The sequence below is a fragment of the Halopseudomonas litoralis genome, from assembly GCF_900105005.1.
Taxonomy (GTDB): domain Bacteria; phylum Pseudomonadota; class Gammaproteobacteria; order Pseudomonadales; family Pseudomonadaceae; genus Halopseudomonas; species Halopseudomonas litoralis.
Map to the genome: position 1 here is coordinate 2,573,908 of NZ_LT629748.1, position 230,686 is coordinate 2,804,593.

Sequence of the window (230,686 nt, forward strand, 5' to 3'; positions counted from 1 at the left end):
GCAAGATCACGGTGCCGATAGCGATACCGAACGCACCGAGAGGCAGCTCCGACAGCCGGTCGGCGTAGTACAACCAGGAAATACTGCCGGTCTGCAGAAATGAGGCCAGAACCGTATCCAACAATAGATTGATCTGGCTTACCGAGACGCCAAACAGCGCCGGCACCATCAACGTCATGATGCGCTTCACGCCTTCATGGCGGCGGTCCGGGCGCGGCACCGGCAACAGCTTTATCTGTGCCAGGAACGGCAACTGAAACAACAGCTGTGCGATACCGGCGATGAACACACCCCAGGCCAGCGCCATGATCGGCTGGTCGAAGTACGGCGTCAGGAACAGGGTCGCGCCGATCATGCTCAGGTTGAGCAACACCGGCGTGAAAGCCGGCACTGCAAAGCGGCCATAGCTGTTGAGAATGGATCCGCACAGCGCTGTCAACGAAATCAGAAACAGGTAAGGAAAGGTGATGCGCAGCATGTCCGTGGCCAGCGCGAGCTTTTCCGTCTGGCCATGAAAGCCGGGTGCAAACAGTGTAATCAGCACCGGCGCGCCAGCTACCCCAAGCAGAGTGATCCCGGCCAGGGTCACTCCCAGCGTGCCGCTCACCCGGTTCACCAGATTCTGCACCTCGGCAAGAGTGAAGCGAGTGCGGTATTCCGACAGCACAGGGACAAAAGCCTGGGCAAATGCACCTTCGGCAAACAGACGACGCAGGAAGTTGGGGATCTTGAAGGCAATGAAGAAAGCATCCGCTTCGGATTTTGAGCCGAAGTACGCCGCCACCACCACATCGCGCACCATACCCAGTATCCGAGATAGCAGGGTCATGATGCTGACCACCATGCCGGATCGCAGCAGACTGGGCGCTTTGCGCTCGGGCGCGGCAGGGGGAGTTGTATCGGTCATGTATCGCGTCGCCAGATAAAAGCGCGATGATAGCGCTAACCGGATAGAATTGGACACTTCGACGGTGCGACCGATGTTTGGTCATTCCGGCGCTTGACATTACCCAAGGCCTGCGGCACAGTACGCGACCTTATTTATACCCTAATTCACTGATTTCTGAGGAGCACGACGGTGGCCAACTCACCTCAAGCCAAGAAACGCGCCAAGCAGGCCGAGAAGCGCCGCAATCACAATGCAAGCCTGCGCTCCATGGTTCGTACCTACATCAAGAACGTAGTCAAGGCGATCGACGCCAAAGACCTCGAGCAAGCCAAAACCGCCTATACTGCAGCTGTTCCGGTCATCGACCGCATGGCTGACAAAGGCATCATCAACAAGAACAAGGCCGCTCGCCACAAGAGCCGCCTGAACGCACACATCAAGGCCATGGCTACTGCCGCCTGATCTGCGTTCCGCGTTGATACAAAAAACCGACTCACTGAGTCGGTTTTTTTATGCCCGGGTCCTTGGTGTGTCGAGCTCCATCTCGACACAAGACAAACTACACCAGCACCAGATTCTCTCGGTGCACCAGCTCCGGCTCATCGACGTAACCGAGCACTCCGACAATCTCCTCACTGGACCGGCCGATGATGCGTGCCGCCTCCTGCGCGCCATAGTTGACCAGGCCGCGTGCGATTTCTTGCCCATCGAGCCCGGCGCAGACGACCATCTCACCGCGACGGAAGTTGCCTTCCACTGCCTTGACGCCAACCGGCAACAGACTGGAGTGCCCGCCCTGCAATGCACGCACCGCCCCCTCATCGATGAGCAAGCGACCACGCGTCTGCAGATGGCCGGCGAGCCACTGCTTACGCGCCGCCAGCATACCCTTTTCCGGCAGCAACAGTGTACCCAGCTGCTCCCCCGCCTTCAGCCGAGCCACCACCTGATCGATGCGCCCGCCGACGATAATAGTACTGGCCCCTGAGCGAGCCGCCAGCCGCGCAGCGCGCAACTTGGTCTGCATGCCACCCCGACCCAACGCACCGGCGCTGCCGCCAGCCATGGCATCCAGCTTGGGGTCATCCGCCATGGCACGGGAAATGAGTTCAGCATCGGGATTGCTGCGCGGGTCAGCGGTAAACAGCCCATCGCGATCGGTGAGGATCACCAGCAGATCCGCCTCAACCAGGTTGGCCACCAGCGCACCAAGGGTATCGTTGTCACCAAAACGAATCTCGTCGGTGACCACGGTATCATTCTCGTTGATCACCGGAATCACGCCAAGATCCAGCAACCCCCGCAAGGTGCTGCGCGCATTGAGGTAGCGCTTGCGATCCGACAGGTCGTCATGCGTGACCAACACCTGAGCCGTTGTCAGCCCATGGGCTTCAAAACTGGTCTCCCAAGCCTGAACCAGCCCCATCTGCCCCACCGCAGCCGCAGCCTGCAAGCGATGAATACTCTTCGGGCGCTCGGACCAGCCCAGCCGGGTCATACCTGCCGCCACGGCGCCGGACGAGACCAGCACCACATCCACACCACTGTCACGCAGCGCAGCCAACTGACGAACCCAGATCGCCATGGCTTCACGGTCCAGAGCGCGACCATCGCCCGTCAGCAATGCACTTCCGATCTTCACCACCCAACGCCGGGCAGCCACTACCTTGTCACGCATGCCTGTTCAGCTCCGCAATCACTGCACGTAGAAAATTTCCGGACCATCTTCATCATCATCATCGTCGAGATCCTCGTCATCATCCGCGTCGTCAAGACCCGCCTTGCGACGCGCCCGGCGATCGTCCAACTCCTGGATGTGTGCACGCGCCTCTTCTTCGATCTGCTGATCCAGCTCGGCAACCTGCGCAGCGTACTCTTCATCCTCCTGCATCCGCAGGCCGCGCTCATCAAGCCAGTTCATCACCGCCTTGGCCAACTCCTGAGTACCCTGGCGCTCAGCTGCTGAAATGACGAACACCGGCCCTTCCCACTCAAGCCGCTCGACCACGTCATCAAGAATCGCCTGCTGTTCATCTTCCAGCAACTGATCGCACTTGTTCAGCACCAACCAACGCTCACGCAGCGTCAGGGCCGGACTGAATTTACCGAGCTCATGAATAATGGTCTCGACCGCCTCGACCGGATCACTCTGATCCAGCGGCGCCATGTCCACCAGATGCAGCAACAATCGCGTGCGCGACAAGTGCTTGAGAAAACGCGTTCCCAACCCAGCACCTTCGGCAGCCCCGGCAATCACTCCCGGAATGTCAGCAATGACGAAGCTGCGTAACTGCCCGACATCCACCACACCCAGATTGGGCACCATGGTCGTGAAAGGATAATCAGCCACTTTGGGCTTGGCCGCGGAGACCGCACGAATAAAGGTACTCTTGCCAGCGTTGGGCAGCCCCAGCAGACCCACGTCTGCCAGCACTTTCAGCTCCAGCTTGAGATCACGCAATTCGCCCAGACTGCCGTTCGAGGTCTGCCGGGGAGCGCGGTTGACACTGGATTTGTAGCGGGTATTGCCGAGACCATGGAAGCCACCCTGAGCTACCAGCAGACGCTGGCCCGGCTCGGTCAGGTCGCCGATGATCTCCTGGGTGCCAGCATCGACCACCGTGGTCCCCACCGGAACCGCCAGGATCATTTCCTCACCCTTGGCGCCAGTACAATCGGAGCCACGACCGTTCTCACCACGCTTGGCGTTGAAACGTCGGGTGTAGCGATAGTCGACCAGGGTATTCAGATTGGGGTCAGCTTCCAGAAAGATGGAGCCGCCATCACCGCCATCACCGCCGTCAGGGCCACCTTTGGGAATGAACTTTTCCCGCCGAAAACTCATGCACCCGTTACCACCATCACCGGCCTTTACCGTAATGGATACTTCATCTACGAATTTCATTGCGCTCCCCCTGAAGGGGTTGATTGATAGGTCATGGAGCCTGACCCTAAGCTACAAACAAAAAAGCCCCGTCGCAAGACAGGGCTTTCTGAAACCGGGAAACTATCAGCCGGCTACGACACTGACGTAGCGACGGTTGAACTCACCCTTGACTTCAAACTTGATCACGCCGCCAGCCTTGGCAAACAGAGTGTGATCCTTGCCCATGCCAACGTTCTTGCCGGCGTGGAACTGGGTGCCACGCTGACGGACGATAATGTTGCCAGGTACGATGGTCTGGCCGCCGTACATTTTCACGCCAAGGCGTTTGGCTTCTGAATCGCGACCGTTACGTGTGGAACCGCCTGCTTTTTTGTGTGCCATGAGTCTTTACTCCTCAATACTTAGGCAGAGATGCCGGTGATCTTGATTTCGGTGTACCACTGACGGTGGCCCATGCGCTTCATGTGGTGCTTACGACGACGGAACTTGATGATCCGGATCTTATCGCCACGGCCATGAGCGCTGATTTCAGCAGTCACCTTGGCACCTTCGACGACCGGCGCACCGATGGTGACGTCATCACCGTTACCGATCAGCAGTACACGATCGAACTCAATGCTGGCGCCGGTTTCGGCTTCCAGCTTCTCTACTCTCAGGTATTCGCCTTCGGCGACCTTGTACTGCTTGCCACCAGTAACAATTACTGCGTACATGTTGCTTTCTCCGTAATCCTGCTCACCCGGCGCTTGGGTATAATCGTTAATGGCCGGCATGGCTGCAAGTGAACCCGCCTATCGGGCCCGAGCTTGCCATTGTCAAAACAGGGATGCTGTAAATCGGGTTTTCAGGGGCGGGGATTCTACCGACAAATGACCCACAGTGCAATGCCGAGCTTCGTTTCAGGACCAGGGCTGCGCATCTTGCAACGCACGCCGATCCGCGTGCTTCCTTGACAGCACGCAAGCCGCCGCCTAGCATGCCGCGCAACCCTTCTGAAAGCGTGCTGTAGATGACGACCCTGCCTTTTTACAATGCAGTCACGGATGATTTCGAGGCTGTAAACCAGTTGATCATGCGTCAACTGCACTCCCGCGTCCCCCTCGTTGAGAAAATCGGCAGCTATATCATCAGCGCCGGCGGCAAACGACTTCGCCCTCTGGTAGTACTGCTGGGTGCGCGTGCCTGCGGTTTGACTGATACTCGCCCGCATACCCTGGCCGCGATCATTGAGTTCATGCACACCTCGACTCTGCTGCACGACGATGTGGTCGATACATCCGACCTGCGCCGGGGCCGCTCCACCGCCAACGCTTTGTGGGGCAACGCCGCGAGTGTACTGGTAGGTGACTTTCTGTATTCACGCTCCTTCGAGATGATGGTCGAACTCGATGACATGCGCATCATGCAGGTACTGGCCGGCGCGACCAACGTGATTGCCGAGGGCGAAGTCCTGCAGTTATCGAAGGTGCGTGACGCCAATACTGATGAAGCCACCTATATGGAGGTCATTCGCAGCAAGACCGCCATGCTGTTCGAGGCCTCGACCCACACCGCAGCCATCCTGGCCGGTGCGCCAACGGAGCAGGCCGAAGCTCTGCGCCGTTACGGTGACGCTCTGGGCATCGCCTTTCAGCTGGTGGACGACCTGCTGGACTACAACGGCGACGCCGACGCCATGGGCAAGAACGTTGGCGACGACCTGGCCGAAGGCAAGCCCACACTACCGCTGATCTATACCATGCGCGAAGGCACCGCCGAACAGGCCAGTCTGGTACGCAAGGCCATTCAGAAAGGCGGCAGCGACGATATCGCACCGATCCGCGAGGCCGTTGAAAGCAGCGGTGCGCTGGAATACACCGCCAAACTGGCCCATCAGCATGCCGATGAGGCCATCAACCTGCTGCAGGTTCTACCGCCGTCCATCTACCGAGACGCGCTGGAGCAACTGGCGCGATTCGCGGTAGATCGGTCTTTCTGACCCGGAACCGCTACTGCGGTCATGGCCGCTGCCACAGCAAATGGCGACCCTCGGGTCGCCACATCTGAACCGCTTACAGTACCTCGATCAGCTCGATATCGAAGATCAGCGTGCTGTGCGGCGGGATGCTGCCGGCGGCGCGCTCGCCGTAAGCCAGATTGGAAGGAATGTACAGACGCCATTTGGCGCCTTCTTGCATCAGCTGCAGCGCTTCAGTCCAACCAGCAATGACCCCACCTACCGGGAACTCGGCCGGCTGGCCGCGCTTGTAGGAACTGTCGAACACTTCGCCGCTGATCAGCGTGCCTTCGTAATGGGTGCGCACGGTGGAGCTGGCGGCCGGTGTAGCACCGGTACCGGCATTGACCACTTCGTACTGCAGACCGGATGGCAGCGTCACTACGCCGTCACGCGTCGCGTTGCGCTCGAGAAACTCCAGACCAGCCTTGCCTGCGGCACGAGCGGAGTCCTCAGCCAGCGCCTGCATCTTGCCTTGCAGGGTCTGGAAAGCCGCCTGCATGGCCGCCTCTTCAACCTGGCTGGGCTGTTGAGTGTACGCATCACGCAGGCCAGCCATGACCAGATCAACGGCCAGATCAGGAATATTACTGGACAGCAGCTGGTCGCCCATCTGGCGGCCAATGCCGTAGCTCACGCGTTGCTCATCGGTTTCGAATGTAGTGCTCATGGCGGCTCTCCGCAAAAAAGGGTCGTAAAGCCTGACACAAGAACTGCAAAAATTCATCCTCAGCGCCGCCTCGGTAACAATCACTGCGTCCGGCAATGCTGCGCCGAGCGTGGGAATAGGCTAAAATGCCGCGCTTTTCGGCCCCACCCTAACCGAGACCGCCCCATGCTGGATAAACTGTTCCAACTCAAAGCCCACGGCACCAATGTCCGCACCGAGATAATTGCCGGCGTCACCACCTTCCTGACGATGGCTTACATCATCTTTGTCAACCCGATGATGATGGCGGATGCAGGCATTGATCCAGGTGCCGCGTTCGTCGCTACCTGTCTGGCAGCGGCCATCGGCTCACTGATCATGGGTTTGTGGGCCAACTACCCGATCGCGCTGGCGCCAGGCATGGGCCTGAATGCCTTCTTCAGCTACACGGTGGTCGGCTCCATGGGCTACAGCTGGCAGGTGGCATTGGGGGCGGTGTTCATTTCCGGCCTGATATTCTTCCTGCTGAGCATTTTCAAGGTCCGTGAGTGGGTAATCAACAGTATTCCCTTGCCACTGCGTTCAGCGATTGCCGCCGGCATCGGTCTCTTCCTGGCGCTGATCGCCCTGGAAAGTGCCGGCATCGTGGTCGACAACCCAGCCACCCTGGTCAGTGCCGGTGACATGACCCAACCCGGTCCGATACTGGCCTCGCTGGGCTTCGCCGTCATCGTTGCGCTGGCCTACCGCCGAGTGACCGGTGCAGTGATGATCGGCATTCTGCTGGTTACTCTGATCAGCCTGATGCTTGGCCTGACCAACGCCAGCGGCTTCGTCTCGGCACCACCGAGCCTGACCCCTACCCTGTTGCAGCTGGATATCAAGGGCGCTATGGAAGTCGGCCTTATCAGTGTGATCTTTGCCTTCCTGTTCGTTGACCTGTTCGACACCTCCGGCACCCTGATCGGCGTCGCGCAGAAGGCCGGGCTTGTGGACAAGGACGGCAAGCTGCCGCGCCTGGGCCGCGCGCTCATGGCGGACAGCACCGCCACCATGGCCGGCTCGCTGATGGGCACCTCCACTACCACCAGTTACGTTGAGTCCGCCGCCGGCACCGCGGCTGGTGGCCGCACTGGCCTCACCGCCTGCGTGGTTGCCGTGCTGTTCCTGCTCAGCCTGTTTCTTTCACCGCTGGCTGGAGCAGTACCTGCGTTTGCCACCGCTCCGGCGCTGTTCTTTGTCGCCGTGCTGATGACCAGCGGCCTGGTTCAGGTTGATTGGGAGGACCTGACCGAGGCCGCCCCGGTGGTGGTGACGGCACTGGTCATGCCGCTGACCTTCTCCATCGCCAACGGTATCGCGCTGGGCTTCATTTCCTGGACCGCAATCAAACTGCTGTCCGGCCGCTGGCGCGAACTCAACCTGAGCCTGTATGTGCTGTCGGCACTGTTCATCGTCAAACTCGGGTTTTTCAGCTGATGGGCCTGGCATTCGATCCCACCGGCTATGAACGCCAGCTCGAGGAAAAGCGCCAACAGTTGACTGCACTGCTGCAGCCCTTCGCTGCGCCCGCCCCCGAGGTGTTCACCTCGCCGCTGGAGCATTTTCGTTTAAGGGCCGAATTCCGCCTGTGGTATGAACAGGGCCAACCGCATTACGCCATGTTCGAGCCAGGCAACAATCGCCAGCCGATCCTGATCGAACAGCTGCCCATCGCCAGCGAGCGTATCAATGCCCTGATGATGCCACTGCTGGAAGCCTGCAAGGCCGATCCGGTACTGGGTCGCAAACTGTTTCAGGTAGAGTTCCTCACCACGCTGTCCGGTGAGGCGCTGGTTACCCTGTGCTATCACCGCCCTATCGACGAGCAGTGGGATATCGCCGCCCAGCAATTGGCCGACCAACTGAATATCCTGCTGATCGGGCGCAGCCGCGGGCGCAGACGCGTATTGCAACGTGATCATGTGCTGGAAGAGCTGACCGTCAATGGACGCACCTGGCGCTATCAGCAAGCGGAAGGCGGCTTCACCCAGCCCAACGGGCAGGTCAACCAGCATATGCTCGGCTGGGCGCTGGATGCGGCCGGTGATAACGCCGATGATCTGCTGGAGCTGTATTGCGGCAACGGCAATTTTACCCTGCCATTGTCCACCCGCTTCCGCCGTGTGCTGGCCACGGAGTTGTCCAAGAGTTCGGTGCGCTCCGCGCTGGAAAACATCGCCCTCAATCAGGTGGATAACGTCACTCTGGTGCGCCTTTCCAGTGAGGAAGTCACCCAGGCATTGACCGGCGTACGCGCGTTCCGCCGCCTGCAAGGCGTCGATCTGAGCGGTTATGAGTTCGGCACCGTATTCGTCGATCCACCCCGCGCCGGGCTGGATCCAGCCACACTTGAGCTGGTCAAGGGCTACCGCCGCATACTTTACGTATCCTGCAATCCGCTGACCCTGGCGGCCAACCTCGACGAACTGCACAAGACTCACCGCATCGTCCGCTGCGCCCTGTTCGACCAGTTTCCCTATACCCATCACATGGAGTCAGGGGTGTTGCTGGAGCGCCGCTGATTCAGCGGCATACCCGCGCTCGCCGAAAACTCCTTGCTGTGTATCAGCGCGCCGGATGACCCCGAAGCAGATGCGAGGGACAGGGTCCGGATATCCTTTAGCGTGAACCCTCTCGCATATTTCATCTGTATTGAGCCGATATCCACAGGCTTGCATTACAATTTCAACTCCGGACGATCCGGATTGTTCATTGTTCAACGGGCAGCGTAGGCAGTAGCCCTTTTCCAGGGAGGACTGTGCCATGCGTTGTCGTGGATTTACCTTGATTGAAATAATGGTGGCACTCGCCGTGCTGGCGATCCTGCTGGCGGTAGGACTGCCCACGTTCGGCGGTCTGATTGACGTCCAGCGTATGGACAGCAGCGTCAGCAGCATGGTGCGCAGCATCAACCACACCCGCACCGAAGCCACTCGCCGCAATCGCTACGTCAGCATGGCGCCCCTCTCCGGGGACTGGAACAATGGCTGGACCATCTTTATTGACACGAACAACAATGGCGCTCTTGATGCCGGCGAGACGCTGCTCCATGAAGAACAGCCGCCCCGCGTTCATCACATACACACCAGCACCACGATCACGCCCTATCTGCGCTATAACCCCCAGGGCGAGTCGGAGCTACTGAACGGCGGCTTCCAGTCCGGTACCTTTTCCATCTGTCCACGGGACCCGGGTGTGAAGGGGCGCAAGGTGATCATCAACCGTATTGGTCGTGCGCGGGTGGAGCGGGCGGTGATCGGAGCGGATTGCCCCGCCTGATTTCTCTGGAAATGGCGGTTTTTTGATCCCCATCTATACTGATGGCGCTTGAACGCAACAAAAACCCAACAAGGCGTTCAGCAAGCTGAGGCGACCAGACCCATGGCCCACGCACGCTTTTCGCATGCAACAGCAGTGCGCATCGGCGCCCCCGTGCCGCCAGCGCGGCATCTATTATCCCTACGCCTCGTCCCCTCCCTGCCACGTTCGTCTCTGCTCTTCGCGGAGGTGAACCCATGCACGGGCGCATAACAATAACAACAAAGGCTTCGGCCACCAGAGGGAAATACGATGTCAAACATGAGACGTTATGGATTACCTTGTGCAATCAGCCTTCTCACCCTTGTCCTGACTGGCTGCCTCGGCGGCTCGGGAGGCTCCGACTCCCGCTCTGATAATACCCCCGATCTGGAGTTGCGCACGCTCTCCAGTGCGGCGGATCAGGTCAGTGGCGGCAGCGTTCTGGTATCCCTGGAAGGCGACGCTGACCTGACCGATGAGGAGCTGGACCAATTGGAGTTCTGGCTCAATGACCAGCAAGTGGAACCTGCTCGCCTGACCCGCCGCAACAATCAACTGGAGATTCTGCTGGAAGACCTCGTCGAAGGGGACAACCAGCTTGAACTACACCATGCCAAGCACGGTCCGCTGGATGACATCACCCTGGTCAATCATCCGATAACCGGGCCTATTTTCTCCGGTCCGCAACAATATCCCTTTGTCTGCACCTCCGTCTCCGAACTGGGCAAACAGCCACTGGTGGATACCGATGGTAATACCGGCTTTCCGGTTCTTGACGACAATGGCGACCAGATCGGTCTGAGCAAGGATTGCTCGATAGCGCCATACGTGGTGTTTCTCTACCGCACCAATACCGCCAACCCCACCTACCAACCGCTGCCTACGGATGGTTCACGCCCCTCTGACATGGCGACCACCACCCTGACCGACGGCCGGGCGGTGGATTTCATCGTCCGCCAGGAGCGCGGCACCATCAACCGCTTCCTCTACAGTTTCGCCACCTTGGCGACCCTGGGAGACGCCGCCGATGCCGCGGCCACGAACAACTGGAACGGTCGGCTGTTATTCCATTTTGAAGGTGGCGTCGCCATCGGCCACACCCAGGGCCGCATCAGTGGTCGAGCGCTGGCGCCGGAAGTGTTGGGCAAGGGTTATGCCGTCATCTATTCTTCGGGCACTCGCACCAATGCCCATTACAGCCTGCAGGTGGGTGGCGAGACCGCACTGATGGTGAAGGAGCACTTCATCAAACGCTTCGGCAACCCGGACTACACCGTCGCCATTGGCGGCTCCGGTGGCGGTATCCAGCAGTATGTCTACTCGCAGAATCACCCGGACCTGCTGGACGCCGGTGTACCGCAATATTCTTATCCCGACATGGTCACGCAAACAATCCATATCGGTGACTGCGAGCTACTGGAATATTATATGGACGCCACCGACCGCACCAACCCGTTCTGGCGCACCACAACCAACCGCAGCCTGCTGGTTGGTCTGAACTCGACCGACGCCTACCCTGACCCATTCGCTGACGCTAAAACCATGCTGGGCTACAGCACCGCGCCCGGCATGACCGAGTGCATTCCCGCCTGGCGCGGCCTGACGCCGCTGGTGATGAATCCGCACTATGGCCAGGCAACCAACCAGCAACTGATGCAGCCGCCTGGTGTGATGGATAACGTGCAATGGACCCACTATGACGACCTGCGCAATATCTATGGCGTCGATGACAACGGCAATCCGCGCACCCTGTTCGACAACGTGGGCGTTCAGTATGGCTTGCAGGCGCTGACAGATGGCGATATCACCCCGGCGGAGTTTCTCAAGCTGAACAGCCAGATCGGCGGTTGGAAACACCCCAACGACATGGTGCAGGAAGGCTTTCCGTTTATCGGGTCCGAACAGGACGTTCTGAACGATCCCTCCGTGTTCGACCCTTGGAGCAGCCGGAACATGCGCCTGAGCCCGGACGGCGTCAGCCCGGCGCCACGCACCGAAGGTGATCTGCTGGCCATCAATGCTGCCTATGATTCGGGGATGGTGTTCAATGGACAATTGAACATGCCGGTCATCGACTGGCGTCATTATCTGGAAGAGGTGCTGGACATGCACAACAGTCACCAGTCCTTCTCCGCCCGCCAGCGTATCCGCAACCAGATGGGCGATTCGGACAACCAGGTCATCTGGTTCACTGATACCCGCCCGACCGATTTGAGCGACCCCGACGAGCCTCGCTCCCGGGAGGAGTTCGATCAGACCTGGATGGCCCTGGAGGTGCTGCATGAATGGCTGATGAATATCCGCGACAATCCCGAAGGCGGCATCGCCGACAACAAGCCCGCCGAGGCGGTGGACAGTTGCTTTGAAACCAATGGAGAGTTGATTGCGTCGGGCGACGATGTGTGGGACGGCATACTCGATGCCAACCCCACTGGCAGCTGTACCAACCAGTTCCCGACCTATACCACCTCAAGAATGATTGCGGGTGGGCCAATCGAGGGCAGCATCTTCAAGTGTGCTTTGAAACCGGTCAGCACCGCGTTGAATGACGGGACTTATGGCAGCTGGGATCCCACCAGCGAACAGCTGAACGAACTGAACGCGATCTTCCCGCAGGGAGTCTGTGATTACGCTCAGCCAGATCAGGGTCGGCCACAAGGTTGAAGCCGAGCCGGTACGCCTGGGCAGGCGTACCGGTTTCCGTGTCAGGTCCGGTATTCCGCATTGATGCGTACGTATTCGTGGGACAGGTCGGTGGTCCAGATGGTCTCGCTGAACTCGCCCCGGCTCAATTCGATGCGGATGCTGATCTCGGCCTGCGCCATGACGCGAGCCCCCTGCTCTTCGGTGTACTCCGCTGCCCGCCCGCCGTTGCGGGTGATGCAGACGTCATCGAGATAAACATCAATTTTTTCAACATCCAGATCCGGCACTCCGGCATAACCGACCGCAGCCAGAATGCGGCCCCAGTTCGGGTCGGAAGCGAACAGCGCGGTCTTGATCAGCGGCGAATGGGCAACGGCGTAAGCCACGTCCAGACATTCGTCACGATTACCGCCGCCATTCACCTGTACGGTGACGAACTTGGTTGCGCCTTCACCATCACGCACAATCGCTTGGGCAAGTTCCAACATGACCGAATTTACTGCTTCGGACAGCAGTATGTATTCGCTGCTGGTGGGATCGCCGATCTCTTCCATCGCCGCCTGACCGGTAGCGATCAGCATGCAGGAGTCGTTGGTGCTGGTGTCACCGTCGATGGTGATGCGGTTGAAGGACAGGTCGGCAGCCTGTTTCAGCATCTGCTGCAACACCGGCTGCGCAACACGCGCATCGGTTGCTATGTAACCCAGCATGGTGGCCATGTTCGGACGGATCATCCCCGCGCCTTTGGACATGCCGGTGATGGTGACTGTCTGGCCATTCAGCGTGATCTGCCGGCTGGCACCCTTGGGTAAGGTGTCGGTAGTCATGATGCCTTCAGCAGCAGTAGTCCAGTTGTTCTCGGCCAGATCAGCCAACGCTTGCGGCAACACCGCAATGATCTTGTCCGCCGGCAGAACCTCACCAATGACGCCGGTGCTGAACGGCAGGATCTGACCAGGCTCGACCTTGGTCAAACGCGCCAGCGCCTCGCAGGTCGTCAGTGCCGCCTGCATGCCGGGTTTGCCGCTGCCTGCATTGGCGTTGCCGGTATTGACCAGTAGATAACGGGGTGCATTGCTCAGATGTTGCTTGCACAGGGTAACCGGTGCGGCGCAGAAGGCGTTGGTGGTGAAGACTCCAGCGATTCGTGCATCCGCGGCGACCTCCATGACCACCACGTCCTTGCGCCCCGCCTTCTTGATGCCGGCAGAAGCAATACCAAGACGAAAACCCGGAACCGGGTGAAGGGTCGGGAGGGGACCGAGTCCAACGGGCATGATGTCACTCCAATAAATGTGGTTCTGAATGAAAAAACGACAAGCAACCCAGGAGTCACTTGCCGTTTCACTACGTGAGACTTGACGCTGAGACCTACCGGCTCAGCTGATCTTGCCGTGGCACTGCTTGTACTTCTTGCCGGACCCGCAGGGGCAGGGGTCATTCCGACCGATCTTCGGACCCTCACGGGTAATCGGCGTGCTGGGTGCAGGTGCAGCGGGCTCCGCATGCTGCTCTTGCTCTTCCTCGCCGACCCCAGGCAACTCTTCGTGCTTGAACTGCATGCGCTTGGCCAGCTCTTCGGCCTGCTGCCGCAGACGCGCTTCTTCCTCGGCCGGATCTTCGCGACGCACCTGTACGTGACTCAATACTCGAATGGTATCTTTCTTGATCGAGTCGAGCATTTCCTCGAACAGGTTGAAAGCTTCGCGCTTGTATTCCTGCTTCGGGTTCTTCTGAGCGTAGCCACGCAGGTGGATACCCTGGCGCAGATGATCCATGGTTGCCAGATGCTCTTTCCAGAGATCGTCGAGCACCCGCAACAGCATCTGCTTCTCGAAGGAGCGCAACGCTTCCGACCCGGTCAGGGCCTCTTTTTCTGCGTAGGCATTGATCAGTGCTTCCTGCACCCGCTGACGCACGCCCTCTTCATGCAGAGTATCGTCCTCGTCCAGCCATTGCTGGACCGGCAGATCCAGTGCGAACTCGGTACGCAGATGGGTTTCCAGACCGGCAATATCCCACTGCTCGGGGACGCTTTGCGGCGGCATGTACTGGCTGATAGCAGCCTGCACCACATCCTCGCGGATGGCCTTGATGGTGTCCTCCACGGATTCGGCAGCGAGTATCTCGTTGCGCTGGGTATAGATCACCTTGCGCTGCTCGTTGGCGACGTCGTCGTATTCCAGCAACTGCTTGCGGATATCGAAGTTGCGACCCTCGACCTTGCGCTGGGCCTTTTCAATGGCGTTGGTGACCATCCGGTGTTCGATGGCCTCGCCCTTTTCCATTCCCAGCGCCTTCATGAAGTTCTTCACCCGATCAGAGGCGAAGATGCGCATGAGATTGTCTTCCAGCGACAGATAGAAGCGGCTGGAACCCGGATCGCCCTGACGCCCGGAACGGCCGCGCAGCTGGTTGTCGATACGCCGTGACTCATGACGCTCGCAAGCAATGATCTGTAGACCGCCGGCATCGAGCACCTGCTGGTGACGCTCCTGCCATTCGGCCTTGATCTGGGCAATCTGTTCCGCGGTGGGATCTTCCAGGCTCGCTATCTCGGCTTCCCAGCTGCCACCGAGAATGATATCGGTACCACGACCCGCCATGTTGGTGGCGATGGTCACCGCGCCAGGACGACCCGCCTGGGCGATGATCTCAGCTTCCTTCTCGTGGTATTTGGCGTTCAGAACCTTGTGCTCGATACCTTCCTTCTTCAGCAGTTGCGACACCACTTCAGAAGAGTCGATCGACGCAGTACCAACCAGGACCGGCCTGCCGGCTTGCATGCAATCTTTGATATCAGCAGCAATCGCTGCGAATTTCTCACCGATGGTCAGATACACCAGGTCGTTGTAATCCTTGCGGATCATCGGCTTGTTGGTGGGGATCACCACCACATCGAGACCATAGATCTGACGGAACTCGAAAGCTTCCGTGTCCGCGGTCCCGGTCATACCGGCCAGTTTGTTGTACAGACGGAAGTAGTTCTGGAAGGTGGTCGAGGCGAGGGTCTGACTCTCGGCCTGGATGTTAAGTCCTTCCTTGGCCTCGATGGCCTGGTGCAGCCCTTCGGAGAGGCGGCGACCGGGCATGGTACGGCCGGTATGCTCGTCGACCAACAATACCTGGCCGTCCTGCACTATGTATTCGACGTCCCGGTGGAACAAGGTGTGGGCACGCAGGCCAGAATGCACATGGTGCAGCAGGTTCAGGTTCTGCGCCTGGTACAGACTGTCGCCCTCGGCCAGCAGGCCTTCCTGGGTGAGCAGCTCCTCGACATACTGGTGGCCATCTTCGTTGAGTTCGACCTGACGGGTCTTCTCATCGATGAAGTAATGACCGTCGACACCTTCCTCGCCCTCCTCCGCCTTCACTCCGCGCTTGAGCAGCGGAATCAGCTTGTTGATGGCAGTGTATAGCTTGGAGCTGTCCTGCGCCGGGCCGGAAATGATCAGCGGGGTGCGCGCCTCGTCAATCAGAATGGAGTCCACTTCGTCAACAATGGCGAAATTCAATTCGCGCTGGAACTTGTCTTCCAGGCGAAAGGCCATGTTGTCGCGCAGGTAATCGAAACCGAATTCGTTGTTGGTGCCGTAGGTAATGTCGCAACGGTAGGCGGCGCGTTTCTCTTCCGGATCCTGGAAAGGTACCACCACGCCGACGCTGAGCCCCAGGAACTCATGCAGCGGACGCATCAGATTCGCGTCCCGCCGGGCCAGGTAATCGTTGACCGTGACCACATGCACACCTTTGCCGGACAGGGCATTCAGGTAGGCTGGCAAGGTAGACACCAGGGTCTTGCCTTCCCCGGTCTTCATTTCCGCGATCCGGCCTTCATGCAGGACCAGCCCACCAATGAGCTGCACGTCGAAGTGGCGCATGCCCATGACCCGCTTGCTCGCCTCACGCACCAGAGCAAAGGCCTCTGGCAGAATGATATCGAGGCTCTCGCCTTTGCTCACGCGCTCCTTGTATTCACTGGTCTTGGCTTTGAGCTCATCGTCACTCAGACCATTCAAGCCTTCTTCGAGGGCGTTGATCGCTTGTACAAGCTTGGTCATGCGTTTCAACTCACGCTCGTTCTTGCTTCCAAACATTTTCTTCAATAAAGGCGCAAACATAATCGACTTCGATATCCATTTGATGATGGCAAGGCTGGCCCATGCACAGGCCATTCACCGAAAAAACCATTCTACTCCGAAAGTCTCGGGACAATAAACCGTCGTGATAGCAGAGGGCGTGGAGAGCGGGAAGCGGAAGGACATCCAGAGCCCGATCATCACAAGGCTCTGGAGCAGGAGTGGAGTGATTATTTCAGTGCGAGGAAGCGTGCCGGATTGATGGCCATACCCTTGTGATAAACCTCAAGGTGCAGATGCGGCCCGGTGGAGCGTCCGGTGGAACCCACCGTAGCGATCTGCTGGCCCTTCTTCACCAGGTCTCCCTTCTTGGCCTGCAGCTCCTGTGCGTGAGCGTAGCGGGTTTTGTAACCGCCCGCATGACTGATCTCTATCATGTTGCCATAGGCACCCCGGCGACCTGCGAAGGTCACTACGCCGGCACCCACCGCATGAATCGCAGTGCCACGTGGCGCGGCGAAATCCAGCCCGGAATGCATGGCTGAACGCTTGGTGATGGGATCGGTGCGCCGGCCGAAACCGGATGAGATACGACCAACCTGTACCGGAGTGAAGTCCAGCAACGCATTGGCATCGATCTGCCGGTTGCGCATGAGCTCCTCGAGCAGACGAAGCTGTCGAGTACGATTATCGATACGGTCGGACAGCTGATCGAGTACCGTCTGTACGTCCGCGCCTTCATAAAACTCGCTATGTGTCGGCAGTTCCGGGCCACCCATACCGGAGTCGGTATTGAAATCGAATTCGCCGTCGGACAGATCGGCCAGTTCGGTGAGCCGCTCCCCAAGCGCGTCAAGACGGGACAGGCGGGTCTGCAGCCGGCTCAATTGCTGAGTCATATGCTCCAGCTGAACTTGAGACTCTTCCTTTATATAATCAGCGCCCAGCTCGTATTCATTCAGGGATTGCTCCCATATACGGTCGTAATCCGTCGCAACGCTGGGACTTTCGGTGGTATTACCTGAACCACTGAGTTGCCAGGTCACTATCGCGGCGGCGATCGGCATGGCGATGATGGACACCAGGCCGGCGAAAACCCAGGGAGAACCCAGCGTCAACGCTTTCGTAGCGCCCTGGCGCCCGGTAAGAATAATGATGTTCACTGTCTATATCCCCAAAAACCTTTCTTGCGGTTCTGTTACGATGACCGCTGTTCAGTCACTCCGGACGACACTATGTCATTTCATCCTCTGGATGCCCGCCGCCCGGGCGACCTGTTAAGAAGCCATTCCACCCTGAAGGGCTTGTTCAAACAGGCTCGAGCTGTCGAGCGACTGCAGACGCTGTTCGAGTCGGTACTCGAACCCGCTGCACGCGAACATTGTCACGTAGCCTCCTATCGCGACGGCCTGCTGCGGCTGCTGATTTCCGATAGCCAATGGGCAACTCGGGTTCGATATCAGCAAAAACGACTCATTCGACAGTTGCAGGCCTATTCGGAGTTCGCAACCTTAACGAAAATCCACTGCAAGGTACAACCACCATTGGTCAAAAAACCACCACCAGTTCGCAAAATGAAACGTTCGGAGGTGGCGGCCGAGAGTTTGATCGAGACAGCCAACCATATCAGTGACCCTGATTTGCGCTCAGCCCTGGAACGATTGGCACGGCATCATCGGGGCGAATCCTGAGATCATGGTATTGCAGTTGATTGCCACGAGCCCAGGCTCTAAGTGCACTTTCTGGAAAACCGGAATCAACTTCTCGCAATAAAAAACGGCCACCGAGGTGGCCGTCAAACGAAACGAGGAAATGTCAGACCGCAGCGGCCGGCCGCATGAAGGAGATGGGCGCGGTACCGGCATCTTCAAAGGTGACGATTTCCCAGGCGTCGGCATTGGCCAACAGCGCGCGCAACAGTTTGTTGTTGAGCGCATGTCCCGACTTGAAGCCGCGGAACTCACCGATCAGGCTCTTGCCCAGTAGGTAAAGATCGCCGATGGCATCGAGAATCTTGTGCTTGACGAATTCGTCCTCGTAACGCAGGCCGTCTTCATTGAGTACGCGATACTCATCCACCACAATGGCGTTGTCCACACTGCCGCCCAGCGCCAGGTTCTGCGAACGCAGATACTCGATATCCCGCATGAACCCGAAGGTCCGAGCGCGACTGACTTCCTTGACAAAGGAGGTGCTGGAAAAGTCCACACTCGCGGACTGGCTGCGGCCACGGAATACCGGATGGTCGAAGTCGATACCGAAAGTCACCTTGAACCCTTCGAAGGGGACAAAGGTAGCTGTCTTGCCGTCTTCTTCCACAGTGATTTCACGTTTGATGCGAATGAACTGCTTCGGCGCCTCCTGCTCCTCGATCCCTGCTGACTGGATCAGGAATACGAAGGGGCCGGCACTGCCATCCATGATCGGAACTTCGGGCGCACTGAGTTCCACCACCGCGTTGTCGATCCCCAGACCGGCCATGGCCGACAGCAGGTGCTCGACGGTATCCACCTTGATGCCATCCTTGATCAGGGTGGTGGACATGGTAGTTTCGCCCACGAATTCCGCCCGCGCCGGGATCTCGACCACAGGGTCGAGATCCGTCCGGAGAAACACGATGCCGGAATCCACCGGCGCCGGTTTCAGCGTGAGATAAACCTTCTCACCCGAATGCAGGCCAACACCGGTGGCCCGGATGATGTTCTTCAGTGTGCGTTGTCTGATCATGCTTGAACTGGCTTCCGCTGTAGTTGCGAATAATTTTCAACAAGTGGCGCGTAGCATAGCAAATTACGCCTTTGTTGAACACCAATCAGCCTTACCCCACCGATTGAATAAATCAATCGGCCTGCCGCCGCAGGAACGCCGGAATATCCAGATAATCCAGATCTTCCACTGGCTGGGTGAAGCTTGCCTGCGCCGCTTGAGCACCACCGGAGTTACGCATGACCGTCGGACGATCCAGGTCGCGGTAGTTCGGCGTGGAGGCTTCCGGCTTCCGAGCAGGCTGCGATGCAGCAGTGTTATCCACTACCTTGACCGGCTTTTCCATACGGGCGCCCAGACCAGTGGCGACCACGGTTACCCGCAGCTCGTCGCGCAGTTCCGGGTCGATTACGGTACCCACGACCACGGTTGCGGTTTCCGAGGCAAACTCTTCCACGGTGTTACCCACTTCCGTGAACTCACCCAGCGACAGATCCGGACCAGCAGTGATGTTGACCAGAATACCGCGAGCACCCATCAGGTTGACGTCTTCCAGCAGCGGACTGCGGATCGCTGCTTCGGCCGCCTCACGGGCACGATTGGCTCCACTGGCGTGGCCGGTACCCATCATCGCCATACCCATTTCGCTCATCACTGTCTTCACGTCGGCGAAGTCGACGTTGATCATACCCGGACGCATGATCAGGTCGGCAATACCCTGAACCGCACCCAACAGCACGTCGTTGGCCTTGCTGAAGGCTGACAGCAGGCTGGCATCCTTACCCAGCACGGTGAGCAGCTTCTCGTTGGGAATGGTGATCAGCGAGTCGACATGCTCACCCAGCTCACGGATGCCTTCTTCGGCAATCTGCATACGCTTGCGGCCTTCGAAGGGGAACGGCTTGGTGACCACAGCCACCGTCAGGATGCCCATTTCCCGTGCCACTTCGGCAATGATCGGTGCTGCACCAGTGCCGGTGCCGCCGCCCATACCGGCGGTGATGAACACCATATCCGAGCCTTGCAGCACTTCAGCGATACGCTCGCGGTCCTCGATTGCCGCTTCACGGCCGATCAGCGGGTTGGCACCGGCGCCCAGCCCCTTGGTCACCGCGGAGCCCAGTTGCAGTACGGTCCGCGCCGTCATGTTCTTCAATGCCTGAGCATCGGTATTGGCGCAGATAAAATCCACACCTTCAACGTTGTTGATCACCATATGCTGCAGGGCGTTACCACCGCCACCGCCCACACCGACGACCTTGATCACTGCGTTCTGCGGAAGGTTATCAATCAATTCAAACATGGTTCCATCTCCTCGAGTTTGACACTCGTTTTGTTTCAGCTGGTTTCGTTTCGTCGTTTACCGCACCCGGTTTACCCGGCCGCCCGCTCATGCGGGTCTGTTAAAAATTCCCCTTGAACCACCGCTTCACTTTTATCAGCGGCGACTCCCTGCTCTGCTCCGAACTGTTGTGATTGCCGTCGGCATGGTGTTGCATGCCGTAGTGCAGCAACCCGACTCCGGTGGAGTAGATGGGGTTGCGCACTACGTCAGCCAGTCCCTTGAATTCCTGCGGTACGCCCAGGCGCACCGGCATGTGGAATATCTCTTCGGCCAGTTCGACGGCACCTTCCATCTTGGCGGTGCCACCGGTGAGTACGATGCCGGCCGGGATCATGTCTTCGTAACCTGAACGGCGCAGCTCGGCCTGGATCAGGGTGAACAATTCGTCGTAACGTGGCTCGACCACTTCCGCCAGTGCCTGGCGTGACAGGTCGCGCGGCGGGCGTTCGCCGACGCTGGGAACCTTGATGGTCTCCTCCGGGCCGGCCAGTTTCGCCAGCGCACAGGCATAGCGAATCTTGATTTCCTCGGCATACTGGGTCGGCGTGCGCAGGGCCATGGCGATGTCATTGGTGACCTGATCACCGGCAATCGGAATCACCGCGGTGTGGCGAATCGCACCCTCGGTGAAAATGGCGATATCGGTGGTTCCGCCGCCGACATCCACCATGCACACGCCCAGCTCCTTCTCGTCTTCGGTCAGCACCGAGTAGCTGGAGGCCAGCTGCTCGAGAATCACGTCCTCGACTTCCAATCCGCAACGGCGGATACATTTCTCGATGTTCTGCACGGCATTCATGGCGCAGGTAACCAGGTGCACCTTGGCTTCCAGACGCACCCCGGACATGCCACGGGGTTCGCGCACGCCTTCCTGGTTATCGATCACGTATTCCTGCGGCAGGATGTGCAGCACCTTCTGATCAGCCGGAATGGCAACCGCCTGGGCGGCATCCAGTACGCGCTCGATATCGGCCTGCACCACTTCGCCTTCGCGGATGGCAACGATGCCGTGGGAGTTCAGGCTGCGGATGTGGTTGCCGGCAATGCCGGCGAATACCGAGTGGATCTGGCAACCAGCCATCAGCTCGGCCTCTTCGATGGCGCGCTGAATGGATTGCACGGTGGATTCGATATTCACCACCACACCCTTCTTCATGCCGCGAGACGGATGCGAGCCGATGCCGACAATCTCGAGTTGACCGTCTGCACCTATCTCGCCGACCAGCGCGACCACCTTGGAGGTGCCGATATCCAGTCCGACGATCATCCTGCTACCCAGCTTGCTTGCCATGATTACTCGTTACTCCCCGATTGAATCGTTGCAGGCTCGCGCCATGCCACTGCCATGCCGTTGCTGTAGCGCAGGTCGACCCGCGCTATGAGTTCACGGCGCTCTGACAACATCAGCTTGTCGATGGTCAGGAACCGTTGCATTTTTTCGACTACGTCGCCCTGTCCCAGCAGCATTTCGATACCGTCACGGGTGGTCAGAAACCAGCTGCCACGATCACGTAATTCCAGCTGTGCCACACCATGCCCGTATGGCCGCAGTAGGCGATTGAATTGTTGATAGGTCTGCATCACCCGGCGCTTGGCCCGTTCCGGGCCATTGAGCAGGGGCAGTCCCTCGAACCGGTTGACCTGATCTGGGGCAAACGCAAAACCCGCGTTGTTCAACAGCGCTGAATCACCCCAGCGCGCCACCGGCAGATGCTCATCCAGGGTGATGACCAGTTGATCCGGCCAGACACGGGTAACGGCTGCACCGGCGACCCAGGGCATGGCGATGAGATCGGCACGCAGCGCCTCCAGATCAATGGTCAGCAGGCTGTCGTTGAGATAGGGCTCAATACGCTGATGTACCGAATCACGGTCTATGTACTGCAGGTCGCCTTCCACACTGATCAGGCTGATGGGTCGCTGAGCCAGCGGCTGCAGGCGGTTAGCCAGCTCGTACAGCCCCATGCCCAGCATCACCAGCAGTAATGGCCAGAGCAGATGTTGCATTCGGCGCCGCGCTTCACTCAGCGATGGCAGCGTCAGGCGTGACCATTTGCGCGGGGCTGCCGGGGTCACGCGTACGGCACCGCGGTTCGGCGCGTTGCGCCGTCCCGCAGCTTTACCTGCGCGTTGATCCCGAATCAGCAGTCCCAGCATGCTCATCAGCTCCCGTAGATCAGTAACGGGCACTGGCGAGGATCGCCAGTACCAGATCGGTGAATGTCAGTCCCGCGGCGGCAGCCGCCATAGGGACCAGGCTGTGGTCGGTCATGCCCGGCGAGGTATTGACCTCGAGCAGGTAGAAATTGCCATCACTGTCCTGCATCAGGTCGACCCGCCCCCAGCCGTGGCAGCCAACAGCATTGAATGCCTGCAGGGACAGTTCCCCGAGCTCGGCTTCACGCTCCGGTGTCAGGCCACAGGGACACTGATACTGGGTATCGGAGGCCAGGTACTTGGCCTGGTAGTCATAGAAGATGTTCGGTGTGCTCAGGCGGATGGCCGGCAGTACCTTGCCGTCAAGGATGCCGACGGTGAACTCGGCGCCAGTGACCCATTGTTCGACCAGCGCGACGTCATCATATTTTCGCGCTTCCTGCCAGGCCTGCTGCAGCTCGGCGAGGCTGTTCACCTTGGCCATGCCGATACTCGAGCCTTCGTGGATCGGCTTGATGATCAACGGCGTACCCAGTCGCTCGACCACCGCCGCGCACTCCTGCTCGTCGCGCAGCACCGCATAAGCTGGTGTCGGCAGACCGAGGCTCTGCCACACCTGCTTGGTACGCAGCTTGTCCATACCCAGAGCCGAAGCCATCACACCGCTGCCGGTATAGGGCAGTTTCAGGCTTTCCAACAACCCTTGCAGGCTGCCGTCTTCGCCGCCACGCCCATGCAGTGCAATGAACACCCGATCGGGACGATCAGCGATCAACCGCTCTGCCAGATCATCGCCGGCATCGATACCGAAGGCATCCACACCGGCAGCCTGCAGCGCCGATAGCACCGCGGCGCCGGATTTCAGCGACACCTCCCGCTCGGCTGACGTGCCGCCGTACAGCACCGCTACCCGCCCAAAGGCTTTAACGTCGACCATTACGCTTGATCTCCTTTCTGTTCGTTGCCCAACCGCGTCAGCGCCCGCGCCAGCTGCGTTGCCAGACCGCCGATATCACCGGCGCCCTGCGTCAGCAGGATGTCGCCCGGTTGCAGCACGGCCTTGAGCAACGGCATGAGGTCGGCATCACGCTCGACATACAGCGGATCAATCTGTCCGCGCAGGCGGATGCTGCGACACAGATGCTTGCTGTCTGCGCCTGGCACCGGCTCCTCGCCAGCGGGGTAGACTTCCATGAGCAGCAGCACGTTGGCGTCGCCCAGCACCTGCACGAAGTCTTCGTACAGGTCACGGGTGCGCGAATAGCGATGCGGCTGATACACCATCACCAGCCGACGCTCCGGCCAACCACCACGCACCGCCTTTATCACCGCGGCGACTTCTCGGGGATGGTGACCGTAGTCATCTACCAGCATGACGTCGCCGTCATCGCCCAGCGGGAAATTGCCGTGCACCTGGAAGCGACGACCGACACCCTCGAAACCGGTGAGTCCCTTGACAATGGCGGCATCACTGACACCTTCATCAGCAGTCACGGCAATGGTCGCCAGCGCATTCAATACGTTATGCACGCCTGGCATATTGACGAACACGCGCAGCGGCTCACGATCTTCACGCAGCACCGTGAAGTGCGTCTGCATACCCTGCTGCTCTATATCCACAGCACGAATATCGGCGTCTTCGGATTGCCCGTAAGTGATCACCTGACGATTGATCTGCGGCAGGATCTCGCGCACCACCGGGTCATCGATGCACAGCACAGCCAGGCCGTAGAACGGCAGGTTGTGCAGGAATTCCACAAAGGTGCGCTTGAGGCGGTTGAAGTCGCCCTCGTAGGTCGCCATGTGGTCGAAATCGATATTGGTGACGATTGCTGCCATCGGCTGCAGATGCAGGAAGGAGGCATCGCTTTCATCGGCTTCAGCAACCAGATAACGGCTCTCACCCAGCTGTGCATTGGTACCCGCGCTGGTCAGTCGTCCACCGATGACGAAAGTCGGACTCAGACCTTCAGCAGCCAGCACCGACGCAATCAGGCTGGTGGTGGTGGTCTTGCCGTGGGTACCGGCTACCGCAATCCCGTGGCGATAGCGCATCAGTTCGGCGAGCATCTGGGCACGCGGCACCACCGGGATGCGTTTTTCCATGGCCGCAGCCACTTCCGGGTTGCTGGTATTGATCGCGCTGGAGACCACCAGCACATCGGCATTCTGTACATTTTCCGCACGATGGCCGATGTCCACCCGAGCGCCGAAGCTTTCCAGGCGCTCGGTCACGGCCGAGCGCTTGAGGTCGGATCCGGACACCTCGTAACCCAGATTCAGCAGTACTTCGGCAATGCCGCACATTCCCGCACCGCCGATGCCGACGAAGTGAATACAACGGATACGGCGCATTGCCGGGAGGCTGTAGGTGGCCTTAGTATTCACGGGCAACCTCCAGGCAGGCGCGGACCACATCCGCTGTAGCATCGGGTTTGGCCTGCTTGCGGGCATGTTCTGCCATCTGTCGTAACGTCTCCGGTTGGGTAAACAGGGTATTCAGCCGCTGCGCCAGCTGCGCAGCGGTCAATGTCTTCTGCGGCAGCAGCTCGGCTGCGCCGCGATCGGCCAGGTAGCGCGCGTTAGCGCTTTGATGATCATCAATGGCATGCGGCAGAGGGATCAGCAGTGCCGGACGGCCGGCTGCCGCCAGTTCGGCCACCGTCAGGGCACCGGCGCGGCATACCACCAGATCGGCCCAGGCGTAGGCCTCGGCCATATCGGCAATAAAGGGCTCCACTTCGGCTTGGATGCCAGACTCGATGTACGCCTGCCCGGCTGCTGCCACGTGTTGCTTACCACATTGATGACGCACCTGCGGCCGCTGCTCTGCGGGCAACAGCGCCAGCGCCTCGGGCAGCAGCTTGTTCAGCGGCAAGGCGCCCAGACTGCCGCCAAGCACCAGCAGGCGCGGGGCACGATTGCCATCCCAGGCCATCGGCGGCGCGGCAAAAATGTCACTGCGCACCGGGTTGCCGGTACTGCGCCGCTGGGCGCCATTGGCAAAACTGCCATCGAAACCTTCACAACGGCGTACGGCCAGTTTCGCCAACAGCCGGTTGGTGGTGCCAACCACCGCGTTCTGCTCGTGGATCACCAATGGAACGCGACGCAGCCAGGCTGCCAGACCGCCCGGCCCGGTGACATAGCCCCCTGCACCCAGCACACAGACTGGCTGCAGTTCGCGCACCACCGCCAGCGACTGCCACAGCGCACGCAGCAGGCGTATCGGTGCTTTCAGCAGGTCGACCTTACCTTTGCCACGCAGGCCTTGAATATCGATGTAATGCACGGGAATACCGGCCGCCGGAATCAGTTCCGCCTCGATGCCACGGCGTGTTCCCAACCAGTGCACCTGATAGCCCTGCTCTTGTAGCAGCCGAGCACAGGCCAGCGCCGGGAACACGTGACCGCCGGTACCGCCGGCCATGATCAGTACGTTACTGGCCATTGGCAGCCTCCCGCAGCGCCTGACGGCGCTCCCAGTCGATGCGCAGCAGCAAGCCCAGACTGATACAGCAGACCACCAGTGAACTGCCGCCGTAACTGAGGAACGGCAGCGTCAGCCCCTTGGTCGGCAGCAGGCCGATATTCACGCCGACATTGATCAGCACCTGGCCACACCACATGATCGCCAGACCGTAGGCCAGATAGGCGGAAAAATAGCGTCCGGCCTTTTCGGCCCAGAGCCCGATATACAGCGCACGTACCGCAACGAAGATCAACAGGGCAAAGGCCGCCAGCGCACCAATCAGGCCCAACTCCTCGGCCAGCACGGCAAATACGAAGTCGGTATGGGCCTCTGGCAGGTAGTACTGCTTCTGGATACTGTTGCCCAGACCGGTGCCCAGCCATTCGCCACGGCCGAACGCGATCAACGCCTGGGTCAACTGATAACCGGTGCCATAGGGATCATTCCAGGGATTGAGGAAGCTGGTCAGACGCTGCAGGCGATAGGGTTCAAAGATAACCAGTAGCGCCGCAAGGCCGCCGAGTGAACCGAACAGCATGGTAAAGCGGATCAGACCCACACCACCGAGAAACAGCATGCCGGTGGCCGCGCCCATGAGCACCACAGTGGCACCAAAATCCGGTTCGATGATCAGCAGCCAGGCCATCGGGCCCAAAACCATGAAAGGTTTGATGAAGCCGAACCACTGCTCCTTGACCTCATCCCGGCGGTGCACCAGATACCCGGCCAGGAAGACCACTGCAAACAGCTTGGCCAGTTCAGATGGCTGCACGTTGATCGGCCCGACGGCGATCCAGCGCCAGCTGCCGTTGACCTCACGGCCGATACCCGGGATCAGTACAGCAATCAACAGAGCAAAGCCCAGAAACAGCAGCGGAAAGCGGAACTGCTCCCACAACCCGACCGGCACCGCCAGGGTGGCGAGCATGGCGATGATGCCGATCAGCATGTATACCAGCTGACGGTTCATATAATAGAGGGGGTTGCCCAGTTGTCCGGCGGCCACTTCCATCGACGCCGAGGTGACCATCACCAGACCAAGGCCAAGCAGCGCCAGGCCGCCTACCAGTAACGGCAGGTCCAGATCGAAACGGCGTTCGCCAATCAGCGGTGCCAGTGAGCGTTGCACGACATCGGTGAAGATCATGCCGGCAACCTCCCGACGGCGTCGGCAAACAGCCGGCCGCGTTCTTCAAAATTGCGAAACATATCCAGACTGGCGCAGGCGGGTGACAACAACACCGCATCGCCCGGCTCGGCAGCGGCGGCGGCGGCAACCACCGCCTCATCCAGGGTCGCTACACGCTGCACCGAAACATGACCAGCGAACAATTGCTCCAATAGCGGTGCATCACGCCCGAGCAGAATCACCGCGCGGCAATGACGAGCGACCGGGCCGAGCAACGCGGAGAAATCGGCACCCTTGCCATCGCCGCCGGCGATCAACACCTGCTTGCCCTGCAGATCAGCGGCAAAACCTTCAATGGCGGCCAGCGCCGCACCAACGTTGGTCGCCTTGGAGTCGTCGTAGTAGTCCACTCCAGCATATTGGCCAAGCCACTGGCAGCGGTGCGGCAGGCCGGCGAACTCGCGCAGCGCCGCCAGCATTGCCGGCATCGGCAAACCAACCGCATGCCCCAGCGCCAGGGCTGCAAGAGCATTGGCCTGATTATGCGCGCCGCGAATCTTCAGTTCAGCGGTGGGCATCAGCGCCTCGAATTCGAATGCCAACCAGCTCTGGCCGCCCTTTTCAATCAGGCCGAAACCCTTGAAATCCGGGCGCGACAGACCAAAGTTCCAGCAAGGCAGCTGATCCGCCACCAACGGCCGCGTCAAGGCGTCATCCCGATTGAACACCACCTGCTGGGCGCCGCGGAAGATCCGATGCTTGGCCAGATGGTAGGCGGCCAGACCGGTGTAGCGGTCCATATGGTCTTCGCTGACATTCAGCACCACAGCCACCGCTGCATTCAGCGTCTGAGTGGTTTCAAGCTGGAAGCTGGACAGCTCCAGTACATACAGGTCGGCTTTCTCGTCCAGCAGATCCAGCGTCGGCGTACCGATATTGCCACCCACGGCGACACGCTTGCCCACCTGCTCGACCATGGCACCCACCAACGTGGTGACCGTAGTCTTGGCATTGGAGCCGGTGATCGCGATGATCGGCGCATCCGCCTCACGGGCGAACAGCTCGATATCGCCAACCACGCTGACACCTGCGTCGATCGCAGACTTGATCGCCGGCGTGGACAGCGCGATACCGGGGCTGACGATCAGCTCTCCGGCGCCGCTCAGCAGCTCGGCATCCAGCTCACCCAGATACAGGTCTGCCATGGGCGCGAAACGCTTGAGCTTATCCAGGCCCGGCGGCTCAGCGCGCGTGTCACAGACCGCAAACGGCAGATCACGGCCAGCCAGATACCGGGCAACCGATAAACCGGTGGCCCCGAGTCCGACGATGATCCGCTGTTTGTCCGTAGTGATCAGTGACACCTTGTATTCCTCAACGCAACTTGAGCGTGGATAGACCGATCAGCACCAGTACCACGGTGATGATCCAGAAACGTACGATGACCCGCGGCTCGGGCCAGCCCTTCAATTCAAAATGGTGATGGATGGGCGCCATGCGAAACACCCGGCGCCCGGTCAGCTTGAACGAGGCCACCTGGACGATCACCGACAGGGTCTCGACCACGAAGATGCCGCCCATGATGAACAACACGATTTCCTGGCGGACGATGACCGCAATCACCCCCAGCGCAGCGCCCAGCGCCAGCGCACCCACGTCCCCCATGAACACCTGCGCCGGGTAGGTGTTGAACCATAGGAAACCGAGGCCGGCGCCGATCAGCGCGCCGCAGAAGATCAGCAGTTCGCCCGATCCCTCTACGTAGGGAATCAGCAGATATTGGGAGAACTGGAAGTTGCCCGACAGATAGGCAAAGATGCCCAGCGCGCCACCGACCATCACCGTCGGCAGGATTGCCAGACCATCCAGGCCGTCAGTCAGGTTGACCGCGTTGCTGGAACCGACGATGACGAAGTAGGTCAGCACCACGAAAAAGATGCCCAGCTGGAACTCGACGTTCTTGAAGAAAGGCACGATCAGCGTGGTATCCACCGGCGTATCGGCGGCCAGATACAGCACCACAGCGGCCACCAGGCCGAACACCGATTGCCAGAGATATTTCCAGCGCGACGCCAGACCACGGGAGTTCTTTTCCACCACCTTGCGGTAGTCATCGACCCAGCCGATGGCCCCGAAGCTGACCGTGACGCCCAATACCACCCAGACGTACAGGTTGCTCAGATCAGCCCACAGCAGTGTGCTGATGGTGATCGCCATCAGAATGAGCGCGCCGCCCATGGTTGGCGTACCGGCCTTGGACAGGTGCGACTGAGGACCATCGTGGCGTACCGACTGGCCGATCTGGCGGAAACTCAGGGTCCGGATCATCCACGGCCCGAGAAACAACGCCAGGCCCAGCGCGGTGAGCACACCGAAAATGCCGCGCAGTGTCAGATACTGGAAAACCCCGAACCCGGTGTGAAACTGTTGTAGATATTGCGCAAGTATCAGCAGCATGTCGGCTAGCCCCCTTCCATGATTTGCGAGCCTGCCACCAGAGCGGCGACGACTTCTTCCATTCCCGCACTACGCGAGCCCTTGACCAGTACCCGGGTCTGCGGGTCCAGCTTTGTCTTGAGAGCTGCAGCCAGTTCGGCGCGATCAGCGAAGACCTGTGCACCTTCACCGAATTTTTCAGCCGCCAGGGCCGACAAACGACCCGTGGCATACAGACCGTCCAGTCCCTGCGCCTTGGCATAGGCGCCTACCTCGGCGTGTGCCTGTTCTTCCAGTTGCCCCAGCTCCCCCATATCGCCGAGCACCAGCAGACGTTGGCCGTCCAGGCCGGCCAGCAGGTCTATTGCCACGCATACCGACACCGGATTGGCGTTGTAGCTGTCATCAATGATCACTGCGCCGTTGTATCCCGGCAGGCTTTGACCGCGACCAGCCATCGGCTGCAACTTACGGAGCCCGCGGCTGATCGCTTCCAGCGGAACCTTAAGCGCCAGCGCCGCACCTGTTGCAGCCAGGGCGTTGGCCACGTTGTGCCGACCCAGCAGATCGAGCTGGATGTCGACTGCTCCGCTCGGAGTCACCAACCTGAAACCCGAGCAGCCGCGTTCGTCGAGGCGAATGTCTTCAGCGCGCAGTTCGGCGGTCGGATTCTGGGTACTGAAGACATGCGCCTTACGGTTGCCCAAGGTCTGATACCAGCTCTCGAACCAGGGGCTGTCGAGATTGATCACGCCCTGCCCCTGACTGTCCAGACCGGCAAAGATTTCGCCCTTGGCCTCGGCGATGGCCTGCTCGCTGCCGAATCGGCCGAGATGTGCTACGCCTGCATTGGTCAGCACGCTCACACTGGGCTTGGCCAGGCGCATGCTGTAGGCGATATCACCCAGCGCAGCGGCGCCCATTTCCACCACCGCGTACTGGTGTTCCGGCGCCAGCTCCAGCAGGGTCAGCGGCACACCCAATTCATTGTTGAGGTTGCCACGGGTGGCCAATACCGGACCACACTCTCCCAGAATCGACGCCAGCATTTCCTTGACCGTGGTTTTACCGCTGGAGCCGGTAATAGCTACCAGCGGTCCGGCGAAGGCGGCGCGATTCAGCGCACCGAGCTGACCCAGCGCATGGGCACAGTCATGCACGACCAGTTGCGGTAAGGCATCGTCCACAGCGTGTTCGACCAGCGCAGCAGCAGCCCCATTGACACGCGCCTGGGCGATAAAATCATGTCCATCGACGCGGGTGCCCGGCAGCGCCACAAATAGCCCACCGGGTTGGATGTGACGAGCATCGATACTGACGTTGTCGAAGCTGGCATCGATAGCATGCAGGCTTGCATTGAGCGGTTTGACCAGATCCGACAGGCGCATGGCTTCAAGCATGATGCTCCTCCCGGTACTTCAAGGCGCGTTCGGCCTGTTCGATATCACTGAAAGGATGACGCACCCCATCAATCTCCTGATATATTTCGTGGCCCTTGCCGGCAACCAGGATGATGTCTCCGGCGTCGGCACTGGCAATGGTCTGGCCGATGGCCTCGGCACGGTTGGCTATGACTGCCGCCCGTTGTGGATGTTCAATACCGGCGCTGATTTCGCTGATAATTGCCGCCGAAGCTTCGGTACGCGGATTGTCATCGGTCAGCACCAAATGATCGGCGCCCAGCTCGGCGATGCGGCCCATCAAGGGACGCTTGCCACGATCGCGATCACCACCGCAGCCGAACACACAGATCAGCCGTCCGGCAACGTGGGCCCGCAGGGCGGCGAGCGCCTTCTCCAATGCGTCCGGTGTGTGCGCATAATCGATAACCACCAATGGCTGACCATTACCGCCCAGACGCTGCATGCGGCCGGTCGGCGGTAACAGTTCGCCGATCAGCGCAGCGATCCGCTGCAGTGGCACGTCCAGCGCCAGCAAGGCGCCCGCGACGGCCAGCACATTCGACAGATTGAAGCTGCCCAGCAGCGGACTGCACAGGTCGACCATTCCAACCGGCGTGTGCAAGCGCGCCTTGATACCCTCGGCGTCGAAGCGGATATCACTGCAATACAGGTCTGCGGTGTTGTCGCTCACGCCGTAGGTCGACACAGGCACCGGAGAGCCGGCTGCCAACGCTCGGCCAAAAGCATCGTCGATATTCACCACAGCCGTGCGGGACTGCGTCAACAGACGGGCTTTCGCCGCACCGTAGCTGGCCATGTCGCCGTGGTAGTCCAGATGGTCGCGGCTGAGGTTGGTGAAGATGCCCACCTCGAACTGCAGTGCAGCAACACGCCCCTGATCCAGTGCATGGGATGACACCTCCATGCTTACCCGCTGCGCTCCCTCATCACGCAAGCGCGCCAGTTGCTGCTGGACGGCCAGCGCATCCGGTGTGGTCATGCCGTGATCGAGCAACGCGCCAGGCATACCGCTGCCCAGAGTGCCGATGACACCGCATGGCTGGTTCAGGCTGTTCAACGCCTGGGCCAGCATCTGGCTGACACTGGTCTTGCCGTTGGTTCCGGTGGTGGCGATCAGGCCCAGACTGCTGGCGGGCTCGCCATAAAACCGCGCGGCAATGGCCGACAGCTGTGCGGACAAGTGTTCTATGGCCAGCAAAGGCACCGCTGCGCCGCAGGTGAAGCCGTCACCTGTTTCATAAGCTACTGCCGCAGCACCCGCGGCAATGGCCTGTTCAATGTGCTCGCGCCCATCGTGGCGCTGACCTGGCACCGCCAGAAACAGAAAGCCCGGCGCAACCTTGCGGCTGTCCAGGGTCAGGTCGGTGATATTCACCGGAGCACCCTGCCACTGGGGAATGATCTGCTGGAGCTGCATCATCCGCGCTCCTCTTCTTTGTCCATCGACGGCAACTCGACCTGCTGCATCTCCACCAGGTTATCCGGGGTGATATTCAGCAGGCGCAACGCATTGGACATCAAACCACTGAATACCGGCGCGGCCACCAGGCCGCCGTAATAGCCACCCTTGGTAGGCTCATCGATGACCACGGCGATGGCGATACGTGGGTTGCTGCTGGGGGCGAATCCGGCAAACAGCGAGCGATAGGAATCTTCCTTGTAGCCCTTGCTGCCGACGCTGGTCTTGCGTGCCGTGCCGCTCTTGCCGGAGACGTGATAGCCGGGCACCTGTGCGCGGAAGGTGCCACCGGGCGCCTCGATGACCTGCTGCAGCATGCCCTGTACAGTCAGAGCGACGTTCTCGGGAATGACCTGCTCAGCGTCCGGCTGCTCGTTGATGCGCAGCAGTGACATGGGCGCCTTGCGGCCATCGTTGGCCAGAATCGCATAGGCCTGGGCCATCTGCATGGTGGTTACCGACAGCCCATAACCATAGGAAAGCGCCGCCGTCTCGGCCTGGCGCCATTCACGGTAACTCGGCAGGTTACCCACACGCTCGCCGGGAAATCCCAGACCGGTATATTGACCGAAACCGACATTCTGCATGGTTTCACGCAGGGCCGGGCCGCCGATATCGAAGGCAATCTTGCTCATGCCGACGTTGCTAGACTTGAGCAGGATGCCGGTCAGGTCGAGCTCGCCGCCAGGGGCGCGGGAAACATCACGAATGGTGTAGCGACCAATCCGCAGAGTGCCGGGGTAGACATTGACCTTGTCCGCCGGCTTCCAGCGGCCAGACGCCAGAGCCGCGCTCATGGATATCGGCTTGACCGTGGAGCCGGGCTCGAAGACGTCGATCAGGGCACGGTTGCGCATCATATCCGGCTTGAGTTTGGCGCGATTGTTCGGGTTATAGGTAGGATGGTTGACCATCGCCAGCACTTCGCCGGTACGCACATCCAGCATGACGATGGAACCGGCCCGGGCTTCGAACTCCTGCAGCGCTTCGCGCAACTGGCGGTGCGCCAGATATTGCAACCGCAGATCAATGGACAGCGCCAGATCATTACCCGGGCGGGCGTTGCTGATGACCTGCACATCCTTGATCAAACGTCCGCGCCGGTCCTGCAGCACCTGCCGCTTACCAGGCACGCCTTCCAGCCAATGATCATAGGACAGCTCGACACCTTCCTGGCCTTTTTCATCGACGTTGGTGAAGCCGACCAGATGCGCCGACACCTCACCCGCCGGATAAAAGCGCCGGTACTCCTCAATGCTGTATACCCCAGGCACCTTCAATGCCATGACCGCTTCACCATCGGCGGGCACCATGCGCCGGCGCAGGTAGATGAATTCCTTGTCGGCGTTGCTCTGCAGCCGCTGGCTGAAGGTAGACAGATCGGTACCCAGCGCCTTGGCCAGACTGGGCCAATGGGTCTTCTGACTGATCAGTTGCGATGGGTTGGCCCAGATGGTCAGCACCGGCGTGCTCACCGCCAGCGGCTCGCCGTTGCGATCAGTGATCTGCCCACGGTGAGCGGGAATCGGCACATGCCGCACGCTGCGCTTGTCGCCCTGATTCTTCAGGAAGCCTTCGTCCAGCACATGTAGTTCGACAATGCGCCAGGCAATCGCCACACAGCACAATCCGAGCAGACCGATAACCAGTCTGAAGCGCCAGGGATAAAGACTACCATTGGATTCGAAAGTGAATTTTTTCATGGCTGCACCAGGATCACTTCGCCAGGCTCGGGCACGCGCATGCCCAGCTGACGCGTGGCAATCGCCTCGACCCGGCTATGCGCCGTCCAAGTGCTCTGCTCCAGTATCAGCCGACCCCATTCCGCCTGGGCCTTTTCTCGCTGAGTCATTTCGGTGGCCAGCTCGTTGAGCAGTTGCCGGCTCCAATGCGCGCTGTAGGGCACCGCCAGAGCACTACCCAGGATGATTACCCAGACCACCAGCAGCCAGCCGCTGCCGGCGGGGAGGCCGGAACGGGCAATATCGGCTGCGGGTAGAGCCTGGTCGTTCATCTATGTTTCTCCGCCACACGTAATACCGCACTGCGGGCGCGGGGATTGACGGCAATTTCATCGGCAGATGGCTTGGCTGCCTTGCCGATGAGTTTCAGGCTGGTCTGGATATCCACATCACGTATCGGCAGCCCACGGGGTAACGGCGCACCCTTGGCTTCGCGACGCATGAACTGCTTGACCTGCCGATCCTCCAGCGAATGGAAACTGATCACCGCCAGCCGACCGCCCGGCGCCAATACGTCGAGTGCAGCACGCAGGCCGTCGGACAGATCCTCCAGCTCACGATTGATAAAGATGCGAATACCCTGAAAGGCACGAGTGGCCGGATGCTTGTGCTTTTCCCAGGCGGGGTTGGCGACCTTGATCACTTCGGCCAGGTCGGCGGTGCGGGTGAATGGCTGCTCGGCGCGGCGAGTGACGATGGCCCGAGCCATGCGCCGGGAGAAACGTTCCTCGCCGTATTCCCAGAGTACGGTGGCGATATCGGCCTCGTCGGCGGTATTGATCCAGTCGGCAGCGCTCTGCCCTGCATCCGGATTCATGCGCATGTCCAGCGGACCGTCATGAAGGAAGCTGAAGCCACGCTGCGGGTCGTCCAATTGTGGTGAAGACACTCCCAGATCCAGCAAAACCCCGTCGACACGACCATGCAGGCCGCGCTCACGCAGCTCCTCAGCCATGTCGGCAAACGAACGCTGTACAACGACAAAGCGGCCGTCTTCGGCCGCCAGCTGGTTTCCGACCCGTATCGCCTCCGGGTCCTTGTCGAAGCCGAGCAGCCGCCCCCCCTCGGCGAGCTGCTGCAGGATGGCGCGACTGTGCCCGCCGCGGCCGAAAGTGCCATCTATATAAGTGCCTTCCGGCCGAACCGCCAACCCTTCCAGCGCTTCGTTCAGCAGTACACTGACATGTTTCAATTCGGTCTGCTGATTCATAGGCTCAGTGAGTGCAGTTCCGCCGGCAGTTCGCCAACGTCCTGCTCTTCTTCCAGATAAGCTGCGGTGGTGGTCTGCCAGACCTCTTCACTCCACAGCTCGAATTTGCTCAATTGACCCACCAGCATGACTTTCTTGTCCAGGCTGGCATGATCGCGTAACAGTGGCGGCACGACAAAGCGGCCATGACTGTCCAGTTCTATTTCGTTGGCATTACCGATCAACAGACGGTTGAGTCGTTTGACTCCGGGGTGCATGTTCGGCGCCTTGCGCAGCTGCTGTTCCACCGCCTCCCATTCATGCAGCGGATAGATCCACAGACAGCGTTCTTCCAGGGCAATGGTCGCGACAAGCTGGCCGCCACAAGACTCCAACAGACGGTCACGATGCCGGGCAGGCATCGCGAGTCGCCCCTTGGCGTCCAGATTGATGGCGTTCGCTCCACGAAACACTTTTTGTTATTCCCCTGATGAGACCACTGCTATGACAATGGAAAACCCAAAAAAATCCACTTTCGCCCACTTCAACCCACTTTCGCACACTATAGAAAGGCGCCCAAACAGCGTCAAGTAACCAATTCACAGAAAAAGCCTTATGTGACGTGGGTTTAGGGGCAATGCAGGGTAAAAGATCCCAAGCGCGGGATGAACTGAAAGGAAGAATCAGAGCAATAACAAGGGAATGCTCATGCAACTTAAAGTTAAACATGAGGTGACAGGATTTTTTTCGCGAAATTTTCTACAGCAGAATAAAAATAGGAGTTGGCCTGTAAGCCGGGTTCTGTCGAGAACAGTCATTCCTCTGCGACAGCCATCACTGACTGCCTGTAGCAACCTACCCGAACCCAGTGCGGGCCGCACCGATGGGTTCCTATTTGGTCTTGCTCCGAGTGGGGTTTACCATGCCACGAACTGTTGCCAGTCGCGCGGTGCGCTCTTACCGCACCCTTTCACCCTTACCGGCGCTTGCGCGCTTAGGCGGTCTGCTCTCTGCTGCACTTTCCGTAGGCTCACGCCCCCCAGGCGTTACCTGGCACTCTGCCCTATGGAGCCCGGACTTTCCTCCATACCGCCAATGCGATACAGCGACTGTCCAGCCAACTCCTGAGCGCAAGAGTAGCCCGATTGCCCCTCTGCGGCAAGCCCTGATAGCTCAAGGACGGGTTATCCCCGCGCACATGAGATAGTCAGGCGGTTTTCTGCAGGGCCAGCTGATACAGCCGATTCTTCTTCAACCCGGTGATCTGCGCCGCCAGTGCTGCAGCCTGCTTGACCGGCAATTCCGTCAGCAGAATATCCAAAACCCGCTCCGCGGCAGGGTCAAGCGCATCGCTGTCCACCGATTGCGCTGCGCCCTCGATTATCAACACGCACTCGCCACGCTGCTGATCGGCATCCGCGCGCACCCACTGGACCAGCTCGACCAGCGGCGCGCCCTTGATGGTTTCGAAGGTCTTGGTCAGCTCCCGAGCCAGCACTACCTGGCGCTCAGACCCCAGCAAATCGAGCAGATCCTCCAGGCACTCCAGCAGACGGTGCGGTGCTTCGTAGATCATCCAGGTGCGCTGCTCTGCGACCAGCTCCTGAATCCGCTGCCGCCGACCGTGGGTCTTGGCCGGCAAAAAACCTTCAAAGGCAAATCGATCCGATGGCAGGCCCGCCGCGCTCAGCCCGGCAATCAGCGCACAGGCGCCCGGCACCGGACAGACCCGCACTCCGGCTTCGCGCGCCATGCGCACCAGATGGAAACCTGGATCGGAAATCAGCGGCGTGCCGGCGTCAGAGATCAGTGCCAGATCTTCGCCGGCAAGCATACGCTCTACCAGCCGCAGACTCTTGCCCCGCTCGTTATGATCATGACAGGCAGTGGTCGGAGTCTGCACACCGAAATGCTGCAGCAGCCGACCGCTGTGACGCGTATCCTCCGCAGCGATCAGATTGACCGAGTTGAGCACCTCCAGTGCACGGGGTGTCAGATCCTGCAAGTTGCCGATCGGCGTGGCGACGACATACAAGGTACCGGTGGTGGCGACCATAGCAAATCCTGTGGTGAATTTGCCGTTCATTGTACAGGACGTGAACGGGTTACCGCGAAGCACATGGCGAGGTTAACGCCCCTTGGTTACAATGCAGGTCAAATGCTCACGCGCCAACAAGGTACCCTGCCTGATGCTCCGCATGATTCGCCTGCCGCTTGCCGGCCTGCTGCTGGCCTCGCTGATGGCCGGCTGCTCCTCGACGCCCCGCCACCTGTCGGAGCTGCCCACCACCACGGCCACCCCCGTCGAAGACATCCTCCACCAGGCCGAGCGCCGTTCGGGTGCCGAGGCGCACCTGCTGCGACTGCATGCAGCCCAGACAGCCTGGAGCCGCAATCAACCGGACCGGGTACGCAGCATCCTCGGAATGATTCCGCAAAGCGATCTGCCGCTGGATCAGCAGCAGCGCTTCAGTGAGCTGCAGGCACGCAGCGAATTGGCTCTGGGGCAACCGGATGCCGCGCTGCGCGCCCTGCGCCACCCATCACTGGAACGGCTCGACGCGCTGACGCCCGAAGCCCAGCTCGATATCCAGCTGCTGCGCGCAGAGACCATGGCTGCCGCGGGCGAACACCTCAGTGCCGTGCAGGAACGTGTCTTCATGCACAATCTGTTGTCTGCGCAAGCCCAGCAGGACAACCTCGCCGCCATCTGGGACAACCTGAACCAGGCGCCTGTCGAAAGCCTGCGTGAAGCCTCCAGCTCCGCCACTGGCGACCTGGCCGGCTGGCTGAGTCTGGCGCTGATTGCCCGCGACCATGGCAACCTGGATCTTCAGGTGTATGCCATGCAGCAATGGAAAGACAAGCACCCCACCCACCCAGCTGCCATCATGCCACCGGAGAGCATCAGCCGGTTGATGGAGCTCCACGCCCAGCGCCCGCAACACGTCGCCCTGCTGCTGCCTTTCGACGGCGGGCTGGCAGCTGCTGCCGATGCACTGCGTGACGGCTTTCTTTCCGCTCAATATCGAGCCCACAGCCAAGGCCTCGCCCAGCCCCGTATCAGCCTGTATGACAGCGGTGCCTATATCGATCTGCTGCAGTTCTATCAGCAGGCCCAGGCAGACGGCGTGCAATGGGTCATCGGGCCGCTGGATCGACAACAGGTTGCCAGCCTGGCTCAACTACCCGAGCTGCCACTGCCGACGCTGGCACTGAACTACGCCGACACCACCACACCACCGGCCGGCCTGTTCCAGTTTGGCCTGGCGCCCGAACACGAGGCCCGCTCGGCTGCGTTGCGCGCTTGGCAGGACGGCCACCGACAAATGGCGATGCTGACCAATGGCGATGATTGGGGATCGCGCTCTGCACAGGCGTTCGCCGCACGGTGGCAGGAATTGGGCGGCGTATTGACCGGCCAGGAAACCATCGATGCGCCCGCGAATATTTCCGGCCAGATCGCCGACCTGTTGCGTGTGCGCGAAAGCGAGCAACGCAACCAGCACCTGCAGGACACTCTGGGCAGCGACGTCATGGTCCAACCCACACCGCGGCCCGGCCTCGACGCCCTGTTCCTCGCCGCCGATCCACTGCAAGCACGCCAGATCAAACCGACCCTGGTATTCCAATATGCCGGTGAGCTGCCAGTCTATGCTGCTTCGCGCGCCTATCGCCTATCGCTGAATGGCGAACCGAACCCGGACATCGACGGCATCATGGTTGCGGAGATACCCTGGCTGCTGACCCGCTCCGACCCACTCTATGACATCATTGTCGACAGCTGGCCGACCGCTGCCGGCCCCATGGGCCGCCTGTATGCGATGGGCGTGGATGCGCAGCGGATCTTCAGCCGTCTGCGGCAGATGCAGGAACAACCCGAGACCCGCATTGATGGCGCCACCGGCATATTGTCACTGGGTGCTGACGGCCGCATTCACCGGGAGCTGTCCTGGGGTGAAATGATTGATGGCCAGTTGCAGCCACTGATTGAGCCCGCGTTCATACAATGAACCAGCTGACCGACAAGCAGACCACCGGCAACCAGGCTGAACGCACCACCGAACAGATCCTGATGAATGCCGGCCTGCGCCTGCTCGCCCGCAACTACCGCTGCAAACAGGGCGAGCTGGATCTGGTCATGCGCGATGCGGATACAGTAGTATTTATCGAAGTACGCTACCGACGACGGAATCAGTGGGGCGATCCGGTGGAAACCGTGGATTGGCGCAAGCAGAAACGCCTGATTGCTGCCGCCCATCACTATCTGCTGACCCACCCGCACCTGGTCAATCAGTCCTGCCGCTTCGACGTTGTCGCGGCCACCGGCGATCCCACGGACCCGGCCTCATTCCGATGGATCCGAGAAGCCTTCACCTGCTAGCGAGTTCTTTCTTATGGACATGCAACACCGTATCAGACAGTTGTTCACCGACAGCATTGAAACCAAGACCCGCGCCATGGACGTGTTGGGGCCCAGCATAGAACAGGCCAGCCAGTTGATGGTCAGCAGCCTGCTGAGCGAGCGCAAGATCCTCACCTGCGGCAATGGTGGCTCCGCCGGCGATGCGCAGCATTTCTCCTCGGAGCTGCTCAACCGCTTCGAGCGCGAACGTCCAAGCCTGCCAGCCATCGCGCTGACCACCGATAGCTCGACCATCACTTCAATCGCCAACGACTACAGTTACGACGAAGTCTTTTCCAAACAGATTCGCGCACTGGGTCAACCGGGCGATGTGCTACTGGCCATCTCCACCAGCGGCAATTCCGGCAACGTGCTGCAAGCCATCCAGGCCGCCCATGACCGTGACATGCTGGTCGTAGCCCTGACCGGTCGTGATGGCGGCGGCATGGCCTCCCTGCTGCTGCCGGAGGATGTAGAGATCCGCGTCCCGGCCCGCTCCACTGCGCGTATCCAAGAAGTACACCTGCTGGCGATCCATTGTTTGTGCGACCTGATCGACCGTCAGTTGTTCGGGAGTGAAGAATGATCCGCCTGACCGCCGTCCTGCTGACCCTTACCCTGGCCGGCTGCAGCGGGGTAATGACTGCAACCCGTGAAACGCCGATAGATCACAATTACGGCACTCGGACGCTGGGCAGCAGCATCGACGACCAACTGATCGAAACCAAGGCCAGCGTCAACATTGCCAAGGCGCATCCCGACCTGGAAAGTCAGGCCCGCTATGATGTGGTCAGCTACAACGGCGTGGTATTACTCACCGGTCAGGTACCGCGCGCCGAGCTGCGTGATATCGCCGGCAAGGCAGTCAAGCAGGTGCAGCGGGTCAAGGTAGTGCACAATGAGCTGACGGTAGGCCCCAAGCTATCGCTGCTGGCTCGCAACAACGATACGCTGATCACCTCCAGCAGCAAGACCCGCATGCTGGCCGACAGCAGCATTCCCGGACGCCGCGTCAAGGTGGTTACCGAGGCCGGCGCAGTCTACCTGATGGGGTTGGTTACCCACGCCGAGGCCAACGCCGCCGTGGCTGCGGTACAGCAGGTGGGTGGCGTGCAGCGCATCGTCAAGCTGTTCGAATACATCGACTGAGCCATCGACCTTCGAGCAGGCAATAAAAAAGCGGCGGCCCCTTTCGGGTCCGCCGTCTTTTTATTGTTGCTACAGCTTATTTCACTACCTTGAGGGCTGGCCGACCGCCAGACTTGGGCGGCTCGGGCGTCGGTTCGTGATCCTCGGGCGGCGGGGTTTCGGTTTCGATTTCGAAAACCATACCCTGACCCGTCTCCCGAGCATAGATCGCCATGATCGCGCCAGCGGGGAGCCATACCTGCTGCGCCACACCACCGAAGCGGCCATCGAAACAGACTCGTTCATTGTCCATTTCCAGATGCCGGATGGCATTCGGGGACAGGTTCAGGACAACCTGGTCATCCTCAACAAAACCTTCAGGTACCACGGTGCCTGGATACCCTGCGTTAACCAGCACATAGGGCGTGCTGTCATTATCCAGAATCCACTCATACAGTGCCCGGATCAGATAGGGACGGCTTGAGCTCATTTGCATCGTGCTCAGTTCCTTTCGCTGGAGAATGAATGGCAGTTACTGCATATCCCGTTCGGCAGCAGACAGGCTGCCGACAAAGCCTTCCCGGGCGAAAATACGATCCATATAGTCCTGCATCGGCTTGGCCTGACGCGGAAGCTCGATCCCCAGTTTCGGCAGTCGCCACAGGATCGGCGCCAGACAGCAGTCGACCAGGCTGAATTCGTCGCTCATGAAAAACGGCATTTCCGCGAATACTGGCGACACGCCTACCAGACTCTCCCGCAGCTCCTTTCGCGCCTTGGTAACAGCGGCGGCGGGGCTTTTGGGATTGGTGAGGATATCCACCAGAACACTCCAGTCGCGCTGGATGCGATACATCAGCAAGCGACTGTTGGCACGGGCGACCGGGTAGACGGGTAGCAGGGGCGGATGCGGAAAACGCTCGTCGAGATACTCCATCATGATGTTCGGCTCGTACAACACGAGATCCCGATCAAGCAATGTCGGTACGCTATTGTAAGGATTGGCCTCGGCCAGTTCCTGCGGATGGTTATCCGGTTCGACATTGACCACGTCGACGGTCACACCCTTTTCTGCCAGCACAATGCGCACCCGATGACAGTACTGATCAGCCGGATCGGAAAAGAAAGCCATCGAAGAACGCTTGTTGGCGGTAACACTCATAGATCAACCCTCATCCTGTGGCGGATTACGGTAAAGCACCTGCGCACGGGCGAGCGTCGCAAAAACGCTGGCCAGCCGTGAGTCCGGCCTTTATCGAAAGCGGGCATTATACCTCAGAAACAAGAACGCGCCCCTAAGGGCGCGTTTATTTGATCCGGACAGCCCGGAATCAGTGCACATCTCTCCAGTATTCGCGCTTCAACAGATAGGCGAAGACAAAGAAGAAGGCCAGATACAGCAACACATAGACACCTATACGATGACGCGTTTCCTTGATCGGATCGGCCGAGTAGCTGAGGAAGGCCACCAGATTGCGCACGGTGGTATCAAACTCTTCTTCAGTTTGCGTACCGGTACCTTCGACCACTGTCAGCACATCACACTGTTCTTCAAGCATGGCTTCACCGGTCAGCGGGTCACGCACGACCTTGTTGCCATCCTTGACCGGCATCGGCTTGCAGCCCTTGATCTGGCGACCCTGGAGCTCACCGAGCACGTTCGGCATACCAACGTTCTCGAACACGGTATTGTTCCAACCCAGCGGACGGGACGAATCCTCATAGAAGCTGCGCATGTAGGAGTACAACCAGTCCTCACCACGCACACGGGCAACCATGGTCAGATCCGGCGGCGCTGCACCGAACCATACCTTGGAGTCTTCGGGACGCATGCCGATCTTCATGTGGTCACCGATCAGGCTACCATCACTGAACACCAGATTATCCAGCATCACCTGCTCGGGAATACCCAGATCAGTCGCCACGCGCTCGTAACGCTGATATTGAGCCGAGTGGCACCCCATGCAGTAGTTGGTGAAGGTGCGCGCACCATCCTGCAGAGAGGCCTTGTCGGACAGATCGATATTGGCTTCATCCAGCGCCACACCGTGTCCACCGGCAGCCATCGCAAAACCAGGCAGCAACGCAAATACCAAAGCAATCAATTGTTTTTTCATCAGCCAGTAACCCTCTCCGGAACCGGTTTGGTCTTCTCCATTCGGGTGTAGAACGGCATCAGGATGAAGAAGGCAAAATACAGAACGGTGCAGATCTGCGACAGCAGCGTACGACCTTCGGTGGCAGGAATGGCACCCAGCACACCCAGGATCACGAAGCTGATACAGAAGATCACCAACCACAGCTTGCTCATCCAGCCCTTGTAGCGAATGGATTTGACCGGGCTACGGTCAAGCCAGGGCAGCACGAACAGCACGGCAATCGCACCACCCATCGCCAGCACACCCGGGAACGCGGAGCCGGCAATGGCAGGTACGGCGCGCAGAATGGCGTAGAACGGAGTGAAGTACCAGACCGGAGCGATATGGTCAGGTGTTTTCAACTGGTTGGCAATTTCGAAGTTCGGCTTCTCGAGGAAATACCCTCCCCCTTCCGGGAAGAAGAACACCACCGCGCAGAACACGAACAGGAATACCACCACGCCGACAATGTCCTTGACGGTGTAATAGGGATGGAACGGGATGCCATCCAGCGGCACGCCGTTTTCATCTTTCAGCTTCTTGATCTCGATGCCGTCAGGGTTGTTGGAGCCAACTTCGTGCAGCGCGATGATGTGCAATACAACCAGGCCCAGCAAAACGATCGGCACAGCAATAACGTGCAGTGCAAAGAAGCGGTTCAGAGTGATACCGGAAATCAGGTAGTCACCACGCACCCACTGTGCCAGGTCCGGGCCGATGAATGGAATCGCACCAAACAGCGAAATGATCACCTGAGCCCCCCAATAGGACATCTGCCCCCAAGGCAACAGATAACCCATGAAGGCTTCAGCCATCAGCGCCAGGTAGATCAGCATACCGAAAGTCCAGACCAGCTCACGTGGCTTCTGGTACGAACCGTACATGATACCGCGCAGCATGTGCAGGTAGATGACCACGAAGAAGGCAGAAGCGCCGGTGGAGTGCAGATAGCGCAGCAGCCAGCCATATTCCACGTCGCGCATGATGTATTCCACCGAGGCGAAAGCGCCCGCACCGGAAGGCTCATAGCTCATGGTCAGCCAGATGCCGGTGATGATCTGGTTAACCAGAACCAGCATCGCCAGCGAGCCGAAGAAATAGAAGAAGTTGAAGTTCTTCGGTGCGTAATACTTACTCAGGTGGTCTTCCCATACCTGAGTGACGGCCATACGTTCGTTGACCCAGTTGAGTAGTTTGCTCATCAGGCTGTTTCCTCATCCACGCCGACGATGATGACGTCATCGGACTCGTAAGTATGCGGGGGTACGGGGAGGTTCAGCGGAGCCGGCATACCTTTGAATACGCGACCGGACATGTCGTAGAAGGAGCCATGGCACGGGCAGAAATAGCCACCCTTCCAATCGGCACCCATATCGGCGGCAGCAACTTCCGGCTTGAACAGCGGCGAGCAACCAAGGTGCGTACAGATACCCATCACCACCAGAACCTCCGCCTTGATGGCCCGAGTCTTGCCATCAACGTAGTCAGGCTGGTCGGAGGCCTCGGATTGCGGGTCAGCAACAACCTTGTCCATTTCATCAAGAAGAGCCAGTGCTTCCGGCGTTCTGCGCGAGATGAATACCGGCTGACCGCGCCATTCAGCAATAATCTGCTGCCCCGGCTCGATCTTGCTGATATTCACCTTAACCGGCGCACCTGCCGCCTTGGCTCTTGCGCTTGGGAACCATGACCCCACAAAGGGCACAGCAACCCCCACTACACCAGCAGCACCCACGACACCCGTGGCTGCCACCAGGAAGCGACGCCGGCCGTTATTTACGCCGTCATTACTCATCCAGTCGTCTCCCATCAGCTAATTCAGCCCTTTGAAAACAAGGCCTTTTCAAGTTTTTAACTGCCTGCACAAAATGAAACAGATGGTAATGAAAAAGCCCCTTCATGACAAGGCGATCTCCATTAACCAGGCATCTGCGAAGTTTACCTCAAGCGAGGCATCTCGGGCGCTGCAGATACATCCCCGAATGCGTGACACCTTGTCGCAGATGCAAAAACGCCCGGGTTCCTGAGAAGGAAACCGGGCGTCTTGAAGCGTGAGCCTGTCGGCTTAGCGCTTGGAGTACTGCGGACGCTTACGTGCTTTGCGCAGACCCACTTTCTTACGCTCAACTTCACGAGCATCACGAGTCACGAAGCCCGCCTTACGCAGCTCGCCACGCAGGGTCTCGTCGTACTCCATCAGTGCACGAGTGATACCGTGACGAATGGCACCGGCCTGACCGGAAATACCGCCACCCTGAACGGTGACATACACATCGAACTTCTCGACGCTCTCGGTCAGCTCAAGCGGCTGGCGAACGACCATGCGAGCGGTTTCGCGACCAAAGAAGACATCGATGCTGCGATTGTTGATGGAGATGTTGCCAGTACCCGGACGCAGAAAGACCCGAGCGGTGGCGGTTTTACGGCGGCCAGTGCCGTAGTTTTGTGTAACCGACATAGTGAGCTCCTGTTAGATCTTGAGGTCTTGGGGTTGCTGAGCAGCATGCGGATGAGCTGCACCTTTGTACACCTTCATCTTGCGATACATCGCACGACCCAGGGGATTCTTGGGCAGCATGCCCTTGACTGCCATCTCGATGATACGCTCAGGAGCACGGAGGTTGAGCTTCTCGAAATTGATCGACTTGATACCGCCCGGGAAACCGGAGTGGCTGTAGTAGATCTTGTCCTGTGCCTTGTTGCCGGTCACGTGGATTTTTTCAGCATTGACGATCACGATGTAATCGCCGGTATCCACGTGCGGTGTGTACTCAGGCTTGTGCTTACCGCGCAGGCGGGAAGCAACTTCGGTAGCCAGACGACCAAGGGTCAGACCAGTGGCATCTACTACGTACCAGTCGCGTTTTACTGTTTCCGGTTTGGCGCTGAAGGTTTTCATTAAATCCTAGCCTCAGAGGCCGCTCTATTTAAAGAGGGCGAATCTTACAGAATGATATGTGTTTTTACAAGCCAACAAAGCCTAGACAGACACTCAGTGGGGGCTCTGTGGGTCTGGGTGGCATCTGCGCTGTAACAACAACGACAGGCTAGGCATCCTGTCGAAAGTGGCGGGCATTATGCCAAGGTGGCTGAAAATTACAACCTTTATTTAGAGCGGCGCCCTCTCGGCGCGGGCTGATTTGAGGCAGACCCTGACATTATCCGTCACATGGCCAATAATGGCTGATCACTTCCTGATCAGGAGTTACAAGATGCTATATCGCCCCCTCGGCCGCAGCCCTCTGAAAGTCAGCGCCCTGTGCCTCGGCACCATGACGTGGGGAGAACAGAACACCCAGCGTGATGCCTTTGCGCAGATTGACCGGGCGCAGGATGCCGGCGTGAACTTCATTGATGCAGCCGAGATGTATCCCGTCCCGCCACGGGGCGAAACCTATGGCGCAACCGAACGCATCCTCGGCCAGTACCTGCATGAGCGCGGCGGTCGGGATCGCTGGATTCTGACCAGCAAGGTAGCTGGCCCAAACCGCGACATGCAGCATATCCGCGGCGGCCTTACGCGCTTCAACCGCGACCACATTACCGCCGCCCTTGACGCCAGCCTCGAACGCCTGCAGACCGATTACATCGACCTCTATCAGCTGCATTGGCCGGACCGCAATACCAACTTCTTCGGCAACCTCGGCTACCAGCACGACATGGATGAACAGATGACGCCGATCGAGGACACTCTGAAAGTGCTCGACGACCTGGTGCGTGCAGGCAAGATCCGCCATATTGGCCTGTCCAACGAGACGCCCTGGGGTACCAGCCGCTTTCTGCAGTTGGCCGAAGCCCGCGGCTGGCCGCGGATCGTTTCAGTCCAGAACCCTTACAACCTGCTCAACCGCAGCTATGAAATCGGCATGGCGGAGATATCCATTCGCGAACAGGTCGGGCTGCTGGCATACTCACCGCTGGCTTTCGGCACCCTGACCGGAAAGTACCTGAATGGTCTGCGTCCCGAAAAGGGCCGCCTGACATTATTCAGCCGGTTCAGCCGCTACACCAATCCGCAGGCACAGAAAGCCTGCGCGCGCTACGTGCAGCTAGCCCGCGACCATGGCATGGACCCAGCGCAGATGGCCCTGGCCTTTGTTACCCGGCAACCCTTTGTCACCAGCAACATCATCGGCGCCACCAACATGGACCAGCTGAACCGCAACCTCAGCAGCATCAACATGGGCCTGACGGACAAGATCCTGGAAGCAATAGCAGATATTCACCGCAGCCAGCCGAACCCCGCACCCTGACCTCCGCGCAAACGACGGAGGGCAGCCGCAATGGCTGCCCTCCCCTGGTCTCCTGGCCGACCCGATCAGCCGCTGATCAGGGCTTGTGCGGTCGCGCAAGAAAGTCGTGCGACTGCATCTCCAGCAAACGGCTCAGGGTACGCTGGAACTCGAACTCCAACCGCCCACCGACATACAGATCCTTGAGCGCAACCTCGGCCGACACAATCAGCTTGACGTTGCGATCATAGAATTCGTCCACCAGGTTGATGAAGCGCCGTGCCATATCATCCTTGGACAGATTCATCTGCTCCACATTGGAGATCAGCACCGCCTGGAAGATCTTCGCCAGGGCGATATAGTCGTTCTGACTGCGCGGGCCATCACACAGCTCGCGGAACTCGAACCAGGCGACGTTCTCGTACAGACGCACCGCTTTCACCGTCCGATTTTCGATATTCAGATCAGCATTCAGCTGCACGTGCTCCGGCTCCAGCACCAGGCTGTCGAAGCTGCGCTGCAGACTGGCATCCGCTTCCGCTCCCAGCGGCCAGTGATACAGATCGGCCTGCTCCAGCGCACGCAGACGGTAGTCCACTCCATTATCGACGTTGACCACCTCGGTATGCTCTTTCAGCAACGCAATGGCTGGCAGGAAGCGTGCTCGCTGCAAGCCGTCCTTGTACAGCCCATCCGGCACGATGTTGGACGTGGCGACCAGAATCACGCCGTTGGCGAACAGCTCCTCCATCAGCGTGCCGAGAATCATCGCATCGGTAATATCGGTGACGAAGAACTCGTCGAAACAGATCACCCGCGCCTCGTCGGCGAACGTGCGAGCGATGAGCTTCAGCGGGTTCTTCTCGCCCTTGAGCTCACGCAACTCCTGATGCACGCGCTGCATGAAACGGTGGAAGTGCGTACGCACCTTGCGCTTGATCGGCAACGCATCGAAGAAGGTATCGACCAGGTAAGTCTTGCCGCGACCGACACCTCCCCAGAAGTACAGCCCCTTGACCGGCACACTGCGCTTGGGCCGAAACTTGCCGAACAGGCCGACACTGCGCGGCGGCCCGGCTTCGAGAATATCGTCATACAGGCGCTGCAGGTGCTTTACCGCATTTTCCTGCGCAGGATCGTGGAAAAAGTCCGGACGCTTGAGGTCCGCCTGATAGCGTTCAAGAGGCGTCATGCTGGGGTCCAGTGAAAAACAGGGGCCCGTACTCTACCCGCCACGCGGTCAGTTGGCAATCAATGCACCTCGCCCAGCGCCTTCTCGGTCGCGGCCTTCAGCTCCACCAACTTGCCGTGGAAAAAGTGGCTGGTATCGGCAAAACGCACCACCTCGATACCCTGCTGCCCCTCCAGCAATTCGAACACCGACTGCGGCGCGACCACTTCATCTGCTTCGCCCATCATCACCACCGCAGCCCCTGGCAACGGCAGCAGGTCGGCGAATGGCATGCGCTCGACAGACGGCGCCACCAGTATCAACCGCGCCGGCCAATCCGCTTGAGCACGCGCCGCCGCTGCAGCCACATACCCCCCGAAGGAAAAGCCCATCAGCCACAACGGCAGACCGGCGAACTCACTGGCAGCCCAATCGATGACTGTCTTGCAATCCTCGGTCTCACCGGCGCCATCTGCATGCTCGCCTGCGCTCTGCCCGACACCGCGGAAGTTGAACCGTACGGTATTGGCGTTCAGATCCCGCGCGGCTCGCATCAGCGTCGAGACCACCTTGTTCTGCAGCGTGCCGCCATGCAGCGGATGTGGATGGCAGATGACCGCCACCGCGCGCGCATTTTCAGCACGCGTCACCACCACCTCAAGCGCACCTGCCGGGCCGTCGATCAACAATTTCTCTTCTGCATTTTGTTTCATTCAGTTTTCTCCGTGACCGCTGTATTCCCACCCGCGTCGCATATCCTACACTGGAGCTTGTTGGTTCAGGCTCTAGCCTTGTCTGCGAAATGCCGTTACCGTAGCAACAGACCAAAGCGGCGCGTTTGCGTCGCATGTTTCAGATCAATGAGGGACCCAAGGTGGAAACAAGCGAAAATCTGTGGATTGCAGTAGCCATCGCCCTGGCTGTGGGCTTCATCGTGGGTATTATTGTAGCCCGGCTCGCGCCACGTATCAGTGGCGGACAATCATCCAACACTCAAACACAGCTGGAAAGCCTGCAGCTGCGCTTTGAAGAGTACCAACAGGAAGTGGCCAGCCACTTCAATACCACCGCCAACCTGGTAACGCGGCTGAATCGCAATTATCAGGACATCCAGGAACACCTGGGTCAGGCAGCCGTCGAGCTGGCCCCCGATGACATGACCCGTCAACGCCTGCTCGCAGCACTGGAACAGGACAACGATCCGGTTGCTTCATCCCGCGAACGCGTCGAGCCGGTATTCGATACCCTCGAGCCGCCCCGTGATTACGCGACCAAATCCGAAGATGGCCCGGGCATGCTTTCGGAAGAGTTCGGTGTAAAACGCAAATAGCCCCAGGCCTCCGCCGGCCCGGCGGAGCACAACGGACCTCTCCATGCCGGAAGTAGCAGAGAACCGCTTTGTCAGCCGTTCACCGGATAATCCAGCTCACGTCGTCATTCGGGGTGACTGGATACTGGAGCATTATTCCGAACTGCGTCGGCTGGTCAGGCAATTGCGCAGCGGTGACACCCGGTATGATGAGGCGGACCTGCAACAGGTCGGTAAACTGGATACGGCAGGAGGCCAACTGCTCACCGAACTGCTGGGCAGCGAGCTGATACAGGTGCTGGCCGATGACGCCAACGCGCTGCCTGAAGAGCGTCGAGTATTGCTGAGCCGGATCGCCGACAGCCTGGACAGCGAGCCCCGACCGCAGCTGCATGACGGTGCGCTGCTCCAATTGCTGGGCAACGTCGGCAAGCATACGCTGTCGCTTTATGATCATGTCCGCACCTTGCTGGGCTTTGGCGGACTGACCCTGGCCGGCATGGTTGGCGGACTGCTGCGCCCTTCAACATGGCGAGTTACCTCGATTGTCGCGCAGATCGAACAGATCGCCCTGAATGCCGTCGCCATTGTAGCCCTGCTGACTTTCATGGTCGGCGCGGTAATCGCATTTCTCGGGGCCACGGTATTGGCCGATTTTGGCGCAACCATCTATACCGTCGACCTGATTGCCTTTTCCTTTCTGCGCGAATTCGCCGTGCTGCTGACGGCAATTCTCATGGCCGGCCGCACCGCCAGCGCCTTCACCGCGCAGATCGGCTCAATGAAAGCCAACGAGGAGATCGATGCCATTCGTACCCTCGGGCTTAACCCCTTGCATATTCTGGTGATCCCCCGGGTTATCGCCATGATGATCTCGCTGCCCGTGCTGACATTCATCGGCATGCTCTCGGGCATGCTCGGCGGGGCAGTGGTCTGCTCGCTGGCACTGGATATTTCTCCGACCATGTTCCTCAGCATCCTGCAGCAGAATGTAGCGGTACAACATTTTTATCTGGGCATGGCCAAGGCCCCGCTGTTTGCCTTCCTGATCGCCATCATCGGCTGCATGGAAGGCTTCAAGGTCAGCGGCAGTGCCGAGTCGGTCGGCGAACACACCACATCTGCGGTCGTGCAGTCGATCTTCGTGGTGATTCTGATGGACGCTCTGGCAGCGCTGTTCTTCATGGAGATGAACTGGTGAGCGAGCTCAGGCAAACACCGCTGGTGGAAATACGCGGCCTGGTCAATCGCTTCGGCAGCCAGACCGTGCATGACAATCTGGATCTGGATATCCATCCCGGCGAGATTCTCGGCGTTGTCGGCGGGTCGGGCAGCGGCAAATCGGTCCTGCTGCGCTCCATCGTAGGCTTGCGCCGGCCTAATGCCGGCAGCGTCAGGGTATTCGGTGATGACCTGCAGCAACTGGATGAGCAACAGCGGTCGCAGATTGAGCGGCGTTTTGGTGTGCTGTTCCAGCGAGGGGCATTGTTTTCCTCGCTGACAGTAATCGAGAACGTCGCCCTGCCGCTGATCGAACATGCCGGGCTGAGTCGCGACGACGCCGAACATCTGGCCTGCATGAAGCTGGCACTGGCAGGTCTGCCGCGGGGCGCGGGTGATAAATTCCCCTCTGAACTGTCCGGCGGCATGGTCAAGCGCGCTGCGCTGGCCCGCGCCCTGGCGCTGGACCCGGACATTCTGTTTCTGGATGAACCCACTGCCGGGCTCGACCCGATCGGCGCGGCCGCCTTCGATCAATTGATTCTGACTCTGCGTGACGCACTGGGGTTGAGCGTATTTCTCGTCACTCATGACCTGGACACGCTGTATGCCATCTGCGACCGAGTCGCCGTACTGGCGGAAAAACGCGTGCTGATAGCCGACAGCCTCGAACGTGTCGCCGCCGCGGACAACGACTGGATTCAGGAGTATTTCCACGGCCCACGGGGACGTGCCGCAGCCACCGCCGCCAGCCCACACAACGACCAGCCGGAGCTAAACCGCTAATGGAAACACGCGCTCATCACGTTATCATTGGACTGTTCACGCTGCTGGCCGGGGCCGGTGCGATCTTCTTCGCCATCTGGATCAGCGACGCCAACACCAGCAAGGATTACCGACGCTACACCGTGGTATTCCGCGAGGCGGTGACCGGCCTGTCCCGCGGCAGCGCGGTACAGTACAGCGGCATCCCCGTGGGCGACATAACCGAACTGACGCTCGACCCGTCGGACCCGCGTCAGGTGCTGGCCCGCATCCGCGTAAGCGACAGCGCGCCGGTAACCAAAGACACCAAGGCCAGGCTGACCTTTACCGGCATCACCGGCAACTCGGTCATCGAACTGGTACCCGGCGATCCGCAAAGCCCACCGCTGGAAAGCACTGAAGGCAAGGCGCCGCGCATTTATTCCGTGCCTTCACCCATCTCCAGCCTGCTGGCCAACGGTGAAGACCTGATGACCAACATCAACCAACTGGTGATCAGCGCACGCAATATGCTGTCGGACGAAAACGCCGACCGTATCGCCAGCACCCTGGAGTCCATCGAAACCGCCGCCGGCAGCCTGTCCAGCCAAGGCGATGACGTCAAGGCACTGGTGGGCGAACTGACCCTTGCCAGCCAGCAGGCCAGCGAACTGATGGGCAGCATCAACAGCCTGGTCAACGATCAGGGTAGTCAGACTCTGAACAGCGCAGAGCAGACCCTGGAATCCATCGCTCGCGCCAGCGAAACGCTGGAAAACATGCTGCAGGATAACAGCGAAGCCTTCACCAATGGCATGCAGGGACTGGGTCAATTGGAGCCCGCCATCAACGAGCTACGCGGCAGCCTGGGCGCTCTGCGCTCAATCACCCGCCGATTGGAAGACAACCCCGCGCGCTTCCTGATGGGCCGCGACACCTTCGAGGAATACGAGCCATGATCCGCCTGAAATCCGCTGCGCTGCTCACCGCCCTTCTGACCCTCAGCGCCTGCACCATACTTCCCGAATCCGAAGCCCTCAGCGTCTATCAGTTCCCCGCCCCGCCGACCGACATCGCCAGCGCCGGGGAGCGCCTGCCGATATCGCTGCGAGTCAATACACCCCAGGCCGGGTTCGCCTTCAGCGGGCCACGTATCATGGTAGTAACCCCGGGCAATCAGCTGCAGAGCTACAAAGGCGTACGCTGGAGCGATCCGTGCCCGCAGATATTGCGCGAGTACCTGGCGGTAGCCCTGCAGCGCTCCGGGACCATGGGCAACGTCACCACCGACGAGCATGCGCTATATGCGGACGTGCACCTGGACAGCAACCTGCGGCGCTTCCAACTGAATACCGATGGCACCTCGCGGGTAGTCATCGAACTGGATGCCCGCCTGGTCAATCCCGAAAGCCGACGTGTCTACCTGACCCGCAACTTCCTGATCGAGCAGCCGGTGAGCAACACCCGGATTGGCGGCGTGGTCGAGGGTTATGGCAAAGCGAGCGAGGCTCTGACCCGGGAGTTGGTGTCCTGGATAACCCAGCAGCTGGCCGCGATCTCGAACGAGCAGGCCGCCGGGCGATAATGCACCTCAGAGCAACAGCAGAAGCAGCAGCACCGGCAGCGTCAGCATGGCCAGCAACGTCTGCAGGGTAATGATCCCGGCCATCAGGTGCGCATCACCAGCATACTGGCGCGCCAACACGTATGCAGTCGGCGCACAGGGCAACGCAAAGAACAGCACCAGAATCGCGCTTTCCATCTGCGGCAGGCCCAGCAGCTGGGTGATTACCCAGGTCGAGGCCGGCACGATAGCCAGGCGCACCACGCAGCTGGCCAGCAGAGCGCGGGTTTCGCCTCGCAGATCCTGCGGCTGCAATGCCGCTCCCACGCAGAGCAGCCCCAACGGCAAACTGGCCGCTGCCAGCAAAGCCAGCAGATTGTCCACGCCACCGCCCAGCCGAACGCCGATCAGATTCGCCAGCACGCCGAACAAACAGGCGAGAATCAGCGGGTTTTTCAGCAGATTGGTCAACTGCGCCATCCGATTCACCGTGCCATTGGCTGTCAAAGCATGTACGGACAGAATATTGACCACCGGCACCGTGATGGCCAGCAACAGCGCAACCAGCGTCAACCCGTCAGTGCCGAACACCGCACCTACGGCGGCCAGCCCGATATAGGTATTGAACCTCAGGGTAGCCTGCACGAAAACACCGAAACGGGCCGCGGGCCAGCCGATGCGGTGGCGCAGCAATACAAGCGCCACCCAGACCACCCCGACGACCAGCCCGACACACAAAGCCATCTGCGCCAACGCCGGATCATTCAACGGCGCCGCTACAAGACTGCTGAACAGCAACGCCGGAAACAGCACAAAGTAGTTCAGCCGTTCGGCGCCCGGCCAGAATTCCATGTTCGGGAACCCCACGCGACGCAAGCCATAGCCCCCGAGGATAAGGGCGAACAACGGCCACAGCGAAGCAAGCAGATGCATCATGGAGTGGCCGCTTCCCGAGGCTCTTTCGAGGATTGAGCCAGCACCCTGTCCGGCTCCCCTAGCAACAGCTCAGTGGGGAAATGGCGAGTCAGCCGCGTCAAATCAAATCCCATCATCAACAGCAGTGCGGTGACGTTGATCACAACCGGGAACGTAAGGGTGCCGCGCAACATGGCAAACGCCATGTTCGAACGGTTCGTTCTCTGGGACATCGTGACTCTCTTATCGTCTGTTTTTCAGCGCGCCAGCTTGCCAGTTTTCCGCTGCGCTTGTTGCTGCCGCGTCCCGTGCGCAGCATCACGCAGGCGTCCATCAACAGATGATGACTCAGCCTCGGCGCTGGGCACGCTCCCTAGCAGGGCCATCAACTCTCAACAGATTATGTGCGGTATTGATCAAACCGATATGCGAGAAAGCCTGGGGGAAGTTGCCCAGCATGCGCCCGGCGACGCAGTCATATTCCTCTGACAGTAAACCAAGATCATTGCGCAGAGCCAGCAACCGCTCGAAGATAATCGCCGCTTTGTCGCGCTGGCCGCACAAAACGTATGCATCGGCCAGCCAGAAGCTGCAGACAAGAAAGGCCCCCTCACCGCCGTCCATACCGTCCTGGGCATCGTCCGCGGAGTAGCGCAGCATCAGGCCATCTTTCAGCAGCTCATTTTCGACCGCCTCAAGAGTACCCAGCACCCGAGGATCATCCGGTGGCAGGAAGCCGGTCTGGGGCATCAGCAACAGACTGGCATCGAGAGTCTTACCGCCATAGTACTGGACGAAGCTGTTCTTCTGCCGGTCGAAGGCGTTCTGGCAGATATCGTCGTGAATCATGGCGCGCAACCCTTTCCACTCATCCACCGGCCCGTCGAGGTGAAACTGCTCCGCAGCAGTAATCGCTCGATCAAACGCCACCCACACCATCATCCGCGAATGCGTGAAAGCCCGTGCAGGACCGCGGACTTCCCAGATACCTTGATCCGGTATTTGCCATTTCTGCGCAAGAGTAGTGAGCAGCACCTTCTGCAACGACCAGGCTTCGTTACGTTGCTGCAGTTCAGCCACACGCGCCCCATGCAGAGTATCGAACAACTCACCATAGACATCGAGTTGCATCTGGCTTGCCGCCGCATTACCGATACGCACCGGTTTGCTCTGCTCAAATCCTGCAAGCCAGGGGACTTCCAGTTCGGGTAGCCAGCGCTCACCGGCAATGCCGTACATGATCTGTAGCTGGTCTGGGTCCCCGGCGACAGCGCGAAGCAGCCATTGCCGCCAGGCTTCAGCCTCCTGGCGATAACCTGCCTGCAACAACGCCAGCAGTGTCAGTGCCGAATCTCTCAACCAGCAGTACCTATAATCCCAATTTCTTTGCCCGCCGATACGTTCAGGCAGGGATGTCGTGGGGGCAGCGATGATGGCGCCGGTGGGTTCAAACGTCAGCAGTTTCAGCGTAATCAACGAACGCTCCAAAGCTCGCTGCCAGTGAGCAGGTCCACCCGGATGACGCTCTCGCTTGGACCACTCGTGCCACCAGTTGGTCGTCTGCTGCAAACTCTCCTGACTGTCTGGAACGAAGCTCGGGACGAGCGTGGACGCGTGATAGGAAAGCGTCACCGAGAGGCGCTCTCCCTGGCTGATCGTGAAGCGCGAACGGGTTGTCTTGCCCTCTCCCTTCAGCGCCAGGCGGGTATGCAGGTGAACGGTATCGGGTCCGGCAACCGCGCTCAACCCGTAATCCCGACGTTGTACCCATGGCACCGCCTGGCCATAGGAAAATCGCAGAATCAGTTCCATCTGCATATCGACCTGACCACGTTCACCGGCAATGATGCGCACCAGATTGGTCTTGCCCGGCTCCGCCGACAGTGGCATGAAGTCGGTTACCGTCACGACCCCCGTGACAGTCTCGAACCGTGTTTCCAGGATCGCGGTGCCATCAAGGTATCGCCGGGAGCAGAGAGTATTTTCATCACGCGGCGCGATCTTCCATCGTCCGTTGTCGGGGGTGCCGAGCAGCGCGGCGAAACAGGCGGGAGAGTCGAAACGCGGCAGGCACAGCCAGTCGATCGACCCGTCTTTGCCGACCAGAGCTGCGGTCAGCATATTGCCGATGATTCCATAATCCTCAATGTTTCGGTGGCATGAGCCGCCGGTCACATTGGCGCGTGGCTCCTTAACCGCCATGGGAAAAGGAAGGATAGTTGGTCATCCCACCGTCCACATAAATGGTCGCACCGGTCATGTAGGCCGCCAGATCGGAGGCGAGAAACACGGCTACGCCCGCCACGTCTTCAGGTTGACCGATACGCGCCATTGGAATCTTCTGGAGCAGGTCTTCACAGCCCTGGGGATCACTCCATACCGCCTCGTTGATCGGCGTCTGGATTGCTCCGGGAGCGAGACAGAGAACGCGCACACCATAGGGCGCCGATTCGAGAGCCATGGACTTGGCCATCATCGACAATCCCGCCTTGCTGGCTGCATAGGCGCTGTAGCCGCCCCAGGGAATACGCTCATGCACACTGGTGATATTGAGCACGACCCCATGCTGCTGACCAATCATGCGCCGCAAGGCCTGACGCGCGCAGAGGTAAGCCCCGTTCAGGTTGATATCAACAACGTTCTGCCACTCTTCCACTCGCCCTTGCCAGACAGTGGCTCGGGAACCATCGATGCCAGCATTGTTGACCAGAATATCGATCCCGCCCCAGATAGCGTCAATCTGCTCGAACATGACTTCTACTGCAGCGGGATTGGATACGTCTGCATGCACAGCGATTGCCGTGCCGCCATCATCTCGAATCTGCTTGACCAGGGCTTCGGCTTCCTCTCCGCTGCTGCGGTAGTTTATAGCCACCTGAGCGCCGCACGCAGCGAAGGCCAGACACATTGCACGACCGAGCCCCGAACTCCCACCGGTGACCAGTACCCGTCGCTCGTGGTGATCTATCTTCATCGCATTCGCCTCCCATATCACCGCACTCGGCCTGAGACAAAGAGATGCGATCCAGACCATTGGCATGATGATCAGTGTAGCGTCAATAGTCGCTCATGAACGGTGCACAACGACGAGCCAGAGCAAACGCACTGCAATTCGATCTGTTCGAGCGCCCCTGCGGTGACCACTACATCGGCGAGAGGTGATACGCTCACCCTTATCCCATCACCTCAATCACTTCCGAAATCATTGCCGGAATTCGGCCGCGTCCATAACCGAGCAGCTCGGTCTCTTCTGCGGGCGGATCGTAGCTGACAGTAGCACCCGGACCGGCGTAAAGGATCATATTGGGAAGCAGAGGGTGCTCTTCGTCGCGGACTTCAATCTGCTGCTCGTTACCGGCGCGCTTGAACCACTCTTCGAAGTATTCCTTCCAGCTCATATTGGCGTCGCCGATCAGATAGGCTTTGCCGGATTCACCACGCTCCAGACCACCCTGCAACGCTTCTGCCACTGACTGAACAGTCATGTGGTTAGTACCACCTTCGGGTGCAAACACCGGCATATCCGGCATTACACCCTGGGCGTACCGGACTAACGTCTGGATGTGGGGAATCTCCAGACCCGGGAGATGGCCGAGAATAAAAGGAGCATTGAGGCTGCACACATTAAAGGTATTGCAACTCAGAGCTCGAATCGCTTCATCAGCCATATGCCGGGATTTGACGTACGGGTCTTCGTCGATACGGTGCGGAGAAACCTGAGGGTAGAAGCTCCCCAGATACGCAGCCCGCCGGATACCCACCTTCTTGGCTATCTCAAAAAAAGCAGGAATCGCTTCGGTATTACTTCGCAGAAAGAACTCCTCCATGGTCACGGAGCCATCCCAAGGAAACTGTTTGATGTCGTTGCCAGCGCAAAAGACCAGATACTCAAAACCTTCCAGACGACCATCGTCGAGGCTGCTATCGAGTGAATCTGAAATGTAGTCGCCCTGAATGAACGGGAGCTCGGCCAGTGCAGAAACCTTAGGACGCCTGCGAGACATTGTAGTGGTCTACTAATCCCGGACACCAACGTAGGTGGTAAAATTGCCGCCATAAGCGAGGTGTCAGATGACTAGGAAACGACGCACTTTTTCACCCGAGTTTAAGCAGGAGGCAGCCAGCCTGGTGCTTGATCAAGGGTATAGCATTCCCCAGGCTTGTACTTCTCTCGGCGTGGGAGAAAGCGCTCTTCGCCGCTGGGTCGATCAATTGTCGCAGGAGCGCCAAGGTGTCACGCCCAAGGGCAAAGCATTGACGCCAGAGCAACGCAAGATCCAGGAGCTCGAGGCCCGCTGTAAGCGCCTTGAGATGGAGAAAACTATATTAAAAAAGGCTACCGCTCTCTTGATGTCGGACGAGATGAATCGTACGCGCTGATAGACCAGTTGAGTGAGCAAATGCCTGTCGAGATGGTCTGCGCAGCGTTCGATGTTAGTCGTTCAAGCTATTACGATTATCGCCAACGCCGGGGTCGGATAGATGTTGAGCGGCTTGCCTTGAGGGCAAAGGTAAACCGGCTGTTTTCGAAAAGCCGGAGCTCTGCAGGTAGCCGAACCATGGTGGGTCTGCTCAGCGAGGACGGCATAGCTGCTGGGCGCTTTAAGGTGCGGCGTCTGATGAGTGAGCTGGGACTGATTTGCAAACAGCCCGGGCTTCATGCCTACAAACAGGCGACGGTCGAGCGAATCGACATTCCAAACCACTTGGCACGGAAGTTTGTAGTCGATCAACCCGATCAGGTCTGGTGTGGCGACATCACCTATGTATGGACCGGTCAGGCCTGGAGTTACCTTGCTGTAGTGTTAGATCTGTATGCGCGCCGTGTCGTTGGCTGGGCCATGTCAGCCAGACCAGATGCAGACCTTGTTGTCGAAGCGCTGGATCACGCCTGGGAGCAGCGTGGCAGGCCGGACAAGGTCATGTTCCACTCGGACCAGGGAAGCCAGTACGCAAGCCGAAAGTTCCGCCAGCGGATCTGGAGATACCGCATGCAGCAGAGCATGAGCCGGCGTGGAAACTGTTGGGATAATGCCCCGATGGAAAGGCTGTTCAGGAGTCTGAAATCGGAGTGGATACCCGCCTTCGGCTATCGAAACATGTACGAAGCGCAGAGGGATGTTGGTGACTACCTGATGGGCTATTACAACCAGCAACGACCCCATACGTTCAACGGTGGTGTATCACCGGTAGGGGGGTGTCATAAATTTTGTGTTTGGGCATAACATGTTGCAGCAGAGGATGCATGTATGCCGACCAAGAAGAAGCCGGGGCGTGAAACCCCGCGAGACCTACCAGCAATTCCCAAAGAGCTGATTGATCAGTTCGTTAATGGCCCGATGAGCGCTGAAGCCATTCAGGATGCCTCGATGGCGTTCAAGAAGGTGTTGATCGAGCGGGCCCTTGGTGCCGAGCTAGGGCATCACCTTGGCTACCCTGAAGGTACTGAGCGCCCAGAGGGGGCGAGCAACCAGCGTAACGGCCGGAGCGGCAAGACAGTGCTCACCGATGATGGCCCGCTGCGTCTGGACATCCCCCGAGACCGCGACGGCAGCTTTGCCCCGATCCTGATTCCCAAGCATGAGCGCCGCTTTACCGGCTTTGACGACAAGATCATTGCCATGTATGCCCGAGGCATGACGGTTCGTGAAATCCGAGCCTTCCTGGCCGAGCAGTACGGAACCGATGTTTCTCATGACTTCATCAGTTCGGTTACCGATGCCGTATTGGAAGAGATTAGCGCTTGGCAGCAACGCCCCTTGGAGCCAATGTACCCGGTCATCTTTTTCGATGCCTTGAGGGTCAAAATTCGGGACGAGGGCCTGGTTCGCAATAAGGCCGTTTACCTAGCGCTTGGGGTGTTACCGGACGGTACACGGGATATTCTGGGCATCTGGATCGAAACGACGGAGGGCGCCAAATTCTGGATGAAGGTGTTCAACGATCTGAAGACCCGAGGCGTAGAAGATATATTGATCGCCGTGACTGACGGCCTGAAGGGCATACCTGAAGCCCTGAGTGCGGTGTTCCCGGATACCACCTTGCAGACCTGCATTGTACATCTGATCCGCAACAGCCTTGATTATGCAGGCTGGGACAAGCGCAGAGAGCTGGCCAAAGCTCTCAAGCCCATCTATCAGGCGCTCAACGCCGAGGTCGCAGCGCAGGCTTTGGACGCGTTTGAAGCTGGGCCATGGGGTAAGCAGTACCCGACGGTCACAGCAGCCTGGCGGCGTGCGTGGGATAGGGTCATTCCGTTCTTTGTGTTCCCGCCCGCCATACGAAAGGTGATCTATACGACCAATGCGATTGAAAGCATCAACGCTCAGTTGCGTAAGATCATTAAAACCCGGGGCCACTTCCCAACGGATGAGGCCGCGACGAAGTTGATCTGGTTGGCGCTACGTAATATCACTGCCAACTGGGGTAACGCGGCACATGACTGGAAAGCCGCTATGAATCAGTTCGCGATCCTATACGAAGATCGCTTCACCAGGCCGACCTGGTAAGTGAGGGCCTACCTGATGGCAGGCCATTAACGGCCCGAACACAAAAAATCTGACAGTCCCCACCGGTAGCGGCGGAAGAAAAACTTAAAATACTGTCCGGTATCAGTTGACCACTACACCGCTATCCTAACGCCGCTATCAAGCCTTCCAGTATCTGGCCTCACAGACAGCACTTTTTGTACTTAATTCCGCTTCCGCAAGGGCACGGCTCGTTGCGTCTATACTTCTTAGGACGGAGTGCCCGCTCCATTGTCTTAATAGCCCTTCCGAATGAAGAAGATGGCTTCATGTCTTTGGTTAACTCATCCATCTCAGGAGATCGTTCCCAAGGGTGGTTGAGCGTGATTCCGAATTGGATCTCCCCCTTGAGTCCCACAGACACTCCATACCACTGTGTAGCCCGTTGAGCGTATTTTCGTTTGGCGCAGTGCACCTCCAAGGTTCTGACTGCCTCCTTGCTGGGTGTAGGATTGCAATGGAAGCAAATCCCAGTCCCCGGCTCAGACATTCCAAGTACGAAGTCATGTCGTTTGCCATCAATCTTTGCCATGTTGGTTAGGCTTTCGATGGCCTTATGAACCGCCTTACACGTTTCCTCCCCCATAGACAGCAGAGTGAACCCCAGCTCAAGAATCGCAGGGTGAGGCCGGCGCTCAATCTGCTCAATCAATCGCTCGTAAAACGTCCCCCTCATCTTGGTGAGGATGCCTTCAGGGACTAGCTTGCCGGGGAGACCTTCTCGCCGAACAGTCATTGCGGTGTCCAAATCCGCTGCGATCGAGTCCTCCAGCATTACTAGATTGAATTCATCATTGAGCCAGAGTGAATCGCCCCTAGTTTCGTAGACACCTCCAGGCCTTATAATCAAGGCACCCAGGAGGTCCCATGAGCAACTCACGCTACACCGAAGAATTCAAAATTGAAGCCGTCAAACAGGTGGCTGACCGAGGCCACTCTGTTGCCGAGGTCGCCGCCCGATTGGGCGTGTCAGGGCACAGCCTTTATCAGTGGATCAAGCGCTACTCCAAGCCCACGGAGCAGCGGCAGCAGGACGATGAGCTTCAGGCCGAGATTCGTCGATTGAAGTCCGAACTGAAACGCGTATCCGAAGAGCGAGATATATTAAAAAAGGCCACCGCGTACTTCGCCAGAGAGTCCGATTGAGGTACGCGTTTATTCAGAGCCAAGTGGACCTGTACCCCGTGCGCCGCCTGTGCAAAATGATGACTGTGCACCCTAGCGGTTACTACGCCTGGTGCCGCAACAAGCTGTCTGATCGGGCTCGTGAAGATCAGCGGTTGTTAGGCCAGATTAAACACTCATGGCTGGAAAGCGGCGGCGTGTATGGCTATCGAAAAATCCACCTGGATCTTCGTGAAGCTGGTGAGGCTTGCGGCAAACACAGGGTAGCCCGCCTCATGCGCTGCGAGGGATTGCGCTCACAGACAGGTTATCGCCGCCGCCCTGGTCATTACGGTGGGAAGCCTGCGATAGGTAAGCGTCTGGTGATCCCATCTTGAGCGTCCTGCTATAGGCATCAGGATAGTGTCCACTTATTTTCTAGTGGACACTATCGATGGACTCATTAAGCGTAACCACCCCTAAACGTACACGCCGCCGTTTTTCTCCCGAATTCAAAGCCAGCATCGTTGCTCAGTGCCGTCAGCCGGACGTCTCCGTGGCCCGTATTGCCCTGGACAATGAGCTCAATGCCAACCTGGTCAGACGCTGGGTCAGTCAGGCACGAGAAGGCGGAGCACCGCTGGCAACCCCCGGGTTCATGCCAATCAACTTGCCCGCCGTCGCACCGTCTCCGGGCGGCCGGCCGGTCTCGAATGCTGGCAATACCATCCGTATCGAGATACACCGGGCCGGTGGTGCGGTTGTGGTGGAATGGCCCACAGAACAGGCCCAGCAGTGTGCCGTCCTGTTGCGGGATCTGCTGGGATGATCCGCATTGATGAGATCTGGCTGGCGACCGAACCGCTGGATATGCGCGCCGGTGCCGATACGGCACTGGCGCGGGTGGTTCAGGTGTTTGGCTCGGCCAGACCTCACTGCGCCTACCTATTTGCCAACAAACGGGGCAACCGGATGAAGGTGCTGATCCATGACGGCCTGGGTATCTGGCTGTGTGCCCGCCGACTGAACCGGGGCAAGTTCCACTGGGGCGAAGCCTGGCGCGGCGAGCGTCTGCGGCTGACCGATGAGCAAGTCATGGCGCTGGTCCAGGGGCTGCCCTGGCAGCGCCTTGGTGAGGCAGGCGTCATCTCGGTGCTGTAACCACAACCTGGCCAGCAGAGCCATCACCAAATAAGGGAATCGCGACGAGGCCTGGGGATTGGCATACTGCCAGCCATGACTCAGCGACCCGACCTCAATCAACTCTCTACCGACCAGCTCCGCGCCCTCGCGATGGAGCTGCTTGATCGCGTGGAGAGCAAAGATCGGGAGTTGCATTACACCAAGGCCGTGAACGAAAAGCTCACCCATGAGCTGGCCATACTTAAACGCCACAAGTTCGCCCGTCGCAGCGAACAGCTGGATGGGCATCAAGGGCTGCTGCTGGAAGAGCTGGTGGATAGCGACATCGCAGCCATCGAGGCCGAGCTGGCCGAGCTCACAGAGGCCCTGCCTCCTGACACCAAACCCAAGCAGCAGCCCAAACGTGCGCCGCTGCCGCCAGAACTGCCCCGGACACTGATCCATCACGAGCCTGAGTCCACGCAGTGCCGCTGTGGATGTCAGCTCAAGCGTATCGGCGAAGACGTCAGCGAAAAGCTGGATTATGTGCCGGGTGTGTTTACCGTTGAACGCCATGTCCGCGGCAAGTGGGCCTGCAACCAATGCAGCACCCTGACCCAGGCGCCGGTTCCGGCACAGGTCATCGACAAGGGCATTCCGACCTCCGGTCTGCTGGCCCAGGTACTGGTAGCCAAATACGCTGATCATCTACCGCTGTATCGCCAGGAACGCATCTTTGGCCGCGCTGGTCTCACCATTCCTCGCTCCACCCTGGCCGAATGGGTAGGCGCTTGCGGCGTCCAGCTGCAACCGCTGGCCGATGCCCTGAGAATGGCCCTGCTGGAACACGGCGTTCTGCACGCTGATGAAACGCCGGTCAGCATGTTGGCTCCCGGCAAGAAGAAAACCCACAAAGCCTACGTCTGGGCCTACAGCACCACCCCGTTCGCTGATCTGAAAGCGGCCGTTTACGACTTCGCCCCAAGCCGGGCGGGTGAGCATGCCCGCACCTTCCTGGGTGACTGGCAAGGCAAGCTGGTGTGTGACGATTACGCTGGTTATAAGGCCGGGTTCGGCAATGGCATCATCGAGATCGGCTGCATGGCCCATGCCCGGCGCAAGTTCTACGACCTGCACGTCGCTAATCAGAGTGTGCTGGCCGAGCAGGCACTGGAGTACATCAAACTGTTATACCAGGTCGAGCGGGAAGCCAAAGACCTGGCACCGGAACAGCGCCAGGTCATGAGGGCCACACAAGCCAAACCTATTGCCGAGGCGCTGCATAAATGGATGCTGGCCCAGCGGGAAAAGGTGCCGGACGGGACAGGGACAGCCAGAGCTCTGGATTACAGCCTGAAGCGCTGGGCAGCACTGACACGTTACCTGGATGACGGGGCTGTACCGATCGATAACAACTGGGTTGAAAACCAGATCCGGCCTTGGGCACTGGGCCGCTCCAACTGGCTGTTCGCCGGATCGCTACGCAGTGGTCAGCGTGCCGCGGCCATCATGACCCTGATCCAGTCCGCCAAACTGAATGGGTATGATCCCTATGCCTATCTGAAGGATGTGCTGACCCGACTGCCGACGCAGAAGAACAGCGCTATCAATGAATTACTGCCGCACAACTGGAAGCCGGCTATCAACCTGTGATTGCCGGACGCTTACTGCGATAGTCTCACCCAATCACTTGGATCGCCAGTTCGATGTATCAGCGCCCAATGTTGCCTGGGTGACAGACATAACTTACATCCGCACCTACGAAGGTTGGTTGTATTTGTCCGTGGTTATCGACTTGTTCTCGCGTCAGGTCGTCGGCTGGTCGATGAAGCCGCGCATGACGTCTGACTTGGCGCTAGACGCGCTGTTAGCCGCGGTGTGGCGTCGCAAACCGCAAGGCTGTGTCATGGTTCATTCGGATCAAGGCAGTCAGTTTAGCAGTGGAGACTGGCAGAGCTTCCTGAAAGCGAATCACCTGGTGGGTAGCATGAGCCGTCGCGGGAACTGCCATGACAACGCAGTCGCTGAAAGCTTCTTTCAGTTACTCAAACGGGAGCGGATCAAGCGGCAGATCTATCCAACACGCGAGGCTGCAAGGCAGGACGTGTTCAATTACATTGAGATGTTTTATAACCCAAGGCGCCGACACGGCACGAGTGGTGACATGTCACCGATCGAGTTCGAAAAGCGCCACTATCAGAGTCTGGCGAGTGTCTAGAATACTGGGGGCGATTCATAGTGAGAGAACAACAACACTGAGCCACGCCCTGTCGGCAGCAATGGGGTTGCTGCAACTTGATTGAAGTCTCCGATCTCATTGAACTGGCCGTTGTAACCATTGAAAGTTAGCGCTTTGAACACTGCCTCAACAACATCAATTTCCTGACCAGAATGCTGGGCTATCTCCTGCGCGGTGAACTCGAAGAGCTCAAGCACTGGGCCTACAGGTACTTCTCCTACCTTGGTTTCGCCGACCGTTCCTCTTCCGTTGGTCGCGCGCGCATCCATCAACGAACACATCGCACCTGCCACTCGAAGAGCCTGGCCACTGCTGAACCCCATGACACTCTCTAGCCATTCATCATCAGGGGCATGCTTCTCTGCAAAAAAATCACGGTACTGGAAGCTGTAGGCTGACTCGGTGCCATAGAAAATTGGCTCCTTCATCATCGCGCCTTGCCAAAAATCGTCATTGGCGACGCCCTGTTGTGCCTGGGACATCAATTCGCCGATTGCCAGGCCGGTCATAGCTCCGTGAAGCTCGCCTAGTAATTCGTCGGTACGGGAGACATAACCTCTCAGCGTGTCTTCATCGAGCTCTGTTAGATCCACAGGCTGACGCATCATCAGCCCCAACAACGTGCTTATTTCATTGCGATTGAGTCTTTTTCGGTCAAACAGATACTCAAGATCGGAAGCTTTGTACTCACCTTGGAATGATACGATGTTGTCGCGGTAACAAATACTGGCCACAGCATGAACGTAGCCAGGTTGGGCCGTTAGTATCCTCAGTTCTTCAAAAATTTCGGCTTCGCTTCGTTGCGTGGAATGCATTCCCGTTACCTTAAGATTCATGACTTAGGATTAGTGGCGACGAACTATCTTAATCTAGTGCTGCTGATGTGGCAGCCGATCAATAGATTCGTGAGGCTAGCTGCAAATTTTCATTACGGCTGTCCTTCCAGCCCACCAACGGGAGCCACACCACCTACGAGTCTTTCTCGACCAGCTAGAGACATCTTGGTGCAATCCGCATTGATCGCTATTGGCCGAAAACAGTAGTTGAAAATTCACCTCGACCACGTTCGAAGATATGTATCGATCACCTTTGAATTCAGAGAAAGTCAGCGCGCATTTCCGCCAGTCCATTCATCAACCATATCTGCCCAATCCTGCAACATCGCTGCCCGCTGATCACGATATTCAGCCTTGTTGTAGACGGCTCTGACACCCTTCTGCTCGTGCGCCAGGCACTTCTCAATCCAGTCGGTGTTGTAGCCTGCCTCATGCAACAGCGTGCTGGCTGTACGCCGCAAATCATGTGGCCCGAACTTGGTAAGCGACTTTCCATCTTTCTGCGCCGCTTTGTAAGTCAGGGTCAGCACCTGGTTGAGTGTGGCAGCGCTCATCGGCGCATCCGAGTCGTACCGTGATGGCAAAACAAAGTCGGAACCACCAGCAAAGGTTTTCAGGGCAATGAAAATATCCAGCGCCTGCTGGGACAAAAACACCAGGTGGGGATTACGCCGTTTCATCCGCTCCTTCGGAACCGTCCAGAGCGCTTCGCTGAAATTGATCTCACTCCAGGTTGCGTTTGTCAGCTCACTCTTGCGTACCATCGTCAACAGCAGCAACTTGGCTGCCGCACGATTTGTTGGGCTTGTGCCAACCCGCTCCATGTACTGGTACATCAACCCAATTTCATCTGGCGTCAACGCGCGGTCACGCGGCTCGAACCGAGCGATGCTCGTTGGCCGCACCAAATCTGCCGGATTCTCAACCTTCTGCCCGCGTTCAGTCGCCCAGCGAAACACTTGCATCACGATTTCACGCACATGAACGGCGGTGGCCGGTGCACCTCGCTCGACGATGGCGTCGGTTAGCGCCCGCAAGTCCTCGTGGGTGATCTCGACCAGTTTCTGATTACTGAATTTCGGCTTCAGCTCGCGTTCGTAGACAGACCGACGCATATCGCGGGTGGAGTCGGCCATCTGGTAGCCACGCAGCCATTTTTCCGCCCAGGCACCAAACGTCTCTGCATCTTTCACCCGTGCCTTGTCGCGAGCCTTCTCCTTGGCCGGTGACTTACCCGCCGCAACCATCTTCTTGGCGTCACCTAACTGCTCTCGCGCTTCTGCCAGGGTGATGCCACCGACGCCGTAGCGGCCAAAGGTGATGGTCTCCTGCCGTCCGTTGAGCGAGTAGTTGTAACGGAACGAGACAGCACCAGCAGCCGTGACGGCCACATACAGGCCATACCGGTCATTCACCTTGTAGAGCTTGTCCCTGGGCTTGAGATTGCGCAGCTTGGTATCGGTCAGCATGTACCTTGTCCTTCTTCGTTTTCGATACCATGCTGAAAAAACGTCAAACTTATAGTGTTTTTTCTATATAAAACAACAAGTTAGTAAAATTCAATACCATAAACACATAAGAGAAAGCAGCATGGTATCGGCATCAATCATGGCATCGTCAGTCGATAGTACCAGCTTTAATGCCATGCTCAAACGGTGCTTGCTGCTTCCTTCTGTTGCCAGACCATGCCAGACGAAAACACAAAAAAGCCCGCAATTACGCGGACTTCAGAGCATTTCATGCCTTCAGGTGCCTGGTCGTGCCAGACGCGGGATCATTCCCACTCTATCGTCGCCGGCGGCTTGCTGGAAATGTCGTATGTCACCCGCGAAACACCACTTATCTCGTTGATGATCCGGTTGGAAACCGTCTCCAGAAACTCATAAGGCAGGTGCGCCCAGCGAGCGGTCATGAAGTCGATGGTTTCCACGGCGCGCAGGGCGATGACCCATTCGTAGCGGCGAGCATCACCGACCACGCCGACAGACTTGATCGGCAAGAATACGGCGAAGGCCTGGCTGGTCTTGTGGTACAGATCGGCCTTGCGCAGCTCCTCTATGAAGATATGGTCGGCGCGGCGCAGGATGTCGGCGTATTCCTTGCGTACTTCGGCGAGAATACGCACGCCCAGGCCCGGACCGGGGAACGGGTGACGATAAACCATGTCATAGGGCAGGCCCAGCTCCAGACCGATCTTGCGCACTTCATCCTTGAACAGTTCACGCAGCGGTTCGACCAGCTCGAGCGCCATGTCATCCGGCAGACCGCCGACATTATGGTGCGACTTGATGACATGTGCCTTGCCGTTCTTGGTGCCGGCGGACTCGATCACATCAGGGTAGATGGTGCCCTGGGCAAGGAACTTGACGTCCTGCAGCTTGGTAGCTTCCTCATCGAAGACTTCGATGAAGGTACGGCCGATCGCCTTGCGCTTGGCTTCGGGATCGGTCACACCGAGCAAACGCGAGAGGAACTTGTCCTGGGCGTTGGCGCGGATCACCTTGACGCCCATGTTCTCGGCAAACATGGCCATGACCTGCTCGCCTTCATTCAGGCGCAGCAGGCCGTTGTCGACAAACACACAGGTCAGCTGGTCGCCGATGGCGCGGTGCAGCAGCGCGGCAACCACGGAGGAGTCGACGCCGCCGGACAACCCAAGCAGCACCTTGGCATCGCCTACCTGGGCGCGTACCGTGGCGATGGCATCTTCAACGATATTGGCGGGGGTCCACAGCGCTTCGCAGCCACAGAGCTCAAGAATGAAGCGCGACAGGATACGCAGGCCCTGCTTGGTGTGCGTCACCTCGGGGTGAAATTGCACCCCGTAGAAGCGGCGGGCGTCATCACCCATGGCTGCGATGGCGCAGCTCGGCGTACTGGCCAGTGTTCGGAAGCCGCTGGGCAGCTCGATGACCTTGTCGCCATGACTCATCCAGACGTCCAGACTCAAAGTACCGTCAGCGGCCACCGCATCCTCGATACCATCAAAGATGCTGCTCTTGTCGACCAGATCGACCCGAGCATAACCGAACTCGCGCTCTTCGGAGCCCTGAACCGCACCACCCAACTGGGCGGCCATGGTTTGCATACCGTAGCAGATGCCCAGTACCGGCACGCCCAGCTCAAACACGACCTGCGGCGCACGCGGGCTGCCGCTTTCAGTGACCGACTCGGGACCACCGGCGAGGATAATGCCGTTGGCTGCGAACTCGCGGATGGCCGCTTCTTCCATATCCCAGGCGCGGATTTCGCAATAAACGCCGATTTCACGCACACGGCGGGCAATAAGCTGGGTGTATTGAGAGCCGAAATCCAGAATCAGGATACGGTGGGCATGAATGTCATGAGACATGAGCTTTCCTTCGGAAAAAGCCTGAAGCTAAAGCTGGAAGCTGGGAGCAGAAACCAGAAGTCATCACTTCCAGCTCCCTACTCCCAGCTCCCAGCGCCTGTTGAGAGGGTCGATCAACCGACCCGATAGTTCGGTGCCTCTTTGGTGATCTGCACATCATGCACATGCGACTCACTCATACCGGCGCCGGTAATACGTACGAATTCGGGTTTGGTGCGCATTTCTTCGATGCTGCCACAGCCGGTATAGCCCATGGAAGCGCGCAGACCACCCATCAGCTGATGCAGAATCGCTGCCAGCGCACCCTTGTAGGCTACCCGGCCTTCGATACCTTCAGGCACCAGCTTCTCGGCACCGGCACCGGCATCCTGGAAGTAGCGGTCAGCGGAACCACCGCCAACGTTGGCCATGGCGCCCAGCGAACCCATGCCGCGGTAGGCCTTATAGGAGCGCCCCTGGAACAGCTCGATCTCGCCAGGTGACTCCTCAGTGCCGGCGAACATGGAGCCCATCATCACCACGGACGCGCCGGCAGCGATGGCTTTGGCCAGATCGCCGGAGAAGCGGATACCGCCATCGGCAATCAGCGGTACACCGGTGTCCTTCAGCGCAGCGGCAACGTCGCCAATCGCTGAAATCTGCGGTACACCAACGCCGGCGACAATACGGGTGGTACAGATAGAGCCTGGGCCAATACCGACCTTGACCGCATCAGCGCCGGCAGCAACCAACGCGAGGGCAGCAGCGCCGGTGGCAATATTACCGCCAATCACCTGAATATGCGGGTAGGCCTGCTTGACCCAGCTGACGCGATCAATCACGCCTTTGGAGTGGCCATGAGCGGTATCCACAATGATCACGTCGACGCCGGCCTTGACCAGAGCGGTAACGCGTTCTTCGGTTTCCGCGCCGGTACCTACTGCAGCACCTACGCGCAGCCGCCCCTGCTCATCCTTGCTCGCCAACGGATAGGCCTTGGCCTTCTCGATATCATTGACGGTCATCATGCCCTTGAGGCGGAAGGCGTCATCCACTACCAGCACGCGCTCGATGCGATGTTTATGCAGCAGTTTGCGCACTTCGCTGGTGGAGGAGCCTTCCTTGACCGTGACCAGCCGTTCCTTGGGCGTCATCACGTCGCGCACGCGGACGTCCATGCGGGTTTCAAAGCGGATATCACGGGAAGTGACAATACCGACCAGATCGCCGTTGTACAGCACCGGCACACCGGAAATGTTGTTCTGGTGAGTCAGCTCGAACAGCTCGTTCACCGACGCGTCGGCGTCAATGGTGATCGGGTCCTTGACTACGCCGGCCTCGTATTTCTTGACCTTGCGTACCTCATTGGCCTGCTGCTCGATGGTCATGTTCTTGTGGATAATGCCGATGCCGCCTTCCTGAGCCATGGAAATGGCCAGACGGGCTTCGGTCACGGTATCCATGGCCGCCGAGATGAGGGGAATGCTCAGCTCGATCCCCCGAGTCAGATGGGTTCTCAGACTGACATCCTTGGGCAGCACTTCGGAATAACCGGGCACCAGCAGGATATCATCGAAAGTAAGGGCTTCTTGGCGAATACGCAGCATAGCAGGGGCTCCCGAGCGGGAAAAATGGAAGCGCGTCATTATACCCATGCCGTCAGCAGTACTCAATTGGAATCATCGAAGAGCCAATGAATTATTCTGCCGGCCATGAGCTGTTAATATGCGCGCATGAACAATGATGACGCTATTTTCCAACGCTTGAGCACAGAGCGCGACGTGCTCACCGTCAGCCAGCTTAACGCACGGGCCCGCAGCCTGCTGGAAGAAGTTTTCCCGCGGGTCTGGGTTGAGGGCGAACTGTCCAATCTGGCCCGCCCCTCCTCCGGTCATTTGTACTTCACGCTCAAGGACAGCGGTGCCCAGGTGCGCTGTGCGCTGTTTCGACAGAATGCCGCCCGCATAAGACTCGACCTGCGCGACGGACTGCTGGTGCAGGCCCGGGGCCGGGTGAGCCTGTATGAAGGCCGGGGCGATTATCAGATGATCATCGACAGTCTCGAGCCCGCCGGAGACGGCGCGCTACGCCAGGCGTTTGATGCGCTCAAGGCAAAACTGCAGAGCGAAGGGCTGTTTGCGGCAGAACGCAAACGCCCGCTGCCGTCACACCCGACTCGTATTGGTGTGATCACCTCCCCCAGCGGCGCTGCAGTAAGGGACATCATCAGCGTATTTGGCCGGCGTGCGCCCTTCATCGAACTGGTCATCAGCCCCACCGCCGTGCAGGGCCGCGAGGCGGCGCCGCAGATTGTGCGCGCCCTGGAACGCGCCGACCTAGCGGGCTTCGACGCGCTGATTCTGGCCCGTGGCGGCGGTTCCCTGGAGGATCTCTGGCCGTTCAATGAGGAAATGGTCGCTCGCGCCGTTGCCGCCTGCCGGACACCGATTATCAGCGCTGTGGGCCATGAGACGGACGTCTCGATCAGTGACTTCGTTGCCGACCTGCGCGCACCCACACCCTCGGCGGCCGCTGAACTGTTGAGTCCGGATACCCAGGCCATGCTGGCTCAACTGCAGCGCAGCCATCGGCAATTGCAACAGTGCATGAAAGTACGGCTGGCTCGCGACGGTCTGCGCCTGGACAATCTGCGCCGCCGCCTGCGCCACCCCGGCGAACGCCTGGCACAGCAGGCTCAGCGCCTGGATGAACTGGAAATGCGCATGCAGCGCGCCTTGAATCACCGCCTGCAACACCAGCGTCACCTCCTGGAGCAGTTGCAGGGGCGTCTCCAGCATCAACATCCCGGTCGCCGCCTGCAGGTTCTCGGCGAGCGCCTGGAACAGCTGCAACAGCGCTTGCCACGCGTCATGCGACAGCAGCTGCAACAGCATCGCCAGCGACTGACCAATGCCATGCAGACACTTCATCTCGTCAGCCCGCTGGCGACTCTGGGTCGTGGTTATAGTATTTTGTTGGACAACCACGGCATGGCCATCCGCAAGCAAGGCGACACCCGTCCCGGTCAGCGTCTGCAGGCCCGACTGAGCGAAGGCCGGCTGACCCTGCGGGTCGAGGAAGACCAGCCGCATACGCTATCGCTGCTGGATTGAGGACAGCAATCGCAATCTGCCTTTGCTAGGATGGCGCCGCGCATCGCCAGCGGCGCGTCAAGTCACTAACCATCGGGAACACCATGGAATCGCAATACAACGATGTCATCAACTGGCTGGAGGATTATCCCCAGCTGTATACACTGATAGCGCTCACAGCATTGATACTGGGCGCCTGGATCGCTAACTGGATCGTCAAGCGCATCCTGATTCGCGGACTCATGCACCTGCTGCGTGCCACCCCGGTCGGCCATGATCAGGCATTGCATAACTCCAATGTCATTTCCCGGCTGGCCAATATCGTCCCAGCGCTGATCCTGTCTATCGGTATCGGGTTGATTCCCGGCCTGTCAGACACCTTGGTCACCATAGTGCGCAACGTCTGCGGCGCGTTCATCATTCTCACGGTGGCGCTGGCCATTGCCAGCGCATTGACTCTGGTCAACACCGTTTACGAACGCCGCCCGAAAGCTCGCATGAAGCCCATCAAGGGTTACATTCAAGTGGTCAACATCGTGGTCTATTCGATTGCCACCATTCTGATCATTGCCACCCTGATCGACCGCTCGCCCTTGATACTGCTCTCGGGTCTGGGTGCCATGGCCGCCGTGCTCATGTTGATTTTCCAGGACACCCTGCTGTCGTTGGTCGCCAGCGTCCAGATCAGCTCCAACGATATCGTACGTGTCGGCGACTGGGTGGAAATGCCCGCACTGAGCGCTGATGGCGATGTCATCGATATCTCGCTGCACACCGTCAAGGTGCAGAATTGGGACAAGACCATCACCACCATTCCCACCAAGCGGCTGATCAGCGATCCTTTCAAGAACTGGCGCGGCATGCAGGAGTCCGGGGGGCGGCGGATAATGCGTAGCATCATGCTTGATCAGCAGAGCGTGCATTTTCTCGACGATGATGAATGCCGACACCTGCACCGCTTTCGCCTGCTGGATGACTACCTGAACGATAAACAAGCCGATATCGATGAGTGGAACAAGCAGCTGGAGCAACAGGGGCAGGAGCCGGTAAACACTCGCAGAATCACCAACATCGGCACTTTCCGCGCCTATGTGGATCGCTATCTGCGCAGTCATTCAGGCATTCATCAGAATATGACACTGATGGTCCGTCAGCTCAGCCCGACTGCTGATGGCCTGCCAATGCAGCTGTACTGTTTCACCAACACAGTGGCCTGGTCCGAATATGAAGGTATCCAAGGGGACATATTCGATCACCTGCTGGCAATCCTGCCGGAATTCGGACTGCGGGTATTCCAACACCCAAGCGGCAATGACCTGCGCCAGATAAACCTGCCGCGCCACGCGGAATCGGAAGCCGGCGTCAGCTCGCTGGGATAGTCTCACCGGCGCGCCCGTCTGGGCGCGCCGTATTCTGCTGCCAACCCCCGAAAAGCAACATTGCACAGCAATAAAATACTAATAACCACCATGAATGCGCATAGATATTGCTTTTTTCTTCCGCATATTGCGCATGGAGCGCAAAATATCTAAAGTCGAAGCATGAAAACACTTCAGACACTCATCACCCTCCGACAGCATACCTGTCTCTGCCTGGTTAGCCAGCGACTGCGTCACTGACGCCTACTCTCTCGTCTGACCGATATTGTCGGCCCCTGCGGCCACCAGAATACAGAACAGGATTTTCGCCATGAGCATGCTTAACGACCCGTCCAGCAAATACCGTCCATTCACTTCGATTACCCTGCCCGACCGCACCTGGCCGGACAAGATCATCGATCGGGCACCCGTCTGGCTGTCCACCGACCTGCGCGATGGCAACCAGTCGCTGATCGAGCCGATGGATGCGGAAAAGAAAATACTTTTTTTCAAATGTCTGGTCGCCGTGGGTCTGAAAGAAATCGAAGTCGGCTTTCCATCCGCTTCGCAGACCGATTTCGACTTCGTGCGCGAGTTGATCGAAGGCGACCATATTCCTGACGATGTCACCATCCAGGTGCTGACCCAGGCCCGCGATGATCTGATCGAACGTACTTTCGAGTCCATCAAGGGCGCGAAAAAAGCCATCGTGCATTACTACAATGCCTGCGCGCCGGCCTTCCGCCGGATCGTCTTTGATCAGGATCAGGCTGGAGTGAAGGCCATCGCCGTGGCAGCGGGCAAGACCATCCGGCGCCTGGCCGAGGCTGCACCGGAAACCCAGTGGCGCTTCGAGTACTCCCCTGAGGTGTTCAGTTCGACCGAGACCGACTTTGCCGTGGACTTATGCAACGCGGTGGTCAGCGTGTTCGAGCCAACCCCGCAGAACAAGCTGATCCTCAACCTGCCGGCCACCATCGAATGTGCCACGCCGAACAACTATGCCGACCAGATCGAGTGGTTCGGTCGCCATATCGACCGGCGTGACAGCGTGCTGATCAGCGTGCATACGCACAACGACCGCGGCACTGGCGTAGCCGCGTCGGAACTGGCGGTGATGGCTGGCGCCGATCGTGTTGAAGGCTGCCTGTTCGGCAATGGCGAGCGCACCGGCAACGTCTGCCTGGTCACGCTGGCACTGAACCTTTATACCCAGGGTGTGGATCCGCAGCTGGACTTCTCCGACATAGATGCCGTGCGCAAAGTGGTCGAGGACTGCAACCAATTGCCGGTTCACCCGCGCCACCCCTATGCCGGTGATCTGGTACACACTGCCTTCTCCGGCTCGCACCAGGATGCGATTCGCAAGGGCTTTGCCCAGCAGGTCCCGAATGGCGTATGGGAAGTACCCTACCTGCCTATCGACCCCGCGGATATCGGCCGCAGCTACGAGGCGGTCATCCGCGTCAACAGTCAATCCGGCAAGGGCGGTATTGCCTTCCTGCTGGAACAGGAATACGGCATCAGCCTGCCGCGCCGCATGCAGATCGAATTCAGCCAGGTGGTGCAGCGGGAAACCGACCGACTCGGTCTGGAAATGACCGCCGGGCAAATCCATCAGTTGCTCCAACAGGAATACCTGCAGGCCAGCAGCCCCTACGCTCTGGTCCGCCATCGCCTGCAGGAGGAGAATGGTACCAGCGCGGTGGATGTCGAAGTGCTCCATGCCGGCAATACGCTGCACTGGCGCGGTATGGGCAAGGGCCCATTGGAGGCTCTGACCGCAGCCCTGCCTGTCGCGGTGGAGATCATCAATTACCATGAACACTCCATCGGCTCGGGCAGTAATGCCAAGGCGGCGGCTTACATCGAGATTCGCCTGGACAATGGCCGACCACTGCATGGCATCGGGATTGACGAGAACCTGACCACCGCCAGCTTCCGTGCGCTGTTCAGCGCACTGAACCGGGCCAAGCGTCAGGCCGAAGCCCAGGCCGCCTGACCACTTCACCCGCGCCGGCAGCATGCCGGCTTTGCCCGCCAGCAACGACAGGATAGAATCAGCGCATGTCAATCCAACATGCGCTGCTCACCTCCCTTCTGGAAAAACCCTCCTCCGGCTATGAGCTGGCCAACCGCTTTGATCATTCGATCGGCTATTTCTGGCAGGCAACCCACCAACAGATCTACCGTGAATTGGCACGCATGGCCGACGCCGGCTGGTTACTGGCAGAGCACGATGCCACCGGCACCAGTCGCAGGAAAAAGACCTACCATGTGTTGGAAGCCGGCCGCCGGGAACTAGCGCGCTGGATAGCAGAGCCTGGCGATCCAGGCCGAAGCGACCAGGCGCTGTTGATCAAACTGCGCGCCGAAGCCGTCCTCGGCCCACTGGGTGCCAGCCAGGAACTGCATCGCTTGATAGCACTGCACAAGACGCGCCTGCAGATGTACCGCGATATAGAGCAACGCGATTTTCCGGCTGCCGATATGGATCACGCGCAGAAGCTGCGTCATGCAGTGCTGCGCATGGGCATCAAGACCGAAGAGAACTGGCTGGCCTGGGCAAAGGAAACCCTGCCGCTGATGGAGTGATCAGTCGAGGCCGGGGGCTACCCGGCCACGCGAGTATTGAGCGGATTACAAAGCCGTGAGACGCTCGCGCGCGGCCTGATACTCGCTCTGCAGACGCTTGATCAGATCTGCTGCGGACACGACCTGCTTCACCGCGCCGACACCCTGCCCCGCCCCCCAGATATCCCGCCAGGCCTTGGCCTTGGTACTGCCGCCGGAACCAAAGTTCATCTTTGAGGGATCGGATTCAGGCAACGCTGCCGGATCCAGACCAGCGTTGATAACGCTCTTGGTCAGGTAGTTACCGTGAACGCCGGTAAACAGGTTGGAGTACAGGATATCCGAAGCGGTACTGTCGACGATCATGTTCTTGTAGGCTTCATCGGCATTGGCCTCATGGGTAGCGATGAATGCCGAGCCCACGTAAGCCAGGTCCGCCCCAGCCGCCTGCGCTGCAAGGATGGCATTACCGTTGGAGATGGCGCCGGACAAGAGCAGCGGCCCGTCGAACCATTCGCGGATCTCATGGATCAGTGCAAATGGCGACAGCGTACCGGCATGACCACCTGCGCCAGCGGCTACGGCGATGAGCCCGTCGGCACCCTTTTCAATCGCCTTCTTCGCATAGAAGTTGTTGATCACGTCATGCAATACGATACCGCCGTAGGAGTGCACCGCATTGTTCACATCCTCGCGAGCGCCCAACGAGGTAATGACGATCGGCACCTTGTATTTGACGCATAACTGCAGATCCTGCTCCAGTCGATCATTGGACTTGTGCACTATCTGGTTGACGGCAAAGGGCGCCGCCGGCTGGTCGGGATGCTGCGCGTTGTATTCGGCCAACTCGCTGGTAATGCGTTGCAACCATTGCTCGAAAACCTCGATGGGCCGGGCATTCAAGGAAGGGAAAGAACCCACCACCCCGGCCTTGCACTGGGCGATGACCAGATCGGGGTTGGAGATGATGAACAGCGGCGAACCGACCACCGGAATGGATAAACAGTCCTTGAGAATAGCGGGCAAAGCCATAAAAATACTCCTGAAGATCAAACATGGAAAATGAATGGAGGACACAACTGAACAGCTGAACAGCCGATCAACCGTCCTGAGCGGCCCCACCCTTGAGCACCGCAGCAAAGGGCGCCATCCGCTTACCCATCTCCTCAGCCAATGCCTGCAACCCATTGAGCGGGCGAACCATGACCTCGAACTCCAGGATCCTGCCTTGGGCATCAAAGCGCAACATGTCGATACCCTTGAGCTGTCTGCCATTGACCTCGGCACTGAATTCCAGCACCACGCTGTTGCCGTCTTCACTGACGAAACTGCGGTAATAGGTGAAATTTTCGAATACCGTATTGACGGTTTTGAGAACCAGCTTGATCGCGGCTTTGCCAGGATAAGGCGTATGCGCTACCGGTGAGCGGAATACGATGTCATCTGCCAGCCAGGGGTCCAGCTCTTCCATGGCGTTACGCTCGAGAATCTCATGCCAGGCGGCCAAGGTATGCTGAGCTGCAGAGGATAGTTGTTGTACTTGCATGATTGTTTCCTTTATTTGGCAAGATGAAGCGGCCATCCGCTCGGTTACAAGTCGGCCTGCAATCCACTGTCGCAAATTAGCAAATCCCATGCCGTGTGTGCAACTGGTTGCATACTAATAAGTGCAGAGGCCTTCGGTCAGGCCGTTCTCTGGACATCGTCGCGGCGAGTCATCCCTGCTGCGAAAAAGACACAAAAAACCCGCCGGCGGCGGGTTCTCTGTAATGGCAGCATCAGAGCTGTGAGCAGGACAACCGGACTCAGCGCTTGTCCCGGCGCTTCTTCTCGGCTTTCTTGTGATGACTCATCAGGCGGCGCTTCTTGTTTACCTGGCGCTCGGACAACTTGTTCTTCTGATCCGCATAGGGGTTGTCGCCACTCTTGTATTCCACACGAATCGGCGTGCCTGCCAATTTCAGCACCTTGCGGAACACATTCTCCAGATAGCGGGTATAAGAACGGGGCACCGCGTCCAGCTGATTACCGTGAATCACGATAATCGGCGGGTTGGAGCCACCCAGGTGAGCATAGCGCATCTTGATCCGCCGACCATTGACCATGGGCGGCTGATGCTCAGCCACGGCGGCCTCGAGAATCTCGGTCATGCGCTTGGTCGGAATCTTGGTCATGGCACTTTCAAAGGCTTGATCCACCGACTTATAGAGCAAGCCGACACCACTGCCATGCAGAGCGGAAATGAAGTGCTGATCGGCGAACTGGGTGAAGATCAAACGGCGCTGGAGCTCGGTCTTGACGTACTCCTTCTCGCTCTGATCCATGCCGTCCCACTTGTTGATGGCAATCACCAGCGCACGCCCTGCTTCCAGCACGAAGCCGAGCAAATGCAGATCCTGCTCGACGATACCGTCACGGGCATCGACGACGAAGATCACCACGTTGGCATCCTGAATTGCCTGCAGGGTCTTGATCACCGAGAACTTCTCGATCGCCTCGAACACCTTTCCGCGACGCCGCACACCGGCGGTATCGATCAGCGTGTAAGGCTTGTCGTGACGTTCGTAGGGAATATAGATACTGTCCCGCGTGGTGCCGGCCTGGTCGAATACCACCACCCGGTCTTCACCCAGCATGCGGTTGACCAGCGTGGACTTGCCGACGTTGGGGCGGCCGATGACCGCAATCTTGGTGCCGATCGGCTCGACCTGCAGGCGCTCGATAATTTCACCGTTCTCGTCCCGTTCTTCGGTCTCGATATTGCCTTCGCCCAGTACCGCCTGCAGCATCGGGTTGATGTTGCGACCATGAGCGGCCGCGATGCCAATCGGCTGACCCAGACCCAAGGCGGCGAACTCGCCGATGATGGAATCCTGATCGGCGCCATCGAGCTTGTTGGCAATCAGAAAAACGTGCTTGTCGCGCTTACGCAGATGCTCGGCGATCATCTCGTCACCGGCAGTACGGCCGGAACGCGCGTCCACCAGAAACAGTACCGCATCAGCTTCTTCGATGGCTTGCAGCGATTGGCCGGCCATGATGGTGTCGATGCCGTGCTCGTCACCGGTCAGACCGCCGGTATCAACAACAATATAAGGCTGCCCTTGCCAGACCGCCTCGCCGTATTGGCGATCGCGCGTCAGCCCCGCCACGTCGGCGACTATGGCGTCACGACTTTTGGTCAGACGGTTGAACAGTGTGGATTTACCGACATTCGGTCGGCCCACCAGGGCAATGACAGGAACCATGATTACTCCGCGCACCTTATCGGCGCCAAACAAAAACAAAAAGGCCGCTGCTCCGTCAGTGGGCAGCGGCCGGGAAAGTATAACCTGTTTCGGCTTCAGCGCAGCTGGTAGGCCGCCAGATCACCACTGTTACCGTATATATACAACGTATCGCCCTGCACGATCGGCGCGACGCGAACACCTTTGCTGTCGACCCGCACACGGCCGACCAGGCGACCGTCGGTCTGTGCCAGCAGGTGCACGTAGCCTTCGAAGTCAGCTACGGCCACGTAACTGCTGAATGCAACCGGGCCGGTGAGCTGGCGGCGCTGCAGACTGTCGTTGGTCCACAGCGGGGTCGCGCGGCTCTGGTCATAGGCTTCAAGCGTGCCGCCAGCCTGGCTCAGATATACGCTGCCAAAACCCGCAGCCGGACCGGCATGGCTGGATGTGGGACGTTGCCAACGAATGTTGCCGGTTTCACTGTCCAGAGCAACTAGGTTGCCCTGATAGGTAGCGGCATACAGTGTCTGGTCATTCAGCAGCAGCTCGCCGTCGATATCCACCATGCGTTCCAGTTCCGAACGCCCCTGAGGCTGGGCAATTCGCTGCTCCCACAGTGGGATGCCATTCTGGGCATCCAGTGCTACCACGCGGCCGCTGGCCAGACCGGCATACACGCGATGCAGGGAGACCACAGGTGCACTGTGCCCTCGCACGGTCAGTACCGGCAAGCTGGATTCATAGATCCAACGCTGCTCGCCGGTACCGATATCCAGTGCCACCAGTTTGTCGTCCTGGGTCTGCACTACCACCACGTCGCCGTTGGTCTGCGGGGCTGCCAGCACTTCGCTGGATACCTGTGCACGCCACAGCTCACTGCCATCGTTTTCATCAAGGACAATCACGCTGCCGTTCAGCGTACCCAGCATGACACGTCCGCCGCCGGCGCCGACAGCACCGGACAGCGGCTCCTTGAGCTTGACCTGCCAGTTGACCGAGCCGGTATCACGATCCATCGCCACCACGCGGCCCTTGGCATCGGCAGCATACAGGGTCAGCCCGTCGACCGTCGGCTTCAGCTTATTGAACAGCTCGCCCTGGCCGACGCCGATATTGCGTTTCCAGCTGCGATCAAGCTGTACTTCGGCATCGAATTTTTCCAATTCTGCCGGTGGCAGTTCCTTCTTGCCGGAACCACTGCAGCCGGCCAGTAGCAGGGCAGCAAGCCCCGCAACCAGAGTTCGGGACATCAGCTTCAAGAGGCTTCCTCCGCCAGGTCGTCCAGTTTAAGTTGCAGCTGCGGACGCGCGCGCGGGTCACCGGTGGCGTCGAGCGCAGCCTGATAAGCCAGACGAGCATCTTCCACTCGTCCCAGAGTCAGCAGCAGATCGCCGCGCACTTCCTCACGACCGGCCAGCAGCTCGCCGGATATGGGCGCGCTGAACAGCTCGAGCCCCTCTTCGGCACGCTCCAGCTGCGCCAGTACCCGCGCAAGGCGCTGGCGGGCAACTTCCTGCAGGGCCTTGTCGCTGCCATCATCGGCAACATCGCGCAGCAAGGTTTCCGCTGCAGCAAAGTCTTCGGCTTCCACTGCCAGGCGCGCCTGCATCAGCGCAGCGAAACTGGCGTACCGGGTACCCGGATAATCCTTGCGCAGGGTTTCAGCCAATTCGGCGCCACGCGTGCGGCCCGCTTCGCTGTCATCCTGCAACACGCTTTCAAGCATATTCTGGTATACGGCAGACGCGTTGGCGGCCTTGGTTTCCTGGTAGTTGGTCCAGCCATTCCAGCCAAACACACCGGCCAATGCCAATACCACGCCGGTAAGCACGGGCACACCATGGCGGTGCCAGACTTCCTTGATCTTTTCTACCTGTTCGTCTTCTGTCTGGTAACTCACCCTGCTCTCCTTATACCGCACCCAATCAATTGGTTCGTTGTTACGGAACTTACAGCAGCACCTTGCGCAGCTGCTCAGGTACTGCATCCCAGGCAAGGTTCAGTTGCTCGCCCTCCCCGCGCAGGGGTTTGAGACCAACCTGCCCCGCTGCGGCTTCCTCTTCACCGAGAATCAATGCACACAACGCGCCGGATTTGTCGGCTTTCTTGAACTGGCTCTTGAAACTGCCGCCGCCACAATGCACTACCAGACGTATTCCGGGCAAGGCATCCCGCAACTGTTCAGCCAGACGGATGGCCGCCTGTTGCGTTCCCGTACCCAGGGCGACCAGATAGACATCAACCTGCCGGGACAGTTCGGCGGGTACTTTGCCGAGGGTTTCGATCAGCAGCAACAGACGCTCCATACCCATGGCAAAGCCGACCGCCGGGGCAGGCTTGCCGCCCAATTGCTCGACCAGCCCGTCATAACGACCGCCGGCACATACAGTGCCCTGGGCGCCAAGCTTGTCGGTTACCCATTCGAACACCGTCAGCCCGTAATAGTCCAGCCCGCGCACAAGTCGCGGATTGATCACATAAGGAATACCGGCGACATCCAGCACGGCTTTCAGACCGTCGAAATGGGCCCGGGCCTCGTCGTTCAGGTAATCTGCGAGTGCCGGCGCGTCGGCCAGCAGCGCCTGGGTGTCAGGGTTTTTGCTATCAAGAACGCGCAGCGGGTTGCTGTCCAGCCGGCGTTGACTGTCTTCGTCCAACTGCTCGAAGCGCTCGCGCAGATAGGCCACCAGATCGTCCCGATAGCGGGCCCGGTCGGCGCTGGAGCCGAGACTGTTGAGTTCGAGAGTGACTGCTTCATCCAGCCCCAGCTGCTGCCACAGGCGCCAGCTGAGAATGATGAGTTCAGCATCGATATCCGGGCCAGTCAGGTTGAAGGTTTCCACGCCCACCTGATGGAACTGGCGATAACGCCCCTTCTGCGGTCGCTCGTGGCGGAACATCGGCCCGGTGTACCAGACCTTGTGGCTGACGCCACCACCCAGCAGGCCATGCTCGAGCATGGCGCGCACGCAACCGGCCGTCCCCTCGGGGCGCAAGGTCAGGGAGTCACCGTTACGGTCTGCGAAGGTATACATTTCCTTTTCGACGATGTCGGTGACTTCGCCGATGGAGCGCTTGAACAGCTCGGTAGGCTCGACGATCGGCAGACGGATCTGCTGATAACCGTAGCCGGCCAGGACGCTGGCCACGGTGCTTTCCAGGTATTGCCACAGCGCACTGTCGGCGGGCAGGATGTCATTCATGCCGCGCACGGCTTGCAGGTTCTTCAAAATCGTCTTTCCCTTATCTGCCGCTTATCCGCGGACGATGGTGTTGTCGTCCAGCGCCTGTTTGGCGGCGACTTTTTCGCGAATCATTTTTTCCAGGCGGTCTACCATGCCTTCGTTGGTGATTTTCTGGCTCGGAGCGCCATCAACATAGACCAGGTTATTCGGTGAGCCACCGGCCAGGCCGATATCAGCCTCCTTGGCCTCACCCGGACCATTGACCACACAACCGATCACTGCCACGTCCAGCGGCACCAGAACATCGTCCAGGCGCTCTTCCAGTTCGTTCATGGTCTTGACCACGTCGAAATTCTGCCGCGAGCAGCTCGGGCAGGCAATGAAATTGATGCCACGGGAGCGCAGGCGCAGGGATTTGAGGATATCGAAACCCACTTTGATTTCCTGGACCGGATCGGCGGCCAGGGAAATGCGGATGGTGTCGCCGATGCCTTCAGCCAGCAACATGCCCAGGCCGACCGAGGACTTCACTGTGCCCGAGCGCAAGCCACCTGCTTCGGTAATCCCCAGGTGCAATGGCTGTTCAATCTGCGCAGCCAGCAGACGATAGGCGCCGACGGCCATGAACACGTCGGAGGCTTTTACGCTGACCTTGAAGTCCTGGAAGTCCAGCTTGTCGAAATGATCGACGTGACGCAGGGCCGACTCCAGCAGCGCTTCGGGTGTCGGCTCGCCGTACTTCTTCTGCAGATCCTTTTCCAGCGAACCGGCGTTGACGCCGATACGGATCGGAATGCCATGATGGCGAGCGGCATCCACCACCGCGCGGACCCTGTCCTCACGACCGATGTTGCCGGGGTTGATACGCAGACAATCGACGCCCAGCTCGGCCACGCGCAGGGCAATCTTGTAGTCGAAATGGATATCCGCCACCAGGGGCATGTTCACCTGCTTGCGGATTTCGCCGAAGGCCTCGGCGGCTTCCATGCTCGGTACCGAGACGCGGACGATATCCGCGCCCACTGCTTCCAGCTGGCGGATCTGCCCGACCGTTGCCGCGACATCGCAGGTTTCGGTATTGGTCATGCTCTGCACCGAAATCGGCGCATCACCACCCACCAGGACCGAACCCACACGTATCTGGCGGGATTTTCTGCGTTTGACTGGAGATTGCTGATGCATTGCGTTACCTCTTGGGGCCTGTTGCCACTATTGACCCAGACGAAGCCGTGCAACACCCGACTGGCTGTTGACCCTGAGCTCCACTGGCTGCCCGTTGTATTCAATCTTCGCTACGGCGGCGGAAGCACCGATCACCAGATCCAGCGGCCCCTGCTGCGCAATGTTCAGGGTCTGACCCTGTTGCATCTGGCCGCTGTGCAGCACCCTGCCGCCGGGAACACTGACCTGAACCCAGCAGTTGTCTGAAAACGTCATCACCAATCCGCCCTGGCCGTCCGCTGCCTGGGCCTCCGGTGCGGCTGCGGACGGCAGCTCTGCCGTGGTGGCCGAGGTATCATCGCTCGCGGTTGGCGCAGCAGGAGCAGCAGGTTCATCCGCTGCATCAGGCTCGATGACATTCATCTCGGGTTCGACCGGCGCAACCGGCTCGACTGAATCCTTCGCCAGGGTTGCCGTATCCGGCTCGAAGATCGCTTCCGCGGTCGGATTGCTGAAGTCATCCGGCAGCGCCATTGCGTCTACCTGGACATCGTCCATGGCACCGATTTCCGCTGCCGGGCTCGGCCCTTCGCGGCTCACGCTCCACCACCACAAGCCCAGAGATACCATGATGACAATAACCAACACCGTGGTCAGCGTCATGACCACCCGGGCATCGCGCTTGGGCGCAACCTTGTCGATGGTGTGGACCTGGCTTTCGCGCTTCTCGACACCGACGTAGCGATCATAGTCCTGCACCAACCGGTTCGGATCCAGTTTGAGCAGGCGTGCATAGGCACGTACGTAGCCGCGAGCGAAGGTATCGCCTGGCAGGCGGTCAAACCGGCCGGCTTCCAGAAAGCCCAGCGTGGCCCGGCTCAGTCGCAGGTGGGTAGCGACTTCCTCGGCGGTGAATCCGACGCGTATCCGCTCGTCATGCAGCAATTGACCCGGATTGATGCGTCCGGCTCCTGCGCCGGTTTCTGTTCCCAGTTCTTCTGCCATCAGGACTGCTCCGACTCATGCAGGGCTCGCGCCTCCGGCGTTGCCGGATACAGCCGGCGCAGCTGTAATGCATAGCTGGCCGCCCTGTTGTGATCATTAAAGCGTCGCGCCAACTGCACACCCAGCCACAGGCTGGAGGCGTTCTGCGCGGATATCTGACTGAAATTCAGGTAATGATTCCAGGCAGGCACGTAGTTCTGTTCGGCAAACTCCATGCGCGCCAGCTCCAGTAATGCCAATGGCTGACGGCTGTTGAGGCGCAGAGCGCGCTCGAAGCTGGCTTTGGCTTCCTCCGCCTCGCCCAGCCGACTGTAGGCCAGGCCAAGGTTCTCGAAAACCCGGGAGCGTTCACGATACAAGGTATCTTCCGAAGCCTTCTGGAAATAGCCCAGCGCTTCGCTGTAGCGCTCCTGCTCCATCAGAAATGCGCCGTAGTTGTTCAGTATGCGCGGGTTGCCTGGCGCACTGGCCAATGCCGCACGAAAGTGCTTGTCGGCCAAGGACACCTCGCCTTCCTGCTGAAATACCAGCGCCAGGGCAACATGGGCAGACTCGGAGCGCGGGTCGATTTTCAGGGCTTCGCTCAGAGGTGCCTTGGCGCGTTCGGTCTCGCCTTTCTGCAGATAGCCCAGACCGAGCTGAACGTAGGCATCCCGCGCCTCGTCCGGATCCGTCTTGCGGGTCGGCTGGTCAGATGTGGTCACACAGCCACTGAGCACCAGACTCAATAGCCAGATCACGACAATGTGCTTGCTCATCACAATCGTTCCTCGGCTGGATGTTATCGGCGATTTGTCGGGGGAGTTACCTCGGCTTGCTCATCAGCAAGCTGGCGTACCGCGATGTAGCGCGCACTGCGCCGGGTCTTATCCATGACCTGGCCGACCAGTTGTCCGCATGCTGCATCTATATCCTCTCCCCTGGGAGTGCGCACCGTGACGTTGTAGTCAGCGTTGTGCAGCATGTCCTGGAAGCGGCGGATGGCATTGTTGCTCGGCCGCTCGTACCCGGAATGGGGGAAGGGATTGAAGGGAATCAGGTTGATCTTGCAAGGTGTTTCACGCAGCAGATCGATCAATTGTCGGGCGTGTTCCGGCTGATCGTTCACATCCTTGAGCAGGGTGTACTCGATGGTCAGGAAACGCTTCTCGCCCAGCCCGGCAATGTACTTGTTGCAGGCTGCCAGCAATACCGACAGGGGGTATTTCTTGTTCAAGGGCACCAGTTGGTTACGCAATTCGTCGTTCGGTGCGTGCAGCGACAGGGCCAGCGCCACATCCGTGACCTGCCCCAGCTTCTCGATCATCGGTACGACGCCCGACGTGGACAGCGTCACCTTGCGCTTGGAAATGCCGTAGCCCAGATCGTCCATCATCAGCGTCATGGAGTCGACCACATTATCGAAGTTGAGCAAGGGTTCACCCATGCCCATCATCACCACGTTGGTGATGGCGCGGTCGACTCGGGCCGGCACGGTGCCGAAGGATTTGTTGGCAATCCACACCTGGCCGATAATCTCGGCGGCAGTCAGGTCACTGTTGAAACCCTGCTTGCCGGTGGAACAGAAACTGCAGTCCAGTGCACAACCGGCCTGGGACGATACGCACAGCGTACCGCGGCCATTCTGCGGGATGTAGACCGTCTCGACGCAGCTGCCAGATGCCACCCGCACTACCCACTTGCGTGTGCCATCTGTGGAAATATCTTCGCTGACCACTTCCGGGCCGCGAATCTCGGCACGCGCCTTGAGTTTATCGCGCAATGCCTTGCTGACATTGGTCATGTCATCAAAATTGTCGACACCAAAGTGATGGATCCACTTCATGACCTGCCCGGCACGAAAGCGCTTCTCCCCGAGCTCTTCGAAAAAAGCTTCCAGTTTCGGCTGTGTCAGGCCCAGCAGGTTGATCTTGCCGGTGGTATCAGTCATTGCAATCCATCACTCAGTTGGTGTCTTGGCAGGGCTCAGCGAGTACGCTGGCACAGCTCGGTTTCGGCGAAGAAGTAGCCGATTTCACGGGCCGCGGAGGTAGCGGAATCGGAACCGTGAACGGCGTTGGCATCGATTGATTCAGCGAAGTCAGCGCGGATGGTACCGGCAGCCGCTTCTTTCGGGTTGGTAGCACCCATCAGATCACGGTTCTTCAGTACTGCGCCTTCGCCTTCCAGAACCTGTACGACAACCGGGCCGGAAATCATGAAGCTGACCAGATCCTTGAAGAAAGGACGCTCTTTGTGCTCAGCGTAGAAACCTTCGGCATCAGCCTGGGACAGTTGAACCATCTTGGCCGCAGCGATGCTCAGACCAGCCTGCTCGAAGCGGCTCAGGATCTGACCAACAACATTCTTGGCAACGGCATCGGGCTTGATAATGGACAGGGTGCGTTCTACGGCCATGAAACTCTCCAGACGAAATGAAAATTGACAGGTAACAGGAATTGTTAACCCGCAGATTATACGCAGGTTGACTGCAAATACGTAACAGGCGCGACAATCGAGTTGAAACGCCGTATTACCCGGCTTTGCGCAGCTTGAGCACGGCGTTGCAGAGCACCTCAGACGTCTGCCGTATATCATCTTCAGTGGTGAAGCGGCCCAGCGACAGACGAATGGAACTGTGCGCCAGCTCATCCGGAAGGCCGATCGCGCGCAACACGTAGGACGGCTCGACCGAAGCCGAAGTGCAGGCTGACCCGGTGGACAGCGCCAGATCACGCAATGCCAGCAATAACAACTCGCCATCCACGCCGACAAAGGCCAGGTTCAGGTTATGCGGTACCCGATGCTCCGTCGAACCGTTGACAAAAACCCCGTCCAGACCGGCCAGCCCTTCGAGCAACTGTGCATGCAGCGCTGCCATGCGCTGGTTTTCGGCCACCATCTCGGCGCCTGCCAGGGCGAATGCCGCACCCATACCGACCAACTGGTGCGGAGCCAGGGTGCCTGAGCGCATGCCGCGCTCGTGCCCGCCGCCATGGATCAGCGCCTCGATACGCACATCCGGCGAGCGTCGCACATAGAGCGCGCCCACGCCCTTGGGGCCATAGGTCTTGTGGGCGCTGAACGACATCAGGTCGACGGGCAGCTGTTTGACATCAATCGCCAGCTTGCCGGTGGACTGCGCTGCATCGACATGGAACAACACGCGCCGCTCCCGGGCCACCGCGCCCAGCGCAGCGATATCATTGATCACGCCGATTTCGTTATTGACCTGCATCAGCGACACCAGAATGGTGTCTTCACGCAGCGCCGCCTGCAGCTGCGGCACGGTGATCAGCCCATCGCTGCCCGGCTTCAGATAAGTGACCTCGAAGCCTTCACGTTCGAGCTGTCGACAGCTGTCGATCACTGCCTTGTGTTCGATCTGCGAGGTGATGATATGCCGACCACGTTCAGCGAAGGCGCGGGCGGCGCCCTTGATGGCCAGGTTGTCCGACTCGGTGGCACCAGAGGTCCAGACGATCTCGCGCGGGTCGGCACCCACCAGATCGGCAACCTGACGCCGCGCCAGCTCGATGGCTTCCTCGGCCTGCCAGCCATACAGGTGCGAGCGCGAGGCGGGGTTGGCAAAGTTGCCATCCATGGTCAGGCAGGCGCACATCTTCTCCGCCACACGCGGATCAACCGGCGTGGTGGCAGCGTAATCCAGATAAATCGGCAATTTCATCACAACAACCCTCAGCGTGGCGCGGACGAGTCGGCGTCCGGAGCGGACGACTCGACATCCGCATCATCCATGAGCGACTCAAAATCCTCGGTATCCAGCTTTGGCAGATCGCGGGCGCAGTAATCACTGCCCAGCTCGTTCAGCGCCTGGCACATGCCCTCGATCCGGCCATCCACCGCATGCATGTGATCTAGCATCAGACCGATAGCACGCGCAACCGGGTCGGGCATGTCGCGGGTCTCACCGTAGGCATCGAAACCGATTTTCTCGGCCATGGCCTGACGCTTGATCTGCTGCTCATCAACCACCTCTTCCTTGACGATGATGCGGCCGGGAATACCCACTGCTGTCGCCCCCGCCGGGACCGCCTTGGTCACCACCGCGTTGGAGCCGATCTTGGCGCCCTTGCCCACAGTGAACGGCCCGAGAACCTTGGCGCCGGCCCCCACCACGACACCATCTTCCAGGGTCGGATGGCGCTTGCCCTTGTTCCAGCTGGTGCCGCCCAGAGTCACGCCCTGATACAGAGTCACATCGTCACCAATCTCGGCTGTTTCGCCGATCACCACGCCCATGCCATGATCGATGAAGAAACGCCGCCCGACCTTGGCGCCGGGGTGGAGTTCGATACCGGTCAGCCAGCGCCCGAGGTTGGACACCATACGTGCCAGCAGGCGGGCATCGCGCACCCACAGGCAATGAGCAAGACGGTGGAACCAGATGGCGTGCAGGCCGGGATAGCAGAACAGCACTTCGAGCTTGTTACGGGCCGCGGGATCGCGATGGAATACGCTGGCGATATCTTCCTTCATTCTGTCAAACATGCTTAACGTCTCCGCGCACCGGACGCCTGCACGCCGATGGTTTTCTGAGTTTCGGTCAAGATGCCGCGTAGAATGTTCATCTCGACGACATTGGGATGGATGCGCCCGAACAGGCGACGCAAACGAGGCATCAGCTTTCTCGGATGCTGGGGGTCAAGGAAGCCGATTTCAACCAGCACCTGTTGCAAATGAGCATAAAACTGCTCCATCTGCTCGGCGGTTGCGGGCACTTCGTTATCCAACGCAGTGGTTTCAACTTTCTGCATCTTGGTCGGCTGCCCCTGGCGCTGCAGGCTCTGCATGCGCAGCTCATAGGCCAGCACCTGGACCGCAGTAGCCAGATTCAGTGAGCTGAAATCGGGGTTCGACGGGATATGCACGTGGAATTGGCAGCGCTGCAGCTCCTCGCTGGTCAAACCCGAGTCTTCACGACCGAACACCAGGGCCACCGGGCCGGCTGCGGTACCTTCAAGTTGATCCAGCACCTTGTCGGCCGCTTCCCGCGGATCGACCACCGGCCAGGGAATACGGCGGTCACGGGCACTGGTACCCATTACCAACACACAATCGGCCAGCGCCTCTTCCAGCGTGGCAACAACGTGCGCGTTGGCCAATACATCATCAGCACCAGAAGCACGGGAATTGGCCTCGGGATCAGGAAAGCGTTGCGGGTCGACCAGCACCAACTGGTTCAAGCCCATATTTTTCATGGCCCGCGCTGCGCCACCGATATTGCCGGGATGACTGGTATTGACCAGAACCACGCGAATTTTGTCGAACACGGACACTCCAGAGTTGCGCTACAGGCAGAAGAGCCCTGCATCTTACTAAAATCCACCCCCCACTGACTACGACGCTTTTTTTCATGTCGACAGACAAGTCTGCTATAATTTCCGGCTTTTCGTACCTATATCAGAGATGCCCCCGTATGCAGCCCATGTTGAACATCGCCCTGCGCGCTGCGCGCAGCGCCGGAGAATTGATCTATCGCTCCATGGAAAGGCTGGATGTCCTGACCGTCAGCGAGAAGGAAGCTAACGATTATGTCAGCGAAGTGGACCGGGCTGCGGAACAGGCCATCATCCAGCAACTCCGCAAAACCTACCCCAACCATGGCATTCATGCCGAAGAGTCCGGCTTCCAGCCGGGCCACGGTGATGGCGCTGATATCGTCTGGATCATCGATCCGCTGGACGGCACTACCAACTTCCTGCGCGGCGTCCCGCATTTTGCGGTAAGCGTCGCCTGCCGCATCAAGGGCCGTATCGAACATGCCGTGGTTCTCGACCCGGTACGTCAGGAAGAATTCACCGCCAGCCGCGGCCGGGGCGCTGCACTGAACGGCAAGCGCCTGCGCGTGAGTGGCCGCAAGAGCCTGGACGGCGCACTGCTGGGCACCGGCTTCCCGTTCCGGGAAGACCAGGTCGAGTCACTGGACAACTATCTGGGCATGTTCCGCAGCCTGGTCGGCCAGACCGCCGGCATCCGCCGCTGCGGCGCTGCCAGTCTGGACCTGGCCTACGTGGCCGCCGGTCGCTATGACGCCTTCTGGGAATTCGGCCTGGCCGAGTGGGATATGGCTGCAGGCAGCCTGCTGATCCAGGAAGCCGGCGGCCTGCTGAGTGATTTCACCGGCGCCAACGACTTTCTCGAGAAGGGCCATGTGGTTGCCGGTAACCCGAAGTGCTTCAAAGCCGTGCTCACCGCAATCCAGCCGCACCTGACGCCAGCCATGAAGCGCTGAGGTCGTCCGGAACGGCAAAAAGGCCAGCCCCATGGGGCTGGCCTTTTTTGTGTCCGGCGCGGATTGATTTCCGAGTTATCGCGCGGCGCCGGGATGCCCGCTCACAAAAAACCCGACTACTTTTCAGGAGTCGGGTTTTTATTACGCTTTATAACTCACGCACCTCAGGGCCGCTCGTCCACCTCTTCCAGCTGCGTCGGAATCAAATCCTCACGGGTCAGCTTCAGACTGACAAGCAGACCATTGGAAACGTAGATGGAAGAGTAGGTGCCGACAACGATACCTATGATCAGCGCCAGCGCGAAACCACGAATATTCTCGCCGCCGAACCAGTACAACGCGCACAGCACCAACAAGGTACTGAAGGACGTTGCCAGAGTACGGGCCAGCGTCTGCGTAGTGGATACGTTGATCACGTGCTCGAGGTCCGAGTTGCGCATCAGCCGAAGGTTTTCACGCACCCGGTCGAATACCACGATGGTATCGTTCAACGAGTAGCCGATTACCGCGAGGACCGCCGCCAGAACGGTGAGATCGAACGGCAGGCCGAACAGCGAAAAGAAGCCCAGCACGAAGATCACGTCATGCAGCAGAGCAACAACCGCAGCGACGGCAAACTTCAGCTGAAAGCGCAGCCCCACATATACCAGGATGCCGGCCAGCGCCAAAAGCATGCCCAGACCACCCTGATCCCGCAGCTCTTCGCCAACCTGCGGACCGATGAACTCGACTCGCTTGATGGACACTTCACTACCATCCTGCGCCTTTACCAGACGAGCAATCTCGTTACCCAGATCAGGATCGTCACTGGCCAGACGGATGATCACGTCGGTGCTGGCGCCGAAATTCTGCACGATGGCATCTTCCCAGCCACCGTCATGCAGCATGCTGCGCACCGCACTCAGATCGGCCGGCTCGCTGTAGTTCAGCTCGACCAGCGCGCCGCCGGTGAAATCCAGCCCGAGATTCAGCTGTTTGATTGCCAGCGAGCCGATGGAACCAATCATGAGAATGGCGGCAAGAGCGTAGAACACCTTGCGCAGCCGCATGAAGTTGATGGTTTTAATATTGATCATGATCTGCTCCTCACAGCCATAGCTTCCAGGACTTCTTGAGGTCGCGCCCACCGATGCTCAGGTTGACCAGTGCGCGGGTGACCATGATGGCGCTGAACATGGAGGTGACAATACCCAGCGACAGCGTCACCGCGAAGCCCTTGATCGGCCCGGTACCCATGGCAAACAGGATCACGCCCACCAGCAGGGTGGTCAGGTTACCGTCGAGAATGGCTGAGAAAGCCTTGTCGAAGCCTTCGTGCACGGCGCGCTGAACCGAGACGCCATTGGCAATTTCCTCACGGATACGCGAGAAGATCAGCACGTTGGCATCCACCGCCATACCCAGCGTCAACACAATACCGGCGATACCCGGCAGCGTCAGGGTCGCGCCCAGCAATGACATCAGGGCCAGCAGCAGAACCAGGTTAAAGCTCAGCGCGATGCTTGCCAGCACGCCGAAGCCGCGATAGACCACCACCATGAAGATAATCACCAGCAGGAATCCGATCTGCGTAGCAGTGACACCGCTGGCGATGTTTTCTGCCCCCAGGCTCGGCCCGATGGTGCGCTCTTCGGCAAAGTACATGGGGGCCGCAAGGCCACCGGCACGCAGCAGCAGCGCCAGCTCGGACGCTTCGGCCGGCGAATTCAGACCGGTAATGCGGAATTGATTGCCCAGGGTGCTCTGAATGGTAGCCAGGCTGATGATCGACTTTTCTTCAACGAAGGTCGGGGTAGTGACTTCCTGCATCACACCGTCGACTTCCTGCATGACAGTCCTGGGCACCTCACGCTGCTCGATGAACAGCACGGCCATGCCGCGACCCACGTTATTGCGCGTGGCCCGCGTCATCAGCTCGCCGCCATGACCATCCAGACGGATATTCACCTGCGGACTGCCGTTTTCATCAAAGTTGGACTGAGCGTCGGTTACCTGATCACCGGTGAGGATGATGCTGCGCTCCACATCCGCTGCCGGACGACCCATGCCATCACGAAACTCGAAAGATTCGACTGTCGCGCGCGCGGCATTCGGCTCGGCAGCCAGACGGAATTCCAGGTTGGCGGTCTTGCCCAGAATCCGTTTGGCTTCGGCAGTATCCTGCACACCCGGAAGCTCCACCACGATGCGGTTGGCACCCTGGCGCTGAACAAGCGGCTCGGCCACACCCAGCTCGTTGACCCGGTTGCGGACCGTAGTCAGGTTCTGGCTAACCGAGTACTCGCGAATCTCGCTCATCTTGGCATCAGTCAGCGCCAGACGCAGCACGTCCATATTGTCTCGACGTACCGTATTGATCTGGAATTCGTTGTACTTGCTCGAGAGCAGACGCTGCGCCGAACTCAGCTCGGCCTCGTCAGTGAAGCCGAATTGCAGTACGTTGCCCTGCTTGGGCAGGCTGCGATAACGGATGCGCTCGTTACGGAACACCGTACGCAACTCGCTGTCGTAGACATTCACCCGAGCCTCGATAGCCTTGTCCATATCCACTTCCAACAGGAAGTGCACACCGCCAGCCAGGTCGAGACCGAGCTTCATCGGGCCAGCGCCGATATTCAGCAACCAGTCGGGCGTGGTGGCTGCCAGGTTCTGGGCAACCACGAACTGGTTACCCAAGGCACGACGAACGATGTCCTGAGCCGGCAGCTGGTCTGCGTGGCGCACCAGTCGTACCAGACCGGAGCTGGCATTGCTGCTGAGCTCAGCGCCCTTGGTAGCGATGCCGGCGTCGTTCAACGCCTGCTCCATACGCTGCAGGTCGCTCTGTTCGATGGTTTGGGTGGAGCTGCTGCCGGAGATCTGAATGGCAGGATCATCAGGATACAGATTGGGGGTCGCATATATCAGGCCGAGCGCAAGCACAGCCACGATAAGCAGATATTTCCACAGGGGGTAACGATTGAGCATGTGAGAGCCCGATAACGATCCGGGCGCAGAAAGCGCCCGGATACAATGTCTGGAAGGATTAGATGGCTTTCAATGTGCCTTTGGGCAGCGCCGCAACGACAGCTCCCTTCTGGAACTTGAGTTCCTGCCCTTCGCTCACTTCCAGGACGATGAATTCGTCACTGACTTTCTTGACCTTGCCCAGAATACCGCCACCAGTCACGACCTCATCACCCACGCCAAGGCCACCGATCAGATTCTTGTGATCCTTGGCCCGCTTGGCCTGCGGGCGCCAGATCATCAGGTAGAAGATAACCACGAAACCAACCAGAAAGATCATGCTCATCGGATCAAAGCCGCCCGGAGCAGCACCACCAGCGGATTGAGCCATGGCCTCGGAGATGAAAAAACTCATGTAGAACTCCTGTTTTATATAATCGCAAGAAAAGAATAATGGGGCTTCCTGACCGCTATTCAAGCCTCCAGAGGAGGTACCGGTTGGCCGAGACGTGCATAGAAGTTATCCACAAAGGCGGTCAATGTACCTTGTTGAATCGCACCGCGCAAACCATGCATTACGCGCTGATAATGCCGCAGGTTATGGATGGTATTGAGCATGCTGCCGAGCATCTCACCGCACTTGTCCAGATGGTGCAGATAAGAGCGAGTGAAATGGCGGCAGGTATAACAATCACAGCCCGGATCCAGCGGCGAGTCATCATGGCGATGGACCGCGTTGCGGATCTTTACCACGCCGGTATCGGTAAACAGATGACCGTTACGCGCGTTACGGGTAGGCATCACACAGTCGAACATGTCCACGCCGCGGCGCACGCCTTCGACCAGGTCTTCCGGCTTGCCGACACCCATCAGATAGCGAGGCTTTTCCGGCGGCATCAGCGGCGGCAGATAATCGAGGATGCGGATCATGTCTTCCTTGGGCTCACCCACCGACAAGCCGCCAATGGCCAGACCATCGAAACCGATCTCGCACAAGCCATCCAGCGAGCGTGCACGCAGCTCCTCGTGCATGCCGCCCTGCACAATGCCGAACAGCGCCGAGGGGTTACCTTCATGGGCGGCCTTGGAGCGCTGCGCCCAGCGCAGCGACAACTCCATGGAACGGCGCGCCGTATCCAGATCCGCCGGGTACGGTGTGCACTCGTCGAAAATCATCACGATATCGGAGCCCAGATCGCGCTGCACCTGCATGGACTCTTCCGGCCCCATGAACACCTTGGCGCCATCCACCGGAGAAGAGAAGTACACGCCCTCCTCCTTGATCTTGCGCATGGCACCCAGACTGAATACCTGAAAACCGCCGGAGTCGGTCAGGATCGGCCCCTGCCATTGCATGAAGTCATGCAGATCGCCGTGCTTGCGAATCACCTCAGTACCCGGACGTAGCCAGAGATGGAAGGTGTTGCCAAGAATTATCTGCGCGCCGATGTCTTCAACATCCCGCGGCAGCATACCCTTGACCGTGCCGTAGGTGCCCACCGGCATGAACGCCGGCGTCTCCACCACACCACGCGGGAAGGTCAGCCGACCGCGACGCGCTTTGCCGTCGGTAGCCAGCAGCTCAAAATTCATATGACTCATTGCGCTTCCTCGGGCCCTTGGGCGGCCGGATTGCGGGTGATGAACATGGCATCACCGTAACTGAAAAATCGATAATCGTTATCCACCGCTGCTTGATAGGCAGCCATGGTTTGCGGATAACCAGCGAAGGCTGAGACCAACATCAACAGTGTGGATTCGGGCAAATGAAAGTTGGTCACCAGAGCATCGACCACATGGAAGGGTCGACCCGGGTAAATAAAGATGTCGGTATCACCGCTGAATGGCTTGAGGACCCCGTCCCGCGCCGCACTTTCCAGTGAACGCACACTGGTGGTGCCCACCGCAATCACCCGACCACCGCGCGCCTTGCAGGCGTTGACCGCATCCACCACCTGCTGGCTGACCTCAAGCCATTCACTGTGCATGTGATGGTCTTCGATGCGCTCGACGCGCACCGGCTGAAACGTGCCCGCGCCCACATGCAGGGTCACCTGCGCCGTAGCGACACCCTTGCCCTCGATAGCCTGCAACAGCTCGTTATCGAAATGCAGACCTGCAGTCGGTGCCGCGACTGCCCCCGCCTTGTGCGCGTACACGGTCTGGTATCGCTCGCGGTCAGCGCTCTCGTCCGGACGGTCGATGTAGGGCGGCAGCGGCATGTGGCCGATCCGATCCAGCAGCGGCAGTACCGGCTCATCGAATTCCAGCTCGAACAGCGCATCGTGACGGGCCAGCATGGTCGCCCCGCTGGCCTCTTCAAACACAATGCGACTACCCGGTTTCGGCGACTTGCTCGAGCGCACGTGTGCCAGTACCCGGCGTTCATCCAGTACCCGCTCCACCAGCACTTCCAGCTGACCACCGGTTTCCTTGCGCCCGAACAGCCGCGCCGGAATCACCCGGGTATTGTTGAACACCATCAGATCGCCGGGACGCAGGTACTCCAGCAAGTCAGCGAACTGCCGATGCACCAGCTCACCGCTCAGCCCGTCCAGGCACAATAGCCGGCTGGATCGACGCTCGGCCAAGGGGTGGCGGGCGATCAGCCGATCCGGCAGGTCGAATTGAAAATCGCTGACGCGCATACAGAGGAAATCCGCGGATGACAAAAAGGGCGCATATAGTAGCGGAAATATGACTTTTCGACCACGCAAAGCATTGACCTGGACGCCCAACGGTTCGTATACTCCGCGCGGCTTGCAAAAAGCCTCGATGGCGGAATTGGTAGACGCGGCGGATTCAAAATCCGCTTCTGGTGACAGAGTGGGAGTTCGATTCTCCCTCGAGGCACCATTCGATGATCCGAATGGTGACAAACAGAGTGGCAAGCATGACAGAACCGGCCTTAAGCCGGTTTTTTTGTGCCCGGGGTTCGGGCGTGCTATCGCACGCCGTCGCCGCAGGCCAGCTACTTACTGCTGATCCAGAAACCGCTCGGCATCCAGCGCAGCCATACAGCCGGCGCCAGCCGAGGTGATCGCCTGACGGTATACGTGGTCAGCCACATCACCGGCAGCGAACACGCCAGGAATGTTGGTCGCAGTGGCATTACCTTCGGTACCGCTGTTGATCTTCAGGTAGCCGTCCTTCATGTTCAGCTGACCTTCGAACAGTCCGGTGTTGGGTGTGTGGCCGATGGCGATGAATACGCCGGCCAGGGCCACATCTTCCGTACCCCCGGCGTTGAGCGCCAGACGCATGCCGGTAACACCGCTGTCGTCACCCAGGACTTCATCCAGTACAGCATTGACCTTGAGCTCGATCTTGCCTTCAGCCACCTTGGCCATCAGCTTGTCGACCAGAATCTTTTCCGCACGGAAGGTATCGCGGCGATGCACCAAGGTGACCTTCTTGGCGATGTTGGCCAGATACAGCGCTTCTTCCACAGCGGTGTTACCACCACCGACCACGGCTACGTCCTGATTGCGATAGAAGAATCCGTCGCAGGTAGCGCAGGCAGATACGCCTTTGCCCATGAAGGCTTCTTCGGATGGCAAGCCGATATAACGGGCGGAAGCGCCGGTAGCGATGATCAGCGCGTCACAGGTGTATTCGCCCTGATCGCCGGTCAGCACGAAGGGGCGTTGGTTCAGCTCTACCTTATTGATGTGATCAAACAGGATCTCGGTCTCGAAGCGTTCGGCGTGCTTGCGCATACGCTCCATCAGATCCGGGCCCTGCAGGCCTTCCACATCACCCGGCCAGTTGTCGACGTCGGTGGTAGTGGTGAGCTGACCGCCCATCTGCATACCGGTGATCAGCAGCGGCTTGAGGTTGGCCCGCGCGGCATAGACAGCGGCGCTGTAGCCGGCCGGGCCGGAGCCCAGGATAATCAGCCGGGAGTGACGTGCTTCAGACATTGATTCCTCCAGATCGCCACCGTGGCGGCGTTATATAGTCAAAAATAAAAACTTTTGAACCAGAGCTCTGGCTCTGATTACTTGATCTCGGCGGCGAGCAATCCGATGCGATGGTTTCATCTGGAAGCCACTGCAGTGATGCCGTCAGAATCCGGATGAGGGACCTGTGGAGCGTGCCGGCATTCGATATTGGCCGACAAGCTCAGGATGCTTGGTGAAGCACCCTACCTGACGGCCGAAACTGCTGTCACTATATCAGGCGGATAGTCTATCTCTATAGTCTCGAAGCACACTCGAACCGAAGGAAACTGCAATGGCCAACGCCCTCACCCCGCTACGCGGCCCCGAATACCTGCGAGAAGGTTGGCAGCGCATCCGTCAGCCGGGACTGCGGCGCTTTCTGATCATCCCGCTGATATTGAACCTGACCCTGTTTGTAGCCCTGATCGGCTGGGGCGTCCGCCAGTTCAACTACTGGATGGACAGACTGATGCCACACCTGCCCGAGTGGGCCGGCTTCATCGAGTGGTTGCTGTGGCCGCTGTTCGCGCTGGTGGTCTTGCTGGTGCTGTTCTTCGGCTTCAGCATCGTTGCCAACCTGATCGCCTCGCCCTTCTACGGCTTTCTCGCGGAAAAGATCGCCGAGCAGGAACGCGGGCTGGTCAGCCCACCGACCAGTTGGCAGGAGATCCTCATGGTGGTGCCACGCAGCCTGGGCCGCGAGTTTCGCAAGATCGGCTATTACCTGCCACGCCTGCTCGGCCTGTTGCTGCTGACACTGATTCCGGTGGTCAACCTGGTTGCTTCGCCTCTGTTGCTGGTATTCGGGGTGTGGATGATGGCCGTGCAATATATCGACTATCAGGCCGACAATGATCAGGTCGATTTCCGCGACATGCTGCGCTGGATGCGTGGACGTCGCGGATTGTCACTGGGCTTCGGCCTGCCGGTATATGTCGGAATGCTGATTCCGCTGGTCAATCTTCTGGTCATGCCTTCGGCAGTGGCCGGGTCAACGCTGTTGTGGGTACGGGAAGGTCCCCGTTCTCTGCCATGAATTGGTCACATATTCGTCACCATGCAATAACCGATGGGCGCCATGCTGGTGCCCATGAATACAATTTCATCTCGTCCGCACAATCGCCACTACGCGCTGGTTACCGAAACCTGGAAGCCACAGATCAATGGTGTGGCCAATACCCTGGGCCGGCTGTGTGATGGCTTGCTGCAGAACAACAACCGTATCCAACTGGTGCGTCCCGCCCAACCCGGCGAGTCGACTGGCCTGATCGATAACGGCCTGACGCAGGAAGTGCTGGTGCGTGGCTTGCCCATTCCGGGATACAGTCAGCTGCAATTCGGCCTGCCAGCCTCGCGCCGGCTGAAGGCACACTGGCAGCAGAATCGCCCCGATGCCGTCTATCTGGCCACCGAAGGCCCGCTGGGCTGGTCGGCGCTGCGCGTCGCCCGACAACTGCGCATTCCCGTGGTGAGTGGCTTTCATACCAACTTCCAGCAATACAGCGAGCTTTACGGCATGGGAGTGCTCTACCGCCCTGTGTTCGCCTGGTTGCGCTGGTTCCATAACCAGACACTGCTGACCCTGACAGCCAGCACAAGCCAACAGCGCGAGTTGTCACGCATGGGCATCAACAACCTGATGTTGCTGGGGCGCGGGGTGGACTGTGAGCTGTTCCATCCGGCTCGTCGCGACCAGGCCCTGCGCGCCAGCTGGGGCGTGGGCAAGCAGGATCTGGTACTGCTGCATGTTGGTCGTCTGGCAGCAGAAAAGAACCTGCAACTGCTCCAGCGCAGCTGGGAACAGCTGCGCGGACTCAGCAATGATCAGGTGCGCTTGCATATGGTGGTGGTCGGCGACGGTCCTCTGCGCGAGTCACTGGAGCGGGACATGCCCGGTGCCCTCTTCACCGGTGCACTGACAGGAACGGAGCTGGCCAGAACATACGCCAGCGCAGATGTCTTCGTGTTTCCCAGCCTGACGGAAACCTTCGGCAATGTGGTGACCGAAGCCATGGCGTCAGGACTGGCAGTCAACGCCTTTGATATGGCCGCCGCACATCAGCACATCCGCGACCGTTACAGCGGCGGACTGGCGCCGGTCGCCCATGAGCAGATATTTCTGGATAATCTTCGCTGGCTGGTGAGCAACAAGGAAGGCCTGCGCAGCATTCGAATGCATGCACGACACCGGGCTTGCCAGCTGGGTTGGCCGACGGTCCTGCAGCGCTTTGAAGAGTCTTTGCAACGGGCATGCATGGCATCCCGTCCATTGATCAGGGCTATCCCCGGTAAACAGGGATAGCCGGCAGCGGCTCTTATGCCAGCTGCTTCAAGGCCTCACGACTGTACGGCAACACCTCGTCAAAACGCCCCTCCCGCAGCTTGCTTGGCCACGCGGGATCGACGATCAGCACCCGACCAATGGCTACCAGATCGAATTCCTTGTTGTTCAACCGCTGCAACAGGTCATCGATATTGGCGGTCTCGGCCACCTTGTCGGTCTTGACCATATATTCCAGAAACTCGCTGTCCAGGCCGACACTGCCGACGGTAATGCAGGGCTTGCCGGTAATGTTGCGGGTCCAGCCGGCCAGATTCAGCTGTGAACCTTCAAACTCCGGCTCCCAGTAACGACGCTGCGAACAATGGAAGATATCCACACCGGCTTCGGACAGCGGCTTGAGAAATTGCTCAAGCAATTCCGGTGTCGGCGCCAGTCGTGCGTTGTAGTCCTGCTGTTTCCATTGGGAGAAGCGGAAAATGATCGGAAAGTCCGGCCCTACCGCTGCGCGCACGGCGCGAATGATTTCGACGGCGAAACGACCACGTTTCTCCATGCTGCCGCCGTACTCGTCATCCCGCTTATTGGTGCCTTCCCAGAAGAACTGGTCGATCAGATATCCATGAGCGCCATGCAGTTCGACCGCATCACAACCGATGGCTTTGGCATCCTTCGCCGCCTGGGCAAAAGCATTGACCACGTCCTGAATGTCTTCCCTGGTCATGGCATGCACCAGGAGCTTATCGTCCTTGCGCTTTTCCATCGGCCCATAACCCGGCACGCTGCCGTCCGGCCCGGTACCCAGACGGCGCACATTGCCGACGTGCCACAGCTGCGGCGCGAACTTGCCACCCGCAGCATGCACGGCATCCACCACCTTCTTCCAGCCGGCCAGTGCATCCTCGCCGTGGAAGCGCGGCACGTCAGGATAGCCATTGGCGGCGCAGTGATCGACCGTGGTGCCTTCGGTAATGATCAGCCCAACACCTTCGGCGGCGCGGCGACGATAGTACTCAACCACCTGATCGGTGGGGACGCCGTTGGGCGAGAAGTTACGCGTCATGGGCGCCATGACCAGACGACTGGGAAGACTCAGCGAACCCAGCACAACGGGTTCGAACAGGGGGCTGGCATGTGCCGACATCATTAACTCCTGCGAAAATATTCTGGACCACGACTATAAATGATGAATAAGCATTGAGGAGCTGAATTGATCTGATTGATGACGAGATAGAAACCGCTGGCATCAGGATGCCCATTAAAAAGGCCGGCCCCTTGCGGGACCGGCCTTCGGTGCAGCTCACACATGCCGAGGCTTAGTGATGCACGCCGCCTTCACCATGGATGTGACCATGGGACAGCTCGTCTTCGGTAGCGTCGCGCACATCAGCAACCTTGACCTCAAATGTCAGACGCTGACCGGCCAGCGGATGGTTGCCGTCGACAGTGACTTCGTCGCCGTCCAGCGCGGTGATGGTCACGATCTGCATGCCGCCGTCCGGAGCGGACGCGTGGAACTGCATGCCCTCTTCCAGCTCATCGACACCTTCGAACATGTTGCGACCCAGCACAGCAACCAGCTCGGCGCTGAATTCGCCATAGGCGTTTTCCGGCTCGACAGTCACTTTCAGCTCGTCACCGACCTGTTTGCCGACCAGCGCTTGCTCAAGACCGGGAATGATATTACCTGCGCCGTGCAGATAGACCAGCGGCTCACCGCCAGCGGAAGTATCCAGCACTTCGCCCGCATCGTTGGTCAGCGTGTATTCAATCGATACGGCTTTGTTGGCAGCAATCTGCATAATTAAATCCTGTGTTCTCCGAGTTTTGATCGTTCAGTTTACGCATAAACATTCAGAAACGCACGGTTGGATCCACAAGGGCTCTGCACTAAGGTATAAGTTGACCCATAAAGGTTACCGCCAGAAGATGCGCAGCTCTTGAGAGCCTGAAACAGGCTGCGCCGGCATAAACAAACGACAGTGGAACACCATGACCGATCGCCTGGTACTCGTCATAAATTGCGGAAGCTCATCCATCAAGTTCGCCCTGCGCAGCGAATCCGCGCGCAAGCCGTTGCTCAGTGGTCTGGCGGAGCGCCTCGGCACCGCGGAAGGCGTGATGAACTGGCGAGCGGGTGATACCCGTGAGCAGGTCATGATCGGTGATGGCAAGCACAGCACCGCGCTGGCCAGCCTGCTGCCGCTGATCGAGCGTTTTGCCGATCAGCCGTTGACCGCGGTAGGCCATCGCGTGGTGCATGGCGGTGAACACTTTACCGGCGCGCAGATCATTGATGACCAGGTGATTGCCGCCATCGAAGACAGCTCACCGCTTGCGCCCTTGCATAACCCGGCGCACCTCGTGGGCATCCGCGCTGCCATGGCAGTGCTCGACGATATTCCGCATATCGCCATCTTCGATACCGCCTTCCATCAGTCGATGCCACCCCACGCCTACCGTTATGCGTTGCCAGAAGCCCTGTACCGTGATCACGGTGTGCGTCGTTATGGTTTCCATGGCACCAGCCACCGTTTCGTCGCCAGCCAGGCCAGCCTGCTGATGGGGCTGGAACCCGGTCACGGCGCCTGGTTGACCGCGCACCTGGGCAATGGCTGCTCGACCTGCGCCATTCTCGACGGCAGGAGTCTGGATACCAGCATGGGCATGACGCCACTGGAAGGTCTGGTCATGGGTACACGCAGCGGTGACGTCGACCCCAACCTGCATTCCCATCTGGCGCGCACGCTGGGCTGGAATCTGGACCGCATCGATCACATGCTCAACCGTGAAAGCGGCCTGCTGGGGCTGTCCGGCCTGTCCAACGACATGCGCACCCTGGTTGCCGCACGCGCCGACGGCCACCCCGGCGCCACACTGGCAGTCGAGGTGTTCTGTTACCGTCTGGCACGCTCACTGGCCGGCCTGGCGGTGGCGTTGCCACGCATCGACGGGCTTGTGTTCACCGGCGGCATCGGCGAGAACTCTCCCCTCACCCGTGAACTGACGGTGCGCCATCTGGCCCTGTTCGGGCTGGCTATCGACCCAGCCGCCAACGCTACCCCACCCGGTAACCCGGCGCGCCAGATCCAGGCTGGCAACTCGCCGGCCATCCTGGTCATCCCCACCGATGAGGAACGGCAGATCGCTGAAGAATGCCTGGTATTGATAGAGCTCGCCAACACTCAGCCCATGGAAAAGGAAGACTGATCAATGCATACCTTTTTTCTTGCACCCTCCGGATTTGGAGTCGGTCTGACGTCGGTCAGCCTGGGGCTGATCCGCGCGCTGGAGCGCACCGGCCTGCGCGTGCATTTTCTCAAGCCGATTGCCCAGCCGCATCCAGGCGATGATGGCCCCGAACGCTCCACTGCACTGATTGGTCGCACCATGGGGCTGGAGCCACCTGCTCCACTGGAACTGCATGAAGTGGAGCGGCGCCTGGCCAATGGCGAGCTCGATGAGGTGCTGGAAGATATTGTCAGCCGTTACCGTGAAGCTGCCCGGGATGCCGATGTTGTCGTGGTCGAAGGCATGGTCCCGACGCGCCAGGCAGCCTATGCAGCGCGCATCAACCAGCACCTGGCCAAGAGCCTGGACGCTGATGTGATATTGGTCAACGCTCCGGATGACGACAACCTGGCGACATTGGCTCACCGCATCGAACTGCATGCACAGGGCTTTGGCGGCCCCCAGGACCCGAAGGTACTGGGCGTGATCATCAACAAGGTGCAGGATCTGGATCTCGGCGGCGATGTGCCGCATGACCCCAGCCAGCTCAAACGCACCCTGAAAGAATATGCCGCTGCGCTCAAGCAGCAGTCCAGGGTACTGGATACCGAAGCCTTCCGCCTGATCGGTTGCGTGCCTTGGCAGAGCGAACTCAGCGCGCCGCGCAGCGCGGATGTGGCTGCCCTGCTGAGTGCAAAGATTCTGCATCCCGGCGAAATGCATCAGCGCCGCGTACTGGACATCATTCTGTGCGCCCGCACCGTACCCAACACGCTGCACCTGTACCGTCCCGGCACCTTGCTGGTAGTACCCGGTGACCGGGATGACATCATCATCTCCAGCAGCCTTGCTTCGCTGTCCGGAACGCCACTGGCCGGTCTGCTGCTCACCGGCGATATCATGCCCGATGAGCGCGTGATGCAGCTGTGCCAGCCGGCACTGGATAACGGCCTGCCGATCTTCCTGGTCGGCACCGGCAGCTTCGCCACATCCTCGCAACTGGACCGCATGAACCGGGAAATTCCAGTCGATGATACTGAGCGCGCTGCCTTGGTTACCGATTTTGTCGCATCGCATATCGATCACAGCTGGCTGCAACACCGCTGCGGCATGCCCAACGAGCGACGCATGTCGCCCCCGGCCTTTCGCTATGACCTGGTCAACCGAGCACAACAGGCCGGCAAACGTATCGTGCTGCCCGAAGGTGACGAACCCCGCACCGTCCAGGCCGCAGCCATCTGTCAGCGCCGGGGCATCGCCCAGTGCATTCTGCTGGCCAAGCCGGAAGCCGTGGAAGCGGTCGCCCGAGCCCAGCACATCACCTTGCCCGAAGGCCTGCAGATCATCGATCCGGACGAAGTTCGCCAGAGCTATGTCGCGCCCATGGTCGAGCTGCGCAAGGATCGCGGCCTGACCGCACCGGTCGCCCTGCAGCAACTGGAAGATAATGTGGTGCTCGGCACCATGATGCTGGCTCTGGACGAGGTCGACGGCCTGGTATCCGGTGCGATTCATACCACCGCAAACACCATTCGCCCGGCCTTTCAGTTGATCAAGACCGCGCCGGAATACAGCTTGGTATCTTCGGTGTTCTTCATGCTGCTGCCCGATCAGGTGCTGGTCTATGGTGACTGCGCAGTGAACCCCGACCCCAACGCCTCCGACCTGGCCGAGATCGCCATTCAGAGCGCCCGCTCTGCTGAAGCTTTCGGTATCCCGGCGCGGGTGGCCATGATCAGCTACTCCACCGGTAGCTCTGGCACCGGCGAAGATGTCGAAAAGGTGCGTGAAGCCACCCGCCTGGCCCGCGAGCGTCAACCGGGCCTGTTGATCGACGGTCCGCTCCAGTATGATGCCGCCGCGATTGCCAGCGTGGGTCGGCAGAAAGCGCCGGATAGCCCGGTTGCCGGCAAAGCCACGGTATTCATTTTCCCGGATCTGAACACCGGGAACACCACCTACAAGGCGGTGCAGCGCAGTGCCAACGTGATCAGCGTAGGTCCCATGCTGCAAGGGCTGCGCAAGCCGGTGAATGACCTGTCTCGAGGTGCGCTGGTGGACGATATCGTGTTTACTATCGCACTGACCGCCATACAGGCCGAATCTGACGCTATCTGATTGACGTCAAGATGACTGGCCTGTCTGGTTAGTGCACAACCTTACAGGCCATCAGGCCCCCCGATGAGTCCCCAGACAATGCTGTATTTTTTGCCTGCGTCGATACGTGGCGTGCTGTCACTCCTGCTGCTGATCCTCAACACCCTGTTCTGGTTCAGCCTGCTATTCCCCTGTGCCCTGATCAAGCTGCTGCCCTTGCCTGCGCTGCAAGCCTGGCTGACCCGCGTGATGATCCGCATTGCCGAAACCTGGATGCTCGGCAACAGCGGCTGGATGCGGCTGGCCGGCCGCACCGAATGGGATGTTCAAGGTCATGAACAACTGGATCACGACGGCTGGTATCTGGTTACCAGCAACCACCAGAGCTGGGTGGATATTCTGGTGCTGCAGCACAATCTCAATCGGCGTATGCCGATGCTGAAGTTCTTTCTCAAGCAGGAGTTGATCTGGGTTCCGGTCATAGGTCTCTGCTGGTGGGCGCTGGATTTTCCGTTCATGAAGCGTTACAGCAAAGCCTATCTGGCCAAGCATCCGGAAAAGGCCGGCCAGGATCTGCTCGCTACCCAGCGCGCCTGTGAGAAGTTCAAGACCACGCCAGTGGCGGTGTTCAACTTCCTCGAAGGCACCCGGCTGACCCCTGAAAAGCACGCCGAGCAGAATTCGCCCTACCGCTACCTGCTGAAGCCCAAATCCGGCGGTGTCGCCTTCGTGCTCGACGCAATGGGTGAACAGTTGCGCTCAATGGTGGATATCACCATCCATTACCCTGATGGCAGTCCGACGTTCTGGGATCTGCTCAGCGGTCGGATTCGCAAGGTGGTGATGCGCTGCCAGACGCGGCCGATTCCCGCTGACTTCCTCGGTAAGGACTATCAGAATGATGTGGTCTTCCGGGAAGAATTCCAGGCCTGGATCAGCCAATTGTGGGCTGAAAAGGACGCGGAGCTTGCGCAGCTGCACAGAGATCACCCACCGGCTGTTTGAGGCCCACACAACTTCCACAAAAAACGGGACGCTGAGCGTCCCGTTTTTCATATCAACAAAGCGCTTACAGCGGGCGCAGGTTGAGCTCTACGCGGCGATTCTGCGAACGACCAGCGGTGGTATCGTTGGTCGCGATCGGCTGGCTTGGGCCAACACCGCGGCTGCTGATACGAGCGCCGGAAACGCCCTGGCCAGTCAGATAGGAAGCCACGCTGGTGGCGCGCTCCTGGGACAGACGCATGTTCAATTCCAGCGAACCGGTGCTGTCGGTATGGCCGACAATATCGATGCCGTTCTTGTCAAACTCCTTGAATACCTTGACCAGCGAATTCAGGGTCGGGTAGAAGCTGCTGGAAACATCCGACGAGTTGCTGGCAAAAGTGATATTGCCCGGCATGATCAACTGCAGATTGTCACCATTGCGAACCACCTGCACACCGGTACCAGTCAGCTCCTGACGCAGGCGTTGCTCCTGCCGATCGGCATAAACACCATAACCCGCACCAGCGGCACCACCAACAACAGCACCGATCAGCGCGCCCTTGCCGCGATCCTTCTTGCTTGAGGTGGCAGCCCCGATCAGCGCCCCTGCCGCCGCGCCACCGCCGCCATAAATGCCGGCCTTACCGGCTTCCCGCTCACCAGTATAAGGGTTGTTGGTACAACCTGCCAGCACGGCAACACAGGCAGAGGCGGCAATAAGTGCTTTGATTTTCATACGATTTTCCTTAATTGACTTCATCATTGCAGCTCGGCATCCCCGGCCGGGATGTGCATACCCGGAGTAAGACCGCTACGCTTGGTTTTTTATCCCGCATATCAGCAAGTATGGTCAATTCAGCCGCGAATGAAAGGATTCTCGCGGATCTCATCACCGATTTGCGTATCAGGACCATGCCCGGTGACCACCACCGCCTCTTCATCCAGCGTGTACAGCCGCGTACGAATCGAGGTTTCAATCTTCGCGTGATCGCCGCCCCACAAATCGGTACGGCCGATGCCCCGGCGGAACAAAGTATCTCCTGCAATCAACAACTTGTCCTGTGGAAACCAGAAGCTCATCGACCCGGGCGTGTGCCCCGGCGTATGCAAGGCGACACCGCAGCCGCAGGCCAACTCCTCATCATCCTGCAACCACTGATCCGGCGCCGGCACCGGCTTGTAGGGAATGCCGAACATCTGACACTGCATTTCCAGGTTGTCCCACAGGAACTGGTCTTCCTTGTGCAGATGCAAGGTCGCCCCGGTAGCCTTCTTCATCTCGCCGGACGCCAGGAAGTGATCCAGATGTGCATGGGTATGAATGATGCTCACCACCTTCAATCCCAACTGATCCAGCCGGTCGAGAATCAACTGATGGTCCCCACCCGGATCGATCACCAGTGCTTTTTTGCTGACCGGGTCACCGATGATGGTGCAGTTGCACTGCAATGGCCCGACGGGGAAGGTTTCGCGGATGAGAGTGGGGATTACAGCTTCCATGGGAAGTCCTTGTATATCTATTGGCATGCGCGTGAGTATGGCAAATCCGCCCGCAGAAAGCTTCCGCCGCACATGGAACCATAGCCTTCCGGAATCGCGACACCGCAGTAGCCATGCACTCTGGAGCGGGCTGCACAACCTGACGATGCGCGATACCAGTCGGTCAGATGCTAGACCTCATGCTCCCTGCTGGTGCTCATCACCGGCCAGCTTCTGCACCACCAGGCTACCGATGATATCGCCCTCCACGTTGACCGCGGTACGCACCGTATCCAGCAGTCGATCAACCGGTAGCAGTATGGCAATGGCTTCGGCCGGCAGACCCACGGCCTGCAGCACCATGACCATGGTTACCATGCCCGCGCTGGGGATGCCGGGGGCGCCGGATGAGGCGATCATGGCGGTGAGGAACACCACCAGTTGCTGGGCCAGTGACAGCTCCACACCGATCAGGTTGGCGACAAACAGCGCGGCGGCCGCTTCATAGAGTGCGGTGCCGTCCATGTTCATGGTTGCGCCCATCGGCAAGACGAAGCCGGCGATGCGCCGCTGCACGCCGAGATTGTCCTGTGCACAGCGCAGGGAGATTGGTAGTGCCGCCGAGCTGGAACTGGTGGCGAAAGCAGTGATGATCGCCTCGCGGGAGCCGCGCCAGAACCACAACGGCGATTTGCGGGTCACTGCATAGAGAATACCGGGCAGCGTGACGACGCCGTGAAACAGTGTGGTGGCGAAAACCAGCACGATAAAACCAAGCATGGTGACCAGCAGATCGACATCCTGCTCGGCAACCAGGCGGATCAGCAGAGCGAGAATACCCAGCGGCGCCAGCCACATGATCCAGCCGATAATGCGCAACAGCAGATCAAGAAACTCCTGCATCAACTGCAGCACCGAGCGATAACGTTCGCCACCGGCCACCAGAGCGATACCGACAAAGATGGCGAACATCAGCACCGACAGGATGTCGCCGTTGGCAAAGGCTTCGAAAGGATTCTTGAACAGCCCGCTGAAGAAATACTGAAAGAACTCCGGCATGGTCATCTGCCGCGCTTCGAATGAGTCCATGGCGTCAGCAAACATGTCCAGCGACAGACCCACACCGGGCTTGAAGACATTGGCCACTACCAGGGCCAGCAGCATCGCCAGTGCGGTGGTCATCATGAAGTACAGCACTGTGGTAATCCAGACGCGGTGCACCTGATGGTGCGCCTGTAAACTGGCAACACCGACCACAATGGAGGTGAACACCAGCGGAATCAGCACCATTTTCAGCAGGCCGATAAAGACACTGCCGACCAGGGTACTGCTGTAGAGCACACCTGTACGCAGCCCGGCATCCTCTGGCATGGCGCCGAGCAGCCAGCCGATAAACACACCGAGACCGGCGGCGATGAAGATCAGACGATTCAGGCTGGGCACATCAAGTCTCCTCTACGGTGAGCGCAGAGGATACCCCAAGCCAGTCGCCCCGGCACAGAGCCGGGGCGACTGCCAGGTATCAGATAGAAGAAATACAGGGCGCCTGCTGCTCAAGCCAGCCGGCGATTTCCACCCGGATGCGTTTCTTGTCCAGCTTGCCGACGCTGGTCTTGGGGATTTCATCGACTACGGCGATCTGTGTCGGCACAGCCCACTTGTTGATCCGACCATCATCGACGAAGGGTTGCAGATGTGCTGCGAGCTGTGTGGCGTTCATTTCTTCACCCGAGGCGACTACGACCAGGGCAAAAGGCCGCTCGTCCCAGCGCGGGTCCGGTACGCCAACCACGGCTACATCACGCACCGCCGGATGCAGACTGATCAGGCTTTCCAGTTCGAGCGAGGACAGCCATTCGCCGCCGGTCTTGATCACATCCTTGATCCGGTCACGGATGTCGATGCTGCCGGCCTGATCGATGCTGGCCACGTCGCCGGTGTGCATCCAGCCGTGCGCCCACAGCTCGCGGCTCTTTTCTGGCTCCTTGAAATAGCCCTGTGTCAGCCAGGGCGCGCGTAACACCAGTTCGCCCTGAGTGTGGCCGTCATGGGGCAGGAAGTTACCCTGCTCGTCCATGAGCCGCGCTTCAACCAGAGGAACCGGTATGCCGGCTTTGATCTTGTGGGTGATCTGCTCATCTTCACTGCCAGCTTCGATCTGCAGGTTGTTGTAACCGGCGGAAATCAGCGGACAGGTTTCCGACATGCCGTAGGCGCCGGACAGGAGGATACCTCGTGCACCGGCCGTCTTGTACAGGCCACGGGTCAGTGCGCTGCCGCCAATGATGATCTTCATGCCGCCGAAATCGTACCCTTCGGCGGTTTTGGCGTTGAGCAGCATCTGCAGGATGGTCGGCACGCAGTGCGAGTAGGTCACCTTCTCCTGCTGGATCAACTTGACCAGCAGTTCTGGCTCGTAACGTCCGGGATAAACCTGCTTCACGCCCAGCAGAGTGGCGGTATACGGCATGCCCCAGGCATGCACGTGGAACATCGGTGTGATGGGCATGTAGACATCGCGGTTGCTCATCATCTGCTCATGTCCCAGACCATTGAGCATGCCCGCCTGGGTCATGGTGTGCAGCACCAGCTGGCGGTGAGTGAAGTACACGCCCTTCGGGTTGCCGGTGGTGCCGGTGGTGTAGAAGGTGGTGGCGACGGAGTTTTCGTCAAAATCGACAAACTCGTAGGTGCTGTCGGCCGCGGCCAACAGTTGCTCGTATTCACCGGCAAAGCCGCGCAGCTCTGCGCTGGTAACAGCATCATCAGTCAGCAGTATGGTGGTGGTAACTGTGGTCAGTTGCGGTTCGATAGCCTGATACAGCGGTAGAAATTCACTGTTGACCAACACCATGATGTCGTCGGCATGGTTCATGGTGTAGACGATCTGTTCCGGCGACAGCCGCACGTTGACCGTATGCAACACCGCACCAATCATGGGAACGGCAAACATGCATTCCAGATAGCGGTGGCTGTCCCAGTCAAGCACTGCCACAGTGTCTCCGGCCTTTACGCCAGCATTGGTGAGCATATTGGCCAGCCGGCAGATGCGTTGGTTGAAGGTCGCATAGTCGTAACGGCTGATGTCGCGGTAGACGATTTCCTGCGAGGCTTCATAGCGGACACCCGACAACAACAGATTCTTGATCAGCAGCGGCGTGGAATGAGCCTGCTCGGTGGGCGGTAGGATTCTGGTGTTCAACATTATGCGACCTTCTTGTTGTTGGTTTGCTGGATCAGATGACGGCTCTGCGGCCGCTGCTGCGTTCAATATAGCGACAGCCTGACAGAACGACTATGGCTGTTATGTATCCCGATCATACAAAGCTTTGCAGTCGACAATAAGGATAATAACCGCGTATAAAGTCGGTTGATGACCACAAATAAACAATCAGTCATATTTTCAGGAGTAGGCATGTCCGAAAACATCGTTATTGTCAGCGGCGTCCGCACGCCCATGGGTGGTTTTCAAGGCAGCTTGTCGAGCGTTTCGGCAGTAGACCTTGGTGCTTTGGTGATTCGCGAGGCAGTTGCCCGGGCTGGCATCGCCCCGGCGGACGTCGAGGAAGTGATCATGGGTTGCGTGTTGCCCGCCGGGCTCAAGCAAGGCCCTGCGCGCCAGGCCACCTTGAACGCCGGACTGCCCGCCTCCACCGGTTGCACCACCATCAACAAACTCTGCGGCTCCGGCATGAAAGCCGTGATGCAGGCCCACGATGCGCTCAAGGCCGGCTCCAACCAGATCATGCTGGCTGGCGGTATGGAAAGCATGTCCAATGCGCCTTACATCATCGAAAAGGCGCGTAGCGGCCTGCGCATGGGCCATGGTGAAATCAAGGACCACATGTTCTTCGATGGCCTGGAAGATGCGCGTACCGGTCGCCTGATGGGCTCCTTCGCTCAGGACACCGCTAGCCAATATGGCCTGACCCGCGAACAGATGGACGCTTATGCCATCGAGTCCCTGACCCGCGCCAAGAAAGCCATCGACGATGGCTCACTGGACAGCGAGATCGTGCCGGTGACCATTGCTTCCCGCAAGGGCGAAGTAGTGGTAAAGGATGACGAGCAACCGCACAACGCCAATATCGAGAAGATCCCCGGCCTGCGTCCGGCCTTCGCCAAGGACGGCAGCATCACCGCCGCCAACGCCAGCTCGATTTCCGACGGCGCCAGCGCTCTGGTATTGATGACCGAATCCGAAGCCAACAAGCGTGGCCTCAAGCCGCTGGCCCGTATCGTCGGCCATGCCACCCAGAGCCAGGACCCGAGCGAGTTCACCATCGCGCCGGTAGGCGCCATGACCAACCTGTTCAACAAGACCGGTTGGAGCAAGGATGACGTTGATCTATACGAGATCAACGAAGCCTTCGCCATGGTCACCATGCTGGCCATGCGTGAACACGGGCTGGACCACAGCAAGGTCAATATCTTCGGCGGCGCCTGTGCCCAGGGTCATCCGGTCGGCTCCACCGGCTCACGTCTGATCGTCACCCTGATCAATGCCTTGCAGAAAACCGGCGGCAAGCGTGGCGTGGCCTCGTTGTGCATTGGCGGTGGCGAAGCAACTGCGGTCGCGATCGAACTGGTGTAAGTACCGCCTTCCAGTACAGAGTGGCCGGAGATCCCTCCGGCCCTCAGCTTTCTGTCTCGCTGCCGATATCACCTTGAAGCAATCAGCTTGATGCCCAAGCATCCGGCTACCGGTTTTCTCCAAGGTACACGCGGTCATGAATCTCAAATTCAGTCATAAAATTCTTCTTGCCGGTTGCGGCATCGTCATTCTGGCTTTCTCACTGTTCGCGCTGTACAACGATTATCTGCAACGTAACAGCATTGATAACAATCTGGAATTCTCCATCAATCAAGCCGGGAAGTTGACCGCCAGCAGCGTGGAGAATTGGCTCAACGGCCGCCTGTTGTTAATGAAAAACCTGGCCGAGAACATTGCCAATCACCCGCTAGAGGCCGCCCGAGCTGAACTGGTTGGCCAGCCGACCTTCAACTCGCAGTTTCTACTCACTTACCTCGGCAGCACCGATGGCAGCCTCATCCAGCACCCGCCCGTGGAGCTGCCTGATGACTTCGATGCCCGTACCCGACCGTGGTATACCGATGCGGTGAAGGCCAACGGCAGCATCCTGACCAAACCTTACCTCGACCAGGTCACCAGTGGCCTGGTACTGACCATGGCCACGCCGGTCAAGCGTTATGACCAATTAGTCGGCGTAGTCGGCGGTGATCTCAGTCTGGACACCCTGGTCGGCATTATCAACTCAGTCGATTTCGGCGGCCTGGGTCACGCCTTTCTGGTCAGCGGCAACGGTCAGGTACTGGTCACGCCGCAGCAAGATCAACTAATGAAGAATCTCGGTGAAATCTATACCGGCGATGCTCCTCGTCTCGAGTCAGGTCTACAGCCCGTGCAGTTGGATGGTCGCCAGCGCCTGCTGTCCTTCACCCCGATTGCCGGCCTGCCGTCTGTGGACTGGTACATCGGCCTGTCGATCGATCGGGACAAGGCCTACGCCCCGCTGAGCCAGTTTCGCACCTCGGCGATCATCGCCATGCTGGTCGCGGTGCTGGCCATCGCCGGCCTGCTGAGCCTGCTGATCAAGGTGTTGATGCGCCCGCTGCAGAACATGGCCCGGGCAATGGCCGACATCGCCGATGGCGAAGGCGACCTGACCCGCCGCCTGGCAGTCGAGAGCCGTGACGAGTTCGGTGAGCTCAGTGCGTCGTTCAATCAGTTTGTCGAGCGCATCCATGCCTCCATCAGTGAAGTTGCCTCCGCCACGCGCCAGGTACATGATCTGGCATTGCGTGTGATGACCTCCTCCAACGCCTCGATCGCCGGTTCTGATGAACAGAGTGCCCGTACCGAAAGCGTCGCCGCAGCGATCAACGAGCTGGGCGCCGCCGCGCAGGAAATTGCACGCAATGCCGCCGATGCCTCGAGTCAGGCGAGTACCGCCAGTGAGCACGCCGATGACGGCAAGCAGGTAATGGAAAGAACCATCCAGGCCATGAGCGCGCTGTCCGCCACCATCAATACCTCACGTGAGCAGATCGAAGCACTGAATACCAGCACCGAGGATATCGGGCACATTCTTGACGTCATCAAGGGTATTTCCGCGCAGACCAACCTGCTGGCGCTCAACGCTGCCATTGAAGCCGCTCGGGCCGGTGATGCGGGCCGGGGCTTTGCTGTGGTGGCTGATGAGGTGCGCAATCTGGCGCACCGCACACAGGAGTCGGCCGAGGAGATCCATCGGATGATCACCACGCTGCAGCAAGGCTCACATGACGCGGTCGACACCATGCAGGCCAGCCAGGCCTCCAGCACGGAAAGCGTGAAAGTCGCCAATCAGGCCGGTGAACGGTTGAATACCGTTATGCAACGCATAGGCGAGATCGATGCCATGAATCAATCGGTGGCGGCGGCGACCGAGGAACAGACCACCGTGGTCGAAGCCCTGAACATGGATATCAGTCAGATCAATCTGCTGAACCAGCAGGGCGTTGCCAACCTTCAGGAAACTCTCGGCGATTGCGACGCACTCTCCCATCAGGCTGGTCGGCTCAAACAACTGGTCGACAGCTTCAAGATATGAGCGTGCTCAGCGTACAGCCCGCCGCACGGTCCGGTCCAGGGATTGAGCCAGCCACCCGCTGATCGGCGCGGAGAAAACGTAAGGCACCTTCAGTCGGTTGATCATGGCAAACGCGGCCAACGGAGCCGCTATGCCCATGGTCACACCCAGGAGACTGTGCAGAACGAAGGACTCCACACCCGCAAATTTGAGCCCCACCCGCACGCCACTTCCCGCCAGAATGTGCATCAGGTAAATCGCCATGGAGGCCGCACCAATATAGGCGATGGAGCGGATATGGCGTTGCGCGGCACAGGAGCAGACAGCCGCTACCGCTGCTATCGACACCAGGGCAAGCGCCAGCGATGCCGGCCCTCTCTCTGTGTAGCTGAGCCCCAGCAAGCCATGAAAGACATACTGTCCGGCAACGAACAGGCCTGCCATCGCCAGCGCCAGCCACCCCGGCGCCGGCTTGCTCATTCCGGTATGGGTGGAAAATACGATATCCAGCGCAAAGAACACGAAGTTGTCCGCGATATAGCCGGATAGCAACCCGCTCGGCAGCGCTGAGGGGTTCAGATAAAGCAGCGCAGCAACAACCAATACCGGTATGGCTGACCTTCTGGGGCACAAAGTGAAAACTACCGCCGCCAGAATGAAGCAGACCATCAGCGCATAGAGAAACCAGAACTGTGCACGGGGCGCCCACAGCAGGGCGAACACTTCAGCGTAAGTGACTGTGCCATTGGTGTAACCGGCCAGAAAGACTTCGATCATTCCCTGCAGGATTGACCAGAGGATAAAGGGGTAGAGGATGGTGTCCAGCTTGCTGAAAATCAGTCTTCTGGCCTGTCGTGCGGCAAAGGACTGATAGAAAAACAGGCCCGCGAGAAAGAAGAACAGCGGCATGTGGAAGCTGTACACAATACTGTCGGAAAACCGATAGAAGCGCTCCGGCATATCGATGCCAGCACTGTGCAACCCCCGCAACACGTGCCCGTATACCACCAGAACGATACCCAGCGCCTTGGCATAATCGACCCAACAGTCTCGCTTTTCCACCGCCGTTTCCCCGTCAGGTGCGCCATGATGCAGCGTCTCCGAGGATACTGCGATGCAGCGCCCCGCGAGCTATCGAATGCCTAACCCAATCATGACCCGACACGCGAACGGGCTGTCCGGCAGAACCGACAGATTTATGTCTGACCATTCACCAGCCGAGAGCGTCTTGCCGATTCCCTGCAACTGGATGACACTGTCCGCCAACTTTTCAGTGGCGCCCCACGGCTCCCCCAGTTCAGTCCTGCCAAGGAGATTCTCCATGAGCGATATCCGTTTTGAAGACAAGGTAGTCATCGTCACCGGTGCCGGCGGTGGTATCGGCCGCGCCCACGCACTGCTGTTCGCCAAGCATGGCGCCAAGGTGGTGGTCAATGATCTGGGCGGCAGTGCCCAGGGCGAAGGTGCCAACAGCGAAGCAGCACTCAAGGTTGTCGAAGAGATCAAGGCTGCTGGCGGTACGGCGGTAGCCAACCCCGACAGCGTGGTCGACGGCGACAAGATCGTTCAGTGCGCGATGGATACCTTCGGCCGTGTCGACGTAGTGGTCAATAATGCCGGCATCCTGCGTGACAAGAGTTTTGCCAAGATGTCCGATGCCGACTGGGATCTGGTATACAAGGTGCACGTCGAAGGTGCCTACAAGGTAACCCATGCGGCGTGGAACCACATGAAGGAGCAGAACTTCGGTCGCATCATCTTCACCGCGTCCACCTCCGGCATCTACGGCAACTTCGGCCAGGCCAACTACGGCATGGCCAAGCTGGGTCTGTATGGTCTGACCCGCACCCTGGCCATCGAAGGCCGCAAGAACAACATCTTCGTCAATGCCATCGCCCCTACTGGCGGCACCCGTATGACTGAGGGTCTGTTCCCGCCGGGCGCATTCGATAAGCTCAAGCCCGAACTGGTCAGCCCGCTGGTGGTGTATCTGTGTTCCGAGCAATCCCAGGAAACGGCCGGCCTGTTCGAAGTCGGTGGCGGCTGGATGGGCAAGGTACGCTGGGAGCGTTCGCTGGGTATCGGTTTCAACCCTGATGAAGGTTTCAGCCCGGAAGATGTCCAGGCCAATTTCGAGCAATTGTGCAACTTCGAGAATGCCGTACACCCGAAGGACAATATTGAAGCGCTGAAGGAATTGATGCAGAACATCCAGAAATTCAGCTGAAATGCACCATCGCTGAGCGTTGTTTGCCCCATGATGGGGCGAACAGTGCCCATTTCCGCTTTCACGAGGCAACGATCCCGGAGTAGAATCCAGCGCTCCCCCGCAGGCCACAAGCCAGGACCCGAGCGCATGAAGATCATTACCGTCAACAATTACAACGAGCTCAGCAGCACCGCCGGCCAGATCATTGCCGATCTGGTGAGCAGCAATCCACGCTGCACCCTGGGCCTGGCCACCGGTAGTACGCCGCTGGGCACCTATCAGTATCTGGTCAAGCGTTACCAGGCGGGTGACATCTCCTTCAAGGACGTACAGACGTTCAACCTGGATGAATACTGCGGCCTGCCGCGCACTCATCCGGAAAGCTACTTCCGTTTCATGCATGACAACCTGTTCAGCCACGTCAATATTCAGATGCAGAACAGACATATCCCCTGTGCCGAGGGGGGCGATCTGCAGAGCCAGTGCGATGCTTATAATGCCCTGTTACGTCAGGCGACAGTGGATCTGCAGCTGCTTGGTATCGGCAGCAATGGCCATATCGGCTTCTGCGAACCGGGAACGCCATTTGACCAGGAAACCTTCCTCACCCAACTGGCCGAAAAAACCCGCCAGGACAATCAGCGTTTCTTCAACTCGCTGGAGGAAGTGCCTACCACGGCCATTACCATGGGCATCAAGAACATCATGCAGGCCAAGTCCATTCTGCTGATCGCCAGCGGCAAGGGAAAAGCCGAGTGCATCAGTCAGATGGTCAACGGTCCGGTTACCGAAGCCGTACCCGCCTCGGCCCTGCAGCAGCATCCCAATGCGACCATCATCGTCGACGAGGAAGCAGCCTCTCTGCTGTAACAGCTCAGCCGGGCAGCTCAACGCTGCTCGGCAAACAGATCCGGCCCGAACACCTCATAGTGGATGCGCGCCTCCCCCACGCCCAGATTCATCAGCGCATCATGCTGCATGCGCATGAAGGGCACCGGTCCGCAGATGTAATAGTCGGCCTCCTCCAGCAGTATCCGGTCGGCTATCTGCTTCACATCGACAAACCCTTCATAGTCATAATCCTGCCCGGCCTGATCGCTGGCCAGCGGGTCACTGTAGAACATGATCAGGTGGAAGTTGTCATGTTCGGTAGCAGCCTGGCGCAACTTGCTTTTCATCGCCTGCACCCGCCCATTGCGCGCGCCGTGCACAAACACCAGATGGCGCTGATCCGGTGATTGCAGCACCCGCTTGAGCATGCTGATCATCGGCGTCAGGCCAACCCCGCCACTGATCAATACCACCGGCGTGGTGGCATTCACATCAATGAAGAAGTTGCCGTAGGGTGCCGCCAGCCGAATACGATCACCGATCTGCACATGATCATGCAGCAGGTTGGAGACATAGCCGGGCGGCTGGTCCTCGTTACCAGATTCGCGTTTGACCGAGATCCGATAGGTCCGTCCGTTGGGCACATCCGACAGGCTGTACTGGCGAATCTGCTCTACACCCAGCTCCGGCACCTGCACCACGACGCTGGTGTATTGTCCGGGCTCGAAATTCGCCACCGGCTGGCCATCTTCCGGCGCCAGCACGAAGGAGATGATCTCCTCGCTTTCGGGGTTCTTTTCCTGCACGATGAATTCGCGCCAGCCATTCCAGCCGCCGCTTGTTCCCGCGCTCGCTTGATACAGATTGCGCTCCATGCCGATCAATACATCGGCCAACTGACCGTAGGCCTGCTCCCAGGCGTGCATGATGTCGTCAGTGGCTGCCGCACCGAGCACTTCCTTGATCGCGCCCAGCAGGTGCCTGCCAACAATCGCATACTGATCCGGCTGGATGCCGAGGCTGACGTGTTTGTGGGCAATACCCTGCAACAGAGCATCCAGACTCAGTGGGTCATCGATATTGGCGGCGTAGGCATACACTGCGCGGGCCAGAGCTTCCTGCTGCTGCCCTTTCTGCTGGTGCGCCATGTTGAAGACGTCTTTCAGTTCGGGATGCTCATCGAGCATGTTCCGGTAGAAGCGGACGATGATTTCCCCGCCATGATCGGCCAGAACCGGTACGGTGGCCTTGACGGTATCTCTTACAGACTGGGTAAGCATGATGATGGCCTCAGGTGAACCGAGTATGGTTCGAGGCTAGTTTGCGCTTGCGCGCCCGTCAAACTGCTGCTCCGAGCGCAGCAATGCAGCCCTGTTCTTATGGCGCCTCACTGACAGCAAACAAAAAGGCTCGCACCAAACCGATGCGAGCCTTTCTCTTACAATGCAGACCGCTATCAGACGTAGAACGCCTCCAATGGCGGAAAGCCATTGAACTCGATCGAGCTGTAGCTGGTGGTGTAGGCACCGGTGGACAGCCAGTACATCCGGTCACCGATGGCCAGGTTCAGCGGCAGGCCGTATTTGTAGTTCTCGTACATGATGTCGGCACTGTCGCAGGTCGGGCCCGCGATCACGGCTTCTTCCAGTTCGCCGCGCTTGTCGGTCCAGATCGGGAACTTGATCGCCTCGTCCATGGTTTCCACCAGGCCGGAGAACTTGCCCACGTCGGTGAACACCCAGCGCTCCAGCGCGGTGTGGGACTTGCGTGACACCAGTACCACTTCGCTGACCAGGATGCCGGCGTTGGCAATCAGCGAACGACCCGGTTCCAGAATGATCTCCGGCAGCTCGTCGCCGAAGTCTTCCTGCAGGAAGCGGGTGATCTCTTCGGCGTAGGTCTGCAGCGGGTTGGTCTTGGTCAGGTAATTGGCTGGAAAACCGCCACCCATATTGATCATCTTCAGGATGATGCCGTCTTCTTCCTTCAGTCGCTCGAAGATCACCTTGACCTTGGCGATGGCACCATCCCAGGCGCCGATATCGCGCTGCTGCGAACCGACGTGGAAGGACACACCATAAGGCACCAGACCCAGCTCACGGGCCAGTACCAGCAGGTCCATGGCCATGTCGCTCTGACAGCCGAACTTGCGCGACAGCGGCCAATCGGCCGTGGTCGAACCTTCCGTCAGGATGCGCACGTACACCCTGGAACCCGGTGCAGCCTTGGCGATGTTGCGCAGATCCGCTTCCGAGTCAGTGGCGTACAGACGCACGCCCTTCTCGTAGAAAGCGCGGATGTCCTTGGATTTCTTGATGGTGTTGCCAAAGCTGATCTGCTCCGGCTGGACGCCCAGCGCCAGCACCTTCTCCAGCTCATAGATGGAGGCGATGTCGAAATTGGAACCCTTGTCTTTCAACAGGCTCAGCACTTCATTGGCCGGGTTGGCTTTTACGGCGTAATAGATATTGCCGTACGGAAAACCCGCAACCAATTCGTCATAGGCACGGTCGATGGTTTTCAGGTCAACTACGAGAAAAGGGGTTTCGTGCTGATCGGCACAGGCACGGATACGGCTGAAGGTGTCGCGGTCGAAATATTCGTCCAGCTTGATGTTCATGGCGTCGGCTCCAAAGCAATGTTCTGGTGGCGGGCCGCGTGAGGACATTGGGATCAGATGCAGGGCAGACAGGCGTACCCGCAACCCGGTAACGAGACCAGGGGCAGACAAGCCTTCCGTAAGCGACTCTGAACGTATAGCCAACACACAACCCGGGGGTGCGAACGTCTGATCAGTATCCCCACTTTGGTTCGCCTACTTCCCAAGGCGTGCGCCGAAAGCAATAAGTCCGTCCCTTCAGGGAACCGGCCTCGCTGTCTCGTCGTCAGTACTTGAGCCGTATGGATCGTGCCAGCGTCAACGTTCGGTGCGCACCATAAAACCAAGCGAGTTCGCGGTCAATAGGCTTGGGCCTGTTGCCCATGTGTAATAATCCATTTCACGTCCCAACCAGCAGAGGATTCCGATATGCGGGATGCATCCGTTCACAACCCAGGCCCGGCAGCAGATGGTGACATTCATGATGTGATCATCATCGGCGGCGGCGTCAACGGCTGCGGTATCGCCATGGATGCAGCCGGCCGTGGCTTGAAGGTACTGCTGTGCGAACAGGGCGACCTGGCCTCGGCCACCTCCTCGCGCAGCAGCAAGCTGATCCATGGCGGGTTGCGCTACCTGGAGTTCTATCAGTTCCGACTGGTCGGCAAGGCGCTGGCGGAGCGTGAAGCGCTGTTGCGCAATGCACCTCACATCATCTGGCCCATGCGTTTTCGCCTACCTCATCGGCCCCATTTGCGACCTGTATGGATGATCCGTCTGGGTTTGTTCCTGTATGACCATCTGGCGCGCCGCGAGACCCTGCCCTCATCTACCGGGCTGAAATTTGATGGGAGCAGCCCACTCAAGCCCGAGATAACCCGTGGCTTCGAATATTCCGATGCCTGGGTCGATGATGCCCGCCTGGTGGTGCTGACCGCCCAGGCCGCTGCCCAGCGTGGCGCGCAGATCAAGACTCGCACCGCCTGCGTGGAAGCCAGGCGCACGGATGGGCTGTGGCAGATCGTTCTGGAAGACCGATTGACCGGTCAGCGCAGCCGCCACCGCAGTCGGGCACTGGTCAATGCCGGCGGTCCCTGGGCAGGTGAGCTGCTGGCCTCGGTGATTGACACGCCGGTACGGCGTCCTCTGCGACTGGTCAAGGGCAGCCACATCGTCGTGCCACGCCTGCATGACGGGGAGGAATCCTACATTCTGCAGAACGAAGACAATCGTATTGTTTTCGTCATCCCCTACGAGCAGGAATTCTCGTTGATCGGCACCACCGATGTGGATTATCAGGGCGATCCCGCCGCGGCCAGCATTTCTCCCGAAGAGACCAACTACCTGCTGCACGTGATCAACAACCATTTCCACCAGCCGCTCACGCATGCGGACATCGTCTGGAGCTACTCGGGCGTCAGAGCATTGTTCGATGGCGAGGGCGGCGCGGCCCAGGCCGCTTCACGGGATTATCTGCTGGATGTGCATGCCCAACATGGCCACCCGCCCCTGCTGTCGGTATTGGGTGGCAAGATCACCACCTACCGACGCCTGGCCGAGGAAGCCACGGACCAGTTGTGCGAATTGCTGAACAGCCCGGCGCGGGCCTGGACGCGGGATGCAACTCTGCCCGGCGGAGACTTCCGTGATCATCAGAGCCTGCTCGCCGACCTGCAGAAGCTTTACCCCTGGCTGCCCGCCGCTACCGCACAACGTTTCACCCGCAGCTACGGCACCCTGACGCACGAGTTGTTGCAAGGCGCGCGAAGCATGGACGATATGGGCCGCCACTTCGGCGCCGATCTCTATGCGCGAGAAGTGCACTATCTGATTCAGACCGAATGGGCACTGACCGCCGATGATGTACTCTGGCGCCGGACCAAGCTGGGACTGCAGCTCAGAGCCGGTGCCGCAGCCATGTTGCAGGACTTCATGGAAATTCGCAGCAAGTGGCGCAAGCCCTGACGTTCTCTGAGTGGCGCGTACCGCGGCATGACGGGTATTTTGCTTTGTCATAGCCAGGCAAATCAGCCACAATATGCGCCGATTCCCATTTATCCTCGCCCGGAGCCGACCGACATCGGTCACGGTCTCCTCGCCACAGCAAGAAACCGAACAGGCTACATGTCCAACATCGAGAAAGAAGTCGCTCAGCGCCGTACCTTCGCCATCATCTCCCACCCTGACGCGGGTAAGACCACCATTACCGAACGTCTGCTGCTGATGGGCAAGGCGATCGAGGTGGCCGGCACGGTCAAATCACGTAAATCCGACCGCCATGCGACTTCCGACTGGATGGAAATGGAGAAGCAGCGCGGCATTTCCATCACCACCTCAGTGATGCAGTTCCCCTATCGCGACCACATGATCAATCTGCTCGACACCCCCGGTCACGAGGATTTCTCGGAAGATACCTATCGTACCCTGACCGCAGTGGACTCCGCGCTGATGGTACTCGACGGTGGTAAGGGCGTTGAGCCCCGGACCATTGCGTTGATGGACGTCTGCCGTCTGCGCGACACGCCCATTGTCAGCTTCATCAACAAGATGGACCGGGATATTCGTGATCCGATCGAGCTGCTCGACGAGATCGAAGAGGTGTTGAATATCAAGGCCGCCCCCATTACCTGGCCGATCGGTTGCTATCGCGACTTCAAGGGTGTTTATCATCTCAAGGAAGACTACATCCTGGTCTACGCCTCGGGGCATGGCCATGAACGCACCGAGACCAGGATCATCCAGAATCTGGATTCCGACGAAGCCCGCGAGCACATCGGCGACGAGTACGAGCGTTTTGTCGATCAGCTGGAGCTGGTGCAGGGCGCCTGCCATGAATTCGATCAGGACGAGTTTCTCGCCGGCAAGCTGACGCCGGTGTTCTTCGGTACCGCACTGGGCAACTTCGGCGTCGACCACGTACTCGACTCCATCGTCGACTGGGCGCCAAGCCCTCTGCCACGCACCGCCAATGAGCGCGTCGTCGAGCCGACCGAGGAGAGCTTCAGCGGCTTCGTATTCAAGATCCAGGCGAACATGGATCCCCGGCACCGCGACCGCATTGCCTTCATGCGTGTGTGCTCGGGCAAGTACGAGAAGAACATGAAGATGCGCCATGCACGCATAGGCAAGGATATTCGCATCGCCGATGCGTTGACCTTCTTCTCCAGTGAACGCGAGCAGTTGGAAGAAGCCTATGCGGGCGACATCATCGGCCTGCACAACCATGGCACCATCCAGATCGGCGACACCTTTACCGATGGCGAAAACATCAGTTTCACCGGCATTCCACACTTCGCCCCGGAACTGTTCCGCCGGGTGCGCCTGAAGGACCCGCTGAAGTCCAAGCAACTGCGGCAGGGCCTGCGTGAACTGGCCGAAGAAGGCGCCACCCAGGTGTTCTTCCCCGAGCGCAACAACGACATCATTCTCGGCGCGGTCGGTGTGCTGCAGTTCGACGTGGTCGCCAGCCGTCTGAAGGAAGAATACCGGGTCGAATGCGCCTACGAACCGATCAACGTCTGGTCCGCCCGCTGGATCGAATCGAGCGACAAGAAGAAACTCGAGGAATTCAGCAACAAGGCGGTGGAAAACCTGGCCGTCGATGGCGGTGGCCACCTGACCTACCTGGCACCGACCCGGGTCAATCTGAGTCTGACGGAAGAACGCTGGCCGGAAATCAGCTTCAACGCAACCCGCGAACACCACTGACAAAAAAACCGTGACGTTCTGCCGTCCCGGCTTCCCTGCTCAGAACAAATCTGATTGAGAGCTAGAATCCCTATCCTGCTGCCGCGCCGCTTCCTGGCGAGCGCGCAGCACGCGGGCCTTGCGCGATTGACACAGGCGGACCACCTGGCGTTTCTCGTCGGAGGAGAATTCCAACCAGTACAACCGCTCTTCCCGGGAACGGAAGCAGCCTTTGCAGAAGCCCTTGCTATTGGCTTCGCAGACCCCGATGCAGGGGCTGGGGATGTCAAAGAATTCCAGTTGGTCCATTCATCACTCGCCGCGCAGAAAATTTGTTTTCGCTGAAGCGCCCGTCCTGCCTGCGCTGTGCATCACATAGCTGAGTATCACCAGGCAGTTCAGGTTGACCCTTTCCGGATCACCCACTATATTGCGCAATATTCTGCCCTTTAACACTATATGTTGTGCGCATGCCTTATAACGCTTGCGCTTTATTTTCAAGCCTTTTTGCTCAGGAATTGCCAGATGACCGATTTTCAGTCCCTCAAAGTAACCAAGCGCAACGGCTCCCAGGAACCCATCAATCTGGACAAGATCCATCGCGTTCTGGACTGGGCCGCAGAGGGTCTGAGCAATGTCTCGGTCTCCCAGGTTGAACTGAAATCGCAGATCCAACTGTATGACGGTATTCGCAGCCAGGATATCCATGAAACCATCATCAAGGCCGCTGCCGACCTGATTTCCCAGGACACTCCTGATTACCAGTACATGGCCGCTCGCCTGGCGATCTTCCATCTGCGCAAGATAGCCTATGGACAGTTCGAACCGCCACATCTGTTCGACCACGTCACCACCCTGACGGAAATGAACCGCTATGACCAGCACATCCTGCGTGATTACGACCGCGGCGAATTCGACATCCTCAACGACTATATCGACCACAGCCGCGATCTGAACTTCTCCTATGCAGCGGTCAAGCAGCTGGAAGGCAAATACCTGATCCAGGACCGGGTCAGTCGCCGGGTCTATGAAAGCCCCCAGATGCTGTACATGCTGATCGGCATGTGCCTGTTCGCCGACTACCCCCAGGACAGCCGGCTGGACTATATCAAGCGCTTCTATGACGCCATCTCGCTGTTCAAGCTCTCTCTGCCGACGCCGATCATGTCCGGCGTGCGTTCGCCGTCGCGGCAGTTCAGCTCCTGCGTGCTGATCGAGTGCGGCGACAGCCTGGATTCGATCAACGCCACCACCTCGGCGATCGTCAAGTACGTGTCGCTGCGTGCCGGCATCGGCATCAATGCCGGACGCATCCGCGCGGTCGGCAGCCCGATCCGTGGCGGTGAGGCCCAGCACACCGGCTGCCTGCCGTTCTTCAAGCTGTTCCAGGCAGCGGTCAAGTCCTGCTCCCAGGGTGGCGTACGCGGCGGCGCGGCCACTCTGTTCTATCCGCTCTGGCACCTGGAAGTGGAGTCGCTGCTGGTGCTGAAGAACAACCGCGGCGTGGAAGAAAACCGCGTGCGGCACATGGACTATGGCGTACAGATCAACCGCACGCTGTACCAGCGCCTGATCAAGAACGGCAACATCACCCTGTTCTCGCCCCATGAGGTGCCCGGCCTGTACGAGGCATTCTTCGCTGATCAGGACGAATTCGAGCGGCTGTATCAGCAATACGAGCAGGACTCGACCATCCGCAAGCGCAGCATTCCGGCGGTCGAACTGTTCTCGTTGATGATGCAGGAGCGTTCCAGCACCGGCCGTATCTATATCCAGAACGTCGACCACTGCAACACTCACAGCCCGTTCGATCCGGCGGTTGCGCCCGTGCGCCAATCCAACCTGTGTCTGGAAATCGCCCTGCCGACCAGCCCATTGGATGGCATCAACGATGGCAGCGGAGAAATCGCCCTGTGCACCCTGTCGGCACTGAACCTGGGCGCCATCAACAGCCTCGACGAGCTGGAAGAGCTGTCCGAGCTGGCCGTGCGTGCGCTGGATTCGCTGCTGGATTATCAGGGCTACCCGATCGAGGCCGCGCGCAATGCTTCCATGAAGCGTCGCACCCTGGGCATCGGCGTGATCAACTTTGCCAACTATCTGGCCAAGAATGGTGTGAAGTATTCCGACGGCTCGGCAAATAACCTGACCCACCGGACCTTCGAAGCCATTCAATACTATTTGCTGCGCGCATCCAACAAGCTGGCGCAAGAGCGCGGCGCCTGCTCCGGCTTCAATGAAACCGTGTATGCCAAGGGTGTATTGCCCATCGACACCTACAAGAAGGACCTGGATGCGGTCTGCTCCGAGCCACTGCGTCTGGACTGGGAAGCCCTGCGCGCCGATATCATCGAGCATGGCCTGCGCAACTCGACGCTGTCATCTCTGATGCCCTCCGAGACCTCCAGCCAGATTTCCAACGCCACCAATGGCATCGAGCCGCCGCGCGGCCTGGTGACCATCAAGCAATCCAAGGATGGCATTCTCAAGCAGGTGGTTCCGGATTACGACGAGCTCAAGGACGCCTATGAGCTGCTGTGGCAGATGCCGAACAACGATGGCTACCTGCAGCTGGTCGGCATCATGCAGAAGTTCGTTGACCAGGCAATCTCGGCCAATACCAATTATGACCCGCAGCGTTTCGAAGGCGGCCGCGTGCCGATGCGCCAACTGCTCAAGGATCTGCTGACCGCCTACAAATTCGGTCTCAAGACCCTGTATTATCAGAACACCCGGGACGGTGCCGACGATGACCAGGGCGATATGGTTGATGACTGCGCCGGCGGCGCTTGCAAGATTTGAGGCATGAAGATGAAAATGAAATACAGCACCTTTTCCCAGGCTGATAACAACCAGATGCACGAGCCGATGTTTTTCGGCCAGCCGGTCAACGTTGCACGCTACGACCAGCAGAAATACCCGATCTTCGAGAGACTGATCGAGAAACAGCTGTCGTTCTTCTGGCGGCCGGAAGAGGTCGATGTGTCTCAGGACCGCACCGATTTCCGCAACCTGCCGGAGCACGAAAAGCACATTTTTCTCGGCAACCTGAAGTATCAGACGTTGCTGGATTCCATTCAGGGTCGCAGCCCGAACGTCGCCTTTCTGCCGCTGGTGTCCATTCCCGAGCTGGAAACCTGGATTGAAACCTGGTCGTTTTCCGAGACCATCCACAGCCGCTCCTACACCCACATCATCCGCAATATCGTCAACGATCCAGCGGTGGTGTTCGACGATATTGTGCGCAACCAGCACATCATCGAGCGCGCCGGGGATATCTCCAATTACTATGACGATCTGATTCAATACAGCAACCTGTACAACCAGTTCGGTGAAGGCACTCATCAGATCAATGGCCAGAATGTGACCATCGAGCTGTTCGAACTGAAGAAGAAGCTGTATCTGTGCATGATGTCGGTGAACGTGCTGGAGGCGATCCGCTTCTATGTCAGCTTCGCTTGTTCCTTCGCCTTCGCCGAGCGCCGACTGATGGAGGGCAATGCCAAGATCATCCGCCTGATCGCCCGTGACGAGGCACTGCATCTGACCGGCACCCAGCACATCCTCAACATCATGCAGGAAGGTGAAGACGACCCACAGATGGCCGAGGTCGCCCGGGCCTGCCATGAGCAATCCGTGGAGATATTCCGCCACGCCGCCGAGCAGGAAAAGCAGTGGGCCGAGTATCTGTTCAAGGACGGCTCCATGATCGGCCTGAACTACAGCATCCTCAGCCAGTACGTGGAGTACATCACCAACCTGCGCATGAGTGCAGTGGGACTGGAGCCCATCTTCCCCGGCGCCCATCAGAATCCGATCCCCTGGATCAACGCCTGGCTGGTGTCCGATAACGTTCAGGTAGCGCCGCAGGAGGTAGAAGTCAGCTCCTATCTGGTCGGTCAGATCGACTCGGAGGTATCGTTGGAGGACCTGGGCGAGTTCGAGCTGTAAGGGTGCAGGTATTTACCCGCGACACCTTCTTCGAGCTGGATGAGCACGAGACGCTGCTGGAAGGGCTGGAGCGTACCGGCCATCATGTGGAGTATCAGTGCCGCAGTGGCTACTGCGGCGCCTGCCGGGTGAAGTTGAAATCCGGCAGTGTGATCTATCCAAAGCCGCCGCTGGCCTTTCTCAAGCGTGACGAAATCCTGCCCTGCTGCTGCCGGGTACAGGAGCCCATCGTCATCAACGTACCGCTGAAAAGCAAACTCTGAGGCCCGCCATGTTTGAAATCCAGCCTATGGACCCGCTCCTGTACCGCGAGCAGACCCGCCGCAGCACATTGATCCTCTGCGCCATTCTGGCGGCATTGTGCATCTCGCTGGCCACCCTGTCCGTTGCCTTGTTCGGTGAACCCGGCGGCAACAACTTCCGCTGGAATCTGGGCGGTGTGATTGCCGGCCTGCTGCTGACCATGGCGCTGGTGCGACTGAATCTGTGGCAGCAGCCGTGGATGACCCCGGCAGTGTATGGCTTCCGGCTCAAGCGCAACCTGATGAAGGTGACCAATATCATGCATCAGGTCGAGGCCGGTGTTGCCGCCAATGACCCGACGGCGATGCGAGTGCTGCGTTTCTATCATCTGGGACTGACACAGATGCACCAGCTGGATGGCAACAGCAGCGCTGCCAGCGACCTGGTCAAGGAGGTCGACCAGCACCGTGAGCACATGCTGGCTCAGGGTATCGAGCCGGAACAGAACCGCCTGGATCCCGGCTGGCTTGCGGAGGTCAGCTCTCAATGGCGCGACAGTAAAAGGCACTGAGCGACCGGCAAGCAGGTTGAACCAACCAGGCGGCCACCTGACCAAATCTCTGAAGCCCTTGCCTGGAGATTCCCCATGTCACTCACTGCCCTGGCCCTCAATTGCACCCTGAAGCCCTCCCCTTCCGACTCATCCTCTGATCTCTTGTTGCAGCAGACGCTGGCGGCGCTGAAGGAGCAAGGCGTGAACGGCGAGTTGTTGCGCGTCGCCGATTACAACATCAAGCCGGGTGTCACCTCCGATGAAGGAAAAGACGATGACTGGCCGATGATTCGTCAGAAGATGCTGGATGCCGATATTTTCATACTGGGTACGCCGGTCTGGCTCGGCCACCCGTCCAGTCTGTGTCAGCGCGTTCTGGAGCGGCTGGATGCATTGCTCGGCGAAACCGATGATCAGGGCCGCATGCTGTCTTACGCCAAGGTGGCCGGCGTGGCCGTGGTAGGCAATGAAGACGGCGCCCACCACATCGTGGCGCAGCTGTATCAGGGGCTGAATGACGTCGGCTTCACCGTCCCCGCCAACAGCTGCACCTACTGGGTAGGTGAAGCCATGGGTTCGACCGACTTCAAGGATCTGCCATCAACTCCTGACAAGGTGGTGCAGACCACCCGCGTGATGGCACAGAATTGCGTGCATCTGGCCGGGCTGCTGAAACAACATCAATATCCTGCACAGAAGTAATGAGCCGCTGGATCAGCGGCTTATCGGCTGACATCAATTGCCGGCGCGGCGTAGTGCCTGGGGCGAGAAGTCCCGCGGTGACATCTCGTAGTTGAAGTCGTACATCGGCTCGTTGTTGTCCAGGCCGTCGACGAAGTAGTTGCCGGTTTTCAAATAATAGAGGGTTTCCAGGGTGCTGTTGAACATCGGCAACTCGTAATAGCTGATCGGATGGCTTTCCTGCAGGCCCACCAGTTCACCCTTGTCGTCGCGCAGGTCCACCGCCAGGATCTGCCAGCTGTCCTCATCCACGTAGAAGCGGCGGGTGTGGTACGGGTGAGAGTAACCGGTCCGCAGGTTGGCTTCCACGACCCAGACCCGATGCAGCTCGTAGCGCAGCAGCTCGGGATTCAGCGTCTTGGGCTGCACGATGCGGTCATACTCGATCCCTTGTTGGTGCACGCCATAGCTGTTGTAGGGCACCAGCATTTCCTGCTTGCCGATCAGCGTCCATTCATAACGGTCCGGCGCGCCATTGTAGGAATCCACCACATCGGCCGTGGCCAGACCGCTGGTATCCGGCTGCACCGAATCATAGGCCAGTGATGGCAGGCGTCTGACCCGACGGTCGTTGGGGCTATAGCGCCAGGCGCGGCGTGTGGTCAGCACCTGATCCAGCGGGTCCTGCACTACCAGCGAGGTGCCGGACAGTTTGGCCGGTGCCGTCACCTGATAGCGGTAGTACAGCAGGGTGTTGTCCATTTCCTCAAGGGTCATGCCCTCGCGGTTGTAGACGTAGAAAATATAGCGGTCACGCTTGATCAGGTTGCTTCTGCCGTTGATGACCACGGCCTGATTGTTGATGAAATGGGTCTGCTCGCCCTTGTAGTGCAGGATGTGGTTCCAGATGACTTCCATGCCACTCTGCGGGATCGGGAAAGGTATCCCCGCCACCGCGCCGGCTACACCGTTGCCGTTGGAGATGAGTTCGGCATTGACTGCATTTTCGCGGGTGGCGTCGTAGATGCGCTGGGGTACAGCGGCGCTGCGGCGCGTCGGATAAACCTGTAGGTAATAATCTGGATGACGCTCCAGCAGATCGGCCAGGCCCGCTGGCAACAGCTCGCGATGCTGCCCAAGATCCGAGCCATCAACGCGGTAGAGCGTGGCGTCATTGGCAAAAGGGTCGGGATGATGCATACCCAGCCGATAATCCGCCGGCGGTTTCACTCCACCGGTCCAGGCGGGTATGGTGCCCTGCGCGTTACCAGCCCGCTCGGCACCCAACGGGGTCAAATCCGCACCCAGTCGAGCTGCCTGAGCTGGATCGACCTTGGCCTGAGCCTGGCACGCAAAAACGGCCAGTAATACAACTCCGAACTTCCTGTACATGCACAACTCCTTGCGAGCCAATACCGCTACTCGCCGGCAGCGCCGGCGGATAATCTGATTGAAATTAAAAACGTCAAAACGCCGGGATTGTAACGCGAAAGCCCCGCTACGCTCTACTCCGCTACAAAATGACACAGTGCCTCGCCGCTGCGCTTGCAGCATAGCCCGAGACTGTCGATGCTATGGGACATGACTACCTACATCGATACCCACACCCATCTGGACTTCAATGACTTCGACGCCGATCGCGATGCGGTGCTGGCCGACAGTCAGCGCCTCGGCGTGCAACGGTTGCTGATCATGGGTGTGAGCCGCAGCAACTGGAATACGCTCTGGAAACTGGTCGAGGCGGACCCGCGGCTGTACGCCGCCTTCGGCCTGCACCCGGTATTTCTTGACGAACATCGCCCGGAGGACATCCAGAGCTTACGCGAACGCCTGGAATGTCACCTCACCCACCCACGCTGCTGCGCCGTGGGCGAGTTCGGTCTGGATTATTTACTCACCGAGCTGGACCGCGAGCGCCAGCAGGTATTATTCGAGGCGCAGCTGCAGATCGCCGCCGATGTCGACCTGCCAGTCCTGCTGCATGTACGCCGCGCCCATGCGCCAGTGGTCGCTGCATTGAAGCGCTACAAGCTGCGCCGCGCCGGTATCATTCATGCTTTCTCCGGCAGCTTCGAGGAGGCACGCGAATATATCCGGCTGGGCTTCAAGCTAGGCATGGGCGGCGCCGCTACCTGGCCGCAGGCCAAGCGCATGCATCGCGTCATCGCACAGTTGCCCGCTGACAGTCTGGTACTGGAAACCGACTGCCCGGATATGGCGCCCGCGTTCCGCCCCTACCAACGCAACAGCCCACAGAATCTACCGCAGATCTGCGCCCGTCTGGCCGAGCTGCGCGGCGAAACGCCGGAGCAACTGGCCCATCAATGCCTGCATAACACCTGTGAATTGTTCGACTGGCCCGTGCCTGCGGTGTCTTGAATACACCGGTCTGGTAGAGTCAGGCTATTCAACCAACAACCGCAAGGAGACCCAATGCCACTGGGCATAGCGTTGCTACTGATCTGGCTGGTGCTGCTGGTGCGCTTCCCACGCATCATGCTGCCAGCCAGCGGAATCATCGTTGTCATCTCACTGATACTGGCGGCGGGCGTCGGTATCTGGCAGTGGCGACATGACCGGCAAGTGGACATGTTGGAGATCAGCGTGCGCCATCTACCCGAACAGTGCGACTTCGGCAAGCCGCTGCAGGTCAGCATCCGGAACAACAGCTCCCGTACCGCCACGCGAATCAGCTGGCAGTTACTCGCGGTGCAGCCCGGTTACAATACCAACTTGCTGGACATCGGCGTCACCGCGAGCATCTATCGCCTCAGCCAGCCATTGCGTCCCGCGCAACAGTGGCAGCAATGCTACAGCGTGCCACGTCTGCGCAGCGGTTTTCGCGCCGAAGACCTGGAATATCATGCCGACAAGGTCCGAGCTGACTTCACAAAATAATCAATAATCATAAGAAAGGACGATCCATGAACACACCCGTCGCATTGATTACCGGCTGTTCCAGCGGTATCGGCCAGGCGCTGGCGCACCTCTGCCTGGATGCGGGCTATGAGGTATTCGCCGCCGCGCGCAATCCCGCCACTCTGGCGCCATTGACCAGCCGCGGCGCGCAGGCCGTTACTCTGGATGTAAACGATGCCGCACAGATCGCCGCGTGCAGCGAGCGTCTGCGCAGTGAAGCAGGTCGATTGGATCTGCTGGTCAACAATGCCGGTTACGGTGCCATGGGCCCGGTGCTGGATGCCGACCGCGAAACCTTGCTCAAGCAGTTCGACACCAACGTGTTTGCCCCCTTGCAACTGGTGCGCGCCACTGCCGACCTGCTGCGCGACAGCCATGGGCTGATCGTCAATATCGGCAGCGTGTCAGGGGTCACCACGACACCTTTCTCCGGCGTCTATTGCGCCTCGAAGGCCGCTCTGCACTCGCTCTCCGATGCCTTGCGCATGGAACTGGCACCCTTTGGCATCAACGTACTGACCGTGCAACCCGGCGCTATCGCCTCGGATTTCGGCAGCAACGCCACCGCCGCGATAACCATGGCAGAGGCCTCCTGGTTCAAACCCTGGGAAAAGGCCGTGCGGGCACGGGCCAACGCCTCGCAGAAGTCGTCATCCACCTCCGCTCGTGACTTCGCTGTGGAACTGATGGGCTACATCAGCAACCCGTTGCGTCCGGAAACCGCGCTGATCGGATCAGGCAGCCGCAGCATGGTACGGCTGAAACGCTGGCTGCCGCCGTCCGTGCTGGAGGCGCGCCTGCGCAAGCGCTTCGGGCTGAACAAGGCCTAGGGTCTGTTGACGTTTCATCACGAGCCGCGTTGCTGCGCCAAATATTGCCAGGCAAGGCGCAGGATGCAGCCAATGGTTATTCCCTTGGCAAATCTTGCAACGCAGCATGGCAATATTTGACACGCAACCCGCAGCGCCGGGCCTGTTTTTGGGCGGCGCGGTCGTGATGAAACGTCAACAGACCCTAACACTCAAATACCGAAACATATTAAAACTGGCGACGTTTGCCCATGTTTGGCACTATCGCTCGACTTTCATTCTGGAGAGACCTGCCCATGCGCTGGCTGCTACCCTTTTTCGCTGTATTTCTGATGGTCGGCCTGACCGTTCCCGATGCCGAAGCACGTCGCATGGGAGGCGGTAAGAGCTTTGGTTCCGCGCCCATGCACAAGAGCCAGCCGGCTCAGCGTCAGCAGACCCAGCAGCAGGCTAATCCGCGCAACCAACAACAGAACCCCGCTGCCACCTCCGGCGCCAGCCGCTGGCTCGGTCCGCTGGCTGGTATCGCTGCTGGTGGCCTGCTCGCCTCCATGCTGTTCGGTGATGGTTTCCAAGGCCTGCAACTCTTTGACATGCTGATCTTCGGCCTGATCGCCTTTGTGCTATTCAAACTGTTTTCCCGGCGCAATGCGGCGGCGATGCAGCGCCAACCCCACCCAGCCGGCGGGCCGGCCGGACAGCCGCAAGACCCCCAGAGCTGGCCACCACAGGGCGCGGCAACGGCGCAGCCGACAGTTCAGCCGACCACCATGCAGGCACCGGCGTGGTTCAATGAGGCCAGCTTCCTCAAGGGCGCCGAAGAACATTTCTTCACCTTGCAGCGTCATTGGCGTGATGGCGATACCGCTGGCATGGCGGAATACCTCGACCCGGCCCTACTGCAACAGATGATTGCCACCCGTGCCGAGGATCCGCCGAGCAGCAACGGTTTTGTCGAAGAGCTGGAAGTGCGCCTGGAAGGAATCGAGCAACGTGAAGGCCGCACCATTGCCACAGTCGGATTCACTGGCCTGGATCGTGAATTCCCGCAGGACGAAGGCGAGCGTTTCGATGAAAGCTGGCGCCTGGAGCGTGCCGACGGTGAAAACCAAGCCTGGACCATCTGCGGTATCCGTCAGAACTGATCAGCCGTCGCGGTTTATGCCGCAGCAGCAAAAAACCCTCGGCCTTCCCAAGCCGAGGGTTTTTATGCGGGCAAGCAAACTGCTCGTTCGATATCAATCAACGCCGTACCGGCCGTTTCTGCAACTTGCGCTGCAAGGTCCGGCGATGCATACCCAGCGCCCGCGCCGTCGCGGAAATATTCCCCTCATGCTCCGCCAGCACCCGCTGGATGTGCTCCCATTGCAAACGATCCACCGACATGGGGTGCTCCGACACCAAACTTTCCGGGTCAGCCTGATCCGATAACAGCGCCGTCAACACATCATCTGCGTCCGCCGGTTTGCACAGATAATTGCAGGCACCCCGCTTGATCGCTTCCACAGCGGTGGTAATGCTTGAGTAGCCGGTGAGAATGACCACCCGCAGATCGGGATACAATTCCAGCAGGCGTGGCAGCAGCACCAATCCCGAATCGCCCTCCATCTTCAGATCCAGCACCGCGTAGTCGGGCTTTCTCTGGCGTGCCATGAGCATTGCCTCTTGAGCATCGCCCGCAGTGTCCACCCGCAACCCGCGACGGGTCAATGCCCGAGCCATTACTCGAGTAAAGGTAGGATCATCATCCACCAACAGCAGCAGTGGCTGGTCTTCCTGATTCAATTCTTCTGTCATGCATGTTCCTCGATTGCCATGGAAGCCCGAAACACAGTCAAAACAACGGTTTCAGCGATCCCCTACCGGCAAGATTACCTCGGTCAGGGTACCCCCGCCATCCTGATTGAACAGCTTCACACTCCCCCCGATACGCTCGACTGCAGCCTGACTGAGAAACAGCCCCAAGCCAAAACCCTTCTTGCCCTTGGTAGTGACGAAAGCCGTGCCCAACTGCTCCGCAATATGCAAAGGCACTCCCGGCCCGTGATCACGAATGCTCAAGCGCAACCGCTGGGCATTCCATTCCAGCCCGATGTTGATATTGTCGGGACAGGCGTCAGCGGCATTGTTCAATAGATTGAGAATCGACTGACCCAGCTCGGGACTGTCCTGCACCAGCGGGGTTGCCTCTTGGGGTATGGGTTTCAGTTGCCAGGACGCCTCGGGGCGCATCAGCTGCCAACGTTCCAGCAGACCCTTGAGCCAGATGTCGGCAGGCTGATGGCTATGCGGCTGACTGCGGTTGAACTCGGCACTGCGGACCATCTGTTGCAGGCTTGCCTTGCACTGACGGACCTGCTCCTGAAGCAGTTCGAGATCTTCCTGAATCTGCGGATCGGCATAGTCCGCCCGCAGATCCTTGAGCAGTACGCTCATGGTCGACAGCGGAGTGGACAGCTCATGGGCAGCGCCCGCAGCGACGCTGGCAATACCCAGCAGCTGAGCGTCGCGCATGCTCTGCTCGCGGCGCTCGGCAAGGCGTTCGGCGTGCTTGCGCAAGGCCTGGGCCATATGCACGACAAACAGGGTGATCAACCCAGCGCTCATGGCGAAGTTCAGCCACATACCGATGACCCGGATATCGATCTGGCTGTCACGCAATGGCATCTCGAACAGCGGCAACGGGTGATACCAGAACAACAACAGGCTGTAGGCAACCATCGCCACGCTGGCCAGAAATGCCGTATATACCCAGGAAAGCGTCGCAGCGGCAATGGTCAGCGGCACGAGAAAATAGGAGGCGAAGGGGTTGGCCGGGCCTCCTGCGTAATACAGCAACACGCTGTGCACCAGAATATCGAACAGCAACTGCGCGCCGTACTCGACATCCGTCACCGGCCAGTCACGCAGCAAGCGCAGCAGGGAAAGCAGGCTGACGGCTGCGGAGACGCCCAGCGTCAGCAGCAGTGGTGTCCATTCCAGAGCGAACCAACCACTGAGCCACGCGCCCAGCACCGATGCGGCCTGCGCCGTCAGTACCAGCAGGCGAATGAAAATCAGCCGCCAGAGATTCTGTCGTGAGGGCGAGAGCGCAAAGGCATTCGGGTTCATCAATAGTCGCTGCGACAAAAGTGCGCTCCAGTATAGATTCGACCGTCGCCGGCCTTGATGTGGCATAGGGTCGCATAAAAACACCTCCCAGCGTATCGGAACCACTCTTCTTGCTGCTAGTCTCAGAAGCTCAGAGCCGAGTCCCCAAGGAGAACTTTCATGCGTTCATTTCTTATGTTACCGCTGGTCATGGGTCTGGCTTTTACCGGCCAATCCCTGGCCGAACCGCTGAACTACAATCAGGTATCGCTGCGCGCCGAAGTGCAGCAATCGGTGAACAACGACACCTTGACCGTCGTACTCTTTACAGAAGAGCAGGACACCGACCCCGCCAAACTGGCCAATCGCATTACCGACACCCTGAACAAGGGGCTGGAAACCGCGCGGCAGAACCAGAACATCAAGGTAACCAGTGGCAATCGTGTCAGCCAGCCGGTATATGACGAGAAGCGTGAGAATATCGTCGCCTGGCGTGAGCGCGGCGAGATTCGCCTGGAAGGCACCGATTTCGCCCAGGTCTCGACCGTCACTGGCGATCTGCTGGATGAGCTCAGACTGGACAACATGTCCTTCAGCCTGTCGCCGAGCAGCCGCGCCACCACTGAAGACAGCCTCATCAAGGAGGCCATCGACGCGTTCAAACGGCGTGCCGATATTGCTACTCAGGGCCTGGGCGGCAACGGCTACAAGATTGTCCAGCTGAATCTCAATACCCAGTTCATGTCACCGCGCCCGTACATGCGTGCCAACAGCATGGCAATGGCTGCGGATGCCAAGATGGCCACACCTGCTGTTGAAGGTGGCGAGGCGGACGTTACAGTCAACGCCGATGGTGTGATCGAAGTACAGGTGCCCTGATCAGACTGCCTCAGCGGTCATCCTCAAAGGGTTCCTGCAGGTAGCGATCAGTATCGAAGGTCTCCACCCAATCCGGGTGGAAGACCACCAGGGCCGCCACACCCATGCCATTGATGAAGCCCTCGGGAAACATCACCATTACCATGTAGCCGATCAGCTCGATTACCGAGTTCGGCGGCGCCAGGTGCTCTGACCACGCCAGTAGTCCCATCCCCATCAGCATGGTACACACCGCTGCCAGCGCCCCGGCAAAGAAGCCACTGATGAAGATGTACAGAAACAGATTGGTCGGCTTGAACCGCTCCAGCATCCGGCTCATCAATACCGTCACCAGCACCGGAATCAGAATCCGCAGCAGCCCGTTCGCGCCCAGCGCGGCGAGCTCATCAAGCCCCAGCAATACCAGCGCAAACTGAGCGAGCGCTCCGGCCACCAGCGCCAGTGGCCAGTCAAGCACCAGGGTCACCACCGTCAGTCCGAGAAAATGGAAGGTCAGCCCGTTATCGAACTCCTTGCGCAGGAGCCAGAGCACGAACAGGGCGAAGATGCTGCCGAAGAACAGGTGCTGGCGGCGGCTGTCTGCTACCAGCTCAATCCAGGAAACCCGCGCCAATGCCCACAACAGCGCGCCGCCATACAACAGCAAGCTGAATACAATCTGGGTTCCGGTTAGCAGGTTGACTGACAGCACGGGATTCTCCTGGGATCGGTAGACGCTAATCATACCAGCCCTTCAGGATCAGCAGAGCTGAAACGCCTACAGCCCCAGGGTGCAATCTTCGGTTGTGAGGCATAGAATGGCCAAATAGTCCGTCAGACTCATGCGCAACACAGAATTGCGTCCATATAAGAACGAAAGGTGACCACATGGCCAGCCGCCTCTATCCAGAAGACCAGAAACGGGTCGAAGAATACCTGAACTCTCCCCTGCACAAGGTCGAACGCAAGCCCTTCAAGGTCTGGTGGTTACTCATGGCCATCATCGGAGCGGTTTTCGGGCTTGGCCTGCTGGCGCGCTTCCTTGCGGCACTCGTTCTCGCCTGACTCTGACAGACGCCTGATTCCTGTTATCTGAGAGTCCAAGCAATGTCACAACCCGAAGGTTCATCTCTTCCCCACATAGTTGTTGTTGGCGGTGGGGCCGGCGGTCTTGAGCTGGTCACACGCCTCGGTCGTACGCTGGGCAAGCGCCAACGCGCCCGCGTTACCCTGGTCGATGCCAACATGACTCATATCTGGAAGCCGCTGCTGCATGAGGTCGCGGCTGGCTCGCTCAATTCCACAGAAGAAGAGCTGAACTACGTCGCCCAAGCGAAGTGGAATCATTTCAATTTTCAGCTCGGCTGCATGACCGGAGTCGACCGCGAGCAACGTCAGCTGCAGCTGGCACCGGTCCAGGATGAAGACGGCACCACATTGATCCCCGCGCGACAGTTGAATTACGACTATCTGGTGATCGCGGTGGGTAGCAATACCAACGACTTCAATACCACTGGCGCCGCACAGCATTGCATTTTCCTCGACACCCGGGCCCAGGCCGAGCGTTTCCATACTCGGCTGATCAATCAGTACCTCAAGGCGCAGGTCCGGGGCGAAATGGCCAGCAGCGAATCCATCAATGTCGCCATCATCGGTGCGGGCGCCACGGGCGTCGAGCTGGCCGCAGAACTGCATCACGCAGCGCTTATGCTGCGTTCCTACGGTCTCGACCGGGTTCGCCCTGAAGACCTGAACATCAACCTGGTGGAAGCCGGCCCGCGCATCCTGCCCGCCCTGCCCGAGCGCATTGCGGTCACGGCGGCAGCCACGCTGGATAAACTCGGCGTGCATACCCACACCGGCTCACCGGTCAAGGAAGTCCAGGCCGATGGCCTGTTGCTGGCCGATGGCCAATTCATTCCCGCCTCACTGAAAGTCTGGGCAGCCGGCATCCGTGCACCGGCCTTCCTCACTGAGATGGGGCTGGAAACCAACCGCATCAACCAGTTGGTGGTCGACAAGACGCTGCGCACCCAGGACGAACGCATCTTCGCCTTCGGCGATTGCGCAGCCTGCCCGCTGGACGAACCTGGCAAGTTTGTCCCGCCACGCGCTCAGGCTGCCCATCAGCAGGCAACTCTTTTAAGCAGGAACCTGATCAACCTGCTCGATGGCAAGCCGCTGAAACAATATCGCTACCGCGATCATGGCTCGCTGATCTCTCTCTCCACCTTCAGCGCCGTCGGCAATCTGATGGGCAACCTCACCGGCAGCGTCATGCTGGAAGGTTGGCTGGCCCGGATGTTCTATATATCCCTGTACCGCATGCACCAGATGGCTCTGTACGGCATCCCCCGGACAATCATGCTGATGGTGAGTGACCGCATAGGACGCGGCACAGAACCACGCCTGAAACTGCACTGAAGCGAAGCCTTATGGATGCAACAAAGCGCAACCTTTGTTGCATCCATCGCTCCGTCCCGCAGCGCTTTTCCAATTTAAAGTCATTCATTGCACAAGAAGCTCAAATTCGGGCTTGACAGCTTCGCCGTGGTCGGTAAAATGGCGCGCCTCAGCAGGGGATATGTAGCAACAACACACAGCAACCTGCAGAGAGTTTTCAAGGTAATTCCGCGATAGCTCAGTTGGTAGAGCAAATGACTGTTAATCATTGGGTCCCAGGTTCGAGTCCTGGTCGCGGAGCCATCTTGTAAAGATCGGGGTATAGCGCAGCCTGGTAGCGCGCCTGCTTTGGGAGCAGGATGTCGGGAGTTCGAATCCCCCTACCCCGACCATTTTTTGTTTTTGAGCATTGGGTCGTTAGCTCAGTTGGTAGAGCAGTTGGCTTTTAACCAATTGGTCGTAGGTTCGAATCCTACACGACCCACCACTCAAAAATATCTTCTGCTGTTATCTCGCTTCAACCTCCTGCTTATATATCACACAGAATCATCATTTCTGAGCATTTCCATTGTGCTGGCGATCATGCCTGCCAGGCGTCAGGCTGATCGATGCCTGCTGAACCCCACCACTTCGAACACTGCCTCGCCGTCGGCGGGAGCGGCGCAGCCGCCGCCACCCCAGCACCGTGCCGCTGACTGAAATCACAAGACCGCCGATGCTGCCCAACCACATCCAGCCATCCCATAACGGCCGACGTTCCAGCAGCGGCAGCCAATCCCAGCTATGCAGCAGCGCGAACAACCAGCGCGAGGCACGTTGGCGCTGATCCAGCTGGCCGAGCAGCGCGCCGCTGACGGGATCGATATGCAACCAGGTCTGCGCCGGATCAGCAAAGCGCACCCGCAGGATCGGCAGGGGCCGTGGCAGATGCCCGAGCATGCTGTGTTGCGCGCGGTCGTAATAATAGAAGTCGAAGGCGCTCAGCAGCTCAACCTGCAGTTCATCCTGCGGACGGATTGCCTGGGCGGCGCGCCACAGAACCTGTTCAGGCACAGCCTCCAACGGCTCGCCACTGTCTGCCGATAACAACAGGCTATCGCCATCGCCATCTACGCCCAACACGTAGCCCTGCCCGCCAACCAGCCGCCAATGCAGTTCCCGCACCTGCATTCCATTGACCTGCATCTGCTGCAATACCTGCTCCGGCGCCAGCGGAAAATGCGCAGCGCGCAGCTCCCCACCGGTATATGCAGCTGTATCCAGCGGTACCGGACTGGCAAACACCCGCCACGGGTTCATTGACATCAGCCCGCTGAAGATCCAGGTCAGCGCCAGCACACCGAACAGCAACCCACCGACATGATGCCAACGGGCAAAACCCCGATACGGGCTGCGCGAACCGTTGCGATAAGGCTTGGAGAAGCGCCAGCGCAACAGCCCCACGACGATACCGAGCAGAGTCATCAGCGTCGCGGCCAGCGACAGGTAGATGACGATATCTGTCCACCAGCGATCCAGCACCCCACCGCGCAATGGATAAACCCAGTGCAGCCAGGCACCCACCCAATTCCAGCCGCGCTCGGTGGCAGTGGCGTCGCGCACCACACCGCCGCTGCGGCTGGAAATATACAACAGAGTACCGTTACCCAGCGCAACGCGATGCAGTGGCCGGTCAGCATCCAGCCCCCGGGAATGAGTCCAGGCATCCTCATCCACCAGGCCCTGGTAACGCACCGCGCCCTCCCCGGCGAACTGCCGCACTGCCGCCAGCGCCTGCGTCTGGTCAAAGGGCCCCAGCTGCGCTCCGCTGCGCGCATCGCGTACCTCGGTGCGCTGACCGTAGCGCAGCATATAGCGCGGCTCGCCCGCCACCGTGGTCAGCCGTATACTGTCCGGCGCCGGGCCGGCATCGTTCAACACCTGGCTAAGCGGCACACAACAATGTTCCTGCGCCAGCGGCGGCAACTGGGCCAGATGCTCTCTGAACGTCAGCTTGGGATAACCGACATACAGCATCACCAGGCCGGATACGAACCACAGCGCCAAGAGCAGACACAGGCCGATACCCAGCCAGCGATGCCATAGATAGAGGTAACGTTTCATGCTCAGAACCTCAGATCCAGACTGACATCAACGCTGCGCGGTGCGCCCCGGTAGTACTGCTCGCCGTAGGCCTGTTTGGCATACAGCTCATCGGTGAGATTACGCACCCGCGCCGTGGCACTCATGTGCTCATCGAAGCGATACCGGGCGAAGGCGCCGTATAGTGTGTAGGACGGGGCTTTCAGCATGTTGGCGTTATCCGCGTAGACCGAATCCACATAACGCATGTCCGCCCCCACCTCCAGCGCGGGCGTCAGGCTCCAGGTCAGCCAGAGATTGGCGACACTGTCCGGCACGTTCACCGGGCTGTTGCCCTCGCGCGATACCGATACGCCGGCGACCGCCTCGTTGAACTCATCGTACTGCGCGTCCACATAGGCGTAGTTAGCCTCGACCAGCAACCTGGGCATCAGCTGCAAACTGCCGGTCAATTCTATCCCCTGTGAGGTCTGCTGACCGGCCTGCACCGTCAGATTGGGATCACTGGAATCCCGCACGGCAAAGTCCTTGCGCACAATCTGAAACAGCGCCACGGTCGCCGCCCCGCGCCCGTCCAGAAAGTCGAATTTGCTGCCGACCTCCCACTGCTCGCCCTTCGACAGGTCGAACAGCCCGACATTGGACCAGGTCGCCGAGGCCAGCGAGCCCGCCGGCAGATCCGCCGAAGTGCTGTATTGCAGGTAGAGATTGGCGGTCGGCGTCAGATCGTAGACCAGCCCGATACGCCCACTGAGCGGTTCCCAGCGGCGCTCGAAGAAGGCCGGACTGGTCTCAGAAACGGCGCCATAGTTGACCACTTCCATGTCCAGATGGTCGTAACGCAGACCGCTGAGCAGCGCCAGCCGATCGGTCAACTGCAGATGGTTTTCCAGAAACAGCGAGCGGGTGACCACCTCATGCCGGCGCTGCTTCTGCAGGCCGTCGGCCATGCCGGGAATATCATCAAAGCGCCCCGGATCAAACCGATTCGGGGCGACCACATCGAAAGCACCACCCGAGCGCGGATGCAGAGTCTGGCGCAAGCGCGAATAATCCAGCCCCGCCGCCCAGCGACTGCTCAGCCCGAACAGCTGTCGATCATGGGTCAGCGTCAGACGGTTGCCCAGTACATTCTGGTCGTGGCGCTGCAGATAGGCGCCGCCTCGCTCCACCAGACTGGTGTCGGCGTTATAGCTGTAGCGCTCCAGGTTGCGGTAGTCGCGCTGGCCATCGTAGTAATACAGAGTGTTCTGCAGGTTGGTCGCATAACTCAGCCGGTAGTCGAGCGCAGCCAGCGTACCCGTTGCTCGTAACGCCCATCAGCGACATTGAAATTGTCGAAGCGACGACGCTTGTCGATCTTCATGGTTCCGCCGCCGGTATTGAGTATCGGCGTGCCCCAATAAGGACTGTCTTCCTTATCCTCGAGATATTCCAGCGCCAGGGTATGGCTGAGATCCGGTGTCAGATCACTGAGCAGGGAAAAGGCCATGCTACTGGTCTCGCGCTCGTTGCGATCAATATAGCCATTACCGCTGCCTCGGCTGATATCCAGACGCATGAAGTGCTCGGTTTCTCCCATCTGACCCAGCGCCTGATTCAAGCCCAAGGCCATTTCCGACTCATCGAAGCGACCGTAGCGCAGCCGCCCTTCCAGCAGCTGTTCATCACGGCTGGCGAGTTTGCTGATGTAGTTCAGCGACCCACCTACGGCCCCGGCTCCATGCAGGAAACTGGACGGCCCGCCGATCAATTCAACGCGATCCACCAGCCAGGTATCCACCGGCCGCGCCGCACTGGCGTAACCGAGATTGATACCGTTGAACAGCTGGGTGATCTGGTTCTGGGTAAACCCGCGGTAGGACACAAAGCCACCGTAACCGGGGTTGGCCGAGGCGTTGATGCCGGTCATGGCATTGATCACTTCCTGGGTATCCCGGGCGCCCCGCGCCTCGATCACCTCGCGGTCGGTAACGCTGACCGAGGCCGGCGTTTCCCGAGCGGTCAGATCCAGCCGTGAGCCGGTGCGGATGGGTTGATCAAGACGCACGCCGGAGGGTGCGCTCAAGGTCTCTCTGGCTTGAGCCGACACGGTGCTGGCGGGCAGGGTCAGGGCGTCATCTTGCGCCCAGACAAGGGGCATGCTGCCGGCGAGCAGCAACAGGGTAGTAAAACGAATGGACATGCATTCTCTCCAGTCTGATATTCCACAGGCCCGCAGACGCACAGGCGCAATCAGGTCTGGGCGAACGGGCTATTCAGCAAACAGTCAGGAGCAAGGGAGAGGCGCGAGGGTTGGCGGGCGGCCAGCGGGAGCGGGGCTGACGAGGCACATGCCAGACGGGCAACGGACGCAACGCGTCCATGGCCAGCAGGCCGAGCAAGCCGAAGAAGGCAGCGAGGATAATGGCACTGAAGGGGCTGGCGAAATCACAGCTCGAATCCGCCGAGGTATGGTCGTGAGCCTCAGTTGCCTCGGCATGCTCCGCATGGTGATGATGGCCATGCTCAGCATTGATCGCTCCCAACTGCACGGCCACCATTTGCCCATGGCCGCTGGCACAGTGCAACGCGCTGAACAGGATGCAGGCGAACAGCATCCAGGCCAGCAATGCGCGGCGGCGAACCAATGTCATCGGGCTTGCTTCAATATGATAGTTATCCCAGTTCAGGCGGGCCGGCACACCGAGATATCTCTGTGTTCTATGGCAGCAATCTTTTTCTTACAGGAAACAGAGTAGCAGATTTCGCGAAGCGGCATGTCAGCACGCTAACGAGCGAGCGCAATGCATAGCAGAGATGCACCCACAAACAACAAACCCGCCATGCGGCGGGTTTGCTGGTACCAGACTGGCTCTGCTTACAACTGCGGACCAGCGTTGGCGATGGCGTCGGTCACGTCGAACTTCTTGAAGTTCTCGACGAACAGACCAGCCAGATCACTCGCAGCGGCGTCATAGGCCGCCGGGTCGCTCCAGGTGTTGCGTGGGTTGAGCAACTTCGCCTCGACGCCAGCAACGGCCTTGGGCACATCCAGGTTGATGACCGGAACGTGCTCGGTTTCCGCACCCGCCAGCGCGCCGGACTGAATCGCGGCGATAATCGCGCGCGTGGTCGGGATGCTGAAGCGGGTGCCGACGCCGTAGCCACCGCCGGTCCAGCCGGTGTTGACCAGATACACCTTGCTGCCAAAGGCGTTGATGCGCTTGATCAGCAGCTCAGCATACTCGCCGGCAGGACGCGGGAAGAAAGGCGCGCCGAAGCAAGTGGAGAAGGTGGACTTGATACCAGTGCCCGAACCCATTTCAGTGGACCCGACCAGCGCGGTGTAACCGGACAGGAAATGATACGCCGCCTGCTCGTTGTTGAGGATGGAGACGGGTGGCAGTACCCCGGTCAGGTCGCAGGTCAGGAAGATGATAGCGTTCGGCTCGCCGGCATAATTGGCCTCGACGCGCTTTTCGACATGCTCCAACGGATAGGCTGCACGGGTATTCTGGGTCAGCGACACATCGGTGTAGTCGGCCTTGCGGCTGTCTTCGTCGATGATGACGTTTTCCAGCACAGAGCCGAATTTGATGGCGTTCCAGATGACCGGCTCGTTCTTCTGCGACAGGTCGATGCACTTGGCGTAGCAGCCACCTTCGATGTTGAATACGATGCCTTCACCCCAACCGTGCTCGTCATCACCGATCAGATTGCGCGCAGGATCAGCAGACAAGGTGGTCTTGCCGGTGCCGGACAGGCCGAAGAACAGTGTGGTATCACCCTCGTCACCAACGTTGGCGGCGCAGTGCATGGGCAGCACATCAGCAGCCGGCAGCAGGAAGTTCTGCACCGAGAACATGGCCTTCTTCATTTCACCGGCGTACCGCATGCCGGCCAGCAGCACCTTGCGTTGGGCGAAATTGATGATCACGCAGCCATCGCTGTTGGTGCCGTCACGCTCAGGCTCGCAGACGAAATGCGGCGCATTGAGGATCTGCCACTGATCATTGCCCGCCGGATTGTACTGTTGCGGGTTGATGAACAGCGTGCGACCGAACAGGTTGTGCCAGGCAGTCTCGGTTTCCATGACAACCGGCAGATAGTGATCGGGGCTGGCACCGACGTGAACATGGGAGACATAGCTCGGACCTTCGGCCAGATAGTCTTCAACACGAGTCCACAGGGCATCGAACTTGTCCGCCGGGAATGGGCGGTTGATCGGCCCCCAGGCAATGGCGGAGCTGGTGGTCGGCTCATCAACGATGTAGCGATCCATCGGCGAGCGACCGGTACGCTCGCCGGTCTTCACCACCAGGGCGCCATTATCGGCCAGTTGACCTTCGTTGCGCTGGACCGCCAACTCGATCAGCTGGGCAATACTCAGGTCGTTAAATACTGTGTTGGTAGCTTGCGTCATCAAACTTCGTCCTCTTCGGCTTGACCGAAATCTCCACAAGACCGATGGATTCGGCCTCAGCACGTAGGGTTACAGCTTAAGAAAAGCGCCAGATCACCGCGCAGGCGCGACATTATGCCAAAGAATGAAGCCAGGCGCTAAGGAAGCGCCCCGACATCAATGAAGATTCTGTGCGTGATCCCTGGCCTGGTCGAACAGCTCGCTCAGTGCGGCGCGGTCGAAGGCATACTTGGTATTGCAGAACTCGCAATCAACCTCGATCTCACCATTGCGTTCGTCCAGCAGCACAAAGGCATCTTCCCGCCCCAGACTGACCAATGCATTGCCGGATCGTTCCGCCGAACAGCTGCACCGAAAGATAACGGAACGCTCATCAAAGAGTCGCACGTCTTCATCGTGATACAACCGATGCAGAATCGTCTGGTTATCCAGCGCCATCAGCTCTTCAACACTCAGCGTATCGGCCAGAATGCTCAGGCGATTCCAGGTCTCCGAGCGGTCCGCCGGGTCGGTCTGACGGTCGGCCGGCAGCGCCTGCAGCATGAAGCCTCGCGCAGTACGGCCGTCAGCCAGCAGACGAAAGCGGCTGGGGAGCTGCTCGGAGCTGTCGAAATAGCCGGCCAGCGATTCGGCCAGTGACTCACCCTCCAGCGCCACCACGCCTTGGTAACGCTGCCCCTTGCTCGGGTCGATGGTAATAGCCAGCACCCCATCGGGCATCAGGTCACGCAGACCGTCGCCGCTCAGATCGTCACTGTAGCGGGCAATGGCCCGCACTTCCTGCTGGCTGGAACATTCGACCATCAGCATGGATAGCGGTCCGGATGAACGTGCCTGCATGACCAGCAGACCATCGAACTTGATCGCCGAAGACAGCAGCACCGCAGCCGCCAGCATCTCGCCCAACAAGGCCTTAACCGGCTCGGGGTATTCGTGCTTGGCAAGAATTTCACGATAACTCTGATTCAGCGACACCAGCTCGCCGCGCACGTCGGCGTGCTCGAACAGAAAACGCTGGGTGATATCCTGGGACGGCATGGCTTCAACCTTTGAAAAACCTCGATTATACCCCTCAGCCATCGGAAAGCGTATTGCGCTCGTCGCGAAAGCGGTGGATCTGCCGCCGCTGCTTCTTGGTAGGGCGATGCTCACTGATCAGTAACCCCGGGCCGGCCGCCTTGCGCTGGGCCGCGGCCTCTTCGCGCAAATGCAGACTCTCGGCGGTTTCCTCGTACAGCAGTTGAGCGTCGGGCGCCCCACGACGCACCATGGAAATGGCCTTGATTACCACGGTACGGGTGTCGTGCCCCTGGCGAATCTGCAGTTCATCATCGATTTTCGGCTCTTTACTCGGCTTGCAACGCTCACCACGACAATGCACCTTGCCCCCTTCAATCGCGGCCTTGGCCAACGCCCGGGTCTTGAAAAAACGCGCCGCCCATAGCCATTTATCCAACCGCGCCTTGCCATCATCGCTCATCGGGTCTGTACTCCTGAGGGCCCTGTATTTTCGGGGAGTGTAACAAGCACTGAGACCCCTGAAAAATGCTGCACCCGAAGGTCAGGCCAGGGTCTTGTTGAAATCACCATCTTGGCCCATGATGCGCGCCATTGCGGACAGTGGCTGGCAAGGGGATCAACATGAAGACATTTGACCATCTCAGTGTGATCGGCCTGCGGGAATGGATCGGCCTGCCGGCGCTTGGCATAGACAAGGTCAGAGCCAAAGTCGACAGCGGTGCGAAAACCTCCGCGTTGCACGCCAGCGATATTGAAACATTCGAACGTGACGGCGAAACCTGGGTGCGTTTCAATGCCCATATCGGCACACCGCACAAACCCCACGACAAGCAATGCGAGGCCCGGCTGATCAGTTTCAAACGGGTGAAAAGCTCCAATGGTCACCTGCAGGAACGCCACGTCATCCGCACCCCTATGGTGCTGGGTGACAGACGCTGGTGGGTGGACTTCACCCTTACCTGCCGCAAATCCATGCGTTATCGGATACTGCTCGGCTGCACCGCAATGCTGGAGGGCCAGCTTGTCATCAACCCTGGTCTACGCTTTGTTCAGGGCGAACCCCAACCCCATCTCAATCCAGAAGGCTGAAGAAAACACCATGAAAATTGCGGTACTGTCGCGCAACGCCAATCTCTACTCTACTCGCCGCCTGGTCGAAGCCGGGCGGGAGCGCGGCCACGAAGTGCGGGTGATCGACACCCTGCGCGCCTACATGAATATCGCCAGCCACAAGCCGAGCATTCATTACAAGGGCTCGGAGCTGGAGCCGTTCGATGCGATCATTCCACGTATCGGAGCATCCATTACCTTTTATGGTGCAGCAGTATTGCGCCAGTTCGAAATGATGGGCGTATTTCCGCTCAACGAGTCGGTTGCCATCAGCCGCTCCCGGGACAAGCTGCGTTCTCTGCAGCTGCTGTCACGCAAGGGCGTAGGTTTGCCGGTCACCGGGTTTGCCCATTCACCAGATGATATTCCTGACCTGATCAGCATGGTCGGTGGTGCGCCTCTGGTCATCAAGTTGCTGGAGGGCACCCAGGGCATCGGCGTGGTGATGTGCGAGACCGAGCAGGCCGCCGAATCGGTGCTGGAAGCCTTCATGGGGCTGAAGGCCAATATCATGGTGCAGGAATACATTCGCGAAGCCGGCGGTGCGGACATCCGCTGTCTGGTGGTCGGCGACAAGGTAATTGCCGCCATGAAACGCCAGGCCAAGCCCGGCGAATTCCGCTCCAATCTGCACCGCGGCGGCAGTGCCAGCCTGATCAAGATCACCCCCGAAGAGCGCATGACTGCCGTGCGCGCCGCCAAGGTGATGGGATTGAACGTGGCCGGGGTAGATATCCTGCGCTCGAATCACGGCCCGGTGGTGATGGAAGTGAACTCTTCGCCCGGCCTTGAAGGTATTGAGTCGACCACCGGCAAGGACGTTGCCGGGCTGATAATCGAGTATATCGAGAAGAATGCCCGTCCCAATCAGACACGGACCAAGGGCAAGGGTTGAGGCAGGGCAACAAGCCGCAAAACGCGAGCGGCCTCCTGTTTCGAGTGGCCTCCGCGCCGTGAGTGGCCTGCCTGCGACACGCTGCAAGTACATCTCTGTAAGCTCATTGATGCCATCCATGGCATCAAACGGTCGCAATCGGGCCACTCACGGCGCCAAGGTATAAGCCTGGGCGTGGTTGAGGGTTTGAAAACCATCAGCAGCGCAAAGTTCTGGGGAAAGGTTGGCCGGCAGGGCCGGGCCGACCGTCGTGTCGTCATGAATGACGACCGCGAGCTTACAGGGATGTACTTGCAGCGTGTCGGTCCGGCCCTGCCGGCCAACCTGTGTCCCTGCTCGCACCAACCAGCACAACAAATCTCATAAGGGAAATTTACGGTTGATACAAACTGCCGAAATCCTCGACCGCATCAAACTCTTCGGTATCGCGCAACGCGCCTTTGCTATCCGGTTGGCGTACAGCGAGGAGCTGGGCAATACCAAACTCCCGGGCGGCGCGCAGGATGTTCAGGCCGTCATCAATGAACAGGGTGCGCTCGGGATCGAACTCCACTTCGCCCCGCAGGGCATGCCAGAACGCCTGCTCTTCCTTGGGAAAACCGAAGTCGTGGGAGCTGATCAACCGCTGAAAATAGGTACGCAGTTCAACGCGCTCCATCTTCAGCGACAACGAATCGCGGTGCGCATTGGTGATCAGCACCACCTGACGACCACTGCACTGCAAGGCACGCAGAAAAGTATCCGCATCCGCACGCAGACTGATCAGATGAGCTATCTCACGCTTCAGCTGAACAATCGGCAAACCCAACTCACGAGTCCAGAAATCCAGGCAGTACCAGTCCAGCTTACCCTGGATACGCTCCATCAATGGATGGATCTCCGCCTTGGCCCAAATCAGTGATTGCCCATGATGTTCGGCATAACGCTGCGGCAGGTATTCGACCCAGAAGTGATTGTCGAAATGCAGATCGAGCAAAGTGCCGTCCATATCCAGCAGGACGGTATCGATGGTGTTCCAGTTGAGCATGGGCGGCTGGGTTTTGACGGAGTGTGCGGCTATCATAACAAACCAGCCAAAGATAACGGAGCCGACATGCCGCAAAAGCCTGACATTCTAGATGCCCGCATTGTGGCCAAAAGCCGGTTGTTCAGCGTGGAGCAGATGCAGCTGCGCTTCAGCAACGGCACCGAACGCACCTATGAACGACTGGTCGGATCAGGCACCGGCTATGGCGCGGTGATGGTGGTGGCGCTCAAGGATGCCCGTACCGTCGTGCTGATCGAAGAATATTGCGGCGGCGTTCATGACTATCAATTATCCCTGCCCAAAGGGTTGGTCGAGCCCGGTGAAGATGTGCTGGATGCCGCCAACCGTGAGCTGATGGAAGAAGCCGGCCTGGGTGCAGAGCGTCTGGAGCTGCTGACCAAACTGTCACTGTCACCCAGCTATATGAGCCAGAGCATCTCGGTAGTACTGGCCCGTGACCTGTATGAAAAGCGCCTGCCCGGTGATGAACCCGAACCGATCCGGGTGGACAGTGTTGACCTGTATGAGCTGAGCGCACTCAATTCGCGCGACAATTTCTCCGAAGGCCGCGCACTTGCCGCCCTCTACCTGGTACGCGACCTGCTTGAACAGCGCGGCGAGTTGCAGCGATGAGCCTGCCCGTTGCCGTTGAGCGACTGTGCCAATTGACCCGTGACGCTGGGCTGGCCGCCCTGCCCTGGTGGCAGCAGAACCCTGAAGTGCTCACCAAGGCCGATGACTCACCGGTTACCGCTGCCGACCTGGCAGCCAATCAGGTAATAATGGATGGTCTGCGTGCCTTGACCCCGGAAATCCCGGTACTGTCCGAAGAGGCCGCCGATGTGCCGTTGAGTGAACGCCTGCACTGGGATCGCTTCTGGCTGGTGGACCCACTGGACGGAACCAAGGAATTCATTGCCGGCACCGAAGAGTTCACCGTCAATATAGCCCTGATCGAACAGGGCGAGGTGCGCTTCGGCTTCGTCGGCGTGCCGGCCCGCGATACGCTCTACTGGGGCGGAGCCGGTCGTGGCAGCTGGCGTCAGCTGGGGGATGAAAGCGCGCAACCCATCCATTGCCGCCCACCCGCTGCGCCGTTGCGGGTGGTCGCCAGCCGCCGACATACCAGCCCCGAGCAGGAAGCCTTGCTTGATCGTCTGCAGCAGGCGCATGGCACCGAGCTTATCGGCGTCGGCAGCTCGCTGAAGTTCTGTACCCTGGCCGCGGGCGAAGCGGACCTGTATCCGCGCTTTGCTCCTACCAGCCAGTGGGACACCGCCGCCGCACAGGCAGTACTGGAAGGCGCCGGCGGACGCGTACTGGGTCTCGACGGTCAACGCTTCACCTATCCACACCGGGAAGACTGGCTGAACCCCTATTTCATTGCCACTGGCCAGCCCGATGAGACGTTACTACATCTGCTGCTAGGCTAATTCCAATCAGACCACCCCTGCTTCAGGAGTCCGCCATGTTCTTCCATTCACCTCCCGAGCACAAAATGCGTATGCCGAGCCCGGCGCAAGCCCTGCCCGGTCGTACCGAGCCGCTGGCCACCAGCAGTACCCATGCGGTCTTGCAGACACCGATCAAACCGCCCTTCCCTGAGCATCTGCAACAGATCATCCTGGGCATGGGCTGCTTCTGGGGCGCCGAGCGGCTGTTCTGGCAAACCGAAGGCGTCTACACCACCGCGGTTGGCTATTGCGCGGGACTGACACCCAACCCGACCTATGAAGAGGTCTGTTCGGGGCTGACCGGACACAACGAGGTGGTGCTGGTGGTATTCGATCCCGACATTGTCTCGCTCGACGAGCTGCTGCGGATCTTCTGGGAAAGTCATGACCCAACCCAGGGTATGCGCCAGGGCAATGACCTGGGTACTCAGTATCGTTCCGGCATCTACGTCACCGATATGACCCAACAGGCGCAGGCCGAAGTCAGCCGTGCGCGGTACGCCGATGCCCTGCAGGAGGCCGGAAAAGACAGCGTTACCACCGAAATCCGTCCAGCCGGGGAGTTTTATTACGCAGAGGCTGCGCATCAGCAATACCTGCACAAGAACCCCGGTGGTTATTGCGGTATAGCCGGAACCGGGATCTGCATGCAGTAATAGTTTTTTACTTGCGGAATCAGAAAATTACGAATAAAACATTCGCACAGCGGAATACATAGCAGCCTCGTTCATCGGACCGGATATCGGTCACGATTGCTGACGAGGCTTTTGTATATTCATCCGCACGATCAGACTTCCCAACCATCTGCTCCGAGAGTCCATGCTGCTACTGACCCTGATCCTGATCCCTTTCATCGGATGCGTCATTGCGGCGTTTCTGCCGGTGAATGCCCGTAACCGGGAAGTCTGGCTGGCGGTGGCCATTGCTCTGATTGGCTTGATCATCATCGGTTGGCAGTTCCCTCAGATCAATAGCGGAGAGGTGCTGCGCTATCAGCTCGACTGGATGCCGGAATACGGGCTGAATCTGGTCCTGCGCATGGATGGCCTGGCCTGGTTGTTCTCGATGCTGATCATTGGCATCTTCCTGCTGGTGGTACTGTATGCCCGCTACTACATGTCACCGGAAGACCCGGTACCACGTTTCTTCTCCTTCCTGCTGGCGTTCATGGGCTCCATGCTCGGCGTGGTCCTCTCGGGGAATCTGGTCCAGCTGGTGCTGTTCTGGGAACTCACCAGCTTGTCCTCTTTCCTGCTGATCGGTTACTGGCACCACCGGGCTGATGCCCGCCGTGGCGCGCGCATGGCCTTTACCGTCACCGCTACCGGAGGCCTGTGCCTGCTGGCTGGGATGTTGATGATGGGGCATATCGTTGGCAGTTATGACCTGGATGTGGTGCTGGCCTCCGGCGAGACCCTGCGCGAGCATGCCTGGTACGTGCCCACGCTGATCCTGGTCGCCCTCGGGGCGCTGACCAAGAGCGCCCAGTTTCCGTTCCACTTCTGGCTGCCCCATGCCATGGCTGCACCGACACCGGTATCGGCTTATCTACACTCCGCCACCATGGTCAAGGCTGGGATATTCCTGCTGATGCGCCTGTGGCCGGTGCTCTCCGGCACTCCGGAGTGGACCTGGATCATCGGTGGTGCCGGGGTCTGTACGCTGCTGATTGGCTCGTTCATCGCCATTTTCCAACACGACCTCAAGGGTCTGCTGGCCTACTCCACCATCAGCCATCTGGGGCTGATCACCGCGCTGCTGGGGATCGGCACACCACTGGCAATGGTCGCGGCGATCTTCCATACCATGAACCACGCCACCTTCAAGGCGTCATTGTTCATGGCGGTCGGCATCATTGACCATGAAAGCGGCACCCGTGACATGCGCAAACTCAGCGGCCTGTACAGAATGATCCCGCATACCGCGACACTGGCGGTCGTCGCCTCGGCCGCGATGGCAGGGGTCCCATTTCTGAATGGCTTCCTGTCCAAGGAAATGTTCTTTGCCGAAGCTCTGCTGGTCGGCAGCAATAGCAATTGGTGGATGGCTCTGGCTGCGGTCACCATGGGCGTGTTCAGCGTGGCCTACTCGCTGCGTTTTATTAACGTGTTCTTCGGCAAGCGCGCGACTGACCTACCGAAAACACCCCATGAGCCGCCACGCTGGATGCGCTTCCCGGTGGAAGTACTGGTGGTGTTCTGCCTGATTGTCGGCATCATCCCCGGCCTCAGTATTGGCCCGCTGCTGCATAACAGTGTGCAGTCAGTGCTCGGCGACCAGATGCCCTATTACAGTCTGGCGCTGTGGCATGGCTTCAATGTCCCACTATTGATGAGTTTTGTTGCGCTGGGCGGCGGTGTGCTGCTGTATACCGTTCTGCGTAAGCGCTTCGACCTTCTTCACCGCGACCAAGTGCCGCTACTGTATCGTTTCAATGGCAAGCAGGCCTACGAAAGCACCATGCTTGAACTGCGCAGCGCCGCTTCGCGGCTGGAGAAGCTGCTCGGCACTCGGCGTCTGCAACCGCAGCTGGTACTGCTGGTCTTTGTGTGTCTGGCCGCCGGGGTAGCAGCTGCCGCTACTGCACCCCGGGTCTGGATGGCCCTGGAGCCCAGCACGCCGCATATTCCCTTCGCGGTGCTCTGGCTGATCGGTTGCGCTTGCGCCATCGCCGCTGCCTGGCAGGCCAAGTATCATCGCCTGGCGGCACTGGCCCTGGTCGGCGGCGCGGGTCTGGTGGTGTGTCTGACCTTCCTCTGGCTCTCCGCACCCGACCTGGCACTGACTCAGTTGATGGTGGAAACCGTCACCACGGTGCTTATTCTGCTCGGCCTGCGCTGGCTGCCGCCGCGACTGCTGTCCATTGAACAGGACAAGGCCGAAGCCGTTCTTACCCGGACTCGCCGCACCCGTGACTTTATCCTCGCGGTAGCTGCAGGCCTGGGTATGGCAGCGATCAGCTATCTGGTACTGATGCTGCCAGCGGGTAGCGGAATTGGTGGTTTCTTTCTCGAACGGGCTCTTTCCGAGGGCGGTGGCAGCAACGTGGTCAATGTGTTGCTGGTCGACTTCCGTGGCTTCGACACCATGGGCGAGATTGCCGTACTGGGCATTGTTGCCCTGACCGTGTACGGCCTGTTACGCCGCTTCCGCCCGTCACCGGAAAGCATGGCGCTGCCGCCACAGCAGACCAACCTGACCGACCCGGCTGCGCCGCAGACACCCGCCGAACAGACCACGACCGGCTACATGATGATACCTGGCGTCTATCTGCGACTGCTGTTGCCGATATTTCTAGTCTGCGCCGTGTATTTCTTCATGCGCGGCCATAACCTGCCAGGCGGTGGTTTTGTCGCCGGCCTGGTGTTCTCGGTGGGCATCATCATCCAGTACATGCTGGCGGGCACCCTGTGGGTCGAGTCACGCCTGCATCTGCAGCCGCACCGCTGGCTGGCTCTGGGCCTGATCATTGCGGTCGCCACCGGGCTCGGCGCGGTGCTGCTGGGTTATCCATTCCTGACCAGTCACACCGCGCATTTCAGCCTTCCGATACTCGGCGAACTGCATATGCCCAGCGCGTTCTTTTTCGACCTTGGCGTATTCAGTGTGGTGGTCGGCGCCACCATGCTGATCCTCACCGCCCTGGCCCACCAGTCAATCCGCAGCCACCGTCTGCCGCTGGCAGCGATGGAAGCCGCCGCAAAGGAGAAAAACTGATGGAAGCTGTTATCGCCATTGCCATTGGCGTGCTGTTCGCCTCCGGGGTCTGGCTGATTCTGCGGCCGCGTACCTTCCAGGTGATCATCGGCCTGTTGCTGATTTCCTATGCGGTCAACATGTTCATCTTCATCATGGGACGGTTGTCCGTGAACAAGCCTCCCCTGACCCTGGAAAAATCGGTGGAAGCCGGTCTGTTTGCCGACCCGGTGACCCAGGCGCTGGTCCTTACTGCGATCGTCATCGGCTTTGCCACTACCGCACTGTATCTGGTGCTCCTGCTGACCTCCCGCGGACTGACCGGTACCGACCATGTAGACGGCAAGGAACCCGGTCAATGAGTTTCTGGGGTGACCAACTGATATTGCTGCCCATCTTGCTACCTCTGCTGTTCGCAGCAGCGCTGGTGTTGCTCAGCGGCCGCCAGCAGCAGCTCAAGTTCGCCATCAACCTGATCGGCACGGGCGCCTTGCTGGTAACCGCCATCACGCTGTTCTGGTTCGCAGATAATGAAGTCTGGCCGAACGGAGTAGGTGTCTATCTGGCGGGGAACTGGGTGGCGCCGTTCGGTATTTCGCTGGTGGTGGACAGGCTGTCAGCCCTGATGCTGACGTTGAGCGCAGTCATCGCGACAGCTGCCTTGGTATTCTCCTACCGCCGCTGGAGCCGTGCGGGGGTGCATTTCCACTCGCTGTTCCAGTTCCTGCTGGCGGGAATCAACGGCTCCTTCATCACCGGTGACCTGTTCAACCTGTTCGTGTTCTTCGAGATCATGCTGGCTGCGTCCTACGGCTTGCTGCTGCTCGGCCTGCAACCCAATCGGGTACGCGCCAGCATGCAGTACGTGGTGGTCAATCTGGTCGCCTCGTCATTCTTTCTGATTGGGGTGGCATTGATCTACGCCTCGGCGGGCACCTTGAACATGGCTGATCTGGCCGTGCGTGCCGCCGCCATGGGCGACAGCGAGCGGCTGCTGCTCGAGGTAGGCGCTGCGGTTCTGGCGATTGCCTTCCTGACCAAAAGTGCCATGTGGCCGCTGGGCTTCTGGCTACCGACCACCTACGCTGCAGCGGCACCACCGGTAGCAGCGATGTTGGTGCTGATGACCAAGGTCGGGGTGTATGTGCTGCTACGCCTGTGGCTGCTGGTGTTTGCCGAGCAGGCCGAGACGCTGGATGCGATTTCCGGCAACGCGCTGATCATTGGTGGCCTGCTTACGCTGACCTTTGGCACCATCGGCCTGCTGGGTAGCCAGGAACTGGGGCGCATGGCAGGGTTCAGTGCAATCATATCCTCCGGCACCCTGCTGGCAGCGATCGGTTACGGCGATCAGAAAATCATCGCAGCAGCCCTGTTCTACCTGGTCAGCTCAACCCTGGCGGTAGCCGCTTTCATGCTGCTGATGGAGCTGGTCGAACGCATTCGCAAGCCCAGCGCAGCGATACTGGCACTGACCATGGAAGCCTTTGCCATCGATGATGCTCCAGAGGAGTCTGCCGGCGTCATTATTCCGGCAGCGATGGCCTTTCTCGGCTTATCCTTTTTTGCCTGCGCCCTGATCATTGCCGGCTTGCCGCCACTGTCCGGCTTCATCGCCAAGTTTGCCTTATTCCACGCCCTGCTCAACCCTACCGGGTTGTTTACCGAAAACCTCTATTCCGCCGGCCCTCTGGCCTGGGGCATGCTGGTATTGATCATTGCATCCGGCCTGGCGGCGATCATCTCGCTGATGCGTTTTGGTGTACGGACCTTCTGGGCGGCGCCAGATGCCGAAGCGCCACGCCTGCAATTGAGCGAAGCGGTGCCCATATCGATGTTGCTGCTGCTGTGCGTGATCATCAGCGTGGCGGCGGGGCCAACCAGCAGTTACATGGAACGTACCTCGGCCGGACTGCATGAGCCGCAACTGTATATCGAGCGGGTGTTGTCCAGCCCTGCGGTACCCGGTGTAGTCAACACCGCGGGAGTTGAGCAATGAGACGCTGGCTGCCTACTCCCTTGGTGTCACTGGCGTTGTGGCTGTTGTGGCTGATGCTCAACCAGAGTGTCGAGCCGGCGCACATCCTGCTCGGCGCGTTGATTGCGATCGTGGTACCCCTGTTGATAGCCCCCTTGCGCCCGACACCGGTGCAGGTATCACGCCCACTGACAATAGGACGCCTGATTTTCCATTCGCTGATCGAAATTCTACGCTCGTGCTTTAACGTCTGCATGCTCATCCTGTTCGGCAAGGGGCGGCTGAACTCGCAGTTCATCCGCATTCCGCTGGACCTGCGCGACCCCCATGGCCTCGCAGTACTGGCCTGCATCATCAATTCCACACCGGGTACGGTATGGGTGGAAATCATTCCAGGCAGCAATGATCTGGCCCTGCATGTGTTTGATCTGCACGATGCAGCCTGGTGGATCGACATGATCAAGACCAGGCTGGAGCGTCCTTTGATCGACATCTTTGAACAGGAGAAAGCATGATTGCCGTGATGCTCACAGTGGCACTGGGGTTCGCCCAGCTGTGCGTGATGCTGGCTCTGATCTTCTGCGCCATCCGCCTGTTGCTTGGGCCCACTGCCCAGGATCGGGTATTGGCGCTGGATGCACTGTGGATGACAGCCATGCTGTTCATTCTGCTGCTGGGCATTCGCTTTTCCAGCATTATCTATTTCGAGGCGGCCCTGATCATTGCGCTGACCGGCTTTGTGTCCTCAATCGCCCTGGCCAAATTTCTCATACGCGGAGAAATCATCGAATGAGCGATTTCCTGACGCTGCCCATGAGTGAAGTGAATCTCTGGCTGGCCATACCCATGGCACTGTTGTTGATACTCGGCGGAATAATCACATTCACCGGGGCCCTCGGGCTGCTGCGACTGCCGAACTTCTATCAACGCATCCATGGGCCGACGGTTTTCATTACCGTAGGTACTGGCTGCTTTCTGATCGCCTCCATGCTGTATTTCAGCGGCACCACTGAACGTCCTGTCGTGCACGAACTTCTGATTACCGCCTTTGTACTACTCACCGCGCCGGTGGTTTCCATGATGATCATGCGGGCAGCGGTGTACCGTGACCTGCGCGCACGCAAGCCGCAGGACGGAACGAACAACGCCTATCAGTTTCCGGATGATCAATAGGTATAGAGGAGTAGCTTGAGAGGGATAACTTCGGACAAGGAAAAGCAGGCCTTAGCCCCTTTCCATGGGCTGAGGCCTGAACTGTCAAGACATAGCGTCCTGAGCCGCCGGACTGGCCGCGAGAGCCATGCCGGGCATTACCAGACTGGCAAAACGAAATATGTTCATACCTTGTTTTGCTACTGCCATTGGACCACCATGCCCCGCAGTGAGTTTGCCCAGCACAGCTCCCGCAACAGCTGCGCCGCCAACCCACCACAACGGTGAAATCCGCCGCACCGCTGCGTATCGCTCTCGCGCATCAAGTCTGAGCAGACTGAATTCGACAGCGAGCTGCTCATCGAGCTGTTGAATCTGATTTTTCAGTTTCCTTCGTTCCACTGGTCTCCTCCTTCAATGTCTGCAGCTGCCTTTTGGTGGCCGGGAAGGACAGACTTTTTGCGTACTTCTTGCAAAGGGCCGCCATTACTCCGAGCGTCGCTAATTGCACGACGATGAATACCACTATAGACAGGGCTACCGAGCCGCTCCAAGCGAAAGCCAGCCAGCCCAGCAAAACGGATAAGCCGATCCATGCCAGCAATAACAAAGGCACCATTGCCAGCCCCAACACCGCCAGCTTCCCCGAATCAGCAATAGCCAGTCGCAATTCGAGGCCCACCAGCCGGACCAGATCGCCGCCCGCCAAGGCCGCATGTTCGAGCCACGCCAGAGAGGATTTCAGTTCATCCTTCAGCGGCTGTCGGGCCTGCTCATGGCCGCCGACATCACCGCTTTCAGGATTATTCTCTCCGGGGATACCTGTCATTTGCTGGACATCATGTGGGAAACAATGAAGCCGGCCGCAAAGGCAATACCCAGTGTAGCCAGCGGCTTGTCATGCAGGTAACTGTTCGCATGATCACACAGCTCGCCTGCCTTACCCTTGCCCTTCATCAGTTGACCTTCAGCGTCATGCTTCCAATCCATTCCCGCAGACTCTGCCGCGTGCTTGAAGTGCTCCTTGGCTTCCATCAGCTTGCTGTAGGCGGCTGCCACCGCTTCCTTGCCGGAGTCGATTTCCTGTTTCTTGCTGACTTGGTCCTGATTTGAAACGGGTCCGTTCTTGTCAACAGCAGTCATATTCGTGTGCTCCTTGTTAGCTTCGGATAAGTCGATATTCAACACACCGACACAATACTTGACCCGAAGCCCGACGGCTTGTTCCCTCTTTTTTGCTATTTGCCGGTGCTCTCGCTCAGGGTGCGCCGACCAACCAGTCCATACGCCAGTCTCCCGGACCGGATTGAGCAAACTGCCGGGCTAGCCAAGGCAGCACCTGCTCCAGCTCTTCCCACAACGGCCACGGCGGATTAATCAGCATCAACCCCGAGCCGTTGAGGCCAAGACTGGTATCTGCCGGCCGCACGTTGAGTTCGACGCGCAGCACCTTGGGCAGCTCCGCCTCGCTGATCTGGCGATAGAAGTCCCGCAGCAGGCGCTCATCCTTGATCGGGTACCAGAGGGCGATTACCGTCTGACGCATACGTTGAACCCCCTGCTGCATTGCTCGAAGACAACGCTGCAGGTCATCGCCCTTCTCGAACGGCGGGTCGATCAGCCACAAAGCGCGTTTTTCCGCCACCGGCAGGAAAGCCTTCGGCAGCTCATAGCCATCACGCTGATGCACGGCAATGCGCGGCTCATCGGCAAAATGGTTCTTCAGCGTCAGCGCGTCTACAGGATGCAGCTCACTGAGAATCATCCGGTCCTGCTCGCGCAGAACATCGGCGATCAGCTGTGGAGATCCGGGATACAGCTGCAGTTCGCCCTTGGGATTATGGCGAGCTACGACTTCACGATAGTCGGCCAGCAGATCAGGCAGATCATCCCGCGCCCACAGCCGACCAATACCATCCAGATACTCCCCAGTACGCCCAGCATCTTCGCCCTGCAGATCGTACAATGCCGTGCCGGCGTGACTGTCCAGATAACACAGCGGCGCCTCCTTGCGCTGCATCAAGGTGACCATACGCAGCAGAATGGCGTGTTTGAGAACATCGGCGTGATTGCCGGCGTGGAAGCTGTGGCGGTAATTCATGGGATTTCCTGATGCTTGCGGACGGGCGTATTCTAGCCCATTGGCTTGGGAGTTTCTGGTTGTTTTCGGTTGGGGTGGTGGCTGGTGGTGCCGTTGGCTCGACACGCTGCAAGTACATCCCTGTAAGCTCATTGATGCCATCCATGGCATCAAACGGTCGAGCCAACGGCACCACCATCCATCACCATGAACAATGTGCCCGCGGGAGATTAAACCCAAAACAAGAAGCTTGGCGATCTAGGATGTTTTTCTAGCAACTGCACCAAATTCACCGCGGGAGGCTCCGGTCCTGCTAAGTACGACCGTCGTGTCGCCATGGATGGCGACCGCGAGCTTACAGGGACGTATTTGCAGCGTGTCGTACTTAGCAGGACCGGAGCCGCACGCTGGCACCATCCAGCCGCAGCAATTACAAACCTGAACCAAACACCATACCAAACAACCTGCATCAAGCCTGTTGACTGGTAGGAGTAACCCGCAAAACCTCCTCAATGGTAGTCAACCCGGCCGCCACCTTCTGCGCACCGGATAACCGCAGACTGTGCATCCCTTCCCGGTAGGCCTGGCGGCGCAGAACGTTGAGGTCGATGTCGGTTTGCACGAGGGGCTTCAGGCTGTCGGTCAACGGCATCAATTCATAGACGCCGGCGCGTCCCCGGTAACCGGTTTCGCGGCACTCCGGGCAGCCTACAGGCCGATGGGCGCGAGTGGGCTGAGGCGAGTTCCAGGGTTTGGTCAGCTCCTGCCAGGCGGCTTCGTCCACTTCTGCCGGCTCCTTGCAGTGTGGGCAGAGAATGCGTACCAGCCGCTGCGCCATAACGCCGAGCACCGTGGCCTTGATCAGGTAGGCCGGCACCCCCAGCTCGATCAGGCGGCTGACGGAACTGGGCGCATCGTTGGTGTGCAGGGTAGACAGCACCAAGTGGCCGGTCAGTGCCGCCTGAATCGCCATTTCCGCAGTTTCCAGATCGCGGATCTCGCCGATCATGATGATATCCGGGTCCTGACGCATCAAGGCGCGGATGCCGCTGGCGAAGGTCAGATCGATATTGTGCTGCACCTGCATCTGATTGAAGCTGTCCTCGACCATCTCGATCGGGTCTTCGATGGTGCAGACATTGACTTCCGGCGTAGCCAGTTGCTTGAGCGTGGTGTACAACGTGGTGGTCTTACCGGAGCCAGTCGGCCCGGTGACCAGCACGATACCATTGGGTTGCTCGACCATGCTCTGCCAGCGGCGCTGATCCTCGCTGGAAAAGCCCAACTGATCAAAGCTGCGCAGCAGTACATCCGGGTCGAAGATCCGCATGACCATCTTCTCGCCAAAGGCAGTCGGTAAGGTCGACAGCCGCAGCTCAATCTCGTTGCCCTGGGGAGATTTGGTCTTGACCCGGCCATCCTGCGGCTTACGCTTTTCCGCCACATTCATCCGGCCCAGGGTTTTCAGACGACTGACCACCGCCACGGCCACCTGCAACGGAAACTGGTAAACCGTATGCAGCACACCGTCGATGCGCAGTCGCACGCTACCGTTCTCACGACGGGGCTCGATATGGATATCGCTGGCTCGCTGCTCGAAGGCGTATTGGAACAGCCAGTCGACGATATTGACCACATGCGCATCGTTGGCGTCCGGCTCCTGACTCATGCTGCCCAGGTTGAGCAACTGCTCGAAATTGCCGATCGAAGTGTTCTTCTGGTCCGACGCGTTCGCACCATGCACCGAGCGGGCCAGCCGGTAGAACTCCATCGAATAGCGCAGAATATCTGCCGGATTGGCCACCACGCGGCGGATCTCGCGCTTGAGCACATGCACCAGATCGGCTTCCCAGCCGCGCACAAAGGGCTGGGCACTGACCACGGTGACTTCCCGCTCGTTGATCTCCACCGCGAGGATGCCGTGGCGCCGGGCGAAGGCGAATGACATCAGTGGCGTGACCGCCGAGACATTGATCTTCAGCGGATCGATACGATAGAACGGCTGACCCGACTCACTTGCCAGCCAGCGGGTCAGCGCGTCCAGATCCAAGGGTCTGCCGGAGCGCGCAAGATCATCCGGCGCCTGGCTGGCGATGAATTCCAGTGGGTGCAGCTGGGCGGTTTCACCTGTTGCAGACCGGCGCAGGGTGCTCAGCTGCTCGGCACTTTCCAGCCCCAACCGCCCCTGCGCTGCCAGCACTTTGAGAATATCCGTCAGATCCAGCAGTCGATCACTGCCGGGAATCGCCAGGTCGGCCAGATGCTTCATCCCTGTTCACCCTCTTGTCGTTCATCCAATCCACCCGTTACCCAGTCAATCTCAGCTGTTCAGATCACGCCAGGCGTTCAACTTGCGCAGCCGCTGGCCCTGCTTGCGCAGCGCAGTCAACAGCGCCGGGCGCAGCTCCTCATCAACCAGTGGATACTGTTCAAGCAGCGCCTGCAGCTTGTTCAGTTCGCCGAACAGACGATTCGCCTCTGGCACCTCCAGATGATTGCGGAAGTTGGACAGCAGGAAATACAAGCGGCTCAACCGTGGCTGCTGATCCATCCATTCGCTGACATCCGAATCCGGCTCATTGTGGTGCGGCACGCGCAGTTCCTGAATCTCGCGAGCAACCGCCGCCAGCAACCAGCGCGGCAACGCCAGGTCGCCGACCCGCTCGCCACGTGGCGGACGGCTCTGCTTCCAGCTGGTGGTATGCAGCCACAGCCCCAGCCCCAGAAACAACTGTCCCCAGGCGGGGCTGGCAACGGTCTGTTCGAATATTTGCGGTGCCTGTTCTCGGGCACGGCGACCTTCCTCGTCATCAGACCAACCCGCGAGTACCAATGGACGGTACCGAGCAATGAGTTGATCCAGAGCCGGAGTGAACGGCTGGACTGAGGTACGCGGCAGGGCCAGGTCGAACACACCGAAAAAAGCGCGCAGGCTGATCAGGTTGGTGAGCAACTCGCGAAACAGCTTCCATTGCCCGCTGAATCTATACTGCTCAGCCAGCCGCTGAGTGTGTCCGAGCAACTGCCAACCAGCGCCGGCGATCACGTCATCCACCCGGGTATCCTGGGACCAGGCGCGAGCATCCAACTGCAGATCGTAGCTGGACGGATCGAACAGCCGGTAGCCCCGCTCGGCCTTGCTGATGTCGCAAGGCATCAGGGGTACGTCCAACGCCAGCGCGGCGGCCAGCTCCAGGAGGGCTGCCGCCGGGCCGCTGCGCAGCTCCAGTTCCAGCTCACAGATCGGCTCCTCGCGGCCATCCGCGATAACCTTGCCCTGATCCAGCGCCGCTTCCACTTCCACGGTCTCACCCTCACGCTCCCAGCGCAGAATGGCCTTGGTGCGCTCGAAGTCGGTGGTGAAGACCGGTTGCAGAGTCAACTTGTCCAGCTCGGCGAGGCTGGCGGGCCAGCAGCTGTCATCCAACAGGGTCAGATCCAGTGCCGCTGCGGACACGGCCCAGTCCCACTCATTGCGCTCGGATAGACCGGCAACGCTTTGGCCACGGCTCTTCAGCGTCTGAATGAACTGCTCACCATCACGGCGAACACGCAGAGCTACACGCGCCTGGGCCATGTCGCGGGAAGCAGTATCGTAATACTGGTTGTACAGAGTGCCAGTGCTCCATTCACCCTGCAGGCGCTGCTGCAACAAGGGATGTGTGCGTAGAACCGACAGTGCGTCGGGGCTGATCCGCAGTTTGATTTCTGTTTCCTGGGCCATACTTTGTCTCATGATGAAATTACCGCGACCAACTGTGATCGAAATGATTTTTGGCAAAAGTGTGTCAATTTGGTGACCACATCCTCTGCCATGACTATAATCCGCTGCCAAACACGCCTTGGGAGATCCCTATGTCCAACAATCCTTTCATGAACCTCTTCGGTCGCTCTCCTATCGGGCCGATGCAGCGGCATATGGCCAAGGCACACGAATGCGCTTCTCAGTTGGTGCCTTTCGTCGACGCGCTGATGGCTGAGGACTGGGTCGAAGCCGAACGCGTTCAGCAGCGCATCTGCGAGCTCGAGAACGCAGCCGACGAGATGAAGAAGAACGTTCGCGTCAATCTGCCCAACAGCCTGTTTCTGTCCGTGCCGCGCTCAGATCTGCTTGAGCTGCTCAGTGTACAGGACAAAGTCGCCAACCGCGCCAAGGATATCGCGGGCCTGATGCTGGGTCGCAAGATGACCATCCACCCGGATGTACAGCCTGCATTCAGACGCTTTGTCGAACGTTCTGTCGAGGCCGCTACCCAGGCCCTGCGGGCCATGGAAGAGCTCAGCGACCTGATGGAAACCAGCTTTGCCGGCCGTGAGAGGAAGCTCATGGAGACCATGATCATCGAGCTGGAACGCATCGAGCATGATACGGATGAGATGCAGATCAAACTGCGGGCGGAGCTGTTCAAGCGCGAGTCTGAACTGCCCCCCGTCAACGTGATGTTCACCTACCAGATCATCGAATGGATCGGTGATGTTGCGGACCGCGCGGAACGCGTAGGTAACCGCCTGGAAATCCTCATGGCCCGTTAAGGGCCGTTCACCTGTCACACAATCAACAGAGCTTCCTCTTATGACCCTGATCGCAGAATATGGCACCATCCTGCTGGTGCTGGCCTGCCTATTCGGCTTTTTCATGGCTTGGGGCGTTGGCGCCAATGACGTAGCCAATGCCATGGGTACCTCCGTAGGCGCTCGCGCCCTGACCATCAAGCAGGCAATCATCATTGCCATGGTGTTCGAGTTCCTCGGTGCTTATCTGGCTGGGGGGTCGGTAACCCAGACCATTCGCAGCGGCATTCTGGATGCGACGCAAATCACTGCTGAGCAGATGGTGTTCGGCATGATGGCCTCCCTGCTGGCCGCCGGATCCTGGCTGCTGATCGCCTCCATGCGCGGCTGGCCGGTCTCGACGACACATTCGATCGTCGGTGCGGTGATCGGATTTGGTGCGGTCGGCGTGTCCATGGACTCAGTCAACTGGGCAGGCGTTTTACCTATCGTTTCCAGCTGGGTGATCTCGCCGCTGCTGTCCGGCATCGTTGCCTTCATGATTTTCGTCAGTGTGCATCGGTTGATACTTGATACCGATACCCCCTTCGCCAATGCCAAACGCTACGTGCCCTTTTACATGTTTGCCGTGGGTTTTTTCATCTCGTTGATGACCCTGACCAAAGGGCTCAAGCATGTTGGGCTGGACCTGTCCGGCCTCCAGGGTTTTGGCCTGTCGGTAGTCGCCGGTCTGCTGGTTGCCGGGCTTGGCGTGGTGCTGCTGCGACGAGTCAAGGAAGAGCCTGTGGAAAAAGGCAAGCACAACAGTGTCGAGCGGGTGTTCGGTATTCTGATGATCTTCACCGCCTGCTCCATGGCTTTTGCCCATGGCTCCAACGATGTTGCCAACGCGGTAGGCCCGTTGGCTGCGGTGGTCGGCGTGCTGCAGTCAGGCGGCGAAATTGCCGCCACCTCGGTGGTGCCCAGCTGGATTCTGCTACTTGGCGGCATCGGCATCGTGATCGGTCTGGCTACCTATGGTTACCGAGTGATCGCCACCATTGGCCAGCATATTACTGAACTGACTCCCAGTCGCGGCTTTGCAGCCGAGCTGGCCACCGCCGCCACAGTCGTCGGTGCATCGGGCATCGGCCTGCCTGTCTCCACCACCCATACTCTGGTGGGCGCGGTACTCGGGGTGGGCATGGCACGCGGTATCGCGGCGCTGAATCTCAAGGTGGTGGGTACCATCTTCACCTCGTGGGTAATTACTCTGCCTGCCGGCGCCATTCTCTCGATCATGTTCTTCTTCACCCTGCAGGGCATTTTCGGCTGACGCTTTTCACTGGCTGACGTAAGCTGGGTTCTCCAGTCTTACGCCAGCCAGGAGTTCGCAATGCCTGTCCCCTCGCTCAAGGCGCAATTCGCCGCCCTGCTGCAAACGCCCTCCATCAGTTGTACCCAGCCGGAACTCGATCAATCCAACCTGCCGGTCATCCATCTGTTGAGCGACTGGCTGAGTGCGCTCGGCTTTACTTGCAATATCCAACCGATTGCCGGGGCGCCGGGCAAGGCCAACCTGATTGCCATTCTGGGCAGCGGCCCCGGCGGGCTGGTGCTGGCCGGACATACCGATACCGTACCCTGCAACCCAGAGCGCTGGCAGCACGATCCTTTTGCTCTGACCGAGGCGAATGGACGCTGGTATGGGTTGGGCAGCTGCGATATGAAAGGCTTCTTTCCGTTGATCATCGAAGCTGTGCAGGCATTCCGTGATCAACCCCTGCAGCAACCATTGATCATCCTGGCGACAGCAGATGAGGAAAGTGCCATGGGTGGCGCCCAGGCGCTGGCCGTCGATGATCTGCTGGGCGCCCGCCATGCGGTGATCGGCGAGCCTACCGGACTGAAGCCGATCCGCGTGCACAAGGGGATATTGATGGAGCGCGTGGATATCATCGGTCAGGCCGGCCACTCTTCAGATCCATCGCTTGGGCGCAATGCCATCGAAGCCATGCATCAGGTAATCAATGAATTACTGACTCTGCGCAGCAGTTGGCAACAACAATGGACCAACCCGCTGTTCAGCGTGCCGACTCCGACCCTGAATCTGGGCTGCATCCATGGCGGTGACAATCCCAACCGCATCTGCGGTCGCTGTGCACTGGAGTTCGACCTGCGCCCATTGCCCGGCATGGACGCCGATGAACTGCGCGCGACCATTGGTCAGCGTCTGGCCGCCGTTGCAGCAGAACAACAGGTGCAGATCGACTATCAGCCACTGTTTCCCGGCGTGCCGCCTATGGATACGTCGGCTACCGCCGAGATAGTCCAGGCCTGCGAGCAGCTCACCGGTTACAGCGCCGGCAGTGTTGCCTTCGCCACCGAGGGGCCCTATCTGAACCAGCTTGGCCTGCAAACCATCATCCTCGGCCCCGGCGACATCGCCCAGGCGCATCAACCGGATGAGTATCTGGCGATGGATCGTATTGAGCCGACGGTGAAGATACTGCGGGAGTTGATTGGGCGGTTTTGTTTGTAAGAGCCCCCTCTCCCGCAAGGGAGAGAGGGCAGCAAAGCCTACCGAAACGGCGGCTCGTCAAAGCTGCGCAGCTTGCGTGAATGCAGGCTGTGCAACTGGTCGCGCAGCAGATCCAGCGCAGCGATACCGATATGCAGGTGTTGGGTCACGGCGCGCTCATAGAAGGCGCCGGCTGCGCCGGGCAGCTTGAGCTCGCTGTGCAGCGGCTTGTCCGAGACACACAGCAGCGTGCCGTAGGGCACCCGCAGACGATAGCCCTGCGCAGCGACGGTACCGCTTTCCATATCCACGGCGACTGCCCGGGACAGGTTGATCAACGGCCGTTCCTGCGCCCAGCGCAGCTCCCAGTTGCGATCGTCGTAGGTCAGGATGGTACCGGTTCGCAGACGCCGTTTCAGTGCATCGCCCTTGTCCCCGGTAACCTGCGCCGCGGCATCCTGCAGAGCCTGCTGTACCTCCGCCAGCGCCGGCAGCGGTATATGCGGTGGCAGCACCCGATCGAGAATGCCATCGCGGCGCATATAGGCGTGCGCCAGTACATAATCACCGATGGTCTGTGACTGGCGCAGACCACCGCAGTGGCCGATCATCAGCCAGCAATGCGGACGCAGTACCGCCAGGTGATCGGTGATGTTCTTGGCATTGGACGGGCCGACGCCGATATTGACCAGGGTAATGCCGTCTCCATCGGCGGCCTGCAGGTGATAGGCCGGCATCTGGTACTTGTGCCAGACCACGCTGTCGAGGATCGCCTGCATCTCGCCCTCGGCCATGCCACGCTCGACGATCACATTACCCGGCAACACCATACGGCAGAACCGCGAATCGGCGAGCAGCATGTCCAGCCCGTGGCGGATGAACTGATCCACGTAGCGGTGGTAGTTGGTCAACAGAATCCATGGCTGTACATGACGCCAGTCGCTACCGGTGTAGTGCACCAGTCGGCGCAGGGAAAAATCCACCCGAGCGGCGTCAAACAGTGCCAGCGGCAGCGGGTCGGTATCTTCCCAGTCCACGAGGCCATCGGCGGTGCCATCGGTTGCAGCAGCCAGGTCGGTACTGGGAAATACCCTTGCCAGTTCGCCAGCCGTGACGCCGGAGCCCGCCAGCTCATCGCCCTGCTCGACCACATAGGGGTAGGGAATCGCCTGCTGACTGACACCCACCTCCAGCCGCACGCTGAACTCACTGGTCAACGGATGCAGCTGTTGCAGCAGGTAACTGCGGAAATTCTCGGGATGGGTAATGGTGACGCTGTAGATGCCCGGCACCTGCACCTTGGCCCAGGCGCGCACGCTGCTTGGTGCCGGGTCACTGCCGGTCCAGGTCAGCCGCAGTTCAGGATAACGGAACAGGCGTAACTGCTGCGCGTCGGGTCGGGTGCGGTCCTTGAGATACTGTTTCAATGAATGACCCAGCGCATCAACCGCCTGATCATACAGCGCGGCCAGACGATCAACAGCTTCTTCGGGTGTCTGCACAACCATGAAATCTTCAGTACCTGAATGCACGGCAATCTCTCTTCTGTGTCTGAATCCGGTTTCGGGGAAATGCTTCTATCTTGCCTGCAATCCCTTGGCGACGGCAATTGCGCGCCTCGCTCTTGAAGCCGAGGGCTGAATATCTCTAAACTGGTGTTTTTCACGGAACAGCCGCATGTCCGACTACGTCAAATGGTTCCGCCACTCCACACCCTACATCAACACCCATCGCGATCGCACCTTCGTGGTGTTGTTGCCGGGTGAAGCGATCGCGCACCCCAACTTCAACAACATAATGAATGACATCATGTTGCTCAACAGTCTGGGGGTGCGTCTGGTGCTGGTACACGGCTCGCGGCCGCAGATTGAGGAGCGTCTGAGCGCGCGCGGCATCGCCTCGCGCTACCACAGCGATCTGCGGATTACCGACAGCGACACCTTGAGTTGCGTAATGGATGCGGTGGGCAGTTTGCGCATCGCCATAGAGGCGCGGCTGGGCACCAATGCCGGGCAGGGTCGTCGTTTGCGCGTGGTCGGTGGCAACTTCGTCACGGCAAAACCGATCGGCGTGATCGACGGGGTGGATCTGCACCATACCGGTGAGGTCCGGCGTATCGATCGCAAGGCGATCAGCCAGCATCTGGATGAAGAATCCATCGTGCTGTTGTCGTCCATCGGCTATTCGCCGACCGGTGAGGTATTCAATCTCGCCTGCGAAGATGTCGCCACCAGTGCAGCCAGTGCGCTGGAAGCGGACAAGCTCATTCTGTTCGGCCCTGATACCGGCATTTTCGATGCCGAGGGGTATTTGTTGCGCGAGCTCAAACCCAGCCGGGCGATGCCTTTGCTGGCAGCGCTCGGCAACAGCCAGCCGGGCTCTCTGCTCGCCGCCGCGTGCAAGGCCTGCAACCAGGGCTTACGGCGCAGCCATATCATCAGTTATGCCGAAGATGGCGCCATGCTCACCGAGCTGTTCACACTCGATGGCGGCGGCACCCTGGTGACTCAGGAGCCTTTCGAGAAGGTGCGCACCGCAACGGTTGAGGACGTCGCGGGGCTGCTGGAATTGCTGCACCCGCTGGAAGAAGCCGGCGTTCTGGTGCGCCGTTCGCGGGAGGTGCTGGAGACGGAGATCAATCAGTTCACGCTGGTCGAGCGGGACGGCATGATCATCGGTTGCGCCGCCTTGTATCCACTGGGTGAGCACAGCGCCGAACTGGCCTGCGTGGCGATTCACCCTGATTACCGCCACGGCGGGCGCGGCGACCAGTTGTTGGAGCACATCGAAGCAGAAGCCAGGCGCCTGGCAATCAATACGCTGTTTGTACTCACCACACGAACCGCGCACTGGTTCCGCGAACGCGGCTTCGAGCCCAGCTCCGTAGCCCGCCTGCCCGAGCAGCGCGCCTCGCTGTACAACTACCAGCGCAACTCCAAGGTGTTTGAGAAGAGCCTATAACCCACCTGCGCCAGGCCGGGCCGGACGCGCCCTGCAATGCTTGCCGTCGAGCAGGCTGGCGGTTCGGGCTGCAGGCTCGGCGGCAAATTGATATGCTAGGGCTCATTAGCTCCTGACGTTTTCTGCATCGCACAACGAGATAAACCACCATGCCTGATTATCGTTCCAAGACGTCCACCCACGGTCGCAACATGGCCGGCGCCCGCGCCCTGTGGCGCGCTACCGGCATGAAAGACGAAGACTTCAAGAAGCCGATCATCGCCATCGCCAACTCCTTTACCCAGTTCGTGCCCGGTCATGTGCACCTGAAGGACATGGGCCAACTGGTCGCCCGCGAGATCGAAAAGGCCGGCGGTGTAGCCAAGGAATTCAATACCATCGCGGTGGATGACGGTATCGCCATGGGTCACGACGGCATGCTGTACTCCCTGCCGAGCCGCGAGATCATCGCCGACTCGGTGGAATACATGGTCAACGCCCACTGCGCTGATGCCATCGTGTGTATTTCCAACTGCGACAAGATCACTCCCGGCATGCTGATGGCCGCGTTGCGCCTGAACATCCCCGTGGTGTTCGTCTCCGGCGGCCCGATGGAAGCCGGCAAGACCAAGCTGGCCTCCCATGGTCTGGATCTGGTCGATGCCATGGTCGCCGCTGCCGATGACTCCTGCTCCGACGAAACTGTCGCCGAATACGAGCGCAGCGCCTGCCCTACGTGCGGCAGCTGCTCCGGCATGTTCACCGCCAACTCGATGAACTGCCTCACCGAAGCCCTGGGCCTGTCCCTGCCGGGCAACGGCTCCCTGCTGGCCACTCACAGCGACCGCGAACAGCTGTTCCTGCGCGCGGGCCGCGTGGCGGTGGAACTCTGCAAACGCTACTACCAGGACCAGGACGAGTCAGTTCTGCCGCGCAATGTTGCCAACATCAAAGCGTTCGAGAACGCCATGACCCTGGACATTGCTATGGGCGGCTCGACCAACACCATCCTGCACCTGCTGGCTGCGGCTCAGGAAGGCGATGTCGATTTCGATCTGCGCGATATTGATGAGTTGTCGCGCAAGGTGCCGCAGTTGTGCAAGGTGGCGCCGAACATCCAGAAGTACCACATGGAGGATGTTCACCGCGCCGGCGGCGTATTCTCGATTCTCGGCTCACTGGCCCGCGGCGGCCTGCTCCATACCGATATACCCACGATCCACAGCAGGACCATGGCTGAGGCTATCGCCCAGTGGGATATCACCCAGACCAGCGATCCGGCCGTGCATGAGTTCTTCAAGGCCGGCCCGGCAGGCATTCCGACCCAGACCGCGTTCAGCCAGAGCACTCGCTGGCCGAGCCTGGATGATGATCGCGCTGAAGGCTGTATCCGCTCGGTCGAGCACGCCTACTCTGCGGAAGGGGGCCTGGCGGTGCTGTACGGCAACATCGCAATGGACGGCTGTGTGGTGAAAACTGCCGGCGTTGATGAGTCGATCCATGTATTTGAGGGCAGCGCCAAGATCTTCGAGAGTCAGGACAGCGCCGTGCGCGGCATTCTGGCCGACGAAGTAAAGGCCGGCGATGTGGTGATCATCCGCTACGAAGGCCCCAAAGGCGGCCCGGGCATGCAGGAAATGCTCTATCCCACCAGCTACCTGAAATCCAAGGGACTGGGTGCGGATTGTGCACTGCTGACCGACGGTCGCTTCTCCGGCGGCACCTCCGGCCTGTCCATCGGCCATGCTTCCCCCGAAGCTGCCGCAGGCGGAGCCATCGGTCTGGTGCAGGAAGGCGATCGCATCCTGATCGACATTCCCAATCGCACTATCAACCTGCTGGTGTCCGATGAGGAACTGTCGCATCGCCGCATCGAGCAGGACAAGAAAGGCTGGAAGCCAGTGGAAAAACGCCCACGCAAGGTGTCCACAGCGCTCAAAGCCTACGCCCTGCTGGCCACCAGTGCCGACAAGGGTGCAGTGCGCAACAAGGCGATGCTGGAAGACTGATTTGGGCAGGCGGAGTGGCTACGGCTACTCCGCCCTCGCCTCCCCTAGCTCCTTCAACGCTTCAGCCAACTTACCCTCACGCTTGTCGATCTTTTCCTGATCGCCCTTGCGGATGGCTTCGGCCAGTTCATCCCGGCGCTCTTCCACTTCCGCCTCGCTTTCACCGATACGCTGGCCCCGCTCAGCCGCAAGACCTGCTTCGCTGCAGTTGGCACGCATTTCTTGCAACGCCTTGCTCAACCCGCGTACCTGTTGCTGATTGTCGGCAGCCTCGGCTTGTTGCAGCCGCTCGGTGATGCGTTGCTCCTTGTCGGCACAGGTTTCCTGACCACCCGCCGGGGTTTGCGCCTGAACCGGCATTGCCAGCAACAGCGCCACCAATAATGTCTTGCTCATAAGCCTGCTCCGTATCTGGAATCCCAGACACCAGCATAGACAATCGCCTGAAAAATCAATGGCGGTCCTGACAATCAGCTTATTCAGCTAACAGACAGGTCGAACTTCACCACTCCCGGCGGTCGAATTTTCAACAGGGCCCAGGTCTGTTGACCTCCGGCCTCCACCATTACTGGAGAACCCCATGACTCAATCACTGCAAGGCAAACGCGTGGCTATCCTGGTGACTGACGGCTTCGAGCAAGTCGAACTGACCGGCCCCAGGGAAGCTCTGGAGAAAGCCGGCGTCCGCGCCGATATCATTTCATCTGAATCAGGCAAGGTGGCCGGCTGGAATCACACTACCCCGGCCGACGAATTTGAGGTCGACAATACCTTCGACCGCATCCGCCTTGATGACTATGACGCTCTGCTGTTACCCGGCGGCGTGGTCAATTCTGACAATATCCGCAGCAATGAGATGGCCCAGGAGCTGGTCCGTGATGCTGCCCGTACGAACAAGACCATCGCCGTGATCTGTCACGGCAGCTGGCTGCTGATTTCCGCCGGTGTTGTGCAAGGCAAGACCATCACTAGCTGGCCCTCACTGAGCGATGATCTGAAGAACGCCGGCGCCAACTGGGTCGACCAGCAGGTGGTGGTCGACGGCGACCTGATCAGCAGCCGCAAACCTGATGACATTCCTGCTTTCAGTCAGGCTGTCATCGACGCCCTGGCGGCATAGGACCAGTGCGCCGTCACGGAAAGCGCTCGTGGGAGGGGCGCCTCGCCGCGACGGCGTGCGTAGCGCCACTGGGTTTACCTGGCCCCCGGAAGGAGGGCAATCAGCTGATATTCGGTTGAATCCAGGTTTCGAAAACGTAGGCTGGTGTCGTCTCGCCGGCGGCATGCGCTTCGCTCTCGAGCAGCTGCCAACCAGTGAATTCCGGAAAAAATGCATCCCCCTGTACCGCAAGGTCGATACGGGTCAGATAGATCCGACTGGCCAGCGGCAGTGCCTCGGCATAGAGCTGGCCGCCACCGATCAATATGACTTCTTCAACACCCTGGTCATGCGCCCACTCATCGGCACGGGCAACAGCCTCTTCCAGGTTGGCAAACACCTCTGCGCCTTCCAGTTGCAGATCAGCCTGGCGACTGACCACCAGATTGAGCCTGCCGGGCAGCGGCCGCCCCAGCGAATCCCAGGTTTTGCGGCCCATGATGATGGGCTTGCCCAGCGTGGTCTGCTTGAAGTGCTTGAGGTCTGCCGGCAGATGCCATGGCATGTGATTGTCCAGCCCGATCACCCGGTCATGTGCGCAGGCGGCAATCAGCGAGAGAGGGAGTCTTTTCATGCTCAAACCGCCACCGGCGCTTTGATATGCGGGTGGGACTGGTAGTCTTCCAGAGTGAAATCATCGAAGGTGAAGGAAAACAGATCCCTGACCTCCGGATTAAGCCGCATCGTCGGCAATGGCAAGGGCTCACGGCTCAATTGCAGATCGGTCTGCTCGATATGGTTGGCGTACAGGTGGCAATCGCCGCCGGTCCAGACAAACTCCCCAGGCTGCAGATCGCAGACCTGGGCGACCATCAATGTCAGCAGCGCATAGCTGGCGATATTGAACGGCACGCCAAGGAAGATATCCGCCGAGCGCTGATACAGCTGGCAACTCAGCTTGCCGTCAGCCACGTAGAACTGAAACAGTGCGTGACACGGCGGCAATGCCATCTCATCCACCAGCGCGGGGTTCCAGGCGGAGACAATCAGCCTGCGGGAATCGGGGTTGGTCTTGATCATCTCCAGCAGTTTGCTGATCTGATCGATCGACTCGCCGTTGGGTGCCGGCCAGCTGCGCCACTGATAGCCATAAACCGGCCCCAGGTCGCCATTCTCATCAGCCCATTCATCCCATATGGAGACGCCGTTTTCCTTCAGGTAACGAATGTTGGTATCGCCCTGCAGGAACCACAGCAGCTCATGCACGATGGATTTCAGATGACATTTCTTGGTCGTGACCATGGGAAAGCCGTCGGCCAGATCAAAGCGCATCTGATGACCGAACACACTCCAGGTACCGGTCCCGGTGCGATCACTCTTGAAGGTGCCGGATTCACGCACCCGGCGCATGAGGTCAAGATACTGTTTCATGCTTTACGTCCTCTTTGCGGTAGGCCCACCACATCAATGCGGCGCCCGCCAGAATCATGGGTATACAGAGCAGCTGACCCATGGTCAGCCAGCCAAACGCCAGGTAGCCAAGATGGGCATCCGGCTCACGAACAAACTCGACGATGAAGCGGAACAGCCCGTAACAGATGCCGAACAGACCACTGACCGCCATGGTCGGACGCGGCTTGCGCGAATAGATCCACAGAATGGCAAACAGCGCCACACCCTCAAGGGCAAACTGATACAGCTGCGAAGGATGTCGCGCCAGCTGCGCCGGATCGGTGGGGAAGACCATGGCCCAGGGCACATCGGTGGCTCTTCCCCATAGTTCGGCATTGATGAAGTTGCCGATACGCCCTGCACCGAGGCCTATCGGCACCAATGGCGCGATGAAGTCCATCAGCTGGAAGAAGCTCTTGCCGTGACGCCGGGAGAACCACAACACCGCCAACAGCACGCCGACCAGCCCGCCATGGAAGGACATACCGCCCTTCCAAATCTGCAATACCAGTGACGGGTCGTTCAGGTACGAGGCCAGATCATAGAAAAGAACATAGCCCAATCGGCCACCGGCAATCACCCCCAGCGCCACCCAGAACACCAGGTCGGACAGTGTTTCCGAGGTCCATTTAGGATCAAAGCGCTGCAGCCGGCGACTGGCCAGCCACCATGCACCACCGATGCCGATCAGATACATCAGACCGTACCAGTGAATCTGCAACGGACCAAGTGAGAGGGCGACAGGATCAATCTGCGGATAAGTCAGCATGGATGCTCTCTAGAGTAGAAAATTGATACCTACCGACACCAGCAACAGGGCAAAGAGCCGCTTGAGCAGGCGTTGGGACAGTCTGTGGGCCAGCCGCGCACCGTATCCGGCAAAGAATACACTGGTCGCGGCAATACCGATCAGGGCGGGCAGGTAGACATAACCCAGACTCCAGCCGGGCAATGTCTCAACCGACCAGCCAGTCCACATAAAGCTGATCGCGCCAGCCACGGCAATCGGCATGCCGCAGGCCGCAGACGTTGCCACCGCCTGCTGCATCGGCAGACTGCGCCATACCAGGAAAGGCACGGTCAGCGAGCCGCCACCGATACCGAAAATGGATGACGCCCAGCCGATCACCCCTCCTGCCGCAATCAACCCGGGTTTACCTGGCTCGCCGAGGGCAGCCTTGGGTTTCAACTCGAAGGCCATCTGGATCGCCACACAGATGGCGAATACGCCGATGATCTTCTGCAGCAATGGGCCGCTGAGCGTCGAGGCGGTAACCGCACCGAGGAAACCGCCAAAGACGATGCCCAGCGCCATCCACATAAACAGCGGCCAGCGGACCGCCCCCATCTTGTTGTGCGCACGCACCGAGTTGATCGAGGTGAAGGCGATGGTGGCCAGTGATGTGCCAACGGCCATATGCGTCAATACTTCGGGAGCAAAGCCCTGCAGTGCAAAACTGTAAACCAGTACCGGAACGATGATCATGCCACCGCCCACGCCGAACAGGCCGGCCAGTACGCCAGCAAAGCCGCCGAGTACCAGATAGATGACAAATTCCATTATTGCTCCCCATGATGCGCTGCATGTCGAACGACAGCGGGTCCCGCACAATGCGCTAGTGTATCGAAAACCGGCTCGCACCGCTGCCCCGGATCGCATGAGGCATGGCAACGCGGAAGCCGGTAGACTGAGGCAAACCATCAGGAGACAGCCATGTGTCTGATTGCTTTCGCTTGGCAACTGTCAGGCCAGCCATTGGTGTTGCTCGGCAACCGCGACGAATTCCATCCCCGACCGACACGGGAGGCCAGTTTCTGGACCGGTGAAGGCCATCCCGAGCTATTGGCCGGCAAGGACCTGCAAGCCGGCGGCACCTGGCTGGGGGTGACCCGCAGTGGACGTTTCGCCGCGCTGACCAATATTCGCTCCCCGGGCGCGCGTCCCGGCCCGCGTTCGCGGGGCAAGCTGGTTCTGGATTATCTGACCGGCGACATGTCGCCAGAGGATTACATGCGCAGCCTGACAGACGATATCGATGGCTATGCGGGCTTCAATCTGCTGGCCGGAACGGCGCAGCAACTCTGGCATCTGAACAGCGAGGAACGCCAGGCACAGGCGCTGCAGCCGGGCATCTATGGCCTGTCGAACGCATCATTGAACAGCCCCTGGCCCAAATTGCAGACCTTGTGTCACGGCCTGGAAGCCAATCTCAGCGCAGACCAGGAAACCCTGCTGAGCCTGCTCAAGGACAGCAACGAGTACCCGGACGCACAACTGCCCAACAGCGGCGTCAACCTGGAATGGGAGCGTCGCCTGTCAGCAACCTTCATCCTCGGTGAGGACTATGGCACACGCGCCAGCAGCCTGCTGACCATCAATGCTGAGCAGCGCATCAGTTTTCGTGAGCAGAGTTTCGGACCACAGGGAAGTCATCAAGGCGACTCCAGCTGGTATTTCTGAGGTGATGATGCTCAGCGCACCAGCATGAGTACTTTGCCGAGTCCCATCTTGCGTAGCGCCAGGTGCAGGATACTTTGCACCAGATAGGCGTTATCCTGACTCAAGGCTTCGTTGAGCAGCGCCTGGGCATCGCTCAGGCGAATCTGGCGCAGCAGCCATTTGACTCGCGGCAGGTTGGTCGCATTCATGGACAGCACATCACAGCCCATCGCCAGCAGCAGAACCGCCGCAGCTGGATCACCCGCCATCTCACCGCATACGCTCATCGGCTTGCCGGCCTCCCTGCAGGCCCGAGCGACCAGCATCAGCGCCTGCAGTACCGCCGGATGCAGCGAATGATACAGATCGGCCACCCGCGGATTGTTGCGGTCAACCGCCAACAGGTACTGGGTCAGGTCGTTGGTGCCGACTGACAGAAAGTCGACCCGCTGCGCCAGCTCACGCGCCTGGTAAACCGCAGCCGGCACCTCGATCATCACCCCTACCGGCGGCATGGGGACCGAGATGCCCTCATCCAGCACCTCGCCATGAGCGCGGTGGATCAGGTGCAAGGCCTCCTCAACCTCATTCACGCTGCTGATCATCGGCAACATGATACGCAGATTTTCCAGCCCTTCGCTGGCCTTGAGCATGGCGCGGATCTGTACCAGGAAGATTTCCGGGTGATCCAGGGTGACGCGGATGCCACGCCAGCCGAGGAAAGGGTTGTCTTCCTTGATCGGGAAGTAGCTGAGGGCCTTGTCACCACCCACATCCAGCGTCCGCATGGTCACAGGCAACGGATGGAAGGCTTCCAGCTGCGCCCGGTAGGTGGCCTGCTGCTCTTTCTCGCTGGGGAAGCGATCCAGAATCATGAACGGCACTTCGGTACGGTACAGCCCCACGCCTTCCGCACCCCGGTCCAGTGAACGGGCAATATCGGCAAACAGACCTGTGTTGACCCATAGCGGTACGCGGTGACCATCCAGTGTCACGCAGGGCTCGGCACGCAGCTTCTCCAGGCCGTGGGACAGCTCCATTTCCTCGCGGATCAGCTCACGGTAATGCCGCCGCAACTCCTGGGAGGGGTTGGAGTAGACTTCACCGGCGTTGCCGTCGACGATCAGCTCCAGTTTGTCCATACGAAGGTACGGCAGATCCACCGCACCCATGACCGTGGGTATGCCCATCGCCCGCGCCAGAATTGCCACATGCGAGCTGCCCGAGCCCAGCACCGACACCAGACCGACCAGCCTGTCCTTGGGCACCTCACCGAGCATCGCCGGAGTCAGTTCTTCAGCTACCAGAATGGTCTTTCTCGGGAATGTCAGCCGTTGACGACCGGCTTCCTGCAGGCAGGCCAGCAATCGGCGGCCCAGATCCTTGATATCCGCAGCGCGCTCCTGCAGATAGGGGTCATCCATCAGCTCGAAACGGGCCACATGGGCATTGATGACGTCGCGCAGGGCGCCCTGGGCCCACTGCCCCTGGCGGATACCGGCAATAATTTCATTACCCAGCGAGGAGTCATCCAACATCATCAGGTATACGTCGAACAGAGCCAGCTCTTCGGGACGCAGCTGCGCGGCGAGCTTGGCGGACAGGCGCTTGATATCAGCATGGACTGCCTCCACCGCCTTGCGATACAGGGCGATCTCGGCATCGATATCCTTCACTTCCTTGTCCGGCACCGCCTTCAGATCCGCTGGCGGCAACATCACCACAGCACGGCCGATAGCTACCCCCGGCGCACCGGGAACAGCGTCGAAGCGGGTATCCTGAATCACCTCGCCGGCCCATCCCAGACCCCGCATCGCTCCCGTCGCCTCAGCGTGGGCGATGACCCCGGCCAGCTGAGCGCTCATGGTGACGAGAAAGGATTCCTCCACTTCATCAAACTGACGGCGGTCCTTCTGCTGGATAACCAGTACACCCATCACCTGTCGATGATGGATGATGGGCACGCCGAGAAAGGAGGCATAGCGCTCTTCGCCGGTTTCGACAAAATAACGGAAACGCGGGTGGGCGGCTGCGTCTTCCAGGTTGACCGGCTCTTCACGGATACCCACATAACCCACCAGCCCCTCGTTGCTGCCCAAGCTGACAACACCGACGGCATCCTTGTTCAGGCCTTCGGTGGCCATCAGTTCGTAACGATCGGTATCCGGATTCAGCAGATAGACGGAACACACGTGGGTTTCCATCGCTTCGCGCACGCGATACACGATGATATTCAGCGCCGAAGCCAGATCCTTCGCCGCATTGACCTCCTGGACAATGCGCCTGAGCGTATTCAGCATGTTCAGCATTCGCTCAACTCACTCAGCGGCACACTCGGCGCCAGCTCCTTCATTGCCCGGCGATAGACATCCCGCTTGAAGGCCACCACCTGGCCCAGCGGATACCAATAGCTGACCCAGCGCCAGCCATCGAACTCGGGCTTGGCGGTTCTGGTCATGCACACACGTTCATCTGCACAGGTCAGGCGCAGCAGGAACCATTTCTGTTTCTGGCCGACACATACGGGCTGGGAGTGACTGCGGATCAACCGTTGCGGCAAACGATAGCGTAGCCAGCCACGGGTACAGGCGAGGATTTCAACGTCTTCGGGAAACAGGCCGACTTCTTCATGCAATTCACGATACAGCGCCTGCTCGGGGCTCTCATGATGCTGAATGCCACCCTGGGGAAACTGCCAGGCCTCCTGACCGATACGCCTGGCCCATAGCACCTGCCCCAACCCGTTGGTCAGGATAATGCCTACATTGGGACGAAAGCCGTCGGAGTCGATCACTGCCGGTATCCTTATCTGTTGTCTTCTGCATTGTTCCACAAAGACGCGCGTACCAGCAATTGCATAAATCCCCCTACTCCAAGCATTTATTCTGCGCCTGAATTATCCTTGCTGCTTCGTTATACCGATAACAGGAGTATTCCGTGGCACTGGCCATTTTCGACCTCGACAACACGCTGCTGGGCACCGACAGTGACAATGCCTGGGGGGAGTTCGCCGTTGCGCACAATATCGTCGATGCGCAGACCTACGGCACACGCAACACCCGGTTCTTCAATGATTATCTGGATGGCAAGCTGGACGTCAACGACTATCTGGACTTCTGTCTGGAGCCGCTGGGCCAGCATGACCGCGAGCAGTTGGAACAATGGCATGCCCAGTTCATGCAGGAAAAGATTGAGCCATTCATTCTGCCCAAGGCGCTGGAGCTGATCGCCCACCACGAGCAGGCGGGTGACACCACCATGATCATCACCGCCACCAACCGCTTCGTCGCCGGCCCCATCGGCCGCCGCTACGGCATCGACATCATGCTGGCCTCCGAATGCGAAGAAGTGGATGGGCGCTACACCGGGCGTTCCTGCGACATACCCTGCTTCCGCGAGGGCAAGGTCTCCCGGCTGGAGCGCTGGCTGGGTGAAACCGATAACACTCTGGCGGGCGCTTATTTCTACAGCGATTCGCGCAACGACCTGCCACTGCTGTCGATGGTCGATAACCCGGTGGCCGTGGACCCGGACGATGTGCTGCGCAGCCATGCCGAGCAGCATGGCTGGCCTATAATCAGCCTGCGTGGCTGACATTCGCCTACACAAACAAGCCGCATAAATTAAAAAGGCCCCGGCAGCTGAGCTGAAGGGGCCTTTTTCGTGCCTTGCTGCAGGTCAGACCGGCAGCACCCGGCAGAAGTACGACTTGATATAGCCGGTCTCGGGAATCGCCGGGTGCAACGGATGATCAGCGCCCTGGAAACCACGTTCGGCGATGACCAGATGCCGATCCAGATGGCGACTGCCAGCCAGCAGAATATCGCGCAGGCTGTTTTCCGCCAGATGCATGGAGCAGGAGGCCGACACCAGAATGCCGTCCTTGTTGAGCAGACGCATGGCCTGCTCGTTCAGGCGACGGTAGGCATTCTCACCATTGCGGATATCCTTGCGCTTCTTGATGAAGGCAGGCGGATCGGCAATCACCACATCGAATTTCTCGCCTGAGCCTTTCAGTTCCCGCAAGGCTTCCATGACATCGCCTTCGACCACGGCCATTTTTTCGGCCACGCCGTTCAGTGATGCGTTGTGTTCAACCAGATCCAGTGCCGGCGCCGAGCTGTCCACGCACATCACTTCGCTGGCACCGAATACCGCAGCCTGCACACCCCAACCGCCAATATAGCTGTACAGATCAAGCACCCGCTTGCCCTTGACGTAGGGCGCCAGACGCGCGCGGTTCATGCGATGGTCATAGAACCAGCCGGTTTTCTGACCGGTGTGAACCGGTGCTTCGAAAGCCACACCATTCTCTTCCAGTGCCACCCGCTCCGGCACCTCACCGAAAGCCACTTCGATGTAGGAATCGAGCTTCTCCGCCTTGCGCGCAGCTCCATCGTTCTTGAACAGCACGCCCGCAGGCTTCAATACCTGGACCAGCGCCTCGATGATCTCGCCGCGCATCCGCTCCATACCCGGCGTGGTGATCTGCACCACCAGGTACTCACCGAAACGGTCAACCACCAGACCCGGCAACAGGTCGGACTCACCGTAAACCAGACGATAGAACGGCTTGTCGAACAATTTTTCCCGCAGGCTCAGGGCGATCTTGATGCGGTGCACCAGCAGCGACTTGTCCAGCGGGTGCGCGGCGTCACGGCTGTGCAGGCGAGCACAGATCAGATTGTCCGGGCTGACGGTAGCCAGACCCAGCACCTTGCCGGAAGCAGTCTCAAGCTGGACTTCCTGGCCTGCCGCCAAAGCGGTGAGCGGGGTCTGGGCGATATCGACTTCGTTGCTGAATACCCACAGGTGGCCGCCCTTGATGCGACGATCACTGTTGGTCTTGAGGCGCAGGCTGGGCAGACTCATCACGAACTCCTGAATATTGCTGGCTGGAACATTCCGCCGGTGCGGCAGTATACAGACGCCATAGCATCCAGTCTCCGACTACACTAAGCAATCCGGCCCCGATCATCTGACAATAACAAACCTAGGAGCGTGCCCATGACCATCCCGCTGATTCTCACCGTGATTTCCGCTGACAAGCCCGGCCTCGTGGAAAGCCTGGCTCAGACCATCAATCGGCACGGCGGTAACTGGCTGGATAGCCGCATGGCGCGGATGGCCGGACAGTTCGCCGGCATCCTGCGGGTTGACGTGCCCACCACCGAGGTCGAGGCGCTGCGCACCGAACTGGAAAATATGAGCAGCAGCGGCATCAATATACAACTGGCAGTCAGCGGGCAGGTCGAGGAGCCCCAGCTGGCTACCCTGATGCTCAGTCTGGTGGGCAATGATCGCCCGGGCATAGTGCATGAGGTGTCCGCCGTGCTGGCACGCCACGGGGTGAACGTCGAGCTGCTGGAAACCAGCTGCGAACCGGCGCCGATGAGCGCCGACCTGCTGTTTCGCGCCACGGCCCGGCTGGGTCTGCTACCTCAGACCGATGCCGACGCGCTGCAGGCTGACCTGGAGAACCTGGCCGATGACTTGATGGTTGAGCTGCGCGGCGCCGAGAGCTGAGCCGTTACAGCAGAAATACCGTGGCCAGACCGAGGAAGGACGAGAAGCCAACCACATCGGTCACCGCCATCAGCACCATGCTCCCGGCCAATGCCGGATCGATGCCGAAGCGGCGCAGGATCAGCGGGATCAACAGCCCGGCCAGTACGGCACAGACCAGATTGATGAGGATCGCCAGGCCAATTACCCAACCGATTCCCAGGCTACCGAACCAGAGAAAAGCCACGACGGCAACCAGCACCGCCCATAACAAACCATTGAGCGTGCCTATGCCCAGCTCCTTGACCAGCAGCACCTTGAGATTACCCGTGTCCACCTGGCCCAGGGCCAGGCCACGAATCACCAGCGTCAGCGTCTGGCTGCCGGCGATCCCGCCCATGCTGGCGACGACCGGCATCAGTACCGCCAATGCCACTATCTGCTCCAGTGCTCCCTGAAACTGGCCAATCACCGAGGCGGCCAGAAAAGCGGTGATCAGATTGCAGCCCAACCAGACGGAACGGCGTCGGGTGCTGGTCAGCACCGGGGCGAACATGTCCGCCTCGTCATCCAGACCGGCCATGCCCATGATCGCCCGCTCGGAATCCTCACGGATGCTGTCCATCACGTCATCCACGGTGATGCGCCCGAGCAGGATACCGTCCGGACTGGTCACTGCCGCCGACAGCATGTCCAGATCCTCGAACTGGCGCTGCACCTCCTGACTGCTCATCAGTACATCCAATGCCTTGAAGTCGCCATCCATCACATCACTGACCAGACCATCCGCCGGACTGGTGACCAACCGGCTCAGCCGCAGCACGCCCAGGTAACGATTCTCTCGATCAACCACCATCAGCTTGTCCGTGTGGTCGGGCAGATCTTCCAGCAAGCGCAGGTAACGCAATATCGAGCTGACCCGGACGTCAGCGCGCACCGAGATATGGTCGATGTTCATCAGACCACCGGCAGACTCTTCCGGATAGGACAGCATGTCCGCCAGCTGCTGACGTGTTTTCACATCCATCGACAGCAGCAGCTGCCGGCCCGGGCCGAACGGCAGCGCCTGAATCAGATCCACCAGGTCATCGAGATCGAGCTGATGGGCGGCGTCCAGCAGTTCGGAGTCGGACATCTCCAGCGCCAGGCTGGCGCGTACTTCCTCGCGCAGGTGCACCAGAATCTGCCCTGCTCGGGCACTGTCCAACCTCGACCAGATGCTGCTGCGCTCGGCGGGCGGCAGTGCTTCAAGCAGGCCGGCGGCCTGCGACGGGTGCAGTTTGCCGAGGATCTTCAGTGCTCGTTTGAACCGGCCGGCTTCCAGGGCCTCGCGAACCTGGGTGATGGGGCTGACGTCCTCATCATCTTCCGCTTCTGGCTCCAGCGTATCCGGATGGTCATCGCTGTTGGTCAGCAGGCGCTCGGCCAGTGCCGGGTCCAGCTCCGTCAGAATGCCCTGTTCTTCTTCATCGCCAATCTGGTTCCACACCAGCTGCTGCTGTTCAGGATCCAGCTGGTTCAGCAGCTCGACAACCTCAGTCGCGGTCAGCTCACGCAGAATACGCCGCACGCGCTTGAACTTGCCCTTGGCCAGCGAATCGACAACGGATTCCCGGGTTTCGGTAACGGACAGGGCTTCTTCACTCATGGCATGCTTCCATCAGGCGGTGACTTGGTTGACGCACGGCGGGGCCCTAAAATACCACAGGGGGCCGATCCGGTTATGACAAACGCTCCGGATTGGCCCCTCCATTCACTGGCCGTCAGCTTTGATCTTCGGCCCAGTCTTCCAACGGCGGACAGGCACAGAAAAGATTGCGGTCACCATAGACATTGTCGATGCGGTTCACCGCGGGCCAGAATTTGTTGGCCGCCACCCAACCAAGCGGGAACACCGCCTGCTCCCGGGAATAATCACGCTGCCAATCACCGGTGATATCAGCCAGGGTATGGGGCGCATTGTGCAGCGGATTGTCTTCTGCGCCCCACTGCCCTTGCTCCACCCGGGCGATCTCACTGCGGATGGTCAGCATGGCATCGATGAAGCGGTCCAGTTCCGCCTTGGACTCGCTTTCGGTCGGCTCGATCATCAGCGTACCCGGCACCGGAAAGGACATGGTCGGCGCGTGAAAGCCGAAGTCCATCAGCCGCTTGGCGATATCTTCTTCAGTGATGCCCGACGCCGCCTTGAGTGGCCGTATGTCGATGATGCACTCATGTGCAACCCGGCCGTTACGCCCACTGTAGAGCACCGGATAGGCTTCGCCGAGACGCTGGGCGATATAATTGGCGTTCAGGATTGCCACCTCGGTGGCCTGGCGCAGACCGCTGGCGCCCATCAGCGCAATATAGGTCCAGCTGATCGGCAGAATGCTGGCGCTGCCCCAGGGTGCAGCGCTGACCGCGTCGTTTTCCGGATTCGGGCCATCCAATGGCACCACCATGTGATTGGCGACATAGGGCGCCAGATGCGCTTTCACGCCAATCGGCCCCATACCCGGACCACCACCGCCGTGGGGTATGCAGAAAGTCTTGTGCAGGTTCATGTGCGAGACATCCGCACCGAAGTCCGCCGGCCGTGCCAGCCCGACCAGGGCGTTGAGGTTGGCGCCATCCATGTACACCTGCCCGCCGTGCTGATGCACGATATCGCAGATATTCCGCACGCCCTCTTCATAGACACCGTGGGTCGAGGGGTAGGTGATCATCAGACAGGACAGGTCATCGGCATGGGCGGCCGCCTTGCTGCGCAGGTCATCGACATTGACGTTACCCTGCTCATCACAGGCTATCAGCACCACACGCATGCCGGCCATCATTGCCGAGGCCGGGTTGGTACCATGCGCGGAGGTCGGAATCAGGCAGACATTGCGATGCTGGTTACCGGCCTCCTCATGAAACTTGCGAATCGCCAACAAGCCAGCGTACTCGCCCTGGGCGCCGGAGTTGGGCTGCATGCTGATGGCATCGAAACCGGTGATCGCCCGCAACATGGCTTCCAACTCGTCGATCATCACCCGATAGCCTTCGGCCTGGGCCAGAGGCGCGAACGGATGCATGCGGGCAAACTCCGGCCAGGTAATCGGAATCATCTCGCTGGTGGCGTTCAGCTTCATGGTGCAGGAGCCCAGCGGGATCATCGCGTGGTTCAACGCCAGGTCCTTGTTTTCCAGCGATTTTATATAGCGCAGCATGTCGGTTTCCGAGTGATGCCGGTTGAATACCGGATGGGTCAGAAATGCCGACTGGCGCTGCAGTTGCGCCGGAATAGCGCTATCGCCGTCACGCACCGCCTGATCCAGCTCTGCCAGATCCTGCTGCTGCGCCGTACCAGTGAAGCAGCTCAACAAAGTGGCCACGGTCGCCGCTGTGGTGGTTTCATCCAGACTGATACCCAGGTGATCGGCATCGATCAGTCGTAGATTGATACCTTCGCTGCGCGCGCGGCCAACGATGGCGCCAGCCTGGCCCGGGACATTCAGCGTCAGGGTATCGAAGTAGTGCTGATTACTGCGCACAATGCCGCAACGCTCCAGCCCCGCCGCGAGTATGGCGGTCAGCCGATGAACCCGCTGCGCAATGGTCTTCAGCCCTTCGGGCCCATGATAGACCGCGTAGAAGCTGGCGATATTGGCCAGCAGCACCTGCGCGGTGCAGATATTGGAATTGGCCTTTTCCCGGCGGATATGTTGTTCACGGGTCTGCAGCGCCATACGCAGGGCGCGATTGCCGCGGGTGTCCACCGATACGCCGATGATGCGGCCCGGCATGGCTCTCTTGTAGGCATCCCGCGTGGCAAAGAAGGCCGCGTGTGGCCCGCCGTACCCCATGGGTACACCGAAACGCTGGGAAGAACCGAATACCACATCTGCGCCCAGTTCACCCGGCGGGGTAAGCAGCACCAGACTCAGCGGGTCTACCGCGACACAGGCCAGACCTTGCTGCGCCTGCACCTGCTGGATCAGCGGCTGCAGCTCACGGATCTCGCCCCAGGTGGTGGTGTACTGGAACACCGCGCCGAATACCTGATGCTGCGCCAGCACATCGACGGAACCCACCAGCAACTCGAAACCGAAGGCCTCGGCGCGGGTGCGCACCACCGAGATGGTCTGCGGATGGCAGTCCTCGTCGATGAAAAAGGTATTACTCTTGCTCTTGGCTACTCGCCGCGCCAGTGTCATGGCTTCCGCGGCTGCGGTGGCCTCATCCAGCAGAGAGGCATTGGCCAGCTCCATGCCGGTCAGATCCAGGGTCATCTGCTGGAAATTCAGCAGCGCCTCCAGACGGCCCTGGGAAATCTCCGGCTGGTAGGGCGTATAAGCCGTGTACCAACCGGGATTCTCCAGCACGTTGCGCAGAATCACCGTTGGTGTGAGCGTGTCGTGATAGCCCATACCGATGCATGAGGTGAAGATGCGGTTGCGACCGGCAACCGATTTCAGGTAATCCAGCACCTGCGCCTCGCTGCGCGGCTCGCTCAATGCCAGCTCACCGGGCAGGCGAATGCTTTGCGGCACGGTCTGTCCGATCAGTTCTTCGAGCGAGGCCACCCCCAGCGCATCCAGCATGCTCTGCTGCTCGTCAGCGTCTGGACCGATATGCCGCCTGATAAAGGCATCCTGCTGCTCCAGCTCGCTGAGACTTGGGGTATGGCTCATACGTTTCACCTTCTCTGTCTGGAAACCGCTGAAGACGACCGCACTTGGCCATGCCGCGCCTTTCAGGCTCCGCTGTTTCCGTTTATTGGAGTCTCAAAGACTTGCCTGGTAACCCTCGGCATCCAGCAACTGGTCCAGCTCGCCGGCATCGGTGGGCTGGATCTTGAACAGCCAGGCTGCTCCATAGGGATCGTTATTGAGCAGTTCCGGCGCATCGACAAGCGCTTCATTGGCCGCCAGCACCTCACCGCTCACCGGAGCGTAGATGTCCGATGCCGCCTTGACCGACTCGACCACCGCGCACTCTTCACCGGCGCGAACCTGACGGCCGACTTCCGGCAGTTCAACGAAGACCACATCGCCCAGTGCGTCCTGGGCATGATTGGTAATGCCCACGGTGACAGTGCCATCGGCTTCCTGACGGGTCCATTCGTGGCTGCTGGCGTAGCGCAATTCGCTGGGGGTATCACTCATTTCAATTTCCTCAGTAGAGAAGCATTCCGTTGAACACCACCGCACGCTGAGCGCGGGTGGCGTTCAGACTCATCAAATCATTCGAATATTTTCTTGCCGTTACGCACGAAGCCGGGGCGAATCACCTGCACCTCGCGCCGCTTGCCGCGAATCTCGACACTGGCGGTTGTGCCGGTGGCAGCCGGCACCCGGGCCAGCGCAATGGAGCAGCCAAGCGTGGGAGAAAAGCTGCCACTGGTGATTTCGCCTTCGCCGATACCATCCACCATCACTTTCTGATGACCGCGCAATACCGCTCGCTCATTCAACACCAGGCCTACCTGCCTGGGTTGATCACCCGCCTGACGCTGTGCTTCCAACGCCTGGCGGCCAATGAAATCACGACCCTGCGGCTCCCAGGCAATGGTCCAGCCCATGTTGCCGGCCAGCGGAGAAGTCTGCTCGTCAATGTCGGAACCGTACAGGTTCAATCCTGCCTCCAACCGCAGCGTGTCCCGGGCGCCGAGGCCGCAAGGTGTGCAACCGGCCTCGCTGAGTGTCTGCCAGAAAGCGCTCGCCTCCTCGACTGGCAGCATGATTTCCAGGCCATCCTCGCCGGTGTAACCGGTACGGGCGATGAACCAGGTGCCTTCCGGCTGCCCCTCGAAGGGTTTGAGAATGGAAATCAGCGCTGCACGACTCTCGCTGACCGTACTGGCGCACAGCTCCCGGGCGCGCGGGCCCTGAATGGCAATCATGGCCAGCTCGTCGCGCTCGGTGATGGTAACGGAGAAGTTGTCGGCCTGCTGCTGCATCCAGGCCAGGTCCTTGCTGCGGGTGCCGGCATTGAGCACCAGACGGTAGCCTTCTTCGGTGCGGTAGACGATCAGGTCGTCGAGAATACCGCCTTCGGAGTTGAGCATGGCCGTGTACAGCGCCTTGCCGATCTCGCTCAGCCGCGCCACGTCGTTGGCCAGCAGATATTGCAGCCAGACCTTGGCGTCGGCGCCGGTCACATCCACCACGGCCATGTGCGACACGTCGAACATGCCCACATCCCGACGTACCTGATGGTGTTCCTCGATCTGGGAGCCGTAGTGCAGCGGCATGTCCCAGCCTCCGAAGTCGACCATCTTGGCGCCAGCGGCAAGGTGGCTGTCATAGAGCGGTGTGCGCAAACCCATGGGCATTCCTTGTTGTAATCAGGTCAGTGCCTGATTGTAGTCTCAAAGCTGAGGCTTTTGCAGTCTTTGCCGACGTCGCCGATCGGACCACTCAACGACGACCGGACCGCCTGATCAATACGATAACCGGCAACAGTCCGACCAGCACCAGGGTCAGGGCGGGTAGCGATGCGCGGGTCCAGTCGCCCTCACTGGTCAATGAATGAATGCGTACCGCCAGGGTATCCCAGCCGAACGGCCGCATCAGCAGCGTAGCGGGCATTTCCTTGAGCACATCAACGAATACCAGCAGCGCTGCACTGAGGATGCCCGGCAGCAGCAGCGGTACATAGATGCGCCAGAACACCACCCAACCAGGTTGCCCCAGACTCTGTGCTGCTTCCGGCAAGGACGGCCGAATCCTGGCCAGCGAGGTATCCAGCGGCCCATAGGCCACCGCCATGAAACGAATCAGATAGGCCAGCAACAGGGCGAACAGACTGCCGAGCAGAATGGGCGCCGGGTTGGCAGCTCCGAACCAGCCTTGCAGCGGCACAACCAGATTGTTATCCAGGTAACTGAAGAAGAACATGATGCCCACCGCCAGCACCGAGCCGGGCAAGGCATAGCCGAGGTTGGCCAGGGCGACGGTACTGCGTACCCGTCGGATCGGCTGCAGCCGCCGCGCCAGCACCAGCAGAATCGCCACGCTGACGGTCAGCGCCGCAGCGATGCCGCCGAGCATCAGAGTGTTGCGGATCAATGACCAATAGCGGCTGTCCAGATCGGCGATACCGCTGCTCAACAGCCAGTACAGCAACTGGCCCACCGGGATGACGAAGGCAATCGCCAGTATCAGCACACAGTAACCGGTGGCTAACCAGCCCAGCGGCCCTTTCAGACGATAGAGTGCATCCTTGCGTGGCTTGTCGTTGGCCGGAAAACGCTTGCTGCGGCCCTGCGCATGGCGCTCGGCGAACAGCGCAAGAAAAACGAACAGCAGCAACAGGCTGGCCAGCTGAGTGGCACTCTGCAGACTGAAGAAGCCGTACCAGGTCTTGTAGATGGCGGTGGTGAAGGTGTCGTAGTTGAACACCGATACCGCACCGAAATCGGCCAGGGTTTCCATGATCGCCAGGGCGGTGCCGGCACTGATCGCCGGGCGCGCCATGGGTATGGCCACCCGCCAGAAACCCTGCCAGGGCGTCTGCCCGAGAATCCGCGAGGCTTCCATCAAGCCGCGTCCCTGGGCCAGAAAGGCGCTGCGCGCGAGCATGTAGACGTAAGGGTAGAACACCAGCACCAGCGTCAGTATCACCCCACCGGTGGAGCGGATCGGCGGCAGGCGGAAATCATTGCCGAACCAGTCACGCAACAGCGATTGCAGTGGCCCGGCAAAATCCAGCAGACCGACCATGACAAAAGCCAGGACATAGGCGGGCACGGCAAACGGCAACATCAATGCCCAGTCCAGCCAGCGCCGACCGGGGAATTCGCAAAGACTGGTAAGCCAGGCCAGGCTCACCCCGAGCAGGATAACACCTGCGCCCACACCGAAAATCAAGATCAGCGTGTTACCGATCAGCTGCCCCAGTTGGGTCTGCAGCAGGTGGCTCCAGATCTGATGATCTATGTCCTGCCAACTGAACAGCAGGACCAGCAACGGCATGAGCACCAGGCCGGCGGCAACGTAGGCAACCAACTGCCAGCGCACTTTGTGGGCGATGGATTGAAGGGGCACTGACAACATCCTGTAGTTATAAACGAGCACGCCCGCCAGAAAACGGCGGGCGTGCAGTATATAAGCAAAAGCGGCCGCCGGGTTTATCCCTGCGGCATTCTGGTCAGTTCCAGCCCAGGCGATCCATCAGCATGATGGCTTCTGGCTGACGCCGACCGGCCACTTCGATATTGACGTTGTCTGCCTTGAAGTCACCCCAGGCTGCCACTTCATCGGAGGGCTCCAGTGACGCGTTGGCGGGGAATTCCATGTTCACGTCGGCAAATACGCGCTGCGCCTCCTCGGTGGTCATCCACTCGAGCAGCTTGAGCGCTTCCTCGGGCTGCTTGGCGTGCTTGGTCACACCGGCACCGGAGATGTTGACGTGTACTCCACGGTCTTCCTGGTTCGGCCAGAACAGTTTGGCCTTGACGTCCGGCTCGGCCTTGTGCAGACGACCGAAGTAGTAGGAGTTGACGATACCCACATCACACTGGCCGGCGTCGATGGCCTTCAGCAACGCGGTGTCATCGGAGAACACTGGCGTAGCCAGGTTGGCCAGCCAGCCGGTGATCACCTCAGAGGTCTTCTCTTCACCGATGGACTCGAGCATGGTGGCGACCAGCGACTGGTTGTAGACCTTCTTCGCCGTACGCAGGCACACGCGGCCTTTCCAGCTGTCATCGGCCAGTGCTTCGTAGGTACTCAGCTCGTCCGGATTGACCCGCTCGGTAGAGTAGGCAATGGTCCGTGCGCGCAGCGACAGACCGGTCCACATGTCATTACTCGAACGCAGGTGCGCCGGGATGTTCTGCTCGATGGTGTCGGACTCCATCGCGCGGAACAGGCCCTGTTCCTCTGCCTGCCACAGGTTGCCGGCGTCCACTGTCATGAACATGTCGGCGGGGGTGTTGGCACCTTCGGCACGCAAGCGCGCCATCAAGGGGGCCTCGCGGTCGGTGATGAAGTTGATCTCGATGCCGGTCTTTTCAGTGTACATATCGAAAACCGGCTTGATCAGATGATCCTGACGGGAGGAGTAGACCACCAGTTCCTTGGCCTGCGCGACGCTGGTGAAAGCGGTGGCGGCCAGGGTCAGGGCAACGAGATTACGGGTAAAGGACATCGGATAGCCTCGGGTTCGAGAAAGCGAACCCAGATGATAATGATTTCAATTAAGCAAATCCAGCGTGAGTCCGAAATAAAAGCACCGGCCCGTTCTGGGCGCCCTACGACCCGCTCATTTTCAGTTCAGGCGGCTGCGCCAAGGCGGGCAGGCTGCCCCCGAGTCCCATGGCGCGCCGGATAATGTCTGCCTTGAGCGCGCCCTGCCCGTTCAGCCACTGCATGCCGCTGTTGCGCAACCAGCGTACCGGCAAGGCTTCGGCGTGAAATAGTCGCTCGAAGCCTTCCATCGCTGCCATCATCGATAGATTGGCGCCCATGCGCCGGCGTTCGTAACGCTGCAGTACCGGCAGGCTCGCGATATCTTCACCGCGTCTCAGCGCCGCTCCCAGTACATCGGTCAGTTCGGCGACGTCGAGCAGGCCCAGATTCACCCCCTGCCCTGCCAAGGGATGAATGCTGTGCGCCGCATCACCGATGAGCGCCAGCCCCGGCATCACGTAACGGCGGGCATGGCGCTGGCGCAGCGGAATACAGTGGCGCTGATCGGCCTGAATGATCTGTCCCAGCCGCCCTTCGAATGCACCTTCCAGCTCGCTGGAAAACGCCGCATCATCCAGCGTCATGATGCGCTCGGCTGCTTCCGGCAGCAGTGACCAGACTATGGAACAGTAATGACCGCCATCACGCTGCTTGAGCGGCAGAAAGGCCAGCGGACCGGTAGGCAGGAAACATTGCCAGGCGGTGTCGCTGTGATGCCGCTCGGTGCGGATAGTGGTCACCACTGCGTGGTGCAGATAATCCCATTCGCGCATGGCAAACCCGGCCAGCTCGCGTACGCGTGAACGCGCGCCATCAGCCGCCACGATCAGCGGCGCCTGCAGCGCCTCGGCGTTTTCCAGCTCCAGCAGCCAACCGCCTTCCTCGCGCACCAGCTCAGTCACCCGCCGGCCGCCCAGTAGCGCCACGCCGGTACCGGTCAGGCTGTCCAGCAGCGCCTGCTGAATGCATCGATTCTCGATAATGTGGCCCAGCCGATTTTCGCCCAGTACCCCGGCATCAAAGCGGATCTCGCCGGTGCCTTCGCCATCCCATACACACATATGACGGTAGGGGCTGCGCCGCTCCGGTGCAATACGCTGCCAGGCACCGAGGTTGGCCAGAATATTTTCCGAAGCTGCGCTCAGCGCGCTTACCCTCGGATCATAACCAGACTCAGTGGTGCGCACCGGCAACGGCTGTCCCAGCGGCATGGCATCCAGCACCGCCACCCGCAGGGAGGTATCCGCCAGGGCCCGCGCCAGCGTCGCGCCAACCATGCCGGCACCCACGATAATCAGATCAAACTGCTGCGCCATGACGCCTCCCGGAAAAGTATCGCTCAGCCGCGCAGGCCCATGCCCTGGCGGGCAAACAGGCCTTTGAGCGGCGGCAGAAGATCCAGCGCCAGCAGACCGGCGTTACGGCCTGCCACCAGTGCGCGATTGCGGTTACTGAACAGCTGGGTCAGATAATGGCTGAAGGCAACCGTGGCCGCCTGATCAGCGTACTGACCATCAAGGTACTTTTGCAGCACCGCCAGCGAGCCGGGGTCGCGCTGTTCGCGCTGAGCCTGCAGCAAAGTGTCGGCCAGCGCCATGGCGTCACGCAGCGACAGGTTGAATCCCTGCCCGGCAATCGGATGCAGACTGTGCGCGGCGTTGCCCAGCACCACCAGATGCGAGCGCACCTGCTCTTCGGCCTCGATCAGGTTCAATGGATAGCTGGCACGCTCCCCCACCTTGGTCAGCGCGCCCATGCGAAAGCCGAACGCTGCCTGCAGACGTTGCAGGAACTCGGCATCCGGCAGGGCGGCGACAGCTTCGGCGACATCCACCGGCAGGCTCCAGACCAGCGCACTGCGCTGACCGGACAGCGGCAGCAATGCCAGTGGCCCGCTCTCGGTGAAGCGCTCGTAGGCCACTCCTGCGTGACCGTCCGCCGAGGTGATGTTGGCGATCACCGCCACCTGCTGGTAAGGATTGACCTTGCGGTGGATGCCCAGTTGATCAAGCAGCCCCGAGCGTCCACCGTCGGCGATGATCAGCAGATCGGAGGACAAGTGTTGCGGCCCATCCGGGGTCTGCAGATCCAACGCATAACCGCCCAGCTGAGGCCTGGCATGGGCAACCCGCGCCGGCGCCAGCCATTCAATCGCCTGATGATTGAGCGAGCCGAGCAATACTTCGCCCAGCCAGGCATTCTCGACGATATAGCCCAGCGCCGGCACAGCTTCATCGGCTGCATGCATGAGGGCCGAACCGGGATGCCCCTGATCGGATACATGAATCTGCCGGATCGGTTCGGCACGTCGTGCCAGATCAGTCCAGATGCCCAACCGCTCGAACAGCCGTCGACTGCCATGGGACAGCGCCGTGGATCGATTGTCGTAGCTTGGCTGCCAACCGCCCTTGACCGGTGGCTGAGCCTCGATCAGGCGAATCTTCCAGCCGGCTTCCCAAGCACAGTCCTGCAGCCCCAGCGCGAGACTGGCGCCGACCATGCCGCCACCGACGATATTCAGGCTAGTCACGCAGGCACATCCGTTGCGGCACGGGCGCGCGCCATCAGCGACTCAATCTCATCCGCTTCGCGCGGTACATTGCCAGTCAATACATCGTGACCTTCGCGGGTGATCACCACATCATCCTCGATACGGATACCGATACCGCGCCACTTGAGCGGTACATCCTCGTTGTCCGGGGCAATATAGATCCCCGGCTCGACGGTCAGCACCATACCGGGCTCCAGCACACGCCATTCACCACCGACCCGGTATTCACCGACATCATGTACATCCATGCCCAGCCAATGACCGGCTCGGTGCATATAGAAAGGTCGATAGGCACCGCTGACGATCAGCTCCTCCAGGTCGCCGCTGAGCAGGCCCAGTTCCAGCAGCCCGGCGGTAATCACCCGCACGGTGGCATCATGTGCTTCGTTCCAGTCACGGCCAGGGCCGATTACCGCGAACGCGGCAGCCTGAGACTTGAGCACAATGTCATAGATGGCGCGCTGTTCAGGACTGAAGCGGCCGTTGGCGGGAAAGGTGCGGGTAATGTCACTGGCATAGCAGTCCAGTTCACAACCGGCATCGATCAGTACCAGATCACCGTCGCGGATCTGACTGGTGTTCTCGGTGTAATGCAGGATGCAGGCATTGCGGCCGGCGGCGACGATCGAGGCATAGGCCGGTGAGCGGCTGCCGTGGCGCATAAAGGTATGCTGCAGCTCGGCCTCCAACTGGTATTCGTACATGCCCGGGCGGCACACCTGCATGGCGCGGATATGGGCCTCGGCAGAAATATCACCGGCGGCTTGCATGACGCGTATCTCCGCTGCGCTCTTGTACAGGCGCATGTCATGCAGCAGATAGTCCAGTGCGATGAATTCCTTCGGCGGCTCGGCGCCCAGTCGCGCCTTGCTGCGAATGGTGTTGACCCAGCCGGTCAGACGCATATCGAATTCCTGGTTCACGCCCACGGCGTAATACACCCGCTCGCGGCCTTCGATCAGCCCCGGGAGAATGTCATCGATATCGCTGACGGGAAAGGCGTCGTCTGCGCCATAGGTCGCGACAGCGCCTTCCTGGCCGGCACGATAGCCGTCCCAGAGCTCCCGCTCCTTGTCCTTTTCCCGGCAGAACAGCACATACTCACCATGCTCACGGCCCGGTATCAGCACCGCCACCGCTTCCGGCTCGGGAAAGCCGGTCAGATACTGGAAGTCGCTGTCCTGGCGATACAGATGCTCGACGTCCCGATTGCGGAGGTAGACCAGGGCAGCCGGCAGAATGGCGATGCTGCCGGGTTCCATCTGCGCCATCAGCGCCTTGCGACGACGGGCGTACTCCTGCTTGCTAATGTGCATGGTCTATTCTCAGTGCAGTGAAGCGGGCGGTTGGTCCTGCGGCTTGTCGGCCGGCTGGCATTCGCTGAACAACAATAATACGGCCATCCGCACATATTCCATGACTTCCATGAAATCGGCCTCATTGGCTTCGGACTCTTCCAGGTCGGCCTGGACCTGAGCGATGGCGGCAAAGTCAGCCAGTACGCTGGTAGCCTCTTCACTCAACTCACCTTCGCGCCCAACCAGACCGAAGCCGCCGAGAAAGCCTTCACACCATTGCCCCAGCGCCAGGGTCCGACGATCAATGGTCGAGTCATCATCAGGCAGCAGCAACGTCAGGTCAAAGCCACTGCCGGCCAGCTGCGCCAGACTGGCATCGTGCAGCTGGATCAACAGCACCTTGTCCGCTTCGGACAGCTGACCGCGACCATCGATGACCTCACGGGCCGCATCCAGCCAGGCGGTATGGTCCAAACGACTGCCGGCAGAGAGCCGACCGACCAGGTGGCCGTGCAATTCAGCGGGGAAACCGGCCGCACCCTGTTCAGTGAACATCTGGTCGACGCGGTCGTAATCAAAAGTGGCAGACATCAGAGCCATAGTTTTCTGGTCTCTCGGGGCATGGATAGATGATGCTGGGACTGTATCCCAGGCAGCTGCCATATCCTACAGACCTGACAGCCTCGGGAACAACCTGGCTTGCGCTCTGCGTCCCGTCGCCGCAGTTGCCAACCGGGTTCGCACAATCGTTCATCAGGGTTTGACCACCCTCCCGGTCAGCTCTATAGTTCCCCGACAGCGGGATGACAGAATGACGCCAAATGGACGAACCCGACATCAACAACCTGATTGACAAAATAGACCAGCTGATCGGCATCTGCGATCGACTGCAACAACAGAACCACCAGCTCCTGGCCCAGGAACGTTCCTGGCGTGAAGAACGATTGCAGCTGATCGAGAAGAACGATTTGGCCCGTCAGAAGGTCGAAGCCATGATATTGCGTCTGAAATCCCTGGAGCACGATTCATGAGCCAACCTCTGACAGTCACCCTGCGCATCCTCGACAAGGAATACCAGGTCGCCTGCCCCCCTGAAGAACGTTACAACCTGGAAGAAGCTGCCCGGCATCTGGACAACACCATGCGCGACATCCGCAATCGCGGCAAGGTCGTTGGTGTGGAGCGAATCGCGGTCATGGCAGCACTCAACATCAGCCATGAAATGCTCACCGGCAATATACAGAAAGCGCGGCTGATGAGTGATCAACAACAGCAGATCACCGAACTGGCCAGCCGTCTCGATCAGGCGTTGACCCGCCACCAGGAATAGCCGAGGTCTGGAGTTGCAGTGAATTTTCTGTATACTCGGTCACATCCCTGGGGTGTTTGCCAGTCGGTGATGTCCCTGAGCCGATACTCCTGTAGAAGGGGGGCAGGCGCCATCGTCAGTGTGCATGTCCGCATGTCGGAAAGCCTAAAACGATGCAATGTCCTCCGCCTTGAACTTTCGGGTTCAAGGGCTAACCCGACAGCGGCATCCCGGGGACCCCTTTCATGAATGGCAGCCACCGCTCCGCACTGCGCCGTCAGCTGCGCACAGCACGTCGCGCGCTCAGCCCTCAGCAGCAACATAAGGCCAGCCAGCAGCTATGGCGTCAGCTGGCGCAGCATCCCCTGTTCCGCCGCAGCCGGCATATCGCTTTCTATCTGGCCAACGATGGTGAAATAGATCCTGCGATTCTGATGGAACACGCCCGCCGCCTGGGCAAGCAATGCTATCTGCCGGTCATTACCGGCTGGCCAGCCAACCGCATGCATTTCCAGCGGCTGACTGCGCAGCAGCAATGGATAACCAACCGCTTCGGCATCCGCGAACCCCTGGTCGATCCAAGATTGCAGACCAGGCCCTGGCGCCTCGACCTGGTGCTGATGCCACTGGTTGGCTTTGACGAATTCGGCAACCGACTCGGCATGGGCGGCGGCTTTTATGACCGCACCTTCGCCTTTCGTCGACTGCGCAAGCACTGGACCGGGCCACAGCTGCTGGGCCTGGCCCATCACTGCCAGAAAGTCGCACAATTGCCCGCTGCCGCCTGGGACATTCCCCTGGACGGTATCGTCAGCGATCAGCAGATCATTCTGGTGAAATAGATTCAGCTTCAACAGCAGCTGCGGGACGGTCGAAGTAACTCTGGGTATATCCCGTGGTTACCACGCCCAGGGTGAACACAAGCACTAATATCCACATCAAATCCGGCTTACGGCGCATTACCTGCCCTCCAATACTGGCCAACTATCTTTGTCTGGTCCATCAGAACGCTCGCGTGAGCGCACACATCGTTTTGAGACAATACTTCCGACGTATCGAGCGACACCGTATAACCCATAAATGCATTGACGTCAACTTTCTGTTGCTCTGGGCGCGCCAGTCCGGCGCGCCGAGTCAGCCGAGGTACAACCGATAGGCCGGATTGTCAGTTTCATCCCAGAAGGGATAACCGATTTCCTTCAGCGCAGCCGGCACCTTGGCCCGCTCTGCCTCGGGCACCTGCAGTCCGACCACCACCCGGCCGTAGTCGGCGCCGTGGTTGCGATAGTGGAACATGGAGATGTTCCAGCGCCCGCCCAACTTGTTGAGGAAGTTGAACAACGCACCAGGGCGCTCCGGGAATTCGAAGCGATAGACCACCTCATCCTGCACCTGCACCGAATGCCCACCGACCATATGCCGGATGTGCAGCTTGGCCAGCTCGTTATCGGTCAGATCCAGAACCGGGAAGTCCTTGGCAATCAAGCTCTCCACCAGCGCTTCGCGGGGATCGTTTTCCGGATGAGCCTGCACCCCGACAAAGATATGGGCTTCCTGCTGGTCGTGATAACGGTAGTTGAACTCGGTGATGGCCCGCTTGCCGATAGCCTGGCAGAATGCCTTGAAGCTGCCGGGGCGCTCTGGAATGGTCACCGCCAGCAGGGCTTCGCGCTGCTCGCCGATCTCGGCCCGCTCGGCGACATGGCGCAGACGGTCGAAATTGATGTTGGCGCCCGAATCGATGGCCACCATCACCTTGCCGGTGCAGCCTTCGCGTTCGACGTATTTCTTGATCCCGGCCACGCCAAGACACCCGGCCGGCTCACAGATCGAGCGGGTGTCGTCATAGATGTCCTTGATCGCTGCGCACATTTCGTCGGAGGATACCGTGATCACCTCATCGACATAATGCTTGCAGATATCAAAGGTAAACTTACCGATCTGCGCTACCGCGACCCCATCGGCAAACTGACCCACCTGCCCCAGAGTCACTCGCTTGCCTTTCTCCAGCGCGGTCTGCAGACAATTGGAGTCGCGTGGTTCGACACCGATCACCTTGATCTCGGGGCGCAGATATTTCACATAGGCTGCAATGCCGGCGATCAGGCCACCACCTCCAACCGGGACAAAAATGGCGTCCAGATGTCCCTGATGCTGGCGCAGGATTTCCATCGCCACAGTACCCTGACCGGCGATTGTGTCGGGGTCGTCATAGGGGTGAATGAATACCAGACCTTTCTCTTCAACCTGTTTCTGCGCATAGGCCAGCGCCTCGTCGAACGCATCGCCATGCAAAACCACCTTGCCACCCCGTGCTCTGACCGCCTTGACCTTGATCTCCGGCGTGGTCTTCGGCATCACGATGGTCGCCTTCACCCCCAGATACCTGGCCGCAAACGCCAGCCCCTGAGCATGATTGCCCGCCGACGCCGCCACCACACCGCAGGCGCGCTGCTCGTCGGTCAGCTGCATCAACTTGTTGTAGGCACCGCGAATCTTGAACGAAAACACCGGCTGCAGATCTTCGCGCTTGAGCAGAACGGTGTTGCCGAGTCGCTCGGAGAGGAAAGGCGCGCGATGAATGGGGGTTTCGACAGCCACATCATATACAGGGGAGCAGAGAATCTTCTTTACGTAACTTTCCAGAGTAGGCATCAGGGTTTCGGCTTGGTGAGGTAAAAGTAAAGCGCCAGTCTAACGAATCGGCCCCGATCCGACTACACGCTGTCCGGGTGGGGTCGTATAATTATCGCTTTATTCAAATGCACAGAGGTGACCGGCATGACCCAGGATGAACTCAAGCAGGCCGTTGGGCAGGCAGCGGTGGAAATTCTGCTGCCCAATCTGGAAGACAAGAGCGTCATCGGGGTCGGCACTGGCTCGACCGCCAACCACTTCATCGATGCCCTGGCCCGGCACAAGGGCTTCTTCGATGGTGCCGTGGCCAGTTCGCAGGCCACCGCCGAGCGTCTGAAGCAGCATGGCATCCCCGTCTACGATCTGAACAGCGTGGCCAGCCTGGACTATTACGTGGATGGTGCTGACGAGGCCAACCGGCATCTGGAACTGATCAAGGGGGGCGGCGCAGCGCTGACCCGTGAGAAGATCGTTGCTGCCGTAGCCCGGACCTTCATCTGCATCGCCGACGAAAGCAAGTTGGTCGGTACCCTCGGCGAGTTTCCGCTACCGGTGGAAGTCATCCCCATGGCCCGCAGCCATGTCGCCCGGGAAATCGTCAAACTCGGCGGCGATCCGGCCTACCGCGAAGGCGTGGTGACCGATAACGGCAACGTCATTCTCGATGTCCACAACATGCAGATCCACGACCCCCGCGGGTTGGAAGAAAAGCTCAATGCGATTGTCGGCGTGGTCTGCAATGGTCTGTTTGCGGCAAGGCCCGCGGATATCCTGTTGCTCGGCACGGCAACCGGCGTGCAGCGTATGGAGCGATCTGCCAACTGACTCTCGGCGAGCAGCATCACAGATTCGGCTTCTGTGGCTCCCAGCTCCACGTGGTAGCTCGCGCTCTGGATGCTCCAGCGTTCGCACTGGCACCTGCACGGCGGCGGGATGAGACGCAGAGCGTCCCGGCAGGCGTTCCCACGCTGGAGCGTGAATCAGCGTCTCATGCGTGCCACGTATTGCACCGGTCAGGTACGCCGCCTGCCTGGAGCCAGCCTTTCGCTGGGCAAGCGAACATGGAAGGCCGCGCCACCCAGTGCTGAATCTTCCAGGCTCAGTTCACCATCGTAGCTTTCGATGATATCGCGAACCACGGACAGCCCGATGCCCTGCCCCGGGTGGGCCGTATCCAGGCGCTCACCCCGACCTATTACCCGCTGACGCTGACTCTCCGGCACACCGGGCCCGTCATCTTCGACAGTGATCTCACAAACACCCTGACGTGCGGTCGCTCTGACTCTGATATGCGAGATACTCAGACGGTAGGCATTTTCCAGCAGGTTGCCCAGCAACTCCAGTAATGCACCCTCTTCCATCGGCACCTGAAAATCATCACTGATATCAAACGCCACTCGCACCGGCTTCTCTTGATAAACCTTGCTCAGCGCCTCGCAGAGCTTCGCAACTACCGGCGCCAGCCTGGCCTGATGCAATACCAGGCCACTGCGGCGCAGACTGGCTCGCTGCAATTGATAGTCGATCTGCTGGCTCATCCGCTCGATCTGGTCCTGCAACACACGGGATTGCTCATTGCGGCCTGGTTGCTCGCGGATCTTTTCCGCCACGGTCTGCAGCACCGCCAGCGGCGTTTTCAGGCTGTGAGCCAGATCCGCCAGCGAATCACGATACCGCGTCTGCTGCAGGCGCTCGCTGTCGAGCAGGCGATTCAAGGAGCGCGTCAAACGTGCAAGCTCGGCAGGATGTTTATCCGTCAGCGCAGCACGTCTGCCCTGCTCGATTTCGTTGAGCTCCCGCCGCACACCACCCAGTGAGCGCAGGCTCCAGGTCAGCCCGAGCCAGAGCAGCACCAGCAGAATCAACAATCCGCCACCCAGCCATGACCGCAACTTCTGACTGAAGCTTTTCTGCAGAGGTGCGAACTCGCTGCTCGGCAACATTGTGATGAAGCTCAGCGGCAGTTCATCATCCCCCGCCAGGTTCACTTCCACGTCGTAGACGTAGTATTCCCGCTGATCCAGGTCACGTATGCGCAGAAAGTCGATACGGTTGCCGCTGAAGTGCGGCAGATAGCTCAACTGCTCGTCTTCAGTAGAGCGCGAGTGCCAGATCAGGTTGCCCGCCACGTCATGCACGTAGCCCAGCAGCTTGGCTTCAGGCAGGTTGAACTCTTCATCTGGCATGTGTTCCGGCATGACCAGCTTGCCATCAACCACAGTAGCCACGCTGATCAGGGTAGCCGCATCAGCAGCCAGGCGCTGCTGGACGACCTGCTCGAGAGTCTGATCGAACACATTCTGCAACGCCGGCAGCAACGCCAGCACGAAGAGCATGGCAAAGCCGGCGGCACTGAACACCAACCGGGAACGCAGTGAGCGCATCAATGGCATTGCCCGACAAACAGGTAGCCCTGGCCGCGCACCGTTTCGATCAGCTCGCGCTCTCCAGCCGTCTCCAGCTTGCGACGCAACCGCCCGACCAATACCTCAATGACATTGGAGTCACGGTCGTCATCGTCGGGATACAACTGCTCGATCAGTCGATCCTTGGCCACCACCTGCTGATGATGGCGCATCAGATATTCGAGAATCCGGTATTCAAAGGCCGTGAGCGGCAACGCCTTATCATCGACCATGGCCTGCTTGCGGTTCAGGTCCAGCACAAGTGTTCCGGTACTGATCCGTGCCTGAACAAAACCCGAGGAGCGCCGCACCAGAGCATTCAGCCGCGCCTCCAGCTCTTCGAACTGAAAGGGTTTGACCACATAATCATCCGCACCGCAGGTCAACCCTTCGACCTTGTCCTGCCAACTGCCACGGGCAGTCAATATCAGAATTGGGAAGGTCCGACCCATGCTGCGTAATTGGCGGATAAGATCCAGTCCACCCATGCCAGGCAAGCCCAGGTCGATGATGGCGATATCGTGGTTGAACTGCTGAGCCTGAAACACGCCATCCTCGGCGCTGTCGACGGCATCGACAATATGCCCCGCCTCACCGAAGCGCGTGGACAGGTGGTGGCGCAACAGCGCCTCGTCTTCTACCAACAGAAGCTTCATGCTGCTGCCTCCGATAGTGGGACTGTTGGCCGGAACTGGCGCATGCAAAACCGCCCGGCATCAGATTCTGCTGCCGGGCGGGTCGGGTTCACACCGGAATCAGAAGTGATAGTTTAAACCGAGATAGGCCTGATCCGAGCTCTTCAGGTCAAAAGAGCCGCCCACACTGCGGTCTCGGGCGTTCAGGCTGGCATCGACAGTCGTGCGCAGATAGCGGTAGCCAGCTTCGATCGAGAAGTCCGGGTTCAGGCTGTGCAGGATACCCGCCTGCAGACCACCTGCCAGACCAAGATCACTGTCGCGATGGAATCCGGGTGAATCCTGCTCCAGCTTGACCAGACCGGCAGTGACGCCGCCGAACAGTCTGGTGCTGTCCGCAACCGGCAGGAACAGATCGTAGCTGCCGAGCAGGTTCTGCTGGCGCAGTTTGTAGCGGCTGGAATAGGTATCCGATACGTATTCATAGGTCAGGTACATGCGTCCGGTGTCATCCTGAACACCACCGCGAACGCCCCAGGTACCGGAATTATTGATGGTGTCGTCCAGGCGGCTGGTTTGCGAGCTGCCCTTGAGGGCACTGGAGCGGTCGATGTTATTGCTGGTTTCGCCCCAGGTCAGTCCGACGAAGTTGTCCTGAGCAAATGCCGGCAGGCTGGCAAACGCCATGGTAGTACCGACGGCAATCAGTTTCAGTGTGGTTTTCATGGCTTGGCTCTCCGTTGATAAATGATGGGAGACAGCATGCCAGCCCGCCGCTGAACCTAGCCTGAACTCTTGCTGAACCTGAGCTGAACGAGCGGCAATCAGCGCCCGAACAGATAGACGCAAATACGCGCTGTCTCTCCGGATTGCCCGTTTATGACCGTAAGTGGAGGACAAGTGAGCAATGGAGTCGAGAAGAGAAGAAATAGCGAAAAAACAACAGGTGGCGGGATTGCCCCGCCACCCAGTCACATCAGAACAACACGCGGCAGCGAATGGTACCGGTGATCTCGTGGAGTTTTTCCAGCGCCAGATCGGAGTACGCAGCATCGACGTCGATGACCACATAACCGACCTTCTCGTTGGTCTGCAGATACTGACCGGAGATGTTGATGCCGTTGCTGGCGAACACCTGGTTGATCTCGCTCATCACACCCGGGATGTTCTGGTGTATGTGCAGCAGGCGGTGCTTGCCCGGATGCGATGGCAGCGCCACTTCGGGGAAGTTGACCGAGGTAATGGAGGTACCGTTGTCGCTGTAGCGCACCAGCTTCTCAGCCACTTCCAGACCGATGTTGGCCTGGGCTTCCATGGTCGAGCCACCGATGTGCGGAGTCAACAGACAGTTGTCGAACTCACGCAGCGGCGAAATGAACTCGTCCTTGTTGGAACGCGGCTCGACCGGGAACACATCGATGGCCGCACCGTTCAGGTGCTTGTCGGCCAGTGCTGCGGCCAGTGCGTCGATCTCGACCACGGTGCCACGCGCAGCGTTGATCAGGATGCCGCCCTTCTTCATGGCACGGATTTCCTTCTCGCCGATCATCCACTTGGTAGCGGCGGTTTCCGGCACATGCAGGGTGACGATATCAGCGGTACCCAGCAGTTCGGTGAGCGAGCCGACCTGTTGCGCATTGCCCAGCGGCAGCTTGGTCACCACATCATAGAAAATCACCTGCATGCCCAGGCTTTCCGCCAGTACCGAAAGCTGAGTACCGATAGAGCCGTAACCGACGATGCCCAGTTTCTTGCCGCGAATCTCGAAGGAGTCGGTGGCGCTCTTCAACCAGCCGCCACGGTGGGCGACCGCGTTCTTCTCGGGAATGCCGCGCAGCAGCAGAATGGCCTCGGCCAGCACCAGCTCGGCAACCGAACGGGTATTGGAATACGGCGCGTTGAACACCGCCACACCCATCTCACGGGCCGTGTCGAGATCAACCTGGTTGGTGCCGATGCAGAAACAGCCGATGGCTACCAGTTTGTTTGCATGCTGAAGCACGTCCGCAGTCAGCTGGGTACGGGAACGGACACCAATAAAGTGCGCCTCGGCGATCGCTTCCTTGAGTTGTTCTTCCGGCAACGAGCCAGTGTGATAATCGATATTGGTGTAACCGGCTGCCTTCAGAGTGTCGACGGCAGTCTGGTGCACACCCTCGAGGAGCAGAAACTTGATTTTGCTTTTGTCCAGCGAGGTTTTAGCCATGTGTCAGTTACCCGTAATGCTGATGTATGATGGTCCGTCAGGTTTTTCGGCGTTTTCTCCGTCGCTGACCTGTTTCGGAAGCCGCATATGCTAGCATAATCTCCCTTTTCCAGATGCCTGTTCGCAGCATGAAATGTGTTCAGGCCCTGCATGAATTTTGTTTGAGAGCCGCCATGACCCCTGAAGCCATCATTGAAACCCTGAAAACGCTGGTCGACACCGACAAGGTTCGTACCGACAGTGAGTCACTGACCACTTGGGGCAAGGACTGGACCAAGCAGTTCGAGCCGGCCCCGCTGGCCATCGTGTTCCCCAAGAGCACCGAGCAGGTCCAGGCCCTGGTGCGCTTCGCCAATGAACATAAACTGGCGTTGACCCCGTCCGGCGGCCGCACCGGTTTGTCGGCCGCTGCAGTGGCCGCGAATGGCGAAATCGTGGTGTCCTTCGATTACATGAACCGGATTCTCGATTTCAATGCCTATGATCGCACCGTCACCTGCCAGCCGGGCGTGGTAACTGCGCAGCTGCAGCAGTATGCCGAAGAACAGGGCCTGTATTACCCCGTGGACTTTGCCTCCGCGGGCTCCAGCCAGATCGGCGGCAATATCGGCACCAACGCTGGCGGCATCAAGGTTATCCGCTATGGCATGACTCGCAACTGGGTGGCCGGCCTCAAGGTGGTGACCGGCGCCGGCGAGTTGCTCGAACTGAACAAGGGGCTGATCAAGAACGCCACTGGCTACGACCTTCGTCAGCTGTTCATCGGTGCTGAAGGCACCTTGGGCTTCGTCGTCGAGGCGACCATGCGCCTGGAACGGGCACCGAAGAATCTCACCGCGATGGTTCTGGGCACTCCGGATTTCGACTCCATCATGCCGGTACTGCATGCCTTCCAGGGCAAGCTGGACCTGACCGCTTTCGAGTTCTTCTCCGACAAGGCCATGGCCAAGATAATGGACCGCGGCGACGTACCCGCGCCCTTCGAGACCGACTGCGCCTTCTATGCCCTGCTGGAATTCGAGGCGGTGAGCGAGGAGATCGCCAACCAGGCACTGGAAACCTTCGAGTACTGCGTGGAGCAGGGCTGGGTACTGGATGGCGTCATGAGCCAGAGCGAGCAACAGTTGCAGAATCTGTGGAAGCTGCGCGAGTTCATCTCCGAGACCATCTCCCACTGGACGCCGTACAAGAACGACATCTCGGTGACCATCAGCCAGGTACCCGCCTTCCTGCGGGACATCGACGCTGTCGTCGGCGAACATTACCCCGATTTCGAGATCGTCTGGTTCGGCCACATCGGCGACGGCAACCTGCACTTGAATATCCTCAAGCCCGACGCCATGCCCAAGGAAGAGTTCTTTGCCAAGTGCGCCAGCGTCAACCAGTGGGTGTTCGAGATCGTCCAGCGCTACAACGGCTCGATCTCCGCCGAACATGGCATGGGCATGACCAAGCGCGACTACCTGGGCTACAGCCGCAGCGCCGAGGAAATTGCCGTGATGAAGGCGGTCAAGGCGGTGTTCGATCCGAACGGCATCATGAACCCGGGCAAGATCTTCCCGGCCTGAACGGAAGCCATCGTGCGGACGGCAAATTCATTTGCGTGCAAGGGGTAACCAATGACCTACCAGCATCAATACAATGACGGAACGCCGATCGATCTGCCCCTGGGCAAAGTGGTCTGCGTGGGGCGCAACTATGCAGAACACGCGCGCGAGCTGAACAACCCGGTGCCCAGCGAACCACTGCTGTTCATCAAACCGGCCACCGCGGTAGTGCCTCTGGCCGACAGCTTCCATCTGCCAACCGGTCGTGGCGCTGTGCATTACGAAACCGAAATCGCCCTACTGATCGGCGCGCCACTGTCCGGTACCGTCGGTCCAGGAGATGCCGCAGCGGCGATAACCGGTGTCGGCCTGGCGCTGGATCTGACCCTGCGCGAACTGCAGGACCAGCTCAAGGCCAAGGGCCACCCATGGGAGCGGGCCAAGGCGTTTGATGCCGCCTGCCCGCTGTCCGTTTTTGTCCGCCCCGATCAAGCGCCTGCCCTGAATGACTTGCCGCTGCGATTGCAGATCAATGGCGAGCTGCGTCAGCAGGGCAACAGCGCCGAGATGATCACTCCGATCATCGCCCTGCTGCAGCATATCGCCGGGGCCTTCACCCTGTTGCCTGGCGATGTGGTGCTCACCGGGACGCCAGCCGGGGTCGGTGTGCTGAATCCCGGCGATGAATTAAAGCTGACAATCCCCGGGACCCTGCAGCAGGTCACCCGCGTACATGAGTGAAGCGCAGCTAGCCGCCGGGAACTTTTCCGGCGGCTAGCAGTTCTGACAGCTTTCACCGCCTTGAGGAACCCCCCTGTTGAAACGTTTTCTGCTGACCGCCATTCTGCTGTTGCTGGTCACAGGCTACAGCTTCCTGCATTTCAATAATCTTGATGTCCTGCTATGGCAGAACTGGAAGCTGAATCGCCAGCCCATGCCGGAGCAAGCCTTCGACCTGGGTCGCTACCGGGTTGAGATCGACGCATTGCCGATCACCGGGCTGGATGATGATCTTTCGGCGCTAACCTACAACGAGAACAGCAATACGCTGTTCGGCGTCGTCAATGGCAACGCGCTGATCGTCGAGCTGAGTCTGGACGGCCGGTTGCTGCGCAGCATCCGGATCAACGGCGTACAGGATATGGAAGGCCTGACCCATGTGACGGACAATCGTTATGTGATTGCCGAAGAACGCAAGCGGCGCTTGCTGGAAATCGAAATTCCCGACGACGCCGTGGAACTGGATGTGGCCGACGCTCCCAGTCTGACGGTGTCCATGGGTGATCAGGACAACAAAGGTCTGGAAGGTTTGTCCTGGGATGGCAAGCGTCAGCGTCTGATGGTGGTCAAGGAGCGGGATCCGATGCAGGTACTGAGCATCACCGGCTTCGTTGGACAGCCGGATGATGCTTCCATCAGCATCTCCAGCGAATCTGCGCTGCCGGCCGACCGTCTGTTCATGAACGACCTGTCTTCTCTCACTGCGGACAGCCGCAGCGGACATCTGCTTCTGCTCAGCGATGAGTCACACATGGTGGTGGAATACAGTGCCGAAGGTAAGCCCCTGAGTCTGCTGGGTTTGTGGCGCGGCATGAGCGGCCTGAGCCGGACCGTGCCGCAGGCCGAAGGGCTGACCGTCGACAGCCAGCGGCGTATCTATGTGGTCAGCGAGCCGAACCTGTTCTACCGGTTTACGCCGGTCAATCCGTCAGCAGAGAAGCCAGCAGTTCCAGTTCATTCTCGTTGAACACCTGCACCCCGCGGCGGCGCAAAGCGGCCGCGGTCACACCTTCACCGGCAACGCGGTTGCCGGTGAAGGTGCCATCATAGGTTTCCTGATTCCCGCAGGAAGGGCTGCGCGCCTTGAGCACAGCGAACCTGATGCCTTGGCGGCTGACCAGTTCCACCGCAGCGGCAGCACCGGCAAGAAACGCCGCACTGACATCGCGCCCACCCACATCAACCACAGGTAGTAGCCCCTCCAGCACGGCTGCGCCCTGACCGCCGGGGATTTCCGCCGGCGGCCGGGGCGTGGGCAGACCGCCGCTGACTTCCGGGCAGAGCGCCACCACCCGTCCCTGTGCCTGCCAGTGCTGCAGCAGGGAATAAGGACCATGGGCGCTGCCGTCGTAGCGGACCGGCCGCCCCAGCAGGCAACTGCTGACAAGAATCTTCTGCATGATCAATGCATCAACGGGTTGTCCGGCCGGCGCCGGAACCAGCCCACCAGGCTGGCCCGATCACGCTGCGCCTGGAGCACCTCGTGAGGTAGACTGGCGCTCATGAACACCGCCAGGGTGCCTGCCCGTGGCGGCACATCCATCACGCCATCCGGCAGATGCAGACGCAATTCGCCGCCATCACCCGGCTGCCACTGACTATTCAGATACAGAACCACCGAGACGGTGCGCAATGGGCTGTCCTTGAATCTATCCACATGCCGCTGGTAACCGGCACCGGGGGGATACAGTGCATAGTGGGTCTCGAAGTTATCCAGGCCGAGGAACAGGGTTCGATTCAGCACGTGGCGCAATTCCTCCATCGCCCCGATATACGCCGCGGCGGCCGCGTTGGCCGGACAGTCATCCAGCCAGCGGATATGATCCCCTCGCACCTCCGGCAGCACCAGCTGCTCACCGGCCCGCCCTACCGCCGCTGGCTGTAAGGCTTCGCTGGCCCACAAAGAGTGGCAGTTACGCTCCAGCTCACCGATCAGTTCGTCGGGCAATGCACTCTCGGTTATCGACCAGCCGTGCACAGCAAGGCTGTCAGCCACGCAGACCAGACGGTCTGCCGCAGCGGCAGGGAACTCGGGCATCCTATTCATACTCAAATCGGAATAGCGGCATCGCCGTGCCACGGACGTGGCACGGCGGACAAGACCCGGGGTCCCGGGCGCCACATAGTGTAAACGGACCGCCTCTTGCGTAACAGCATTCCATACTGACCCGACCCCATGATTGCGAGGATCCATGCGCCCTTTCCCCCTGTCTTCTCTGTGGTTCATCTTTGCCGCTCTGCTGCTGTGCAGCCTCTATGCCGGCCATGTCAGCGCCAGCCCCGCAGAGCTGTACCAACGCTCCGGCATGGCGCAACACCAACAGCACTTCCAGGCCGCACTGCAGAGCGCTCAGCAGCGCTATGCCGGGCAATTTCCGCCGGCGGTACAGGAAACGCTGGTGCGCAACAGCAGTCAGCGTTTCGAGCCGCAGGGCATGCATGACCGCGCCCAGGCCCGGCTGGCCCTGGCCATGGAGCCGGCAGCTATCCAGCAGGCACTGACCTTCTTCAACAGTCCCCTGGGAAGAAAAATAGTTTCAGCTGAAACCCAGGCCAGCTCCCCAGCATCGGTGGCCACCATGCAGCAAGGCCTGCCAACGCGGCAGTTGAGCGCTGAACGCCACGCCTTGATCGAGCGACTGGGCAGCCGGTTGCCGGCACTGGAATTGGGTGTAGAAGTTTCCATGGCGCTCACCGGGCTGGCGGCGCAGAGCGCCAACGATCTGCTGGGTGGGCTGATGAAGATTCCGCAACAGGGCGGTACTGCCAGTCGCGACCGACTGCGTGAGCAGATGCGCTCCAACCTGCCGGAGACATTGGCCTATATCTACCGCGACCTGAGTGACGACGAACTGACCCGCTTTGCTGAATGGGCCGAGTCCGTCGGCGGGCAGGCCTTCTATCGCGCCACGGAGCAGGCCGTACGCGATGCGCTGAACCCCTGAGCCTATTCAGGGCGCGCTGCGACTCCCGAATCAGTGGCCGAATCAGTAGCCCAGCCGCTCGCCCAGCCAATCAAGATATTGCCGGCGATACCTGGGCTTTTCATTAGCCAGATGATGGCGCGCCTTGGGCAGGTAGAACAGCTCGGGAGCATCGAACTTGTCCTGCAGCACCTTGATATTATGCTGCCAGTCCACCGTACCATCAGCCTGCCCCTGCACTATCAAGGGGCGATGCGCTGCCGGCACGGCCGTCTCGATACGCGGAATCCACTTGTCCAACGCCTGCACCCAGGCCACCGGCAATACCTGCGCCTGCAGCGGGTCGTGCTGACGAATGAATTCGAGAAAATCCAGATCGGTCGAGTTATCGGTAAAGCGTCGTCCCAACTGCTGGATAAAGCCTCCCAACAGTTTGAGACTGAACTGCGAAACGCCCCACTGCCGCGGCCGAACCAGAGGTGCCATCAAAATCGTCTGCCCGGCCTGCTCCGGCATGGGACCATGCAATAGCCGGTCGATGAGAATCGCGCCGCCGGTGCTCTGCCCGAGGAAATGCCATGGCGCGGGCAACTTCCACAACCGACCCTGTTCAAGCACACCATCAAGCACCTGCTGATAACGCAGGAAGCAATCGATACTCGCCCGCGCGCCACTGGACAATCCGTGCCCCGGCAAGTCGAATGCCAGTACCGCCAGGCGCTGGCTGAGCGCCCAACGAATCAGGTGCTGATACAACCCCATGTGATCGTAATAGCCATGCAACAGAACCAGCGTGCCGCGTGGCGCCGATGGCCGCCAGACCTGTACGGCAACGTCGAAGCCATCGACGGTAATACGCCCCAGATGCTGAGCTGCATCGGCACTGAAATCGATGCCGTAGTAGCTGGCATACTGTCTGGCGGCCTGATTGAACGGTTGACCCGGCTCCAGCTCCGGCAGTTGTTCGACGAGGGAATTCAGAAACGCTTGGTCCATTGGAATTCTTCCAGGGGGCAGCTGACGGGTAATTATCTGCCGCTTTGATCTGATACCGACACAATTCCACGTTTTGAACATGATTTGCAAACGATCATCGTGTAACATGCTGCGTCTCCAAATGCCACGTCCTTATGCGCCCAGGCGCAGTATCTCCGTAGAGTGAGGGGTTTTCATGACTGAACGCGTCCAAGTCGGTAATCTGCAGATTGCCAAGGTTCTTTTCGACTTCATCAATGAGCAGGCCATTCCCGGTACCGGTGTGAAAGCTGACGCTTTCTGGGCCGGAGTCGATACGCTGATTCATGATCTGGCGCCGAAGAACCGCGCCCTGCTGGCCAAACGTGACGACCTGCAGGCGAGTATTGACGCCTGGCATCAGGAACGTGCGGGTCAGACTCACGATGCCGTCGCCTATAAAACCTTCCTCCAGGAAATCGGCTACCTGCTGCCGGAGCCGGCCGATTTCAAGATCACGACCGAAAATGTCGACGAAGAGATCGCTACCATGGCCGGCCCGCAGCTGGTTGTGCCGATCATGAACGCCCGCTTCGCCCTGAATGCCGCCAATGCCCGCTGGGGCTCCCTGTATGACGCTCTCTACGGTACCGATGCCATCAGCGAAGAAGGCGGCGCCGAGAAAGGCAAGGGTTACAACAAGATCCGCGGTGACAAGGTTATCGCCTTCGCCCGCGCGTTCCTTGATGAGGCAGCTCCACTGGCCAAAGGTTCCCACGTGGATGCCACCGCCTATACCATCAACAATGGTCAGCTGAGCGTCACGCTGCAGGATGGCAATGAGACCGGCCTCAAGGAAGCCGACAAGTTCCTCGCCTTCCAGGGCGACGCCGCAGCACCGCAGGCCCTGCTGCTGAAGAATAACGGCATGCATTTCGAGATCCAGATCGATCCGTCCAGCCCGATTGGCCAGACCGATGCTGCCGGCGTCAAGGATGTGCTGATGGAGTCTGCCATCACCACCATCATGGACTGCGAAGATTCGGTTGCCGCCGTCGACGCCGATGACAAGGTGCTGGCCTACAAGAACTGGCTGGGCCTGATGAAAGGTGATCTGGCCGAAACCGTCAGCAAGGACGGCAAGACCTTCACCCGCACCATGAACCCGGACCGGACCTATATCAAGGCGGATGGCTCCGAGCTGAAACTGCACGGCCGCTCGATGCTCTTCGTGCGCAACGTCGGGCATCTGATGACCAATGATGCCATCCTCGACAAAGATGGCCGCGAAGTGCCCGAAGGCATTCTCGACGGTATCGTGACCAGCCTGACCGCCATGCATAACCTCAATGGCAGCACCAGCCGCCGCAATACCCGCACCGGCAGCGTCTATATCGTCAAACCGAAGATGCACGGTCCGGAAGAAGTGGCTTTCGCCAACGAGCTGTTTGACCGCGTCGAGGACCTGCTGGGGCTGACACGCAACACACTCAAGGTCGGCATCATGGATGAAGAGCGCCGCACCACCGTCAACCTGAAAGCCTGTATCAAGGCCGCCAGTGAGCGCGTCGTATTCATCAACACTGGCTTCCTCGACCGTACCGGCGATGAAATCCATACTTCCATGGAAGCAGGCCCGGTAGTGCGCAAGGCCAACATGAAGGCCGAGAAGTGGATCAGTGCCTATGAAAACTGGAACGTCGATCATGGCCTGAATTGCGGCCTGTCCGGTCGTGCCCAGATCGGCAAGGGCATGTGGGCCATGCCGGACCTGATGGCCGGCATGCTGGAGCAGAAGATCGGCCACCCGATGGCCGGTGCCAATACCGCCTGGGTTCCGTCCCCGACTGCCGCCACTCTGCACGCCCTGCACTACCATAAGGTCAATGTATTCGAGCGCCAGAAGGAACTGGCCGAGCGCGAGTTCGCCTCGGTAGACGACATCCTGACCCTTCCGCTGGCCCAGAACACCAACTGGAGCGATGACGAGAAGAAGAACGAGATCGACAACAACGTTCAGGGCATCCTGGGTTACGTGGTGCGCTGGATCAGTCAGGGTGTCGGCTGCTCCAAGGTGCCGGATATCAACGATGTCGGCCTGATGGAAGACCGCGCAACACTGCGTATTTCCAGCCAGCTGCTGGCCAACTGGTTGCGTCACGGCATCATCACCAGGGAGCAGGTGATCGAAAGCATGCAGCGCATGGCACTGGTGGTAGATCGACAGAATGCCAGCGACGCCGGCTACCAGCCGATGGCACCTGACTTCGACAACAACATTGCCTTCCAGGCCTCGCTGGAACTGATCCTCGAGGGCAGCAAACAGCCGAACGGTTACACCGAACCAGTTCTGCATCGCTGCCGCCGCGAGTACAAAGCCAAGTACGGCATGTAATACCCGCTGCACGCTGAAAAGCCCGGCCAGAGAAATCTGCCGGGTTTTTTTGTGGCTTCAGTATGTATATGTCGTCAATGCAGTCAGTGCAGAAGGTGAAACATGCGCTCCATTACGAGCGCTCACCAGCCGGAGTGCATCCTGACGGAACGCGAGCCTGCCGGTCCGGTCTGATCGATTATGGATATAGATAGCCTGATCAACCTGCTGCAATGGCCAGCGATGGTCGTCACACTGGTGGCGGCCTGGCTGGTGGGTTCGCGCAACAGAATAAAACGCCTGGCCGGCTTCATCTGCTTTATCAGCAGTAATCTGCTCTGGGTTGCCTGGGGCTGGCACGCAGATGCCTGGGCGCTGATTGCACTGCAGATCGGCCTGTTTCTGATGAACCTTCGCGGCACCCGGAAAAACGCCGAGCCGCCGCCGGCCTGACTACTCTCATCGATCAATCGGCGATTCGAGCATCCCGACCAGGTCGGCCAGGCGCTGTTCGGCGTCCTGCAGTTGCTCCGTCTGCCGAACCAACGGCACACACAGACTCAGAGCGGTCGCTACCAGCAGTTCGGTATGCCCGCTGCCATGATGGCGGGCTTTGGTGTCTGCGAGCTTCTGCTGCAGCAGATCCGCAGCCTGCTGGAACAGCACCGCCTCATCCGCAGCGATGCGGAACGAGTAATCCTGCCCTAGCAGACTGATGACCTGGATATCACTCATGCTTCGGCGCTGACACCGCCACGCTGCACCAGTGCCTGCAGACGTGCCAACATCGATGCCTGTTGCTCTTCCTGTTCCATGGCAGCCAGCTGCAGGCTGTCATTCTCTTCCTTGGCCTGTTGTAGTTGCTGCTCCAGACGAGTGATATTCTCGCTCTGCGTGCTATTTTGCTGCAGCAGATCGGTGACCAGTCGCTCGAGCTGGGTGAGAGTGGTTTCCAGCATGTCATACCCCCTGAGAAAAGGCGCAGAGGATATCCCAAAGCGCGGCATACCACCAGCTGCAAGCTGTCTCTCAGGCGGGTGGTGGCGCGTAAATACGCAAGAAAATCTCCACCACTTCATCAACGTGCTGCTGACGATCTGCCGCACTCAAGGCCTGATCATAGCCAATCAGCAACCGGAAGTTATGGTCCCCCTTGAGCAGGCAGAAGAAATGTCGCGCAGCGCTGAGCGGGTCAGCGACCTGCATCTCGCCCGCTGCCTGGGCCCGCTGCAGCACCTGCACCATGCCGTCACATATCCTTTGTGGTCCCGCTTCGTAGAACAGTTGCGCCAACTTCATATCCTGCCCGGCCATGCTGACCAACAGCCGGTGCAGGGCCAATGACTCGCGGCTGTTGATCAGAGTGCAGAAGGCATCGCCGATACGGTGCAACCGGCGGCGGATATTGAGCTCGGCGGAATGATCGAATAACAGCTGCGGCATCTGCATCTCGCAGACGTAGCGAATGGAAGCGCCGTACAGCGTTTCCTTGTCGTTGAAGTGGCTGTAGACCGTGAGTTTGGAGACCCCCGCCTCCCCGGCGATGGCATCCATGCTGGTGCCTTCATAGCCGTTACGCAGGAATAACGTCTGGGCCGCATTGAGGATGGCCTGTCGCTTGGCAGGGTCTTTCGGCCGACCGAGGCCACTGGTCTGCAATTTTTTTTCAGACATGTTCTTAAATACTGGACTGGCGAGTTTGCTATTCATACTATACCCATCAGTTCAGTTATTCCCAACTCTTTGCGACAGGTCGTTGCCCATGTTCCGCCATGCTCTGCTCGGTTTATTTGCCGTCACCCTCACCGTCCTGACCGGATGTCGTGAACCCGAAACCGTCGAAGCGCCGCCACGCCCTGCGGTCGCGGTACAACCGCAGCCGGCACAGGCCCAGGTGCAGAGCTACCCCGGTGAGGTGCGTGCGCGCTTCGAGCCGGAACTGGCCTTCCGTATCGCTGGTAAGGTGTCCAAACGTATGGTGGATGCCGGGGAACGGGTACGCAAAGGCCAGCCGTTGGCCGAACTCGACCCCGAGGATGTGCGTCTGCAACTGGAAGCAGCGCGTGCCCAGGTCGCCGCAGCCCAAGCCAATCTGCAACTGGCAAAGACCGAACGTGACCGTTACCGGACACTGCTCGAGCGCCAGATGATCAGCTCCTCGCAATTCGATAACGCCGACAACACCTATCGCTCGGCGGCTGCTCGACTGAAACAGGCCCGCGCCGAATTCGACGTGGCCGATAACCAGGCCACCTACAGTGTTCTGCGTGCCCCGCAAAATGGCGTGATCGCCCGCCGCTCGGTGGAGGTTGGCCAAGTGATTGCAGCGGGCCAGACGGTGTTCGTGCTGGCCGCCGACGGTGAGCGCGAAGTATTGATCAGCCTGCCGGAAAGCAGCATCGGCCATATCCTCATTGGCCAGACAGTGGAGGTGGAGCTGTGGTCGCGTCCCGAGGAGCGCTCTGTCGGCACGCTGCGCGAGTTGTCGCCGGCCGCCGATCCCCAGTCCCGAACCTTTGCTGCGCGGGTTAGTTTCGATGCCGAGGAGCAGCGGGTCGAGGTCGGCCAGAGCGCCAGGGTATTTATCCATCAGCCGGATCAGGTAGCGCTGTCGGTGCCGCTGTCCGCGGTCAGTTCAGAGGAACAGCAGACTTTTGTCTGGGTGATCGACCCACCCACCCACAGCGTTGTGCGCACGCCGGTTCGCATGGGTGCCTACGGCCAGGATCAGGTGACCATTCTGGATGGTCTGACGGCCGATGATTGGGTAGTTGCCGCTGGCGTGCATATGCTGGTCGAAGGCCAGACCGTGCAACCGGTGGATCGCCAGAATCGCAGCGTCACGCTCGACGGGGAATAATCATGTCATTCAATCTCTCCGCCTGGGCGCTGCGCAATCGTCAGATCGTTCTGTATTTCATGCTGGTGTTGTCGGTGGCCGGGGTCCTGTCCTATGGCGAGCTGGGCCAGAGTGAAGATCCGCCGTTCACCTTCAAGGCCATGGTGGTTCGTACCAACTGGCCGGGGGCAACCGCCGAGGAAGTCGCCCGTCAGGTATCCGACCGGATTGAGCAGAAGGCGATGGAAACCGGCGCCTACCAGCAGGTGGTGTCCTACTCCCGTCCTGGAGAATCAACCATCACTTTCGTCGCGCTGGACAGTCTGGATTCCAGGGAGATACCGGAACTCTGGTATCAGTTACGGAAAAAGATCGGCGATATCCAGCATACCCTTCCGCCGGACATCGTCGGCCCGTTCTTCAATGATGAGTTCGGCACCACCTTCGGCAATATCTATGCGCTGACCGGCGACGGCTTCGACTACGCGCTGTTGAAGGATTACGCCGAGCGTCTTCAACTTCAACTGCAGCGCATCACTGACGTCGGCAAGGTCGAGCTGATCGGCGTCCAGGAAGAGAAGGTCTGGATCGAGCTGTCCAACGTCAAGCTGGCAACGCTGGGCCTGCCGCTGGCCGCTGTACAGCAGGCATTGCAGGAACAGAATGCCCTGCGCGAGGCAGGCTTTTTCGAGACCGCCGATGAACGGGTGCGTCTGCGTGTGTCCGGGCAGTTCGAGACAGTCGAGCAGATTCGGCAATTCCCCATCCGCGTCGGCGACCGCACCTTCCGCATCGGCGACATAGCGGATGTGCGGCGGGGCTTCAATGACCCCATGGCACCGCGGATGCGTTTCATGGAACAGGATGCGCTGGGATTGGCGGTGTCGATGAAGGCCGGCGGCGATATTCTGGCTCTGGGCCAGACCCTGGAAACCGAGTTCGATCGGATGCGCCAGACATTGCCGGTCGGCCTGCAGTTGCACAAGGTATCCGATCAGCCGGAAGCGGTACGCGAAAGCGTTGGCGAGTTCGTCAAGGTACTGGCCGAGGCGGTGATCATCGTGCTGTTGGTGAGCTTCTTCTCCCTTGGCCTGCGCACCGGCCTGGTGGTGGCGCTATCGATTCCGCTGGTGCTGGCGATGACCTTCACGGTGATGAACTACTTCGATATCGGCCTGCACAAGATTTCCCTCGGCGCCCTGGTACTGGCGCTGGGGCTGATGGTGGACGATGCCATCATCGCGGCGGAGATGATGGTGATCAAGATGGAGCAGGGTTTCGACCGGATCAAGGCGGCCAGCTTCGCCTGGACCAGCACCGCCTTCCCGATGCTCACCGGCACGCTGATTACCGCCGCCGGGTTCCTGCCCATTGCCACCGCCGCCTCGGGCGTGGGCGAATACACCCGGGCGATTTTTCAGGTGGTGACCATAGCGCTGCTGGTCTCCTGGATCGCCGCCGTCATTTTCGTACCTTATCTGGGTTACAACCTGCTGCCCGACATGGCGAGGCTGCATGCCAAAAAACACGGCGGCAACCCGGACAGCCAGGACCCCTACGCCACTCGTTTCTACCAGCGGGTGCGCGGCACCGTGCATTGGTGCGTATCCCATCGCTGGCTGGTGATCGGCGTGACTCTGGGCTTGTTCATCGGCTCGATACTGCTGTTCCGGCTGGTCCCACAGCAGTTCTTCCCGCCGTCGGCGCGCACCGAACTGATGGTCGACATCACGCTGGCCGAGGGCGCCTCGCTCAAGGCCACACAGGCCCAGGCCGAGCGTCTGGAAGAACGACTGCGCGACCATCCGGGCATCGACAACTTTGTTGCTTACGTCGGCACCGGCTCGCCACGCTTCTATCTGCCGCTGGATCAACAGCTGCCGGCGACACGTTTTACCCAGTTCGTCATCAAGGCCAAATCTATCCCCGACCGCGAGCAATTGCGGCACTGGTTGCTGGAGATGCTGGAGCAGGATTTCCCTGATGTCCGGGCCCGCATTTCACGGCTGGAGAACGGACCACCGGTGGGTTATCCGATTCAGTTTCGCATCTCTGGCGAACACATCGATGAGGTGCGGCGTATCGCCCGCGAGGTCGCCACCAAGGTGCGTGAAAACCCGGGCGTGACCAACGTTCACCTCAACTGGGAAGAGCCCAGCAAGGTGGTCTACCTGAATATCGACCAGGAACGCGCCCGCGCGCTGAGCCTGAGCACCAGTGATGTGGCCGGCTTTCTGGCCAGTCAGCTGACCGGTACGGCCGTCAGCCAATTCCGCGAGGGCGATGAGCTGATCGAAATCGCACTGCGCGGCACCACCCGGGAGCGCGATGCATTGCAGAGCCTGCCGAGTCTGGCCATTCCCACCGGTAACGGACGCAGCGTGGCACTTGAGCAAGTTGCCACCCTGGAATACGGCTTCGAGGAAGGCGTAATCTGGCGCCGCAACCGACTGCCGACGGTGACCGTACGCGGAGATGTTCATGGCGCTGACCAGCCGGCCACCCTGGTACAACAGATAATGCCCACGCTCGACCCGATTCGCGCCGAGCTGCCCAGCGGATATCAGTTCGAAGTGGGCGGCACCGTAGAAGATGCCGGGCGCGGCCAGCAGTCGATCATGGATGGTATACCGCTGTTCGTGCTGGTGGTGATGACGCTGCTGATGCTGCAGCTGCGCAGCATCTCACGCTCGATCATGGTGTTTCTCACCGCCCCCTTGGGATTGATCGGCGTGACCGTCTTCCTGTTGGCCTTTCGCGAGCCCTTCGGCTTTGTCGCCATGCTCGGCACCATCGCGTTGTCCGGCATGATCATGCGCAACTCGGTGATCCTGGTGGACCAGATCGAACAGGATATTGCCGCCGGACATGACCGCTGGCATGCCATCATCGATGCCACGGTTCGCCGCTTCCGCCCTATCGTGTTGACCGCATTGGCGGCGATTCTGGCGATGATCCCGTTGTCACGCAGTGTATTCTTCGGGCCGATGGCGGTGGCCATCATGGGCGGACTGGCCATTGCCACGGCGTTGACGTTGCTCTTCCTGCCGGCGCTGTATGCCGCCTGGTTCCGCGTTCGCGAAACCGAAGCGACAGAACTCCGGGGGGCTCCAGCTCAACAAACGCATCCGTGAGATAAAGGTTATAGGTTGGTCCGGCAATAGGAACCATACTTGTTTGCATTGCGCCATCTCCCGAGCATTGCTGGCACCAACCTTACCGATCACCGGCCCGCTGCGGTCTCGCCGGTGAACCTGGCAGGAGCGCCGATTTGACTGCAACGTTCAAGGAAATCGATACACAAACCCGCAATCAACTGGTTGCGGATATCAGGAAACAAGGCTTCGCCTGCATTCACGATTATCTCGACACGAAACAGCTCAATCGCCTGCGTGCAGAATTGTCAGCACAGGCGGTCCAGCACCAGGGTAACTATTTTGCCTACCACGGCGGCCCTACCGTCGAACGCAGCCTGCTCGGCCTGATGGCTGAGTCAGATCAATTTCGCTCATTGCTCGACTCGGTGCATCGTCTGAGCTGCGCCAAACCGGCCCATGACACCGTGATCAGGCAGGTATTGCGTTGCGTGCAGGGTTATACCGGCAGGCGCGAATCGAACGCCTTCCACTACGATGCTTCCCTGGTCACCGCGCTGGTGCCCATCGAAATCCCCGAGGACACCGAACAATGCGGGCATCTGTTGATGTTTCCCAATTTGAGGCCGGTACGCTCCAGCGCGATATTCAATGTAGTGGAGAAAACCCTGCTGCAGAATCGTCTGAGCCGCAGGCTGCTGGTGACCGCCATAACGCGCGGCTGGGTCCAACCATTGCGATTGATATTACAACCGGGCAATCTCTACCTGTTCTGGGGCTATCGGTCGTTGCATGCCAATGAGCCTTGCAGCCCCACACACAGGCGTGCAACCGCGTTGTTTCATTATGGCGCCCCCCACGCCGGCAGCCTGCTGACCCGGCTGACCCTGAAAGTGACCGAGCAGCGGGCCCGCCGCCGAAGCCGCCCGCCGCTGGAAAACCTCTGAAAAATGATTACCTCCTAGCGAGAAGCTTCGGAGGTATTGGCTGCATGCAGCTGACTGCCGCGACGTTCCACCTGCTGGCCGATGGCAAACTCGGTTGTGGGCGAGCGCACCACCGCATTCTCACCGTCCGTTCCACGCACTTCATAGGCCCGCTCTTCCAGGCCGCCGGCGCTCTGCAGGCCCTTGCCGACGAGCAAGCCGATGCCCGCGCCGACCAACGCGCCCAACGGCCCACCCGCCGCGCCGCCGAGCATGACGCCGGTGCCCACTCCCAGGGCGCCGCCGGCGGTGGTATCCGTTGTCTCGGCAACGATCTCGTCGGCCCGTGCGGCATTTCCTGCCGCGGTCAGCACCAGGGTCAAGCTGAAAGCGATCATGGATTTCATGGTGTTATCTCCTCATGTGATTGTCGGTATTCCCTGCTTCCCTATCACAAAGCGTGCCAGCGTCTGAATTGACCAATATCAAGGACTTGCTCCGCCGTCGTGGTCATATTCACAACTCTGTTTCTGGTAATGAAAACCCAGCTGTTGTCAAAAAGACGATCAATGACTGCTACTGCCATGCTTGCCACATTGCTGCCTCTGCTCGACGATCTCAGTCGCGATCTGCCGCAGACAGAACATTACCGGCGCCTGTTGTTGGCGCTGCGCGGATGCCTGCCCTGCGACGCCCTCGCTTTGCTGCGACTGGAGGGTGAGCAATTGGTACCGGTCGCGGTGCTGGGTCTCAGCCCGGATACACTGGGCCGCCGCTTCAAGGTGGCAGAACATCCACGGCTGGCGGCGCTGCTGGCCAGTTCCGGCGCCACCCGCTTCGCCGCGAACTGCGGTCTGCCCGACCCCTATGACGGCCTGGTCGAAAGCACGCCGGGTCGCCTGCAGGTACATGACTGTCTGGGCTGTGCCCTGTACATCGACAATCGCCCCTGGGGCCTGCTTACCCTGGACTCGCTGGACCCGGCCCGCTTCGGCCACATCGACCTGCCCAGTCTGGAAGCCTTCACGCGCCTGGCTGCGGCCACGGTCAAAGCCTGCGAGCGCATGAGCAGCCTGACGCGCCAGGCCGAAGATGAGCGTCGCCTGGCGGAAACCTGGCGCCAGGCGGCCCACTGCGTTCCATCCCAGGAGCTGATCGGCAACAGCGAAGCCCATCAACACCTGGTTAAGGAAATCGAACTGGTCGCCGGAAGCCACCTAGCGGTACTGATCAGCGGTGAGACTGGTGTCGGCAAGGAACTCGTTGCCCAGGCAATCCATCGGCAGTCGGCGCGTTGGAACAACCCCTTGATCAGCCTCAACTGTGCGGCATTGCCGGAAGCGCTGGTGGAAAGTGAACTGTTCGGCCATGTGCGCGGCGCCTTTTCCGGTGCTACAGGCGCCCGCGGCGGTAAATTCGAGCTGGCCGACGGCGGCACCCTGTTTCTTGATGAGATCGGCGAACTGCCGCTCAGCGTGCAGGCCAAGCTGTTGCGCGTGTTGCAGAACGGACAACTGCAGCGTCTGGGCTCGGATCGGGAACAGCGTGTGGATGTGCGGATCATCGCCGCCACCAACCGTGACCTGGCCGAGGAAGTACGCGCCGGCCGTTTCCGCGCCGATCTCTACCACCGCCTCAGCGCCTACCCTCTGCGCGTGCCTGCCCTGCGCGAACGCGGGCGCGATGTACTCCTGCTCGCCGGCTACTTTCTCGAACAGGGCCGCGCCCGCTTGCAGCTGCACAGTCTGGGCCTGACCCCGGACGCCCGCGAGGTGCTGCTGGCTTATGACTGGCCAGGCAACGTTCGCGAGCTCGAGCACCTGATCGGCCGCGCCATGCTCAGAACCCGCACCCGCGGAACACCCACAATGCCGTTGCAGTTGTCCGCAGCGGATCTGGGTCTGACCACCGTGTTATCGCCGATAGGCATCGCTGCGCAGATTCCGGAGCGGGACCACTCGCATGATGGGCTGCGGGAGGCGGTGGACGCCTATCAACGCCAACTCATCGAGACCCTGTTGCAGCGCAATAACGGCAACCTGTCTGCCACCGCACGGACATTGCAGATAGACCGCGGAAACCTGCACCGACTGACGCGCCGGCTAGGACTCGCGGTCCAGAGCAAACCCAACTACCTTCCTGACATACCCGGATGATCGCTGGCCCCCTTAAAACGCGGGTATTTGACAAGTGATTGATCTTGATCAAGTCTTCTCGGACTGGGGATTACTAGAATGAAAATACTCTTGATATGGAATACGTTGCTATGAAGCTGTCGATGGTTGCTTCGGTCATAAGCAAGTTGATGCTGGCCGTTGTGCTGTTGTTCTCCACCCTGTCACTCACACCGGCGTTCGCCGCAGATCAATCACTCTTCCAACAGCGCATCGAACAGTTTTCCCCCAGTGCGACGGTGATCTCAGAACCGGAAGGCGAATACGGAGTTCGCACGCTCACCGATGGCGTCGGCACGATTCACGGTTACGCCTTCGAAAGCATCAATGTATTCAATATCCCCGCCTACTCCGGTAAACCGATCAATATGGGCGTGCTGCTGGATAGCGCAGGTGTGATTCAGGACGCCTATGTACTGGAGCATCACGAACCTATTCTGCTGATCGGTATTCCCGAGCAGAAGCTGCATGATTTTACCGCCCGCTACGCCGGGGTGAAGGCCGACCAACGCGTTGTAGTCGGCCGCTCGAAGGATCCAAACGCCATCACCGTGGATGCCGTCTCCGGCGCTACGGTAACGGTCATGGTCGTCAACGAAATTGTCATGCGTGCAGCCCACGAGGTGGCCGCTTCATTGGGTCTGGTCAAGGGTAACATCGCTACTCGCGGCAAACCGGCAACGGCCCTTGAAGATGCCTATCAGCCCGCCAGCTGGGCCCAGCTCACCGGTGATGGGTCGATTCGCCGGCTGCAGCTGACCAATGCCGATATCGATCGTGCATTCCAGGGCACCGAAGCAGAAGGCGTCGACCAGGCGCCAGCCGAGCGCAGCGGCGAAACCTTCATTGACCTGTACACCACCTGGCTCAACGCGCCCACCATCGGCCGCAACCTGCTGGGCGACAATCAGTACCGCTTCCTGATGGAAGACCTTGAGCCAGGTGAGCATGCGATTGCCGTGCTGGGCCGTGGTGAATACTCATTCAAGGGCTCGGGCTATGTGCGTGGCGGCATTTTCGACCGGGTGCAGGTACGCCAGTTCGGCAACATCATCAGCTTCCGCGACTTGGACCACATCCGCCTGAATGATGTATTTGCCGAGGGCATACCGGAGTTCCGGGAAATGGCCATCTTCATCGTTCGTGAGGAAAATCTGTTCGACCCCGGTACCCCGTGGACGCTGGAGCTGCTGGTGCGCCGCCAGACCGGCCCGGTGGACAGTATCTTCGTGAGCTTCGAGCTGCCCTATGAGACGCCCGAGCAGTATATCGAGCGTCCGGTGCCCACGCCCGAGGAGCTGCGCGCCATCGAGGAGGCCAACCGTCCGGTGTGGGTCAACATCTGGTACCAGAAGAGTTTCCAGGTCGGTGTGATCCTCACTGCGCTGCTGCTGTTGACCATCATCCTGTTCTTCCAGGACAACTTCGCCCGGCATCCGAACTTCCTGCGCTGGTTGCGTCATGGCTATTTGACCTTCACCGTCGTGTTCATCGGTTGGTATGCGCTGGGGCAACTCTCAATCGTCAACGTACTGACCTTCGTGCATGCATTGGTGACCGATTTCCGCTGGGAACTGTTCCTCAGCGATCCGATCATCTTCATCATCTGGACCTTCACCGCCGCCAGTATCCTGCTGTGGGGCCGCGGCGTGTTCTGCGGCTGGCTCTGCCCCTTCGGCGCACTGCAGGAGTTGATTAACGAAATCGCCCGCAAGCTGAAGATCCCCCAGTATGAACTGCCGTTCGCGGTGCACGAACGCCTGTGGGCGATCAAGTACATCGTCCTGCTGGTGCTGTTCGGCATCTCGCTGGAGTCGATGATGTTGGCCGAGAAAGCCGCTGAGATTGAGCCGTTCAAGACCGCCATCACGCTGAAATTCGATCGGCAGTGGTGGTTCGTGCTGTATGCGGTGATTCTGCTGGTGGTCAACATCTTCACCCGCAAGGTGTTTTGCCGCTACATATGCCCGCTGGGCGCAGCGCTGTCGGTAACCAGCCGGGTACGCCTGTTCGACTGGCTGAAACGGCGCAAGGAATGCGGCAATCCCTGTCAGCTGTGCGCCAAGGAGTGCGAGATTCAGGCTATTCATCCGGATGGACATATCAACCACAACGAATGCCATTACTGCCTGGATTGCCAGATGACCTATCACAACGAGAACAAGTGTCCTCCGCTGATACTGAAGAACAAGCGCAAGTCGCGCAGCAAGAAAACGCCGGATGATCAACTGATCCCGGTAGTACAAGTAGTGGAACCCTGACCCGAACGGTCAACGTAGATTGCCCAATAAGGAGCTGAACATGAGCGACAAACCCAACAACCTTCCGGCGAACCCGGATCAGAAAGGCCTGAGCCGGCGCGGCTTCCTCGGCGCCAGCGCGATGACCGGCGCTGCCGTGGCAGCCACTGCCTTCGGCGGCGCGGTAATGAGTCGTGAAACCTGGGCCCAGGCTGTCACCGATGCTCAGAAAAAAGCCCAGGCCAAGATCCACGTCGGCCCCGGCGAACTGGATACCTACTACGGCTTCTGGTCCGGCGGACACCAGGGTGAGGTCCGCGTCTACGGTGTACCGTCCATGCGCGAACTGATGCGTATCCCCGTATTCAACACCGACTCTGCCACCGGCTATGGCCTGACCAATGAAAGCCGCGCAGTGCTGGGTGACGGCGTGAAGTATCTCAACGGCGACTGCCACCACCCGCACCTGTCGATGACCGATGGTAAGTACGACGGCAAATACCTGTTCATCAACGACAAGGCCAACACCCGTGTCGCCCGTATCCGTCTGGACATCATGAAGACGGACAAGATCATTACCATCCCCAACGTACAGGCGATCCACGGCCTGCGTTTGCAGAAGGTGCCGCACACCAAGTACGTGTTCTGCAATGCCGAGTTCATCATTCCGCATCCGAACGATGGCAAGAACTTCGCCATCGATGACGAGAACAGTTACACCATGTACAACGCGGTGGATGCTGAGACCATGGAAGTTGCGTGGCAGGTCATCGTTGACGGCAACCTCGACAATACCGACGCTGACTACACCGGTCGTTTCGCCGCCTCCACCTGCTACAACTCGGAAAAGGCGCTGGATCTGGGCGGCACCATGCGTAACGAACGCGACTGGGTAGTCGTGTTTGACGTGCATGCCATCGAAGCTGAAGTCAAAGCCGGCAACTTCATCACCCTGGGTGATTCCAAGGTGCCTGTGGTTGATGGCCGTAAGAAAGATGGCCAGGACAGCAAGGTTACCCGTTACATTCCGGTACCCAAGAACCCCCACGGCCTGAACACCACGCCAGACGGCAAGTACTTCATCGCCAACGGCAAGCTGTCGCCAACTGCCTCGGTCATTGCCATCGATAAACTCCCCGACCTGTTTGCCGGCAAGTTCGAAGATCCGCGGGATGTGATCGTTGCCGAACCAGAACTGGGTCTAGGGCCGCTGCATACGACCTTTGATGGCCGCGGCAACGGCTATACCACGCTGTTCATCGACAGTCAGGTGGTCAAGTGGGACATCGAAGCATCCATCCGCGCCTATAACGGTGAAGACGTCAACTACATCAAGCAGAAGCTCGATGTGCACTACCAGCCCGGGCACAACCATGCTTCACTGACCGAAACCTCCGAAGCCGACGGCCAGTGGCTGGTCGTACTGAGCAAGTTCTCCAAGGACCGCTTCCTGCCAGTTGGCCCGCTGCACCCCGAGAACGATCAGTTGATCGATATCTCCGGAGATGAAATGATCCTGGTGCACGACGGCCCCACGTTCGCCGAACCGCACGACTGCATCATGGCCCGCCGTGACCAGATTCGCACCAAGAAGATCTGGGATCGTAATGACCCCTACTTTGCCGAAACCGTGAAGATGGCCGAGAAGGACGGTATCAACCTGACTTCCGACAGCAAGGTCATCCGCGACGGGAACAAGGTGCGCGTGTACATGGTCTCGATGGCACCGGCCTACGGTATGAACGAATTCACCGTCAAACAGGGCGATGAGGTCACGGTTACCATCACCAACATCGACCAGATCGAAGACGTCTCCCACGGCTTCGTCATGGTCAACCATGGTGTGAGCATGGAGATCAGCCCACAGCAGACCTCCTCCATTACCTTCACCGCTGACAAACCCGGTGTGTACTGGTATTACTGCAGCTGGTTCTGCCATGCGCTGCACATGGAAATGTGCGGGCGCATGCTGGTCGAGCCGGCCTGATGCAGGTTGCCCGGCGCGTCTGCGGACGCCCCGGGCATCAAGCGTAACGCTTATGTTGGAGCGGCCAAGGCCGCTCCAACATAAGCCCAGCCCGGAAAAAGAAAGATCCGCATGAGGGTCGCGCATTCCAAGCGGCATAAGGAAACAGCATTGTTCAAGCCTCAGGCCATACGCCGGCGCCTTGCGCCTTTCATGATACTGTGCGGCCTATCAGCCATTATTCACGCATCCCCCCAACCCATCGACAATCTGCCGCTTCAGGCAGTCGCTGACGGCTGGGTTCTGCCCGCCGGAGACTATTCCGGCCAGTTCAGTATTGATACAACTCTCACCCTGCGTTGCGAACCCGGTGCCGTACTCCAGGCCGAAGGCAAGGGCAACGTTCTGACCATCAGCGCCAGCGATGTCACCATCGAAGGGTGCGCTCTGCGCAATTGGGGACGCAACCTTACCGAAATGGACGCGGCGATCTTCGTCAAGCCAACCGCCACGGATGTCGTGCTGCGTAACAATCATCTTCAGGGTACCGGCTTTGGTATCTGGCTGGATGCCGCCCGCGGTGCCGTCGTGGAAAACAACCGCGTCGAAGGCGAGCCGGATACACGCTCCCAGGATCGCGGTAATGGTATTCATCTGATCAACACCAATGACAGCAGAATCGTCGACAATCATGTGATCAATACCCGTGACGGCGTGTATCTCGGCAACTCCAACAACAACCTCATCCACGGCAATGTGATGGAAGACCTGCGCTTTGGTGTGCATTACATGTTTTCCCAGAACAACAAGGTGACCGGCAATACCACCCGCCGCACCCGCACCGGCTACGCGCTGATGCAGAGCCGCATGTTGACGGTCGAGGACAACCGTTCCGAGGATGACCGCAACTACGGCATATTGATGAACTTCATCACCTACTCCACGATCCGCAACAACTACGTGTCCAATGTACAGCGCGGGCAAACCGGTGATGACAGCATGATCAAAGGGGGTGAAGGCAAGGCCCTGTTCATCTACAACTCGCTGTTCAACACCATCCAGGGCAACCACTTCCGAGGCAGTAACCTAGGTATTCATCTGACCGCCGGTTCCGAGGACAACAAGATCAGCGACAACGCCTTTGTCGGCAACGAACAGCAGGTCAAGTACGTCGCCACCCGCACCCAGGAATGGTCTGTCGAGGGTCGCGGCAATTACTGGAGTGATTACCTGGGCTGGGACCGCAACGACGATGGCCTGGGTGATATGCCCTACGAGCCCAACGACAACGTCGATCGCCTGCTGTGGATGTATCCGCAGGTACGCTTGCTGATGAACAGTCCGGCCATTGAACTGCTGCGCTGGGTACAGCGCGCTTTCCCGGTAATCAAGATGCAGGGCGTGCAGGACAGTCATCCACTGATGCATCTGCCCACCGAGCACCTGACTCAACGTACACAGGAAACCCATTGATGAATGCTGTTGATATTCAAGGTGTCAGCCAGCGTTACGGCAGCATGACTGCGCTGCGCCAGCTGAACCTGCACCTGGAACCGGGCGAAGTGCTGGGTCTGTTCGGTCACAACGGTGCCGGCAAGACCACCACCATGAAACTTATTCTCGGCCTGCTCAACCCCAGCGAAGGCCGGGTTCAGGTGCTCGGCAGGGCGCCGAATGATCCGGACGTACGGCGCCAGCTCGGCTATCTGCCGGAAAACGTGATGTTCTATCCGCAGCTCAGCGGCCGCGAAACCCTGCACCACTTCGCCCGTATCAAGAGCGCAGCCTTGCAGCAGGCCGATGAACTGTTGGAGCAGGTCGGCCTGGCACATGCTGCCGATCGCCGGGTCAAGACTTATTCCAAGGGCATGCGCCAGCGCCTGGGACTGGCCCAGGCGCTGTTGGGTGACCCGCAACTGTTGCTGCTCGACGAACCGACGGTAGGATTGGACCCGATCGCCACTCAGGACCTCTACATACTGATCGACCGTCTGCGTCAGCAGGGCACCAGCGTGATTCTCTGTTCCCATGTACTGCCGGGAGTGGAGGCCCATATCAACCGTGCGGCGATTCTGGCCGGTGGTCAGCTGGAGGCAATCGGCACCCTGGCCAGCCTGCGCACGGAAGCCGGTTTGCCATCGCGCATCCGCGCCAGCGGTCTGCGGCAACGTGAACAACTATTGCAGAACTGGAGCGATGACGGTTACGACACCCAGCTGCTGGGCAGCGATGGTATCGAAGTCGTCGGCACCAGCGCCGGCAAGATAGCCTTGCTGCGCCAGTTGCTGGCAGAGGATCAGCCAGGCGATATCGAGATTTTCCAACCTTCGCTGGAGGACCTGTACCGTTATTACACCGAACGCGCAGGCAATGCGCACGCTGCGGAGGACAAGGCATGAGCCAGGTCTGGAACATCGCTCGCAAGGAACTCAGTGACGGCCTGCGCAACCGCTGGTTGTTGGCTATCAGTCTGCTGTTCGCAGTACTGGCCGTGGGCATCGCCTGGCTCGGCGCCGCCGCTTCGGGGCAGCTGGGATTCACCTCCATCCCGGCGACCATTGCCAGCCTGGCCAGTCTGGCGACTTTCCTGATGCCCCTGATTGCCCTGCTGCTGGCCTACGACGCTATTGTCGGCGAGGACGAAGGCGGCACCCTCATGCTGCTGATGACCTATCCCATAAGTCGCGGACAGATTCTGCTCGGCAAATTCGTCGGTCATGGGCTGATTCTGGCGTTGGCGGTATTGATCGGCTTCGGCTGCGCTGCGCTGGCCATTGCGCTTTTGGTCGACGATATAGAACTGAGCCTGCTGGTATGGGCCTTCGGCCGTTTCATGCTGTCATCGACTCTGCTCGGCTGGGCCTTCCTGGCCCTGGCCTATGTGTTGAGCAGCCTGGTCAATGAGAAGTCCAGCGCTGCGGGACTGGCCCTGGGCGTATGGTTTCTGTTCGTGCTGGTATTCGATCTGGTGCTGCTGGCTCTGCTGGTCTTCAGCGAAGGCAAATTCAACCCCGAGTTGCTGCCCTGGCTGCTGCTGCTCAACCCGACCGACATATACCGGTTGATCAATCTGGCCGGTTTTGATGGTGCCAATGCCATGGGTGTGCTGTCACTGGGTGATGACCTGCCGGTACGTGGCGCTCTGCTCTGGCTGTGCCTGCTGGCGTGGGCCGGTGTCTCCCTGTTTCTGGCTTATGCTGTATTCCGGCGCCGTGCCGCCTGACAAGAATAGGAAAACTGTCATGAAAACACGTTACAACCTTAGTCTACGCAGCCTGATCGTCCTGTTGTTCGGTCTGACGCTGGCCGCCTGCGGCGAACAGGACACAACACCGGTGAATCTGGATCCAGTTGCGTTCCACGCCACAGATGAGTGCCATGTGTGCGGCATGGTCGTCACCGATTTCCCGGGGCCGAAAGGTCAGGCGGTGGAGAAGGATGGTGTAAGAAAGTTCTGCTCCACCGCGGAAATGCTCAGTTGGTGGCTGCAACCGGAGAACCGCATTCTGGATGCCAAGCTGTATGTGCATGACATGGGACAGAGC

General features: G+C 59.5%; 211 protein-coding genes, 4 tRNA genes, 2 other RNA genes and 3 pseudogenes (2 of these 220 running past the window's edge). 97 read left to right on the top strand and 123 right to left on the bottom strand.

Annotated elements, in window-relative coordinates; all coding sequences use genetic code 11:
- Window positions 1-907, bottom strand: the 5' portion of a protein-coding gene (gene murJ / locus BLU11_RS12400) for a murein biosynthesis integral membrane protein MurJ (protein ID WP_090273799.1). 662 nt of this gene lie to the left of the window's left edge; the window shows 907 of its 1,569 coding nt (coding positions 1-907); it begins with the start codon at window positions 905-907; its stop codon lies beyond the left edge, outside the window.
- A 171-nt stretch (window positions 908-1,078) separates the two neighbouring features.
- Here murJ and rpsT point away from each other — a divergent pair, with 171 nt between their 5' ends.
- Window positions 1,079-1,351 (top strand): 30S ribosomal protein S20, encoded by a 273-nt coding sequence (gene rpsT, locus BLU11_RS12405; RefSeq protein WP_090273801.1) that lies wholly within the window; start codon window positions 1,079-1,081, stop codon window positions 1,349-1,351.
- A gap of 97 nt (window positions 1,352-1,448) precedes the next feature.
- On the opposite strand, the gene proB is transcribed toward rpsT, so the two are convergent.
- From proB to rplU, 4 genes are all read right to left on the bottom strand, one after another.
- A complete protein-coding gene (gene proB, locus BLU11_RS12410) occupies window positions 1,449-2,567 on the bottom strand; it encodes a glutamate 5-kinase (protein ID WP_090273803.1) in 1,119 nt (372 codons plus the stop codon).
- A gap of 18 nt (window positions 2,568-2,585) precedes the next feature.
- Window positions 2,586-3,794, bottom strand: coding sequence for an Obg family GTPase CgtA (cgtA, locus tag BLU11_RS12415; RefSeq protein ID WP_090273805.1), 1,209 nt, complete (start codon window positions 3,792-3,794; stop codon window positions 2,586-2,588).
- Between the two features lie 105 nt (window positions 3,795-3,899).
- Window positions 3,900-4,157: a 50S ribosomal protein L27 gene (rpmA, locus tag BLU11_RS12420; RefSeq protein ID WP_090273807.1), complete on the bottom strand. Its 258-nt coding sequence runs from the start codon at window positions 4,155-4,157 to the stop codon at window positions 3,900-3,902.
- Window positions 4,158-4,177: 20 nt separating this feature from the next.
- Window positions 4,178-4,489: a 50S ribosomal protein L21 gene (gene rplU, locus BLU11_RS12425; RefSeq protein ID WP_090276447.1), complete on the bottom strand. Its 312-nt coding sequence runs from the start codon at window positions 4,487-4,489 to the stop codon at window positions 4,178-4,180.
- A gap of 296 nt (window positions 4,490-4,785) precedes the next feature.
- Here rplU and BLU11_RS12430 point away from each other — a divergent pair, with 296 nt between their 5' ends.
- A complete protein-coding gene (locus BLU11_RS12430) occupies window positions 4,786-5,754 on the top strand; it encodes a polyprenyl synthetase family protein (RefSeq protein WP_090273809.1) in 969 nt (322 codons plus the stop codon).
- Window positions 5,755-5,827: 73 nt separating this feature from the next.
- Here BLU11_RS12430 and BLU11_RS12435 read toward each other — a convergent pair whose 3' ends face one another.
- Window positions 5,828-6,442, bottom strand: a complete 615-nt coding sequence (locus BLU11_RS12435; RefSeq protein ID WP_090273811.1) for an FKBP-type peptidyl-prolyl cis-trans isomerase — start codon at window positions 6,440-6,442, stop codon at window positions 5,828-5,830.
- Between the two features lie 165 nt (window positions 6,443-6,607).
- Here BLU11_RS12435 and BLU11_RS12440 point away from each other — a divergent pair, with 165 nt between their 5' ends.
- The 4 genes from BLU11_RS12440 (at window position 6,608) to BLU11_RS12455 (ending at window position 12,427) form a co-directional block, all read left to right on the top strand.
- Window positions 6,608-7,900 (top strand): NCS2 family permease, encoded by a 1,293-nt coding sequence (locus BLU11_RS12440; RefSeq protein WP_090273813.1) that lies wholly within the window; start codon window positions 6,608-6,610, stop codon window positions 7,898-7,900.
- Window positions 7,900-8,985 (top strand): tRNA (uridine(54)-C5)-methyltransferase TrmA, encoded by a 1,086-nt coding sequence (gene trmA, locus BLU11_RS12445; RefSeq protein WP_090273814.1) that lies wholly within the window; start codon window positions 7,900-7,902, stop codon window positions 8,983-8,985. Before BLU11_RS12440 ends, trmA begins: the two co-directional genes overlap by 1 nt.
- Before the next feature lie 241 nt (window positions 8,986-9,226).
- Window positions 9,227-9,742 (top strand): GspH/FimT family pseudopilin, encoded by a 516-nt coding sequence (locus tag BLU11_RS12450; protein ID WP_090276449.1) that lies wholly within the window; start codon window positions 9,227-9,229, stop codon window positions 9,740-9,742.
- Between the two features lie 291 nt (window positions 9,743-10,033).
- Entirely contained in the window at window positions 10,034-12,427 is a 2,394-nt protein-coding gene (locus tag BLU11_RS12455) for a DUF6351 family protein (RefSeq protein ID WP_197674192.1), read from the top strand.
- Between the two features lie 41 nt (window positions 12,428-12,468).
- Here BLU11_RS12455 and argJ read toward each other — a convergent pair whose 3' ends face one another.
- From argJ to BLU11_RS12470, 3 genes are all read right to left on the bottom strand, one after another.
- Entirely contained in the window at window positions 12,469-13,686 is a 1,218-nt protein-coding gene (gene argJ / locus BLU11_RS12460) for a bifunctional glutamate N-acetyltransferase/amino-acid acetyltransferase ArgJ (RefSeq protein WP_090273817.1), read from the bottom strand.
- Window positions 13,687-13,788: 102 nt separating this feature from the next.
- Window positions 13,789-16,530 (bottom strand): preprotein translocase subunit SecA, encoded by a 2,742-nt coding sequence (gene secA / locus BLU11_RS12465; RefSeq protein WP_090276453.1) that lies wholly within the window; start codon window positions 16,528-16,530, stop codon window positions 13,789-13,791.
- Between the two features lie 188 nt (window positions 16,531-16,718).
- Window positions 16,719-17,651, bottom strand: coding sequence for a M23 family metallopeptidase (locus BLU11_RS12470; protein ID WP_090273819.1), 933 nt, complete (start codon window positions 17,649-17,651; stop codon window positions 16,719-16,721).
- A gap of 72 nt (window positions 17,652-17,723) precedes the next feature.
- Here BLU11_RS12470 and BLU11_RS12475 point away from each other — a divergent pair, with 72 nt between their 5' ends.
- On the top strand, window positions 17,724-18,179 hold the full coding sequence (locus BLU11_RS12475) for a DUF721 domain-containing protein (RefSeq protein ID WP_090273821.1): 456 nt from the start codon (window positions 17,724-17,726) through the stop codon (window positions 18,177-18,179).
- Between the two features lie 124 nt (window positions 18,180-18,303).
- On the opposite strand, the gene lpxC is transcribed toward BLU11_RS12475, so the two are convergent.
- From lpxC to rsmI, 18 genes are all read right to left on the bottom strand, one after another.
- Window positions 18,304-19,215, bottom strand: a complete 912-nt coding sequence (gene lpxC, locus BLU11_RS12480; RefSeq protein WP_090273824.1) for a UDP-3-O-acyl-N-acetylglucosamine deacetylase — start codon at window positions 19,213-19,215, stop codon at window positions 18,304-18,306.
- Between the two features lie 112 nt (window positions 19,216-19,327).
- A complete protein-coding gene (ftsZ, locus tag BLU11_RS12485; protein ID WP_090273827.1) occupies window positions 19,328-20,497 on the bottom strand; it encodes a cell division protein FtsZ in 1,170 nt (389 codons plus the stop codon).
- 100 nt (window positions 20,498-20,597) lie between these two features.
- On the bottom strand, window positions 20,598-21,830 hold the full coding sequence (ftsA, locus tag BLU11_RS12490) for a cell division protein FtsA (protein ID WP_090273829.1): 1,233 nt from the start codon (window positions 21,828-21,830) through the stop codon (window positions 20,598-20,600).
- A gap of 2 nt (window positions 21,831-21,832) precedes the next feature.
- A complete protein-coding gene (locus BLU11_RS12495; RefSeq protein ID WP_090273830.1) occupies window positions 21,833-22,696 on the bottom strand; it encodes a cell division protein FtsQ/DivIB in 864 nt (287 codons plus the stop codon).
- 19 nt (window positions 22,697-22,715) lie between these two features.
- On the bottom strand, window positions 22,716-23,633 hold the full coding sequence (locus BLU11_RS12500) for a D-alanine--D-alanine ligase (RefSeq protein ID WP_090273832.1): 918 nt from the start codon (window positions 23,631-23,633) through the stop codon (window positions 22,716-22,718).
- Window positions 23,633-25,051: a UDP-N-acetylmuramate--L-alanine ligase gene (murC, locus tag BLU11_RS12505; RefSeq protein WP_231702339.1), complete on the bottom strand. Its 1,419-nt coding sequence runs from the start codon at window positions 25,049-25,051 to the stop codon at window positions 23,633-23,635. Before murC ends, BLU11_RS12500 begins: the two co-directional genes overlap by 1 nt.
- A 22-nt stretch (window positions 25,052-25,073) precedes the next feature.
- Window positions 25,074-26,147 (bottom strand): undecaprenyldiphospho-muramoylpentapeptide beta-N-acetylglucosaminyltransferase, encoded by a 1,074-nt coding sequence (gene murG / locus BLU11_RS12510; RefSeq protein ID WP_090273836.1) that lies wholly within the window; start codon window positions 26,145-26,147, stop codon window positions 25,074-25,076.
- Window positions 26,137-27,315, bottom strand: a complete 1,179-nt coding sequence (gene ftsW, locus BLU11_RS12515; protein WP_090273838.1) for a putative lipid II flippase FtsW — start codon at window positions 27,313-27,315, stop codon at window positions 26,137-26,139. Before ftsW ends, murG begins: the two co-directional genes overlap by 11 nt.
- A complete protein-coding gene (murD, locus tag BLU11_RS12520; RefSeq protein ID WP_090273840.1) occupies window positions 27,312-28,661 on the bottom strand; it encodes a UDP-N-acetylmuramoyl-L-alanine--D-glutamate ligase in 1,350 nt (449 codons plus the stop codon). Before murD ends, ftsW begins: the two co-directional genes overlap by 4 nt.
- Before the next feature lie 10 nt (window positions 28,662-28,671).
- A complete protein-coding gene (gene mraY / locus BLU11_RS12525) occupies window positions 28,672-29,754 on the bottom strand; it encodes a phospho-N-acetylmuramoyl-pentapeptide-transferase (protein ID WP_090273842.1) in 1,083 nt (360 codons plus the stop codon).
- A gap of 5 nt (window positions 29,755-29,759) precedes the next feature.
- Window positions 29,760-31,133, bottom strand: coding sequence for a UDP-N-acetylmuramoyl-tripeptide--D-alanyl-D-alanine ligase (locus BLU11_RS12530; RefSeq protein ID WP_090273845.1), 1,374 nt, complete (start codon window positions 31,131-31,133; stop codon window positions 29,760-29,762).
- A complete protein-coding gene (locus BLU11_RS12535) occupies window positions 31,126-32,574 on the bottom strand; it encodes a UDP-N-acetylmuramoyl-L-alanyl-D-glutamate--2,6-diaminopimelate ligase (RefSeq protein ID WP_090276455.1) in 1,449 nt (482 codons plus the stop codon). The genes BLU11_RS12530 and BLU11_RS12535 overlap by 8 nt, the downstream gene beginning before the upstream one ends.
- A complete protein-coding gene (locus tag BLU11_RS12540) occupies window positions 32,574-34,319 on the bottom strand; it encodes a peptidoglycan D,D-transpeptidase FtsI family protein (protein ID WP_090273846.1) in 1,746 nt (581 codons plus the stop codon). Before BLU11_RS12540 ends, BLU11_RS12535 begins: the two co-directional genes overlap by 1 nt.
- Window positions 34,316-34,630 carry a cell division protein FtsL gene (gene ftsL, locus BLU11_RS12545; RefSeq protein ID WP_090273848.1) on the bottom strand — a complete coding sequence of 105 codons (315 nt, stop codon included), beginning with the start codon at window positions 34,628-34,630 and terminating at the stop codon, window positions 34,316-34,318. Before ftsL ends, BLU11_RS12540 begins: the two co-directional genes overlap by 4 nt.
- The gene (rsmH, locus tag BLU11_RS12550) at window positions 34,627-35,568 is read right to left on the bottom strand and encodes a 16S rRNA (cytosine(1402)-N(4))-methyltransferase RsmH (RefSeq protein ID WP_090273849.1); all 942 of its coding nucleotides are present in this window, start codon (window positions 35,566-35,568) and stop codon (window positions 34,627-34,629) included. Before rsmH ends, ftsL begins: the two co-directional genes overlap by 4 nt.
- The gene (mraZ, locus tag BLU11_RS12555) at window positions 35,565-36,020 is read right to left on the bottom strand and encodes a division/cell wall cluster transcriptional repressor MraZ (protein WP_090273851.1); all 456 of its coding nucleotides are present in this window, start codon (window positions 36,018-36,020) and stop codon (window positions 35,565-35,567) included. The genes rsmH and mraZ overlap by 4 nt, the downstream gene beginning before the upstream one ends.
- A gap of 301 nt (window positions 36,021-36,321) precedes the next feature.
- An RNA gene (gene rnpB / locus BLU11_RS12560) (RNase P RNA component class A) lies at window positions 36,322-36,672 on the bottom strand.
- Between the two features lie 82 nt (window positions 36,673-36,754).
- Window positions 36,755-37,603, bottom strand: coding sequence for a 16S rRNA (cytidine(1402)-2'-O)-methyltransferase (rsmI, locus tag BLU11_RS12565; protein WP_090273853.1), 849 nt, complete (start codon window positions 37,601-37,603; stop codon window positions 36,755-36,757).
- A gap of 133 nt (window positions 37,604-37,736) precedes the next feature.
- On the opposite strand from rsmI, the gene BLU11_RS12570 reads away from it, so the two are divergent.
- From BLU11_RS12570 to BLU11_RS12585, 4 genes are read left to right on the top strand one after another with little or no spacing between them, the layout of a single operon-like run.
- Window positions 37,737-39,560, top strand: a complete 1,824-nt coding sequence (locus BLU11_RS12570; protein WP_157718676.1) for a penicillin-binding protein activator — start codon at window positions 37,737-37,739, stop codon at window positions 39,558-39,560.
- 5 nt (window positions 39,561-39,565) lie between these two features.
- Window positions 39,566-39,931 carry a YraN family protein gene (locus BLU11_RS12575; RefSeq protein WP_407920255.1) on the top strand — a complete coding sequence of 122 codons (366 nt, stop codon included), beginning with the start codon at window positions 39,566-39,568 and terminating at the stop codon, window positions 39,929-39,931.
- 13 nt (window positions 39,932-39,944) lie between these two features.
- Window positions 39,945-40,538, top strand: a complete 594-nt coding sequence (locus BLU11_RS12580) for a phosphoheptose isomerase (protein ID WP_090273861.1) — start codon at window positions 39,945-39,947, stop codon at window positions 40,536-40,538.
- On the top strand, window positions 40,535-41,101 hold the full coding sequence (locus BLU11_RS12585) for a BON domain-containing protein (protein WP_090273863.1): 567 nt from the start codon (window positions 40,535-40,537) through the stop codon (window positions 41,099-41,101). Before BLU11_RS12580 ends, BLU11_RS12585 begins: the two co-directional genes overlap by 4 nt.
- A 76-nt stretch (window positions 41,102-41,177) precedes the next feature.
- Here BLU11_RS12585 and BLU11_RS12590 read toward each other — a convergent pair whose 3' ends face one another.
- The 7 genes from BLU11_RS12590 to rplM form a co-directional block, all read right to left on the bottom strand.
- Complete coding sequence (locus BLU11_RS12590; protein ID WP_090276457.1) at window positions 41,178-41,570, bottom strand: ClpXP protease specificity-enhancing factor; 393 nt, start codon at window positions 41,568-41,570, stop codon at window positions 41,178-41,180.
- A 42-nt stretch (window positions 41,571-41,612) separates the two neighbouring features.
- A complete protein-coding gene (locus BLU11_RS12595; RefSeq protein WP_090273865.1) occupies window positions 41,613-42,242 on the bottom strand; it encodes a glutathione S-transferase N-terminal domain-containing protein in 630 nt (209 codons plus the stop codon).
- Between the two features lie 169 nt (window positions 42,243-42,411).
- Window positions 42,412-43,197, bottom strand: a complete 786-nt coding sequence (locus BLU11_RS12600) for a cytochrome c1 (RefSeq protein ID WP_090273866.1) — start codon at window positions 43,195-43,197, stop codon at window positions 42,412-42,414.
- A complete protein-coding gene (locus BLU11_RS12605) occupies window positions 43,197-44,420 on the bottom strand; it encodes a cytochrome b (protein WP_090273868.1) in 1,224 nt (407 codons plus the stop codon). Before BLU11_RS12605 ends, BLU11_RS12600 begins: the two co-directional genes overlap by 1 nt.
- Window positions 44,420-45,013 carry a ubiquinol-cytochrome c reductase iron-sulfur subunit gene (gene petA / locus BLU11_RS12610; protein WP_090273870.1) on the bottom strand — a complete coding sequence of 198 codons (594 nt, stop codon included), beginning with the start codon at window positions 45,011-45,013 and terminating at the stop codon, window positions 44,420-44,422. The genes BLU11_RS12605 and petA overlap by 1 nt, the downstream gene beginning before the upstream one ends.
- Before the next feature lie 270 nt (window positions 45,014-45,283).
- Window positions 45,284-45,676, bottom strand: a complete 393-nt coding sequence (rpsI, locus tag BLU11_RS12615) for a 30S ribosomal protein S9 (protein WP_090273872.1) — start codon at window positions 45,674-45,676, stop codon at window positions 45,284-45,286.
- Window positions 45,677-45,688: 12 nt separating this feature from the next.
- Window positions 45,689-46,117, bottom strand: a complete 429-nt coding sequence (rplM, locus tag BLU11_RS12620) for a 50S ribosomal protein L13 (RefSeq protein WP_090273874.1) — start codon at window positions 46,115-46,117, stop codon at window positions 45,689-45,691.
- 313 nt (window positions 46,118-46,430) lie between these two features.
- Here rplM and BLU11_RS12625 point away from each other — a divergent pair, with 313 nt between their 5' ends.
- Window positions 46,431-47,471, top strand: a complete 1,041-nt coding sequence (locus BLU11_RS12625; protein WP_090273877.1) for an NADP(H)-dependent aldo-keto reductase — start codon at window positions 46,431-46,433, stop codon at window positions 47,469-47,471.
- Between the two features lie 76 nt (window positions 47,472-47,547).
- Here the strand turns inward: BLU11_RS12625 and zapE are convergent, their stop codons facing one another.
- Window positions 47,548-48,642: a cell division protein ZapE gene (zapE, locus tag BLU11_RS12630; protein WP_090273879.1), complete on the bottom strand. Its 1,095-nt coding sequence runs from the start codon at window positions 48,640-48,642 to the stop codon at window positions 47,548-47,550.
- A 59-nt stretch (window positions 48,643-48,701) separates the two neighbouring features.
- The gene (locus tag BLU11_RS12635) at window positions 48,702-49,334 is read right to left on the bottom strand and encodes an alpha/beta hydrolase (RefSeq protein WP_090273881.1); all 633 of its coding nucleotides are present in this window, start codon (window positions 49,332-49,334) and stop codon (window positions 48,702-48,704) included.
- A gap of 161 nt (window positions 49,335-49,495) precedes the next feature.
- On the opposite strand from BLU11_RS12635, the gene BLU11_RS12640 reads away from it, so the two are divergent.
- From BLU11_RS12640 to BLU11_RS12660, 5 genes are read left to right on the top strand one after another with little or no spacing between them, the layout of a single operon-like run.
- The gene (locus BLU11_RS12640; RefSeq protein ID WP_090276459.1) at window positions 49,496-49,951 is read left to right on the top strand and encodes a YhcB family protein; all 456 of its coding nucleotides are present in this window, start codon (window positions 49,496-49,498) and stop codon (window positions 49,949-49,951) included.
- A 43-nt stretch (window positions 49,952-49,994) separates the two neighbouring features.
- The gene (locus BLU11_RS12645) at window positions 49,995-51,131 is read left to right on the top strand and encodes an MlaE family ABC transporter permease (RefSeq protein WP_090273883.1); all 1,137 of its coding nucleotides are present in this window, start codon (window positions 49,995-49,997) and stop codon (window positions 51,129-51,131) included.
- On the top strand, window positions 51,128-51,937 hold the full coding sequence (locus BLU11_RS12650) for an ABC transporter ATP-binding protein (protein ID WP_172828692.1): 810 nt from the start codon (window positions 51,128-51,130) through the stop codon (window positions 51,935-51,937). The genes BLU11_RS12645 and BLU11_RS12650 overlap by 4 nt, the downstream gene beginning before the upstream one ends.
- Window positions 51,937-52,854, top strand: coding sequence for an MlaD family protein (locus BLU11_RS12655; protein WP_090273886.1), 918 nt, complete (start codon window positions 51,937-51,939; stop codon window positions 52,852-52,854). Before BLU11_RS12650 ends, BLU11_RS12655 begins: the two co-directional genes overlap by 1 nt.
- Window positions 52,851-53,480, top strand: a complete 630-nt coding sequence (locus BLU11_RS12660) for an ABC-type transport auxiliary lipoprotein family protein (RefSeq protein WP_090273888.1) — start codon at window positions 52,851-52,853, stop codon at window positions 53,478-53,480. The genes BLU11_RS12655 and BLU11_RS12660 overlap by 4 nt, the downstream gene beginning before the upstream one ends.
- Window positions 53,481-53,486: 6 nt before the next feature.
- On the opposite strand, the gene BLU11_RS12665 is transcribed toward BLU11_RS12660, so the two are convergent.
- The 5 genes from BLU11_RS12665 to BLU11_RS12685 all read right to left on the bottom strand — a co-directional run bounded on the left by BLU11_RS12665 (window position 53,487) and on the right by BLU11_RS12685 (window position 58,378).
- Entirely contained in the window at window positions 53,487-54,395 is a 909-nt protein-coding gene (locus tag BLU11_RS12665) for an AEC family transporter (protein WP_090273890.1), read from the bottom strand.
- Window positions 54,392-54,607, bottom strand: a complete 216-nt coding sequence (locus BLU11_RS12670) for a hypothetical protein (protein WP_090273893.1) — start codon at window positions 54,605-54,607, stop codon at window positions 54,392-54,394. Before BLU11_RS12670 ends, BLU11_RS12665 begins: the two co-directional genes overlap by 4 nt.
- A gap of 115 nt (window positions 54,608-54,722) precedes the next feature.
- A complete protein-coding gene (locus BLU11_RS12675; protein WP_090273896.1) occupies window positions 54,723-56,576 on the bottom strand; it encodes a glycoside hydrolase family 15 protein in 1,854 nt (617 codons plus the stop codon).
- On the bottom strand, window positions 56,566-57,348 hold the full coding sequence (gene fabG, locus BLU11_RS12680; RefSeq protein WP_090273899.1) for a 3-oxoacyl-ACP reductase FabG: 783 nt from the start codon (window positions 57,346-57,348) through the stop codon (window positions 56,566-56,568). Before fabG ends, BLU11_RS12675 begins: the two co-directional genes overlap by 11 nt.
- A 199-nt stretch (window positions 57,349-57,547) precedes the next feature.
- Window positions 57,548-58,378, bottom strand: a complete 831-nt coding sequence (locus BLU11_RS12685; protein WP_090273903.1) for a Rossmann-fold NAD(P)-binding domain-containing protein — start codon at window positions 58,376-58,378, stop codon at window positions 57,548-57,550.
- A gap of 67 nt (window positions 58,379-58,445) precedes the next feature.
- On the opposite strand from BLU11_RS12685, the gene BLU11_RS12690 reads away from it, so the two are divergent.
- Window positions 58,446-59,599, top strand: a protein-coding gene (locus tag BLU11_RS12690) for an IS3 family transposase (RefSeq protein WP_090273904.1) whose coding sequence is annotated in 2 segments (ribosomal slippage) — window positions 58,446-58,701 and window positions 58,701-59,599 — 1,155 coding nt in all. Because the reading frame shifts where the segments join, the coding sequence is not laid out codon by codon here.
- 24 nt (window positions 59,600-59,623) lie between these two features.
- A complete protein-coding gene (locus BLU11_RS12695) occupies window positions 59,624-60,883 on the top strand; it encodes an IS256 family transposase (protein ID WP_090273906.1) in 1,260 nt (419 codons plus the stop codon).
- 160 nt (window positions 60,884-61,043) lie between these two features.
- Here the strand turns inward: BLU11_RS12695 and BLU11_RS19765 are convergent, their stop codons facing one another.
- Window positions 61,044-61,676 carry an SEC-C metal-binding domain-containing protein gene (locus tag BLU11_RS19765; RefSeq protein ID WP_090273909.1) on the bottom strand — a complete coding sequence of 211 codons (633 nt, stop codon included), beginning with the start codon at window positions 61,674-61,676 and terminating at the stop codon, window positions 61,044-61,046.
- Between the two features lie 92 nt (window positions 61,677-61,768).
- On the opposite strand from BLU11_RS19765, the pseudogene BLU11_RS12705 reads away from it, so the two are divergent.
- From BLU11_RS12705 to BLU11_RS12725, 5 genes and pseudogenes are all read left to right on the top strand, one after another.
- A pseudogene (locus BLU11_RS12705) lies at window positions 61,769-62,376 on the top strand (IS3 family transposase); the annotation flags it as partial.
- 83 nt (window positions 62,377-62,459) lie between these two features.
- On the top strand, window positions 62,460-62,834 hold the full coding sequence (gene tnpA, locus BLU11_RS12710) for an IS66-like element accessory protein TnpA (RefSeq protein WP_090271635.1): 375 nt from the start codon (window positions 62,460-62,462) through the stop codon (window positions 62,832-62,834).
- Window positions 62,831-63,166: an IS66 family insertion sequence element accessory protein TnpB gene (gene tnpB, locus BLU11_RS12715; RefSeq protein ID WP_157718495.1), complete on the top strand. Its 336-nt coding sequence runs from the start codon at window positions 62,831-62,833 to the stop codon at window positions 63,164-63,166. Before tnpA ends, tnpB begins: the two co-directional genes overlap by 4 nt.
- A 75-nt stretch (window positions 63,167-63,241) precedes the next feature.
- Window positions 63,242-64,780, top strand: coding sequence for an IS66 family transposase (gene tnpC, locus BLU11_RS12720; RefSeq protein WP_090271637.1), 1,539 nt, complete (start codon window positions 63,242-63,244; stop codon window positions 64,778-64,780).
- Between the two features lie 19 nt (window positions 64,781-64,799).
- Window positions 64,800-65,345, top strand: a pseudogene (locus tag BLU11_RS12725) (IS3 family transposase); the annotation flags it as partial.
- Here BLU11_RS12725 and BLU11_RS12730 read toward each other — a convergent pair.
- The 4 genes from BLU11_RS12730 to guaB form a co-directional block, all read right to left on the bottom strand.
- Window positions 65,342-66,181 carry a hypothetical protein gene (locus BLU11_RS12730; RefSeq protein WP_197674193.1) on the bottom strand — a complete coding sequence of 280 codons (840 nt, stop codon included), beginning with the start codon at window positions 66,179-66,181 and terminating at the stop codon, window positions 65,342-65,344. The pseudogene BLU11_RS12725 and the gene BLU11_RS12730 sit on opposite strands and share 4 nt — an antisense overlap.
- Window positions 66,182-66,471: 290 nt before the next feature.
- A complete protein-coding gene (locus BLU11_RS12735) occupies window positions 66,472-67,671 on the bottom strand; it encodes a tyrosine-type recombinase/integrase (protein ID WP_090273911.1) in 1,200 nt (399 codons plus the stop codon).
- A gap of 305 nt (window positions 67,672-67,976) precedes the next feature.
- Window positions 67,977-69,554 carry a glutamine-hydrolyzing GMP synthase gene (gene guaA, locus BLU11_RS12740; protein ID WP_090273913.1) on the bottom strand — a complete coding sequence of 526 codons (1,578 nt, stop codon included), beginning with the start codon at window positions 69,552-69,554 and terminating at the stop codon, window positions 67,977-67,979.
- A 113-nt stretch (window positions 69,555-69,667) separates the two neighbouring features.
- The gene (gene guaB / locus BLU11_RS12745; RefSeq protein WP_090273917.1) at window positions 69,668-71,140 is read right to left on the bottom strand and encodes an IMP dehydrogenase; all 1,473 of its coding nucleotides are present in this window, start codon (window positions 71,138-71,140) and stop codon (window positions 69,668-69,670) included.
- A 126-nt stretch (window positions 71,141-71,266) separates the two neighbouring features.
- Between guaB and xseA the strand changes: the two genes are divergently transcribed.
- From xseA to BLU11_RS12765, 4 genes are all read left to right on the top strand, one after another.
- Entirely contained in the window at window positions 71,267-72,646 is a 1,380-nt protein-coding gene (gene xseA, locus BLU11_RS12750) for an exodeoxyribonuclease VII large subunit (RefSeq protein WP_090273920.1), read from the top strand.
- Window positions 72,647-72,729: 83 nt separating this feature from the next.
- Window positions 72,730-74,004, top strand: coding sequence for a mechanosensitive ion channel family protein (locus BLU11_RS12755; protein WP_090273923.1), 1,275 nt, complete (start codon window positions 72,730-72,732; stop codon window positions 74,002-74,004).
- 310 nt (window positions 74,005-74,314) lie between these two features.
- Complete coding sequence (gene leuA, locus BLU11_RS12760) at window positions 74,315-75,985, top strand: 2-isopropylmalate synthase (protein WP_090273926.1); 1,671 nt, start codon at window positions 74,315-74,317, stop codon at window positions 75,983-75,985.
- Between the two features lie 65 nt (window positions 75,986-76,050).
- A complete protein-coding gene (locus BLU11_RS12765) occupies window positions 76,051-76,578 on the top strand; it encodes a PadR family transcriptional regulator (RefSeq protein WP_090273929.1) in 528 nt (175 codons plus the stop codon).
- A 45-nt stretch (window positions 76,579-76,623) separates the two neighbouring features.
- Here BLU11_RS12765 and BLU11_RS12770 read toward each other — a convergent pair whose 3' ends face one another.
- The 14 genes from BLU11_RS12770 to trmJ all read right to left on the bottom strand — a co-directional run bounded on the left by BLU11_RS12770 (window position 76,624) and on the right by trmJ (window position 90,411).
- On the bottom strand, window positions 76,624-77,589 hold the full coding sequence (locus BLU11_RS12770) for an NAD(P)H-dependent flavin oxidoreductase (protein ID WP_090273931.1): 966 nt from the start codon (window positions 77,587-77,589) through the stop codon (window positions 76,624-76,626).
- A gap of 67 nt (window positions 77,590-77,656) precedes the next feature.
- Window positions 77,657-78,103, bottom strand: coding sequence for a nuclear transport factor 2 family protein (locus BLU11_RS12775; RefSeq protein WP_090273932.1), 447 nt, complete (start codon window positions 78,101-78,103; stop codon window positions 77,657-77,659).
- Window positions 78,104-78,362: 259 nt separating this feature from the next.
- Window positions 78,363-79,805, bottom strand: coding sequence for a ribosome biogenesis GTPase Der (der, locus tag BLU11_RS12780; protein WP_090276461.1), 1,443 nt, complete (start codon window positions 79,803-79,805; stop codon window positions 78,363-78,365).
- A 95-nt stretch (window positions 79,806-79,900) separates the two neighbouring features.
- Window positions 79,901-81,037, bottom strand: coding sequence for an outer membrane protein assembly factor BamB (bamB, locus tag BLU11_RS12785; RefSeq protein WP_090276464.1), 1,137 nt, complete (start codon window positions 81,035-81,037; stop codon window positions 79,901-79,903).
- Window positions 81,038-81,042: 5 nt separating this feature from the next.
- A complete protein-coding gene (locus tag BLU11_RS12790) occupies window positions 81,043-81,687 on the bottom strand; it encodes a YfgM family protein (RefSeq protein WP_157718677.1) in 645 nt (214 codons plus the stop codon).
- Window positions 81,688-81,736: 49 nt separating this feature from the next.
- Window positions 81,737-83,020 carry a histidine--tRNA ligase gene (gene hisS, locus BLU11_RS12795; protein WP_090273938.1) on the bottom strand — a complete coding sequence of 428 codons (1,284 nt, stop codon included), beginning with the start codon at window positions 83,018-83,020 and terminating at the stop codon, window positions 81,737-81,739.
- Between the two features lie 21 nt (window positions 83,021-83,041).
- Window positions 83,042-84,154 (bottom strand): flavodoxin-dependent (E)-4-hydroxy-3-methylbut-2-enyl-diphosphate synthase, encoded by a 1,113-nt coding sequence (ispG, locus tag BLU11_RS12800; protein ID WP_090273940.1) that lies wholly within the window; start codon window positions 84,152-84,154, stop codon window positions 83,042-83,044.
- A 27-nt stretch (window positions 84,155-84,181) separates the two neighbouring features.
- On the bottom strand, window positions 84,182-85,138 hold the full coding sequence (locus BLU11_RS12805; protein ID WP_090273941.1) for a RodZ domain-containing protein: 957 nt from the start codon (window positions 85,136-85,138) through the stop codon (window positions 84,182-84,184).
- On the bottom strand, window positions 85,138-85,896 hold the full coding sequence (gene pilW, locus BLU11_RS12810) for a type IV pilus biogenesis/stability protein PilW (RefSeq protein ID WP_090273944.1): 759 nt from the start codon (window positions 85,894-85,896) through the stop codon (window positions 85,138-85,140). Before pilW ends, BLU11_RS12805 begins: the two co-directional genes overlap by 1 nt.
- Window positions 85,897-85,919: 23 nt before the next feature.
- The gene (rlmN, locus tag BLU11_RS12815; protein WP_090273946.1) at window positions 85,920-87,068 is read right to left on the bottom strand and encodes a 23S rRNA (adenine(2503)-C(2))-methyltransferase RlmN; all 1,149 of its coding nucleotides are present in this window, start codon (window positions 87,066-87,068) and stop codon (window positions 85,920-85,922) included.
- A 35-nt stretch (window positions 87,069-87,103) separates the two neighbouring features.
- Window positions 87,104-87,535: a nucleoside-diphosphate kinase gene (ndk, locus tag BLU11_RS12820; protein WP_090273949.1), complete on the bottom strand. Its 432-nt coding sequence runs from the start codon at window positions 87,533-87,535 to the stop codon at window positions 87,104-87,106.
- Window positions 87,536-87,650: 115 nt separating this feature from the next.
- The gene (locus BLU11_RS12825) at window positions 87,651-88,805 is read right to left on the bottom strand and encodes an IscS subfamily cysteine desulfurase (RefSeq protein ID WP_090273951.1); all 1,155 of its coding nucleotides are present in this window, start codon (window positions 88,803-88,805) and stop codon (window positions 87,651-87,653) included.
- A gap of 11 nt (window positions 88,806-88,816) precedes the next feature.
- Window positions 88,817-89,629 carry a serine O-acetyltransferase gene (gene cysE / locus BLU11_RS12830; RefSeq protein WP_090273952.1) on the bottom strand — a complete coding sequence of 271 codons (813 nt, stop codon included), beginning with the start codon at window positions 89,627-89,629 and terminating at the stop codon, window positions 88,817-88,819.
- A 2-nt stretch (window positions 89,630-89,631) separates the two neighbouring features.
- The gene (trmJ, locus tag BLU11_RS12835; RefSeq protein ID WP_090273954.1) at window positions 89,632-90,411 is read right to left on the bottom strand and encodes a tRNA (cytosine(32)/uridine(32)-2'-O)-methyltransferase TrmJ; all 780 of its coding nucleotides are present in this window, start codon (window positions 90,409-90,411) and stop codon (window positions 89,632-89,634) included.
- Between the two features lie 146 nt (window positions 90,412-90,557).
- On the opposite strand from trmJ, the gene suhB reads away from it, so the two are divergent.
- Complete coding sequence (gene suhB, locus BLU11_RS12840; protein ID WP_090273956.1) at window positions 90,558-91,373, top strand: type III secretion system regulator SuhB; 816 nt, start codon at window positions 90,558-90,560, stop codon at window positions 91,371-91,373.
- Window positions 91,374-91,537: 164 nt separating this feature from the next.
- On the opposite strand, the gene secF is transcribed toward suhB, so the two are convergent.
- The 5 genes from secF to queA are packed head-to-tail and all read right to left on the bottom strand — an operon-like array spanning window position 91,538 to window position 96,967.
- On the bottom strand, window positions 91,538-92,449 hold the full coding sequence (secF, locus tag BLU11_RS12845) for a protein translocase subunit SecF (protein ID WP_090273958.1): 912 nt from the start codon (window positions 92,447-92,449) through the stop codon (window positions 91,538-91,540).
- A gap of 10 nt (window positions 92,450-92,459) precedes the next feature.
- Complete coding sequence (gene secD, locus BLU11_RS12850; protein WP_090273960.1) at window positions 92,460-94,340, bottom strand: protein translocase subunit SecD; 1,881 nt, start codon at window positions 94,338-94,340, stop codon at window positions 92,460-92,462.
- Between the two features lie 58 nt (window positions 94,341-94,398).
- Window positions 94,399-94,734 carry a preprotein translocase subunit YajC gene (gene yajC / locus BLU11_RS12855; RefSeq protein ID WP_090273962.1) on the bottom strand — a complete coding sequence of 112 codons (336 nt, stop codon included), beginning with the start codon at window positions 94,732-94,734 and terminating at the stop codon, window positions 94,399-94,401.
- Window positions 94,735-94,793: 59 nt separating this feature from the next.
- Complete coding sequence (gene tgt / locus BLU11_RS12860; RefSeq protein WP_090276466.1) at window positions 94,794-95,912, bottom strand: tRNA guanosine(34) transglycosylase Tgt; 1,119 nt, start codon at window positions 95,910-95,912, stop codon at window positions 94,794-94,796.
- Window positions 95,913-95,917: 5 nt separating this feature from the next.
- Window positions 95,918-96,967 carry a tRNA preQ1(34) S-adenosylmethionine ribosyltransferase-isomerase QueA gene (gene queA, locus BLU11_RS12865; protein ID WP_090273964.1) on the bottom strand — a complete coding sequence of 350 codons (1,050 nt, stop codon included), beginning with the start codon at window positions 96,965-96,967 and terminating at the stop codon, window positions 95,918-95,920.
- Window positions 96,968-97,088: 121 nt separating this feature from the next.
- Here queA and BLU11_RS12870 point away from each other — a divergent pair.
- Window positions 97,089-97,175, top strand: a tRNA-Leu gene (locus BLU11_RS12870).
- 119 nt (window positions 97,176-97,294) lie between these two features.
- Here BLU11_RS12870 and trxB read toward each other — a convergent pair.
- Window positions 97,295-98,242 carry a thioredoxin-disulfide reductase gene (gene trxB / locus BLU11_RS12875; RefSeq protein WP_090273966.1) on the bottom strand — a complete coding sequence of 316 codons (948 nt, stop codon included), beginning with the start codon at window positions 98,240-98,242 and terminating at the stop codon, window positions 97,295-97,297.
- 313 nt (window positions 98,243-98,555) lie between these two features.
- Between trxB and cysZ the strand changes: the two genes are divergently transcribed.
- Together cysZ and BLU11_RS12885 are read left to right on the top strand one after the other, a co-directional pair.
- On the top strand, window positions 98,556-99,299 hold the full coding sequence (gene cysZ / locus BLU11_RS12880; protein WP_090273969.1) for a sulfate transporter CysZ: 744 nt from the start codon (window positions 98,556-98,558) through the stop codon (window positions 99,297-99,299).
- A 54-nt stretch (window positions 99,300-99,353) separates the two neighbouring features.
- Window positions 99,354-100,565 carry a glycosyltransferase family 4 protein gene (locus BLU11_RS12885; RefSeq protein WP_090276468.1) on the top strand — a complete coding sequence of 404 codons (1,212 nt, stop codon included), beginning with the start codon at window positions 99,354-99,356 and terminating at the stop codon, window positions 100,563-100,565.
- A 13-nt stretch (window positions 100,566-100,578) separates the two neighbouring features.
- Here the strand turns inward: BLU11_RS12885 and BLU11_RS12890 are convergent, their stop codons facing one another.
- Both BLU11_RS12890 and BLU11_RS12895 read right to left on the bottom strand, forming a co-directional pair.
- Window positions 100,579-101,688, bottom strand: coding sequence for an NADH:flavin oxidoreductase (locus BLU11_RS12890; protein ID WP_090273971.1), 1,110 nt, complete (start codon window positions 101,686-101,688; stop codon window positions 100,579-100,581).
- Between the two features lie 172 nt (window positions 101,689-101,860).
- Window positions 101,861-102,346, bottom strand: coding sequence for an FKBP-type peptidyl-prolyl cis-trans isomerase (locus BLU11_RS12895; RefSeq protein WP_090273974.1), 486 nt, complete (start codon window positions 102,344-102,346; stop codon window positions 101,861-101,863).
- 190 nt (window positions 102,347-102,536) lie between these two features.
- On the opposite strand from BLU11_RS12895, the gene BLU11_RS12900 reads away from it, so the two are divergent.
- The 3 genes from BLU11_RS12900 to BLU11_RS12910 all read left to right on the top strand — a co-directional run bounded on the left by BLU11_RS12900 (window position 102,537) and on the right by BLU11_RS12910 (window position 106,877).
- Window positions 102,537-103,754, top strand: coding sequence for an acetate kinase (locus BLU11_RS12900; RefSeq protein ID WP_090273977.1), 1,218 nt, complete (start codon window positions 102,537-102,539; stop codon window positions 103,752-103,754).
- Between the two features lie 3 nt (window positions 103,755-103,757).
- Entirely contained in the window at window positions 103,758-105,893 is a 2,136-nt protein-coding gene (gene pta, locus BLU11_RS12905) for a phosphate acetyltransferase (RefSeq protein WP_090273980.1), read from the top strand.
- Between the two features lie 78 nt (window positions 105,894-105,971).
- Window positions 105,972-106,877, top strand: coding sequence for an acyltransferase (locus BLU11_RS12910; RefSeq protein ID WP_090273981.1), 906 nt, complete (start codon window positions 105,972-105,974; stop codon window positions 106,875-106,877).
- Window positions 106,878-106,941: 64 nt separating this feature from the next.
- Here BLU11_RS12910 and BLU11_RS12915 read toward each other — a convergent pair whose 3' ends face one another.
- The 4 genes from BLU11_RS12915 to BLU11_RS12930 all read right to left on the bottom strand — a co-directional run bounded on the left by BLU11_RS12915 (window position 106,942) and on the right by BLU11_RS12930 (window position 111,543).
- Window positions 106,942-107,595, bottom strand: coding sequence for an OmpA family protein (locus BLU11_RS12915; RefSeq protein WP_090273983.1), 654 nt, complete (start codon window positions 107,593-107,595; stop codon window positions 106,942-106,944).
- Window positions 107,596-107,714: 119 nt separating this feature from the next.
- Window positions 107,715-108,359 carry an MBL fold metallo-hydrolase gene (locus tag BLU11_RS12920; RefSeq protein ID WP_090273984.1) on the bottom strand — a complete coding sequence of 215 codons (645 nt, stop codon included), beginning with the start codon at window positions 108,357-108,359 and terminating at the stop codon, window positions 107,715-107,717.
- A 177-nt stretch (window positions 108,360-108,536) separates the two neighbouring features.
- Window positions 108,537-109,781 (bottom strand): dicarboxylate/amino acid:cation symporter, encoded by a 1,245-nt coding sequence (locus tag BLU11_RS12925; RefSeq protein WP_090273986.1) that lies wholly within the window; start codon window positions 109,779-109,781, stop codon window positions 108,537-108,539.
- A 79-nt stretch (window positions 109,782-109,860) separates the two neighbouring features.
- Window positions 109,861-111,543, bottom strand: a complete 1,683-nt coding sequence (locus tag BLU11_RS12930; RefSeq protein WP_090273988.1) for a fatty acid--CoA ligase — start codon at window positions 111,541-111,543, stop codon at window positions 109,861-109,863.
- A 210-nt stretch (window positions 111,544-111,753) separates the two neighbouring features.
- Between BLU11_RS12930 and BLU11_RS12935 the strand changes: the two genes are divergently transcribed.
- Both BLU11_RS12935 and BLU11_RS12940 read left to right on the top strand, forming a co-directional pair.
- The gene (locus tag BLU11_RS12935) at window positions 111,754-112,932 is read left to right on the top strand and encodes an acetyl-CoA C-acyltransferase (RefSeq protein ID WP_090273990.1); all 1,179 of its coding nucleotides are present in this window, start codon (window positions 111,754-111,756) and stop codon (window positions 112,930-112,932) included.
- A gap of 136 nt (window positions 112,933-113,068) precedes the next feature.
- Window positions 113,069-114,952 carry a methyl-accepting chemotaxis protein gene (locus tag BLU11_RS12940; RefSeq protein WP_090273994.1) on the top strand — a complete coding sequence of 628 codons (1,884 nt, stop codon included), beginning with the start codon at window positions 113,069-113,071 and terminating at the stop codon, window positions 114,950-114,952.
- A gap of 6 nt (window positions 114,953-114,958) precedes the next feature.
- Here the strand turns inward: BLU11_RS12940 and BLU11_RS12945 are convergent, their stop codons facing one another.
- Window positions 114,959-115,993 (bottom strand): acyltransferase family protein, encoded by a 1,035-nt coding sequence (locus BLU11_RS12945; RefSeq protein ID WP_090273997.1) that lies wholly within the window; start codon window positions 115,991-115,993, stop codon window positions 114,959-114,961.
- A 259-nt stretch (window positions 115,994-116,252) separates the two neighbouring features.
- Between BLU11_RS12945 and BLU11_RS12955 the strand changes: the two genes are divergently transcribed.
- Complete coding sequence (locus BLU11_RS12955; RefSeq protein ID WP_090274003.1) at window positions 116,253-117,158, top strand: SDR family oxidoreductase; 906 nt, start codon at window positions 116,253-116,255, stop codon at window positions 117,156-117,158.
- A gap of 129 nt (window positions 117,159-117,287) precedes the next feature.
- On the top strand, window positions 117,288-118,010 hold the full coding sequence (nagB, locus tag BLU11_RS12960) for a glucosamine-6-phosphate deaminase (protein WP_090274005.1): 723 nt from the start codon (window positions 117,288-117,290) through the stop codon (window positions 118,008-118,010).
- Between the two features lie 17 nt (window positions 118,011-118,027).
- Here the strand turns inward: nagB and hmpA are convergent, their stop codons facing one another.
- Together hmpA and BLU11_RS12970 are read right to left on the bottom strand one after the other, a co-directional pair.
- Complete coding sequence (gene hmpA / locus BLU11_RS12965; RefSeq protein WP_090274007.1) at window positions 118,028-119,251, bottom strand: NO-inducible flavohemoprotein; 1,224 nt, start codon at window positions 119,249-119,251, stop codon at window positions 118,028-118,030.
- A gap of 176 nt (window positions 119,252-119,427) precedes the next feature.
- A complete protein-coding gene (locus BLU11_RS12970; RefSeq protein ID WP_090274009.1) occupies window positions 119,428-120,591 on the bottom strand; it encodes a type III PLP-dependent enzyme in 1,164 nt (387 codons plus the stop codon).
- Between the two features lie 408 nt (window positions 120,592-120,999).
- On the opposite strand from BLU11_RS12970, the gene glpD reads away from it, so the two are divergent.
- Window positions 121,000-122,535 (top strand): glycerol-3-phosphate dehydrogenase, encoded by a 1,536-nt coding sequence (gene glpD / locus BLU11_RS12975; protein ID WP_090274012.1) that lies wholly within the window; start codon window positions 121,000-121,002, stop codon window positions 122,533-122,535.
- A 159-nt stretch (window positions 122,536-122,694) separates the two neighbouring features.
- The gene (locus BLU11_RS12980) at window positions 122,695-124,278 is read left to right on the top strand and encodes a peptide chain release factor 3 (protein ID WP_090274013.1); all 1,584 of its coding nucleotides are present in this window, start codon (window positions 122,695-122,697) and stop codon (window positions 124,276-124,278) included.
- 39 nt (window positions 124,279-124,317) lie between these two features.
- On the opposite strand, the gene BLU11_RS12985 is transcribed toward BLU11_RS12980, so the two are convergent.
- The gene (locus BLU11_RS12985) at window positions 124,318-124,566 is read right to left on the bottom strand and encodes a DUF1289 domain-containing protein (RefSeq protein ID WP_090274015.1); all 249 of its coding nucleotides are present in this window, start codon (window positions 124,564-124,566) and stop codon (window positions 124,318-124,320) included.
- A 216-nt stretch (window positions 124,567-124,782) separates the two neighbouring features.
- Between BLU11_RS12985 and nrdA the strand changes: the two genes are divergently transcribed.
- The 5 genes from nrdA (at window position 124,783) to BLU11_RS13010 (ending at window position 129,706) form a co-directional block, all read left to right on the top strand.
- Window positions 124,783-127,059 (top strand): class 1a ribonucleoside-diphosphate reductase subunit alpha, encoded by a 2,277-nt coding sequence (nrdA, locus tag BLU11_RS12990; RefSeq protein ID WP_090274017.1) that lies wholly within the window; start codon window positions 124,783-124,785, stop codon window positions 127,057-127,059.
- Window positions 127,060-127,062: 3 nt separating this feature from the next.
- Window positions 127,063-128,208 (top strand): class Ia ribonucleoside-diphosphate reductase subunit beta, encoded by a 1,146-nt coding sequence (gene nrdB / locus BLU11_RS12995; protein ID WP_231702200.1) that lies wholly within the window; start codon window positions 127,063-127,065, stop codon window positions 128,206-128,208.
- A 2-nt stretch (window positions 128,209-128,210) separates the two neighbouring features.
- Window positions 128,211-128,471, top strand: a complete 261-nt coding sequence (gene yfaE / locus BLU11_RS13000; RefSeq protein ID WP_090274019.1) for a class I ribonucleotide reductase maintenance protein YfaE — start codon at window positions 128,211-128,213, stop codon at window positions 128,469-128,471.
- A gap of 8 nt (window positions 128,472-128,479) precedes the next feature.
- Window positions 128,480-129,022: a DUF3087 domain-containing protein gene (locus tag BLU11_RS13005; RefSeq protein ID WP_090274020.1), complete on the top strand. Its 543-nt coding sequence runs from the start codon at window positions 128,480-128,482 to the stop codon at window positions 129,020-129,022.
- A gap of 75 nt (window positions 129,023-129,097) precedes the next feature.
- Window positions 129,098-129,706, top strand: a complete 609-nt coding sequence (locus BLU11_RS13010; RefSeq protein WP_090274023.1) for a flavodoxin family protein — start codon at window positions 129,098-129,100, stop codon at window positions 129,704-129,706.
- A gap of 33 nt (window positions 129,707-129,739) precedes the next feature.
- Here the strand turns inward: BLU11_RS13010 and BLU11_RS13015 are convergent, their stop codons facing one another.
- Window positions 129,740-131,077, bottom strand: coding sequence for a DUF1329 domain-containing protein (locus tag BLU11_RS13015; RefSeq protein WP_090274026.1), 1,338 nt, complete (start codon window positions 131,075-131,077; stop codon window positions 129,740-129,742).
- 189 nt (window positions 131,078-131,266) lie between these two features.
- Between BLU11_RS13015 and BLU11_RS13020 the strand changes: the two genes are divergently transcribed.
- The 4 genes from BLU11_RS13020 to BLU11_RS13035 all read left to right on the top strand — a co-directional run bounded on the left by BLU11_RS13020 (window position 131,267) and on the right by BLU11_RS13035 (window position 134,558).
- Window positions 131,267-132,064: a TatD family hydrolase gene (locus BLU11_RS13020; protein ID WP_090274030.1), complete on the top strand. Its 798-nt coding sequence runs from the start codon at window positions 131,267-131,269 to the stop codon at window positions 132,062-132,064.
- Window positions 132,065-132,118: 54 nt separating this feature from the next.
- Window positions 132,119-132,583, top strand: coding sequence for a hypothetical protein (locus BLU11_RS13025; RefSeq protein ID WP_090274033.1), 465 nt, complete (start codon window positions 132,119-132,121; stop codon window positions 132,581-132,583).
- A 26-nt stretch (window positions 132,584-132,609) separates the two neighbouring features.
- Complete coding sequence (locus BLU11_RS13030) at window positions 132,610-133,434, top strand: SDR family oxidoreductase (protein ID WP_090274035.1); 825 nt, start codon at window positions 132,610-132,612, stop codon at window positions 133,432-133,434.
- Between the two features lie 275 nt (window positions 133,435-133,709).
- A complete protein-coding gene (locus BLU11_RS13035; RefSeq protein ID WP_090274038.1) occupies window positions 133,710-134,558 on the top strand; it encodes a Tim44 domain-containing protein in 849 nt (282 codons plus the stop codon).
- 97 nt (window positions 134,559-134,655) lie between these two features.
- On the opposite strand, the gene BLU11_RS13040 is transcribed toward BLU11_RS13035, so the two are convergent.
- A complete protein-coding gene (locus BLU11_RS13040) occupies window positions 134,656-135,210 on the bottom strand; it encodes a response regulator transcription factor (RefSeq protein ID WP_090274041.1) in 555 nt (184 codons plus the stop codon).
- 51 nt (window positions 135,211-135,261) lie between these two features.
- Window positions 135,262-136,524 (bottom strand): ATP-binding protein, encoded by a 1,263-nt coding sequence (locus tag BLU11_RS13045; protein WP_090274044.1) that lies wholly within the window; start codon window positions 136,522-136,524, stop codon window positions 135,262-135,264.
- A 159-nt stretch (window positions 136,525-136,683) separates the two neighbouring features.
- Here BLU11_RS13045 and BLU11_RS13050 point away from each other — a divergent pair, with 159 nt between their 5' ends.
- On the top strand, window positions 136,684-137,382 hold the full coding sequence (locus BLU11_RS13050) for an SIMPL domain-containing protein (RefSeq protein ID WP_090274049.1): 699 nt from the start codon (window positions 136,684-136,686) through the stop codon (window positions 137,380-137,382).
- Window positions 137,383-137,392: 10 nt separating this feature from the next.
- Here BLU11_RS13050 and BLU11_RS13055 read toward each other — a convergent pair whose 3' ends face one another.
- Window positions 137,393-138,073, bottom strand: a complete 681-nt coding sequence (locus BLU11_RS13055) for an energy-coupling factor ABC transporter permease (RefSeq protein ID WP_231702201.1) — start codon at window positions 138,071-138,073, stop codon at window positions 137,393-137,395.
- A 176-nt stretch (window positions 138,074-138,249) separates the two neighbouring features.
- Here BLU11_RS13055 and BLU11_RS13060 point away from each other — a divergent pair, with 176 nt between their 5' ends.
- The 5 genes from BLU11_RS13060 (at window position 138,250) to BLU11_RS13080 (ending at window position 140,251) form a co-directional block, all read left to right on the top strand.
- On the top strand, window positions 138,250-138,426 hold the full coding sequence (locus BLU11_RS13060) for a DUF3094 family protein (RefSeq protein ID WP_090274055.1): 177 nt from the start codon (window positions 138,250-138,252) through the stop codon (window positions 138,424-138,426).
- Between the two features lie 42 nt (window positions 138,427-138,468).
- Window positions 138,469-139,785 carry an NAD(P)/FAD-dependent oxidoreductase gene (locus tag BLU11_RS13065; RefSeq protein WP_090274057.1) on the top strand — a complete coding sequence of 439 codons (1,317 nt, stop codon included), beginning with the start codon at window positions 138,469-138,471 and terminating at the stop codon, window positions 139,783-139,785.
- A 206-nt stretch (window positions 139,786-139,991) separates the two neighbouring features.
- Window positions 139,992-140,067 (top strand) — tRNA-Asn (locus tag BLU11_RS13070).
- Window positions 140,068-140,079: 12 nt separating this feature from the next.
- A tRNA-Pro gene (locus BLU11_RS13075) sits at window positions 140,080-140,156 on the top strand.
- 19 nt (window positions 140,157-140,175) lie between these two features.
- Window positions 140,176-140,251, top strand: a tRNA-Lys gene (locus BLU11_RS13080).
- 62 nt (window positions 140,252-140,313) lie between these two features.
- Here the strand turns inward: BLU11_RS13080 and BLU11_RS13085 are convergent.
- From BLU11_RS13085 to BLU11_RS13110, 6 genes and pseudogenes are all read right to left on the bottom strand, one after another.
- Entirely contained in the window at window positions 140,314-141,867 is a 1,554-nt protein-coding gene (locus BLU11_RS13085; RefSeq protein WP_090274060.1) for a PepSY domain-containing protein, read from the bottom strand.
- 2 nt (window positions 141,868-141,869) lie between these two features.
- Window positions 141,870-144,031, bottom strand: a pseudogene (locus BLU11_RS13090) (TonB-dependent receptor).
- Window positions 144,032-144,104: 73 nt separating this feature from the next.
- Window positions 144,105-144,482: a DUF2946 domain-containing protein gene (locus BLU11_RS13095; protein ID WP_157718678.1), complete on the bottom strand. Its 378-nt coding sequence runs from the start codon at window positions 144,480-144,482 to the stop codon at window positions 144,105-144,107.
- Window positions 144,483-144,706: 224 nt separating this feature from the next.
- Entirely contained in the window at window positions 144,707-146,251 is a 1,545-nt protein-coding gene (locus BLU11_RS13100) for a phosphoenolpyruvate carboxykinase (protein WP_090274065.1), read from the bottom strand.
- A gap of 156 nt (window positions 146,252-146,407) precedes the next feature.
- Complete coding sequence (gene hslO, locus BLU11_RS13105) at window positions 146,408-147,289, bottom strand: Hsp33 family molecular chaperone HslO (protein ID WP_090274068.1); 882 nt, start codon at window positions 147,287-147,289, stop codon at window positions 146,408-146,410.
- A gap of 34 nt (window positions 147,290-147,323) precedes the next feature.
- Window positions 147,324-147,731, bottom strand: a complete 408-nt coding sequence (locus tag BLU11_RS13110) for an RNA-binding S4 domain-containing protein (RefSeq protein ID WP_090274070.1) — start codon at window positions 147,729-147,731, stop codon at window positions 147,324-147,326.
- 161 nt (window positions 147,732-147,892) lie between these two features.
- Here BLU11_RS13110 and rimB point away from each other — a divergent pair, with 161 nt between their 5' ends.
- Together rimB and rimK are read left to right on the top strand one after the other, a co-directional pair.
- Window positions 147,893-148,360, top strand: a complete 468-nt coding sequence (gene rimB / locus BLU11_RS13115) for a retropepsin-like aspartic endopeptidase RimB (RefSeq protein ID WP_090274072.1) — start codon at window positions 147,893-147,895, stop codon at window positions 148,358-148,360.
- Window positions 148,361-148,370: 10 nt separating this feature from the next.
- The gene (gene rimK / locus BLU11_RS13120) at window positions 148,371-149,276 is read left to right on the top strand and encodes a 30S ribosomal protein S6--L-glutamate ligase (protein WP_090274074.1); all 906 of its coding nucleotides are present in this window, start codon (window positions 148,371-148,373) and stop codon (window positions 149,274-149,276) included.
- Window positions 149,277-149,649: 373 nt separating this feature from the next.
- Here the strand turns inward: rimK and yrfG are convergent, their stop codons facing one another.
- On the bottom strand, window positions 149,650-150,339 hold the full coding sequence (gene yrfG, locus BLU11_RS13125) for a GMP/IMP nucleotidase (RefSeq protein WP_090274076.1): 690 nt from the start codon (window positions 150,337-150,339) through the stop codon (window positions 149,650-149,652).
- A gap of 30 nt (window positions 150,340-150,369) precedes the next feature.
- Between yrfG and nudE the strand changes: the two genes are divergently transcribed.
- The 9 genes from nudE to mnhG all read left to right on the top strand — a co-directional run bounded on the left by nudE (window position 150,370) and on the right by mnhG (window position 158,604).
- Window positions 150,370-150,936 (top strand): ADP compounds hydrolase NudE, encoded by a 567-nt coding sequence (nudE, locus tag BLU11_RS13130; RefSeq protein ID WP_090274078.1) that lies wholly within the window; start codon window positions 150,370-150,372, stop codon window positions 150,934-150,936.
- A complete protein-coding gene (gene cysQ / locus BLU11_RS13135) occupies window positions 150,933-151,736 on the top strand; it encodes a 3'(2'),5'-bisphosphate nucleotidase CysQ (protein ID WP_090274080.1) in 804 nt (267 codons plus the stop codon). Before nudE ends, cysQ begins: the two co-directional genes overlap by 4 nt.
- Window positions 151,737-151,771: 35 nt before the next feature.
- Window positions 151,772-152,413 carry a peptide-methionine (S)-S-oxide reductase MsrA gene (gene msrA / locus BLU11_RS13140; RefSeq protein WP_090274082.1) on the top strand — a complete coding sequence of 214 codons (642 nt, stop codon included), beginning with the start codon at window positions 151,772-151,774 and terminating at the stop codon, window positions 152,411-152,413.
- Between the two features lie 163 nt (window positions 152,414-152,576).
- A complete protein-coding gene (locus BLU11_RS13145; protein WP_090274084.1) occupies window positions 152,577-155,474 on the top strand; it encodes a monovalent cation/H+ antiporter subunit A in 2,898 nt (965 codons plus the stop codon).
- A complete protein-coding gene (locus BLU11_RS13150) occupies window positions 155,474-155,815 on the top strand; it encodes a Na+/H+ antiporter subunit C (protein WP_090274086.1) in 342 nt (113 codons plus the stop codon). The genes BLU11_RS13145 and BLU11_RS13150 overlap by 1 nt, the downstream gene beginning before the upstream one ends.
- Complete coding sequence (locus BLU11_RS13155) at window positions 155,812-157,452, top strand: monovalent cation/H+ antiporter subunit D (protein ID WP_090274089.1); 1,641 nt, start codon at window positions 155,812-155,814, stop codon at window positions 157,450-157,452. Before BLU11_RS13150 ends, BLU11_RS13155 begins: the two co-directional genes overlap by 4 nt.
- Window positions 157,449-157,946 carry a Na+/H+ antiporter subunit E gene (locus BLU11_RS13160; RefSeq protein WP_090274091.1) on the top strand — a complete coding sequence of 166 codons (498 nt, stop codon included), beginning with the start codon at window positions 157,449-157,451 and terminating at the stop codon, window positions 157,944-157,946. Before BLU11_RS13155 ends, BLU11_RS13160 begins: the two co-directional genes overlap by 4 nt.
- Before the next feature lie 47 nt (window positions 157,947-157,993).
- Window positions 157,994-158,224 (top strand): K+/H+ antiporter subunit F, encoded by a 231-nt coding sequence (locus BLU11_RS13165; protein ID WP_231702340.1) that lies wholly within the window; start codon window positions 157,994-157,996, stop codon window positions 158,222-158,224.
- Entirely contained in the window at window positions 158,221-158,604 is a 384-nt protein-coding gene (gene mnhG / locus BLU11_RS13170) for a monovalent cation/H(+) antiporter subunit G (protein WP_231702202.1), read from the top strand. The genes BLU11_RS13165 and mnhG overlap by 4 nt, the downstream gene beginning before the upstream one ends.
- Window positions 158,605-158,941: 337 nt before the next feature.
- On the opposite strand, the gene BLU11_RS13175 is transcribed toward mnhG, so the two are convergent.
- The 5 genes from BLU11_RS13175 to BLU11_RS13195 form a co-directional block, all read right to left on the bottom strand.
- On the bottom strand, window positions 158,942-159,412 hold the full coding sequence (locus tag BLU11_RS13175; RefSeq protein WP_090274093.1) for a phage holin family protein: 471 nt from the start codon (window positions 159,410-159,412) through the stop codon (window positions 158,942-158,944).
- The gene (locus BLU11_RS13180; protein WP_090274096.1) at window positions 159,409-159,726 is read right to left on the bottom strand and encodes a hypothetical protein; all 318 of its coding nucleotides are present in this window, start codon (window positions 159,724-159,726) and stop codon (window positions 159,409-159,411) included. The genes BLU11_RS13175 and BLU11_RS13180 overlap by 4 nt, the downstream gene beginning before the upstream one ends.
- A 115-nt stretch (window positions 159,727-159,841) precedes the next feature.
- Window positions 159,842-160,684: a 23S rRNA (adenine(2030)-N(6))-methyltransferase RlmJ gene (locus BLU11_RS13185; RefSeq protein ID WP_090274098.1), complete on the bottom strand. Its 843-nt coding sequence runs from the start codon at window positions 160,682-160,684 to the stop codon at window positions 159,842-159,844.
- A gap of 448 nt (window positions 160,685-161,132) precedes the next feature.
- A complete protein-coding gene (locus BLU11_RS13190; RefSeq protein WP_090274100.1) occupies window positions 161,133-162,932 on the bottom strand; it encodes a GspE/PulE family protein in 1,800 nt (599 codons plus the stop codon).
- Between the two features lie 51 nt (window positions 162,933-162,983).
- Window positions 162,984-164,387: a CYTH domain-containing protein gene (locus BLU11_RS13195; protein ID WP_090274102.1), complete on the bottom strand. Its 1,404-nt coding sequence runs from the start codon at window positions 164,385-164,387 to the stop codon at window positions 162,984-162,986.
- A 131-nt stretch (window positions 164,388-164,518) separates the two neighbouring features.
- Here BLU11_RS13195 and BLU11_RS13200 point away from each other — a divergent pair, with 131 nt between their 5' ends.
- From BLU11_RS13200 to argE, 3 genes are read left to right on the top strand one after another with little or no spacing between them, the layout of a single operon-like run.
- Window positions 164,519-165,196 carry a TIGR00153 family protein gene (locus tag BLU11_RS13200; RefSeq protein ID WP_090274104.1) on the top strand — a complete coding sequence of 226 codons (678 nt, stop codon included), beginning with the start codon at window positions 164,519-164,521 and terminating at the stop codon, window positions 165,194-165,196.
- 40 nt (window positions 165,197-165,236) lie between these two features.
- Complete coding sequence (locus tag BLU11_RS13205; RefSeq protein ID WP_090274106.1) at window positions 165,237-166,490, top strand: inorganic phosphate transporter; 1,254 nt, start codon at window positions 165,237-165,239, stop codon at window positions 166,488-166,490.
- A 60-nt stretch (window positions 166,491-166,550) separates the two neighbouring features.
- Window positions 166,551-167,696, top strand: coding sequence for an acetylornithine deacetylase (argE, locus tag BLU11_RS13210; protein WP_090274108.1), 1,146 nt, complete (start codon window positions 166,551-166,553; stop codon window positions 167,694-167,696).
- Between the two features lie 38 nt (window positions 167,697-167,734).
- Here argE and amn read toward each other — a convergent pair whose 3' ends face one another.
- Complete coding sequence (gene amn / locus BLU11_RS13215; RefSeq protein ID WP_090274110.1) at window positions 167,735-169,183, bottom strand: AMP nucleosidase; 1,449 nt, start codon at window positions 169,181-169,183, stop codon at window positions 167,735-167,737.
- Between the two features lie 169 nt (window positions 169,184-169,352).
- Between amn and argA the strand changes: the two genes are divergently transcribed.
- Window positions 169,353-170,636 (top strand): amino-acid N-acetyltransferase, encoded by a 1,284-nt coding sequence (gene argA, locus BLU11_RS13220; RefSeq protein WP_090274112.1) that lies wholly within the window; start codon window positions 169,353-169,355, stop codon window positions 170,634-170,636.
- Window positions 170,637-170,785: 149 nt separating this feature from the next.
- The gene (gene ilvD / locus BLU11_RS13225; RefSeq protein WP_090274113.1) at window positions 170,786-172,624 is read left to right on the top strand and encodes a dihydroxy-acid dehydratase; all 1,839 of its coding nucleotides are present in this window, start codon (window positions 170,786-170,788) and stop codon (window positions 172,622-172,624) included.
- 24 nt (window positions 172,625-172,648) lie between these two features.
- Here ilvD and BLU11_RS13230 read toward each other — a convergent pair whose 3' ends face one another.
- Window positions 172,649-173,020, bottom strand: coding sequence for a DUF1090 domain-containing protein (locus BLU11_RS13230; RefSeq protein ID WP_090274115.1), 372 nt, complete (start codon window positions 173,018-173,020; stop codon window positions 172,649-172,651).
- 184 nt (window positions 173,021-173,204) lie between these two features.
- Here BLU11_RS13230 and BLU11_RS13235 point away from each other — a divergent pair, with 184 nt between their 5' ends.
- Window positions 173,205-173,744 (top strand): type 1 glutamine amidotransferase domain-containing protein, encoded by a 540-nt coding sequence (locus BLU11_RS13235; RefSeq protein WP_090274117.1) that lies wholly within the window; start codon window positions 173,205-173,207, stop codon window positions 173,742-173,744.
- Window positions 173,745-173,844: 100 nt separating this feature from the next.
- Here BLU11_RS13235 and BLU11_RS13240 read toward each other — a convergent pair whose 3' ends face one another.
- The 4 genes from BLU11_RS13240 to BLU11_RS13255 are packed head-to-tail and all read right to left on the bottom strand — an operon-like array spanning window position 173,845 to window position 176,736.
- Window positions 173,845-174,357, bottom strand: coding sequence for a dihydrofolate reductase (locus tag BLU11_RS13240; protein WP_090274119.1), 513 nt, complete (start codon window positions 174,355-174,357; stop codon window positions 173,845-173,847).
- Window positions 174,358-174,359: 2 nt separating this feature from the next.
- Window positions 174,360-175,154, bottom strand: coding sequence for a thymidylate synthase (locus BLU11_RS13245; RefSeq protein WP_090274122.1), 795 nt, complete (start codon window positions 175,152-175,154; stop codon window positions 174,360-174,362).
- Window positions 175,138-175,944, bottom strand: a complete 807-nt coding sequence (lgt, locus tag BLU11_RS13250; RefSeq protein ID WP_090274124.1) for a prolipoprotein diacylglyceryl transferase — start codon at window positions 175,942-175,944, stop codon at window positions 175,138-175,140. Before lgt ends, BLU11_RS13245 begins: the two co-directional genes overlap by 17 nt.
- 9 nt (window positions 175,945-175,953) lie before the next feature.
- Window positions 175,954-176,736 (bottom strand): sulfite exporter TauE/SafE family protein, encoded by a 783-nt coding sequence (locus BLU11_RS13255; protein ID WP_090274125.1) that lies wholly within the window; start codon window positions 176,734-176,736, stop codon window positions 175,954-175,956.
- Window positions 176,737-176,889: 153 nt separating this feature from the next.
- Here BLU11_RS13255 and BLU11_RS13260 point away from each other — a divergent pair, with 153 nt between their 5' ends.
- Complete coding sequence (locus tag BLU11_RS13260; protein WP_090274127.1) at window positions 176,890-177,636, top strand: NRDE family protein; 747 nt, start codon at window positions 176,890-176,892, stop codon at window positions 177,634-177,636.
- Window positions 177,637-177,647: 11 nt separating this feature from the next.
- Here the strand turns inward: BLU11_RS13260 and ptsP are convergent, their stop codons facing one another.
- Together ptsP and rppH are read right to left on the bottom strand one after the other, a co-directional pair.
- Complete coding sequence (gene ptsP / locus BLU11_RS13265) at window positions 177,648-179,915, bottom strand: phosphoenolpyruvate--protein phosphotransferase (protein ID WP_090276478.1); 2,268 nt, start codon at window positions 179,913-179,915, stop codon at window positions 177,648-177,650.
- Window positions 179,916-179,917: 2 nt separating this feature from the next.
- On the bottom strand, window positions 179,918-180,409 hold the full coding sequence (rppH, locus tag BLU11_RS13270; RefSeq protein WP_090274129.1) for an RNA pyrophosphohydrolase: 492 nt from the start codon (window positions 180,407-180,409) through the stop codon (window positions 179,918-179,920).
- A gap of 143 nt (window positions 180,410-180,552) precedes the next feature.
- Between rppH and BLU11_RS13275 the strand changes: the two genes are divergently transcribed.
- Window positions 180,553-181,209, top strand: a complete 657-nt coding sequence (locus BLU11_RS13275) for a histidinol-phosphatase (protein WP_090274131.1) — start codon at window positions 180,553-180,555, stop codon at window positions 181,207-181,209.
- A gap of 84 nt (window positions 181,210-181,293) precedes the next feature.
- Here the strand turns inward: BLU11_RS13275 and BLU11_RS13280 are convergent, their stop codons facing one another.
- Entirely contained in the window at window positions 181,294-182,487 is a 1,194-nt protein-coding gene (locus BLU11_RS13280; RefSeq protein WP_090274133.1) for a class I SAM-dependent rRNA methyltransferase, read from the bottom strand.
- Between the two features lie 135 nt (window positions 182,488-182,622).
- On the opposite strand from BLU11_RS13280, the gene BLU11_RS13285 reads away from it, so the two are divergent.
- Window positions 182,623-183,141 carry a glycine cleavage system protein R gene (locus BLU11_RS13285; RefSeq protein WP_090274134.1) on the top strand — a complete coding sequence of 173 codons (519 nt, stop codon included), beginning with the start codon at window positions 182,623-182,625 and terminating at the stop codon, window positions 183,139-183,141.
- A gap of 4 nt (window positions 183,142-183,145) precedes the next feature.
- Here the strand turns inward: BLU11_RS13285 and mgtE are convergent, their stop codons facing one another.
- From mgtE to BLU11_RS13335, 10 genes are all read right to left on the bottom strand, one after another.
- Complete coding sequence (gene mgtE, locus BLU11_RS13290) at window positions 183,146-184,768, bottom strand: magnesium transporter (RefSeq protein ID WP_090274136.1); 1,623 nt, start codon at window positions 184,766-184,768, stop codon at window positions 183,146-183,148.
- 115 nt (window positions 184,769-184,883) lie between these two features.
- Window positions 184,884-187,778 carry an aminomethyl-transferring glycine dehydrogenase gene (gcvP, locus tag BLU11_RS13295; RefSeq protein ID WP_090274138.1) on the bottom strand — a complete coding sequence of 965 codons (2,895 nt, stop codon included), beginning with the start codon at window positions 187,776-187,778 and terminating at the stop codon, window positions 184,884-184,886.
- 93 nt (window positions 187,779-187,871) lie between these two features.
- Complete coding sequence (gcvH, locus tag BLU11_RS13300) at window positions 187,872-188,252, bottom strand: glycine cleavage system protein GcvH (protein ID WP_090274140.1); 381 nt, start codon at window positions 188,250-188,252, stop codon at window positions 187,872-187,874.
- A 77-nt stretch (window positions 188,253-188,329) separates the two neighbouring features.
- Window positions 188,330-189,415 carry a glycine cleavage system aminomethyltransferase GcvT gene (gcvT, locus tag BLU11_RS13305; protein ID WP_090274142.1) on the bottom strand — a complete coding sequence of 362 codons (1,086 nt, stop codon included), beginning with the start codon at window positions 189,413-189,415 and terminating at the stop codon, window positions 188,330-188,332.
- 91 nt (window positions 189,416-189,506) lie between these two features.
- Window positions 189,507-191,063, bottom strand: a complete 1,557-nt coding sequence (locus tag BLU11_RS13310) for an ABC transporter permease (protein WP_231702341.1) — start codon at window positions 191,061-191,063, stop codon at window positions 189,507-189,509.
- 175 nt (window positions 191,064-191,238) lie between these two features.
- Complete coding sequence (locus BLU11_RS13315) at window positions 191,239-192,240, bottom strand: extracellular solute-binding protein (RefSeq protein ID WP_090274147.1); 1,002 nt, start codon at window positions 192,238-192,240, stop codon at window positions 191,239-191,241.
- A gap of 103 nt (window positions 192,241-192,343) precedes the next feature.
- Window positions 192,344-193,597 carry an FAD-dependent monooxygenase gene (locus BLU11_RS13320; RefSeq protein ID WP_090274151.1) on the bottom strand — a complete coding sequence of 418 codons (1,254 nt, stop codon included), beginning with the start codon at window positions 193,595-193,597 and terminating at the stop codon, window positions 192,344-192,346.
- Window positions 193,598-193,620: 23 nt separating this feature from the next.
- Window positions 193,621-194,811, bottom strand: coding sequence for a 2-octaprenyl-6-methoxyphenyl hydroxylase (ubiH, locus tag BLU11_RS13325; protein WP_090274154.1), 1,191 nt, complete (start codon window positions 194,809-194,811; stop codon window positions 193,621-193,623).
- Entirely contained in the window at window positions 194,808-196,148 is a 1,341-nt protein-coding gene (gene pepP / locus BLU11_RS13330; protein ID WP_090274157.1) for a Xaa-Pro aminopeptidase, read from the bottom strand. The genes ubiH and pepP overlap by 4 nt, the downstream gene beginning before the upstream one ends.
- 9 nt (window positions 196,149-196,157) lie before the next feature.
- A complete protein-coding gene (locus tag BLU11_RS13335; RefSeq protein WP_197674195.1) occupies window positions 196,158-196,721 on the bottom strand; it encodes a UPF0149 family protein in 564 nt (187 codons plus the stop codon).
- A 230-nt stretch (window positions 196,722-196,951) separates the two neighbouring features.
- Here BLU11_RS13335 and BLU11_RS13340 point away from each other — a divergent pair, with 230 nt between their 5' ends.
- The 4 genes from BLU11_RS13340 (at window position 196,952) to BLU11_RS13355 (ending at window position 198,281) form a co-directional block, all read left to right on the top strand.
- Entirely contained in the window at window positions 196,952-197,161 is a 210-nt protein-coding gene (locus BLU11_RS13340; RefSeq protein ID WP_090274159.1) for a TIGR02449 family protein, read from the top strand.
- Entirely contained in the window at window positions 197,158-197,460 is a 303-nt protein-coding gene (locus BLU11_RS13345; RefSeq protein WP_090274161.1) for a cell division protein ZapA, read from the top strand. The genes BLU11_RS13340 and BLU11_RS13345 overlap by 4 nt, the downstream gene beginning before the upstream one ends.
- Window positions 197,461-197,501: 41 nt before the next feature.
- Window positions 197,502-197,680, top strand: a non-coding RNA gene (ssrS, locus tag BLU11_RS13350) — 6S RNA.
- Between the two features lie 4 nt (window positions 197,681-197,684).
- Window positions 197,685-198,281, top strand: a complete 597-nt coding sequence (locus tag BLU11_RS13355) for a 5-formyltetrahydrofolate cyclo-ligase (protein WP_090274163.1) — start codon at window positions 197,685-197,687, stop codon at window positions 198,279-198,281.
- Between the two features lie 292 nt (window positions 198,282-198,573).
- Here BLU11_RS13355 and ilvA read toward each other — a convergent pair whose 3' ends face one another.
- Window positions 198,574-200,094 (bottom strand): threonine ammonia-lyase, biosynthetic, encoded by a 1,521-nt coding sequence (ilvA, locus tag BLU11_RS13360; protein WP_090274165.1) that lies wholly within the window; start codon window positions 200,092-200,094, stop codon window positions 198,574-198,576.
- Between the two features lie 126 nt (window positions 200,095-200,220).
- On the opposite strand from ilvA, the gene rpiA reads away from it, so the two are divergent.
- Complete coding sequence (gene rpiA, locus BLU11_RS13365) at window positions 200,221-200,901, top strand: ribose-5-phosphate isomerase RpiA (protein WP_090274168.1); 681 nt, start codon at window positions 200,221-200,223, stop codon at window positions 200,899-200,901.
- A gap of 188 nt (window positions 200,902-201,089) precedes the next feature.
- On the opposite strand, the gene BLU11_RS13370 is transcribed toward rpiA, so the two are convergent.
- The 4 genes from BLU11_RS13370 to serA all read right to left on the bottom strand — a co-directional run bounded on the left by BLU11_RS13370 (window position 201,090) and on the right by serA (window position 205,322).
- Window positions 201,090-202,463: an ATP-binding protein gene (locus BLU11_RS13370; protein WP_197674196.1), complete on the bottom strand. Its 1,374-nt coding sequence runs from the start codon at window positions 202,461-202,463 to the stop codon at window positions 201,090-201,092.
- Window positions 202,460-203,137 carry a response regulator gene (locus BLU11_RS13375; RefSeq protein ID WP_090274174.1) on the bottom strand — a complete coding sequence of 226 codons (678 nt, stop codon included), beginning with the start codon at window positions 203,135-203,137 and terminating at the stop codon, window positions 202,460-202,462. Before BLU11_RS13375 ends, BLU11_RS13370 begins: the two co-directional genes overlap by 4 nt.
- A 99-nt stretch (window positions 203,138-203,236) precedes the next feature.
- Complete coding sequence (locus tag BLU11_RS13380) at window positions 203,237-203,842, bottom strand: outer membrane beta-barrel protein (RefSeq protein ID WP_090274177.1); 606 nt, start codon at window positions 203,840-203,842, stop codon at window positions 203,237-203,239.
- A 250-nt stretch (window positions 203,843-204,092) separates the two neighbouring features.
- Complete coding sequence (gene serA, locus BLU11_RS13385; RefSeq protein ID WP_090274179.1) at window positions 204,093-205,322, bottom strand: phosphoglycerate dehydrogenase; 1,230 nt, start codon at window positions 205,320-205,322, stop codon at window positions 204,093-204,095.
- Between the two features lie 173 nt (window positions 205,323-205,495).
- On the opposite strand from serA, the gene BLU11_RS13390 reads away from it, so the two are divergent.
- From BLU11_RS13390 to BLU11_RS13400, 3 genes are all read left to right on the top strand, one after another.
- The gene (locus BLU11_RS13390; RefSeq protein ID WP_090274182.1) at window positions 205,496-206,890 is read left to right on the top strand and encodes an FAD-binding oxidoreductase; all 1,395 of its coding nucleotides are present in this window, start codon (window positions 205,496-205,498) and stop codon (window positions 206,888-206,890) included.
- A gap of 51 nt (window positions 206,891-206,941) precedes the next feature.
- Window positions 206,942-207,610, top strand: a complete 669-nt coding sequence (locus BLU11_RS13395; RefSeq protein WP_090274184.1) for a fumarylacetoacetate hydrolase family protein — start codon at window positions 206,942-206,944, stop codon at window positions 207,608-207,610.
- Window positions 207,611-207,686: 76 nt separating this feature from the next.
- A complete protein-coding gene (locus BLU11_RS13400) occupies window positions 207,687-208,616 on the top strand; it encodes an SdiA-regulated domain-containing protein (protein WP_090274186.1) in 930 nt (309 codons plus the stop codon).
- Here the strand turns inward: BLU11_RS13400 and BLU11_RS13405 are convergent.
- Together BLU11_RS13405 and BLU11_RS13410 are read right to left on the bottom strand one after the other, a co-directional pair.
- On the bottom strand, window positions 208,570-209,049 hold the full coding sequence (locus tag BLU11_RS13405) for a DUF523 domain-containing protein (protein ID WP_090274188.1): 480 nt from the start codon (window positions 209,047-209,049) through the stop codon (window positions 208,570-208,572). The two genes, BLU11_RS13400 and BLU11_RS13405, sit on opposite strands and share 47 nt — an antisense overlap.
- A 2-nt stretch (window positions 209,050-209,051) precedes the next feature.
- Entirely contained in the window at window positions 209,052-209,696 is a 645-nt protein-coding gene (locus tag BLU11_RS13410) for a 2OG-Fe(II) oxygenase (protein ID WP_231702203.1), read from the bottom strand.
- 145 nt (window positions 209,697-209,841) lie between these two features.
- Between BLU11_RS13410 and BLU11_RS13415 the strand changes: the two genes are divergently transcribed.
- Complete coding sequence (locus BLU11_RS13415) at window positions 209,842-210,594, top strand: DUF2059 domain-containing protein (RefSeq protein ID WP_090274192.1); 753 nt, start codon at window positions 209,842-209,844, stop codon at window positions 210,592-210,594.
- A gap of 42 nt (window positions 210,595-210,636) precedes the next feature.
- Here the strand turns inward: BLU11_RS13415 and BLU11_RS13420 are convergent, their stop codons facing one another.
- Complete coding sequence (locus BLU11_RS13420; RefSeq protein ID WP_090274195.1) at window positions 210,637-211,569, bottom strand: phospholipase BipL; 933 nt, start codon at window positions 211,567-211,569, stop codon at window positions 210,637-210,639.
- 175 nt (window positions 211,570-211,744) lie between these two features.
- Here BLU11_RS13420 and BLU11_RS13425 point away from each other — a divergent pair, with 175 nt between their 5' ends.
- A complete protein-coding gene (locus BLU11_RS13425) occupies window positions 211,745-213,922 on the top strand; it encodes a malate synthase G (protein WP_090274197.1) in 2,178 nt (725 codons plus the stop codon).
- 180 nt (window positions 213,923-214,102) lie between these two features.
- On the top strand, window positions 214,103-214,354 hold the full coding sequence (locus tag BLU11_RS13430; protein ID WP_090274199.1) for a hypothetical protein: 252 nt from the start codon (window positions 214,103-214,105) through the stop codon (window positions 214,352-214,354).
- A gap of 6 nt (window positions 214,355-214,360) precedes the next feature.
- Here the strand turns inward: BLU11_RS13430 and BLU11_RS13435 are convergent, their stop codons facing one another.
- From BLU11_RS13435 to BLU11_RS13445, 3 genes are all read right to left on the bottom strand, one after another.
- On the bottom strand, window positions 214,361-214,636 hold the full coding sequence (locus BLU11_RS13435; RefSeq protein WP_090274201.1) for a cell division protein ZapA: 276 nt from the start codon (window positions 214,634-214,636) through the stop codon (window positions 214,361-214,363).
- Window positions 214,633-214,860: a hypothetical protein gene (locus tag BLU11_RS13440; protein WP_090274205.1), complete on the bottom strand. Its 228-nt coding sequence runs from the start codon at window positions 214,858-214,860 to the stop codon at window positions 214,633-214,635. The genes BLU11_RS13435 and BLU11_RS13440 overlap by 4 nt, the downstream gene beginning before the upstream one ends.
- Window positions 214,861-214,930: 70 nt before the next feature.
- Window positions 214,931-215,575 carry a TetR/AcrR family transcriptional regulator gene (locus BLU11_RS13445; protein ID WP_090276484.1) on the bottom strand — a complete coding sequence of 215 codons (645 nt, stop codon included), beginning with the start codon at window positions 215,573-215,575 and terminating at the stop codon, window positions 214,931-214,933.
- Between the two features lie 88 nt (window positions 215,576-215,663).
- On the opposite strand from BLU11_RS13445, the gene BLU11_RS13450 reads away from it, so the two are divergent.
- From BLU11_RS13450 to BLU11_RS13460, 3 genes are all read left to right on the top strand, one after another.
- On the top strand, window positions 215,664-216,761 hold the full coding sequence (locus BLU11_RS13450) for an efflux RND transporter periplasmic adaptor subunit (protein ID WP_090274207.1): 1,098 nt from the start codon (window positions 215,664-215,666) through the stop codon (window positions 216,759-216,761).
- Between the two features lie 2 nt (window positions 216,762-216,763).
- Window positions 216,764-219,874, top strand: coding sequence for an efflux RND transporter permease subunit (locus BLU11_RS13455; protein WP_090274210.1), 3,111 nt, complete (start codon window positions 216,764-216,766; stop codon window positions 219,872-219,874).
- A gap of 137 nt (window positions 219,875-220,011) precedes the next feature.
- Window positions 220,012-220,782, top strand: a complete 771-nt coding sequence (locus BLU11_RS13460; protein ID WP_231702204.1) for a phytanoyl-CoA dioxygenase family protein — start codon at window positions 220,012-220,014, stop codon at window positions 220,780-220,782.
- A 14-nt stretch (window positions 220,783-220,796) separates the two neighbouring features.
- Here the strand turns inward: BLU11_RS13460 and BLU11_RS13465 are convergent, their stop codons facing one another.
- Window positions 220,797-221,168: a hypothetical protein gene (locus BLU11_RS13465; protein ID WP_331456676.1), complete on the bottom strand. Its 372-nt coding sequence runs from the start codon at window positions 221,166-221,168 to the stop codon at window positions 220,797-220,799.
- Between the two features lie 162 nt (window positions 221,169-221,330).
- On the opposite strand from BLU11_RS13465, the gene norR reads away from it, so the two are divergent.
- The 7 genes from norR to BLU11_RS13500 all read left to right on the top strand — a co-directional run.
- Window positions 221,331-222,917, top strand: coding sequence for a nitric oxide reductase transcriptional regulator NorR (gene norR, locus BLU11_RS13470; protein ID WP_090274212.1), 1,587 nt, complete (start codon window positions 221,331-221,333; stop codon window positions 222,915-222,917).
- Window positions 222,918-223,027: 110 nt separating this feature from the next.
- Window positions 223,028-225,196 carry a transcriptional regulator NosR gene (nosR, locus tag BLU11_RS13475; protein ID WP_090274214.1) on the top strand — a complete coding sequence of 723 codons (2,169 nt, stop codon included), beginning with the start codon at window positions 223,028-223,030 and terminating at the stop codon, window positions 225,194-225,196.
- Window positions 225,197-225,236: 40 nt separating this feature from the next.
- Entirely contained in the window at window positions 225,237-227,162 is a 1,926-nt protein-coding gene (gene nosZ / locus BLU11_RS13480) for a TAT-dependent nitrous-oxide reductase (RefSeq protein WP_090274215.1), read from the top strand.
- Window positions 227,163-227,312: 150 nt separating this feature from the next.
- The gene (locus tag BLU11_RS13485; protein WP_407920212.1) at window positions 227,313-228,614 is read left to right on the top strand and encodes a nitrous oxide reductase family maturation protein NosD; all 1,302 of its coding nucleotides are present in this window, start codon (window positions 227,313-227,315) and stop codon (window positions 228,612-228,614) included.
- Entirely contained in the window at window positions 228,614-229,540 is a 927-nt protein-coding gene (locus tag BLU11_RS13490) for an ABC transporter ATP-binding protein (RefSeq protein WP_090274217.1), read from the top strand. Before BLU11_RS13485 ends, BLU11_RS13490 begins: the two co-directional genes overlap by 1 nt.
- Window positions 229,537-230,364, top strand: coding sequence for an ABC transporter permease (locus BLU11_RS13495; protein ID WP_090274219.1), 828 nt, complete (start codon window positions 229,537-229,539; stop codon window positions 230,362-230,364). The genes BLU11_RS13490 and BLU11_RS13495 overlap by 4 nt, the downstream gene beginning before the upstream one ends.
- 19 nt (window positions 230,365-230,383) lie before the next feature.
- A protein-coding gene (locus BLU11_RS13500; RefSeq protein ID WP_090274221.1) for a nitrous oxide reductase accessory protein NosL crosses the window boundary here: on the top strand, window positions 230,384-230,686 show its 5' portion. It continues 279 nt past the right edge of the window; only the first 303 of its 582 coding nucleotides appear in the window; it begins with the start codon at window positions 230,384-230,386; the stop codon falls past the right edge of the window.

Coding starts and splice junctions, on each gene's coding strand:
- ftsL (WP_090273848.1), bottom strand. CDS start 34,630: ATGAACGACCAGGCTCTACCCGCAGCCGATATTGCCCGTTCCGGCCTC.
- suhB (WP_090273956.1), top strand. CDS start 90,558: ATGCAGCCCATGTTGAACATCGCCCTGCGCGCTGCGCGCAGCGCCGGA.
- BLU11_RS12585 (WP_090273863.1), top strand. CDS start 40,535: ATGATCCGCCTGACCGCCGTCCTGCTGACCCTTACCCTGGCCGGCTGC.
- BLU11_RS12735 (WP_090273911.1), bottom strand. CDS start 67,671: ATGCTGACCGATACCAAGCTGCGCAATCTCAAGCCCAGGGACAAGCTC.
- BLU11_RS13310 (WP_231702341.1), bottom strand. CDS start 191,063: ATGCCGTTGCTGGTCCTGCTGTTCAGTTGGCAGGACATAGATCATCAG.
- glpD (WP_090274012.1), top strand. CDS start 121,000: ATGCGGGATGCATCCGTTCACAACCCAGGCCCGGCAGCAGATGGTGAC.
- ndk (WP_090273949.1), bottom strand. CDS start 87,535: ATGGCCGTAGAACGCACCCTGTCCATTATCAAGCCCGATGCCGTTGCC.
- nosZ (WP_090274215.1), top strand. CDS start 225,237: ATGAGCGACAAACCCAACAACCTTCCGGCGAACCCGGATCAGAAAGGC.
- BLU11_RS12535 (WP_090276455.1), bottom strand. CDS start 32,574: ATGCAGCTCCAGCAGATCATTCCCCAGTGGCAGGGTGCTCCGGTGAAT.
- serA (WP_090274179.1), bottom strand. CDS start 205,322: ATGGCTAAAACCTCGCTGGACAAAAGCAAAATCAAGTTTCTGCTCCTC.
- mnhG (WP_231702202.1), top strand. CDS start 158,221: ATGAGCGATTTCCTGACGCTGCCCATGAGTGAAGTGAATCTCTGGCTG.
- tgt (WP_090276466.1), bottom strand. CDS start 95,912: ATGAATTTTGAGCTGCTGGCTACCGACGGCAAAGCGCGTCGCGGTCGG.
- bamB (WP_090276464.1), bottom strand. CDS start 81,037: ATGTCCCGAACTCTGGTTGCGGGGCTTGCTGCCCTGCTACTGGCCGGC.
- BLU11_RS12570 (WP_157718676.1), top strand. CDS start 37,737: ATGCTCCGCATGATTCGCCTGCCGCTTGCCGGCCTGCTGCTGGCCTCG.
- BLU11_RS13035 (WP_090274038.1), top strand. CDS start 133,710: ATGCGCTGGCTGCTACCCTTTTTCGCTGTATTTCTGATGGTCGGCCTG.
- BLU11_RS12475 (WP_090273821.1), top strand. CDS start 17,724: ATGTCATTTCATCCTCTGGATGCCCGCCGCCCGGGCGACCTGTTAAGA.
- BLU11_RS12935 (WP_090273990.1), top strand. CDS start 111,754: ATGTCCGAAAACATCGTTATTGTCAGCGGCGTCCGCACGCCCATGGGT.
- BLU11_RS13065 (WP_090274057.1), top strand. CDS start 138,469: ATGTCACAACCCGAAGGTTCATCTCTTCCCCACATAGTTGTTGTTGGC.
- rpmA (WP_090273807.1), bottom strand. CDS start 4,157: ATGGCACACAAAAAAGCAGGCGGTTCCACACGTAACGGTCGCGATTCA.
- BLU11_RS12940 (WP_090273994.1), top strand. CDS start 113,069: ATGAATCTCAAATTCAGTCATAAAATTCTTCTTGCCGGTTGCGGCATC.
- BLU11_RS12805 (WP_090273941.1), bottom strand. CDS start 85,138: ATGGCAGAAGAACTGGGAACAGAAACCGGCGCAGGAGCCGGACGCATC.
- BLU11_RS12980 (WP_090274013.1), top strand. CDS start 122,695: ATGTCCAACATCGAGAAAGAAGTCGCTCAGCGCCGTACCTTCGCCATC.
- hmpA (WP_090274007.1), bottom strand. CDS start 119,251: ATGCTTACCCAGTCTGTAAGAGATACCGTCAAGGCCACCGTACCGGTT.
- BLU11_RS13195 (WP_090274102.1), bottom strand. CDS start 164,387: ATGGCCCAGGAAACAGAAATCAAACTGCGGATCAGCCCCGACGCACTG.
- ftsZ (WP_090273827.1), bottom strand. CDS start 20,497: ATGTTTGAATTGATTGATAACCTTCCGCAGAACGCAGTGATCAAGGTC.
- gcvH (WP_090274140.1), bottom strand. CDS start 188,252: ATGAGTGATACCCCCAGCGAATTGCGCTACGCCAGCAGCCACGAATGG.
- BLU11_RS13455 (WP_090274210.1), top strand. CDS start 216,764: ATGTCATTCAATCTCTCCGCCTGGGCGCTGCGCAATCGTCAGATCGTT.
- BLU11_RS13095 (WP_157718678.1), bottom strand. CDS start 144,482: ATGACATTGGTTCGCCGCCGCGCATTGCTGGCCTGGATGCTGTTCGCC.
- BLU11_RS13345 (WP_090274161.1), top strand. CDS start 197,158: ATGAGCCAACCTCTGACAGTCACCCTGCGCATCCTCGACAAGGAATAC.
- BLU11_RS12590 (WP_090276457.1), bottom strand. CDS start 41,570: ATGAGCTCAAGCCGTCCCTATCTGATCCGGGCACTGTATGAGTGGATT.
- BLU11_RS13010 (WP_090274023.1), top strand. CDS start 129,098: ATGTCACTCACTGCCCTGGCCCTCAATTGCACCCTGAAGCCCTCCCCT.
- BLU11_RS13320 (WP_090274151.1), bottom strand. CDS start 193,597: ATGGCGCAGCAGTTTGATCTGATTATCGTGGGTGCCGGCATGGTTGGC.
- BLU11_RS12440 (WP_090273813.1), top strand. CDS start 6,608: ATGCTGGATAAACTGTTCCAACTCAAAGCCCACGGCACCAATGTCCGC.
- BLU11_RS12540 (WP_090273846.1), bottom strand. CDS start 34,319: ATGAAAAAATTCACTTTCGAATCCAATGGTAGTCTTTATCCCTGGCGC.
- yajC (WP_090273962.1), bottom strand. CDS start 94,734: ATGAGTTTTTTCATCTCCGAGGCCATGGCTCAATCCGCTGGTGGTGCT.
- rpsI (WP_090273872.1), bottom strand. CDS start 45,676: ATGTCGGTTACACAAAACTACGGCACTGGCCGCCGTAAAACCGCCACC.
- trmA (WP_090273814.1), top strand. CDS start 7,900: ATGGGCCTGGCATTCGATCCCACCGGCTATGAACGCCAGCTCGAGGAA.
- BLU11_RS12495 (WP_090273830.1), bottom strand. CDS start 22,696: ATGCTGGGACTGCTGATTCGGGATCAACGCGCAGGTAAAGCTGCGGGA.
- pilW (WP_090273944.1), bottom strand. CDS start 85,896: ATGAGCAAGCACATTGTCGTGATCTGGCTATTGAGTCTGGTGCTCAGT.
- BLU11_RS12885 (WP_090276468.1), top strand. CDS start 99,354: ATGAATACAATTTCATCTCGTCCGCACAATCGCCACTACGCGCTGGTT.
- BLU11_RS12500 (WP_090273832.1), bottom strand. CDS start 23,633: ATGGTCGACGTTAAAGCCTTTGGGCGGGTAGCGGTGCTGTACGGCGGC.
- BLU11_RS13150 (WP_090274086.1), top strand. CDS start 155,474: ATGGAAGCTGTTATCGCCATTGCCATTGGCGTGCTGTTCGCCTCCGGG.
- BLU11_RS12605 (WP_090273868.1), bottom strand. CDS start 44,420: ATGAGCAAACTACTCAACTGGGTCAACGAACGTATGGCCGTCACTCAG.
- BLU11_RS13190 (WP_090274100.1), bottom strand. CDS start 162,932: ATGAAGCATCTGGCCGACCTGGCGATTCCCGGCAGTGATCGACTGCTG.
- BLU11_RS13060 (WP_090274055.1), top strand. CDS start 138,250: ATGGCCAGCCGCCTCTATCCAGAAGACCAGAAACGGGTCGAAGAATAC.
- BLU11_RS12645 (WP_090273883.1), top strand. CDS start 49,995: ATGCCGGAAGTAGCAGAGAACCGCTTTGTCAGCCGTTCACCGGATAAT.
- nrdB (WP_231702200.1), top strand. CDS start 127,063: ATGAAGATGAAAATGAAATACAGCACCTTTTCCCAGGCTGATAACAAC.
- BLU11_RS13185 (WP_090274098.1), bottom strand. CDS start 160,684: ATGAATTACCGCCACAGCTTCCACGCCGGCAATCACGCCGATGTTCTC.
- queA (WP_090273964.1), bottom strand. CDS start 96,967: ATGCGCGTCAGCGATTTTCAATTCGACCTGCCGGATCGGCTGATCGCC.
- BLU11_RS12955 (WP_090274003.1), top strand. CDS start 116,253: ATGAGCGATATCCGTTTTGAAGACAAGGTAGTCATCGTCACCGGTGCC.
- BLU11_RS13025 (WP_090274033.1), top strand. CDS start 132,119: ATGCCACTGGGCATAGCGTTGCTACTGATCTGGCTGGTGCTGCTGGTG.
- BLU11_RS13405 (WP_090274188.1), bottom strand. CDS start 209,049: ATGCAGAAGATTCTTGTCAGCAGTTGCCTGCTGGGGCGGCCGGTCCGC.
- BLU11_RS13160 (WP_090274091.1), top strand. CDS start 157,449: ATGAGACGCTGGCTGCCTACTCCCTTGGTGTCACTGGCGTTGTGGCTG.
- BLU11_RS13200 (WP_090274104.1), top strand. CDS start 164,519: ATGTCCAACAATCCTTTCATGAACCTCTTCGGTCGCTCTCCTATCGGG.
- BLU11_RS13340 (WP_090274159.1), top strand. CDS start 196,952: ATGGACGAACCCGACATCAACAACCTGATTGACAAAATAGACCAGCTG.
- ilvD (WP_090274113.1), top strand. CDS start 170,786: ATGCCTGATTATCGTTCCAAGACGTCCACCCACGGTCGCAACATGGCC.
- BLU11_RS19765 (WP_090273909.1), bottom strand. CDS start 61,676: ATGCTGGAGGACTCGATCGCAGCGGATTTGGACACCGCAATGACTGTT.
- pta (WP_090273980.1), top strand. CDS start 103,758: ATGCATACCTTTTTTCTTGCACCCTCCGGATTTGGAGTCGGTCTGACG.
- pepP (WP_090274157.1), bottom strand. CDS start 196,148: ATGCACATTAGCAAGCAGGAGTACGCCCGTCGTCGCAAGGCGCTGATG.
- BLU11_RS13380 (WP_090274177.1), bottom strand. CDS start 203,842: ATGAAAACCACACTGAAACTGATTGCCGTCGGTACTACCATGGCGTTT.
- argJ (WP_090273817.1), bottom strand. CDS start 13,686: ATGCCCGTTGGACTCGGTCCCCTCCCGACCCTTCACCCGGTTCCGGGT.
- BLU11_RS12455 (WP_197674192.1), top strand. CDS start 10,034: ATGTCAAACATGAGACGTTATGGATTACCTTGTGCAATCAGCCTTCTC.
- proB (WP_090273803.1), bottom strand. CDS start 2,567: ATGCGTGACAAGGTAGTGGCTGCCCGGCGTTGGGTGGTGAAGATCGGA.
- fabG (WP_090273899.1), bottom strand. CDS start 57,348: ATGAAGATAGATCACCACGAGCGACGGGTACTGGTCACCGGTGGGAGT.
- BLU11_RS13005 (WP_090274020.1), top strand. CDS start 128,480: ATGTTTGAAATCCAGCCTATGGACCCGCTCCTGTACCGCGAGCAGACC.
- BLU11_RS13255 (WP_090274125.1), bottom strand. CDS start 176,736: ATGGAATTTGTCATCTATCTGGTACTCGGCGGCTTTGCTGGCGTACTG.
- BLU11_RS13015 (WP_090274026.1), bottom strand. CDS start 131,077: ATGTACAGGAAGTTCGGAGTTGTATTACTGGCCGTTTTTGCGTGCCAG.
- BLU11_RS13260 (WP_090274127.1), top strand. CDS start 176,890: ATGTGTCTGATTGCTTTCGCTTGGCAACTGTCAGGCCAGCCATTGGTG.
- BLU11_RS13375 (WP_090274174.1), bottom strand. CDS start 203,137: ATGAAGCTTCTGTTGGTAGAAGACGAGGCGCTGTTGCGCCACCACCTG.
- rlmN (WP_090273946.1), bottom strand. CDS start 87,068: ATGACTGATACCACCGGCAAGATCAACCTGCTGGGCCTGACACAGCCG.
- BLU11_RS13490 (WP_090274217.1), top strand. CDS start 228,614: ATGAATGCTGTTGATATTCAAGGTGTCAGCCAGCGTTACGGCAGCATG.
- BLU11_RS13145 (WP_090274084.1), top strand. CDS start 152,577: ATGCTGCTACTGACCCTGATCCTGATCCCTTTCATCGGATGCGTCATT.
- BLU11_RS12890 (WP_090273971.1), bottom strand. CDS start 101,688: ATGTCGGCACATGCCAGCCCCCTGTTCGAACCCGTTGTGCTGGGTTCG.
- BLU11_RS13440 (WP_090274205.1), bottom strand. CDS start 214,860: ATGCTGGAAACCACTCTCACCCAGCTCGAGCGACTGGTCACCGATCTG.
- msrA (WP_090274082.1), top strand. CDS start 151,772: ATGTTCTTCCATTCACCTCCCGAGCACAAAATGCGTATGCCGAGCCCG.
- BLU11_RS12695 (WP_090273906.1), top strand. CDS start 59,624: ATGCCGACCAAGAAGAAGCCGGGGCGTGAAACCCCGCGAGACCTACCA.
- BLU11_RS13335 (WP_197674195.1), bottom strand. CDS start 196,721: ATGTCTGCCACTTTTGATTACGACCGCGTCGACCAGATGTTCACTGAA.
- BLU11_RS13390 (WP_090274182.1), top strand. CDS start 205,496: ATGACCCCTGAAGCCATCATTGAAACCCTGAAAACGCTGGTCGACACC.
- BLU11_RS13415 (WP_090274192.1), top strand. CDS start 209,842: ATGCGCCCTTTCCCCCTGTCTTCTCTGTGGTTCATCTTTGCCGCTCTG.
- BLU11_RS12730 (WP_197674193.1), bottom strand. CDS start 66,181: ATGCATTCCACGCAACGAAGCGAAGCCGAAATTTTTGAAGAACTGAGG.
- BLU11_RS13395 (WP_090274184.1), top strand. CDS start 206,942: ATGACCTACCAGCATCAATACAATGACGGAACGCCGATCGATCTGCCC.
- secD (WP_090273960.1), bottom strand. CDS start 94,340: ATGCTCAATCGTTACCCCCTGTGGAAATATCTGCTTATCGTGGCTGTG.
- ilvA (WP_090274165.1), bottom strand. CDS start 200,094: ATGCCTACTCTGGAAAGTTACGTAAAGAAGATTCTCTGCTCCCCTGTA.
- petA (WP_090273870.1), bottom strand. CDS start 45,013: ATGAGTAATGACGGCGTAAATAACGGCCGGCGTCGCTTCCTGGTGGCA.
- BLU11_RS13020 (WP_090274030.1), top strand. CDS start 131,267: ATGACTACCTACATCGATACCCACACCCATCTGGACTTCAATGACTTC.
- BLU11_RS12660 (WP_090273888.1), top strand. CDS start 52,851: ATGATCCGCCTGAAATCCGCTGCGCTGCTCACCGCCCTTCTGACCCTC.
- BLU11_RS12895 (WP_090273974.1), bottom strand. CDS start 102,346: ATGCAGATTGCTGCCAACAAAGCCGTATCGATTGAATACACGCTGACC.
- secA (WP_090276453.1), bottom strand. CDS start 16,530: ATGTTTGCGCCTTTATTGAAGAAAATGTTTGGAAGCAAGAACGAGCGT.
- BLU11_RS12910 (WP_090273981.1), top strand. CDS start 105,972: ATGCTGTATTTTTTGCCTGCGTCGATACGTGGCGTGCTGTCACTCCTG.
- BLU11_RS12930 (WP_090273988.1), bottom strand. CDS start 111,543: ATGTTGAACACCAGAATCCTACCGCCCACCGAGCAGGCTCATTCCACG.
- BLU11_RS12665 (WP_090273890.1), bottom strand. CDS start 54,395: ATGATGCATCTGCTTGCTTCGCTGTGGCCGTTGTTCGCCCTTATCCTC.
- BLU11_RS12530 (WP_090273845.1), bottom strand. CDS start 31,133: ATGCTTGAAGCCATGCGCCTGTCGGATCTGGTCAAACCGCTCAATGCA.
- rsmI (WP_090273853.1), bottom strand. CDS start 37,603: ATGGTCGCCACCACCGGTACCTTGTATGTCGTCGCCACGCCGATCGGC.
- BLU11_RS12675 (WP_090273896.1), bottom strand. CDS start 56,576: ATGGCGGTTAAGGAGCCACGCGCCAATGTGACCGGCGGCTCATGCCAC.
- xseA (WP_090273920.1), top strand. CDS start 71,267: ATGAACAATGATGACGCTATTTTCCAACGCTTGAGCACAGAGCGCGAC.
- BLU11_RS13410 (WP_231702203.1), bottom strand. CDS start 209,696: ATGAATAGGATGCCCGAGTTCCCTGCCGCTGCGGCAGACCGTCTGGTC.
- BLU11_RS12985 (WP_090274015.1), bottom strand. CDS start 124,566: ATGGACCAACTGGAATTCTTTGACATCCCCAGCCCCTGCATCGGGGTC.
- trxB (WP_090273966.1), bottom strand. CDS start 98,242: ATGTCTGAAGCACGTCACTCCCGGCTGATTATCCTGGGCTCCGGCCCG.
- murG (WP_090273836.1), bottom strand. CDS start 26,147: ATGGCCAGTAACGTACTGATCATGGCCGGCGGTACCGGCGGTCACGTG.
- nrdA (WP_090274017.1), top strand. CDS start 124,783: ATGACCGATTTTCAGTCCCTCAAAGTAACCAAGCGCAACGGCTCCCAG.
- BLU11_RS13205 (WP_090274106.1), top strand. CDS start 165,237: ATGACCCTGATCGCAGAATATGGCACCATCCTGCTGGTGCTGGCCTGC.
- BLU11_RS13315 (WP_090274147.1), bottom strand. CDS start 192,240: ATGTCCTTTACCCGTAATCTCGTTGCCCTGACCCTGGCCGCCACCGCT.
- BLU11_RS12970 (WP_090274009.1), bottom strand. CDS start 120,591: ATGAACATCAAGCTGGACGAATATTTCGACCGCGACACCTTCAGCCGT.
- gcvP (WP_090274138.1), bottom strand. CDS start 187,778: ATGAGCCATACCCCAAGTCTCAGCGAGCTGGAGCAGCAGGATGCCTTT.
- BLU11_RS12670 (WP_090273893.1), bottom strand. CDS start 54,607: ATGTCCCAGAGAACGAACCGTTCGAACATGGCGTTTGCCATGTTGCGC.
- BLU11_RS12600 (WP_090273866.1), bottom strand. CDS start 43,197: ATGAAAAAACAATTGATTGCTTTGGTATTTGCGTTGCTGCCTGGTTTT.
- BLU11_RS12755 (WP_090273923.1), top strand. CDS start 72,730: ATGGAATCGCAATACAACGATGTCATCAACTGGCTGGAGGATTATCCC.
- ftsW (WP_090273838.1), bottom strand. CDS start 27,315: ATGATCTTCACCGATGTCGTGCAACGCTCACTGGCACCGCTGATTGGC.
- BLU11_RS12770 (WP_090273931.1), bottom strand. CDS start 77,589: ATGGCTTTGCCCGCTATTCTCAAGGACTGTTTATCCATTCCGGTGGTC.
- BLU11_RS13425 (WP_090274197.1), top strand. CDS start 211,745: ATGACTGAACGCGTCCAAGTCGGTAATCTGCAGATTGCCAAGGTTCTT.
- argE (WP_090274108.1), top strand. CDS start 166,551: ATGCCTGTCCCCTCGCTCAAGGCGCAATTCGCCGCCCTGCTGCAAACG.
- nagB (WP_090274005.1), top strand. CDS start 117,288: ATGAAGATCATTACCGTCAACAATTACAACGAGCTCAGCAGCACCGCC.
- BLU11_RS12900 (WP_090273977.1), top strand. CDS start 102,537: ATGACCGATCGCCTGGTACTCGTCATAAATTGCGGAAGCTCATCCATC.
- rimK (WP_090274074.1), top strand. CDS start 148,371: ATGAAAATTGCGGTACTGTCGCGCAACGCCAATCTCTACTCTACTCGC.
- tnpA (WP_090271635.1), top strand. CDS start 62,460: ATGGACTCATTAAGCGTAACCACCCCTAAACGTACACGCCGCCGTTTT.
- BLU11_RS13030 (WP_090274035.1), top strand. CDS start 132,610: ATGAACACACCCGTCGCATTGATTACCGGCTGTTCCAGCGGTATCGGC.
- BLU11_RS13355 (WP_090274163.1), top strand. CDS start 197,685: ATGAATGGCAGCCACCGCTCCGCACTGCGCCGTCAGCTGCGCACAGCA.
- ispG (WP_090273940.1), bottom strand. CDS start 84,154: ATGCATCAGCAATCTCCAGTCAAACGCAGAAAATCCCGCCAGATACGT.
- cysQ (WP_090274080.1), top strand. CDS start 150,933: ATGAGCCTGCCCGTTGCCGTTGAGCGACTGTGCCAATTGACCCGTGAC.
- BLU11_RS13445 (WP_090276484.1), bottom strand. CDS start 215,575: ATGTCTGAAAAAAAATTGCAGACCAGTGGCCTCGGTCGGCCGAAAGAC.
- BLU11_RS12825 (WP_090273951.1), bottom strand. CDS start 88,805: ATGAAATTGCCGATTTATCTGGATTACGCTGCCACCACGCCGGTTGAT.
- cysZ (WP_090273969.1), top strand. CDS start 98,556: ATGGCCAACGCCCTCACCCCGCTACGCGGCCCCGAATACCTGCGAGAA.
- mgtE (WP_090274136.1), bottom strand. CDS start 184,768: ATGAGTGAAGAAGCCCTGTCCGTTACCGAAACCCGGGAATCCGTTGTC.
- ptsP (WP_090276478.1), bottom strand. CDS start 179,915: ATGCTGAATACGCTCAGGCGCATTGTCCAGGAGGTCAATGCGGCGAAG.
- BLU11_RS13495 (WP_090274219.1), top strand. CDS start 229,537: ATGAGCCAGGTCTGGAACATCGCTCGCAAGGAACTCAGTGACGGCCTG.
- BLU11_RS13420 (WP_090274195.1), bottom strand. CDS start 211,569: ATGGACCAAGCGTTTCTGAATTCCCTCGTCGAACAACTGCCGGAGCTG.
- der (WP_090276461.1), bottom strand. CDS start 79,805: ATGGTTCCTGTCATTGCCCTGGTGGGCCGACCGAATGTCGGTAAATCC.
- nudE (WP_090274078.1), top strand. CDS start 150,370: ATGCCGCAAAAGCCTGACATTCTAGATGCCCGCATTGTGGCCAAAAGC.
- BLU11_RS12595 (WP_090273865.1), bottom strand. CDS start 42,242: ATGAGTGTTACCGCCAACAAGCGTTCTTCGATGGCTTTCTTTTCCGAT.
- BLU11_RS13165 (WP_231702340.1), top strand. CDS start 157,994: ATGCTGGCTCTGATCTTCTGCGCCATCCGCCTGTTGCTTGGGCCCACT.
- BLU11_RS13045 (WP_090274044.1), bottom strand. CDS start 136,524: ATGAACCCGAATGCCTTTGCGCTCTCGCCCTCACGACAGAATCTCTGG.
- BLU11_RS13280 (WP_090274133.1), bottom strand. CDS start 182,487: ATGAGTCTGCCCAGCCTGCGCCTCAAGACCAACAGTGATCGTCGCATC.
- rimB (WP_090274072.1), top strand. CDS start 147,893: ATGAAGACATTTGACCATCTCAGTGTGATCGGCCTGCGGGAATGGATC.
- lpxC (WP_090273824.1), bottom strand. CDS start 19,215: ATGATCAGACAACGCACACTGAAGAACATCATCCGGGCCACCGGTGTT.
- norR (WP_090274212.1), top strand. CDS start 221,331: ATGACTGCTACTGCCATGCTTGCCACATTGCTGCCTCTGCTCGACGAT.
- BLU11_RS12435 (WP_090273811.1), bottom strand. CDS start 6,442: ATGAGCACTACATTCGAAACCGATGAGCAACGCGTGAGCTACGGCATT.
- BLU11_RS13040 (WP_090274041.1), bottom strand. CDS start 135,210: ATGACAGAAGAATTGAATCAGGAAGACCAGCCACTGCTGCTGTTGGTG.
- BLU11_RS13235 (WP_090274117.1), top strand. CDS start 173,205: ATGACTCAATCACTGCAAGGCAAACGCGTGGCTATCCTGGTGACTGAC.
- hslO (WP_090274068.1), bottom strand. CDS start 147,289: ATGCCGTCCCAGGATATCACCCAGCGTTTTCTGTTCGAGCACGCCGAC.
- guaB (WP_090273917.1), bottom strand. CDS start 71,140: ATGCTGCGTATTCGCCAAGAAGCCCTTACTTTCGATGATATCCTGCTG.
- ftsA (WP_090273829.1), bottom strand. CDS start 21,830: ATGGCAAGCAAGCTGGGTAGCAGGATGATCGTCGGACTGGATATCGGC.
- BLU11_RS13285 (WP_090274134.1), top strand. CDS start 182,623: ATGACCATCCCGCTGATTCTCACCGTGATTTCCGCTGACAAGCCCGGC.
- BLU11_RS12920 (WP_090273984.1), bottom strand. CDS start 108,359: ATGGAAGCTGTAATCCCCACTCTCATCCGCGAAACCTTCCCCGTCGGG.
- guaA (WP_090273913.1), bottom strand. CDS start 69,554: ATGTCTCATGACATTCATGCCCACCGTATCCTGATTCTGGATTTCGGC.
- BLU11_RS12765 (WP_090273929.1), top strand. CDS start 76,051: ATGTCAATCCAACATGCGCTGCTCACCTCCCTTCTGGAAAAACCCTCC.
- BLU11_RS13465 (WP_331456676.1), bottom strand. CDS start 221,168: ATGAAATCCATGATCGCTTTCAGCTTGACCCTGGTGCTGACCGCGGCA.
- BLU11_RS13050 (WP_090274049.1), top strand. CDS start 136,684: ATGCGTTCATTTCTTATGTTACCGCTGGTCATGGGTCTGGCTTTTACC.
- leuA (WP_090273926.1), top strand. CDS start 74,315: ATGAGCATGCTTAACGACCCGTCCAGCAAATACCGTCCATTCACTTCG.
- amn (WP_090274110.1), bottom strand. CDS start 169,183: ATGGTTGTGCAGACACCCGAAGAAGCTGTTGATCGTCTGGCCGCGCTG.
- tnpC (WP_090271637.1), top strand. CDS start 63,242: ATGACTCAGCGACCCGACCTCAATCAACTCTCTACCGACCAGCTCCGC.
- rplU (WP_090276447.1), bottom strand. CDS start 4,489: ATGTACGCAGTAATTGTTACTGGTGGCAAGCAGTACAAGGTCGCCGAA.
- BLU11_RS13110 (WP_090274070.1), bottom strand. CDS start 147,731: ATGAGCGATGATGGCAAGGCGCGGTTGGATAAATGGCTATGGGCGGCG.
- zapE (WP_090273879.1), bottom strand. CDS start 48,642: ATGACGCCTCTTGAACGCTATCAGGCGGACCTCAAGCGTCCGGACTTT.
- BLU11_RS13240 (WP_090274119.1), bottom strand. CDS start 174,357: ATGAAAAGACTCCCTCTCTCGCTGATTGCCGCCTGCGCACATGACCGG.
- BLU11_RS12655 (WP_090273886.1), top strand. CDS start 51,937: ATGGAAACACGCGCTCATCACGTTATCATTGGACTGTTCACGCTGCTG.
- BLU11_RS12580 (WP_090273861.1), top strand. CDS start 39,945: ATGGACATGCAACACCGTATCAGACAGTTGTTCACCGACAGCATTGAA.
- BLU11_RS12775 (WP_090273932.1), bottom strand. CDS start 78,103: ATGCAAGTACAACAACTATCCTCTGCAGCTCAGCATACCTTGGCCGCC.
- BLU11_RS13180 (WP_090274096.1), bottom strand. CDS start 159,726: ATGACTGCTGTTGACAAGAACGGACCCGTTTCAAATCAGGACCAAGTC.
- BLU11_RS13430 (WP_090274199.1), top strand. CDS start 214,103: ATGGATATAGATAGCCTGATCAACCTGCTGCAATGGCCAGCGATGGTC.
- BLU11_RS13085 (WP_090274060.1), bottom strand. CDS start 141,867: ATGAAACGTTACCTCTATCTATGGCATCGCTGGCTGGGTATCGGCCTG.
- secF (WP_090273958.1), bottom strand. CDS start 92,449: ATGATCAATATTAAAACCATCAACTTCATGCGGCTGCGCAAGGTGTTC.
- murC (WP_231702339.1), bottom strand. CDS start 25,051: ATGCGCCGTATCCGTTGTATTCACTTCGTCGGCATCGGCGGTGCGGGA.
- tnpB (WP_157718495.1), top strand. CDS start 62,831: ATGATCCGCATTGATGAGATCTGGCTGGCGACCGAACCGCTGGATATG.
- rplM (WP_090273874.1), bottom strand. CDS start 46,117: ATGAAAACCTTCAGCGCCAAACCGGAAACAGTAAAACGCGACTGGTAC.
- BLU11_RS12685 (WP_090273903.1), bottom strand. CDS start 58,378: ATGTCTCGCAGGCGTCCTAAGGTTTCTGCACTGGCCGAGCTCCCGTTC.
- BLU11_RS12430 (WP_090273809.1), top strand. CDS start 4,786: ATGACGACCCTGCCTTTTTACAATGCAGTCACGGATGATTTCGAGGCT.
- yrfG (WP_090274076.1), bottom strand. CDS start 150,339: ATGATAGCCGCACACTCCGTCAAAACCCAGCCGCCCATGCTCAACTGG.
- argA (WP_090274112.1), top strand. CDS start 169,353: ATGTCCGACTACGTCAAATGGTTCCGCCACTCCACACCCTACATCAAC.
- BLU11_RS12915 (WP_090273983.1), bottom strand. CDS start 107,595: ATGAAAATCAAAGCACTTATTGCCGCCTCTGCCTGTGTTGCCGTGCTG.
- BLU11_RS13100 (WP_090274065.1), bottom strand. CDS start 146,251: ATGACGCAAGCTACCAACACAGTATTTAACGACCTGAGTATTGCCCAG.
- BLU11_RS13435 (WP_090274201.1), bottom strand. CDS start 214,636: ATGAGTGATATCCAGGTCATCAGTCTGCTAGGGCAGGATTACTCGTTC.
- lgt (WP_090274124.1), bottom strand. CDS start 175,944: ATGCTGACTTATCCGCAGATTGATCCTGTCGCCCTCTCACTTGGTCCG.
- BLU11_RS13175 (WP_090274093.1), bottom strand. CDS start 159,412: ATGACAGGTATCCCCGGAGAGAATAATCCTGAAAGCGGTGATGTCGGC.
- cgtA (WP_090273805.1), bottom strand. CDS start 3,794: ATGAAATTCGTAGATGAAGTATCCATTACGGTAAAGGCCGGTGATGGT.
- BLU11_RS12450 (WP_090276449.1), top strand. CDS start 9,227: ATGCGTTGTCGTGGATTTACCTTGATTGAAATAATGGTGGCACTCGCC.
- BLU11_RS13245 (WP_090274122.1), bottom strand. CDS start 175,154: ATGAAACAGTATCTTGACCTCATGCGCCGGGTGCGTGAATCCGGCACC.
- BLU11_RS13230 (WP_090274115.1), bottom strand. CDS start 173,020: ATGAGCAAGACATTATTGGTGGCGCTGTTGCTGGCAATGCCGGTTCAG.
- gcvT (WP_090274142.1), bottom strand. CDS start 189,415: ATGGGTTTGCGCACACCGCTCTATGACAGCCACCTTGCCGCTGGCGCC.
- BLU11_RS13450 (WP_090274207.1), top strand. CDS start 215,664: ATGTTCCGCCATGCTCTGCTCGGTTTATTTGCCGTCACCCTCACCGTC.
- BLU11_RS12635 (WP_090273881.1), bottom strand. CDS start 49,334: ATGAAACAAAATGCAGAAGAGAAATTGTTGATCGACGGCCCGGCAGGT.
- rsmH (WP_090273849.1), bottom strand. CDS start 35,568: ATGAATCAGCAGACCGAATTGAAACATGTCAGTGTACTGCTGAACGAA.
- cysE (WP_090273952.1), bottom strand. CDS start 89,629: ATGTTTGACAGAATGAAGGAAGATATCGCCAGCGTATTCCATCGCGAT.
- BLU11_RS12625 (WP_090273877.1), top strand. CDS start 46,431: ATGCTATATCGCCCCCTCGGCCGCAGCCCTCTGAAAGTCAGCGCCCTG.
- nosR (WP_090274214.1), top strand. CDS start 223,028: ATGAAGCTGTCGATGGTTGCTTCGGTCATAAGCAAGTTGATGCTGGCC.
- BLU11_RS13155 (WP_090274089.1), top strand. CDS start 155,812: ATGAGTTTCTGGGGTGACCAACTGATATTGCTGCCCATCTTGCTACCT.
- mraY (WP_090273842.1), bottom strand. CDS start 29,754: ATGCTGCTGATACTTGCGCAATATCTACAACAGTTTCACACCGGGTTC.
- rpiA (WP_090274168.1), top strand. CDS start 200,221: ATGACCCAGGATGAACTCAAGCAGGCCGTTGGGCAGGCAGCGGTGGAA.